The sequence below is a fragment of the Dyella sp. OK004 genome (assembly GCF_900114495.1).
In the GTDB taxonomy this organism is placed as follows: Bacteria; Pseudomonadota; Gammaproteobacteria; order Xanthomonadales; family Rhodanobacteraceae; genus Dyella_D.
On sequence record NZ_FOZI01000003.1, the window covers coordinates 686,779 to 903,107 of the forward strand.

Annotated in this window: 182 protein-coding genes and 5 tRNA genes (1 of these 187 running past the window's edge); 70 read left to right on the forward strand and 117 right to left on the reverse strand. The window is 63.4% G+C overall.

What is annotated here, in order from left to right:
• Positions 1-298 carry the 3' end of a TetR/AcrR family transcriptional regulator gene (locus BM338_RS15285; RefSeq protein ID WP_255367331.1) on the forward strand. It extends 329 nt beyond the left edge of the window, so 298 of the gene's 627 nt are visible here — the last part of the coding sequence; its start codon lies beyond the left edge, outside the window; it ends in the stop codon at positions 296-298.
• A 30-nt stretch (positions 299-328) separates the two neighbouring features.
• Here the strand turns inward: BM338_RS15285 and BM338_RS15290 are convergent, their stop codons facing one another.
• Positions 329-1,951 (reverse strand): MFS transporter, encoded by a 1,623-nt coding sequence (locus tag BM338_RS15290; RefSeq protein WP_090452138.1) that lies wholly within the window; start codon positions 1,949-1,951, stop codon positions 329-331.
• An 87-nt stretch (positions 1,952-2,038) separates the two neighbouring features.
• On the reverse strand, positions 2,039-2,383 hold the full coding sequence (locus BM338_RS15295; protein WP_255367332.1) for an ArsR/SmtB family transcription factor: 345 nt from the start codon (positions 2,381-2,383) through the stop codon (positions 2,039-2,041).
• A 139-nt stretch (positions 2,384-2,522) separates the two neighbouring features.
• Here BM338_RS15295 and BM338_RS15300 point away from each other — a divergent pair, with 139 nt between their 5' ends.
• The gene (locus BM338_RS15300; RefSeq protein WP_090452143.1) at positions 2,523-3,269 is read left to right on the forward strand and encodes a glucose 1-dehydrogenase; all 747 of its coding nucleotides are present in this window, start codon (positions 2,523-2,525) and stop codon (positions 3,267-3,269) included.
• Positions 3,270-3,357: 88 nt separating this feature from the next.
• Here the strand turns inward: BM338_RS15300 and BM338_RS15305 are convergent, their stop codons facing one another.
• Complete coding sequence (locus BM338_RS15305) at positions 3,358-4,020, reverse strand: DUF3313 domain-containing protein (RefSeq protein WP_090452145.1); 663 nt, start codon at positions 4,018-4,020, stop codon at positions 3,358-3,360.
• A 281-nt stretch (positions 4,021-4,301) separates the two neighbouring features.
• Here BM338_RS15305 and BM338_RS15310 point away from each other — a divergent pair, with 281 nt between their 5' ends.
• Positions 4,302-4,931 (forward strand): TetR/AcrR family transcriptional regulator, encoded by a 630-nt coding sequence (locus tag BM338_RS15310; RefSeq protein ID WP_090452147.1) that lies wholly within the window; start codon positions 4,302-4,304, stop codon positions 4,929-4,931.
• Positions 4,932-4,984: 53 nt separating this feature from the next.
• Here BM338_RS15310 and fusA read toward each other — a convergent pair whose 3' ends face one another.
• Positions 4,985-7,150: an elongation factor G gene (fusA, locus tag BM338_RS15315; protein ID WP_090452149.1), complete on the reverse strand. Its 2,166-nt coding sequence runs from the start codon at positions 7,148-7,150 to the stop codon at positions 4,985-4,987.
• 198 nt (positions 7,151-7,348) lie between these two features.
• Here fusA and BM338_RS15320 point away from each other — a divergent pair, with 198 nt between their 5' ends.
• The 5 genes from BM338_RS15320 (at position 7,349) to BM338_RS15340 (ending at position 13,223) form a co-directional block, all read left to right on the forward strand.
• Positions 7,349-8,449, forward strand: coding sequence for a VirK/YbjX family protein (locus BM338_RS15320; RefSeq protein ID WP_090452151.1), 1,101 nt, complete (start codon positions 7,349-7,351; stop codon positions 8,447-8,449).
• Positions 8,437-8,982, forward strand: a complete 546-nt coding sequence (locus BM338_RS15325; protein ID WP_090452153.1) for an RNA polymerase sigma factor — start codon at positions 8,437-8,439, stop codon at positions 8,980-8,982. The genes BM338_RS15320 and BM338_RS15325 overlap by 13 nt, the downstream gene beginning before the upstream one ends.
• Positions 8,982-10,019: a FecR family protein gene (locus BM338_RS15330; RefSeq protein ID WP_090452155.1), complete on the forward strand. Its 1,038-nt coding sequence runs from the start codon at positions 8,982-8,984 to the stop codon at positions 10,017-10,019. Before BM338_RS15325 ends, BM338_RS15330 begins: the two co-directional genes overlap by 1 nt.
• Before the next feature lie 201 nt (positions 10,020-10,220).
• A complete protein-coding gene (locus tag BM338_RS15335; RefSeq protein ID WP_177229377.1) occupies positions 10,221-12,623 on the forward strand; it encodes a TonB-dependent siderophore receptor in 2,403 nt (800 codons plus the stop codon).
• Positions 12,624-12,695: 72 nt separating this feature from the next.
• Positions 12,696-13,223: a hypothetical protein gene (locus tag BM338_RS15340; RefSeq protein ID WP_090452159.1), complete on the forward strand. Its 528-nt coding sequence runs from the start codon at positions 12,696-12,698 to the stop codon at positions 13,221-13,223.
• A 57-nt stretch (positions 13,224-13,280) separates the two neighbouring features.
• On the opposite strand, the gene BM338_RS15345 is transcribed toward BM338_RS15340, so the two are convergent.
• Complete coding sequence (locus BM338_RS15345; protein ID WP_090452161.1) at positions 13,281-13,772, reverse strand: DUF6496 domain-containing protein; 492 nt, start codon at positions 13,770-13,772, stop codon at positions 13,281-13,283.
• 264 nt (positions 13,773-14,036) lie between these two features.
• Between BM338_RS15345 and BM338_RS15350 the strand changes: the two genes are divergently transcribed.
• Together BM338_RS15350 and BM338_RS15355 are read left to right on the forward strand one after the other, a co-directional pair.
• The gene (locus BM338_RS15350) at positions 14,037-14,948 is read left to right on the forward strand and encodes an ion channel (RefSeq protein WP_090452163.1); all 912 of its coding nucleotides are present in this window, start codon (positions 14,037-14,039) and stop codon (positions 14,946-14,948) included.
• 187 nt (positions 14,949-15,135) lie between these two features.
• Positions 15,136-15,597: a hypothetical protein gene (locus BM338_RS15355; protein WP_255367333.1), complete on the forward strand. Its 462-nt coding sequence runs from the start codon at positions 15,136-15,138 to the stop codon at positions 15,595-15,597.
• Between the two features lie 15 nt (positions 15,598-15,612).
• On the opposite strand, the gene BM338_RS15360 is transcribed toward BM338_RS15355, so the two are convergent.
• The 8 genes from BM338_RS15360 to BM338_RS15395 form a co-directional block, all read right to left on the reverse strand.
• Positions 15,613-17,277 (reverse strand): MASE1 domain-containing protein, encoded by a 1,665-nt coding sequence (locus BM338_RS15360; RefSeq protein WP_177229378.1) that lies wholly within the window; start codon positions 17,275-17,277, stop codon positions 15,613-15,615.
• A gap of 478 nt (positions 17,278-17,755) precedes the next feature.
• The gene (cysA, locus tag BM338_RS15365; RefSeq protein ID WP_090452167.1) at positions 17,756-18,904 is read right to left on the reverse strand and encodes a sulfate/molybdate ABC transporter ATP-binding protein; all 1,149 of its coding nucleotides are present in this window, start codon (positions 18,902-18,904) and stop codon (positions 17,756-17,758) included.
• A gap of 12 nt (positions 18,905-18,916) precedes the next feature.
• Complete coding sequence (gene cysW, locus BM338_RS15370) at positions 18,917-19,798, reverse strand: sulfate ABC transporter permease subunit CysW (RefSeq protein WP_090452169.1); 882 nt, start codon at positions 19,796-19,798, stop codon at positions 18,917-18,919.
• Positions 19,798-20,622, reverse strand: coding sequence for a sulfate ABC transporter permease subunit CysT (gene cysT / locus BM338_RS15375; protein WP_090452171.1), 825 nt, complete (start codon positions 20,620-20,622; stop codon positions 19,798-19,800). The genes cysW and cysT overlap by 1 nt, the downstream gene beginning before the upstream one ends.
• Before the next feature lie 4 nt (positions 20,623-20,626).
• Positions 20,627-21,631: a sulfate ABC transporter substrate-binding protein gene (locus BM338_RS15380; protein ID WP_090452174.1), complete on the reverse strand. Its 1,005-nt coding sequence runs from the start codon at positions 21,629-21,631 to the stop codon at positions 20,627-20,629.
• A gap of 112 nt (positions 21,632-21,743) precedes the next feature.
• Positions 21,744-22,922 carry an OprO/OprP family phosphate-selective porin gene (locus BM338_RS15385; protein ID WP_255367334.1) on the reverse strand — a complete coding sequence of 393 codons (1,179 nt, stop codon included), beginning with the start codon at positions 22,920-22,922 and terminating at the stop codon, positions 21,744-21,746.
• A gap of 301 nt (positions 22,923-23,223) precedes the next feature.
• Complete coding sequence (locus tag BM338_RS15390; RefSeq protein WP_090452178.1) at positions 23,224-25,122, reverse strand: S8 family serine peptidase; 1,899 nt, start codon at positions 25,120-25,122, stop codon at positions 23,224-23,226.
• 151 nt (positions 25,123-25,273) lie between these two features.
• On the reverse strand, positions 25,274-33,571 hold the full coding sequence (locus BM338_RS15395) for an ESPR-type extended signal peptide-containing protein (protein ID WP_090452180.1): 8,298 nt from the start codon (positions 33,569-33,571) through the stop codon (positions 25,274-25,276).
• A gap of 442 nt (positions 33,572-34,013) precedes the next feature.
• Here BM338_RS15395 and BM338_RS15400 point away from each other — a divergent pair, with 442 nt between their 5' ends.
• Positions 34,014-35,285: a sensor histidine kinase gene (locus tag BM338_RS15400; protein ID WP_177229379.1), complete on the forward strand. Its 1,272-nt coding sequence runs from the start codon at positions 34,014-34,016 to the stop codon at positions 35,283-35,285.
• Here BM338_RS15400 and BM338_RS15405 read toward each other — a convergent pair.
• From BM338_RS15405 to prfB, 10 genes are all read right to left on the reverse strand, one after another.
• Positions 35,282-36,070 (reverse strand): response regulator transcription factor, encoded by a 789-nt coding sequence (locus tag BM338_RS15405; protein ID WP_090452185.1) that lies wholly within the window; start codon positions 36,068-36,070, stop codon positions 35,282-35,284. The two genes, BM338_RS15400 and BM338_RS15405, sit on opposite strands and share 4 nt — an antisense overlap.
• A gap of 185 nt (positions 36,071-36,255) precedes the next feature.
• Positions 36,256-36,630, reverse strand: a complete 375-nt coding sequence (locus BM338_RS15410; protein WP_090452188.1) for an HU family DNA-binding protein — start codon at positions 36,628-36,630, stop codon at positions 36,256-36,258.
• Between the two features lie 173 nt (positions 36,631-36,803).
• Complete coding sequence (gene zipA, locus BM338_RS15415; protein ID WP_090452190.1) at positions 36,804-37,799, reverse strand: cell division protein ZipA; 996 nt, start codon at positions 37,797-37,799, stop codon at positions 36,804-36,806.
• Between the two features lie 11 nt (positions 37,800-37,810).
• The gene (smc, locus tag BM338_RS15420) at positions 37,811-41,320 is read right to left on the reverse strand and encodes a chromosome segregation protein SMC (protein WP_090452192.1); all 3,510 of its coding nucleotides are present in this window, start codon (positions 41,318-41,320) and stop codon (positions 37,811-37,813) included.
• Between the two features lie 142 nt (positions 41,321-41,462).
• Positions 41,463-41,726 (reverse strand): BolA family protein, encoded by a 264-nt coding sequence (locus BM338_RS15425; RefSeq protein WP_090452194.1) that lies wholly within the window; start codon positions 41,724-41,726, stop codon positions 41,463-41,465.
• Positions 41,727-41,728: 2 nt separating this feature from the next.
• Positions 41,729-42,028 (reverse strand): YciI family protein, encoded by a 300-nt coding sequence (locus BM338_RS15430; protein ID WP_090452196.1) that lies wholly within the window; start codon positions 42,026-42,028, stop codon positions 41,729-41,731.
• 180 nt (positions 42,029-42,208) lie between these two features.
• Entirely contained in the window at positions 42,209-42,835 is a 627-nt protein-coding gene (locus tag BM338_RS15435; RefSeq protein WP_218156361.1) for a flagellar basal body-associated protein FliL, read from the reverse strand.
• 3 nt (positions 42,836-42,838) lie between these two features.
• Positions 42,839-44,359 carry a lysine--tRNA ligase gene (gene lysS / locus BM338_RS15440; protein WP_090452198.1) on the reverse strand — a complete coding sequence of 507 codons (1,521 nt, stop codon included), beginning with the start codon at positions 44,357-44,359 and terminating at the stop codon, positions 42,839-42,841.
• Positions 44,360-44,460: 101 nt separating this feature from the next.
• Positions 44,461-44,823 carry a hypothetical protein gene (locus BM338_RS15445; protein WP_090452200.1) on the reverse strand — a complete coding sequence of 121 codons (363 nt, stop codon included), beginning with the start codon at positions 44,821-44,823 and terminating at the stop codon, positions 44,461-44,463.
• Between the two features lie 40 nt (positions 44,824-44,863).
• Positions 44,864-45,989, reverse strand: a protein-coding gene (gene prfB / locus BM338_RS15450; RefSeq protein ID WP_143109319.1) for a peptide chain release factor 2 whose coding sequence is annotated in 2 segments (ribosomal slippage) — positions 44,864-45,913 and positions 45,915-45,989 — 1,125 coding nt in all. Because the reading frame shifts where the segments join, the coding sequence is not laid out codon by codon here.
• A 132-nt stretch (positions 45,990-46,121) separates the two neighbouring features.
• Between prfB and BM338_RS15455 the strand changes: the two genes are divergently transcribed.
• Positions 46,122-46,481: a hypothetical protein gene (locus BM338_RS15455; protein ID WP_143109320.1), complete on the forward strand. Its 360-nt coding sequence runs from the start codon at positions 46,122-46,124 to the stop codon at positions 46,479-46,481.
• A gap of 24 nt (positions 46,482-46,505) precedes the next feature.
• Here the strand turns inward: BM338_RS15455 and asnB are convergent, their stop codons facing one another.
• The 4 genes from asnB to BM338_RS15470 form a co-directional block, all read right to left on the reverse strand.
• A complete protein-coding gene (gene asnB, locus BM338_RS15460; RefSeq protein ID WP_090452204.1) occupies positions 46,506-48,188 on the reverse strand; it encodes an asparagine synthase B in 1,683 nt (560 codons plus the stop codon).
• Between the two features lie 110 nt (positions 48,189-48,298).
• Entirely contained in the window at positions 48,299-48,427 is a 129-nt protein-coding gene (locus BM338_RS21835; RefSeq protein WP_255367335.1) for a hypothetical protein, read from the reverse strand.
• Between the two features lie 67 nt (positions 48,428-48,494).
• A complete protein-coding gene (locus BM338_RS15465; protein ID WP_090452206.1) occupies positions 48,495-48,860 on the reverse strand; it encodes a SpoIIAA family protein in 366 nt (121 codons plus the stop codon).
• 97 nt (positions 48,861-48,957) lie between these two features.
• Positions 48,958-49,380 carry a hypothetical protein gene (locus BM338_RS15470; RefSeq protein ID WP_177229380.1) on the reverse strand — a complete coding sequence of 141 codons (423 nt, stop codon included), beginning with the start codon at positions 49,378-49,380 and terminating at the stop codon, positions 48,958-48,960.
• 177 nt (positions 49,381-49,557) lie between these two features.
• Here BM338_RS15470 and BM338_RS15475 point away from each other — a divergent pair, with 177 nt between their 5' ends.
• The 3 genes from BM338_RS15475 (at position 49,558) to BM338_RS15485 (ending at position 51,427) form a co-directional block, all read left to right on the forward strand.
• Entirely contained in the window at positions 49,558-50,058 is a 501-nt protein-coding gene (locus tag BM338_RS15475; protein WP_090452210.1) for a methylated-DNA--[protein]-cysteine S-methyltransferase, read from the forward strand.
• An 89-nt stretch (positions 50,059-50,147) separates the two neighbouring features.
• Positions 50,148-50,432, forward strand: coding sequence for a hypothetical protein (locus BM338_RS15480; RefSeq protein ID WP_090452214.1), 285 nt, complete (start codon positions 50,148-50,150; stop codon positions 50,430-50,432).
• Positions 50,429-51,427 carry a transporter gene (locus tag BM338_RS15485; RefSeq protein WP_255367336.1) on the forward strand — a complete coding sequence of 333 codons (999 nt, stop codon included), beginning with the start codon at positions 50,429-50,431 and terminating at the stop codon, positions 51,425-51,427. The genes BM338_RS15480 and BM338_RS15485 overlap by 4 nt, the downstream gene beginning before the upstream one ends.
• A 7-nt stretch (positions 51,428-51,434) precedes the next feature.
• Here the strand turns inward: BM338_RS15485 and recJ are convergent, their stop codons facing one another.
• The 3 genes from recJ to BM338_RS15500 are packed head-to-tail and all read right to left on the reverse strand — an operon-like array spanning position 51,435 to position 55,989.
• Entirely contained in the window at positions 51,435-53,150 is a 1,716-nt protein-coding gene (gene recJ / locus BM338_RS15490) for a single-stranded-DNA-specific exonuclease RecJ (protein WP_090452216.1), read from the reverse strand.
• Positions 53,147-54,067 (reverse strand): phosphoglycerate mutase, encoded by a 921-nt coding sequence (locus BM338_RS15495; protein WP_177229381.1) that lies wholly within the window; start codon positions 54,065-54,067, stop codon positions 53,147-53,149. Before BM338_RS15495 ends, recJ begins: the two co-directional genes overlap by 4 nt.
• A 2-nt stretch (positions 54,068-54,069) precedes the next feature.
• On the reverse strand, positions 54,070-55,989 hold the full coding sequence (locus tag BM338_RS15500) for an ABC-F family ATP-binding cassette domain-containing protein (protein WP_090452218.1): 1,920 nt from the start codon (positions 55,987-55,989) through the stop codon (positions 54,070-54,072).
• A 259-nt stretch (positions 55,990-56,248) separates the two neighbouring features.
• Here BM338_RS15500 and BM338_RS15505 point away from each other — a divergent pair, with 259 nt between their 5' ends.
• The 4 genes from BM338_RS15505 to BM338_RS15520 all read left to right on the forward strand — a co-directional run bounded on the left by BM338_RS15505 (position 56,249) and on the right by BM338_RS15520 (position 60,030).
• The gene (locus BM338_RS15505; RefSeq protein WP_090452220.1) at positions 56,249-56,590 is read left to right on the forward strand and encodes a hypothetical protein; all 342 of its coding nucleotides are present in this window, start codon (positions 56,249-56,251) and stop codon (positions 56,588-56,590) included.
• Positions 56,591-56,680: 90 nt separating this feature from the next.
• Positions 56,681-57,718 (forward strand): agmatine deiminase family protein, encoded by a 1,038-nt coding sequence (locus BM338_RS15510; protein WP_090452222.1) that lies wholly within the window; start codon positions 56,681-56,683, stop codon positions 57,716-57,718.
• Positions 57,719-57,814: 96 nt separating this feature from the next.
• Positions 57,815-58,705 (forward strand): carbon-nitrogen hydrolase, encoded by an 891-nt coding sequence (locus BM338_RS15515; RefSeq protein WP_090452224.1) that lies wholly within the window; start codon positions 57,815-57,817, stop codon positions 58,703-58,705.
• Positions 58,706-58,797: 92 nt separating this feature from the next.
• On the forward strand, positions 58,798-60,030 hold the full coding sequence (locus BM338_RS15520; protein WP_090452226.1) for a TraB/GumN family protein: 1,233 nt from the start codon (positions 58,798-58,800) through the stop codon (positions 60,028-60,030).
• Here the strand turns inward: BM338_RS15520 and BM338_RS15525 are convergent.
• The gene (locus BM338_RS15525) at positions 60,014-61,165 is read right to left on the reverse strand and encodes a glycoside hydrolase family 18 protein (RefSeq protein ID WP_177229382.1); all 1,152 of its coding nucleotides are present in this window, start codon (positions 61,163-61,165) and stop codon (positions 60,014-60,016) included. The two genes, BM338_RS15520 and BM338_RS15525, sit on opposite strands and share 17 nt — an antisense overlap.
• A 136-nt stretch (positions 61,166-61,301) precedes the next feature.
• On the opposite strand from BM338_RS15525, the gene BM338_RS15530 reads away from it, so the two are divergent.
• Both BM338_RS15530 and BM338_RS15535 read left to right on the forward strand, forming a co-directional pair.
• Positions 61,302-61,625: a c-type cytochrome gene (locus BM338_RS15530; protein WP_090452614.1), complete on the forward strand. Its 324-nt coding sequence runs from the start codon at positions 61,302-61,304 to the stop codon at positions 61,623-61,625.
• A gap of 23 nt (positions 61,626-61,648) precedes the next feature.
• Complete coding sequence (locus tag BM338_RS15535; RefSeq protein WP_090452231.1) at positions 61,649-62,002, forward strand: c-type cytochrome; 354 nt, start codon at positions 61,649-61,651, stop codon at positions 62,000-62,002.
• A gap of 76 nt (positions 62,003-62,078) precedes the next feature.
• On the opposite strand, the gene BM338_RS15540 is transcribed toward BM338_RS15535, so the two are convergent.
• Positions 62,079-62,687 carry an NfuA family Fe-S biogenesis protein gene (locus tag BM338_RS15540; protein WP_090452233.1) on the reverse strand — a complete coding sequence of 203 codons (609 nt, stop codon included), beginning with the start codon at positions 62,685-62,687 and terminating at the stop codon, positions 62,079-62,081.
• 149 nt (positions 62,688-62,836) lie between these two features.
• Between BM338_RS15540 and BM338_RS15545 the strand changes: the two genes are divergently transcribed.
• Positions 62,837-63,178: a 4a-hydroxytetrahydrobiopterin dehydratase gene (locus BM338_RS15545; RefSeq protein WP_090452236.1), complete on the forward strand. Its 342-nt coding sequence runs from the start codon at positions 62,837-62,839 to the stop codon at positions 63,176-63,178.
• A gap of 1 nt (position 63,179) precedes the next feature.
• Positions 63,180-64,703 (forward strand): CPBP family glutamic-type intramembrane protease, encoded by a 1,524-nt coding sequence (locus tag BM338_RS15550; protein ID WP_090452238.1) that lies wholly within the window; start codon positions 63,180-63,182, stop codon positions 64,701-64,703.
• On the opposite strand, the gene BM338_RS15555 is transcribed toward BM338_RS15550, so the two are convergent.
• Complete coding sequence (locus BM338_RS15555) at positions 64,674-65,672, reverse strand: RluA family pseudouridine synthase (protein WP_090452240.1); 999 nt, start codon at positions 65,670-65,672, stop codon at positions 64,674-64,676. The genes BM338_RS15550 and BM338_RS15555 overlap by 30 nt on opposite strands.
• A 339-nt stretch (positions 65,673-66,011) precedes the next feature.
• On the opposite strand from BM338_RS15555, the gene BM338_RS15560 reads away from it, so the two are divergent.
• Positions 66,012-69,062, forward strand: a complete 3,051-nt coding sequence (locus BM338_RS15560) for an Rne/Rng family ribonuclease (RefSeq protein ID WP_090452242.1) — start codon at positions 66,012-66,014, stop codon at positions 69,060-69,062.
• Positions 69,063-69,149: 87 nt separating this feature from the next.
• Here the strand turns inward: BM338_RS15560 and BM338_RS15565 are convergent, their stop codons facing one another.
• From BM338_RS15565 to BM338_RS15625, 13 genes are all read right to left on the reverse strand, one after another.
• Positions 69,150-69,803 (reverse strand): response regulator, encoded by a 654-nt coding sequence (locus tag BM338_RS15565; protein ID WP_090452244.1) that lies wholly within the window; start codon positions 69,801-69,803, stop codon positions 69,150-69,152.
• A gap of 290 nt (positions 69,804-70,093) precedes the next feature.
• A tRNA-Leu gene (locus BM338_RS15570) sits at positions 70,094-70,180 on the reverse strand.
• 184 nt (positions 70,181-70,364) lie between these two features.
• A tRNA-Cys gene (locus BM338_RS15575) sits at positions 70,365-70,438 on the reverse strand.
• Positions 70,439-70,518: 80 nt separating this feature from the next.
• Positions 70,519-70,594, reverse strand: a tRNA-Gly gene (locus BM338_RS15580).
• A 155-nt stretch (positions 70,595-70,749) separates the two neighbouring features.
• Positions 70,750-70,825, reverse strand: a tRNA-Gly gene (locus tag BM338_RS15585).
• A 48-nt stretch (positions 70,826-70,873) separates the two neighbouring features.
• Positions 70,874-71,491 carry a CDP-diacylglycerol--glycerol-3-phosphate 3-phosphatidyltransferase gene (pgsA, locus tag BM338_RS15590; RefSeq protein ID WP_090452246.1) on the reverse strand — a complete coding sequence of 206 codons (618 nt, stop codon included), beginning with the start codon at positions 71,489-71,491 and terminating at the stop codon, positions 70,874-70,876.
• Between the two features lie 65 nt (positions 71,492-71,556).
• Positions 71,557-73,383, reverse strand: coding sequence for an excinuclease ABC subunit UvrC (uvrC, locus tag BM338_RS15595; RefSeq protein WP_090452248.1), 1,827 nt, complete (start codon positions 73,381-73,383; stop codon positions 71,557-71,559).
• A 63-nt stretch (positions 73,384-73,446) separates the two neighbouring features.
• Positions 73,447-73,914 carry a low molecular weight protein-tyrosine-phosphatase gene (locus BM338_RS15600; RefSeq protein WP_090452250.1) on the reverse strand — a complete coding sequence of 156 codons (468 nt, stop codon included), beginning with the start codon at positions 73,912-73,914 and terminating at the stop codon, positions 73,447-73,449.
• Positions 73,911-74,687 (reverse strand): 3-deoxy-manno-octulosonate cytidylyltransferase, encoded by a 777-nt coding sequence (gene kdsB, locus BM338_RS15605; RefSeq protein ID WP_090452252.1) that lies wholly within the window; start codon positions 74,685-74,687, stop codon positions 73,911-73,913. The genes BM338_RS15600 and kdsB overlap by 4 nt, the downstream gene beginning before the upstream one ends.
• A 62-nt stretch (positions 74,688-74,749) precedes the next feature.
• Entirely contained in the window at positions 74,750-76,057 is a 1,308-nt protein-coding gene (aroA, locus tag BM338_RS15610) for a 3-phosphoshikimate 1-carboxyvinyltransferase (RefSeq protein ID WP_090452254.1), read from the reverse strand.
• A 46-nt stretch (positions 76,058-76,103) separates the two neighbouring features.
• Positions 76,104-77,222: a prephenate dehydratase gene (gene pheA / locus BM338_RS15615; RefSeq protein ID WP_090452256.1), complete on the reverse strand. Its 1,119-nt coding sequence runs from the start codon at positions 77,220-77,222 to the stop codon at positions 76,104-76,106.
• 86 nt (positions 77,223-77,308) lie between these two features.
• Entirely contained in the window at positions 77,309-78,394 is a 1,086-nt protein-coding gene (gene serC / locus BM338_RS15620; protein ID WP_090452258.1) for a 3-phosphoserine/phosphohydroxythreonine transaminase, read from the reverse strand.
• Positions 78,395-78,463: 69 nt separating this feature from the next.
• Entirely contained in the window at positions 78,464-79,231 is a 768-nt protein-coding gene (locus BM338_RS15625; protein WP_090452260.1) for an FHA domain-containing protein, read from the reverse strand.
• Positions 79,232-79,622: 391 nt separating this feature from the next.
• On the opposite strand from BM338_RS15625, the gene BM338_RS15630 reads away from it, so the two are divergent.
• Positions 79,623-79,898 (forward strand): polyhydroxyalkanoic acid system family protein, encoded by a 276-nt coding sequence (locus BM338_RS15630; protein WP_090452262.1) that lies wholly within the window; start codon positions 79,623-79,625, stop codon positions 79,896-79,898.
• A gap of 83 nt (positions 79,899-79,981) precedes the next feature.
• The gene (gene infA / locus BM338_RS15635; protein WP_019466733.1) at positions 79,982-80,200 is read left to right on the forward strand and encodes a translation initiation factor IF-1; all 219 of its coding nucleotides are present in this window, start codon (positions 79,982-79,984) and stop codon (positions 80,198-80,200) included.
• A 138-nt stretch (positions 80,201-80,338) separates the two neighbouring features.
• Here infA and clpA read toward each other — a convergent pair whose 3' ends face one another.
• On the reverse strand, positions 80,339-82,609 hold the full coding sequence (clpA, locus tag BM338_RS15640; protein WP_090452264.1) for an ATP-dependent Clp protease ATP-binding subunit ClpA: 2,271 nt from the start codon (positions 82,607-82,609) through the stop codon (positions 80,339-80,341).
• A 63-nt stretch (positions 82,610-82,672) separates the two neighbouring features.
• Positions 82,673-82,999, reverse strand: a complete 327-nt coding sequence (gene clpS / locus BM338_RS15645) for an ATP-dependent Clp protease adapter ClpS (RefSeq protein ID WP_090452616.1) — start codon at positions 82,997-82,999, stop codon at positions 82,673-82,675.
• Positions 83,000-83,132: 133 nt separating this feature from the next.
• Here clpS and BM338_RS15650 point away from each other — a divergent pair, with 133 nt between their 5' ends.
• Genes BM338_RS15650 through hflD form a run of 3 tightly spaced genes read left to right on the forward strand, consistent with a single transcriptional unit; the run spans position 83,133 to position 85,385 of the window.
• On the forward strand, positions 83,133-83,624 hold the full coding sequence (locus BM338_RS15650; protein WP_090452266.1) for an NUDIX hydrolase: 492 nt from the start codon (positions 83,133-83,135) through the stop codon (positions 83,622-83,624).
• The gene (gene mnmA, locus BM338_RS15655) at positions 83,621-84,751 is read left to right on the forward strand and encodes a tRNA 2-thiouridine(34) synthase MnmA (protein WP_090452268.1); all 1,131 of its coding nucleotides are present in this window, start codon (positions 83,621-83,623) and stop codon (positions 84,749-84,751) included. Before BM338_RS15650 ends, mnmA begins: the two co-directional genes overlap by 4 nt.
• A 10-nt stretch (positions 84,752-84,761) precedes the next feature.
• Entirely contained in the window at positions 84,762-85,385 is a 624-nt protein-coding gene (gene hflD, locus BM338_RS15660; RefSeq protein WP_090452270.1) for a high frequency lysogenization protein HflD, read from the forward strand.
• 99 nt (positions 85,386-85,484) lie between these two features.
• Here the strand turns inward: hflD and BM338_RS15665 are convergent, their stop codons facing one another.
• Together BM338_RS15665 and acnB are read right to left on the reverse strand one after the other, a co-directional pair.
• Complete coding sequence (locus tag BM338_RS15665) at positions 85,485-86,393, reverse strand: LysR family transcriptional regulator (protein ID WP_090452272.1); 909 nt, start codon at positions 86,391-86,393, stop codon at positions 85,485-85,487.
• 104 nt (positions 86,394-86,497) lie between these two features.
• Positions 86,498-89,089 carry a bifunctional aconitate hydratase 2/2-methylisocitrate dehydratase gene (gene acnB / locus BM338_RS15670; RefSeq protein WP_090452274.1) on the reverse strand — a complete coding sequence of 864 codons (2,592 nt, stop codon included), beginning with the start codon at positions 89,087-89,089 and terminating at the stop codon, positions 86,498-86,500.
• Positions 89,090-89,441: 352 nt separating this feature from the next.
• On the opposite strand from acnB, the gene acnA reads away from it, so the two are divergent.
• The gene (gene acnA, locus BM338_RS15675) at positions 89,442-92,192 is read left to right on the forward strand and encodes an aconitate hydratase AcnA (protein ID WP_090452276.1); all 2,751 of its coding nucleotides are present in this window, start codon (positions 89,442-89,444) and stop codon (positions 92,190-92,192) included.
• Positions 92,193-92,266: 74 nt separating this feature from the next.
• Here acnA and BM338_RS15680 read toward each other — a convergent pair whose 3' ends face one another.
• On the reverse strand, positions 92,267-92,704 hold the full coding sequence (locus BM338_RS15680; protein ID WP_090452278.1) for a hypothetical protein: 438 nt from the start codon (positions 92,702-92,704) through the stop codon (positions 92,267-92,269).
• Positions 92,705-92,840: 136 nt separating this feature from the next.
• Between BM338_RS15680 and BM338_RS15685 the strand changes: the two genes are divergently transcribed.
• Entirely contained in the window at positions 92,841-94,532 is a 1,692-nt protein-coding gene (locus tag BM338_RS15685; protein ID WP_090452280.1) for a long-chain-fatty-acid--CoA ligase, read from the forward strand.
• Between the two features lie 123 nt (positions 94,533-94,655).
• On the opposite strand, the gene BM338_RS15690 is transcribed toward BM338_RS15685, so the two are convergent.
• Both BM338_RS15690 and dinB read right to left on the reverse strand, forming a co-directional pair.
• The gene (locus tag BM338_RS15690) at positions 94,656-95,027 is read right to left on the reverse strand and encodes a PilZ domain-containing protein (protein ID WP_090452282.1); all 372 of its coding nucleotides are present in this window, start codon (positions 95,025-95,027) and stop codon (positions 94,656-94,658) included.
• A gap of 80 nt (positions 95,028-95,107) precedes the next feature.
• The gene (gene dinB / locus BM338_RS15695; RefSeq protein ID WP_090452284.1) at positions 95,108-96,283 is read right to left on the reverse strand and encodes a DNA polymerase IV; all 1,176 of its coding nucleotides are present in this window, start codon (positions 96,281-96,283) and stop codon (positions 95,108-95,110) included.
• Between the two features lie 478 nt (positions 96,284-96,761).
• Between dinB and BM338_RS15700 the strand changes: the two genes are divergently transcribed.
• The 4 genes from BM338_RS15700 to arsC are packed head-to-tail and all read left to right on the forward strand — an operon-like array spanning position 96,762 to position 100,496.
• Positions 96,762-97,667, forward strand: a complete 906-nt coding sequence (locus BM338_RS15700; RefSeq protein ID WP_090452286.1) for a segregation and condensation protein A — start codon at positions 96,762-96,764, stop codon at positions 97,665-97,667.
• A gap of 36 nt (positions 97,668-97,703) precedes the next feature.
• Positions 97,704-98,627: an SMC-Scp complex subunit ScpB gene (gene scpB, locus BM338_RS15705; RefSeq protein ID WP_090452289.1), complete on the forward strand. Its 924-nt coding sequence runs from the start codon at positions 97,704-97,706 to the stop codon at positions 98,625-98,627.
• Complete coding sequence (locus BM338_RS15710; RefSeq protein ID WP_090452291.1) at positions 98,624-100,129, forward strand: pseudouridine synthase; 1,506 nt, start codon at positions 98,624-98,626, stop codon at positions 100,127-100,129. The genes scpB and BM338_RS15710 overlap by 4 nt, the downstream gene beginning before the upstream one ends.
• Before the next feature lie 16 nt (positions 100,130-100,145).
• Positions 100,146-100,496 carry an arsenate reductase (glutaredoxin) gene (gene arsC / locus BM338_RS15715; RefSeq protein ID WP_090452293.1) on the forward strand — a complete coding sequence of 117 codons (351 nt, stop codon included), beginning with the start codon at positions 100,146-100,148 and terminating at the stop codon, positions 100,494-100,496.
• Positions 100,497-100,536: 40 nt separating this feature from the next.
• Here the strand turns inward: arsC and truD are convergent, their stop codons facing one another.
• The 9 genes from truD to BM338_RS15760 are packed head-to-tail and all read right to left on the reverse strand — an operon-like array spanning position 100,537 to position 108,716.
• A complete protein-coding gene (gene truD, locus BM338_RS15720) occupies positions 100,537-101,544 on the reverse strand; it encodes a tRNA pseudouridine(13) synthase TruD (protein ID WP_090452295.1) in 1,008 nt (335 codons plus the stop codon).
• Between the two features lie 37 nt (positions 101,545-101,581).
• Positions 101,582-103,024 (reverse strand): magnesium transporter, encoded by a 1,443-nt coding sequence (mgtE, locus tag BM338_RS15725; protein WP_090452297.1) that lies wholly within the window; start codon positions 103,022-103,024, stop codon positions 101,582-101,584.
• The gene (gene ispF, locus BM338_RS15730; protein WP_090452617.1) at positions 103,021-103,494 is read right to left on the reverse strand and encodes a 2-C-methyl-D-erythritol 2,4-cyclodiphosphate synthase; all 474 of its coding nucleotides are present in this window, start codon (positions 103,492-103,494) and stop codon (positions 103,021-103,023) included. The genes mgtE and ispF overlap by 4 nt, the downstream gene beginning before the upstream one ends.
• Before the next feature lie 16 nt (positions 103,495-103,510).
• Positions 103,511-104,200, reverse strand: a complete 690-nt coding sequence (gene ispD / locus BM338_RS15735) for a 2-C-methyl-D-erythritol 4-phosphate cytidylyltransferase (RefSeq protein WP_177229384.1) — start codon at positions 104,198-104,200, stop codon at positions 103,511-103,513.
• Positions 104,201-104,202: 2 nt separating this feature from the next.
• The gene (ftsB, locus tag BM338_RS15740) at positions 104,203-104,532 is read right to left on the reverse strand and encodes a cell division protein FtsB (RefSeq protein ID WP_090452301.1); all 330 of its coding nucleotides are present in this window, start codon (positions 104,530-104,532) and stop codon (positions 104,203-104,205) included.
• A 19-nt stretch (positions 104,533-104,551) separates the two neighbouring features.
• Positions 104,552-105,850 carry a phosphopyruvate hydratase gene (gene eno, locus BM338_RS15745; RefSeq protein WP_090452303.1) on the reverse strand — a complete coding sequence of 433 codons (1,299 nt, stop codon included), beginning with the start codon at positions 105,848-105,850 and terminating at the stop codon, positions 104,552-104,554.
• Positions 105,851-105,871: 21 nt separating this feature from the next.
• Entirely contained in the window at positions 105,872-106,222 is a 351-nt protein-coding gene (locus tag BM338_RS15750) for a hypothetical protein (protein ID WP_143109322.1), read from the reverse strand.
• Positions 106,219-107,049 (reverse strand): 3-deoxy-8-phosphooctulonate synthase, encoded by an 831-nt coding sequence (kdsA, locus tag BM338_RS15755; RefSeq protein WP_090452307.1) that lies wholly within the window; start codon positions 107,047-107,049, stop codon positions 106,219-106,221. Before kdsA ends, BM338_RS15750 begins: the two co-directional genes overlap by 4 nt.
• Positions 107,046-108,716, reverse strand: a complete 1,671-nt coding sequence (locus BM338_RS15760; RefSeq protein WP_090452309.1) for a CTP synthase — start codon at positions 108,714-108,716, stop codon at positions 107,046-107,048. Before BM338_RS15760 ends, kdsA begins: the two co-directional genes overlap by 4 nt.
• Positions 108,717-108,849: 133 nt before the next feature.
• Between BM338_RS15760 and BM338_RS15765 the strand changes: the two genes are divergently transcribed.
• The 5 genes from BM338_RS15765 (at position 108,850) to BM338_RS15785 (ending at position 114,559) form a co-directional block, all read left to right on the forward strand.
• On the forward strand, positions 108,850-110,649 hold the full coding sequence (locus BM338_RS15765) for an aminopeptidase P family protein (RefSeq protein ID WP_090452311.1): 1,800 nt from the start codon (positions 108,850-108,852) through the stop codon (positions 110,647-110,649).
• A 20-nt stretch (positions 110,650-110,669) separates the two neighbouring features.
• A complete protein-coding gene (locus BM338_RS15770; protein WP_090452313.1) occupies positions 110,670-111,161 on the forward strand; it encodes a hypothetical protein in 492 nt (163 codons plus the stop codon).
• 81 nt (positions 111,162-111,242) lie between these two features.
• Positions 111,243-113,132, forward strand: coding sequence for a DNA topoisomerase IV subunit B (gene parE / locus BM338_RS15775; RefSeq protein WP_090452315.1), 1,890 nt, complete (start codon positions 111,243-111,245; stop codon positions 113,130-113,132).
• 67 nt (positions 113,133-113,199) lie between these two features.
• On the forward strand, positions 113,200-113,961 hold the full coding sequence (locus tag BM338_RS15780; RefSeq protein WP_090452619.1) for a hypothetical protein: 762 nt from the start codon (positions 113,200-113,202) through the stop codon (positions 113,959-113,961).
• A gap of 73 nt (positions 113,962-114,034) precedes the next feature.
• Positions 114,035-114,559 carry a 3-hydroxyanthranilate 3,4-dioxygenase gene (locus BM338_RS15785; RefSeq protein ID WP_090452317.1) on the forward strand — a complete coding sequence of 175 codons (525 nt, stop codon included), beginning with the start codon at positions 114,035-114,037 and terminating at the stop codon, positions 114,557-114,559.
• Here BM338_RS15785 and BM338_RS15790 read toward each other — a convergent pair.
• Positions 114,540-115,100, reverse strand: coding sequence for an NUDIX hydrolase (locus BM338_RS15790; RefSeq protein WP_090452319.1), 561 nt, complete (start codon positions 115,098-115,100; stop codon positions 114,540-114,542). The two genes, BM338_RS15785 and BM338_RS15790, sit on opposite strands and share 20 nt — an antisense overlap.
• A 154-nt stretch (positions 115,101-115,254) precedes the next feature.
• On the opposite strand from BM338_RS15790, the gene BM338_RS15795 reads away from it, so the two are divergent.
• From BM338_RS15795 to BM338_RS15810, 4 genes are all read left to right on the forward strand, one after another.
• Positions 115,255-115,848, forward strand: a complete 594-nt coding sequence (locus BM338_RS15795) for a hypothetical protein (protein ID WP_090452321.1) — start codon at positions 115,255-115,257, stop codon at positions 115,846-115,848.
• 90 nt (positions 115,849-115,938) lie between these two features.
• On the forward strand, positions 115,939-116,235 hold the full coding sequence (locus tag BM338_RS15800; RefSeq protein ID WP_143109323.1) for a hypothetical protein: 297 nt from the start codon (positions 115,939-115,941) through the stop codon (positions 116,233-116,235).
• A gap of 202 nt (positions 116,236-116,437) precedes the next feature.
• Positions 116,438-117,922: an amino acid permease gene (locus tag BM338_RS15805; RefSeq protein ID WP_090452325.1), complete on the forward strand. Its 1,485-nt coding sequence runs from the start codon at positions 116,438-116,440 to the stop codon at positions 117,920-117,922.
• 84 nt (positions 117,923-118,006) lie between these two features.
• Positions 118,007-119,449, forward strand: a complete 1,443-nt coding sequence (locus BM338_RS15810; protein ID WP_090452328.1) for an amino acid permease — start codon at positions 118,007-118,009, stop codon at positions 119,447-119,449.
• Positions 119,450-119,926: 477 nt separating this feature from the next.
• On the opposite strand, the gene BM338_RS15815 is transcribed toward BM338_RS15810, so the two are convergent.
• Positions 119,927-120,259, reverse strand: a complete 333-nt coding sequence (locus BM338_RS15815) for a high-potential iron-sulfur protein (RefSeq protein ID WP_090452330.1) — start codon at positions 120,257-120,259, stop codon at positions 119,927-119,929.
• A gap of 170 nt (positions 120,260-120,429) precedes the next feature.
• Here BM338_RS15815 and BM338_RS15820 point away from each other — a divergent pair, with 170 nt between their 5' ends.
• From BM338_RS15820 to BM338_RS15835, 4 genes are all read left to right on the forward strand, one after another.
• A complete protein-coding gene (locus BM338_RS15820) occupies positions 120,430-121,077 on the forward strand; it encodes a methylthioribulose 1-phosphate dehydratase (protein WP_090452334.1) in 648 nt (215 codons plus the stop codon).
• Positions 121,074-121,643, forward strand: a complete 570-nt coding sequence (locus BM338_RS15825; protein ID WP_090452336.1) for a 1,2-dihydroxy-3-keto-5-methylthiopentene dioxygenase — start codon at positions 121,074-121,076, stop codon at positions 121,641-121,643. Before BM338_RS15820 ends, BM338_RS15825 begins: the two co-directional genes overlap by 4 nt.
• A 115-nt stretch (positions 121,644-121,758) precedes the next feature.
• Positions 121,759-122,445 (forward strand): acireductone synthase, encoded by a 687-nt coding sequence (mtnC, locus tag BM338_RS15830; RefSeq protein WP_090452338.1) that lies wholly within the window; start codon positions 121,759-121,761, stop codon positions 122,443-122,445.
• 25 nt (positions 122,446-122,470) lie between these two features.
• Positions 122,471-123,532, forward strand: coding sequence for a C13 family peptidase (locus BM338_RS15835; RefSeq protein WP_090452340.1), 1,062 nt, complete (start codon positions 122,471-122,473; stop codon positions 123,530-123,532).
• Between the two features lie 15 nt (positions 123,533-123,547).
• On the opposite strand, the gene BM338_RS15840 is transcribed toward BM338_RS15835, so the two are convergent.
• The 13 genes from BM338_RS15840 to hisS form a co-directional block, all read right to left on the reverse strand.
• A complete protein-coding gene (locus BM338_RS15840; protein ID WP_090452342.1) occupies positions 123,548-129,844 on the reverse strand; it encodes an autotransporter outer membrane beta-barrel domain-containing protein in 6,297 nt (2,098 codons plus the stop codon).
• Positions 129,845-130,143: 299 nt separating this feature from the next.
• A complete protein-coding gene (gene hisIE / locus BM338_RS15845) occupies positions 130,144-130,773 on the reverse strand; it encodes a bifunctional phosphoribosyl-AMP cyclohydrolase/phosphoribosyl-ATP diphosphatase HisIE (RefSeq protein WP_090452345.1) in 630 nt (209 codons plus the stop codon).
• Positions 130,774-130,790: 17 nt separating this feature from the next.
• The gene (gene hisF, locus BM338_RS15850) at positions 130,791-131,561 is read right to left on the reverse strand and encodes an imidazole glycerol phosphate synthase subunit HisF (RefSeq protein WP_090452346.1); all 771 of its coding nucleotides are present in this window, start codon (positions 131,559-131,561) and stop codon (positions 130,791-130,793) included.
• Positions 131,555-132,283, reverse strand: a complete 729-nt coding sequence (gene hisA / locus BM338_RS15855; protein ID WP_090452348.1) for a 1-(5-phosphoribosyl)-5-[(5-phosphoribosylamino)methylideneamino]imidazole-4-carboxamide isomerase — start codon at positions 132,281-132,283, stop codon at positions 131,555-131,557. Before hisA ends, hisF begins: the two co-directional genes overlap by 7 nt.
• Positions 132,280-132,870, reverse strand: a complete 591-nt coding sequence (gene hisH, locus BM338_RS15860) for an imidazole glycerol phosphate synthase subunit HisH (RefSeq protein WP_090452350.1) — start codon at positions 132,868-132,870, stop codon at positions 132,280-132,282. Before hisH ends, hisA begins: the two co-directional genes overlap by 4 nt.
• Positions 132,870-133,934, reverse strand: coding sequence for a bifunctional histidinol-phosphatase/imidazoleglycerol-phosphate dehydratase HisB (gene hisB, locus BM338_RS15865; protein ID WP_090452352.1), 1,065 nt, complete (start codon positions 133,932-133,934; stop codon positions 132,870-132,872). Before hisB ends, hisH begins: the two co-directional genes overlap by 1 nt.
• Positions 133,931-134,992 (reverse strand): histidinol-phosphate transaminase, encoded by a 1,062-nt coding sequence (gene hisC / locus BM338_RS15870; RefSeq protein WP_090452354.1) that lies wholly within the window; start codon positions 134,990-134,992, stop codon positions 133,931-133,933. The genes hisB and hisC overlap by 4 nt, the downstream gene beginning before the upstream one ends.
• Entirely contained in the window at positions 134,989-136,296 is a 1,308-nt protein-coding gene (hisD, locus tag BM338_RS15875) for a histidinol dehydrogenase (RefSeq protein WP_090452356.1), read from the reverse strand. Before hisD ends, hisC begins: the two co-directional genes overlap by 4 nt.
• The gene (gene hisG, locus BM338_RS15880) at positions 136,293-137,186 is read right to left on the reverse strand and encodes an ATP phosphoribosyltransferase (RefSeq protein WP_090452359.1); all 894 of its coding nucleotides are present in this window, start codon (positions 137,184-137,186) and stop codon (positions 136,293-136,295) included. The genes hisD and hisG overlap by 4 nt, the downstream gene beginning before the upstream one ends.
• Positions 137,183-137,518, reverse strand: coding sequence for a YerC/YecD family TrpR-related protein (locus tag BM338_RS15885; protein ID WP_090452361.1), 336 nt, complete (start codon positions 137,516-137,518; stop codon positions 137,183-137,185). The genes hisG and BM338_RS15885 overlap by 4 nt, the downstream gene beginning before the upstream one ends.
• A 624-nt stretch (positions 137,519-138,142) precedes the next feature.
• Positions 138,143-140,032, reverse strand: coding sequence for an HAL/PAL/TAL family ammonia-lyase (locus BM338_RS15890; protein WP_090452363.1), 1,890 nt, complete (start codon positions 140,030-140,032; stop codon positions 138,143-138,145).
• A 25-nt stretch (positions 140,033-140,057) separates the two neighbouring features.
• Positions 140,058-140,369 (reverse strand): hypothetical protein, encoded by a 312-nt coding sequence (locus BM338_RS15895; protein ID WP_090452365.1) that lies wholly within the window; start codon positions 140,367-140,369, stop codon positions 140,058-140,060.
• Entirely contained in the window at positions 140,369-141,742 is a 1,374-nt protein-coding gene (gene hisS, locus BM338_RS15900) for a histidine--tRNA ligase (RefSeq protein WP_090452368.1), read from the reverse strand. The genes BM338_RS15895 and hisS overlap by 1 nt, the downstream gene beginning before the upstream one ends.
• A gap of 162 nt (positions 141,743-141,904) precedes the next feature.
• Here hisS and BM338_RS15905 point away from each other — a divergent pair.
• Positions 141,905-141,981, forward strand: a tRNA-Pro gene (locus tag BM338_RS15905).
• 120 nt (positions 141,982-142,101) lie between these two features.
• On the opposite strand, the gene BM338_RS15910 is transcribed toward BM338_RS15905, so the two are convergent.
• The gene (locus BM338_RS15910; RefSeq protein ID WP_090452370.1) at positions 142,102-142,908 is read right to left on the reverse strand and encodes a ferritin-like domain-containing protein; all 807 of its coding nucleotides are present in this window, start codon (positions 142,906-142,908) and stop codon (positions 142,102-142,104) included.
• Positions 142,909-143,006: 98 nt separating this feature from the next.
• On the opposite strand from BM338_RS15910, the gene BM338_RS15915 reads away from it, so the two are divergent.
• Entirely contained in the window at positions 143,007-143,384 is a 378-nt protein-coding gene (locus BM338_RS15915) for a VOC family protein (protein WP_090452372.1), read from the forward strand.
• 42 nt (positions 143,385-143,426) lie between these two features.
• On the opposite strand, the gene purF is transcribed toward BM338_RS15915, so the two are convergent.
• The 7 genes from purF to BM338_RS15950 all read right to left on the reverse strand — a co-directional run bounded on the left by purF (position 143,427) and on the right by BM338_RS15950 (position 151,054).
• Positions 143,427-144,902, reverse strand: coding sequence for an amidophosphoribosyltransferase (purF, locus tag BM338_RS15920; RefSeq protein WP_090452374.1), 1,476 nt, complete (start codon positions 144,900-144,902; stop codon positions 143,427-143,429).
• Positions 144,903-144,917: 15 nt separating this feature from the next.
• Entirely contained in the window at positions 144,918-145,559 is a 642-nt protein-coding gene (locus BM338_RS15925; RefSeq protein ID WP_090452621.1) for a CvpA family protein, read from the reverse strand.
• 20 nt (positions 145,560-145,579) lie between these two features.
• Positions 145,580-146,638 (reverse strand): SPOR domain-containing protein, encoded by a 1,059-nt coding sequence (locus BM338_RS15930; protein WP_090452376.1) that lies wholly within the window; start codon positions 146,636-146,638, stop codon positions 145,580-145,582.
• Positions 146,639-146,715: 77 nt separating this feature from the next.
• Positions 146,716-147,981 (reverse strand): bifunctional tetrahydrofolate synthase/dihydrofolate synthase, encoded by a 1,266-nt coding sequence (gene folC / locus BM338_RS15935; protein WP_090452378.1) that lies wholly within the window; start codon positions 147,979-147,981, stop codon positions 146,716-146,718.
• 18 nt (positions 147,982-147,999) lie between these two features.
• Positions 148,000-148,596: a GNAT family N-acetyltransferase gene (locus BM338_RS15940; protein WP_090452380.1), complete on the reverse strand. Its 597-nt coding sequence runs from the start codon at positions 148,594-148,596 to the stop codon at positions 148,000-148,002.
• A gap of 2 nt (positions 148,597-148,598) precedes the next feature.
• Positions 148,599-149,003 carry a ketosteroid isomerase-related protein gene (locus tag BM338_RS15945; protein ID WP_090452382.1) on the reverse strand — a complete coding sequence of 135 codons (405 nt, stop codon included), beginning with the start codon at positions 149,001-149,003 and terminating at the stop codon, positions 148,599-148,601.
• A 98-nt stretch (positions 149,004-149,101) separates the two neighbouring features.
• Positions 149,102-151,054 carry an acetyl-CoA hydrolase/transferase C-terminal domain-containing protein gene (locus BM338_RS15950; RefSeq protein WP_090452384.1) on the reverse strand — a complete coding sequence of 651 codons (1,953 nt, stop codon included), beginning with the start codon at positions 151,052-151,054 and terminating at the stop codon, positions 149,102-149,104.
• A 469-nt stretch (positions 151,055-151,523) separates the two neighbouring features.
• Here BM338_RS15950 and BM338_RS15955 point away from each other — a divergent pair, with 469 nt between their 5' ends.
• The gene (locus BM338_RS15955) at positions 151,524-152,975 is read left to right on the forward strand and encodes a phospholipase D-like domain-containing protein (protein WP_090452386.1); all 1,452 of its coding nucleotides are present in this window, start codon (positions 151,524-151,526) and stop codon (positions 152,973-152,975) included.
• Between the two features lie 387 nt (positions 152,976-153,362).
• Positions 153,363-154,715 carry an exodeoxyribonuclease VII large subunit gene (gene xseA, locus BM338_RS15960; protein ID WP_090452388.1) on the forward strand — a complete coding sequence of 451 codons (1,353 nt, stop codon included), beginning with the start codon at positions 153,363-153,365 and terminating at the stop codon, positions 154,713-154,715.
• Between the two features lie 84 nt (positions 154,716-154,799).
• On the opposite strand, the gene ygiD is transcribed toward xseA, so the two are convergent.
• Complete coding sequence (gene ygiD / locus BM338_RS15965) at positions 154,800-155,585, reverse strand: 4,5-DOPA-extradiol-dioxygenase (RefSeq protein WP_090452390.1); 786 nt, start codon at positions 155,583-155,585, stop codon at positions 154,800-154,802.
• Positions 155,586-155,713: 128 nt separating this feature from the next.
• Between ygiD and BM338_RS15970 the strand changes: the two genes are divergently transcribed.
• Complete coding sequence (locus BM338_RS15970) at positions 155,714-157,378, forward strand: acetolactate synthase large subunit (protein ID WP_090452392.1); 1,665 nt, start codon at positions 155,714-155,716, stop codon at positions 157,376-157,378.
• The gene (locus BM338_RS15975) at positions 157,371-158,801 is read left to right on the forward strand and encodes an aldehyde dehydrogenase family protein (protein WP_090452394.1); all 1,431 of its coding nucleotides are present in this window, start codon (positions 157,371-157,373) and stop codon (positions 158,799-158,801) included. The genes BM338_RS15970 and BM338_RS15975 overlap by 8 nt, the downstream gene beginning before the upstream one ends.
• Before the next feature lie 132 nt (positions 158,802-158,933).
• Here BM338_RS15975 and BM338_RS15980 read toward each other — a convergent pair whose 3' ends face one another.
• On the reverse strand, positions 158,934-159,872 hold the full coding sequence (locus BM338_RS15980) for an AraC family transcriptional regulator (protein WP_090452396.1): 939 nt from the start codon (positions 159,870-159,872) through the stop codon (positions 158,934-158,936).
• Positions 159,873-160,052: 180 nt separating this feature from the next.
• On the opposite strand from BM338_RS15980, the gene BM338_RS15985 reads away from it, so the two are divergent.
• On the forward strand, positions 160,053-161,114 hold the full coding sequence (locus BM338_RS15985; protein ID WP_090452398.1) for an NAD(P)-dependent alcohol dehydrogenase: 1,062 nt from the start codon (positions 160,053-160,055) through the stop codon (positions 161,112-161,114).
• Between the two features lie 39 nt (positions 161,115-161,153).
• On the opposite strand, the gene BM338_RS15990 is transcribed toward BM338_RS15985, so the two are convergent.
• Positions 161,154-161,921 (reverse strand): YdcF family protein, encoded by a 768-nt coding sequence (locus tag BM338_RS15990; RefSeq protein WP_090452401.1) that lies wholly within the window; start codon positions 161,919-161,921, stop codon positions 161,154-161,156.
• 194 nt (positions 161,922-162,115) lie between these two features.
• Here BM338_RS15990 and BM338_RS15995 point away from each other — a divergent pair, with 194 nt between their 5' ends.
• From BM338_RS15995 to BM338_RS16005, 3 genes are all read left to right on the forward strand, one after another.
• Complete coding sequence (locus BM338_RS15995) at positions 162,116-163,537, forward strand: sugar porter family MFS transporter (RefSeq protein WP_090452403.1); 1,422 nt, start codon at positions 162,116-162,118, stop codon at positions 163,535-163,537.
• A gap of 921 nt (positions 163,538-164,458) precedes the next feature.
• Positions 164,459-170,518, forward strand: coding sequence for an autotransporter outer membrane beta-barrel domain-containing protein (locus tag BM338_RS16000; protein WP_090452405.1), 6,060 nt, complete (start codon positions 164,459-164,461; stop codon positions 170,516-170,518).
• Positions 170,519-171,041: 523 nt separating this feature from the next.
• Positions 171,042-172,478 (forward strand): lipase family protein, encoded by a 1,437-nt coding sequence (locus tag BM338_RS16005; RefSeq protein WP_090452407.1) that lies wholly within the window; start codon positions 171,042-171,044, stop codon positions 172,476-172,478.
• Between the two features lie 22 nt (positions 172,479-172,500).
• Here the strand turns inward: BM338_RS16005 and BM338_RS16010 are convergent, their stop codons facing one another.
• Entirely contained in the window at positions 172,501-173,667 is a 1,167-nt protein-coding gene (locus BM338_RS16010) for a M23 family metallopeptidase (RefSeq protein WP_090452409.1), read from the reverse strand.
• 195 nt (positions 173,668-173,862) lie between these two features.
• On the opposite strand from BM338_RS16010, the gene BM338_RS16015 reads away from it, so the two are divergent.
• From BM338_RS16015 to BM338_RS16030, 4 genes are read left to right on the forward strand one after another with little or no spacing between them, the layout of a single operon-like run.
• On the forward strand, positions 173,863-174,621 hold the full coding sequence (locus tag BM338_RS16015; RefSeq protein ID WP_090452411.1) for a DUF3348 domain-containing protein: 759 nt from the start codon (positions 173,863-173,865) through the stop codon (positions 174,619-174,621).
• Positions 174,614-176,710 carry a DUF802 domain-containing protein gene (locus BM338_RS16020; RefSeq protein ID WP_090452413.1) on the forward strand — a complete coding sequence of 699 codons (2,097 nt, stop codon included), beginning with the start codon at positions 174,614-174,616 and terminating at the stop codon, positions 176,708-176,710. Before BM338_RS16015 ends, BM338_RS16020 begins: the two co-directional genes overlap by 8 nt.
• A complete protein-coding gene (locus BM338_RS16025; RefSeq protein ID WP_090452415.1) occupies positions 176,707-177,351 on the forward strand; it encodes an OmpA family protein in 645 nt (214 codons plus the stop codon). The genes BM338_RS16020 and BM338_RS16025 overlap by 4 nt, the downstream gene beginning before the upstream one ends.
• Entirely contained in the window at positions 177,348-178,004 is a 657-nt protein-coding gene (locus tag BM338_RS16030; protein WP_090452417.1) for a DUF2894 domain-containing protein, read from the forward strand. The genes BM338_RS16025 and BM338_RS16030 overlap by 4 nt, the downstream gene beginning before the upstream one ends.
• 19 nt (positions 178,005-178,023) lie before the next feature.
• Here BM338_RS16030 and BM338_RS16035 read toward each other — a convergent pair whose 3' ends face one another.
• Positions 178,024-178,440, reverse strand: coding sequence for a DUF6896 domain-containing protein (locus tag BM338_RS16035; protein ID WP_090452419.1), 417 nt, complete (start codon positions 178,438-178,440; stop codon positions 178,024-178,026).
• A 249-nt stretch (positions 178,441-178,689) separates the two neighbouring features.
• On the opposite strand from BM338_RS16035, the gene BM338_RS16040 reads away from it, so the two are divergent.
• From BM338_RS16040 to BM338_RS16060, 5 genes are all read left to right on the forward strand, one after another.
• The gene (locus tag BM338_RS16040; protein WP_090452421.1) at positions 178,690-179,244 is read left to right on the forward strand and encodes an RNA polymerase sigma factor; all 555 of its coding nucleotides are present in this window, start codon (positions 178,690-178,692) and stop codon (positions 179,242-179,244) included.
• Positions 179,241-180,116, forward strand: a complete 876-nt coding sequence (locus tag BM338_RS16045) for a hypothetical protein (protein WP_090452423.1) — start codon at positions 179,241-179,243, stop codon at positions 180,114-180,116. The genes BM338_RS16040 and BM338_RS16045 overlap by 4 nt, the downstream gene beginning before the upstream one ends.
• Entirely contained in the window at positions 180,113-180,709 is a 597-nt protein-coding gene (locus BM338_RS16050; protein ID WP_090452426.1) for an IMPACT family protein, read from the forward strand. Before BM338_RS16045 ends, BM338_RS16050 begins: the two co-directional genes overlap by 4 nt.
• Positions 180,710-180,905: 196 nt before the next feature.
• A complete protein-coding gene (locus BM338_RS16055) occupies positions 180,906-182,018 on the forward strand; it encodes an acyltransferase family protein (protein WP_090452428.1) in 1,113 nt (370 codons plus the stop codon).
• Between the two features lie 252 nt (positions 182,019-182,270).
• A complete protein-coding gene (locus BM338_RS16060) occupies positions 182,271-184,043 on the forward strand; it encodes an ABC transporter transmembrane domain-containing protein (protein WP_090452623.1) in 1,773 nt (590 codons plus the stop codon).
• A gap of 111 nt (positions 184,044-184,154) precedes the next feature.
• Here the strand turns inward: BM338_RS16060 and BM338_RS16065 are convergent, their stop codons facing one another.
• The 4 genes from BM338_RS16065 to glk form a co-directional block, all read right to left on the reverse strand.
• Positions 184,155-184,889 carry a copper homeostasis protein CutC gene (locus BM338_RS16065; RefSeq protein ID WP_090452431.1) on the reverse strand — a complete coding sequence of 245 codons (735 nt, stop codon included), beginning with the start codon at positions 184,887-184,889 and terminating at the stop codon, positions 184,155-184,157.
• Positions 184,889-185,932, reverse strand: coding sequence for a glycosylasparaginase (locus BM338_RS16070; protein ID WP_090452433.1), 1,044 nt, complete (start codon positions 185,930-185,932; stop codon positions 184,889-184,891). The genes BM338_RS16065 and BM338_RS16070 overlap by 1 nt, the downstream gene beginning before the upstream one ends.
• A 121-nt stretch (positions 185,933-186,053) precedes the next feature.
• The gene (locus BM338_RS16075; RefSeq protein WP_090452435.1) at positions 186,054-189,071 is read right to left on the reverse strand and encodes a TonB-dependent receptor domain-containing protein; all 3,018 of its coding nucleotides are present in this window, start codon (positions 189,069-189,071) and stop codon (positions 186,054-186,056) included.
• A 122-nt stretch (positions 189,072-189,193) separates the two neighbouring features.
• Positions 189,194-190,195 carry a glucokinase gene (gene glk, locus BM338_RS16080; RefSeq protein ID WP_090452437.1) on the reverse strand — a complete coding sequence of 334 codons (1,002 nt, stop codon included), beginning with the start codon at positions 190,193-190,195 and terminating at the stop codon, positions 189,194-189,196.
• Positions 190,196-190,560: 365 nt separating this feature from the next.
• On the opposite strand from glk, the gene BM338_RS16085 reads away from it, so the two are divergent.
• The gene (locus BM338_RS16085; protein WP_090452624.1) at positions 190,561-191,592 is read left to right on the forward strand and encodes a LacI family DNA-binding transcriptional regulator; all 1,032 of its coding nucleotides are present in this window, start codon (positions 190,561-190,563) and stop codon (positions 191,590-191,592) included.
• Between the two features lie 99 nt (positions 191,593-191,691).
• On the opposite strand, the gene BM338_RS16090 is transcribed toward BM338_RS16085, so the two are convergent.
• From BM338_RS16090 to BM338_RS16130, 9 genes are all read right to left on the reverse strand, one after another.
• On the reverse strand, positions 191,692-191,898 hold the full coding sequence (locus BM338_RS16090) for a cold-shock protein (RefSeq protein ID WP_026633225.1): 207 nt from the start codon (positions 191,896-191,898) through the stop codon (positions 191,692-191,694).
• Between the two features lie 161 nt (positions 191,899-192,059).
• Positions 192,060-192,803 (reverse strand): S-methyl-5'-thioinosine phosphorylase, encoded by a 744-nt coding sequence (locus tag BM338_RS16095; protein WP_090452439.1) that lies wholly within the window; start codon positions 192,801-192,803, stop codon positions 192,060-192,062.
• Between the two features lie 31 nt (positions 192,804-192,834).
• Positions 192,835-193,389, reverse strand: coding sequence for an NADPH-dependent FMN reductase (locus BM338_RS16100; RefSeq protein ID WP_090452441.1), 555 nt, complete (start codon positions 193,387-193,389; stop codon positions 192,835-192,837).
• Positions 193,390-193,409: 20 nt separating this feature from the next.
• Positions 193,410-193,973 (reverse strand): hypoxanthine-guanine phosphoribosyltransferase, encoded by a 564-nt coding sequence (locus BM338_RS16105; RefSeq protein WP_090452444.1) that lies wholly within the window; start codon positions 193,971-193,973, stop codon positions 193,410-193,412.
• Entirely contained in the window at positions 193,970-194,986 is a 1,017-nt protein-coding gene (gene nagZ, locus BM338_RS16110) for a beta-N-acetylhexosaminidase (protein ID WP_090452447.1), read from the reverse strand. The genes BM338_RS16105 and nagZ overlap by 4 nt, the downstream gene beginning before the upstream one ends.
• The gene (locus BM338_RS16115; protein WP_090452449.1) at positions 194,980-195,513 is read right to left on the reverse strand and encodes a CYTH domain-containing protein; all 534 of its coding nucleotides are present in this window, start codon (positions 195,511-195,513) and stop codon (positions 194,980-194,982) included. The genes nagZ and BM338_RS16115 overlap by 7 nt, the downstream gene beginning before the upstream one ends.
• 3 nt (positions 195,514-195,516) lie before the next feature.
• The gene (gene rlmD / locus BM338_RS16120; protein ID WP_090452451.1) at positions 195,517-196,833 is read right to left on the reverse strand and encodes a 23S rRNA (uracil(1939)-C(5))-methyltransferase RlmD; all 1,317 of its coding nucleotides are present in this window, start codon (positions 196,831-196,833) and stop codon (positions 195,517-195,519) included.
• A gap of 362 nt (positions 196,834-197,195) precedes the next feature.
• Complete coding sequence (locus BM338_RS16125; RefSeq protein ID WP_090452454.1) at positions 197,196-197,804, reverse strand: YdbL family probable chaperone protein; 609 nt, start codon at positions 197,802-197,804, stop codon at positions 197,196-197,198.
• A gap of 23 nt (positions 197,805-197,827) precedes the next feature.
• Positions 197,828-199,849: an AsmA family protein gene (locus BM338_RS16130; protein WP_090452456.1), complete on the reverse strand. Its 2,022-nt coding sequence runs from the start codon at positions 199,847-199,849 to the stop codon at positions 197,828-197,830.
• A gap of 44 nt (positions 199,850-199,893) precedes the next feature.
• Between BM338_RS16130 and BM338_RS16135 the strand changes: the two genes are divergently transcribed.
• Positions 199,894-200,643 (forward strand): response regulator, encoded by a 750-nt coding sequence (locus BM338_RS16135; protein ID WP_090452458.1) that lies wholly within the window; start codon positions 199,894-199,896, stop codon positions 200,641-200,643.
• Positions 200,644-200,651: 8 nt separating this feature from the next.
• On the opposite strand, the gene recO is transcribed toward BM338_RS16135, so the two are convergent.
• From recO to BM338_RS16190, 11 genes are all read right to left on the reverse strand, one after another.
• A complete protein-coding gene (gene recO, locus BM338_RS16140) occupies positions 200,652-201,362 on the reverse strand; it encodes a DNA repair protein RecO (RefSeq protein ID WP_090452460.1) in 711 nt (236 codons plus the stop codon).
• A gap of 57 nt (positions 201,363-201,419) precedes the next feature.
• Positions 201,420-202,361, reverse strand: a complete 942-nt coding sequence (era, locus tag BM338_RS16145; RefSeq protein ID WP_090452463.1) for a GTPase Era — start codon at positions 202,359-202,361, stop codon at positions 201,420-201,422.
• Positions 202,358-203,014 (reverse strand): ribonuclease III, encoded by a 657-nt coding sequence (gene rnc / locus BM338_RS16150; protein WP_090452465.1) that lies wholly within the window; start codon positions 203,012-203,014, stop codon positions 202,358-202,360. Before rnc ends, era begins: the two co-directional genes overlap by 4 nt.
• 3 nt (positions 203,015-203,017) lie before the next feature.
• Entirely contained in the window at positions 203,018-203,398 is a 381-nt protein-coding gene (locus tag BM338_RS16155) for a DUF4845 domain-containing protein (RefSeq protein WP_090452467.1), read from the reverse strand.
• Between the two features lie 151 nt (positions 203,399-203,549).
• Positions 203,550-204,461: a signal peptidase I gene (gene lepB / locus BM338_RS16160; RefSeq protein ID WP_090452469.1), complete on the reverse strand. Its 912-nt coding sequence runs from the start codon at positions 204,459-204,461 to the stop codon at positions 203,550-203,552.
• A 125-nt stretch (positions 204,462-204,586) separates the two neighbouring features.
• Positions 204,587-206,377 (reverse strand): translation elongation factor 4, encoded by a 1,791-nt coding sequence (gene lepA / locus BM338_RS16165; protein ID WP_090452471.1) that lies wholly within the window; start codon positions 206,375-206,377, stop codon positions 204,587-204,589.
• Between the two features lie 182 nt (positions 206,378-206,559).
• Positions 206,560-208,080 (reverse strand): DegQ family serine endoprotease, encoded by a 1,521-nt coding sequence (locus BM338_RS16170; RefSeq protein ID WP_090452472.1) that lies wholly within the window; start codon positions 208,078-208,080, stop codon positions 206,560-206,562.
• A gap of 129 nt (positions 208,081-208,209) precedes the next feature.
• Positions 208,210-208,866 (reverse strand): sigma-E factor negative regulatory protein, encoded by a 657-nt coding sequence (locus tag BM338_RS16175; RefSeq protein WP_090452474.1) that lies wholly within the window; start codon positions 208,864-208,866, stop codon positions 208,210-208,212.
• Entirely contained in the window at positions 208,863-209,459 is a 597-nt protein-coding gene (rpoE, locus tag BM338_RS16180; RefSeq protein ID WP_177229385.1) for an RNA polymerase sigma factor RpoE, read from the reverse strand. The genes BM338_RS16175 and rpoE overlap by 4 nt, the downstream gene beginning before the upstream one ends.
• Before the next feature lie 245 nt (positions 209,460-209,704).
• Positions 209,705-212,254: a putative bifunctional diguanylate cyclase/phosphodiesterase gene (locus tag BM338_RS16185; RefSeq protein ID WP_090452478.1), complete on the reverse strand. Its 2,550-nt coding sequence runs from the start codon at positions 212,252-212,254 to the stop codon at positions 209,705-209,707.
• An 11-nt stretch (positions 212,255-212,265) separates the two neighbouring features.
• The gene (locus tag BM338_RS16190) at positions 212,266-212,760 is read right to left on the reverse strand and encodes a hypothetical protein (protein ID WP_090452480.1); all 495 of its coding nucleotides are present in this window, start codon (positions 212,758-212,760) and stop codon (positions 212,266-212,268) included.
• A gap of 203 nt (positions 212,761-212,963) precedes the next feature.
• Here BM338_RS16190 and BM338_RS16195 point away from each other — a divergent pair, with 203 nt between their 5' ends.
• A complete protein-coding gene (locus tag BM338_RS16195; RefSeq protein WP_090452482.1) occupies positions 212,964-215,024 on the forward strand; it encodes a 3-hydroxyacyl-CoA dehydrogenase NAD-binding domain-containing protein in 2,061 nt (686 codons plus the stop codon).
• A 59-nt stretch (positions 215,025-215,083) separates the two neighbouring features.
• Here the strand turns inward: BM338_RS16195 and BM338_RS16200 are convergent, their stop codons facing one another.
• The 3 genes from BM338_RS16200 to BM338_RS16210 all read right to left on the reverse strand — a co-directional run.
• Positions 215,084-215,668, reverse strand: coding sequence for a DUF2058 family protein (locus tag BM338_RS16200; protein WP_090452484.1), 585 nt, complete (start codon positions 215,666-215,668; stop codon positions 215,084-215,086).
• A gap of 29 nt (positions 215,669-215,697) precedes the next feature.
• Entirely contained in the window at positions 215,698-215,916 is a 219-nt protein-coding gene (locus BM338_RS16205) for a SlyX family protein (RefSeq protein ID WP_090452486.1), read from the reverse strand.
• Between the two features lies 1 nt (position 215,917).
• Positions 215,918-216,329: UDP binding domain-containing protein (locus BM338_RS16210; RefSeq protein WP_143109324.1), on the reverse strand; the 412-nt coding region annotated here is incomplete at its 5' end.

The window sequence follows — 216,329 nt, forward strand, 5'->3', positions numbered from 1 at the left end:
CAACAACTTCGCGCTATGGGCCGAGGCCCGCCTGCACGCGTTGCGCGATACCAAGTTCCGCACGCGCTTCAATGCGCTGTGCCTGGAGAAGCGCGACGTCATTGCGTATTTCATCACGCAGTTCTGCGCCATGATGAAAAAGACCCCGCCTGCTCCGGCCGCTGACCTGGCCTTCGGCACCATGTCGCTGATCGACGGCATGCGCTTCTTCAATGCCTGCATGCCGAACGAGCTGCCCGACCAGAACGCTCAGGCCGCGCTGGCCGCGATGTTCAGCGCAACTTTCTTCCAGAAATGATGGCCTGGCCGCCAAGGCCACGGCATTGAACTAACCTGCGGATGCATGGCCGGATACAAGCGCCCGGCCCCTTCCTTTTATCGGACGCCAGCGCATTTCTCCCTGGATCATCATCCACGCACTGATCGCACTCAGTAATGCGAGTGCCGCGGAAACCAGCATGACCCAGCGGAAACCGGCCACGAAGGACAGGCCAACGGCGTGTTTCACCGCGGCCCCGTCCGGATAGCCTTCCGGAATCGCGATGCCTGCGAGTTTCTGGCGTTGCGCCATCACCGACGACAGTACATCCGAAGGCGCGTGCAGGCGCGTGAGTTCATCGGCCAGCCTCACGTCGAAGACTCGGGTCAGCACGACGCCGAACAGGGCGATCGCCAGCAACGCCGCGGTGCGCGAAACCGCATTGTTGATGCCCGACGCGGTGCCGGCGAGATCGGGACCCACCGCATTCATCACCGTGGTGGTGAGCGGCGCCACGGTGATGCTCATGCCGAGCCCGAGCACGCATATCGCGGGAAAGAAAGCCATCCAATACGAGCTGCCGATCGATGGCCACGCGAACAAAGCGAACCCGATGGCAGCGATCACCGGACCAATAACAAGCGGAGGCTTCGGCCCGAACACATCGACCAGCGTCCCCGCCCAGCGCGACAGCAGGAACATGATGGCAATGAACGGCAACAGGGCGGCCCCGGCCGACGTAGCGCCGTAACCTTGCACCTGGATCAGGTTGAGCGGCAGGAAGAACAGGCTTCCGCCCAGCGCCGCGTAAAGCAGCAAGGTCAATACATTGGCACCGGCGAAGTTGCGTTCGCGAAACAGTCCGAGCGGCAGCATAGGTGCCGCACTACGCGCCTCTATCCGCACAAACATCAGCAGTGCGGCGATGCCGATGGCGGCGGCGCTCCATACCGGCGTCGCGAGCCAGCCGCGGGACGGCGCCTCGATCAGCGCAAATACGACGCCCGCCAGACCGATCGTCGCCAGAACGGCACCTGCCACATCGACGGCGCCGCTGTCCGCTCCGCGGCTCTCGGGAACCTTGGCCGCACAGATCAGCATTAGCAAAGCACCGACAGGCACGTTTACCAGGAAGGCCCAGATCCACGAATAATGGTCGACCAGAAAGCCCCCGATCACCGGCCCGATCGCCGCCGTGATGCCGCTGAAGGCTGACCAGGTGCCAATCGCGGCACCGCGCTCAGCCTGCGGAAACGTGGCGCTTATCAACGCGAGGCTGCCGGGCACCAATAGCGCCGCGCCGATGCCCTGCACCGCGCGCGCCGCGATGAGCAGGCCGACATCCGCCGATAGCGAGCAACCCACGGATGCCAGCGTGAACAGGCCGATGCCGAACATGAAGATGCGCCGGCGCCCGAAGCGATCGCCCAACACACCGCCCACCAACAGCAGCGATGCCAGGAACAGCGCATACGACTCCATGATCCATTGCGCATCAGACGTGGTGGCGCCCAGCTCTCGTTGAATGGCCGGCAGCGCAACATTCACCACCGTGCCGTCGATAAACGCCAGGCTGGAACCGAGAATCGCCGCGACCAGCGTCCAATACCGAGAAGGCGCCGAACAAGGCCTCGCCGCCTCGCCGTGCAGGATGACGCCGCTATCGCAGGGAGGCTTTCCGATCTGGCTCATGGCCGCCGCCATGGAAGCGGGAGCATTACGGAACCGGGCAAGATGGGTGTCTCGGGACGCGATGCCATGGTGTGCTCCTCGGTTTGCTCAGCCAACCCTGGTTTTCGCGGCCGCCGTTCTCCGTTTTGCCACCCGTTGACGCTCCATCAACTGCGCTTTGTACGCGCCCATGATGGCCGGTAGCAGGCCGGGAAAGCGCTGCTCGATTTCCTTGCAACGCGTGGTGTTGTGCATTTCCACGCCGTGCCGTTCGCTGCGGATCAGGCCGGCCTCGCGCAGCGCGCGAAAATGTTGCGAAAGCGTGGACTTGGGAATGTTGCGATCGCGGATCTGCAGGAAGGTAGAACAGGTCTGGGCACACTTCGAACCGGCCATCTCCGCATAGATCGCCACGCGCACGGGGTCGGACAGCGCATGGAGGATGCCCTCCATGGTGACGTCCTCGATCGATGGGTGGACCAGGGGTTTCATGCCGTCATGTTATCGCCCCTTGACTCTTAGTTCTATAGTTCATATGTTGCGAACTACTGAAGTACACCCTCCCTACTCTCCCTCGCAAACAGGACAAGTCATGAGCAAGCTCAAAGGCAAAGTCGCCGTCGTTACCGGCGCATCCAAGGGGATTGGCGCCGCTATCGCCAAGTCGCTGGGCGCGGAAGGCGCCTCCGTTGTAGTGAATTACGCGTCCAGCAAGGCGGGCGCCGATGGCGTGGTCGCCGCCATTAACGCGGCTGGCGGCAAGGCCATCGCCGTACAGGGCGACGTCTCCAAGGCGGCCGACGCGCAGGCCATCATCGATGCGGCGGTCAAGGAGTACGGCCGGCTTGATGTGCTGGTCAACAATTCGGGTGTGTATGAGTTCGCGCCGCTCGAGGAGATTACCGAGGAGCACTATCACAAGCAGTTCAACGTCAACGTGCTCGGCCTGCTGCTGACCACCCAGGCCGCGGCCAAGCATTTGGGCGAAGGTGGCAGCGTTATCAACATCGGCTCGCTGGTGACGCGCATCGCGCCCACCGGCGGCTCGGTCTACACCGCCACCAAGGGCGCGGTGGATGCCATTACCGCTGTGCTGTCGCGCGAACTGGGCGCACGCAAGATCCGCGTGAACGCCTTGAACCCGGGCATGGTCGAAACCGAAGGCACTCACTCGGCCGGCTTTATCGGTTCCGATTTCGAAACCTGGGCCGTCTCGCAGACCCCGCTGGGCCGCATCGGCCAGCCGAACGACATCGCCTCGATCGCGGTGTTCCTGGCTTCCGACGACTCGTACTGGCTGACCGGCGAGAAGCTGTATGCCGGCGGCGGTGTGCGCTGATCCGGTAATCCGATCCAATCGTTGTTAGACGTCCAAACGAAGGGCGCCGATGCGGCGCCCTTCGTTGTTTTGCATCGACGTTGATGTGTCAGTCCAGCCGCGCCATCAGGTCTTCCGCACCTTTCTTGATGCCGGTTCTTGACGCGCCTAGCGCACCGAACGTGGCTTTGACGTTCATGGCATTGGGATATTGCTTTGCGATATACGCATTAAGAAGGCGGTGGCTGGAGGCGTCGTAGATCTCCACCGCATAGCTCACCGAGCCCGACATCGCGCCTTCTTTGCCGCGAATCGACTGCACCACGTTGTACGGCCCGCCGGCGAGATCGAACTTGGTCACCGTGCCGACAAACTGCTTGGTGGCCTTGGCCCCTGTCAGCGTGAGTTTCACTAGCAGCGTTCGCGGATCCGGGCGGTTCACCAGACTGAAGCGATACGACAGCGCTTCGCCAAACTTGGTACGCATGTAGTCGGCCAGGTCCTGCTTGTCCTGCTCGGAGACCTTTTCGAACTGGTTGTCCGGGCCCCGATAGATGGTCACCGGCTCGACAATGACCTTGTCATAGCGATGCCAATCCACTTCGGTCGTATAGGCGTAAGGCACGCGACCGGAGGAGTCGCTGGGGTTCGGCTGCAGTTCGGGCGAGGACTCCAGCCCGGTGTAATTGACCGGACGGGTGGTGGCGCAGGCCCCCAAGGCAAGACAGATGGCTGCCGTAGCCATCTGGCGCAACGCGGTTGAAGCTTTCATTCGATGGCTCCCAGATTGATTGAGCTAAGTGAAGGCAAACACGTCCCTGTCAGCGCGTGACAACACACGCTGCTGGGCCGCTTCGCTGTTTTCTTCAGAAACGATGGCTACCGCGATGCCGGGAACGGCGGCGCGATAGCGAGGGATAGAACGCCCGACGACCAGCGGGTCTCCGGTCATACCGCATAATAATGAAACCGTACGGTACGGTTTTAATCATAGAGAGGGATTTTCGTTCCCGTCAAGAAAAATGTACAGTTGGGTTCGCTTATGGAGCCCGTATGAAAGTCCGAACCGAAGCCAAGCGCGAAGCGATCATCGAGGCGGCGGCCACGCTGTTTCAGGAATTCGGCTATGAAGGCGCGTCGATGAACGAGCTGGCTAAACGGCTGCGCGGGTCAAAAGCCACGCTCTACGGGTACTTTCCGTCGAAGGAAGAACTCTTCGTCGCCGTGGTGCGCTCGTTCGCCACCGACCACCTCGCGGAAGCCACGCAGGCGCTGCCGGCGACGGTCAAGGACAAGGCGGAACTCAAGGCGGCCTTACTGCGTTTCGCGGAGCAGATCCTGCTGGTACTGACCAACGACGCGAAGGCGATCGCCATCAATCGGGTGGTGATTGCGGAAGCCGGGCGCTCCGACGTGGGCGAACTGTTTCATCAGGCAGGCCCGGACGAGTGCATCGTGACCCTGGCCAGATTGCTGCAGAAGTCGATGGGCCTGCGCTTGCTGCAACGTGGCGACGCTCTGCTGAGCGCTCGCCAGTTGCTGGCACTCATCACGGCCGAAACCACTCCGCGCATGTATCAGCGCAATCCGGCACCCATCGCGCTGCCGACGATCCGGCGCATGTGCAAACGCGCCGTCGAGATGTTCCTGGCCGGTTCGGCGCCGCAAAAGGACGCCGGTTAAAACAAAAGCGCCGGCAACCCTTGCGGGTTGCCGGCGCTGCGGGACTCGCCCGTTTACTTGCTGCCCTCTTTCTCCATCAACTTGGCCACCATGCTTGCCGGCACTTCTTCGTAGTGGTCGAACTCCATGGTGAAGGTGCCGCGACCACTGGTGGCCGAACGCAGGAAGTTGATGTAGCCAAACATCTCCGCCAGCGGCACGAAACCCTGCACGAAGGCGTTGGTGCCGCGCTGACCCTGGTCGCTGATCGAACCGCGACGGCGGTTGATGTCGCCGATCACGTCACCGAGATAATCGGCTTCGGTGACCACCTCCAGTTTCATGACCGGTTCCAGCAGCTTGGGATTGGACAGCTTTTGCGCTTCACGGAAGCACGCACGGGCGGCGATTTCGAAGGCGAGTGCGGACGAATCGACGTCATGGTATTTGCCGTCCACCAGCCGCGCCTTGAAGTCGAGCACTTCGTAGCCGGCGATCTGGCCTTCGCGCGACTCCACCATCACGGCATGTTCCACGGCAGGAATATATTCGCGCGGTACACGACCGCCGACGACTTCGTCGGAGAACACCACGCCGCTGCCCGGCTCACCCGGCTCGAAGATGATCTTTACCTCCGCGAACTGGCCCGAACCGCCGGACTGCTTCTTGTGCGTGTAGGTATGCTCCACCGTCTTGCCGAACGCCTCGCGGAAGCTCACGCGCGGCTTGCCCATGCTGGCTTCCACACCCAGTTCGGTGCGCATGCGGTCGATGGTGATCTCCAGATGCAACTCGCCCATGCCTTTGAGCACGGTCTCGCCGGTCTCCTTGTCCACTTCCAGCTTCAGTGAGGGATCAGCCTTCGCCATTTTGTAGAGCGCGGTAGAAAGCTTGTCGATGTCATTGCGGTTCTTCGGCTCTACCGACACGCTGATCACCGGGTCGGGGAAGCGCATACGCTCCAGCAACACGGGGTGCGCCGGATCGGTCAGCGAATCACCGGTCTCGGTTTCCTTTAGCGACACGAAGGCGCAAATGTCGCCGGCACGCACTTCGTCGATTTCCTTGGTGGCATTGGCCTGCACTTCCACGATGCGGCCCACGCGCTCCTTCTTGCCGCGCGTGACATTGAGCAAGGTATCGCCCTTCTTGATCACGCCGGAATAGATGCGGCAGAACGTCAGCGTGCCGAACTGGTCGTTGATCACCTTGAAGGCCAGCACGCGCGCTGGCGCTTCATCCACCACGCCCTGTTCGCCGGTCACGTGGCCATCCTCGTCCACCAGCGCGATGCCGCCGTTTTCGCCCGGATACGGCATGTAGTCGATCACGGCGTCCAGCAGCTGCTGTACACCTTTGTTGCGGTAGGAAGAGCCGCAGAACACCGGCACCAGTTTGCCGGATACACAACCCTTGCGCACGCACCGCTTCAACAGGTCAAGGCTGAAGTCGCTGCTGTTGACGAAGGTCTCGACGTCACCCGCGTGAAGCAGCTTGTCGAACGCGACGTCATCCATTTCCAATGCACGCTCGATGGTCTCGTCGCGCAGTTTGGGCAGGTTGGCGACCCATTCGCGATCGGCGACGGCAGAGAACTGGGCCTTTGGATGGGTGGCAATCTGGTCCAGCGGCACGGTTTCCCATGGGCTGTCCTTGTCGTCGCCCTGCCAGATATAACCGACGCCGGCCACCAGGTCGGCCATGCCAATGAATTCGTCATGGCTTCCTAGCGGCACCTGGCATAGCAGTGCGTTGGCGCCGAGGCGTTCGCGGATGCCTTTCACGCAATGCGCGAAGTTGGCACCGATGCGGTCCATTTTGTTGACATAGCACAGGCGCGGCACGTTGTACTGGTCGGCCAGGCGCCAGTTGGTCTCGGTCTGCGGCTCCACGCCGGCAACGCCGTCGAACACCACCACGGCACCGTCGAGCACGCGCAGGCTGCGGTTCACCTCAATGGTGAAGTCGACGTGCCCGGGCGTGTCGATCACATTGATCTGATGCCCTTTCCACTCGGTCGACACTGCGGCCGACTGGATGGTGATGCCACGCTTCCGCTCCTGCTCGAGGTAATCGGTAGTGGTGGAACCTTTGCCGTCCTTGGTGTCGTGCACGTCGACAATCTGGTGCTTCTTGCCGGTGTAGTACAGGACACGCTCGGTGGTCGTGGTCTTGCCTGCATCGATGTGCGCGATGATGCCGATGTTGCGGTAAAGCGGAAGCGGTTTGTGACGTGCCATTGTTGCCGGCTCCGATGGGTGCGGGGGTGAACCGTCCACTTTACGCCGATCCCTGCCCCGCCGCAGCCTGGGCCAGCCCCTTGAAAGCACCGCGCGAGCCCGTTTGATCGCATGGCCGGGCCAATAGCGCCGGGCCATTTCAATTTCCGGGCTCACGCACGTCTTAAAGGGTCATAGTCCCAGGCGAGCGTTACTCCCTTGAACAGACCCGACCACAGCCCTGGCATCCGGGCCATCGATACGGACCTCACCTTTACGGCCGCCTTGCAGGAAGCGGCCGCGCAAAGGTTTCGCTCTTTTCTGGCCTGGCCGGTGGTGCGTACCGCGGCCAACTATCTGCGTTCGGTGCGCCATCGACCGGATTGGCTGGGCGTGCGGCTGGATCGCCGGCTCACGTCGGCAAAATATGTCCTGCGCACGCTCTGCATGCCGCTGCAGCACATGCGGCACCTCGACTTTATCTACGAGAACGCAGATATGCGCGCCTACCAGAGTCGCGATGCGCGCCTGCTCGAACGGCATTTCCATCGCTACATCAACTTGTCATGGAGCCGGCGCGAACGCCTGCGCACCGTCCGCCAGCACTACCGGTTCGCGCTGGCGACGTTGCCGCGGCCGCTGTTCCAGGCGATCTACCTGCGCGGCAACGCACCGCTCGGCGAGATCCGCCTGAAGGATGGCAGCCCGCTGAAGATCGCGCTGTGCCCGCCCATCGCCATGGGTTGCGAAGGCGAGCTCTGCATCCAGCTCAGCTTGGCCGACGACAGACCGGTGTATCGCATGGTCATTACCGTGATCGATGAGCGCCCCACCCTCGCCATCGGCTGCATCCAGGGCCCGGACGGCGAAAACAGCCGGGAGATCGTGCGCGACCTCACACGTCAGCTGCATGGCCTGCGTCCGAAACAACTGTTGCTTTACCTGGCCTACGCGTTCGCACGCCACCACGGCATCGAACGGATCTGCGCCATCAGTAATGCCGCGCACCCGCTGCGCCGCAACGGCCGCAAGTTTGAGGCGGACTACGATGCGTTCTGGCAAGAGCAGAAAGGCATGCCGGTTCGGCGCGGCTGGTATGTTCTGCCCGCCTCGCCCGGGCGCAAGACCGAGGCTGAAGTATCCAGCCAGCATCGCTCCGCTTTCCGCCGGCGCGAAGCGCTGCGTACCGAGGCCGAACGGCTGCTTGCCGACGCACTCGGCCAGGCCACGCCCAGGCACAGCGCGTATGCTTCGGCGCATGACCCGATCTCCCCCCGGTCGTTCAACAACAGCCGTCCGGAAGCACTGTGGACAAGCTAGAAAAAACCATTGACGACGCTGCGCCCGGGTATGCCGCGCAGGTGGCCGAGCTGTTCCGCGAGCACAACCGCGCGCTGATCGCCTTCCTGCAGTGCAAGCTCAATTCGGTACACGACGCCCAGGAGGTCGCGCAGGAAACCTTCATGCGCATGCTCACCCTGGATCGCCCCGAGCAGATCGGCTCGCTGCGCGCCTATCTGTTCCGCATCGCCTCCAATCTGGCGGTGGATCGGCTGCGCATGCACAAGGTGCGCAGCGATGCCGCGCGGGAACAGCTGCCGGAAGAGATCTGGCATGGCGTACCCGTGCCCGAGCGCCACGCATACGCCACTGAACAATGGCGCGGTATCCGTGAGGCATTGCGGGAGCTGCCGGAAAAAACCCACCAGGCGTTCGTCATGCATGTGATCGAAGGACGCGATTTCGCCGTGGTCGCGCAGACCATGAAACTGAGTGAGCGCATGGTGCGCTACCACGTCACCCATGCGCTGGCTTATTGCCGCGCGCGGGTCGGCGACCTGGAGATGCCGTAATGGCCGAGACCCCGATTCCCCTTGATGACAAAACCCTGTTGGCCGCGGCTGACTGGTGGACGCGCCTGCGCGATACCGGCAACAACACCGATAACGTCAGCGACGACGTCACCGAACAGTGGCTGGAATGGACGTTGCTGGATCCGCGGCATATGGAAGCCTTCGAGCGCGTCACCGCGCTCGGCATGCAGCTGGGCAACCTGGATGAGCTGACCCGGCAGCGTTTCATCAGCGAATTCGCCCGCCCCGTTTCGGCCCCGCGCCGTCGGTCCCGATGGCCACTTGCCGTGGTGGCTATGACGGCCGCGGCGTCGGTGGCTTTGATGGCACTGGTGGGCTACGTGGCCTGGACCCTGCGTTACGAGGGCGAGCTGAGCAACAAGGTGTACGTCAGCGCGGTGGCGCAGAAGGAAGAGATCACTCTGCCCGACGGCACCAAGGTAACCCTGGGCGGCGCGTCCAGGCTCACGGCCGACTTCAGCCACAAGGAACGGCGGGTCGAATTGAACGAAGGCGAAGCCTTCTTCCAGATCGAGCCTGATGCGCGCCCGTTCCTGGTGACGGCCGGCGCGCTGGCAATCCGCGATATCGGCACGGCGTTCGATGTACGTCGCACGGGACAGCATGTGAGCGTAGCGGTCAGCCAGGGGCGCGTGCAGGTCAGCGACAAGTCGTCCAGGCGGCCCGACCCGAAAGCGCTGGAAGCGGGCGCCGGCCAGCGGATCTTTTTCGATCCGGCCACTGCGGCTCTGCACCTGGGCGATATCGCGCCGGAGCAGACCGCGGCCTGGCGCGACGATCGCCTGGAGTTCATCGACGAACCGCTCGACGTGGTGGTGGCCAACATCAACCGCTACAGCCCGCGCCCGCTACACATCGTCGATAGCAGCCTGGAAGCGCTCACCTTCACCGGCAGTATCAAGACCGACGCCATCGACAACTGGGTCAATGCCTTGCCGAAGGTCCTCCCGGTCCAGGTGAAGGCCACACCAGACCAGATCGTGTTGTCGCGAGCGCAGGGCAAATCCTCGCCGTAAGTTTCGGGTAACCCTCGCGGTGACCGGTACGTAACCTCACCCACCGCATGGATGCTTCGAAAAACTCGCCACCTAGCCCGTCATCCCGGCTTTCGCCGGAATGACGAGCAAAGATGGTTTTTTCAAAGCGCCCTCATAGCACTGACATTCGTCGCAGCACCATGCAAAAATCAGATTTTTCGCCTGGGTGTTGTGCATGTTATGAGCCGTGGGGTCGTGCTGGTCATCTGCGGCTGTCTTTCGCTGTCCTCGGTCGCCCTGGGTGCTCCGGATGCTTCAGTGCGTGCGGCTGTCGCTCTGCCGCGCAAGGCCTTCGCGATTCCCGCGCTGCCACTGCCCTCGGCCCTGATCGCGTTCGGTATGCAAGCCAACGTGCAGCTGCTGACCGCAGGCGGCACCAGCGCGAACCTGCGTTCGGAAGGCGTCAACGGCACCTTGCCGGTCGACGCCGCACTGGCCCGGCTGCTGCAAGGCACCGATCTGGACTACGAGTTCATCGATGCGGGCACGGTGGTGGTGCGTCCGCGCTGGGCGGTACGCCCGCCGGCGCCGCGCCCGGAAACCGTGGCCGCGCTGAAGGCCGACATGGGCGATGCCAAGCTGCTCTCCACCGTGCGATCGATGGCGCTACTGGGCAGCGACGAAGGCTATATGGTCGACATCAGCGACAGCGCCACGCGCACCATCTCGTCGCTGGCCGATGTGCCGCAATCGGTGAGCATCGTTACGCGTGACCTGATCGACTCGCAACAGCTCCGCTCCGTGGCCGACGCGGTGCGCAACGTCGCTGGCGTGCAAGGCATCGAAGGTAACGATGGCGTGCCGCTGTTCCAGATCCGCGGTTTCTATACCGGCAATGGCATGACCGACGGCATGCCCAACAGCGTGTCGGGGCTGGGCGATTTTCCGCCGCTGATTGGCGTGGAACGCATCGAAGTGCTGAAAGGACCGGAATCGATCCTCGGCGACCTCTCGGTCGACAATAATTTCGGCGGCCTGATCAACGTGGTGATGAAAAAACCGCAGAGCCGCCCGCTACAACAATTGAGCTTTGCGCTGGGCCCGCATGGCGATACCCAGACCGGCCTCGATCTGGCCGGACCGCTGAGCCCACACCTGAGCTACCGCATGGTGCTTTCCGGCGAATATGCCGATCGCACCGAGCAGGGTTATCACGGCGACCGCCGTGCCTACTTCGCCCCATCCATCGGCTGGCAGAACGACAGCACCCGTTTTATCGCTGGCCTGCAATACATCGCGCACCGTCTGCCAGTGCCTGATTACAGCGTCTTGCTGGGCGATAGCCTTGCCACGGCTTCGCCGGACGGACTGCTGCTGGGCAACCCGCGCGATCACTCTTTGCTGCGCACCAATCGATTCACGTATTCGCTGGAGCATCGATTCGCCACAGGATGGATGTGGCGCAGCCGAGGCCAGTACGCGCATCAGTCCAAGCGGATCCAGGGCTGGATCTTCGATTCGCCGATGCCTTCGGGCGATATCACCGCTATCGCTCAGAGCTACCGCTACTCGGACAACTACTACACGCTGCAGAACGACCTTACCGGCGTGTTCTCGCACGGCATGTTCGAGCACACCGTCGTTATCGGTTTCGACTACTCGCGCACCAAGATCGGTAGCAGCACCGATTTTTTCCAGATCGCCGGCACGCCTTACAACATCTTCACCAGCGCGCGGTTGCCGTCAGTGCAGTCAGTGCTCGACATGAGCAGTGGCACGCGCGACTCCTCCAACCCATGGACGACCGACTGCGGCTGGTTCCTGCAGGATCAGATCGCTATCGGCGAGCACTGGAACGTGCTGTTGGCAATGCGGCGCTCGTCGTATCAGCTCAACACCGAAGATGCCGACGGCAATCCGCAGAACCTGCGCAAGACGCGCTGGGTACCCAATGCCGGCGTGGTGTACAAGCTGACGCCGGATGTCTCGCTTTACGGCAGCCTCGCCTCGGGCTTTCAGCCGGACACCTTGCTGGGCAAAAACGGCAAACCGTTGCGTCCGGCCTCGTCGCGCCAGACCGAGTTCGGCACCAAGTTCAGCCTGTTCCAGGGCCGCGCGCGCCTGTCCGCTGCTCTGTACCGCATTACGCTCGACCGCAGCACCGACCTGGTGACCTCGGACCCACCCTATTTCGCCATGCCCGGCCCCGGCCAGATCAACAAAGGCATCGAAGTGGAGTTCACCGGCCAGGTGGCGCCAGGTACCGACATCACCGCCAACTACACCGACGCACGCATCCGCAACCGCGACGGCACCCTGGCCACCGGCGCGCCGCACCAGCGCCTGAGCCTGTGGGCCAGCTACCGCGTTCCCTCCGGTGCGTGGCAGGGCTGGGGCGTGGCTGGCGGCATCACTGCGCGCAGCCGCAGCGTAGGTATGAACTGGAATACCGGTGATTACTTCGACATCCCCGGTCAGGCCAGCATGGACGCCAGTCTGTCGTACCAGGCGCGGGACTGGAGCCTGACGCTCGGCGTAAGGAATCTGTTTGACCGTCGCCTGCACGGGGTGAATTTCAACGAGAGTTTCGTGCCGCTGCAGCGCCGGCGCACTTTTCTGCTCAGCGGCACCTACAACTTCTGAGAGCCCAATGCCGGTTTCATTTCTGCCGGCCACAGACGTCTTGTGTGGGATAGCCCCGACGAGCGCCCTGTCTTGAACGTGCCGACGATCGACCTGAAACTTTTCACGCGGCGTACCCGCCGTATGCATCGCCACGACTTTTGCAGCGCCGACCCGTACGGGTTGCGCATCGGCGTGCTCACCACCAAGGAGGTATTGATCAAGCACGCCTGTCTCACCATCGAGCTGCAGCCGAGATCGTCCCAGGTGTGTCCTGAGAACTTCTTTCTCAACCTCGTCCCCGCCTTCTCCAACCGCACGATCTGGTCGTTCCGTCATCGCCCCAGTTACTGGCGCATCGAACCCGCCGACATTCCCAATTTCCGCCGGCTGCAGGCGCTGATGGACACGCCCGATTTCGATGAGCGCTTCCAGCATGCCGATCTGCGCGCCTACACGCGGCGGGTGCGCAAGAATCCGGCCATGCTTCGCGCGGTCACCACTTCGCTTTATTTACAGCTCACGCCCGAGAGGGCGTTCACCCTGCTGTCCAGAGATGCCTATCAGCCCATATCGCTGATGTTTCACACGGGCGACTGGCCGCAGGCGACGCCGGTGTAAGTTCACGCAGGGGCTATGGCGGGACTGCCCATGACCGCTCCGCCCTTTGCGAGCCATTCAATGGCCTCGTGCCTTGCGCGTCCTGGCCGCCTTCTTAGCCGCCGCCGAACGCCCCGCCGCACCTTTTGTACGCGCCGCTTTTTTCGCGGCGGCGGAGCGCGATACCGCCGTGCGTTCGGCCGCGCTGCGCTTCGCCTGCGCCGAGAGCGCTTTATGCGATACCGCCGCATATCCCTCCCGCTTCAAAGCATCCTCTGTCGCGCGTGAGCGTCGGGCAGAGGGCGCGTGCGGGTGCTGCGCGGCCCGCTCATCGGCGGCGGCTTTCTTGCGGATCGACGGGCTTGCGGTCTTTTTCACCGGCACCTTAATGCCGGCCCGGCGCGCTTTGGAAAGGCCGATGGCGATGGCTTGCCTGGCCGAGCGTGCGCCGTGCCTGCCTTCGCGCACATGCTCGATCTCCTCGCGAATGAATTCACCGGCTTGGGTGCTTGGCGCCTTACCCTGACGTTTATCACGGGCAACGGCTCTGCGTGTTTTCTCCTCGGGCATGAGCTACCTCCACGAGCTGGATGGATCTTCGTGTTAGGCCAACCAACGTCGATGCGATGTCAAACAAGTGTGTTCCCTTGCTCGCTTTGTTCATCGACGCGCCCGTCCGTGCGGATCGACTGCTCGTAAAGATCAAGCCTGTCGTCAGCCCGGAGCTGACGCTTCACCGATCCTGAAAAGTGTACGGCCCGTATCCGATGCTATGGCGGCGGGTTGGCGGCGTGGTATTGAAGTCGCTGTCATCCGCACCGCAATGGCCATGTCATGGACTCCAAGCGCCCTCCCCTGTTTCAGCGCAAGCCGCGCACGATGGAAATCGGCGGTCGCCAGTACGTCAGCCACGGACTGACGCGGCGCTTCTGGGACGACATCTATCACTACGCGCTGACCATCCGCTGGCCGGTGTTCTTTGGCCTGGCCGCGACCATCTTTCTGCTGCTCAACGCGTTCTTCGCCCTGCTCTATCAACTGGGCGACGGCGCCATTGCCAACCAGTTTCCCAAGGGCTTCAGCGGTGCTTTTTTCTTCAGCGTGGAGACGCTGGCGACGGTGGGCTATGGCGACATGCACCCCCAGACTGTGTATGCGCATTGCGTTGCAACGGGGGAGATCTTCACCGGCATGGGTTGCATCGCGCTGGTTACCGGCCTGATCTTTTCGCGCTTCTCACGGCCGCGCGCCAAGATGCTGTTTGCAGATCATCCGGTGATCCGCAACATCAACGGCCAACAGACCTTGATGATCCGCGCCGCCAACATCCGCCAGAACGTGATCGCCGAAGCCTCGGCCACGCTGTACCTGTTGCTGCGCGAAGTGTCGTCCGAAGGCTTCCGGCTGCGCCGCATCTATGATCTGAAGCTGATGCGCGATCGCCATCCGGTGTTCTCGCTGAGCTGGAGCCTGATGCATGTCATCGACGAAACCAGCCCGCTCTACGACGCGACGCCCGAAACGCTGGAGAACACCGAAGCACTGATCCTGCTGACCATCGAAGGCGTCGACGAAACCACCTCGCAACCGATGCTGGCCCGACGCCAGTGGAGCCATCGCGAACTGCGCTGGAATCACCGTTACCTGGACCTGGTACGCGACGGCGAAGACGGCATGAGCCATATCGACTACGGCGTATTTCATGAGGTGCTGCCGGTGGAAAGTGAGGAGCGCGTGACGCCTTGAGTGCACCGGCCTCTGGCAACCAAGTCGGGGCATCCATAACTTGACGCAGTTCACGCTTCGTGCACTTGCGGTATGGGGACCGTAAGCGCACATGACCTACTGCGTTACCGCGCTATGGCGCGGGTTGTAATGAGATGCCGGCTTACGGCATCTTGCCCAGACCGGATGGCTTACAAGGGGACATGATATGCGTCATCTAACGACACAGGGTTTGAAGAAGCTGGCGGCCGTGGCGCTGCTGGCAGGTATGGCGGTTTCCACGACGGCCGTGGCGGCTAACAGCACAGCGGGTCTCGGTCAGTCCTGGCCGAATGCACAGGATGTGAGTTCGAGCCCGAACTGGCACGTTTATGTGTTCGATCGCAACGGCGTTCGCTACATCCAGATCAATGACCTAAATGGCAATGTGCGTGGTGCTTTCGCTACGTCGAGTGGCAACTATCTCGTGTTGCCGATCGGTGTGGATGCTTCGCATGTCGCCACTCCGCAGGATCCGCAGCCGCCAGCGGCGAGCGAGACGGGCGAAACGGTGTATCGCGACAATGCCGTGCAGGTGCAGGTGGCGCCGCAAACCACGGGCGCCCTGCAGATCCGTACCGCGGCCGTGACGTGCCAGGATCCGGTTGAGTGCAGTTCGCGAGTGAACTGAGCGCGTAGCGCTAGTTCAGTGTGCGGTGGCCCGGGGTGGCTCCGGGCCCACCGCCGAATGGCGCGTGGAGCGCAAGGCGTCGTGCAGCAGGATGGTGATGCGCAGGCCGCTGGCGCTTTCGCGCACATGGGCACCGCCGCCGTAGATCTGCGCGCGCTCACGAATAGTGTCGATGCCCTGCCCGCTGGTGCCCAGCAGCGACATCGCCTTCTTCCATTGTTCCTGCGCCAGTCGCGTACCGCCGTCGGATGCCGCCGCGCGGTGGCAATCCATGCGCATCACGACCCAGCGATGGCCCTGGTTGTGACCACCGCGCACGACCAAGTTCACGTCCCGCGTCGGCTGGAGACTCAACGCATGGACCAATGATTCGCCGGCCAACCGGTAAAGCGTCATATGTACATCAGACGCCAGATGTTTCAGAGCCTCTTCACCTAACAGCCGGCAATGGAAATCGGCGCCTATGGCCGCAACGGCCAGCGCTACGGGCCCTTCCTGCAGCGGAGATGGTTCACCTTGCTCGCGCCACACGCGCGGATACAGGGCATTGGTTAAACGATGCATCTCGTGTTGCGCTAACGCCGCCTGGCGCGAATAGGCGCGCTCTTCGTTGGCTGCTTCATTGGGTAGAAGAGTGCGCAATCTTTCAAGCACGCGATTTTGCATATCACGCATCGATTGGCTGACATTCTCCAGCGCTTCAGCGGCATTCCGCATGCGCAGCTCTTCCTGATACAGCCCCTGCTGGGCCAGCAGCAGGCCGTGCTCGCGGTCACCACGCTCGCGCTTCTCCTCGCCCTGCGGCGCCGGCTGTGCGATGCGCGAACCGAACATCAGCAGCGTGGAAATGGCGAAGGCGATAACGGCCTGCGCCTGGATCACCGAGGGATCGCGCACCACGGTCGACGTGAACGCCACCGCGCAGCTGGCGATGCCGCCGCCGATCGCCGCGCCCTGCCAGCCATGGCGCCAGGCCAGCCACGCCACCGGCAGGAACATGAAGATGCGGCACACCTGCATGGTGTCGTGCGTCCCTATCGAACCGAGCCAAGTCAGCATGGCCAAAGCTGGCAACAGGCCCATCGCCACATCACGCAGGAAGCCACTGCGCAATACCTGCGACAAGGCAAACTCACCGCGCATCCAGCCGCGCACAGCAAACACCACCGGAGTCAACGTGAGTGCACCGAGATAATTGCCAAGGAAATAGCCAAACACGATCTGTACGGTCAATACCGGCGCTGGCGCGCCGTTGGACATCTGCACCGAGGTCAGCGCAAAGCTGTTGCCTATGGCGGTAAGCACTGCGCAGACCAGCGCAGAGGCAAGCAGCAACGCGAGATCGATGCGACCGTCGATTTGCAGGATGCGGGTATGCCGCCGGAACCACGCCACCACTGGCGCGCACAGCACAATCGGTGGGAATGCAGCGAAAGTCGCCCATGCCAGACCGTACAGCTCGTGGCTGCTCCAGGCCTGGTAGCCAACGGGAATAGCCTCGCCCAGCATCAGCGCGGGCCAATAGCGATACGGCAGCAACAGCAGACAGGCGAGCCGCAGGCTGGCCGGCAGATTCCAATTGGAGACCGACACGCTGCGAAGCATCGCGTAACAGGCAGCGTAGGCGATCGCTACCAGCAGGTAGCGGACCCATCCGAACCGTGCGATTCCGTCCCGCATAGCGTCCCTCCCCGTCGTAACCGTCATCCCTCGTAGCCTGCAGCGGCATCTGCTCGCTGCATGGTTGGACCTTGCCCTGGCGTGGGGCGCCTCCCCGACGTCCCGGACCTGCAAATGATCGAACGGAATGACCCTGTGCGCTACGTCGATGGATCGGGTTTGAGGGTGCGCATCGAAATATGTGATGCACATCACGTCAAGCCCGAAGCGCCAAGCCCGCGGAGCGTTCGCGGGGCCGGTGATTGGTCGATCAGGGTGCCATTCTGCCACGGCAACATGACCAACGTTAGCGGTCTATAGCTATTGTCGGATGCGTAAAGGCATGAAAGAAGCGTGCCAAGTGTGACGACGGGCGGGTAGCGGTATAGGTGGCCAGGCGAATGGCACTGTAACGCCCCGCGTGAAGAAGCTCTTCACATCGAAAGTACCGGAACGAAGAAGTGCCAGATATTCCCCGGCGGCAGCGCGGACAGTCGGCTCAGCCCCGGCGATGCAACCAGGGGCCAATGTCCACTGCGCCGCCGTTCGCACCGCAATCTTCCTGGTGTGGATGGAAAACGTGGCGCAGTCCACCGGCATGGAACAAGGTCAGCTCGCGCAATTGCACGGTCACGGCTGAGCCGCTGACCAGGGCACGGCGCCCCACTTCGTCGGCGCTCCATTCCGCCTCGATTTCGATGCCCTCGCAGCCTTGCAGCTGCAGGCCTACCCGCACCGCGCTGCCGGCCTGGACCACGCGCAGCACCTGTCCCGCCCAGCCGGTGCCGCCACGCGGTGCAAGAGTGACGTGTTCGGGTCGCAACCAGACGCTGACGGCACCCGGCGCCCAGGTGGCTGGCAGCTCGCCCGGCACGGCATGGGTACCCAGCCACAGGCGGTTGTTTTCGATACGCCCGTCGAAGCGGTTAGCCCTGCCAATGAAGCCATAGACGAACGGCGTCGCCGGTTCGCGATAGATTTCCGCCGGCGTACCGATCTGCTCGATGCGTCCCTGGTTCATCACCACTACACGATCGGCCAGCTCGAGCGCCTCTTCCTGATCGTGCGTCACCAGTAATGTGGTCAGACCCAGCGAGCGCTGCAGATCGCGCAGCCAGCCGCGCAGGGTCACGCGCACCTGCGCATCGAGCGCACCGAACGGCTCATCCAGCAGAAGCAGCGAAGGCTCTACCGCCAGCGCACGCGCCAGGGCCACGCGCTGGCGCTGGCCACCGGAGAGTTGTGCCGGGTAGCGACGCGCCATGTCTTCCAGTTGCACACGACGTAACAATTCTTCCACGCGCTTCGCGATCTCGCGACGTGAGGGCCGCTGCCGGCGCGGACGCACGCGCAAACCGAACGCCACGTTCTCGCTCACGGTCATGTGCGCGAACAGGGCGTAGTGCTGGAACACCAGGCCGACACGGCGGTGCTGCGCCTCCAGCGCAAGCAGGTCTTCGCCGTCGCGCTGCACGCTGCCCTGATCGGGATCATCGAGGCCGGCAAGAATGCGTAGCAGCGTGCTCTTGCCCGAACCCGACGGCCCCAACAACGCCACGAACTCGCCTTTGGCGATATCGAGCGATACGCCCTCCAGCGCACTGAAGGCACCGTAGCGGCGGGTCAGACCCTGGATGGAAATACTCATGCGATCACCGCCTCAATGCCGTCGTACCGGATGCGCCAGTTCACCACCGTGCCGCCATTCGACCAGCCGCTTGATCAGCAAGGTCAATAGAGTCAGCAAGGCGAGCAAGGACGCCAATGCAAATGCCGCCGCGATCGCGCTATCGCTGCCGCCGTTGTAGACCTGGTCCACCTGCAGCGGCAGCGTGTTGGTGAGGCCGGGCAAATGACCGGACACCACCGACACCGCGCCGAATTCGCCCATGCTGCGCGCGTTGCACAAAAGCACGCCGTACAGCAGCGCCCAACGCACCTTGGGCAAAGTCACCCGAAAGAAGATCTGCCAGCCATTGGCGCCAAGCGTGCGTGCGGCGTGTTCCTCTTCGTTGCCTTGCGCCTGCATCAGCGGAATCAGTTCGCGGGCGACGAATGGGAACGCCACAAAGATCGTGGCGAGCACCAGTCCCGGCACGGCGAAGATCACGCGCACACCGTGCGCATCCAGCCAATCGCCAAACCATCCGTGCACGCCATATACCAGCACATAAACCAGGCCCGCCACCACCGGCGATACCGAGAACGGCAGATCGATCAACGCACCCAGCAGCTGCTTGCCACGGAATTCGTAGTGCGTCATCAGCCACGCGGCGGCCAGGCCGAACACCATGTTCGCCGGCACAGCGATGGCGGCGACGGTCAGGGTAAGGCGTACGGCGGTGCGCGCATCAGGGTCGCTGATGGCCGTGGCGAATACCTGCCAGCCCTTGCCCAAGGCTTCGACAAACACGGCGATCAGCGGCAATAACAGCAAGCCGGCCACACAGAGCAAAGCCAGCACGATCAACACGCCCCGCCCCACGGATACGCCCAGTCCGCGTGAGCGATGGATGGCATGACTGGCAATCACGGCGACCATCAGCCCACCTCCGTCCAGCGGCGGTTCCAGCGTTGCAGCAGGCTCACCGTCAGCAGTACCAGCAGCGAAGCCGCAAGCATCACCGCGCCCAGCACCGCGGCCGGGCCGGTATCGCCGCCGGTGTCGATCTTCTGCACGATCAGCAAGGGCACGATTTCGGTGCGCATCGGCAGGTTGCCGGAGATATAGATCACCGAGCCGTACTCGCCCACCGCACGCGCCAGAGCCAGCGCAAAACCGGTCAGCAAGGTGGGCATCAGCATCGGCAGTAGCACACGACGGAAGCTTTGCCAGCGCGTAGCGCCGAGCGTCCTTGCGGCCTCCTCCACCTCGTGTTCCAGGCTCTCGAGTACCGGCTGCAAGGTCCGCACCACGAACGGCAGGCCTACAAAGACCATTGCTAGCAGCACGCCGATACGGGTGTAAGCCACCTGTATCCCCAGCGGCTGCAGCAGGCTGCCGATCCAGCCGTTCGGCGCATACAGCGCCGTCAGGGCAATGCCGGCAACGGCGGTCGGCAATGCGAACGGCAGGTCGACCAGGGCGTCGCACAAGCGGCGAAACGGGAAGCGATAGCGCACTAGCACCCAGGCCAACAGCAGACCCAGCAATACATCGATCGCCGCCGCCGCCAACGCCCCGCCGAAACTGAGCTGCAGCGCATGCAGGACGCGGCGCGTACCGATCTGCGCCCACCATGCGGTCGGCCCCATGCTGCCGGCTTTCCACGCCAGTGCTGCCAACGGCAGCAGCACGATGCCGCCGAGCCAGGCCAAGGTAATGCCGAGGCTCAAGCCAAATCCTGGCATGGCACGGTTACGCATCGACTCAATGCCCCGCTTCGCTGATCTGGTCGTACACGCCGCCGTCGGCGAAATACGTGGCCTGCGCCTTGCGCCAGTCGCCGAACGCCTCGGCCAGGGTGAAGGTCTTCACCGGTGCGAACTGCGCCGCATATTTCGCGGTGACGGCAGGCAGGCGCGGGCGATAGAAGTGACGCGCCACCAGCTCCTGCCCTTCCGGCGAGTACAGGTACTTCAGATAGGCCTCCGCCAACTGGCGGGTGCCTTTTTTGTCGACCACTTTGTCGACCACCGCCACCGGCGGCTCGGCCAGAATGCTCAGTGACGGCACCACGATGTCGAACTTGTCCTTGCCTAGCTCCTGCTGCGACTGCAGCGCCTCGCTCTCCCATGCGATCAGCACGTCGCCGATGCCCCGCTGCACAAAGGTGTTGGTCGCGCCGCGCGCACCGGTGTCGAGCACCGGTACGTGGTGATAGAGCTGGCCTACGTAGGCGCGTGCCTTGTCCGCATTGCCGCCAGGCTGGCGCAGGGCCCAGCCCCACGCAGCGAGGAAATTCCAGCGGGCGCCGCCAGAGGTCTTCGGGTTGGGCGTGATCACCTGTACGCCGTCGTGAATCAGGTCGGGCCAATCGTGGATTTTCTTGGGATTGCCTTTGCGCACCAAGAACACCACGGTCGAGGTGTACGGCGTGCTTTGCTCGGGCAGCCGCGACTGCCAGTCCTTGGCCAGCAAGCCGCGGTCGGCAAGCACGTCGATGTCCCAGGCCAGCGCCAGGGTCACGACATCCGCTTCTAGCCCGTCCTGCACGGCACGCGACTGTTTGCCCGAGCCACCGTTGGAGGTGGTCACACGCACGTCCTTGCCGGCCTGCTTCTTCCATGCCGCGGCGAAAGCGGTGTCCGCCTCCTTGTAGAGCTCGCGCGTGGGATCGAAGGACACGTTGAGCAGGCGGCTGTCTTGCGCGGATGCCGTCGCACCGAAAAGCACAGCGACTGCCAAGCACACGGTCAGAGAAAATTGTTTCATTCACCTACTCCAGATCTTCAGCATGGGGACATTGTACCGGCTGAGGTGTCGCACCTCTGGTTCTTGTCTAAGCGCTTACCACGACAATCATTCGAAGAACGTCGTCGGCTCGTTAGAAGCTCAGCTGTGCGCGCATCTCGAAGATATGCGGATCTACACGTACGTGGCGCCGCTCGGTGGACGCCCGGATGACATTCGCCTGGAATTTCAGATGCTCGCCGAGGTACCAGTTAGCGCCCACCGTCCAGTTGTGCTCGTGGCCGCCAAGTACAGCGCCATCGTCAAGATCGATCTGGCTGTAGCGCAGCGCGAGCTCCACTGCGCCCCAGGCCTGGGATGGGCGGATCACCGCCTGGTTGCGCCCGCTATAGCGGCGATCCGCTACGTTGCCATCGCTGTAGTAGCGCGACTCACCGGTGAGCGTCCAGGTGGCGAAGACGTAGTAGCCGTGGCCCTCCACCTTGGGGCGGCCACCATCGCGTTTGATACGTTCGTCGAGATATTCGCCCTGCGCTGACCATGGCCCTTCGATCCATAGCGCTTCGACGCCGCGCCGGTCAATGTGATCGGTAAACGGCAGCGAGCCCGTGTCGACCAGGCGAATGGCCGATAGTCCATCCTCCGGACGGGCGCGCAACCGGGCCACCGGCGAAACACCACTGCGCCACTCCGGCGTTTCGCGCGAGGCGGATAGCCCAAGATGAAGCACATGCCCGGCCTGATTAATCGGCACCCAGGCCACCCTCCCCGCCATCGAATGGCCGGGATTGTTGCCATCGAGATCCTTGTGCACGAAGTAGTAGCCAAGATTGATCAAGTACGAAGGCCGCGCCCACGCCCAATCCAGCCCGGTACGTCGGCCTTCCCAGAATGCCTGGGTAGGCAAGGCCGTCTCAATAAAGGTGGTGGCGGCGGAGCTGGTGACTCCCTCAAAGCCGACCGGCGTTTTGCTGTAGCCGAAGCGGAAGATGCCCAGATCGGTACCCAGCAGCCCTTTGCTGCGCACCCGGACAAATGCATCCACCCACAACCTAGCCTGATAGTCGTATTGGACGTTCACATCGTAAACGCCCTGCTTTCGCACATAGAAGCCCAAGTATTTGCGGCGGTTGGTCAGAGCATCCTGAAGACGGCCTTCGTCATGCGAGAATCGGTTGAGGTCGATCTGATAAAGCGCGGAGATGCCGACATCGGTGCCATCACCGGTAACAACGTGGGTCGGCCAGTTGCCGTAGAAATCATAGGCATCGAAGGCTGAGGCGCGCGACGGCAAGGCGGCCAGACTGGCCACGCAGGCCACCAGCCCTACGCATCGAGATGTCCTGCACGCCCGCCATCGCACCCACATCTTGCCTGTCCACCGCTCGTCTATTTCCAGGTAGGTTGCCCATTGCCTACCGGCCACAGAAATGATGGATGGTCATATGCATATGCACTTTGGCCGTCTAGATGTCTCGATGAAAACCAATGTCATTTCGACGATGCACTATGAATACATGAACATAGACGCGCTTAGATCAGAACTCGCGAACTCGCAAAAAAACAGAACCCCCGGCTTACGCCGGGAATTCTGCCCCTCGCCCCGAACGGAATTACGGCTTATACGTAGCCAGTACGGAAACGTTATCGAAGGCCTGCTCACCCAGCACACGGATGTAGTACGTGGCCGCCTTCGGTTGCGCGACGACTACCGCTTCGTTGTTACCTGGCTTGACTGACTTAAAGTCTGCGTTGCCGCCGTCATAGGAAGGGGTGTTGCCCACCCTCACGAACAGCGAGACATCGCCGGAACCGCCAACCGTGCGGATATTGAGCGTGGTCGCACCAGCAGGCACTTTGATCGCATACAAGATCGACGCACCGGTGCCGCCGGTCTGTTTGCCAAGAATCACGTTGCGCGTCAGCAGCCGCACAATTTCCGCACCGTTACCTCTACCCAGCGCCTTGTTGACCGCTGCATAGGCATCGACGATGCCGGCACCCACCGGTTGATCAACAGCAACCGGAAACGGCCGCGCTGAACTGGCAAGAATGGTCCTGACCTGACCTGGTGTCGGCGGCGCCATACCTGCCTGCTGCGTGGCACTGAGGATCATGGCTACTACACCAGCCACGTGTGGGGATGCCTGCGAAGTACCTGCCGAGCTACCGTAGGCTGGTACGTTTGGAATCGTCGAACCCGCATTGATCGCCGACCATACGAACCCTTCCGGATCCGCCTGAGTGCCCGTATTCGGGTCGTCATTGGTATAGACGCCACCACCCGGCGCCGAGATAGCGATACCGGCACCGTAGTTGGAATAGAACGCGCGCTTGCCGGTGATGCCGTTCGACGCCACCGCGATCACACCAGGGCAACCGGCGGGGGTAAAGCTGGCCACATTACTGTTGCTATTACCTGCCGCGGCCACCACGGTCGTACCGCGACCGATTGCACTGGAGATGGCAGTGCCAGTCACGCTATCGGCTGCGCAAGCGCCGCTGGCGCCCAGACTCATATTGATCACCTGTGCGGGATTGGCGTTGTCCGGCACGCCGTCCACATGGCCGCCTGAAGCCCAGACGATGGCGTCGACGATATCGGAGACGTAACCGCCACAATGGCCAAGCACGCGCACCGGCAGCACCTTCGCCTTGTGCGCAACGCCGGCCATGCCAACACCGTTGTTGGTCAACTCCGCGACGGTCCCTGACACATGTGTGCCATGCCAGCTGCTCTTGCTCTCGGTCGAGCCTGCGCCGCACTGGCCCGCCGTGGTCCAGTCGCCCAGATCCCAACCGCCGGGTACGCGATCATCAGTGGCGCGACCGGAGATGGCGGCATCGGAAATAAAGTCGTAGCCAGCATCCGCCAGCGACAGATCGATATCCGGATGATTGGTGATCCCGGTATCGAGCACGGCGACGGTAACGCCGTCACCATCAGCCAGATCCCAGGCTTTGCTGACATTGGCGCCGCCAGTGGCATTATTAAAATGCCACTGGTACTTCGCGTAGTACGGGTCGTCCGGTGTGAAGACTTGTGGCGCAGTGTCTGACGACGGCGTGATATCGCGCACTGCCTGCATCATTACGTCGGGTTCGACATGTGCGACGGCCGGATCGGCGGCAATCTGCTGCATCAGCGCATTGGCTTCGCGCTGATCAAGTTTGCGCGACGTGCTCACCAGCTCCGCGCCGGTGCCGAGCTTGCGCTGATAGGTCGCGGACAAGGGTGCGATGATCGCGCCACTGGCTGAACGCGTGGCGCGATCGAGACCCGAACGGGCAACCGCAGCCTTGACGTTCTGCAGCACGGCGTTGCGATTACCACGCTCGGCGCTACCGTCGCGATAAGAAATGATGAAACGGCTATAGCTTTCCTGAGTGGGTGTGGTGACAGAAAGCTTGGGCGCCATCAGCGGGAGTGCATCGGCGGTATGGGCCACCGGCATCGCCATCGTCAGAGCGACAGCCAAAGCGCTGATACAAAAAGTAGGACGTGACTTCATGCATGGATCCTTCAATCAGAGATGGACCGGAACCTTCCGCGCTCCGGACATAGTCGGGCGATCCGCGACCGCCTGATGGTCGCCATGCCAGAACCGGCATGGCGATGTGCGAGTAACTCCCCCTCCCGCAAGCGAGAGGGGGAGCGCTACATCACCAGCCGAAGCTGACGCCGATCGTGCCGCTGGACTCACCGCCACCAGCGACGGAGCCACCGAGCAGCACCGCACCGTTACCCGGAATGCGCGCGGCATAACCCACGGCCAGAGCACCCTGCCCGCGATAGCCGCCGACGGCCGCGCTGACGCGGTTGTCGGTGCCTGGTGCCGCAGCGATGGCACCGGCCATACCGGCCATCGCCGTACCCATGGCGCCCACGCGATTCAGTCGCGTGTTGAGGCTGTTGAAGCGGACGTTGGTATCCGACTTAAAGGCGTCGAAATCCGAGTTGCTGACCATATTGGCGGTCTTCTCGTCGGTATACGTCTTGGCATCAGAAAGCGTCTGCTGCGCCGTGGTGTCGGTGTAGGACTTAGCGGTTACCAGTGCTTCGTCCACTTGGCTGACATTGGCGGCATCGGTCGGTGCTACACCGTTAGCAACGTTGCTGACCACGGCCGGTGCGGCGGCGGGAGCCGTTGGATTCCCGGCCGGCTGCACCTCAGGCGAAGTGATGGGCGGCGCGATAGCTACGCTCTCATTGCCGACTGACGGCAGCGCAGGCGGAAGCCCATTTTCCAACTGCCCCATACGATGGTCCAGCGAGCCCAGCTTGCCGTCTACCGCACTCAGTGCATCACCTACGTTGTAGTAGGAATTGCCCTGGATGACGTAGTTCGGTGCAACCAGCCCGGCGCCCGTCATGTAGGAACCGCCACCGAGCATCTGGGCCACCTGATCACCGAAGTCGAACAGCTGGCCGCCATTGACGGCGTTGGTGCTGTTTGCGCTCAGCTTGGTGCTGGCCACGTTGGAGATCACCGTGCCGTTCTGGCCTTCCAGCGTGATCGACGACTTGCTGGCATCGTCGTACTTCACCGTACCCGCCAGATCGCCATCAATGTCGCCAATGGCCTGGTTCATCTGCTTCACGTTCACAGCGTCGGTGTCGGCGGTTCCCGCAGCCACGTTGGTGATCTGACGCTCGTGACCGATGCTACCTACCGACAACGAATTGACGCGGCTGGCCACGGAGTTCGCACCCAGTGCAACCGAGTTATCCGCCAAAGCCTGCGACTTCGAGCCGAGAGCTGTCGACGAATTACCCTCGGCCTTGGACCAAATGCCGAGCGCGACGGCATAGTCGTTGATCGCCTGCGACTGGAAGCCGATAGCGGTGGCGCTGAAAGCCCCCGGCGCATTGGCGGCACTGGTCTTGGTCTTGGCAACGGCGCCAGAGCCGATAGCTGTCGAGCCGTAGCTGTAAGCCTCCGCACCCGAACCCACAGCGGTCGCGTTGGAACTGGAAGCCAACGCGTTGTGCCCGAACGCTATCGAGTCGTGCCCATCCGCTCCGATAGTCTTGGCAGACGCACCAACGGCAATCGAGTACGCACCATTAGCTACCGCATCGTCACTGCCATCGTTCTTGCCGTTGGCCTTGAAATAACGGTTAGTAGCGGCACCGGCGTTTGCCACTGCATCCAGCTGCGACTTGTTCACCGCGTCGGTGGCTTCCGTGCCGGCGGCAAGGTTGGTGATCTGGCGCTCATCGCCAACCGAACCCACCGACACCGCATTCACGCGATCGGCGACTGAACCGGCACCCAGGGCAATGCTGTTCTCGGCAGTGGCCCGGCTCTGGGTACCGAGCGCAAGGCTGAGATCGCCACTTGCATCGGCCCGCGAGCCTGCTGCCACGGCGCCATTACCAGCCTGACTGCTAGCCCCCAATGCGACGCCCTCGACACCTGCATTCGAGCGCCAGCCCATGCCGACACCCAATTTACCCGCTTTCGCCTCCACGCCGATCGCCATGGCGCCAAGTCCATTCACCTCAGAGAACGCACCCAGCGCCAATGCTTCACTTCCATTTGCAAGAGCGCCGATACCGAGTGCAACCGACCCGTCGCCAATGGTCTTGGCCTGCTCTCCTATGGCCGCCGAGCCAAGGCCGCTAGCACTGGCTGCTTTACCGACAGCCATACTGCCGAAACCATTTGCCTGAGCGTCGCTGCCAACAGCCACACTGCCGACGCCATTTGCCTGACTATCGCGACCAACGGCGATGCCGTCCATCGCTCCGGCAAACGAATTCGCGCCCAGCGCGATCGAATGATCACCTATGGCTGTGCTGCCGAAGCCCTCCGCCGTGCTGAATTCTCCAATGGCATTGGCACCGCTACCGAATGCCGATGAGCCCGTACCGGCGGCATAACTGCCCGAACCTGCCGCCGTTCCGTACTCGCCATCAGCAATGGCGTCATCACTGCCATCGCCATTGCCATTGGCCCTGAAGTAGTGATTGCTGGCGCTGGAGCCTGCCGTTGCTTCCTTTAGCTGGCTCAGGTTCACCGCATCCTTGTCTTGCGTACCGTCGGCGACGTTGGTGATCTGGCGTTCGTGACCTACGCTGCCCACCGAGACGGAATTGTCACGGTTAGCTACGGAGAGAGCGCCCAGCGCCACTGAATTGGCACCCGTCACCGAAGTCAACTCGCCGATGGCAACGCTGTTATCCGTCAAACCATGGGTACCGGCACCAGCACCAACAGCCACCGAACGATTGCCAGCGGAAGTCGCCCCAATACCCAGAGCCACGCTTTCATCACCGGTAGCCTTCGAGACACTTCCCAGTGCAATGGCGCCACGTCCCGTCGAAAGGGGACCGCCAAGATGGAAGGTGTTCGCCGTCTCGTCAAAGAAGGCGCCGTAGCCACCCATGGCAATAGCGAAATCACTGCTGGCGATGGCGTTGACACCCATCGCGATGGCCCCCTGCGCACCATTGATAACCGCTGAGGTCGGGCCGAAGGCCATCGAACTGCGCGAGCCATCGCTGACATAAGCTCCGTAGCCAAAAGCCATGCCGAAGTTGGCGCCTGTGCCGACCGTACCGCCATTCATCGCCAGCGAATAATCACCGTTTGCCGAGGAGTGGATGCCAATGGCGGAGGAGCCTTCCGCACCTGCCTGCGTCCCCACACCGAGCGCCAGACTATTTTTACCGAGTGCAGTGCTGCCATATCCGGCCGCCGTGCTGAACTCGCCAAGCGCATTGGCACCACTGCCGAACGCCGATGCACCGGTATTCGCGGCATAACTGCCCGAACCAGCGGCGGTAGTGAAATCACCATCGGCAATGGCGTCATCGCTGCCATCACCGTTGCCGCTGGCCCTGAAGTAGTGATTGCTGGCGCTGGAACCTGCCGTGGCGTCCTTCAATTGGCTCAGATTAACTGCGTCAGTGTCTTCCGTGCCCTTGGCGACGTTGGTGATCTGGCGTTCGTGCCCAGCACTACCCACAGAGACCGAGTTGGCACGATCAGCATAGGAATTGGCTCCAAGCGCGACAGCACTGGTCGCCCCATATTCCACCGTGCTGCCTTCACCCATGGCGGTACCGCCGACATCAAAACTGGAAGCACGATTACCAAGCACGGCACTCCCCTCAGCCCAGTCAGCAACCCTGCTGAAAGCACCTATGGCAATGCTGCGATGGGCGAGCGCCTTGGCGCTGTAGCCAACGGCAACAAATTCGTCCGTCCTGAGTGCGGGATCACTACCCGCGCCCGCGCCAAGCGCGGTTGATCGGTCTCCCGCCACAATTGCGCCGAAGCCGACCGCCAGAGTACTCGTACCATCGGCGAGGGATGCGGCACCGAACGCTGTCGCTTTGAAACCTAGCGCCTTGGCATGCCATCCGATGGCTATGTTGCCCAGATTGTCCGATGTTTCGGCACCGTCACCAACAGCGATGGCTCCGGCGTAATTTGCCTTACTGTTTCCACCAATAGCGATAGCCCCTCCCCCACTTGCTTGGCTGGAACTACCTACGGCAATGGCGTTGTAGCCGGAAGCGTCGGTCGAGTCACCCAACGCTATGGATAACTCTCCCGTTGCCCTGGCACCCTGGCCCATTGCGGTGGCATGCGAGCCGCCAGCATAACTTGAGCTGCCTACGGCAATGGCGTAATCGCCTTCGGCAATAGCGTCGTCGAAGAGGCCGGGGCCTTTATTGCCGTTGGCCTTGAAGTACTTGCTGGACGCTGCTGCGTTCTGCGCCACTCTGTCCAACTGCGATTTGTTCACCGCGTCGTAAGCATCCGTGCCATCAGCGACATTGGTGATCTGACGCTCGTGCCCGACCCGACCCACGGACACACTGTTATCGCGATCAGCGAATGACATGCTGCCGATTGCTGCTGAATCGGCACCCCACGCTTCTGCACCGGATCCCATAGCAACACTGTTATCACCATGAGTGATGCTCTTGCTGCCGATGGCAATCGAGTTGTTAGAGTGCGCGGTAGAATCCTCGCCAAGAGCAATGGACGCCTCGCCGAGCGCCCAGGCGTAACGGCCACTGGCAACACTATTCTTACCCAAGGCAATGCTGTAGCTGCCAGTCGCGACGCTCCCATAACCGCGAGCGATCGCACCGAAGCCGGCAGCCAGACTGCCATCGCCTACCGCGGTGGCTTCACCGCCGACAGCAGTGGAGCCAATGCCCGAGGCGGTGCTCAGCGCACCCAGCGCCGTGGCCGCCTGATCGGCATCGGCAAGGGCATGAGCGCCAAGCGCGGTATTGCCAAGCCCCCACGACTGACTGCCTTGACCCACGGCAACCGACGCATCGCCATAGGCAAAGCTGCTGTCGCCCATGGCGGTGCCGCCGATACCGAAAGCGAGCGACTCATTGCCGATCGCCGTGGTGTTATTCGCCAATGCCCTGCTTTTGTAGCCAACAGCCAGTGCATGGTTGCCTGTGATGGTGCTGGCTACGCCCATGGCGGTGCTCCAGTCACCGTCCACCTGGGCGCCGGAGCCCAGTACGGTGGAGTACTTGCCGTCAGCCAGCGTGTGCCGGGTAACGACGTCTCCATTCCCGAGCACTTCGTTATAGATACCACCAAGGCTAGTGGAATCGTCGCCGGTAACTTCAGAGAACGAGCCGATCGCGATGCCGTTCTTGACGTCATTGGCGATGGTGGAAAAGGTGCCCATCGCGATGGAGTTGCTGGCGTTGTTGCCAACAGTGGTGCCTACACCGATGCCGACGCCACCCACGGCATTCGTACCAATGGTGTTGCCAGCACCGATACTCACGGCGCCGTCGCTATTGATCGTGTTACTGCTGCCGAGCGCTACGGAGCGAATGCCGTTGACGTCGTTGCTATCACCGATCGCGACGCTCGATTCGCCTTTTGCGGTGGTGGTGTTGCCGATGGCAATCGAATTCTTGGAGGCGGCCGTGGATTCTTCGCCCATGGCAATGGAGGCTTTACCCACGGCCCAGGCGTCGTGGCCAACGGCAATGCTGAAATCACCGACCGCGGTGCTGTAAGCGCCATTCGCCACGCTAGCCTCGCCATGCGCACGTGAAGAGAAGCCCGCCGCCAGGCTGCCCTGGCCATCAGCTTCAGCGCTACCGCCAACGGCGGTAGAACCGGTACCTGAGGCTGTACTGAGCGCGCCCAGCGCCGTGGCTGCCTGATCGGCGCTAGCCTCGGCATGGGCGCCAAGCGCTGTATTGCCAAGACCCGACGAGTAGGCACTCTGACCTACGGCAACCGAGGCATCGCCTTCGGCATTGGCGCTCTCTCCGAACGCAGAGCTGCCGACACCGGTAGCTCTCGCAGCGTTACCCACTGCCGTAGCGGCACCTGCCGCCACGCTGTTGGCGCCCGCAGCAACCGCATTGTCGCCGGTGACCTTGGCGTCATCGCTGCCGTCTTCCTTGCCGCTGGCCTTGAAGTAATGCTGCGCGCCGCTGATGCCCTCGCTCATCTCGTCGAGCTGCGACTTATTCACCGCGTCGTGGGCTTCTGTGCCATCGGCGACGTTGATGATCTGGCGCTCGTTACTGGCACTGCCGACGGAGATGGCATTGCTGCGATCCGCAATCGAGTTCGCACCGAGCGCAATGGCGTTGTCGGCTCGAGTCACCGCGTGGTTACCGAGGGCGATCGAGTCCTCCCCAGCGGCAATCGTCTCCTTGCCAACAGCAATCGAGCCATCTCCCTTCGCTGTGGACGAATCTCCAACGGCGATCGAGGCCATGCCAATAGTCAGAGCGGCATGTCCGTTCGCAAGGCTGAAATCACCCTGAGCAACCGCTCCGGCACCTACTGCCGTACTTTCCGCGCCAGAGGCTTGCGCCAAAGTACCGACCGCAGTGGCATTCACTGCTGAAGCGATACTCCCGGTGCCGAGCGCGGTGGCCGCCAATGCCGATGCCTGGCTGTTGGCTCCGGCGGCCAGCGTCAGATCGGTATTGGCTTGTGCATCGTCGGTACCATCATTCTTGCCGCTGGCTTTGAAGTAATGCTTTGCGTCGCTGACGCCCGCGCTCACCCTGTCCAACTGCGACTTGTTCACCGCATCCGTGGCGGCAACACCTGCCGCAACGTTGATGATTTGACGCTCGTTCCGGACGCCACCCACGGAAACGGCGTTGTCGCGAACGACCACCGATCCCGCACCGAGCGCCACGCTATTGTTGCCAGCGGCACGCGCGCCGTCACCAATGGCGACCGAGTTCCTGGCCATCGCAAAGCTGTCATGGCCAAGTGCAACCGATAACTCGCCCGAGGCTTTGCTGTTTGAACCGGCGGCGACAGCATTGATGCCGGTTGCCTCCGCATCATCCGTGCCATCTTCTTTGCCATTGGCCTTGAAGTAATGCTTTGCGTCGCTGACGCCCGCACTCACCCTGTCCAGCTGTGATTTGTTCACCGCATCGGTAGCGGCAACGCCCGCGGCGACGTTGATGATCTGGCGCTCATGCCGGTCGGCACCGACGGAAACCGCATTGTCGCGGACGACAACCGATCCTGCTCCCAGTGCGACACTGTTCTCGCCAGCGGCACGCGCACCGTCACCCATGGCGACCGCGTTCTTGGCCAGCGCAAAGCTGTCATGGCCAAGTGCCATGGCACTCTCCGCCGATGAGCGGGCTCCAGCGCCCACGGCGGTCGATGCCTGAGCCAACGCGGAGCTGTTGCTTCCGACTGCCACAGCGTTTTCCGCAGCCGAGCGGGAACCCGCGCCCAATGCCGTGGCACCCGCACCCGCAGCTGAGCTCAATGCGCCGAGCGCCGTACTGAAGTCGCCCCGCGCATAAGCCCGTGCACCGATCGCCGTGGCGCCGGTTTCCAATGCCGTAGCGGCGGCGCCAAAAGCACTCGTTGCATAGCCATACGCCGATGTCGCCATGGGGATGTCGCCATCAATCACCATGATGCCGCCAACGGCAACGCTCGCATCGCCGATCGCCCTTGTGCTTTCACCGACGCCAACCGCGGACCTGCCGTTGACGTAGGAGTTATAACCCTGGGCGATCGACCCGCGTCCGCCGGAAACCGTGCCATGACCCAAGGCCACGCCGTTGTCGTCCCGAGCCTCGCTGTTGGCACCCAGGGCAACCGAATTATTCCCCGAGGCGGTGCTACTGCGCCCCGCTGCGACAGCACCGTCGCCGGATGCGTTTGCATCGTCACTACCGTCGCTGGCGCCATTGGCCTTGAAGTAGTGCTGCGCGTCGCTGACGCTTTCGCTCACTTTGTCGAGCTGTCGCTTGTTTACGGCGTCATAGTCTTCCGTGGCATCGCCGACGTTAGCGACCTGGCGCTTGATGCCACCCGAGCCCACCGACACGCTGTTGACGCGGTCGGCGATGGATCCGGCGCCCAGCGCCACACTGTTATCCGCTTGTGCCTGACTGCGCGCACCGAGGGCAGTGCCATTAACGGCGCCATCGAGCACACGGGAGTCATAACCCACTGCCGTGGCTGCGTTTGAGCGCGCCTGGGCGTTGGATCCTACTGCCGTCGCCGTTGCCTGCAATGCTTTTGCATTCGCACCGACCGCCGTGCTGTTGGTTTCGGTAGCTTCGGCGTTGTTGCCGAAGGCTGAGGCACTGATCTTTTTGGCCTTGGCGTTGGCGCCGTAGGCCGTGGTGCCATCGGCCGTAGCTTCGGCATTGCTGCCGATCGCCGTGGCGTTGCGGCCAGAAACAGCGCCACCGCCATCGGCATAGCTGCCATCGGGGTTTGGCGCACCCTTCACCACAGCATCGGTAACGGCCTTGGTCTTGGCCTCGGACATATCGCCATGTTCGACAGCCCATGCAGCGTTGCCTGCGACCAGACCGACCACCATGGTCAATGCACCTGCAGCAGCGCGCAACCGACGCGATGCACCACCCTTGCCGTTCGCTCGCGCATGCTCCGAGGCGACGACAAGCATACCCAACGACCGGTTCCATACCTTGCTGTAGATCTTGTTCATTCACGTGCTCCATGACTGCATTAGCCAGGCGTGGAGCCGATCCGAATGATGGGCATCCATGCCATACCGATCTGCGTGAATCATGTCGTGTGTCATGACTCATGCAAATGAGGAGGCATCCCTCTTTGATTGAGCGCCTCTCGCAGCTCGAGCATTCGATACCACTGGATCTAAGTCACGCACGCTTTCCACCGTGAGCTAACGAAGATCACAGGCATCTCGTGATGTTTCACTTGATTTAGTGAGAAACAGGTGAGACAACTTGTTTTCATTTGGAAGTCCAAACGAAAATTCGTCGAAGTGTCGACGAGCTTTCCGATCATTCCTATGGATGTTTTGTGCAGAGGATTTTGCGGTGACAAAAGCATGGATGGATGCGATAGCGAATTGGCTAGATATGTCACCCCAGAGCAACCCGCTATATCGACGCCACGCCCGCGCCATGCAGCTCCTTCTACTGTTCATGGCTTCCATGCTTCCCGCCAACTGGCTCTATCACGCTCTGATAGTGGGATTGCCCGCCACCCGCGGGATCGATGTGCTGTTTGCCGCTGACATGGCGACGGCGCTATCAGCTGGAGTTGCCTTTGCGCTGGTTCGCTGTGGCAAGTTCCACCTGGCCATCACGCTGTTTCTTTCAATGCTTCTACTCGGCATGGCAGCCAGCGCCCTGGCAGTCGGATTTCAGTTGCTCATGTTCGATCAGACGCACATTCTGCTGAGCCTGGTTGTTGGTGGCCTGGTGCTTGGTCGCCAAGCGCTATGGACGATATTTTCAACATTGCAGGTGGTCTTTGGCATTGGCATGGCGGTCGACGCCCATCGCCTCGCCGTGACCGGAAAGCCAATAGCTATCGCTTTCGGCAATGCGCCATCCGTCGTACTCAGCTATCTCGTCATTACGGTCGTCATCGATCGTTGTGTCCATGCATTACTCAAAGCCCTGAAGGAATCAAAGACGCGTGGCGAGCAGTTGGTGGCGGAGATCGCAGAACGCGAGCGCGCGCAATCGCAACTGTTCCATGCTCAAAAGATGGAGGCCGTTGGCCGCGTGGCGGGAGGGATCGCCCACGACTTCGACAATATTCTCAGCGTGATCCTCGGCTATGCAGCTGCGCGCGAGCGTCTGGCAGGCGCGGGCACTCGTGCGTTGCTGGAAGCTCTGGAAGGTATCGAGCAAGCGACGCGGCGCGCCATGACAGTAAGTCGCCGGCTCCTCACGTTTTCGCGTGATGATAGGGGGCAACCGGAGCACTTCGATGCGGACCTGGTATTGCGGGAGTTCGCTCCTATGCTGCAGCAATTGTGCGGTGCACGGGTGCGGGTGGAATTACAGCACGCACCCGATGTGGCGCTCCCCGTCCTCATGGATCGCAGCCGGTTCGAGCTCATGCTGCTGAATCTCGCCGCCAATGCACGCGATGCCATGCCGAGTGGCGGCCGTCTGCGCATCTCAACAGATAGTGACGCCACAAATGGCTATGCGGTGCTGACGCTAACGGATACCGGCATGGGCATGGAACCGCAGATTCGCCAGCACATCTTCGAGCCGTTCTACACCACCAAGCCAGTCCATCAAGGAACCGGGCTTGGGCTCGACGTAGTAAGTCGCGTGATGGATGACTGTGGCGGTGTCATCGAAGTGGACAGTGCACCGGGGCGGGGAACGCGCTTTACGCTGAAGGTTCCTTTGCAGCGGCGAGCTGGAAATTAGCTACTGACGGATATCAACGCATCATTGGCATCGTTCTGGTCAACGATGAAGGCATAGCCAACACCGCGCACTGTCACCAATGGAAGCGACTCGCTCTGTTCCCGAGCCTTGCGGCGTAGGCGATACACCAGCATTTCCAGACGATGCGGGTCGAAGTCATAGACGTCGTTGCAAAGCGTGGCGATAAGCTCCTCACGGGAGACGGCTGCACCCTTGGCCGCCATGAGCAGTTGCAGTGCACAGCGCTCCGAACCCGACAGCGCGATGGTGGCGTTGCGGGGTGTTGCCAGACACCAGTCGTTCGTTTCCAGGCGCCACTCCGCACGCGAGGGGACCGAGTCATAGGCAGCTTTCTCTTCAGAACAGGCCGCGATGGGTGTCCGCAAACGACGCGCCAGGCTGTGCAGGCTGGCGGCAAGCACTTCGATATCTACCGGCTTGGACAGATAGGTATCCGCCCCCGCCACGAGCGAGCGAATGTGATCGCTGCGTTCGTGGTTTCCGGTGAGCATGACGATACCCATGGAGGACAGCTGGCGCAGATGCTGGGCCACAGTGATGCCGTCTTCGCCGGGTAACCCGATATCCAGTACGGCGATGTCGTATTGATTGGAAAGCATATGCCGGTATAGATCGGCCGACGTGCGCACGCCGGTAACGGCGAAGCCGTAATCGATAAGACCTGGAATCAGGATGTGCTCGCGCAGAACCTCGTCGTCTTCAAGCACGATGACGCGCCAGGTGCGTGGCGACGACGCGTTGGTACCGACAACGATTTTTTCCATGCGGCGCTTCAGCTTTCCATGCGTGGGCTCTTGACTATAACAAGCCCACCCTCCCCGGCCGTAAGCGGGAAAGCCACGCTATTCGATGTAGTCATCCACCGACAGAATGCATCGCACCCGGCGTCCGGCACCAAGACACAAAAAAACGCGGCAGCTTTCGCTGCCGCGTTTCTCGCAACCGCTAATTAGGCGGCGGCGTCCTTCAGCTTCTTCAGCGGGCGGATCTTCACCTTCACCGAAGCAGGCTTGGCAGCGAACCACTGCTCTTCCTTGGTGAAAGGGTTGATGCCCTTGCGCTTCGGCTTGGCCGGAACGCTGATCGCGGAGATCTTCAGCAGACCCGGCAACGTGAAGGAGCCTGCGCCCTTCTTGTGCACCGAGCCAGCCACGGCGTGTTCCAGCGAAGCCAGCACAGCGCGTACGTCCTTGGCCACGACACCGCTGGCTTCAGCGATGTGGGCGACCAGCCCGGACTTGCTCAGAGCATCCTTGATCGGCTTGAGCGCGGCCGGCTTGGCGGCGGCCTTGGCAGTGGTCTTCTTGGCGGCTTTCTTGGCCATACATTCCCCGTAGTTATTGGTGGGTTTGGGTAACCGGTGTGCCTTTCGGCAGGTGGAATGTATGGCAAGCGAGCGACTACGCCAAGACGTTAGTGCACAAATATGTCTTCAGACATGGGTTTTTGAGGGTTTTTTTTGCATTTCCCCGGACACCCCACCCATTTCGGCCGATATCAGCGGCCGAAAATGATCTCTTTGCCTTCGTGATCGCGGTCCCAGCCGCGCAGTTCGTCCCGGATATGGGCGATGCGCTGGCGACCCAGAGCGTTGCGTTCTTCGTCCAGCACCTGCCCGTCCAGCAGCTCGGCCAGGCGCTGCGCCGTGGGCAGCATGGCGTCCCAGGCATCGAGCGCAGGAATCGGCGCAGGCAGGGTCATGAAGAAGCTCAGGCCCGGTGTGCGCAGCGCATCGAGGCGGCTCAGGTCAAAGTTGCCCGGCTTGAGCATGTTGGCCACGCTGAAGATCGGACCCTGCTCGCGCTTGCCGTCGACCAAGCGGTGGTAAATGCCCATGTCGCCGAATTCCAGGCCGGCCTTTTCCGCCGCGACGATCAGATCGGCACCGTTGAAGGGAGCACCTTCGCGGGCCATCACAAACAGGGTGACGATGCGCTCGACGGGCAGTTGCGCGGGACGGCGGCCCAGATCGGAGCGCGGCGGCACACGTGGTGCGGGAGCCGGAGCCGGTGCGGGCGCAGGCGCGGTACTACGCAGCGATGGCTCGGGCGCGGCCACCTTGGCCAGCGGATCGGCCAGTAGCTGTTCCGGTGGCGCGCGCAGGGTTTCGATGATGGAAGCGGCAGCGCTCGACGGCTTGATCAGCGGGGCTGCGGCCACCCGCTCGCCGGAGAGCGTGGCGCCGAGACGCTCGAGTTCCTCGCGCAACCCCATGTCCAGCTCGCCTTGCTTTGGCGCAGGTTGGTCGACACCGTCCAGGCGGAAGTCGTCCCGCGCACTGAAGGGGCGCTCGCCATCAGCGACATCGGCATCGCCGAACGTAGGCTCACGACGCTCCTCGTTGCCCGATCCCGGCATGACACGGCGCTTGCCCTGCTCTTTCCTGGGCTGGCCGAACAGCCAGATCAGCGCCAGCACAATCAGGCCGACGATCAACAATGGAATACCAACCGCGGGATTCCACGCAAAAGCAAGCACGGGTTGCACGGTCATAGACATTCTCCTCAGGCTGCGCCGGCGAGTTTAGCCGCTTCGGCCAGGTCGACCTGCACCAGGCGCGACACGCCCGGTTCACGCATGGTCACGCCGCAGAGCTGCGAGGCCGCTTCCATGGTGGCCTTGTTGTGGCTGACGAAGATGAACTGCACCTTCTCGCTCATCTCCCGCACCATGCTGGAGAAGCGACCCACGTTGGCTTCGTCCAGCGGCGCGTCCACCTCGTCCAGCAGGCAGAACGGCGCGGGGTTGAGGCCGAAGATGGCGAACACCAGCGACACCGCGGTAAGCGCCTTCTCGCCGCCGGACAGCAGGGTGATGTTGGACACACGCTTGCCCGGCGGGCGCGCCATGATCGCTACGCCGGTGTCGAGCAGGTCGTCGCCGGTCAATTCCAGATAGGCATGGCCGCCGCCGAACAGGCGCGGAAACAGCTCCTGCACGCCGGCGTTGACGCGGTCGAAGGTTTCCTTGAAGCGCTGGCGCGTCTCGCGGTCGATCTTCTTGATCGCGCCTTCCAGCGTTTCCATGGCGCTGGCGAGGTCGGCTAGCTGGTTGTCGAGGTAGTTCTTGCGCTCGCTCTGCTCGGCATGCTCCTGGATCGCGGCCAGGTTGACCGGCTCCAGGCGCTGGATCTTCTGCGCGATATCGGTGAGCTGCGAACGCCACTGGCCGGCATCAATATCTTCGGCCAGCTCGGCCAGCAGCGCCTCCAGCTCCAGACCGGAAGCGGAGATGGCTTCGGCCAGCTGCTGGGCGCGGAGATGCAGCGCCTGCGCGGCGAGGCGCTTCTCGGAAAGGCTTTCGCGCAGCTTGTTGAGGCCTTGCTCGATGCGCTGGCGCTCTTGCTCCAGGCGGCGGAATTCCGCGTCGCAATCTTCCAGTGCGCGACGCGCTTCGACCAATTGCTTATCCACCAACAGGCGCTGGTCGAGATAGGTCTGGCGTTCGGCTTCCAGCTCGGCGATCGGGTCGGAGCCAGCGGCCAGCTGGTCGGTGATCTCGGTGCGGCGCGCTTCGATCTGGCGGATCTGGGCGTCCATGCGCGACAGCGACTGCTCCAGCGAGCTCAGTGCGGAACGCTTGGATTCCATGCCCAGCGCCAGCGCATGCGCCTGGTCGGCGGCCTCGCGGGCGTTCATGCGGGCTTCTTCGCGCGCTTCGAGCAAGGCGCGGCGTTCGTTTTCAAGCTCGCGGCGCTGGTCTTCCAGGTCGCCCATGTTGCCGACGGACTCGTCCAGGCGCGCCCGCGCTTCGCGGGTCTGGCCCTGCAACTCGTCCAGCTGGTTGATCAGGTCTCCCAGCTCACCAGCCACCTTCTCGGCACGGGCGCGGGCGGTTTCCATCTTGCCGCGATGGCTTTGCAGCTGACCCGCCAGTTCGGATTGGCGACGATGGGCGTTGTACAGCTCACGCTGCGCGTCGTCGCGCGCACGCTCAGCCTCGAACTTGTTCGTGCGCAGATCGTCGAGCTGGCCGGTAGCTTCCTCGATGTGCGCTTCCAGCGTGGCGATCTGCTCGGCCAGCATCCGCATCTCGCGCTCACGGGCCAGGATGCCCACCTGGTTGCCTTGCGCCCGACGCACGCGCGCCCAACCCGGACCCAGCCATTCGCCGCTGCGGGTCATCACCGACTGGTACGGGGCCAAGGCGGACAGCGAAGCGACACGCTGGTCGGCCTCCTGCAGATTCTCGGCGGTCAGCACGTGGCTGAGAATGGCGACCGCTGCGGCCGGACCACGCACGTGCGCTGCCAACGTACCGGCCGTGTTGACGCCGCCTTCCGCGGCATCGAGCAAGGCGATATCAGCGTTTTCGAGGCCACCGAACTCGTTGGCGAGCGCGTGCGAGCCATCGACCAGCACGCTATCCAGGAAACCTGCCAGCGCCGTTTCCACGGCGGTTTCCCAGCCCGCTTCCACCTGCAAGGCCTCGCCGAGACGGCGCGACTTGTCCAGGCCGAGACGCGACAGCCAACCACTGGCAGCACTCTCCTCCTGTCCCAACGCAGCGTGCTGCAGCGCTTCCAGCGACGCCTGACGGCCACGGGCGGTCTGCAGTTGTTGGCGTGCCTCATTGAGCGCGGACTGCACCTGGCGCTCTTCGTCCAGCACCTTCTCGTGACTCAGCTTGTGCTGGTCGAGCAGGCTCCCGAGCGATTCGACACGCTCGCGCTGGGTGTCGTGTTCCTGATGCAACTGTTCGGAGGCGGCGTCGAGACCGGCGACATCGGTAGCCTTCTGCTCGGCGTCCAGCGCCTCGCGACGCTTGGACAGGTCGATCGCCTGGCGGTCGAGGTAGGCGAGCTTGGTGCGCTCCACTTCCGCCGCGCGGCTCGCTTCACCAGCAGTACGCGTGTAGCTGTCCCAGCGCTGCTGCCAGTCGGCCAGTTTGGTTTCGGTATCGCGCTGGGCGTCGGCGGTATCGTCCTGCATTTGCTGCAGGGCTTCGAGCTTCGGCTCGCCTTCGGCCAGGGCCATGCGCAGCGTTTCGACCTGATCACGGTCGGTGGTGATGTGCGCGGCCAGCTCGGCGTGTTCACGTTCGGTGTCGCCATGGGCGCGCTGCAGACGTTCGGCCGTTTCCTTGTTGAAGCGCACCTGCTGTTCGACGCGGGCGATCTCGGCGCCGACCTTGTAGACCTCGCCCTGCACCACGTTCAAATGTTCGCTGGCCGCGGTGTGGCGCTCGCGCACGCTTTCCAGCTGGGCTTCGACGTGACGCTGTTCGGCCACGTGTTTTTCGATCTCGGTTTCGGCAGCGGAGAGTCCCGCGCCTTCGCCATCGTGCTGGCTCTTCAGGCCGCGGTATTCCAGCGCGCGCAGCTCGGCTTCCTTGCGGGTCTGCTCTTCCTTCAAGGCTTTCCAGCGCTCGGCGGCACGGGCCTGGCGGTTGAGGTGTTCGAGCTGCTTGTCCACTTCGTCGCGCACGTCTTTCACGCGGTCCAGATTCTCGCGGGTGGACTTGATGCGGCTCTCGGTTTCCTTGCGGCGCTCCTTGTACTTGGAGATGCCTGCGGCCTCTTCCAGATGCACACGCAGCTCGTCTGGAGCAGCCTCGACGATCTGGCTGATCATGCCCTGCTCGATGATCGAGTAGCTGCGCGGCCCCAGACCGGTGCCCAGGAACAGATCGGTGATATCGCGGCGGCGACAGCGCGCACCATTGAGAAAGTACGCCGACTGCCCGTCGCGCGTCACCTGGCGCTTCACCGAGATCTCGGCGTACTGCCCGTACTCGCCCTGGATGGTGCCGTCGCCGTTGTCGAAGATCAGCTCGACCGTGGCCTGGCCCACTGGCTTGCGCGAATTGGAGCCGGAGAAGATCACGTCAGTGAGCGAGTCGCCACGCAGGCGGCTGGCCGCGCTTTCGCCCATTACCCAGCGGATGGCGTCGATGATGTTGGACTTGCCGCAGCCATTCGGACCCACCACGCCGGTCATATTGGTCGGCAGATGCAGGGTGGTCGGATCGACGAAGGACTTAAAGCCGGCGAGTTTGATCGTGGTCAGGCGCATGCGGAATCCGCGGAAACTCTAGAGGGGACCCAGCAACCGTGGGCGACAAGGCACTGTGCCAAACGCGAAGCGGGGTCGCAATGCATTTTGACAATAGGTGTAATCTTAAGAATACACGCTATGTTAATGTTATTAAACAAATTTACTGATCAGGTGCTTTAGCATCGATAGACAGGGCGTGGATGCCGTTGTCCATCAGCCCTTCCAGCGCCGCGTAAATCATGCGGTGGCGTTTGAGCGGCAGCTGGCCAGCGAAGGCGGTGCTGACGATGCGCACGTGGAAATGCCCCTTGCCGTCATTGGCGTGGCCTGCGTGCTTGTAGCCCTCGTCCAGCACGTCCAGCTCCAGCGGCGCCAGGGCCGCCTGCAGGCGGCCGCGAATCTGCTCGACCATGGCTGTGGTCATGATCAGGGCAACACCTTGCGGAAGGGCTTGACCGACACGCTAGCGTAGACGCCGGCCGCCACATACGGATCGGCCTTGGCCCAGCTTTCCGCATCGGCCAGCGAGGCGAACTCCGCCACGATCAGGCTGCCGGTGAAACCGGCCGGACCCGGGTCTTCCGCATCGATGGCCGGGAACGGACCGGCCAGCAACATGCGGCCCTGCTCCTGCAATTGCTTCAGGCGCTCGAGATGCGCCGGCCGCGCCGACAGGCGCGCTTCCAGCGAGTTGGGGACGTCGGTGCCGACGATGGCGTACCACATGGCTAAGGTTCCGCGCAGAGGAAACGGCGATTTTAGCCGACTGCGCCCATTGCTGCGGCAACGCATAGTTGTAGGAGCGCACCCTGCGCGCGAAAGCCCTGCGCAAGCAGGGCTATGCCCTTTTCCGGTGTAGCAAAAGCGGCCCCGCTAACGCAGGGCTTTCGCGCACAGGGTGCGCTCCTACAAGGCGTTTGCCGGAGCGGAGGTGTCGTCAGGCATCAGATGCTCCTGCACCAGCTCGGTGGCACCCGGTATCAACCGCCCCTGATGATCGAAATGCATTACCACCAGCCAGCCAAAAACATCGGCGGGCCACTTGCCCTTGGGCAATAGCGTTTTCGGATCAACGCCGAATGCCTCGATCAACGCGGGGATTTCCCCGTGATGCCAGCAGATCAGGATGCGGCGCCCATGCGTGTCGGAACGCAGCGACTCGACCAGCGGTTTGACTTGATCGTCGCTGTAGCGGTTATCGACCGGCAGGCTGAGCGCCTGGCTCAACGGTTTGATGGTCAGGCGTGGTCGCATGCTGTGCTTGGAGTCGGCGGTCGCCACCAAGGTATCTGGCATAGCGGCTTGCCCGCCGAGCGTCAGATGCTTGAAGTAGTCAACATAGGCGCGGGCGCGCGCCTCGCCCGCAGGTGTCAATCCGGCGCCCTCATCCGGTTTTTCGGCATGACGAATGATCATGACGGTCGCGTCCACCAGACCATCGGCCGGCCGACGCTCGTCGTGATGTTTGGCTGAAGCAAGCGCCGGCGACAGCCCGGCCAACGCGAATAACGCAAGGGCCAGGAACCGGCGCATCGCTTATGCCTCTGGACGCATGTAGGGGAACAACAACACGTCGCGGATCGACGATGCACCGGTCAGCAACATCACCAGGCGATCGATGCCGATGCCGAGACCACCGGTAGGCGGCAGGCCGACTTCGAGTGCACGAATGTAGTCGGCGTCGAAGTGCATAGCTTCGTCATCGCCCGCGTCCTTGGCAGCTACCTGCGCACGGAAGCGTGCTTCCTGATCCTCCGGGTCGTTCAACTCGGAGAAGCCATTGGCCAGCTCCTTGCCGTTGACGAAGAGCTCGAAGCGGTCGGTGATGCCTGGGTCGGTATCGCTCTCGCGCGCCAGCGGCGAGACTTCGACTGGATGCTGGGTGATGAAGGTCGGCTGCACCAAGGTGTGCTCCACCGTCTTCTCGAAGATTTCCAGCAACAGTTTGCCCCAGTCGTAGCTGTCCTTGACGTGGCAACCGAGACGCTTGGCGTGCGCGGCCATGGCCGTACGATCACGCAGTTCTTCGCGGCGGATGTCGGGGTTGTGCTCCAGCACGGCGTCTTCCATCGACCAGCGGCGGAACGCCGGGCCAAGATCGATCTCGGCGCCGTCCCAGGTCAGCTGGGTGGTACCGATCACGCTCTTCGCGGACTCGCGGATCACCGCCTCGGTCAGATCCATGATCTCGGTGTAGGTGGCGTACGCCTGATACAGCTCGAGCATGGTGAACTCGGGGTTGTGCCGGGTGGACACGCCCTCGTTGCGGAAATTGCGGTTGATCTCGTACACGCGATCGAAGCCGCCGACCACCAGACGCTTGAGGTACAGCTCCGGCGCCACGCGCAGGAACAGATCCATATCCAGCGCGTTGTGATGCGTGACGAACGGCTTGGCCGTGGCGCCGCCCGGGATGATGTGCATCATCGGCGTTTCCACTTCCATAAAGCGGCGCGGCTCTTCCTCCAGCCACTTGCGGATGAAGCCGATGATGCGCGAACGCTGTGCAAAGGTGCGGCGCGCTTCTTCGGTGACGATCAGGTCGACGTAACGCTGGCGATAACGCTGCTCCACGTCAGCCAGGCCATGGAACTTGTCCGGCAACGGACGCAGGCTCTTGGTCAGCAGGCGCAACGCATCGACCTTCACCGACAGCTCGCCGGTCTTGGTGCGCATCAGCACGCCTTCGGCGCCAACGATGTCACCTACGTCCCAACCCTTGAACGCCTCGTAGGTCGCCTCGCCTGCCGTGCCCTGATGGATGAACAGCTGGATGCGGCCGGTCATGTCCTGCATCTGCACGAAACTGACCTTGCCCTGCACGCGCTTGAGCACGATGCGGCCGGCGACCTTCACCCGACGCGCCAGGGCGTCGATGGCTTCGGCAGTATGTGCATCCTTGTCGGCGTACTCGTTCTGCAGATCACCAGCGAAGTTGTCGATCTTGAAGTCGTTCGGGAAGGCAATGCCCTGCCCGCGCAGCGTGTTCAATTTCTCGCGACGCTCGGCGATCAGCTTGTTCTCGTCGATGGGCGGGATATCGGTCGGTTCACTCATGGGTTTTCCGTAGCTGCTGACGCTCGCGCAGATGGCGGGCGCATCTTCATGGGTCATCTGATGGCCGGGCGGGAGAGAACGCTCTTCCCCGCAACGCCCCGTCAATCGTCTTTGCCGAACACCTTCTTGGTCGCGTGCTTGGTAGCATCCCAGCCTTCGCGCGCGCCGTGGCCGATGCCTCGACCTGCATCGCGTGCGCCATGCCCAACCTTGACACCTACGTCGCGCGCACCGTGCCCAACCTTGACGCCTGCATCGCGCGCACCGTGCCCAACTTTAACGGCCACATCCCGGGTCGCATGTCCGACGTCGCGGCCAGCATCGCCGACCGCCCTGCCGGCAGCTTTTGCATCCTGCTTGATGCCCTGGCCGGAGGAGTTTTCCTGCTGCGCACCCGCCGTGCCGCTGAAAGCTGTGAACGTCGCGCAGGCGATCAGAATCCGGGCCATCTTGCTGCTGTTCATACGGGCACCTCGTCGTTGGTGAGGAACGATGACGGACAGGTTACGCGTCCACGCGCTTGGCGCCCGCATCCAGACCGGATTTCAGGCTGGCCTCGACGAATTCGTCAAGGTCGCCGTCCAGCACCTTCTGCGTGTCCGAGCGCTCGATGCCAGTGCGCAGATCCTTGATACGGCTCTGGTCGAGCACGTAGTTGCGGATCTGGCTGCCCCAGCCGATGTCGGACTTGGTCGCTTCCAGCGCATCCTTCTCGGCGTTGCGCTTCTGTACCTCCAGCTCGTACAGCTTGGCGGCCAGCATCTTCATGGCGCGGTCGCGGTTGGCATGCTGGCTGCGCTCGGTCTGGCAGGCCACCACCGTATTGGTCGGGATATGGGTGATACGCACGGCCGATTCGGTCTTGTTGACGTGCTGACCACCGGCGCCGGACGAACGATACACGTCAGTCCTGAGGTCCGCCGGATTGATGTCGATATCGATGTCGTCATCCACTTCCGGCGACACGAACACCGAGGTGAAGCTGGTGTGGCGGCGGTTGTCGGAGTCGAACGGGCTCTTGCGCACCAGGCGATGCACGCCGATCTCCGTCTTCAGCCAGCCGTAGGCGTAGTCGCCCTCGACACGGAAGGTGGCGGACTTGATGCCAGCCACGTCGCCGCCGCTGACTTCCAGCAGCTCGGTCTTCCAGCCACGCGATTCGCACCAGCGCAAATACATGCGCAGCAGGATTTCGGCCCAGTCCTGCGCCTCGGTACCGCCGGCGCCGGCCTGGATGTCCACGAAGGCGTTGTTGGCGTCCATCTTGCCGGAGAACATGCGCTGGAATTCCAGCTTGCTCACCTGGGCGTCGAGCTTGCCGAGGTCGGTCACGATGGACTGCACGGTTTCTTCGTCGTTGTCGGCGGCGGCCATCTCCAGCAGGTCGCCGGCATCGGCGAGGCCGGAGGTGAGCGAGTCGATGCCGCTGACGATGGTGTCCAGGCGGGCACGCTCACGGCCCAGTTCCTGCGCACGCGGCGGATCGTCCCACACGGTGGGGCTTTCCAGTTCGCGGCTTACTTCTTCCAGACGCTCACGCTTGGTGGCGTAGTCAAAGATACCCCCTAAGCGACTCGACACGGCCCTTGAGGTCCGCGATCTGCGCGAGGATCGGATTGGTTTCGATCATGGGAATGTGATGGTGGGCAAAGACCCGCAAGGATAGCAGACGGGACCGTTGCGCCGCTGCGGTGAGGGGCAGCGATACGTCACCATCGGCTACGCTGTTATGTTGCGCGCCACCCTGTTTCGACCAATGCCCATGCCGACCGCCGCCGAATTGCCCGCCCAGCCCTCAACACCCTTCCGGACTCGCCGAGTGGCCTGCCTGCTGATCGGCGTTGCGCTGGCGCTGGCAGGTGCCGCTATCGCCCTCGGATGGCTGACATGGATGGACGAAGCGCTGCACACGGGTGGATTGAGCAGTACGCCCGGCGTGCTATGGACGCTGGCGTTGCTGATGTTTCCGGCGGTCTGGCGCATCACCTTATTGCTCCGGCGCGGGCGCCGCCGCGAGGCCGCCTATACCGCTATCGGCGGCGGACTCGCGGTGATTTTGCTGGTCATTGTCGCCATGGCCGTCATCGCCTGGGCCATCGGCAGCGCGATGCCTCGCGGCTGATCGGCGCTGCCTGACTGCGTCGGCTTACGCCAGCGCCTGCTGATGCACGCCACGTACCGCGCGCCCCGAGGGATCGGCTGCCGCGGCAAACGCCGGATCCCAGGCCAGCGCCGCCGGCGAGGAACAGGCGATCGACTTGCCGCCCGGCACCGTGGCCGCACAGGCTGCGCCAGGAAAGTGCTGCTCGAAGATGCGCCGGTAGAGATAAGCCTCCTTGGTGGCCGGCGGGTTGTGCGGGAAGCGGGTGGTGGCCGCGGCGAACTCGCGATCGCTCACCGCCTGCTCGGCATGAGCCTTCAGGCCATCGATCCAGCCGTAGCCCACGCCGTCGCTGAACTGCTCCTTCTGCCGCCACAGGATCGAATCAGGCAAGGCACCCTCGAAGGCTTCGCGCAGTACCGCCTTTTCGATACGGCCCTGCCCTGCCATCTTGTGTTTGGCATCCAGGCCCATCGCAACGTCAAGAAACTCAAGGTCCAGAAACGGCACACGTGCCTCAACACCCCAGGCCATCATCGACTTGTTGGCGCGCAGGCAGTCGAAGCTGTGCAAGGCATCAAGCTTACGTACGGTTTCCTCGTGGAAGGCTTCGGGCGACGGCGCTTTGTGGAAATACAGATAGCCGCCGAAGATCTCGTCCGAGCCCTCGCCCGACAGCACCATCTTCACGCCCATCGCCTTGATGCGGCGGGCCAGCAAGAACATCGGGGTGGAGGCGCGGATGGTGGTGACGTCATAGGTCTCGATATGGCGGATCACCTCCGGCAAAGCGTCCAGCCCTTCCCAGAAGGTGTAGATGAAGCCGTGGTGCACAGTGCCCAGCGCATCGGCGGCGATCTGCGCGGCGGCCAGATCGGGCGAGCCTTCCAGGCCGATCGCAAAGGAATGCAGGCGCGGCCACCAGGCCTCGCTGCGGTCGTCGTCCTCGATGCGTTCACGGGCGAAGCGTGCAGCGCAGGCGGCCACCAGTGAAGAATCCAGGCCACCAGAAAGCAGCACGCCATAAGGCACATCCGTCATCAGTTGCCGGTGCACGGCCTGCTCGAAGGCTTCACGCAACGTACCCGGCGCGAGGTCCTGCCCGCGGGTTACCGCATAGTCCCGCCAGGGCTTGTGGTAATAGCGGCGCAACTCGCCGCTGGCACTGTCGTAGATATGCCCCGGCGGAAAGGTATCTACGTCGGCGCAGACTCCGGACAGTGCCTTCATCTCCGACGCCACGCACAAGCGCCCTTCTGCATCGTGCCCCCAATACAGCGGGCACACGCCGATGGGATCGCGCGCGATCAGGTAACGCTGCGTTTCACTGTCCCACAAGGCGAAAGCGAAGATGCCATTGAGCCGTGACACGCCATGCTCGATAAAGCCTTCCGCACCGTGCTGGCGATACAACGCGTTGATCACCTCGCAGTCCGAGCCGGTGGTGAAGTCGTAATCGCTGGCTGCGCGCAGTTCGCGGTGGTTGTAGATCTCGCCATTGACCGCCAGGGCCAGCGTCTCGTCGCGCGAACGCAGCGGCTGCGAACCGCTGGCCGGATCCACGATGGCCAGACGCTCGTGCACCAGGATCACCCCGGCATCCACGAACACGCCGCTCCAGTCGGGACCGCGGTGGCGCTGGCGCTGGGACAGCTCCAGCGCCTGGCGGCGTAGCGCGGCCAGGTCGTCGCCGGGCTGCAGGTCGAACATGCCGAAGATGGAACACATGGTCTTGCACTCCTCGAGGGTTGGATAACGCGAAATACAGCGCGCTGAAATAAAAAAAGGGCCCGCGGTTGGCGGGCCCTTTTGCGTGATCTGGAGACTTTTTTTTGTGTCTACACGCCGGCCCACCCGTCGATGCGGGGATTATTATTGGCGTTGTTATTCAGCCCGTTCGCGACCGCGACAACACGCATCGCAGGAACGGTGTCGGTGAGGCGCAGGCTGGCGATACGGGAAGTCATGGGCCGACTTTACGCATACTCTGCTGCGGTGCGCAACAAGAATTTTTGCCTACCGGGCACTGGCCACTCACTTCGTGCTGACCCAGTTCCTGGCTTCTTGCAGCTCGGTATTCTGGAACAGGCGGAACTGGCCCGGGGTGAGGAAACCTAGGGCTTTCGACAACGCACGCAACCAGCCGACATCGGTGACCAGAGCGGCACGCTCCCAGCCGCTGAAATGGCGGAAACCCAGCTTTACGTCATCCCACATCGCGCCGGCATCGAAGCCGGTGAAGTCCTCGTCGATATGAAAAATCACCCGCAGTTTGGGGTCGATGGCGAACGCGGCCTCGATATCCGGCACGATCACCCGCTCGTAGTCCGCAGCGGTCACCTGGTTATGGGCGGTGAAGCCGAGCACGCCCGGCGGCAAGCCAGTCATCTGCACGATCATGAGCCTTCTCCTGATGGATGAGATGGCGCCATCCAAGCGCGACGCTTGTTGCAGTGAGAGCTAGGGCGCGTGAAGAACGGGACAACACACGCAAAGCTCACGCCGGCGAGCAGGTGGGCACCGCCAGCCGGAGATGCGCGTCGATGTCGAAGTAGGCAATCCTTGGCGTGCGTGAGGGCTTATTGCTGCGCCCTCTGCACACCTCGCCACCCTGCTCAGCGCTCCGCGCTGCCTCTCCAGTGTCTTTCAGCATCAGACGCAGGTCGACATCCTTCGACGCGACGCGCAGATCGGCATTGACCCTTGCAACCAGCTCGGCATCCGAGGCGGCCGCCCGATAGGCGCCCAGGCGCCGATCGATTCCCAGCACACGATGGATTGTGGCCAAGCGGTCGCGATGCGCATAGTGAGTCTGGATCAGGTGCTCGGCGGCTTGCACTGAGCTGTCGGCATCCGTCGCCTGCACGGCGGTCGAAAGCATCGGGAAAATCAAAAGAAGAACGAATGTCGTTGTGCGCATAGCCGCCTTGGCCTCGAGTGATCGCATCCCACGGAAGGACGCATGCGTAGGAAACCATCAGGCCATGCCGGTCGCTGTCGGAATCTTTAGCTATCTACCATCCATCACAGCGAAGACGCTTTACTCCGAGCGGCGAAGCGGGGTTAATCCCCTATCCCTTCGCATCCCGTCTTGCGCATGACCATCTACTTCGCCACGCACGAAAGTCCTATCGGAGAACTGTTGCTGGTAAGCCACGGCGAAGCGCTCGGCGGGCTCTACATGCCAGACCATAAGTACGGCCCACAGATCGGGAGCGAATGGCGGCGCGACGACAGATTGCTCAAACCGGCAAAGACGCAGCTGGATGCCTACTTCGCCGGCGAGCTGCATCGTTTCGAGATGCCGCTCGCCCCGCGCGGCACCTCATTCCAAACCGCGGTATGGCAGGCACTGAACGCCATTCCATTCGGCAGAACGGAAAGCTACGGCGTGCTCGCTGCACGACTGGGGAATCCCAAGGCATCCCGCGCTGTCGGTCTCGCCAACGGACACAATCCGATTTCGATCATCGTGCCCTGCCATCGCGTCATTGGTGCAAACGGCAGCCTTACCGGCTATGGCGGCGCTATCGAACGCAAGCGCTGGCTGCTTGCACATGAAACGCGCGTAGCACGCGGTCGCTCGGTGGATCGCTAAATATTCTGACAGCGTGACTTCCAGTCACCGTGGTCTCCTGTCCTGGCAGAAGCGTCGCGAGAAACGCGGCGCAAAACCCAGGATTCGTTATGAGCCATGCCACAATCAGCAACCGTGTGTTGCCCGCTTATCCCACTTATCGCGGCATGGGCGATGGCCCAGTGGCTTTGCTTGTCGCGGTGCCGCGCGCTCGCCCGCAAAGCATCACTGATGGCTCCGCCGGTGATCAGGGCAAGATTTTGCTCACCACCAACAACGGGCGCATGAGCACGCCGGATCTCGAAAGCGATAAACCCACTACGCCCGGCAGCAGCTCTTGGTGGCGGCACTGCATCGTGGTCTTGCGACACCTCGCTCAGCAGGGCAAAGCATGATCGGAATGCGTGATGGGCGCATTCACCTGGCCATGCTCGGCTGGAGCCTGTTGTCCTTGTCCGGACTCGCATGTGCCACGGCACCCGTCTCTGAGCCTCAAGCGGACGTCGCATTGCCCGCCCCGGTTCGTCAGTCACTCGACGAAGCGTGGTGGACCGGCCCAATGATGGCGAATAACGCCGCGACGCTTCCGCAAGGCCACTACCTTATCGAGCCCTATCTCTACGATGTGCGTTCCTCGCAGGGCGACAGCTTCGGTTCGCTGACTTATATGGAGTACGGCGTCACCGACCGCCTGACGGTCGGCGCGATTCCCACGTTCGGCTACAACCGGCCCAACGATGGCCCTGTGAGCTCGGGTGTGCGTGTTGGCGACGTCAGCCTGCTTGCACAGTACGGCCTCACCCAATTCCACGAAGGCAGCGCCCTCCCCACCATTGCGCTGATGATCCAGGAGACCTTCCCCACCGGTCGCTATGACCGACTCGGCCAGCGGCTGGCGGACGGGCAAGGCGCCGGTGCGTACACCACGACACTACAGATCAACACCCAGACCTATTTATGGATGCCCAGTGGACGCATTCTTCGCATGCGCTTCAATGTCGGCCGGTCTTTCTCTCGCCACGTACACGTCGAGGATGTGAGTGTCTACGGCACACCCGACGGTTTTCGAGGAACCGCTTCATCGGGGAACGCATTCTTCATCAATGCTGCATGGGAATACAGCCTGACGCAGCGCTGGGTGCTGGCTTTTGACCTGTCCTATCGGCGCTCGGACGAAACGCGCGTGCGCGGCTATCGCACAGATGCTGTCAGCGGATTTCAGGAGAACATCCGTTCCGCTTCTCATCCCAGCGAAACCTTTGGCTTCGCTCCCGCCATCGAATACAACTGGAGTAGCCAGCTAGGTGTGCTGATCGGTGTGCGCGTATTCACCGGACGTCACAGCCCCACCACCGTGACGCCGGCGATCGCTCTGAACTACGCCCATTGAGCGATGTTCAGATCGCCTCGATGTGCCGCAGCAGCAAACGCGGTGTTTCGCGCCCCTGCCAGTCGTTGATGGTCAGCTCGTAGGCGGCACGCAGGCGAGACGGCGGCGGCTGACCGGTATAGGCATTGAACATCACCGCATCGAGCAGGTGGCCGTCGCGCGGATCGCACAGACTGAGGCGCAGATGGTTCTCGCCCATCACACGCCAGCTGGCACATTCGAATTCATTGTCGAACAGCGGCTCTGGGAAGGCCTGCCCCCATGGCCCGGCGTAGCGCAGCTGGCGGGCGAGTTCGAGGGTGGCGCTGCCGGGAGGCAATTCGCCGTCGGTGTAGAGCACCGCCTGCAAACGCTCGTCATCCAGCCATTCGCGGGCGATGGCATCGAAGGCTGCGGCGAAGCGTGGATAGTCGTCGGTCTTGAGGCTCAAACCGGCAGCCATCGCATGGCCACCGAAGCGCTCGATCAAGCCGGGCTGGCGGGCATCGATGGCTGCTAGTGCATCACGGATGTGGAAGCCGGCGATGGACCGCGCCGAACCGCGCAGTTCTTCTGTGTTGTCTTCGCTGGCCGGCGCGAAAGCAATCACCGGGCGATGCAGGCGCTCCTTCAACTTGGACGCTACCAGGCCCACTACGCCCGCATGCCAGGACGGCTCGAACAAGGCCACGCCCACCGCATCGCTACTGCCTACGAGCCCAACCATCACTTCCGCTTCGGCCACCATCGTCGCCTGCAGCTCGCGGCGCTCCTGATTGATGGCGCTGAGCTGATCGGCATAGCGACGCGCCTTGGCCGCATCGTCGGTCAGCAGGCACTCCACCCCCAGGCGCATATCTTCCAGACGCCCGGCCGCATTCAGGCGCGGACCGACGGCGTAACCAAGATCGCTCGCACACAAGGTGGCAAGGCTGCGCTTGCCCGATTCGACCAACGCGGTGATGCCGGGACAGGCACGTCCGCCGCGGATGCGCTTGAGGCCCGCCTCCACCAGCACACGATTGTTGAAATCCAGTGGCACCAGATCAGCCACCGTGCCCAGCGCCACCAGATCCAGCAGCACGGACAGATCCGGTTCGGGCCTTGATTCAAATGCACCCTGCTCCCGCATGCGGGCACGCAAGGCGAGTAGCAGATAAAACATCACGCCAACGCCGGCCAAGGCTTTACTCAAAAAGCCATCGCCAGCCAGATTCGGATTCACCATCGCATCCGCCGCAGGCAGTTGCTCGCCGGGCAAATGATGGTCGGTGACGATCACACGGATACCCAACGCCTGCGCGGCCGCGACACCCGTCACGCTGGCGACGCCGTTGTCGACGGTGATGATCAATTGCGGCTTCGGCTGCAACGAATCCACCAATGCGGGACTCAGGCCATAACCGTGCACAAAGCGATTCGGTATGGCGTAACTGACCTGGCGCGCACCAAGCAGGCGCAAGCCACGTACGGCCACCGCCGTGCCGGTGGCGCCATCGCAGTCGTAGTCGCCAGCGACAAGGATCGCCCAGTCGTCACGGATCGCCTCGAGCAGCAGATCTACCGCGCGTTCCGTGCCACCCAATTGCTGTGGCGATAGCAGTTGAGCGAGCCGATGATCCGCCTGCGCGGGTGTCAGCACGCCGCGTGCGGCGTAGATGTTTTGCAGCACCGGATGCACGGCGTCGCTCCAACCGCTGGGCGTACCTTGCAGGGCACGGCGGCACAGCGTCAGCTGACTCATCGTGCGCCACCGCGCCAGAAACGGAAGCGATGCCAGGGGCGATACAACCAGCGCTCGCCGCTGGCGAAAGAGAACATTAGCGGCTGCTGTGCCGCGAGCGGTTGCAAGCGCGGCCACCATTCGCGGGTGAGATCGTCCACTGGGAGATCCTGTAGATCCAGCAACCAACCCGCCCGCAGTTGTTGAAACGAAGCCGGCGTGCGCGGCAACATGGTGACGTTGGCTCGTTTGGCCAAGGCACCCAGCAGCAGATCGTCAGCAACCACCGCCGCCAGCCCACTGTTCACACGATTCGGCAAGCGGCCACCGCCCCATAGCCACAAGCTATTGACCGGCGCCAGCCCGCGTTCGCGCCGTTCGGCATTCAAAGGATGCTGATGCAACAGCACCTGTACTTCCGTGAGTAGCGCGCGCCAGCGACGACCATCCGCGCCTTGCGGCAGATGCTGGTAGAGGTCTTCACCCAGCGCCTGTTCCGGCGCGGCGAAATCCGGCACCGGGCTATGGGTCGGCAGGCGGACGTGCCAGCGATCCGGCGAGCTGAGCTCAAGAATCATGCCGGCATCGCCGAAGACTGGCTTCAGTGGTCGCGCCAGCGCCTGGGCCTCATCGATACTCAACTGCATTTGCCCGCAGGCCAGAAGGCGCGCGCCGTTGAGGTCGGGTTGTATCCATGCCGGGTCGGCGCAAAGCCAGGCGGCGTCCGCTGCGTCGCCGGCCAGCATCTCGCGGGTGAGTGCGGCAGCGGAGAAGCCATTCGGACATTTGAAGTATCCGGCCAGCCCAGCGAGATAACCTTTCGGTCCATCCCCGACGCGATCGCCACGTGCCAGCAGTGTGCGGATGGGGTGCGACGGCTCGAAGCGAGGCAGATCCGGCAACCACAGTACCAGCGGCCTCGCAATCGCGTCACTCATGCTCAGGCTTCCAGCCGCTCGTAGAGCTCCAGCCATTCGCCTTCGAGCGTTTCCTTCTCGCGACGCAGCTCGGTCTGGCGCTGGCCGAGCTTCATCAGCTCAGTGGTGGAGCCGTTATAGGTCGAGGGATCGGCCAGCTTGCTCTCCAGCGTCGTGAGTTCGGTCTCGATGGTCGCGACGCGCGTTTCGATCTTCTTGACGCGCTGACGTGCGACTTTCTCGCCCTCCCGGTCCGCAGCGGCGTTGCGACGACGCTCTTCGGGTGTCTCTGTCGGCATCACTGGCTTGTTGGCAGCAGCGGCTTTTGCCTTCTTTTCAGCCTTCTTGTTGGCCGAACCGCGACTGCGCAACCAGCGTGCATAGTCGTCCAGATCGCCATCGAATCCTTCGACGACGCCATCGGCCACACGCCAGAAGCTGTCGCAGACCATGCCCAGCAGATGACGATCGTGCGAGACCAGCACCAGCGCGCCGTCGAAATCGGCCAGTGCATCGGCCAGCGCTTCGCGCATGTCCAGGTCGAGATGGTTGGTCGGCTCGTCAAGCAGCAGCAGGTTCGGTTTGTCCCAGGCGATCAGCGCAAGCGCGAGACGCGCGCGCTCGCCGCCGGAAAAGCCATCGACAGATTCGAAAGCGCGATCGCCCGCGAAATTCCAGGTGCCGAGAAAATCCCGCATCGCCTGCGCGCCAACGCCCGGTGCTTTGTCCTGCAGATGATCGAACGGACTAGAGCCTTCGTGCAGGCTTTCCACCGTGTGCTGGGCGAAGTAGCCGATCTTCAGATCCTTGTGTGCCTTGCGCTCGCCACCGAGCACGGCCAGCTCACCCACCAGGGTCTTCACCAGGGTTGATTTACCGGCGCCGTTGGGGCCAAGCAGGCCTATGCGTTCGCCGGCTTCGAGGCGAAAACGCACGTCGCGCAGGATCACGCTCGGCGCTTCGCCCTGTTCACCGGTATAGCCGGCGGTCACTTCTTCCAGCTGCAGCATCGAATCGGGCAAGCGATCCGGCACGGCGAACTGGAAATGGAACGGGCGTTCGGCACGCACGGCTTCGGTGCCGGCCATCTTCTCCAGCCGCTTCACGCGCGACTGCGCCTGCTTGGCCTTGCTCGCTTTGGCCTTGAAGCGATCGATGAAGGATTGCAGATGCGCGCGCTCGGCCTGTTCGCGCTCGTGCGCGATCTGTTGCTGGCGCAGGTGCTCGGCACGCAAGCGTTCGAAAGCGCTGTAGTTGCCGCTGTAGAGCTTGGCGCCGCCGTCGTTGAGATGCAGGGTGTGGGTGATCACGCCGTCCAGGAATTCGCGGTCGTGCGAAATGATCAGCAAGGTGCCCTGGTAGCGGCGCAGCCACTCTTCCAGCCACAGAACGGCGTCGAGATCGAGATGGTTGGTCGGCTCGTCGAGCAGTAGCAGTTCGGACGGCGCCATCAGCGCACGCGCAAGGTTCAGGCGCACGCGCCAGCCGCCGGAGAATTCCTTGACGGCGCGCTCGTGCGTCTCGGGCGCAAAGCCCAGACCGTGCAGCAGGCGGCCGGCGCGGGCACGGGCGTCGTAACCGTGCAGCTCCTCGATACGGTGATGGGCCTTGGCCATGGCCTCTGTGTCGCCGCGCGCCTGGGCATCCAGTTCGTCGCGCAGGGCGGTAGCCAGCTCCACATCGCCGCCCATCACATAGTCGATGGCGGGGTCCGGCAGCGCCGGGGTTTCCTGCGCCACCGAAGCCAGCCGCAGCTTGGCCGGCAGGTCCAGATCGCCGGCATCAGCTTCCAGCTGTCCCTGCAGCGCCGCGAACAGGCTGGACTTGCCGCAGCCGTTGCGCCCGATCACGCCTAGCCGCCAGCCACTTTGAATGACCAGGTCAATATCGGACAACAGCAACCGGCTGCCGCGGCGCAGGGCGAAATGGCGAAAAACGATCATGGGCGAAGCCTATCCGTACCGGGCGTCCAGCCGCCCGCAGCCGCACATGATAACCGCAGCAAATGCTTACCCCATCGCAGTCGCAGCTGTTGTGCGTGGAATAGCCCCTCCGGTTCTGCTACAACGACGCCGCATTGCGCCGCGCACACCGTTGTTTCGGGGTACGCTGGCGCGGATCTTGGGGACACATTACCGGCACACCGGGTTAACGTGCGGACGCGCAGCCTGGACTGTGCCCCGCCAGCGTGGAGAGGGGACCATGTACAAGTTAAGCATCAGCCTGCCGATGATCATGCTGCTCGCCGCAGCCGGTGTTTCCGCGCCTCAGCCGGCGCGGGCCGACAACCTGCTGGTCAACCGCGTGCAGCAGGAAAAGGGCATGGACCTGCCCCAGCGCGGCCTGAGCATGGCGCAGGTGGAAAAGAAATACGGCGCTCCGCAGCGCAAGCTCTCGCCCCGTGGCGGCGACAGCCAGAAGCATCCGGTGATCAACCGCTGGGATTACTCGAACTTCATCGTGTACTTCGAGCACAGCCATGTGATCCATTCGGTGCTCAATACGCCTGCCGGCAACAACAAGAATCCGGCCTCGGTGAACTGATCCCGCGAAGCTGAGGGGCGGGATAACTCGTCCCTCAGCCGCCGCTCCCCTACAATTCGCGTTTCATTCGTTCTGAAGCGCGAGTTCTCCATGACCAACTCCACCCTGCGCCTGCCGGCGGAATGGGAGCCGCAGTCAGCGGTGCTGATCGCCTGGCCGCATGCCGACACCGATTGGGCCGAGCGCCTGGCCCAGGTCGAAACCACGTATGTAGCTCTGGCCGGTGCCGTCACCCGCTTTCAATCGCTGATTATCGTGGTCGCGGATGTGGCCCTGCGCGCTCATGCGGAACAGCAGCTGCGCACCGCGGGCGTGGATCTGTCGCGCATCCGCTTCGTGGAGCTGCCGTATGACGACACCTGGCTGCGCGATTCCGGCCCGATCACGCTGAAGGATGGCCATGGCGCCTTCCAGCTCACCGATTTCCGCTTTACCGGCTGGGGCGGCAAGTTCGGCGCCGAGCAGGACGATGCACTGATCGGCGGCTTGGTGCAGGCCGGGGTGTTCGGCCAGGCCGCACACAAGCGCATCGACTGGGCGCTGGAAGGCGGCGGCATTGAAAGTGATGGCGAGGGCACGGTGCTGACCACCTGGCGCTGCCTGACCCAGCGCCACCCCGAGCAGTCGCGCGAAGCGATGAGCGCCATCCTGAGCGACAGCCTGCACGCCAAGCGCATTCTGTGGCTCGACTACGGCTATCTGGAAGGCGACGACACCGACGCGCACATCGACACCCTGGCTCGTTTCGCACCCGGCGACCGCATCGTGTTCCAGGCCTGCGACGACGCCAGCGATCCGCATCACGACGAACTGCAGAAGATGGCCGCCGAACTGGCCGCCCTGCGCACCCCCGATGGCCGCCCGTACCAGCTCTACCCGTTGCCGTGGGCCCAGCCCATCGTCGACGAAGGCCGCCGCCTGGCCGCGTCGTACGCCAACTACCTGATCGTCAACGGTGCCGTGCTGATGCCGGCTTATGGCGACAAGGCCGACGATGAAGCCGCACGCATCGTCGGTGAGGCGCATCCGGGCCGCGTCGTGGTGCAGGTGCCCTGCCGCCCGCTGATCTGGCAGAACGGCAGCCTGCACTGCATCACCATGCAGCTGCCGGCCGGCATCGCGAACTGACGCGATAAAGGCGGGCTTCAGCACTGAAACAGGCTCGAAGGCCGGGGTCCGCTACACTATGTTTTTTCGCCATCCGGGCGGACAGGACACCACGGCATGACCCGCAAGACCCTCAAGGTCGCGCTGCTGCAGGAAACCCACCGCGGCAGCCGCGACGCCAATCTCGACGCCATCGAAACCGGCCTGCGCGAAGCTGCGGTCGCCGGTGCGGAACTGGTGTTGCTGCAGGAGCTGCACAACGGCCCGTATTTCTGCCAGCACGAGTCGGTGTCGGAATTCGACCTTGCCGAAACCATTCCGGGTCCCAGCACCGAGCGCCTTGGCAAGCTGGCCGAGGAACTGAAGCTGGTGGTGGTGGCCTCGCTGTTCGAGAAGCGCGCGACAGGCCTGTATCACAACACGGCGGTGGTGTTCGATCGCTCGGCGAAGATTGCCGGCAAGTACCGCAAGATGCACATCCCGGACGATCCGGCGTTCTACGAGAAGTTCTACTTCACGCCAGGCGACCTCGGCTTCGATCCCATCGACACCTCGGTAGGCCGCCTGGGCGTGCTGGTGTGCTGGGACCAGTGGTACCCGGAAGCCGCGCGCCTGATGGCGCTGGCCGGCGCCGATCTGCTGCTGTATCCCACCGCCATCGGCTGGGATCCGAACGATGCGCAGCCGGAAAAGGATCGCCAGCGCGAAGCCTGGGTGACGGTGCAACGTGGGCATGCGGTGGCTAATGGCCTGCCGCTACTGTCGTGCAATCGCACGGGTTATGAGCCGGACCCGTCCGGCGTCGGCGCTGGTATCCAGTTCTGGGGCACCAGCTTTGTCGCCGGGCCGCAGGGCGAGTTTCTGGCGCAGGCCAGCACGGACAAGCGCGAACTGCTGGTGACCGAGATCGACATGGCGCGCAGCGAACATGTGCGGCGCATCTGGCCGTTTCTGCGCGACCGTCGCATCGATGCCTATAGCGACCTGCTCAGGCGCTTTCGCGATTGAGCACGCGCGCCTGAACCACCGGCCCGCCGCACGGCTTGTGCCTGGCGGCGGCGATCCCCATGCAGGGATTCCCACCACGATCGATGACACGCATGAGCCTGGAAGCTACTACTGACACCCTGCCCGCCGCCCTCGAAGGCCAGCCCATCGAGCGCGTGGTGCGTGACGGGGTGGAATACGTGGTGCTCGGCACGGCGCACGTGTCCCGCGCCAGCGTGGAAGCGGTGGAAGAACTGCTTGCGCGCGAGTCGTTCGACGCGGTGGCGGTGGAGCTGTGCCCGAGCCGCGCGCAAGGCATGCGCGATCCGGACGCCATGAAGAAAATGGACCTGTTCCAGGTCATCCGCCAGGGCAAGGCCGGCATGGTGGCGGCCAGCCTGGTGCTGTCGTCGTTCCAGAAGCGCCTGGCTGATCAATACGGCATCCAGCCCGGCGCCGAGATGAAGGCGGCGATGGACGGCGCCGAGCAACGCGGACTACCGGTGTGGCTGGTGGATCGCGATGTCGGCACCACGCTCAAGCGCGCCTGGCGCAGTGTGGGTTTCTGGCAACGCTTCGGCTTGATGGGCGGCTTGCTCGCCAGCGTGTTTGAGCGTGAACAGATCGAAGAAAAAGAGATCGAGAAGCTCAAGCAAGGCGACATGCTGGAAAGCGCCTTCAGCGAGTTCGCCAGCGAATCGCAGCCGCTCTACCGCAGCCTGATCGGCGAGCGCGATGCCTACATGGCCGCGCGTCTGCGCGAAGAAGCCGCACTGGCGAACTTCGCCGAGCCTCGTCGCGTACTGGTGGTGATCGGTGCCGGCCACCTGAAGGGCCTGTGCGAACTGCTGCGTTCGCAGCAGGAAGATCCGGCAGCGAAGGCGGCTGAGCTGGCTCAGCTGCCGCCGAAATCGCACTGGCCGAAATGGGTGGCCGTGGGCCTGGTGCTGGCGGTGTTCGTCGCCATTGGCTTTGCCTTCCATCGCAACACCTCGCTGGGCGCGCAGGCACTGCGCGACTGGGTGCTGTTCACTGCAGGCTTTTCCGTATTGGGAGCAGTGATCGCTGGCGGTCACCCGCTAAGCATTCTCGCCGCTGCCATCGCCGGCCCCATCAAACCCTTCCGCCCCGGCATCCCTTCAGGTGCGATCAGTGCCATGGCCGAGGCCTGGGCACGCAAACCGCGCGTGGCCGATTTCGACACGCTGCGCGACGACATCAGCCACTGGAGCGGCTGGTGGAAGAATCGCATCGCGCGCACCCTGCTCAACTTCTTCCTGGTCTGCCTCGGCACCATCGTTGGCGAATACACCGCGGGCATTCATATCTTCAAGAGCCTGTTTTAAGGCTCCGCGGATGCAAAGCGCGGTCGATCACGTCCAGTAGCTGATCGTTCTGGTCCAGGCTCTGCTCCCAGTACATCGCGCCGCCGAGCCCTTTGGCTTTGACGTAATCCATCTTGGCCTGGATCGACTGCGGATCTTCGTAGCTCACGAAGGTGCGTGTCTTGGCATTCCATAGAAAAGGCGCCCGGGCCTGGGCGTCCCAGTGACGCACATAGCCGTTCTTGTCGATATAGCTCGCCAGCAACTCGCGCCATGACGGCGCGCCCACGAACTTGGCGTACTTCTGCTGCAGGCCATCGTGGGCGGGATCGACGCCAGTGAAGGCACGCCCGTAGAACGCCACACCAATCACCAGCTTCTTCGCCGGCACACCGGCGGCAAGGAACTGGCGCACGGCCTTATCGCCAGACCGATCGCTAGCCGGCGTCACCGCCGATAGATACAAGGATGCGTGATGTCCGGTCGTCGGCGTCAGGCTGTTGTGGAAGTCGTAGGTCATCAGGTTGAACCAGTCGAGCGAGCGCCCGGCGCGCTCCAGCTCGATGCCGGCCACGAATTCGCCATCGGCGGCGGCGATGGTCAACAGGTAGTGGCGATCGCCATGCGCTTTACCCAGCTTGTCCAGACGCGCACGCACGGTTTCCAGCAGCAGGCTGAAGTTGCGCTTGTCTTCGGGACGATGGCTGATATCGCCGCCTGGCAGCGTCGGGTATTCCCAATCGATATCCAGCCCGTCGAGATCATGCTGCTCAATCAGCTTGGCCGCATCGTCGGCGAAGCGCTGGCGCGACGCGTCGGTCAATGCCGCTTCGGAAAAGTGACCGGCACTCCAGCCGCCGACTGACAGCACCACCTTGAGAGATGGGTTGACCTTGCGCAATCCGGTGAGCGTAGCCAACGAGGCGGTGGCGACCGGACTCTTCAGCACAATGTCGCCTTGATCGTCGAGTGTGCCGAAGGCGTAATTAATCACGTCGAGCTTGTTCGCATTGATCGGCGGCAGCGGTGAAGCATCAGCCACATAACCAACGACACGGTATGGCGCCGACGCTTCGGCAGCGGCCAGCTCACCCGCTAGCGGCAGCGACAGCAACATCGCCAGCACCCCGACAGCCGCCGCGCGGCCCCTCGACATGATCCCGTGCATCCCCAGCTCCTTCGACAGATGGTTGGCAGAACGTCCCAGGCTAGTGTTGTTCCTGCCTGAAGCCAACCACTATACTTCCGCGACTTACCGCCATGTACCCGCCGGAATCGTGGGAATGATCTCGATGACTCGACTGCAATTGCTTGGCCTGACCGTCGCCGCCGCACTCTTTGCTACCGGCAGCGTGCATGCCGAGGGCGACAAGACCGCCGGCCGCAAACTGATCTATACCTGCAACGGCTGCCACGGCGTGCCGGGTTATCAGAATGCTTACCCGCGCTACCCCGTGCCGAAGATCGCGGGCCAGAATCAGCAGTACATCATCAATGCGCTGCACGGCTACAAGAGCGGCGACCGCACCCATCCGACCATGGTGGCCCAGGCGCAGAGTCTGTCCGACAAGGACATTGAAGACATTGCCGCCTACCTCTCCAGCCTCGCCAAGTAAGTAGCCTAGGACCAAGGATTCGCATGAAACGTGCGCTCACCCTGCTTTCATTCGGCGCCGTCCTGGCGTTCGCTTCCACTCAGCTGTTCGCGGCCGCCAGCATCGATGCCGGCAAGCAGAAGGCGGCGGCGTGCTTCGCCTGCCATGGCACTGACGGCAATGCGGTCGACCCGCAGTACCCGCGCCTCGCCGGCCAGTACAACGTGTACCTGCAGCAGGTGCTGCATGAGTACAAGGACGGCCACCGCAACAACGCAATCATGAAGGGCTTCGTTGCCACGCTTTCCGAGCAGGACATCCAGGACGTGGCCGCCTACTTCTCCAGCCTGCCGACCAAGCTCGACGGCCTGCAGGGCCATATCCAGGGCGACAAGTAATTCCTTCGCCCGGATGCCGGAATCAAGAAGGCCCGCCTAGGCGGGCCTTCTTTTTTGTGCTCATCGGAAAGTAAAGTCAGCTGAGTGCCGACTGCCCTTCCTTCTTGCGGTAGTACGGATTGCTGCCGCCCGCGTGATCCGTAGCATCACGCACCTCGGTGATTTCCGGTACGCGCTCGCGCAGGGTCTTCTCGACGCCCTGCTTGAGCGTGACATCCACCATGCCGCAGCCGTGGCAGCCGCCGCCGAACTGCAGCACTACCACGCCGTCCGAGCTCACCTCGAGCAGACTGATGCGGCCACCGTGCGCGGCGATGCGCGGGTTCACTTCGGCTTCAAGCACGTAGCGCACGCGCTCCACCAGACCCGCGTCCATGCCGGGTAGATCGCCTTTGATGCGCGGCGCACGGATATTGAGCTGGCCGCCGGTGGGATTGGGTTCGTAATCGATGCTGGCGCTGTCCAACCAAGAAGCGCTGTCACCATCGATATGGAACAGGAAACCCTCGCACTCGATGGTCCACTCGCGCCCGGTCAGTTCGTCCGGCTCGCAAAATTCAAGCTCGCAGTTGGCCGCCGGCGTGCCCGGCGAAGTCACGTGCAGGCGGATGCTCAGCCCATCGATGCCTTGTTGGGAAAGAAGGCGCAGAAAGTGCTGCTGCGCGCGTTCGGAAATGTCGATCATGCCTGCTCCGGATAACACCGGCAGCCGCCAGAAGTGCGCCCACCGGAAACAGCACCATTTTAGTCCTGTTTTGCGTCGCGTGCATGGCTTTGACTTTTTCTTGCGCAGCTTCGACGCTTCGCGCCTTTGAATCGCTTCCGGAGACACCCATGAGTTACGCCGATCTCGCCAGCCAGCATTGCATCCCGCGCAAGGGTAAGGAGCACGCGCTGGATGCTGCGCAGATCCATGGCCTGCTGGCGCAGCTGCCGGGCTGGACACTGGCGGCGGATGGCCAGGCCATCGTGAAGGATTTCAAGTTCGCCAACTTCCACCACACGCTGGGTTTCATCAACGCAGTGGGCTTCATGGCCAATCATGAAGATCACCATCCGGACGTCGAGGCGGGCTACGGTCATTGCCAGCTGCTGTGGTCCACGCATGACGTCGGCGGCTTGTCGCTCAACGATTTCATCTGCGCAGCACGGGTCGAGGCCTTGCTGGCCCGTTGAGGTGAAAGAGCTTCTGCGCCCTGTTGCCACGGCCGCCGGCTTCGCGCTGGCCGTGGTGTTGTTGATGCTGGCCCTGCAGATGCTATCCGCGCGCGTGACGCAGGCCCATCTACAGCATGAGGCCGAGCGCAGGCTTTACGCGCTGCAAAACCGCGAGCCTCTATGGAGCTGGTCATTGCGGCGGCCGCGTGACTTGGTAGCAGGCCATCCCTTTGGTGCGGCGACAGCGGCACGTGATGGCAGCCAATTGCTTGTTACCAGCCACGATGGCAGCGCTTACGATCTCGGCTTACCGGTGATGCAGCCGATCGATCTTGTACATTGGCCGCTGCTCCGGCTGCGTGCGGAAAGCAGCGCCGACGGGACACTCGGCCTGGTAGTACAGGCCAGTGTGGAGAGTCCTACCTGTGTCGCAGCCTCTGCCGCCGCACTTCATCAGGGCATCGCCGAACTGACCATCGATCTACGCAACCTTGCATGGCGGTCTGCCGACGGAGGTGTTTGTGCCCCCCCGGGGATCCTCCGCCACATGTTGCGCCTCAGACCGCAACTACCGTCCGGGGCCAGCCTGCGCCTGCGGGAAGTCGCACTGGTAACGGATCAACCTGCCCCAGCTATCGACACTCGCGCGGCCATTGGCTTGCCATCTGACCCGTGGCTCGCCGGGCAACGCATCGATCAATTACGTCAGAGCGGCTATCAATCGCGGGCCCCGCTGTTTCAGCTACCCACGATGGCCTCGGCCGAGACTTGGCTCGCCCTTCGCGATCGACTGCACGGGTATTGGCCCGCGGCTTTGCTGGTTCCGTCCGGAGCCGAACTCCTTGCGAACGCGCACGAACCAATGCCTGTCTGGTTCGGTTGGCTCGCTTGCGGAACCTACGTGTTGCTACTGATCGGCTGCGCCGTTTGGCCGCCACCAGGCAAAGCGCGCTCGTGGCTGGAGATCGTCATTGCGATGGCCGGCCCACTCTGGTTGATGGCCGGCCTGCAATGGGGTTTGCACCTTTCAATACCCGGTGTGATCGCGTTTGGAGCAGCCCTGTCGTATGCGGTCTGGATCGAATGGCGCCAACGTCCACACGCATGGCATTGGCTAAGCCGCAACTGGCGGGATTGGGCCATGCCGCTAGCGCTGCTACCCATCGCGCTGGGATTGATTGCCTGGCTCGGCCATGACCTCCATCCGCTCGATGGGCGACATGCGCTTATCTACCTGGGCTGGGCCACCCTGCAGCAGTGGCTGATGCTGGCCGTAGTGCTGCACCGGCTGGAATCATTGCACTGGCCACGCCCGGTCATATGGCTGGCGACGGCTGCCCTGTTTGCCTTACTGCACAGCCCCAACGGAGTGCTGATGCAGCTCTGCTTTTTGGCGGAACTGTGGTGGGCCTGGTGCTTCATGCGATCGCGGGCCTTGCTGCCCATCGCCCTCGCTCATGCCGGATGCGCCCTGTTGGTCGAAAGCGGGCTCGCCGGCGGACTGCTGCGCTCCTTAGAAGTCAGTGCGCGATTTTTCCTGTAGATAGCGCAGCCTTTTTCCTTTTACAGCAAGCACATCCAGGAAATCCTTCAAGTCATCTGGCATGGGCGCGGAGAAGCTGTAGGCACGCCCGTCCACCTCGAAGCTCATATGCGACGCATGCAGGAAGAGCCGCTGCAGCCCCATCTCGCGGAAGCGCTTATTCATTTCCTTATCGCCGTATTTGGCGTCGCCAGCGAGCGGATGGCCGACATGGGCAGCGTGCACACGAATCTGATGGGTGCGCCCGGTTCCCAGCGTAGCCTGCATCAGACGGGCGCCCGGATACTGCTCCATCTCACGGAAAAAAGTGAGTGATGGCTTGCCGTTATCGGCCACTCTTACCATACGTTCTCCGCCCTGAAGCACCGACTTCAGCAGCGGCGCATTGACGTCAAACTTGGCTTTGGAGGGGTGGCCGACCATCAGGCACAGGTACTGCTTGGTTACCGTGCCGGCGCGGATCTCGGCCTGCAGACCGGTCAGGCCCGCCCGGGTCTTGGCGAAAACCAGTACGCCGCTGGTGTCTCGATCCAGTCGATGGACCAGCTCCAGGTGTTCCTGCGGACGAGCGGCACGCAACAGCTCGATCGCGCCATGGCTAACGCCGCTGCCACCGTGACTGGCAATGCCAGCTGGCTTGTCGATCACCAGAAAGTGCTTGTCCTCGAAGATCACCGCGTCGGCAACAGCGGAAACCATCCCCGCTGGCGGCCCCTTATCAGGCGCACGCTCGGCGACCCGGACTGGGGGAATTCGCAACGTATCGCCGGCAGTGAGACGTGTGTCCGGTTTGGCCCGCTTCCCGTTGACCCGGACCTGGCCCGTGCGCAGGAGGCGGTAAATCATGCTCTTGGGCACCCCTTTGAGCAGGGTCATCAAGGCGTTATCGATCCGCTGACCGTCCCGCTCGGGGCCGATCTCGACTTGACGCACACCTTGAGGTGCATCGTGGGAAGTTACCGTCTGCATTGAAAAAAACCTGACTAGATAGGATACTCGGCCAGCGCTACGTCCTACTCGCCGAAACTGCGGCTGGGGTTAGGACGCCCGCCCGTAACGCCGGCGAGGATAGCGCCGGCCGCCTCTTTGGCAGCCGGTCGCTGCTCCCTTTCATCGTAACGGTTCGGGTTGCTGTTTGTCCGGTTCACTAAGAAGAATCGGAACAGCTGGCGTGATGCCACGAATCACCCCGGAACCGGAAACGGTCCCGTCTTTATGCCGCTTCACCGCAGCGGCGCGATCCCCGGCAGGCCGCCCCTCAGGCGCCACCGCGGCACGCGACGCGCGGCAAGCCAAGGAAAAACCACAATGAAACGTATGTTGATCAACGCAACTCAGCGTGAGGAGTTGCGTGTGGCCATCGTCGATGGCCAGACCCTTTACGATCTCGATATCGAAATCCCCTCCCGCGAGCAGAAAAAAGCCAACATCTACAAAGGCCGTATCACTCGCGTCGAACCCTCCCTCGAAGCCTGCTTTATCGACTATGGCGCCGAGCGCCATGGCTTCCTGCCCCTCAAGGAAGTTGCCCGCGAGTACTTCACGCAGGGCCTGGATCCGAACAAGGCCTCCATCCGCGAGCTGATCAAAGAAGGCCAGGAAGTCGTTGTCCAGGTCGAGAAGGAAGAGCGTGGCAACAAGGGCGCCGCCCTGACCACCTTCATCAGCCTGGCCGGCCGTTACATGGTGCTGATGCCGAACAACCCGAAGGCCGGCGGTGTTTCGCGCCGGATCGAGGGTGAAGACCGGCAGGCCCTGAAGGAAGCCCTGGAGCACCTGACCGTTCCGGACGACGTCGGCCTGATCGTGCGCACCGCCGGCATGGGGCGCGACGCGGAAGAGCTGCAGTGGGATCTGGACTACCTGCTCCAGCTGTGGCGCTCGATCTCTGGGGCGGCCAGCTCGCAGAAGGCGCCGTTCCTGATCTATCAGGAGTCCAAGCTGTTCATCCGCGCCCTGCGCGACTACCTGCGCAATGACATCGGCGAGATCCTGATCGACGAGGAGTCGCTGTACAACGACGCCCGCGAGTTCGTGCAGCAGGTGATGCCGAACGCTCTGCGCAAGCTCAAGATGTACCGCGACGAGACCCCGTTGTTCTCGCGCTACCAGATCGAAACGCAGATCGAGAGCGCGTTCGATCGCCAGGTTCGCCTGCCCTCCGGCGGCTCGATCGTGATCGACCAGACCGAAGCGCTGACCGCCATCGACATCAACTCGTCGAAGGCCACCAAGGGCAGCGATATCGAAGAAACCGCGTTCAACACCAACTGCGAGGCGGCAGTGGAAATCGCCCGCCAGCTGCGCATCCGCGATGCCGGCGGCCTGATCGTGATCGATTTCATCGACATGGACAGCCCCAAGCATCAGCGTGAAGTGGAGGAGCGCCTGAAGGACGCCCTCAAGCTGGATCGCGCCCGCGTGCAGATCGGCCGCATCTCGCGCTTCGGCCTGCTGGAAATGTCCCGCCAGCGCCTGCGCCCGAGCCTGGGCGAAGCCACCCAGATCGTGTGCCCGCGCTGCGAAGGCCATGGCCACATCCGCGGCGTGGAATCGCTCGCGCTGTCGACCCTGCGCCTGATCGAAGAACACGCCATGAAGGACAACACCGGCCAAGTGCTGGTGCAGGCCCCGCCGACGGTGGCCAACTTCATGCTCAACGAAAAGCGTGCCAGCGTGGTCGAGATCGAGCTGCGCAACAAGGTGCACGTGGTGATCGTGGCCGACGACAAGCTCGAGACACCGCACATCGAAATTCAGCGCATCCGCGAAGCGGACATGGGCGAGCACAGCAAGCCCAGTTATGAGCGCCTGACTGCCGTCGAAGCCTCGCCGGTTCCGAAAATGGGCCAGGCCCTTGGCAGCAGTGAGCAGCCAGCCGTCAGCGGCATCGTGCCGGCCTCCCCCGCGCCGGTGCGCGAGGAAGTGGCCACGCCGGTCGCCGCACAACCAGTAGGTCGTCAGTCGACAGCGGCAGCACCTGCCCCGAGCGGCGGCGTGATCGCACGCCTGCTGGGCTGGTTCCGCGGCACCGCTGCCCCGGCCGCGCCGGCTCCGCAGACCAAGCGCGAGGAAACGTCGTCGCAGTCTCGCGGCAACCGTCGCGACGAACGCGGTCGCCCGCAACAGGGCAGTCGCCAGCAGCAGCCGTCGCAGCGTCGCGAGCAGCAGCAGGCCAAACAAGGTGGCCAGCAGCAGCAAGGCAAGGGCAATCGCCAGCAGCGCCAGCCGCAGCAAGCACAGGCTCCCAAGCAGGACCAGCAGCTGCCCCAGCGCCAGCCCAAGGCCGAACAGCAGGCAGCACAGGCCGAGCGCAAGCAGCAAGCCCAGCAGCCACGCCAGGAGCAGCAGGCCAAACCGCAGCAGGCGCAGGAACCGCGTCAGCCTCGCCAGCAGCAGGCACCTCAGACTCAGCGACCGGCAGCTGCCCCGGCACCCGAAGCCGCACAAGAAGCCGCGTTGGCAGCGAGGCCGCTAACCGACGCCGTGGCACCGGATACGGTCGAAGCCGCCGGCCCAGAAGCCGAAGGCAGCCAGGCACGTCGTCGTCGTGGCCGTCGCGGCGGCCGCCGCCGTCGCCGTCACGAGGACGGAACGCAGGCGAACGCCGGCACCGAGACTCAACTGGATAACGAACTGGATCTGGACGACGAGGATCGCGAGTCGGCTGCGGCATCGCATCCCGCCACGCCGGCCGCTACCGTAGCGGCGACCGCGGCGGTTGCGACTGCCACCGCAGTCGTGATCAGCGAGACTGAAGCACCTACCGCCCCCGCGCAGCCGTCGATCCCGCCAGTCATGCATGAAGCCCCGGTGGTGGAAACCCCGGCTCCGGCGCCGATGGCATTCAATCTGCCGACGCTTCCGCCGATCCCGGTCAAGACCGAGGTTGCCGAAAGCGAGCCGATGGCCGCTGAACCGGTGGCCACGCACGTCCCGGCGACCTCTCATGAAGCGCCGATCGCCCCTGAGGTTTCCGTCCCGCATGCGCCGGTCACTGACAGCGAAGTCCACGCTGCGGATCACTCGGCGACGCAGGTCGTAGAACCCGCGCAGCCGGTGGTTGTCCACGAGACGAAGAGTGCCGACATCGAGCCCCCCGTAGCGGCTGAGCCAGTACCGGTGGCCGAGCCAACACCGGCAGTGACCACGCCGGTTAATGCAAGCGAGCATGTCGAACTCGCCGAGCCAGTTGCTGAAGTGACCCCGCTGCCGCCCGTGACCGGCCTGCCGAAGCAGGGTGACCTGCTCAATCATCCGGACTTCCATCCGCATGCGCCGGTATCGCAGGAACCGTTCGTTGAGCCCAAGACGGAAGAGAAGCCGTCCGAGGACAAGACCAGCGCGTCTGGCGGCTGATACCGCCCTGAGATGAAGCCAATAAAAAAGCCGGACTCTGGTCCGGCTTTTTTATTGGCGCGTGTTTATTGGCACGTAAAGGCTCGATCACCCGCCAACTTGGTTGTTGTGCGTATCCAGCAGGCCATGAATGGTCATCAGGTGCGCCAGGCTCACCACGTGATCCACCTGCAGCTTCTCCATCAGGCGCTGCTTATAGGTCGACACCGTCTTCGGACTCAAGTTGAGCTGTTCGCCGATCGCCGTGAGCGCCTTGCCGCGCACGAGCATCATGGCAACTTCCAGCTCGCGGCTGGAGAGCGCATCGAAGGGCGAGCCTTCGCCGTCCAGCGTAGCGAGCGCCAGTTGCTGTGCGACCGTCGGTGCGAGATAGCGACGCCCACCGGCCACCTGCCGCACGGCAATAAGCAGCTCTTCTGCGGTACAACCCTTGGTGAGATAGCCAAGCGCACCCGCATCGAGCAGGCGCTTCGGAAAACGCGCGTCATCGACCACAGTGATGATGATGATGTTAGTCGGCAGCTTGGAGCGCGCCACCCGTTCGGTGAGTTCGATACCGCTCATGCCCGGCATATGGACATCGACCAAGGCGATCTGCGGCTCATGCGCCTTGATCAGCCGCAAACCCTCTTCCGCCGTACCTGCTTCACCACAGATATGCATGTCGGGCTGCTGTTGCAGAATCATCCGAAAGCCCGTGCGCACGAGCTCGTGATCGTCAACCAGAACCAAATTGATCACTACGCCGCCCTCCCTGGGTGGAACCTGAAATTAGGCTGCCTATCTGTCCAATGCAAGCGCTAAACGTGCGAAACATAGGCGAACAGAAAAGACCCCTCTTTTCGGCTCACAGGTAGGTGTAAACCCGCAGACTTTAATATGCGGGCGCTCAGTATCTTCGATCGCAATCCCAAGGTCTGTCGGCAACAGACTACGCTTCGTCATTACAAGCCCGCACACTTGCGTCCGCTTGAATGACAAGCCCTGTATGGTGGCAGTCAGACGCCGCGTCATCAGCGCTAAAATCGTGTTGGTGCCCGGAGCGGGGGTCGAACCCGCATAGCCTTGCGGCTGAGGGATTTTAAGTCCCTTGCGTCTACCAGTTTCGCCATCCGGGCGGATGGACCGCAGCGCTGCAGGCTCTGGCGCCAGGCATCGTCAAGCGGGGTCGCATCCTAGCACGCGAGCCTCTCTCCATAGCCCTCGCCGCCCCGACAAGGCAGCTGAAAACCCTCAAATCGCAGCCAACAAAAAACCCGCAACAAGGCGGGCTTTTGTGGTTCGCGAGAACCGTTTTCGCAATGGAGGCCAGGGTCGGAATCGAACCGGCGTACGCGGCTTTGCAGGCCGCTGCATGACCACTCTGCCACCTGGCCATTGCTCGCGAATCGTAACCGGAAAGATCACGCTTCGCTGAAAAAACAAAACCCCGGGAACCCGAGGCTTTGCTGAAAACTGGAGCGGGAAACGAGACTCGAACTCGCGACCCCGACCTTGGCAAGGTCGTGCTCTACCAACTGAGCTATTCCCGCATCGGAGTCAGAAATCATAGCAGAACATCGTCATTTGTGAAGAGCCTGAACCTGAATTTTTCACGTTTCATGCATCTTCACGGACCATGCGCAGCACCCTGCCCTATATCCAAAACGACAAAGCCCCGGGCTTGGCCGGGGCTTTGTACTGAATCTGGAGCGGGAAACGAGACTCGAACTCGCGACCCCGACCTTGGCAAGGTCGTGCTCTACCAACTGAGCTATTCCCGCATCGGAGTCGCGCATTGTAATGGCTAAACAACCATCGTCAAGCCTCTGTCATATGCCCTGGACATCTTCATCGGCGGGTTCGCGCCGCGGCGGTTCGCCACGCAAAATCGGCCATGCGGCACGCAAATAATGCAGGCCCGACCAGATCGTCAGCACACCAGCTATCACCAGCAGCGCCTCGCCAATGTGATAGAGCCGCAACGCTTCGGCACTCCTCTCGTGCTGCACGATCAGCACCACCAGCGCGATCATCTGCATCACCGTTTTCAATTTGCCGACGAAGGCTACTTTCACTGTGGCACGCATGCCGATTTCGGCCATCCATTCACGTAAGGCGGACACGCTGATCTCGCGCCCCACGATCACCGCCGCCGTCACCGCCATCACCACGCCCGGCCAGCCGCCACGATGCGATTCCACCAGCAGGAACAAGGTCACGGCGACCATCAGCTTGTCGGCCACTGGATCCAGAAACGCGCCGAAGGCCGAAGTCAGATTCATGCGACGCGCCAGATAGCCGTCCAGCCAGTCGGTGATCGCGGCAAGCACAAAGACGATCGCCGCTGTGATGTTGTGCCCTGGGAATTGCCAGTAGAACACCACCACCATCACCGGCAATAACGCTACGCGGAACAGGGTGAGCCAGGTGGGCAGATTGATGTGCATAGGTTCCTTCGGGTTCATTCGCGCAGTGTCGCACGCGCCTGTGTCAGCAGCAGCGCCACTGCCGATCAGCCGTGCAATGCGGCATAAATGCGTTCGGCCAGGCCGCGATCAATCCCCTTGATCTGCGTAAGTTCTTCCACACCAGCCGCCTCCACGCCCGCCAGACCACCAAACGCCTTGAGCAGCGCGGTACGGCGACGGGCGCCAATGCCCGGCACCTCCTCCAGCACACTGCGCTCCCGCGCTTTCTCGCGACGCTTGCGGTGTCCACTGATGGCGAAGCGATGGGCTTCGTCACGTACGGCGGCCACCAGATGCAGCGCAGGAGATGCCGGCCCCGGATGCAGGTTACGGCCCGAATCGGCCAACACCAGGGTTTCTTCGCCAGCGCGGCGCCCAGGGCCCTTCGCCACGCCGATCACATGGACGCCACTCACACCGAGCTCCTTCAACACATCAAGTGCCTGCGCCACCTGACCGCCGCCGCCGTCGATCAGCAGCACGTCCGGGCGGGCGCCCTCACCCTCCGCCACTTTGCGGAAGCGCCGGGTCAGCGCCTGATGCATGGCGGCGTAGTCGTCGCCCGGGGTAATGCCGGTGATATTGAAGCGCCGGTAGTGGGACTTCTCCGCCCCCTCGGGACCAAACACCACGCACGAGGCTACCGTGGCCTCGCCCATCGTGTGGCTGATATCGAAGCACTCGATGCGCCGCGGCGTTTCATCCAGCTCCAGCAGCTTCTGCAGATCGTCGAAGCGCGCGCCCAAGGTCTGGCGGCTGGCCAAGCGTGCGGTGAGCGAAGCCTGCGCATTGCGCTCGGCCATCTGCAGGAAGCGCGCACGCTCGCCGCGCACGCTTGATTTCAACTCCACCGCATGCCCGGATTGCTGCGTCAGCAGCTCGCCCAGAATTTCCTGGTCAGCGACGGCTTCGCCCAGGATCAACTCGCGCGGCACCGGCCTATCCAGGTAGTACTGCGCGATGAACTGCGCCAGCACGTCGGCCGGCTCGGCATCCAGCGGCAGGCGCGGGAAGAAGTCGCGCGTGCCCAGGCTGATGCCGTTGCGGAAGAACAGCACGCTGACGCAGGCCATGCCGGATTCGATACGGCAGGCGATCACGTCCATGTCTGCGCTGGCACCCTGCACGTGGTGCTGCGCCTGTAGGCGCCGGAGTGCGGCCACTTGATCGCGCATCGCCGCCGCGCGCTCGAATTCCAGGGCCTTGGCAGCCAGCTCCATGGAGCTGGCCAGCTCATCGATCACCGCGCTGCTGCGTCCTTCCAGAAACATCTCGGCATGACGCACGTCGTTGCGGTAATCCTCCACCGTGATCAATTGCACGCACGGCGCCGTACAGCGGCCGATCTGGTGTTGCAGGCAGGGACGCGAGCGGTTGCGAAAATAGCTGTCCTCGCACTGCCGCACCTTGAACAGCTTCTGCATCAGGTTGAGGCTTTCGCGCACGGCGAAGGTACTGGGATAAGGCCCGAAATAACGCCCCGGCATATTCCGCGCACCGCGATGGAAGGCCAGTCGCGGGTAGTCCTCGCCACCGGAGAGGTAGATGTACGGGTAACTCTTATCGTCGCGCAGCAGAATGTTGTAGCGCGGCTTGAGCGACTTGATCAGCTGCGATTCGAGCAGCAGCGCCTCGCCCTCGGTGCGCGTTACCGTGATCTCGACGCGCGCGATCTGCGACACCATGGCGGCGATGCGCGGCTCCATCCTCGGCTTGAGGAAGTAGCTGCCTACGCGCTTCTTCAGGTTGCCGGCCTTGCCGACATAAAGCAGATCGTCCTCCGCATCGAAATAGCGGTAGACGCCGGGCGAGGTGGTCAATGTGCGGACAAAAGCCTTGCCGTCGAAGGCTTGCGGCGGGGTGGGCAGCATGGAGAGGATTCTAGCCGGTTTGCCCCTGCGCGATGGTTGCCGAAGCCCTCGCGTTTTGCTCCTTCATCGGCTGCGCAACCGCCGGATCAGGCCGGCGACGCCGCGCTCAGCCAAGGCAACGGCTTCGGTGAAACCTTCCTCTTCGCCGTAGTACGGATCAGGGAACTCGGCAGGCGGCGCTGAGGCCGCCCACTCCAGAAACAGACCGATCTCCGCCGAGGACCGCGGAGTCACCAAGCGCTCAACGCCATACAGATTATCGCGATCCATCGCCAGCACCAGATCAAATGCTTCCAGATCGCCTTGCTGAAACTGGCGGGCACGATGCCCAGACAAATCGAAGCCAGCAGCCTCCGCTGCGCGACGCATCCGTGCATCCGCCCCCTTCCCCACGTGCCAGGAACCGGTGCCACAGGAGGCGACCATCACGTCCAGCCCTACTTCGGCACAACGCCTGCGTGCCACTGCCTCGACCAATGGCGAGCGACAGATATTGCCCAGGCAAACAAACAGCAGCCGCGACGCGCTCATGTCTGCTGGCGCAGCCACCGCTCTGCGCGTTCCAGATCCACCTTGGTATCGATACCGGGCGGGAACGGTTCCGGCGTCAAGCGCACGGCGATGGCATGGCCATGCTCCATCACGCGCAACTGCTCCAGCGACTCGGCCTGCTCCAGCGGCGTGCGGCTAAGGCTGGCATAGCGCTTCAGGAAACCGGCGCGATAGGCATAGATGCCGATATGGCGCAGGAAGGGCACGTCGCCGGGCAAGACATCGCGATTCGCGGCAAAGGCATCGCGTGCCCACGGCAGCGGCGCGCGGCTGAAATACAGAGCGCGGCCCGTCGCGCTGCGTACCAGCTTCACCACATTCGGATCGAACAACTCATGCGCGTCGGTGATCGGAGTGGCCAGCGTGGCAACTGGTGCGTCGTCCTCGGCCAGCGCACGCGCCACTTCGCGAATGCCTGCGGCGGGAGCAAATGGTTCGTCGCCTTGCAGGTTCACCACGATGGCATCGTCAGCCCAGCCATAGTGCACTACGCATTCAGCCAGGCGATCGCTACCGGAGGCGTGATCGCTGCGCGTCATACAGATATCCACGCCGTTTCCAGCCAGCGCGTCGGCGATGCGCTGATCATCCACCGCCACCACGACCTGAGTGGCGCCGGCCTGCAATGCACGGTGTGCGACCCGCACCACCATCGGCACGCCAGCGATCTCCCGCAGCGGCTTGGCCGGCAGGCGGGTGGAGCCGTAGCGAGCAGGAATGGCGACAATGAAGGGCGGTACGTGGGCGGACATGGCGACCTCGACTCAGAGGCCGCCAAGCCTAACCGCAACGCAGGGCAGAGACGAGTAGTCGGTCAGGCCGCGCGCGAAAGCTCAAAGCCACAGCCGTTGGCGAGTTCGAGAAAGCCGGGGAACGACGTGGCCACGTTGTCGCAGTCGTTGATACGGATACTGCCCTGCGACACCAGACCAGCCACGGCAAAACTCATCGCAATACGGTGATCGCCGTGACTGTCCACATCACCACCAGCCAGCGCGCCGCCGTCGATGATGGCGCCGTCCGGCGTCTCCTCGATAGCCGCTCCGATCGCACGCAGGCCTGCCGCCATGGTGGCGATACGGTCGGACTCCTTCACCCGCAACTCGGCGGCGCCGCGCACCACGGTGCGTCCCTGCGCGACCGCGGCAGCGACAAACAATGCAGGGAATTCGTCGATCATGTCCGGCACCAGTGCCTCGGGCAGCTCGATGCCATGCAGCGGTGCATAGCGCACGATCAAATCGCCGACCGGCTCGCCGCCGCTTTCACGTTCGTTCTCAATGCGTATGTCTGCCCCCATCAGGCGCAGCGCCTGCAACAGGCCAGTGCGACGAGGGTTCAGGCCCACCGCAGGCAGCCGTAATTCGGAGCCGGGCACGATGCTGCCCGCCACCAGGAAGAACGCGGCAGAAGAGAAATCCGCCGGCACATCCACATCCGTCGCCCTCAACGTATGCCGCCCAGAAAGACGCGCGCGGCCGGGCTCGAATGCGATTGGCCAGCCAAAAGCGGCCAGCATGCGCTCGGTGTAGTCACGGGTGGGATGTGGCTCAATGACCTCGGTTTCACCCTCGGCATAGAGGCCGGCCAGCAACAGCGCCGACTTCACCTGCGCACTGGCCACTGGCAGGGTGTACTTGATGCCGTGCAGCGCCTGCCCGCCACGCACATGCAGCGGCGGCAACCCATCCTGGGTATCGATGCGCGCGCCCATCAGGGCCAGCGGCTCGGTGACACGGCGCATGGGGCGCTTCGACAGCGAAGCGTCACCGATCAACGTGCTATCGAACACCTGCCCCGCCAGCAAACCCGACAGTAGGCGCATGCCGGTGCCGGCGTTGCCACAGTCCAGTGCCTCGGCGGTTCCGCGCAAACCGTGCAGGCCTACGCCATGCACGACGCGCTCACCATCCGCCGGCGTTTCGAAGTGGACACCCAGCTTCTGCAGCACGGCGGCCGTGGCGCGGGTGTCCTCACCCTCAAGGAAGCCGCGTATATGCGAGCGGCCATCGGCGAGCGCCGAAAACATCAGTGCGCGGTGGGATACGGATTTGTCGCCCGGCACGCGCACGCTGCCCTGCAGCGTCCGGCTCGGATGGCTGTTCCAGTCGAGTCGACTCACGAAGCAATCTCCACTGGCGGGCGCCTGGCGCCCGCCACTTGATCAATCAGGGCAGCGCTACCGGGTAGGAACCGAGCACGCGTACTTTGGCGGCGGCCGTGCCCATCTCGTGCATAGCGGCCTGGATCGCCGCATCCTGCACGTGGCCGGACACGTCGATAAAGAACGCGTACTGCCATTTGCCCGTATGCGCGGGGCGCGATTCGATGCGGTTGAGGCTCACGTCATGCTTGGCGAACGGACTGAGCACGTCGTACAGCGCACCCGGCTTGTCGTTCACCGTGATCAGCAGCGACGTGCGGTCGTTGCCTGACGGCGGGAACAGCGAGCGACCGATCACCAAAAAGCGCGTGGTGTTGTCGGCGCGATCTTCGATGGCGCTGGCGAGGGTCTTGAGGCCGTAGACGCGACCGGCTGTTTCGCCAGCGATCGCCGCTGCATCGTCGGCATGCCGTGCCAGCCGCGCAGCTTCGGCATTACTGCTCACCGCGATGCTTTCCACACCCGGCAGATTGATGCGCAGCCAGGTCTTGCACTGCTGCAGCGACTGCGCGTGCGCGTAGACCCGCTTGATGTCTTCCATGCGCCCACCCTGCGAATGCAGGCACTGATGCACACGCAGCTCCACCTCGCCACAGATCTTGGCATCGGAGGTCAGGAACATATCCAGCGTGACCTGGATCATGCCCTGGCCGGAATTCTCGACCGGCACCACGCCGAAATCGGCATGGCCCGCGGCCACTTCCTGGAACACTTCTTCGATGCTGCCTAGTGGCAAGCCATAGGCAGCATGGCCGAAGTGCTTGCGCACCGCCTGCTCGCTGAATGTGCCTTCGGGACCGAGAAAGCCGACCTTGAGCGGGTCTTCCTGGGCGAGGCACGACGACATGATCTCGCGGAACAACCGCACCATCTCGGTATCCGACAACGGACCGTGGTTGCGGTCCACCACCATGCGCAGCACGTGGGCCTCGCGCTCGGGTCGGTAATAGTCGATGGCGGAAAGCCCCTCGCCTTTGACGCGAGCCACTTCCTGCGCCCAGTTGGCGCGCTCGGAAATCAGCTCCTGGATCTGGCGGTCGATGCTGTCGATGCGTTCACGCACTTGCGTGAGCGAACCGCCGGCATCGTTCTTGGTCTGGTCGGGCTTTCCCTGGTCGGTCATGGTCTGGCGGTCTGGGGGTAAAGAAGTCCAAATGATTTGTGCATAGTGCCCGATTCTTTTCCGGAATGGTCACTGGGCGCGCTCGCTCATCCATGGCGAGCGGCGAAATCCTTCATAAAACTCACCAAGCCCTGCACGGCCTCCAACGGCACCGCGTTGTAGAGCGACGCACGCATGCCGCCGAGGGCCTTGTGTCCCTTCAGCGCAAGCAGGCCCGCAGTCTCGGATTCCTTCAGGAAGGCCGCATCGAGCGCGCTATCGTGCAGGGTGAAAGGCACATTCATGCGCGAGCGTGCGCTCGTCTCTACGGGATTGCGGTAGTAGCCACCGGAGCCATCAATGGCCTGATACAACAGCTCGGCTTTGGCGTGGTTGCGCTTACCCACAGCGGTCAGGCCGCCCTGGGCCTTCAGCCACTGGAAGGTCAAGCCGGCGAGATACCAGCCCCAGGTGTTGGGGGTGTTGAGCATCGAGTCGTTTGCTGCCTGCTCCGCATAGCGAAAAATCTTCGCCATCGGACGCGAAACACGCTGCAGTAGATCGCGGCGAACAATCATCACCACTAGACCCGACGGCCCGATGTTCTTTTGCGCACCAGCGTAGATCAGCCCGAAGCGGCTGATATCGAGCGGCTCGGACAGAATATTGGAAGAGAAGTCCGCCACCAGCGGCACGTCGCCGACATCCGGAATCTCGTGGTACTCCACGCCATGAATGGTCTCGTTCGGCGTGTAGTGCACGTAAGCCGCGCGAGGATCGAGTTGCCAGGATTCGCGCGACGGCAGGCGCAAGTACTGATCGGCCTTGCTGCTGCCCGCGATATTCACGCGCACATAGGGCGCAGCTTCACTCGCCGCCTTCTCGCCCCAATGCCCGTTGACGATGTAGTCGGCGCTATCGCCCTCACCGGCCAGATTCATGGGAATCTGCGCAAAATGCTGAGTGGCTCCGCCTTGCAGGAACAACACGGCGTAATCGTCCGGAATGCTGAGCAGTTCGCGCAGATCTGCCTCGGCCTGCTGGGCCAGGCCGATAAACAGTTTGCCGCGATGGGACAACTCCATCACCGAGGCGCCACTGCCGTTCCAGTCCAGCAACTCGCGCTGCGCGCGTTCCAGTACGACCGAGGGGATGGCGGCCGGCCCCGCACTGAAATTCCAAACCCTGCTCACTAAAGACGCCTCGTGGGGTGCAATCCCCGCATTATGGCGCGGCGCAGCAACCCGAGGTCAACGGTTGCCTTAGAAACGAACCAGCAGGATCAGTGCGATACCAAGCGCAAGCACGGCAGCCGTGACAATCAGCCACCACACTTCACCGCGCGGCCCGGCATCCTCTTCGGGCAGATGCGCCGGCTCCGGCTCGGGCATCACGATCTCGGGCTCCGGCTCCATGCCGGGGGCGTCGATGACGAAGCGATGCATGGCAAGACCGATCTGGTCGCCCGGCTGCAAGGCCGCTTGCTCCACAGCGACGCCGTTGACCCGCAACGGGTAGCGCGCCGATGACTGGATGGTTTCGAGCCACAGCTGGCCATCCCGCCACGACACACGCAACGAAGCGGCCTCACCTTGCGGCAGTTCCAGCGGATAGCGACCCAGCGGCCCCAGCTCCAGCTTGTCCTGCACCGACAGCACGCGGCCCGACAACGGTCCGGCCACGGCGCGCAAGGCCACGGTGCAGCGCTCAAGCGCCGGCGCATCGAGCGGATGGCGCGCACCCGGCTCGTCGTCAGAGCGCAGCAACATGCGGCAATCACCCACGCTGAGGATGTCGCCCGGCCGCAACAGAGCTCGCTCGCGCACCGGCCTTGCGTTCACATAGATACGATTGCCCTGCGGCAGCACTTGCAATACCCAGCCGCGACGATCCTGCTGGATGCGTAGATGATGGTTGCCAGCCTGATGGGCGGCGAGCACGAGATCGTTATCCGGCGCGCTGCCGATCCTCAGCAGCAGCTGGTCCCAGCGGAAGTCTTCGCGGGCCGAATTGGGAAACTCGATGCGCATCTGTGAACCAGTCGATAGACGGGCGGGACTCTAGCAGATGAGCGAGACAAGTCCGATGTCAGGGACCCTCTGATCTATTCCACGCAGGCGTCACCGTTGTTGTTTGCGCGCAGCTCGCCGTTGTGCTGACGAAGGCAGACTGGATGTCTGTCGAGACAGCGCGGCGGCGAGCTGCGCGCAAACAGCAACGGCCCAACCTTTGTTTTTAGATGAATGGGTGATCTCCCGAAGGCGCGCTGCGGCCACCGCGTGGCGAAGCGCCTGACTGGCCGTCAGGTCGAGCCGCGCGGTGGCCGCAGCGCGCCTTCGGGAGATCATGCCGCCTGCGTGGAATAGATCAGAGGGTCCCTAAACCGCGTAATATGCTTCATTTGCCAGTTGGAATTCGCCTATGCCGAAGATCGATATCCGCCGCCCGCACCAGCTTTCGATGGCCGAAGCTCGCGCTGTGGTCGACAAGGTCGCCACGCGCATGCAGGAGAAGTTCGGCATGAGCGGCCAATGGCAGGGCGACACGCTGAGCTTTTCGCGCCCGGGTGTGAGCGGGTCCATCGCGGTCGAAAAAGAGGCCATCCAGGTCAAAGCCGAGCTGGGCATGATGCTGGCCCCCCTCAAAGGCATGGTCGAGGACGAGATCCGGCGCAAGCTGGACGAGCATTTCAGCTGATGAATCTTTAACCATGCCGGTATCCATGGCATAATCGCCCGCTTAAGCGGCCATGACGGCTGCAACCTCACCGACCGGAACGCATGGCCAAAGACGACGTCATCGAAATGGAAGGCACGGTCCAAGAGACCTTGCCCAACACCATGTTCCGCGTGCAGCTGGAAAACGGGCACGTGATCACCGCCCATATCTCCGGCCGCATGCGCAAGCACTACATCCGCATCCTCACCGGCGACAAGGTCAAGGTCGAGATGACCCCCTATGACCTGACCAAGGGTCGTATCACGTACCGCATGAAGTGATACCCGTAGGAGCGCGCCCTGTGCGCGAATAACCTACGGAGCGGAATCACCGGGATCGCGCACAGGGTGCGCTCCTACAGATACAAAAAAAGGCCGCGCTGTAGCGCGGCCTTTTTTTCGTTCGCCCGCGGTCTTGCCTCAGGACACCACGGCCGGCAACTTCTCTGCCGCCTCGGCATCCACTTTCAGCTCGCCGTCGAGCACACTCAGCTTGACCTTGCCGCCTTCGGACAACTTGCCGAACAGCAACTCGTCGGCCAACGCGCGCTTGACCTTCTCCTGGATCACGCGGGACATCGGGCGGGCACCCATCTGCGGATCGAAGCCGTGCTCAGCCAGCCAGCGACGGGCATCGGCATCCACGTCCAGGCTGACGTGCTTCTCGGTCAACTGCGATTCGAGCTCGATCAGGAACTTGTCGACCACGCGCAGGATGTGCTCGAAATCCAGCGCATTGAACTGGATCACCGCATCGAGACGGTTGCGGAACTCCGGCGTGAAGGTGCGGCGGATCACTTCCATCGCATCCATCGAATGGCTCTGCTTGACGAAACCGATGCCGCGACGCGACGCCTGTTGCGCGCCCGCATTGGTGGTCATCACCAGCACCACATTCTTGAAGTTCGCCTCACGGCCATTGGTGTCGGTCAGCACGCCGCGATCCATCACCTGCAGCAGGATGTTGTACACATCCGGATGCGCCTTCTCGATTTCGTCGAGCAACAGCACCGCGTGCGGATGCTTGGTCACCGCCTCCGTCAGCAGGCCGCCCTGATCGAAGCCGACATAGCCCGGAGGCGCACCGACCAGGCGCGACACCGAATGCGCTTCCATGTACTCGGACATGTCGAAGCGGATCATTTCGATACCGAGCTGCATTGCCAGCTGACGCGTGACCTCGGTCTTGCCAACGCCGGTGGGGCCGGCCAGCAGGAAGCAGCCGATGGGCTTGGACGGGTCGGCCAGACCGGAACGCGCCATCTTGATCGAGGCCGAGAGCGCCTCGATCGCCGCGTCCTGCCCGAACACCACCATTTTCAGGTTGCGCTCCAGGTTCCTCAGCACGTCGCGGTCGGAAGCCGAGACCTGCTTGGCCGGAATGCGCGCCATCTTGGCCACGATGTATTCCACCTCCGGCACATCGATTTTGCCGGTGCGCTGGTCGGCCGGCAGCAGGCGCTGGCGGGCACCGGCCTCGTCGATCACGTCGATAGCCTTGTCCGGCAACAGGCGGTCGGGAATGTGCTTCACCGACAGATCCACCGCCGCCTTCAACGACTCGTTGGTATAGACCACGTTGTGGTGCTCTTCGAAACGCGAACGCAGACCTTTGAGAATCTCGATGCTGTCGGCCACGGTCGGCTCGACTACGTCGATCTTCTGGAAACGACGGGCCAGCGCGCGATCCTTCTCGAAGATGCCGCGGAACTCCTGAAAAGTCGTCGAACCGATGCAACGCAGCTCGCCGGAGGCCAGCATGGGCTTGATCAGATTCGACGCATCCATGGTGCCACCCGACGCCGAACCGGCACCGATGATGGTGTGGATCTCGTCGATGAACAGGATCGAGCCTGGCTGCTTCTTGAGCTGCGAGATCACGGCCTTCAGGCGCTTCTCGAAATCGCCACGGTACTTGGTACCGGCCACCAGCGCACCGAGATCGAGCGACCAGATGGTGGCGCTTTCCAGCACCTCCGGTACGTCGCCATCGACGATACGCTTGGCCAGGCCTTCGGCCAGCGCGGTCTTGCCGACACCAGCTTCGCCGACATACAGCGGGTTGTTCTTGCGGCGGCGGCACAGCACCTGGATGGTGCGCTCGATCTCATCCTCGCGGCCGATCAGCGGATCGATCTTGCCTTCCAGCGCAAGTTCGTTGAGGTTGCTGGCGTACTCGCTCAGCGGATTGCCCTTGGGCTCGCCGCCCTCTTCGCCCTCACGCTCGCCACCCGGCATGCTGGACGACGGCTCGTCGCCGATCTTGGCAATGCCGTGCGAGATGTAGTTGACCACGTCGAGACGAGTAATTTCCTGCTGGTGCAGGAAGTACACCGCGTGCGAATCCTTCTCGCCGAAGATAGCCACCAGCACGTTCGCGCCAGTGACTTCCTTACGACCCGAGGACTGCACGTGGTAGACCGCCCGCTGCAGCACACGCTGGAAGCCCAACGTGGGCTGGGTATCGCGTTCGTCGCCGTGCGGCAGTACCGGCACGGTCTCGGCGATGATCTTTTCCAGCTCGTGCGTCAGGCGTGGCAGGTCGACACCGCAGGCGCGCAGCGCGCCCAGGGCCGACTGGTTTTCGGTGAGTGCGAGCAGCAGATGCTCCACGGTCATGAACTCGTGGCGCTGCTCGCGGGCCTGCTTGTAGCACTGGCCGATGGTGACTTCGAGATCCTTGCTAAACATCCGGACCTTCTCCGCTTGAATGGCAGGGCGGCTGACGCCGCGATGACCACGAAATGGGGTCGCTCAGAGCTTTTCCATAGTGCACAACAACGGGTGCTGATGGGCACGTGAATATTCGTTCACCTGGGTCACCTTGGTCTCGGCCACCTCCCTGGTAAACACGCCGCACACACCCTTGCCGCGGGTATGCACATGAAGCATTACCTGCACCGCACGCTCCTGGTCCAGGCTGAAGAAGCTGCGTAACACCTCCACCACGAAATCCATCGGGGTGAAATCATCATTGAGCAGTACCACTTGAAACAGTGGCGGCCGGGCTACCTCCGGACGGGAGGTTTCAACCGCCAGGCCTTGTTCGTGGCCTTGCTCGTGTTCGGGTTCGTGCGCCATGGTTTCAGGATGCCGGATCTTGGTCAGGAGTATAACGCCGGGATACCGCATGGGCTCCGGGCACGGATGAGTTCTTCAGGTAATGGCACAATGCTGCCTTTTCCAGTGCTGGCAACGGCGCCATATCATCCCCATGAACGATACCCAGGCCTCCCCCTCCGCCGTCTGGTGCCCCCGCGTCACGGTCGCCTGTGTGGTGGCCGACGGCGATCGCTACCTGATGGTTGAGGAAGAAATCGCCGGCCGCCTTGCCTACAACCAGCCTGCTGGCCATCTCGACGACGGCGAAAGCCTGGCCAGTGCCGCCGTGCGCGAAACGCTGGAGGAGACCGGCTGGAGCGTCACTCTTGAACACCTGATTGGCGTCCATCAATGGCGCAGCACCGAACACGGCGACAGTGTGGTGCGTTTCAGCTTTGCCGCGCGCGCCCTGTCACATGATCCGCAGCGCCCGCTGGACAAAGGTATCCGTCGCGCCCTCTGGCTGACCCGTGCCGAAATCGCCGCCATGGGCGACCAGCTGCGCAGCCCGCTGGTACTGCAAAGTATCGATGCCTGGCTGGCCGGCCAGCGCGTGCCGCTGACCGTGCTGGGCAGCCTGCTGCCGGAGGATCGCTACCCGTGAAGGTAATGCTCGGCATTTCCGGCGGCGTGGACTCTTCGGTTGCCGCCCTTCTTCTGCAACAGGCCGGCCATCAGGTCGAAGGCCTGTTTATGCAGAACTGGGAGGAGGACGATCGCAATGGCCCTTGCACGGCCGACGCTGACCGCAAGGACGCCGTGGCCGTCTGCGGCCGCCTGGACATTCCATTCCACGCGCGCAATTTCGCCGCCGAGTATTGGGACGGGGTGTTCGAGCACTTCCTGGCCGAATATCGCGCGGGTCGCACGCCGAACCCTGACGTGCTGTGCAACCGCGAGATCAAGTTCAAGACCTTCCTGGACGAGGCAAGCGCGCTGGGCGCGGAAAAAATCGCCACCGGCCACTATGCGCGCGTCGATTTCAAAGACGGCCGCTACCGCCTGCTGCGCGCGGTGGATGCCGCCAAGGACCAGACCTATTTCTTGCATGCGCTGGGCCAGCGACAGCTCGCGGCCACGCTGTTCCCGATCGGCGAAATCGAGAAATCGCAAGTGCGTCGCATGGCGCTGGAAGCCGCGCTGCCCACGCATGCCAAGAAAGACTCCACCGGCATCTGCTTTATCGGCGAGCGCGATTTCCGCGAATTCCTCAGCCAGTACATCCCTGCCCGCCCCGGCGAGATGCGCACACCCGAAGGCCAGCGCATCGGCGAGCATCAGGGCGTGATGTATTACACCCTGGGCCAGCGCAACGGCCTGGGTATCGGCGGACGCCAGGGCGCTGGCGGCGACGCCTGGTATGTCGTGGGCAAAGATGTCGCCGCCAACGTGCTGTACGTTGCGCAAGGTGGTGAAAACCACTGGCTGTATTCGCAACGCCTGATCGCCGAAGTCCCCAGCTGGGTCGCCGGCAAGGCGCCTGCTGCCGAATTCCGCTGCACCGCCAAGACCCGTTACCGCCAGCAGGACCAACACTGCACCGTGCATCTGTTTGAAGGAGGAGTGGAAGTGCGCTTCGACGAACCCCAGCGTGCGGTAACGCCCGGCCAGTCCGTGGTGTTCTACGGCGGCGAAGCCTGCCTCGGCGGCGCCGTGATCGCTCGCACCGATGCTCCCTACGGCGGCTGGAACGCCGCCCCTGTCACCGAAGAGTCCGTCCAACGTGCTTGAAACTTTTGCTATGAACGAAGAACGCGTGCTCGCCCTTGCCGGCTTGTTCCAGGCCACGGCGCTGGCGCAGCAGCTGGCGAACGACGGACGCTGCGACGAAACCGCCTTCGAAGCCAGCCTGGGCAGCGTATTTCGCATTGACGCCGCCTCGGTGGCCGGCGTCTACGGCAATGTCGCCGGCGTGCGATTGGGCCTGCGCAAGCTGATTTCGCAGCTCGACGAAAACGGCCGCGACATGGCCATTACCCGTATGGCTGTGACCGTGATGCGGCTGGAGCGCAGCCTCGCTCGCCACAACCAGCTACTCAACGATTTGCAGCAGGGCATCGTATCCGCGCAACGCCAGGTCGAGCACTTCGGACAGAACTCGCCCCAGGTCATCAAGCGTTTGGCCGAGCTATATGTCTCCACGCTATCCACGCTGAAGCCGCGCGTGATGGTCACCGGCAATCCGCAGCAGCTGCAGCAACCCAACGTGGTCGAGAAAGTACGCTCCAGCCTGCTTGCAGCGGTGCGTTCGGCAGTGCTGTGGCGGCAGATTGGAGGACGTCAGTGGCAGCTGCTGCTGTATCGCCGCCAGTGCAGCATGCTGGCGCGTGGGCTGCTCACCGGGGCGACGCTGGATAACGGCTAAGCCCGGCATCTCATCGTAGGAGCCCACCCAGTGGGCGACCGGCGTCCGATAACGCCAGCTTCGCTGGCTTCGCGCACAGGGTGCGCTCCTACTGTGGCTTCATACCTCGTCGATCAGTCTAAGGCCCGGCCGTTGCTTTGCCAGCTTGCGTAGCAGATCCGCAAAAGCCTGCAAGTCGCTACCCCACGGCGAGGCCTCACGCCAATACAGCGCAATCTCACGACCCGGCGCCTGCCCCTTGATCTTCGCCAGCGCGATATTGGGCGTTGAAGCGAGGCGCTCATGTGCCAGCGCCGGCACCAGGGCATAGCCGCCGCGCAAACCCACCAATGCGGCCAGGCTTTCCAGACTGACGTCCTGCACGTGGCCACCGCCGAGCACGTCGTCGGCGTGGCTTTCCGTCATCAGGGTCGCTTCGCTGGCGTCCAATTGCTCCAATGCTACGGTGCGGCGGCTGGCCAGAGGATGATCTGCGCGGAGCATCACCTCCCACGGCTCGAAAAACAGCGGGCGCATGGCAATGCCGCTGACCGCAGGCACCGGGGGCGCCAATACCGCGTCGAGTTCACCCTCGTGCAGGCGCCGCAGCAGACCGCGCGGCTTGCCCTCGGACAGGCTCAAACGGGCCTCCGGAAAATGCTGGGGGAACGGTGCGATCAGATGCGGCAACAGATACGGTCCCAGCGTGGCCAGAACGCCCAACCGCAATTCACCGCCGAACGCCACCTCGCCGGCACGCGCCGCCTGCTGCAAATGCTCGGCGGCCAACAGCACCGCGTCGATCTGCTCCAGCAGCCGTTGCCCACCTGCTGTCGGCACAATGCGCCGGCCGCCACGCTCGAACAGCGGCGCGCCGAGTGCCTGCTCCACTTTCTGCACCTGATGCGACAGCCCGGAAGGGCTGATATGCATCGCGCGCGCCGCGCTGTTAAAGCTGCCATGCCGGCGTACGGCCTGTACCAGGGTCAGGTCGCGCAGCGAGACTACCGATAAGTGGGTGGAAATCATCCTGCCTGTCGCCTCGTTGCCCTGCCCGTCGTGTGGGCGGCGCAAAGCATAAACGACGAAGCCCGGCACAGGGCCGGGCTTCGCGTTCCGCTTTGGTTGACGACTCAGGCGTCGACAGTGTCGGCGACCTGCTTGAAGTCCTCGATCTGGTCGAAGTTCATGTACTGGTAGATCTTGTCACCATTGGCGTTGATCACGCCGATGTCGGTCATGTACTCGGCCTTCGTCGGAATGCGGCCCAGACGCGAGCAGATCGCGGCTAGCTCGGCCGAACCCAGGTACACGTTGGAGTTCTTGCCCAGGCGGTTCGGGAAGTTGCGGGTGGAGGTAGAGAACACCGTGGCACCTTCGCGCACCTGTGCCTGGTTGCCCATGCACAGCGAACAACCCGGCATTTCCATGCGCGCGCCGGCCGTGCCGAGTACGCCGTAGTGGCCTTCCTCGGTCAGCTGCTTCTGGTCCATCTTGGTCGGCGGAGCCACCCACAGCTTGGTCGGAATATCGCGCTTGCCTTCCAGCAGCTTCGATGCCGCCCGAAAATGACCAATATTCGTCATGCACGAACCGATGAACACTTCATCGATGGCGGCGCCGGCCACGTCGGACAAGGTCTTCACATCATCCGGATCGTTCGGGCAGGCCACGATCGGCTCATGCACATCGGCCAGATCGATCTCGATCACCGCCGCGTACTCGGCATCCGCATCGCGATCCATCAGCTGCGGATCGGCGAGCCAAGCCTCCATCGCCTTGATACGGCGATGCAGGCTGCGAGCGTCCTGGTAGCCCTGGGCGATCATGTACTTCAGCAGGGTGATGTTCGAGTTGAGGTACTCGATGATCGGTTCCTTGTTGAGGTGCACGGTGCAACCCGCAGCGGAACGTTCAGCCGAAGCGTCGGAGAGCTCGAACGCCTGCTCCACCTTCAGGTTCGGCAGACCTTCGATTTCCAGGATGCGGCCGGAGAAGATGTTCTTCTTGCCCTGCTTGGCGACGGTGAGCAGGTCGTGTTTGATCGCATAGAGTGGGATCGCATTGACCAGGTCACGCAGCGTCACGCCCGGCTGCAGCTCGCCCTTGAAGCGCACCAGCACCGACTCCGGCATATCCAGCGGCATCACGCCGGTAGCTGCCGCGAAGGCAACCAGGCCGGAGCCGGCTGGGAACGAAATGCCGATCGGGAAACGCGTATGGCTGTCGCCGCCGGTGCCGACCGTGTCGGGCAACAGCATGCGGTTGAGCCAGGAATGGATCACGCCGTCGCCCGGACGCAGGCTGATGCCGCCACGGGTGGAGATGAAGGCCGGCAGTTCATGATGCGTCTTGACGTCGACCGGCTTCGGATACGCGGCGGTGTGGCAGAACGACTGCATCACCAGATCGGCCGAAAAACCCAGGCACGCCAGGTCCTTCAACTCATCGCGGGTCATCGGGCCGGTGGTGTCCTGTGAGCCCACCGAGGTCATCTTCGGCTCGCAATAAGTACCCGGGCGCACGCCCTGGCCTTCCGGCAGGCCGCAGGCGCGACCCACCATCTTCTGCGCCAAGGTGTAACCCTTGCCGGTATCGACTGGATTCTGCGGCAGGCGGAACAGATTCGACGCCGGCAGGCCCAGCGCCTCGCGCGCCTTGGCGGTGAGGCCGCGGCCGATGATCAGCGGAATGCGGCCACCAGCGCGCACTTCGTCGAACAGCACGTCGGACTTCACCTGGAATTCGGCGATCACTTCGCCATTCTTCAGCGCCTTGCCTTCATACGGACGCAGCTCGACCACATCGCCCATTTCCATCTGGGAGACGTCGAGTTCGATCGGCAGCGCGCCGGCGTCTTCCATGGTGTTGTAGAAGATCGGCGCGATCTTCGAACCCAGGCACACGCCGCCGAAGCGCTTGTTCGGGATGAAGGGGATGTCCTCGCCCGTCCACCACAGCACCGAGTTGGTCGCCGACTTGCGGCTGGAGCCGGTGCCGACCACGTCGCCGACGTAAGCGACCAGGTGTCCCTTGTTCTTGAGGTCGAGGATCTGCTGGATCGGGCCGCGCTTGCCGTCTTCCTCCGGCTGGAACGGCGCGCCGTCGCGCTTGTTCTTCAGCATGGCCAGCGCGTGCATCGGGATATCCGGGCGCGTGGTGGCATCGGGAGCCGGCGACAGGTCGTCGGTGTTGGTCTCGCCCGGCACCTTGAACACGGTGATGGTCATGCTCTGCGGCACTTCCGGACGGCTGGTGAACCACTCGGCGTCGGCCCAGCTCTGCAGCACGGCCTTGGCGTTGGCATTGCCCTTGTCGGCCTTGTCCTTGACGTCATGAAAGGCGTCGAACATCAGCAAGGTCTTCTTCAGCGCCTCGGCAGCGATACCGCTGACCTGCGCGTCATCGAGCAATTCGACCAGCGGATGGATGTTGTAGCCACCCAGCATGGTACCGAGCAACTCGGTCGCCTTATCGCGGCTGATCAGCGTGCACTTCTCGGTGCCAAACGCCACGGCAGCCAGGTATGAAGCCTTGACCTTGGCGGCATCGTCGACGCCAGCCGGGACACGGTGGGTGATCAGATCAACAAGGGACGCTTCTTCGCCAGCCGGCGGGTTCTTCAGCAGTTCGATCAGGTCGGCGGTCTGCTGGGCCGACAGCGGCAGCGCGGGAATTCCCAGGGCGGCGCGTTCGGCGACGTGTTGGCGATAGGCGTTGAGCATGTGATCTCGTCCGTTGATTGGCGAAGGGCAGAACGACCGGCCGCATCAGGCAGGGGAGCAAAAATCCAGCTCTCAAGCCATTTACGGGGATCATTTCAGCCGCTTATTTTGCCAGTCGGCCACCATCTGCCGCAACGCAAGACGTTGTTTCCGCCAGCGTTCGAAATCTTGCAATGACCTTATCGCGTCATAACCGGACGGGTAGCTTGCACCCATCGGCTTTTGCCCCAAACTGGCCGGCATCCCTCCGCGGAAGACCGGCCTTTTGCAATTACGCTCACGTTCCCTGCTCTAGGATCCCCCTGCTACGCCCCGCGCGTCAGCCCGACTCAAAGCAACAGGAGTTCGTCCCATGCTGGATTCATTCGCCACCCGCGACACCCTCAAGGTCAACGGCAGCTCGTATCAGATCGCCAGCCTCACCAAGCTCGGCCAGCGCTTCGATCTCAAGCACCTTCCCTACTCCATGAAGATCCTGCTGGAGAACCTGTTGCGCCACGAGGATGGCGTCAACGTGACCTCGAAAGAAATCGAGGCAGTCGCTAAATGGAACCCCAAGGCCGAGCCGGATACCGAGATCGCCTTCATGCCTGCCCGCGTGGTGCTGCAGGACTTCACCGGCGTGCCTTGCGTGGTCGACCTGGCAGCGATGCGCGACGCCGTGGTGAAACTGGGTGGCGATGCCAACCAGATCAATCCGCTGGCGCCGGCCGAGCTGGTGATCGACCACTCGGTGCAGGTCGACGTGTTCGGTTCCGAATCGGCGCTGGAGAAAAACGTCGAGATCGAGTTCGAGCGCAACCAGGAGCGCTACTCCTTCCTGCGCTGGGGCCAGAAGGCCTTCAATAACTTCAAGGTCGTACCACCGCGCACCGGCATCGTGCATCAGGTGAACCTGGAGCATCTAGCCCGCGTGGTGTTCACCGCCGAGAAAGACGGTGAGCAGTGGGCCTACCCGGATACCGTGTTCGGCACCGACTCGCACACCACCATGATCAATGGCATCGGGGTGCTGGGCTGGGGCGTGGGCGGCATCGAAGCCGAAGCCGCCATGCTCGGCCAGCCCTCGTCGATGCTGATTCCGCAGGTGGTCGGCTTCAAGCTCACCGGCAAACTGTCGGAGGGCGTTACCGCTACCGACCTCGTGCTTACCGTGACCCAGATGCTGCGCAAGCTCGGCGTGGTGGGCAAGTTCGTCGAGTTCTTCGGCGATGGCCTCAAGCATTTGCCGCTGGCGGATCGCGCGACCATCGCCAATATGGCGCCGGAATACGGTGCGACCTGCGGCATCTTCCCGGTCGACCAGGAGGCGCTGAACTATATGCACCTGTCAGGCCGTAGCGACAATCAGATCGAACTGGTCAAGGCCTATGCGCAAGCCCAAGGCTTGTGGCACGACGAGAACACCCCGCACGCGCAGTTCACCACCACGCTGGAGTTGAACCTCGCCGACGTGAAGCCCTCGCTGGCTGGCCCGAAGCGCCCGCAGGACCGCGTGTTGCTGGAAGGCGTGCAGAAGAGTTTCCACGATGCGGTGGGTCCGCTGACCGCCAACCGCAAGCCGCGTAATGAGGAAACCTCCAACTTCATCAGCGAGGGCGGTACGACGGCTATCGGCAATCCGGCGAACGCCATTACGAATGGCGGTGTGCGCGTCGAACGGAACGGCGAGAGCTTCAAGCTCGGCGATGGCGCCGTGGTCATCGCCGCCATCACCTCGTGCACCAACACGTCCAATCCGGCGGTGATGCTTGGCGCCGGATTGCTGGCCAAGAAGGCAGCGGCCAAGGGTCTCAAGGCACAACCATGGGTGAAGCCTTCGCTGGGCCCGGGCTCACTGGTGGTCACCGACTATCTCGAAAAGACAGGCCTGCTCAAGGAACTGGAGAAGGTCGGCTTCTATGTGGTCGGCTATGGCTGCACCACTTGTATCGGCAACTCCGGTCCGCTGCCGATCGAGATCAGCAAGGGCATCGCCGAAGGTGATCTGGCGGTTGCCTCGGTGCTGTCCGGCAACCGCAACTTCGAAGGCCGCGTGCATCCGGAAGTGAAAATGAACTATCTGGCCTCGCCGCCGCTGGTAGTCGCCTATGCACTCGCCGGCACGCTGGATATCGACCTGACCAAGGATGCACTCGGCACCGGCAGTGATGGCAAGCCGGTCTACCTCAAGGACATCTGGCCGACCAACAAGGAGATCTCCGACACCATCGCCGGTGCGATCAACCCGGCCATGTTCGAGAAGAACTACGCCGACGTGTTCAAGGGCGACAGCCGCTGGAACAAGATCGCCTCGCCGGACGGCGCACTGTTCAAGTGGGACGACTCCACCTACATCAAGAATCCGCCGTACTTCGACGGTATGAGTAAGGAAGCCGGCACCATCGAAGATATCCATGGTGCGCGCGTACTCGGCCTGTTCGGTGACTCCATCACCACCGACCACATCTCGCCGGCCGGCTCGATCAAGAAGGATAGCCCGGCAGGCCGTTTCCTGATCAGCAAGGGTGTTGATCCGAAGGACTTCAACTCCTATGGCTCGCGTCGCGGCAACGACGATGTGATGGTGCGCGGCACCTTCGCCAACATCCGCATCAAGAACCTGATGCTCAACGGCGTCGAAGGCGGCTATACCTTGCACGTGCCTAGCGGCGAGCAACTGGCCATCTACGATGCCGCCATGAAGTACAAGGCGGAAAAGACCCCGCTAGTAGTGCTGGCCGGCAAGGAATACGGCACCGGCTCCTCGCGCGACTGGGCGGCCAAGGGCACCTTGCTGCTGGGCGTGAAGGCAGTGATCGCCGAAAGCTTCGAGCGCATCCATCGCTCCAACCTGGTCGGCATGGGCGTGCTGCCCTGCCAGTTCCTGGATGGCCAGAACGCACAATCGCTCGGTTTGACCGGCAAGGAAACCTTCGACATCACCGGCCTGAAAGGCGGCGAATCGAAGGAAGCCAAGGTGGTCGCCACCGCCGCGGACGGCAGCAAGAAGGAGTTCACCGTAAAGGTGCTGCTGCTGACGCCGAAGGAGCGGGAGTTCTTCCGCCACGGCGGCATCCTGCAGTACGTGTTGCGTCAGCTGGCAAGCAAGAAAGCCGCCTGATCAGAACGCGCAAAATGAAAACGCCGCCCCCGGGCGGCGTTTTCATTGAATCATCAACACCCCAGGGTGCGCTCCTACAACGATTGCGTCCATGTTGCCGTATAGCAGCGCCAGTCGCGCCCTTCCCTGCGCCAGGCTGTTTCCACGTTGAACATGCCCAACTCAGCGGGAAACAACTTGCCGCCACTACCCAACGTGACGGTGAAACGCGCCACATAGCGGTCGCCGCGTGGCTCGATCGCCACGGGGCCCATCACCACATGCACAGTTTCGCCGCGCAGCTTCGCTACAAGCAGCAAATTGCCCAAGTCCTTGCGGCTCATGCTGCCGGCATTGCCGTCGAAATCCTCTGTCAGCACGCCGGCCAGTGCGCCCGCATCCACCTGCCCCGCGCCCTGGGCGGCGGCACTGATAGCCTGCCGGATACGCTGCTCATCCGGCTCGCGGTGACAGCCGGAGAGCACGAGCGCGAATACGGCGAAAAACACCGGCAAAAGAACATTTCGCTTCATCGGGGCATCCCAAAAACCTCGTTGCGATGCGGCTTGCCGCTGTGCGCGAGCGTATGCTCCAATGCCGCGTCATCATGATGCCCCATGCGCACGCAAGCCGCGACGCGGGCAGTCGATACAGGAGCAGGGATCAAACATGAGCAACGAGCGTCCGTGGCTGGCCCACTATCCGGATGGCGTACCCGCGCAGATCGACATCAACGCCTACGCCTCCGTTGCCGCGGTGCTGGAAGAATCCTTTGAGCGCTATCGTGATCGCCCGGGCTTCTGTAATTTCGGCAAGCAACTCAGTTATGGTCAGGTCGATGAGCTGAGTCGCCAGTTTGCTGGCTACCTCACCGGTGTACTCAAGCTCGCCAAGGGCGATCGCATCGCGATCATGATGCCCAACGTGCTGCAGTACCCGATCGCCCTGTTCGGTGCGCTGCGCGCCGGCCTGGTAGTGGTCAACACCAACCCGATGTACACGGCGCGCGAACTTCAGCACCAACTGGAAGATGCCGGTGCCAAGGCCATCGTGGTGCTGGATAATTTCGCCGCTACGCTGCAGCAAGTCGTGGATAAGACCGAGGTGAAGCACATCGTCACCACCGGCATCGGCGACCTGCTGGGCTTTCCGAAGGGTACGCTGATCAACTTCGTGCTGAAGCACGTCAAGAAGATGGTGCCAGCCTTCAACCTGCCGCATGCCGTGCGCTTCCGTGATGCGTTGGCGCAAGGTGCCGTGCATCCGATGCCGAAGGTGTCGCTGACGCATGACGACATCGCCTTCCTGCAGTACACCGGTGGTACTACCGGCGTAGCCAAGGGTGCCATGCTCACGCACGGCAACATGGTCGCGAACATGCTGCAGGCTGGCGCATGGATCGGTAACAACACCAAGCCCGGCGAAGAGGTGATCATCACCGCGCTGCCGCTATATCACATCTTCTCGCTGACGGCGAACGGCCTGGTGTTCATGCGCCTGGGTGGACTCAACTGGCTGATCACCAACCCGCGCGACATGCCCGGTTTCGTGAAAGAGCTGAAGAAATCCAAGTTCACCGCGCTCACTGGCGTCAACACGCTGTTCAACGGCCTGCTCAACACACCAGGCTTCGCCGAAGTGGATTTCTCGCGCCTGCATCTCACCCTCGGCGGCGGCATGGCCGTGCAACGCGCGGTGGCGGAGCGCTGGAAGAAAATCACTGGCATTCCGCTGGCCGAAGCGTACGGCCTTACCGAAACCTCACCCGCGGTATGCATCAACCCGCTGGATATAAAGGATTACAACAGCTCCATCGGCCTGCCCGTGCCGTCTACCGACGTGGCGATCTGGTCTGAAGAAGGCCAGCCGCTGCCCATGGGCGAAGTGGGCGAACTGATGGTCCACGGCCCGCAGGTGATGAAGGGTTACTGGCAGCGTCCTGACGAAACTGCCAAGGTGCTTGGCGCGGATGGCTGGCTGCATACCGGCGACATCGCGCGCATGGATGAGAACGGCTACTTCTATATCGTTGATCGCAAGAAAGACATGATCCTGGTGTCCGGCTTCAACGTGTATCCGAACGAGGTCGAGGACATCGTGATGACGCACCCCGGCGTGGCCGAGGTGGCCGCCGTTGGTGTGCCGGACGAGCACTCGGGCGAAGTGGTGAAACTGTTCGTGGTGCGCAAGGACCCGAACCTCACCGTGGAAGCGCTCAAGGAGTTCTGCCGCGAAAACCTCACCGGCTACAAGCGCCCCAAGATCATCGAGTTCCGCGACTCGCTGCCCAAGAGCAACGTGGGCAAGATCCTCCGCCGCGAATTGCGCGACGAGAAGAAAGCGGCGCCGACCAGCGCCTGAGAAAAAGCATCTGTCCCTGAGCCTGCTCACCCCTCAGGGCAGCCCACTCCGGGGCAGTGAACAGGCTCGAGGCGCCACGACCCGCGCCATCGCGGGCACATGAGACGGCCCCGTCGCGACGATTCACTCGTCGTGCCACATCTCCAGGATGTCGGCGTAGCCACCCAGCAGGTTCCACAACGGGACCTGCTTGTCCTCCGGTATACGTGTGTAGGCAAAACCGATGTGGCGGTCGGAGATGCGCGCCACCTGTGCTTCGAGATGGATGTGCAGGTCATGGCCAAAGATCATGTCCAGCATCCAGCTCTGCCCTACCTCCCCCTGCCAGCCGAGCGGACGCCGCAACAAGGCGCCGGTAGCCGAGATGTCGACCAGCTCCGTCGGCTGCGACTGGCTGCCGCGACTCATGAGCACGGTGGTCTCGATCCGCATGCGCGCAGGGCGCAGTTGTTCGGGATCCGAACCGCTCCTGGGTTTGCCGTCGGCTTTGGTCATGCCTTTCCTCCCATCGCACTGCATCCCGCAGTGCCCACCCGCCTTGTCCCACGGCCGCCATCGCGGCCACCCCAAGGCCTTCAATCCTGCTTGCGCGTCCGCAATATTCCTGCGCGCACCAGGCTACCCGTGCCGAAGCGTCGATTGATCCCGTCCTGCACCCGATCCGTCGCGGCGCCTTTCGCGCCGACAGCGAACATATCCTCCTGCGCTCGCCTGCCGAAACCGGACAGGCTCACACCGAGCAGGCGCAGGCGCGGTCTCGACTGCGTCTGCCACCAGAGGTAAAGCAAGCGGCGTGCCACCTCATAAATCTCGCTGACCGACGCACTCGGCGCCTGCAATGGCGCCTGACGCGTATAGGTGACAAACGGCGGCTCGCGTAGTTTCACCGTCACCGTAGTGCCACGCAGCTCGCGTGCCCTGGCGCGTGTTGCCACACGCTCGCATTGGCGCAGTAACCAGGATTCGGCCATCACCCACTGATCTACATCGAGGTCGAAAGTGTGCTCCGCCCCGATCGACTGCTCGGCCTGCACCGGCTCGACCGCGCGCTCGTCTTCGCCACGCGCCAGCGCCTGCAGCACGGCGGCCTGACGTCCGAGCGCACGCCCTAGACGCGCCGGGTCACATGCTGCCAATTCGCCGATAGTGCGCACGCCGATGCGATGAAGTGCCTGCTCGGTGACCTTGCCGACCGTCCACAAACGCCCCACCGGCAGCGGCGCCAGCCGGTGGGTGGCCTCGCTTGCCCTGATATGCAAAAAACCGTCAGGTTTGGAGATCTCACTGGCCAATTTAGCCAGGAGCTTGTTGGGTCCCATGCCGACCGAAGCGATCAGTCCGGTGCGTTCATGGATGCGTTGTTTGATGCGGCGACCGATGTCCTCGACCGGGCCGAGCAGACGCAGACTGGCGCTGACATCAAGAAAGGCCTCGTCGAGCGACAACCCTTCGACCTCAGGCGTCACTTCGTGAAACACACCAAACACCTGTTCCGACAGTTCCTGATAGCGCGCCGGACGGGGCACCAAGTAAATCCCGTCAGGACACAGGCGCCGGGCCTGAACCGTAGGCATCGCCGAGCGCACGCCGTAGCGGCGGGCTTCGTAGCTGCAGGTAGAGACCACCCCGCGCGGCCCCAGACCACCCACGATCACCGCCTCGCCGCGCAGCTCCGGGCGGTCGAGCTGCTCCACCGCCGCATAGAAGGCGTCCATATCAACATGGATGATCGAGCGTTCGGCGGCCGGCATGCTGCAGCATTTTGCCCGCAGTGCGCTGGACTGGATACCATCCGGCGCACTGGACTTAGCGTCTTCCAGCCGCTAATCTTCGACCTGCGTGGGTCATAGGGTGCACGCCTGCCGGTCAGGGCCGGCACAGCAGAAGCACCCGCCCGATGCACTCAGCAGACCTCTTGCACAGCCCGTGACGCAGCTCTCACGCGTTTCGGCTTGCGTTTTTGCCACGGCCCGATCCGGATCAAAGCGCACAAGGGTTGCTCACGGCCAGCCTGATCGAAACTGCAGTAGCGCGGTTTCGTCATGGGGTACCGCGACGGTGGCGCCTACTGCGCCTCGGCTAGGCATCGTGCAATGAGTTTCACGGGTGTTCGCCAGTTGGCCACCACCCGAAGCGGGGACATTCCTGAGCGAATGCCGGTGGAACCCGAGGGTTCCGAACGTGTTGAACGCACTGCAAGCCGTTACGGCGGCCCAACGACATGTATTGATGAGCACTGAGCCAGTCGAGCCTCAGCCGGTCGCAGCACCGCAAGACGCTTTTGCGTCGGTACCGCAACAACAGGAAATGCCGCTAGCCATCGTGCGCGGTGAACCGATGTTGCAGATGCCACAAGACCTGTACATCCCTCCGGATGCACTGGAAGTCATCCTGGAGGCGTTCGAAGGACCGCTGGATCTCCTGCTGTACCTGATCCGCCGGCAGAACCTGGACATCCTCGATATTCCGATTGCCGAGATCACCCGGCAGTACATGGAATACATCGACATGATGCGCGACGTGATGCGCCTGGAGCTTGCCGCCGAGTACCTGTTGATGGCGGCGATCCTGGCGGAGATCAAATCGCGCCTGCTGCTGCCTCGTCCGCCGGTGGAAGAAGGCCTCGAGGAAGACCCCCGCGCCGAACTGGTGCGCAGGCTGCAGGAGTACGAACGCTTCAAGAGGGCGGCGGAGGATATCGAAGCCCTGCCCCGCATGGAGCGCGACACAGTGGCGGTGCACGCCGACACGGGCGAGCGCACCGTGATCAAGTTGCCGCCGCCGCTGGATCTAAAGGAGCTGCTGCTAGCCCTCAAGGACGTGATGCACCGGGCCGAATTGTTCGGGCATCACGCGATCAAGCGTGAGGCGCTCAGCGTGCGCCAGCGCATGGGCGAGCTGCTGAGCAAGCTGGACGACAGCAGCTTCCATCGCTTCGAAACGCTGTTCGACCCGACCGAAGGCCGGCTCGGCGTGGTGGTCACCTTCCTGGCCATGCTGGAACTGGCCAAAGAAATGCTGGTGGAAATCGTGCAGGAGGAGCCGCTGGCTCCGATCTACGTGAAGGCAAAAGTCTCGCACTTCGAAGAAATCATCGAAGAGGCCGCTCCCGAACGGGCCTCCGCCGCCGACTGAGTCGGTACCTGAAAGCATCCGCATCCGATCAAGGCCATGCAGATCGAGCAACTCAAAAACATTATCGAGGCGGCATTGCTCGCCGCCAGCCAGCCGATGAACGTGCAGCAGCTGGGCGACCTGTTCAACGAGGAAGACGAAGTCGACCGCGAACAAATCGCCAAGGCGCTGGAAGCGCTGGCCGAGGATTGCACTGGCCGCGGCGTGGAGCTGCGCGAGGTCGCCTCCGGCTTCCGCTACCAGGTGCGCCAGGACGTGCATCCGTGGATCTCGCGGATGTGGACGGAAAAGCCCAGCCGCTACTCGCGTGCCTTGCTGGAGACGCTCTCGCTGATCGCGTACCGCCAGCCGATCACGCGACCGGAAATCGAACAGATCCGCGGCGTGGTGGTGTCTTCCAACATCATCAAGACGATGGAAGAGCGAGAATGGATCCGCGTGGTGGGCTACCGCGACGTGCCCGGCAAGCCGGCCCTGTTCGGCACCACCCGCGCCTTCCTCGACTACTTCAACCTGAAGTCGCTGGACGAACTGCCACCGCTGTCCGAAATCCGCGACATGGAAGACCCGCAGATGCGGCTGGACAATGACGATATACCCGCCCGCGTCGTGAAGGATCTGCCGATCGATCCGGACGAAGTGGCGGAAGAAGCAGACAACACCGAAGGCACCGAAGCCCAGGCGGATACCGCCCGGGAAGGCGCTCACCAAGACGCCGACGACGTTGAGTTCCAGGTCGCCGGCCACGAACACCCCACTGAACCCGGCAACGACGACAGCCATGTCGCCAGCGAGCCGGTCACCGAACCTGCGCAGCCGGCCGACGCCGACGCTGCCACCTCCGAACCCGACGCGGCGACGCCCGTCGAGACCCCGACCGTCACTGCCGCCGAGGCAGCGAATCCGCCCGACACCGAACACGGCGAAGGCACGCAAGATACCGAGGAGTACCGCGCATGAATGCGCCACAGAAATCCGTTTTGACCCTCAAGCGCGAACCGCGCGATGAAAACACCCCCGCTCTCGAAGAGCGCCTGCACAAAGTGCTGGCCAACGCGGGCCTGGGCTCGCGCCGCATGCTCGAGCAGCGTATCCAGGCCGGCGACGTTGAAGTGAACGGCGCCCCCGCAGGCATCGGCGCCAGCGTGCACGCGGGCGACCGCGTCGTGCTGGACAGCAAGCAGTTCGTGGTCGCCACCGACAATCGCGACGAAACCGAAGTGCTGGTCTACCACAAGCCCGAAGGCGTCGTGACCACCCGCGAAGACCCCGAAGGCCGTCCCACCGTGTTCGAACAGCTGCCGCGACTGAAAGGCGCGCGCTGGGTCGCCGTGGGCCGCCTTGACATCAACACCACCGGTCTGCTGCTACTCACCACTGACGGCGAACTGGCCAACGCACTGATGCATCCGCGTAGTGGACTCGAGCGCGAATACCTGTGCCGCGTGCACGGCGAAGTGCCCGATGAGCTCATCGAAAAGCTGAAGGCCGGCGTGGAACTGGAAGACGGCCCCGCCCGCTTCGACGAAATCGCGGTGATCAGCCGCGGCGGCAGCCACAGCTGGTTCCGCGTAGTGATCCGCGAAGGCCGCAACCGCGAAGTGCGCCGCCTGTGGGATTCGCAAGGCTTCCTGGTCAGCCGCCTCAAGCGTATCCGTTACGGCAGTGTCGAACTGCCGCGTGCATTGCGCCGTGGCGACTGCGAAGCGCTGGGCGAAGATGCGGTGAAGCAGCTGCGTCAGGTGAGCGGCCTCGGCGCACCGCAGCCGGTGCTCACCTTGAGCCCTGTGCTGCATCAGCGTCGCGCCACCCGCAACGTTACTGAATATCGACCTGAGCGCGGCACCGGCACCGCATGGAGCAGCGCTCATCACGACGAGGCCCGCGAACTGCGCGCCTTCGACCGCATTCGCGAAGAACCCGCCCGCGGCAAGCAGCAGCGTCGCCGCCCGGGCAAGGAAGTGAATGGCAACGTGGCGCGCCCCGAGCGTGCACCGAGCGCCGCCGGTCGCTACAAGGGCAAGCGCGGTGTAGCACCAGGACAGGAGCTGCCGTCCGTGCGCACCTGGTTCGCCGGTGAAAGCCGCGATGGCGGTGGCAGTAGTAGCGGCGGTGGCGGTGGCGGCGGTCGTACTGGCCGTGGCGGCTTCGGCGGCGGTAACGCCGCTGGCGCTGGCGGCAATCGTCGCGGCCCCGGCGGCGGCAAGCCGGCGGGCGCTCGTTCGGCCGATGGCCGTAGCGGCAATCCCTATGGCGGCTTTGGTGGCGGCGGCAGTCGCGGACCCGGTGGTGGCAATCGCCAAGGTCAGGGTCAGGGCCAAGGTCAGGGCGGCCGACCGCAAGGTCGCGGTGGCAATCGACCGCAGGGTGGCGGCGGCGGTAACCGACCGCACGGCGGTGGCGGTCGCCCCCAGGGTGGTGGTGGCCGTAGCGGCGGCGGCAATCGTGGCGGCAATCGCTAAGCATTGACGCGGCCCGATGACTCACGTCCGCATCTACCACAACAACCGCTGCTCCAAATCACGCGCCACACTGGCGCTGCTACAGGAGCGCGGTTGTGACTGCGAGGTCATCAACTACCTCGAAACACCGCCAAGCATGGATGAACTCACCGAGCTGCTCGATCAGCTCGGCATAACGCCACGCGAATTGCTGCGCAAAAGTGAGCCGGAATACGCCGAGCTGGGCCTGGACGACCCCACACTAAGCGACAGCGCGTTGATTGCCGCGATGACTGTCCATCCGCGCCTGATCGAACGCCCAATTGTCGTCGCGCATGGCAAGGCCGCACTGGGTCGCCCACCGGAAGCGGTACTGGGCATTCTCTAAAGGGCCGATCGGGGTGACGACACTCACCCCGATCTGTCACTCATGTCTGCGCGAGCTCGCGCACGATCACCGTGGCATAAGCGCCGGCCGGCAACTCGAAAGCCAGCTCCAGCGCATCGTCTTCCAACCATCGCCATTTCAGATCTTTGGGAATCAGGCGTAGCGGACGCCGCTCCTGGTCCATGCGCGCCGCCGCGAGACCCTCGGCCAGATCGTTGTTGGCGGTGGCTATCTCGTTTTCCAACGTTGCCACGTCTGCGCCTGCCGGCGTGGCGCCCTGCCCCCACAGCGGACCGGACGGATGGATATCCGCACGCGCCAGGCGATCCGCCAGCGCCGCGTCGAACGGCTCGGGCCCGAACCACGAACGCGTACCTGCCAGCGACCAGATCTCGCCTTCCATAGGTGTATCCCACGCGTTGCGTTCCACGCGAGCCGACAACAAGGCGTTGAAGATATGCGAGCGCGCCGCCGACAACAGGAAGGAACGCTTGTCGCGATCCACCCGCTTCCCGCCGAACATCGCGCGCGCCTGCGCCACATTGCCGCCTTCGCGACCGAAGCGCTGCTCGCCAAAGTAGTTCGGCACACCGCGATCCGCGATCTGCCTCAACACTTGCTCAGCCGCCTCGCGATCACCCTGCACCTGTCGCAATACCAGCACAAACCGATTGCCGCGCAAGGCGCCACGCTTGAGCTTGCGCTTGTGGCGCGTCGCGGCCAGCACCTTCACTTCGGCATGTGGAAACGCCGACCAGTCGGGATCCGGCTTACCGGCCAATTGCACCGAGAACGTCTGCCGGGTAACGGCATGGCGATCCTTCAAGCCGGCATAACCCACATTAAGGGGCGGTATCTCTGCAAAGCGAGCCAGCTCGCGCGCCACCCAGTCCGTATTGGCGCCGCGCTTTTCTACCCATAGCAAGGCGTGCTCGCCTTCGCCATCAGCGTCGTAGCCCAGGATTTCCTCCACCTGGAAGTCTTCCGGTGTACTGCGCAGCTGCGCCGTAAGCGGCGGGTGGCCGTAGGCGTAAGGGAGTTCGCTCATGAATAAAGAAACCGCAAAAGGAGAAAGCCGGAGGGCATTACATCAGGAACAGCGTGGCAAGCCCGAGAAAAATAAAAAAACCGCCACTGTCGGTCATGGCGGTGATCAACACACTGGAACCTAACGCGGGATCGCGACCGAAGCGCGTCATCAGCATCGGAATACCAACCCCGCAGAAGGCAGCCAGCAACAGATTCAGCGTCATCGCTGCGGTCATCACCGCGCCCAGCGCAAGATTCCCATAAAGCAACCAGGCCACCATACCGATCACACTGCCCCATACCAGGCCGTTGACCAGCGACACACCGAGCTCTTTGCGCCACAAGCGTTTGGCGCTATCCGGCGTGATCTGATCAAGCGCCATCGCGCGCACGATCATGGTGATGGTCTGGTTGCCTGAGTTGCCGCCGATGCCGGCGACGATCGGCATCAGCGCGGCCAGCGCAACCAGCTGCTGGATGGAGCCCTCAAACAGACCGATGACGCGCGAGGCGATAAACGCCGTCACCAGATTGATCGCCAGCCAGGCCCAGCGATTGCGTAGCGATTTCCACACCGAGGCGAAGATATCTTCCTCTTCGCGCAGACCGCCGCGACTCAGGGCCTCGCTTTCGCCTTCTTCGCGGATCACATCGACCATGGAGTCGATGGTGATGCGTCCGATCAGATGGCCCCTGTCGTCCACCACCGGCGCGGTGACCAGGTCGTAGCGTTCGAACGCCTGCGCCACTTCGTAGGCATCGTCGCCAGGATGGAAGGTGTTGACGTCCGGCGCCATCACCTCGCTCACCATCTTCTCGGGCGAGTTCACCAGCAGCCAGTGCAGCGGCAACACGCCGGTGAGCAGGTTGTCGTGGTTCACCACGAACAGCTTGTCGGTCTGGCCCGGCAATTCTTCAAAACGGCGCAGGTAGCGCAGCACGGTCTCGAGACTCACATCCTCGCGGATAGTGACCATCTCGAAATCCATCAGCGCGCCGACTTGGTCGTCCTTCCACGACAGCGCCGACTGCAGTTGTTCACGCTGCTGCGCGTCGAGACTGGCCATCAGCTCGGGCAGTACTTCGGTCGGGAGATCCTCGACGAGGTCGGCCAGCTCGTCCGCTTCCAGCGGCTCCACGGCGGCGAGGATTTCACCCTGATCCATATCCGCGATCAGCGATTCGCGGACCGAATCTGAAACCTCGAGCAGGATTTCGCCGTCGCGGTCAGCCTTCACCAGCTGCCAGACGGTGAGGCGATCCTCCAGCGGCAGCGCTTCCAGGATGTAGGCGATGTCCGCTGGATGCAGCCCATCCAGCTGCCGCTGCAATTCAGCCAGATGCTGCCGGTGCAGCAGGTTGTCCACCAAATCCTGGTGCGGGCCATGCTGGCTATGCGCGACCTGTTCGACCAGCTTGTGCCGGCGCAGCAGATCGATGATTGCATCCAGTTGCTCGTGCAACCGGTGGGCGGAGCCGCGGGCCTCCGCCTCGCTCATGCCAGAACCAGCAGTACGCAGGCCTGGGCGGCGATACCTTCGCCACGCCCGGTAAAGCCGAGCTTCTCCGTAGTGGTGGCTTTGACGCTGATACGCTCGACTTCGCAACCCAGCTCTTCAGCGATGCATTCGCGCATCGCCTGCGCATGCGGGCCGACCTTCGGCAGCTCGCAGATCACCGTGATGTCGGCGTTACCGATTGCGTAGCCTTGCTCGCGCATCAGGGTGGCCGCATGGCGCAGGAAGATCCGGCTTTCGGCACCGCGCCAGCGTTCCTGCGACGGCGGAAAATGGCGACCGATGTCGCCCAGCGCCAGCGCACCGAAGATCGCATCGCACAGGGCATGGATCGCCACATCGCCATCCGAATGCGCCACTACGCCATGGCTATGCGGCACACGCACGCCGCCCAGCATGATGTGATCACCATCGCCGAAGGCGTGTACGTCGAAACCCTGGCCGATCCGCATCATGCGCCTGCTCTCCTCAAAGCGTCTTGCCCAGAAGGAACTCGGCCAGCGCGAAATCGCTGGCCGTCGTCACCTTGATATTGTCCTCGGCCCCTTCGACGAGCAATGGGGCGAAGCCTGCATGCTCCATTGCCATCGCCTCGTCGCTGACCTTCAGCCCGCGCGCAGCGGCGACGCGCAACGCGGCTGCCAGTTCCGCGCGGCGGAACATCTGCGGCGTGAACGCACGCCAGCGCTCGTCGCGCGGCTCGGTGATCTGGCTATGGCCCGACGCATCGGCGCGCTTCAGCGTATCGCGCAACGGCGCACCCAACAGGCCACCGCCCGCTGCCGTGCCCAACTCGATAAGACGACTGATGTCTGCCATTCGCACGCAGGGACGCGCTGCATCGTGCACCAGTACGAATGCATCACCGACAATGTCCGCGGGCAATGCCTCCACGCCAGCCAGCACTGAATCGCAGCGCTCTGCGCCACCGACGGTTGTGCGTACCGGCTTGCCGCCAAGCTGATCGATACCCGACCAGAGTTCATCGTCCGCCCCAAGCACCACCATCAAGCCGGCAATGCGCGGGTGCGCCGACAGCCGCTCCAGCGTATGCAGGATCAAAGGCCGGCCAGCCAGTGACAGATATTGCTTGGGAATATCCCCGCCGACCCGGGCGCCACGCCCGGCCGCCGGAACCACACACCACAGTGACGTCATGCTCACTGCCCGCTGTTGTTGCTATTGGCTGGCGGCGCCACGCTGCTGGCGGCGCCGGGCTTCTCGACTACCTGATAGAAGGTCTCACCCGGACGGACCAGACCCAGCTCGGCGCGTGCGCGGGCTTCCACCGCCTGCTCGCCGTGCTTGAGATCATCCACGTCCGCACCCAGCGCCTGATTGCGCTGGAGCAGCCGCTGGTTGTCCTCGGTCTGCTTCTTCACCGCGGCGCGTAGGGTTTCCACTTCGTGCACGCCACCGTTGCCGGTCCACAGTTTGATCTGTAGACCGATCAGGACCAGGAGCAAGATCAGGGCGATCCAGCGCAGCATGGGCCGTCCGTTGCCTCGATCAGCCCGGCAGGCTGCTCAGATTCGGGAAGGCGTTGCGACCGGCATAACGCGCGGCGGCACCGAGCTGTTCTTCAATACGCAGCAACTGGTTGTACTTGGCCACACGATCGGTACGGCACAGCGAACCCGTCTTGATCTGGGTCGCGGTGGTCGCCACGGCGATGTCGGAAATGGTGGTGTCCTCGGTCTCGCCCGAGCGATGCGACACGATCGCGGCGTACTTGGCAGCGTCGGCCATGGCGATGGCTTCCAGCGTTTCCGACAGGGTGCCGATCTGGTTGACCTTGATCAGGATCGCGTTGGCGATCTTCTTCTCGATGCCTTCGCGGAAGATCGCCGGGTTGGTCACGAACAGATCGTCACCGACCAGCTGTACCTTGTTGCCGATAGCGTCGGTCAGCAGCTTCCAGCCATCCCAGTCGCCTTCGGCCATGCCGTCTTCGATGGTCACGATCGGATACTGCTTCGACCAGCTGGCCAGCAGGTCGACGAACTGCGGCGGGGTATAGACCTTGCCCTCGCCTTCCAGGTCGTACTTGCCGTCCTTGAAGAACTCCGAACTGGCTACGTCGAGGCCGAGCAGAATCTCGCTGCCGATCTTGTAGCCGGACTTGTTGACCGCCTCGAGGATGGTGTCCAGCGCCTCGATGTTGGAACGCAGGTTCGGCGCAAAGCCGCCCTCGTCACCCACCGCCGTGTTCAGGCCCTTGCCCTTCAGCACGCTCTTGAGCGCGTGGAAGATTTCGGTGCCGGCACGCAGCGACTCGGCAAAGCTCGGCAGACCGACCGGCAGCACCATGAATTCCTGCACGTCGACGTTGTTATCCGCGTGCGCACCGCCGTTGATGATGTTCATCATCGGCACCGGCAGCGCGCCGGGCTTGCCGTTGGAGAGGTATTTCCACAGCGGCTCGCCGCGCGCGGCGGCCACGGCGTGCGCCGCTGCCATCGAAACGCCGAGCAGCGCATTCGCACCCAGGCGGCCCTTGTTCGGCGTGCCGTCGAGCACAATCAGCTTACTGTCCAGGCCCGTCTGGTCGGCCGCATCGAAACCCTTGAGCGCGCCGGCGATCTCACCGTTGACGTTCGCCACCGCGTTCTTCACGCCCTTGCCGAGATAGCGCGACTTGTCGCCATCACGCAGCTCGACTGCCTCGCGCGTGCCGGTTGAGGCGCCGCTCGGCACCGCCGCGCGACCGAAGCCGCCGCCCGCCAGGGTCACTTCCGCTTCGAGCGTAGGGTTGCCGCGGGAGTCGAGGATTTCACGGGCGTGAATACGGGTGATTTCAGTGCTCATGGAGTTCCTTGGAATGCAAAATTACGCAATAAAGATGAGGACGCAAAACAGCACAAGAAAAAGCAGATTCAAAAGCAGTCCGAGGCGCGCATAAAACTTGCGCTGCGCGGGACGCCATCCGGCCACCAGCCCCAGCACGAGGCCAAGCAGCGCAGCCGGCCAGGCAAACAGTGCCCCATACATCACTCCTGCAAAGAGGAGGTAGATCGAATTTTTGTCCGATGCTGACGAGCCCACGGCCAGGCCAAGTAACCCCAGGACGAGAGGACCAAGCAGCGCAACAAGACCAAGCGCGAAGGAAGCTATACCCCACTTCGAGTGCTTGGGAAACGAGGTTGTCGCGATGCTCGCCTCGGCCATGTCGCGATTCATTGGCTTTCTAGAAAGCCATGTCGCTTCGTGACCTGATCCAACTCGAGCAGGGTTTCCAGCAAGGCCTCCATCTTGCCCAGCGGCCAGGCATTTGGACCGTCGCTGAGCGCCTTGTCCGGATCCGGATGGGTTTCGGCGAATAGGCCGGCCACGCCGACCGCAATCGCCGCGCGCGCCAGCACCGGCACGAACTCACGCTGACCACCTGAACTAGTGCCTTGGCCACCCGGCAACTGCACCGAATGGGTCGCGTCGAACACCACCGGGCAACCGGTCTCGCGCATCACCGCAAGCGAGCGCATATCCGATACCAGATTGTTGTAGCCAAAGCTGGCGCCGCGCTCGCACACCAGGATGTTGTCGTTGCCGACGTCCTTGGCCTTCGCGACGACGTGCTTCATATCCCACGGCGCCAGGAACTGGCCTTTCTTGATATTCACCGGCTTGCCGGCACGCGCCACGGCCTGGATGAAATCCGTCTGGCGGCACAGGAAAGCCGGCGTCTGCAGCACGTCCACCACCGAAGCGACTTCGGCAAACGGGGTGTACTCGTGCACGTCGGTCAGCACCGGCACACCGATCTGGCGCTTCACTTCGCCAAGAATACGCAGGCCTTCTTCCATGCCCGGCCCGCGAAAGCTATTGCCGGAGGAACGGTTGGCCTTGTCGAAGCTGGACTTGAAGATGAAATTGATGCCGAGCTTGCCGGTGATTTCCTTCAACTTGCCAGCGGTATCGAGCTGCAATTGTTCGGATTCAACCACACACGGGCCGGCGATCACGAACAACGGTTGATCCAGCCCTACTTCGAACCCGCACAACTTCATGCCACGGACTCCTTGGCCAGATGCTCACCGTCGCGCACCGTCTTGTACTCGCGCGCGGCGCGCACGAAGCCGATGAACAGCGGGTGGCCATCGCGTGGCGTGGAGGTGAATTCCGGATGCGCCTGGCAGCCGAGGAACCACGGGTGCTTCTGCTGCGGCAGTTCGACAATCTCCACCAGCAGATCGTCCATCGACTTGCCGGAGACCACCATGCCCAGGTCTTCGAACGACTGGCGATAACGGTTGTTGAACTCGTAGCGATGGCGATGGCGCTCGCGCACCACTTCCTGGCCGTACATCTCGCGCGCCAGGGTGCCGGCCTTGAGGCGGCACTCCTGCGCACCCAGGCGCATGGTGCCGCCCAGATCCGAGCGCTCGGTGCGCTGTTCCACTTCGCCGGTGGCGGTGGTCCATTCGGTGATCAGAGCGATTACTGGGTTGCCGGTATTGCGGTCGTTCTCGCTGGAGTCGGCATCGGGAAGGCCAGCCACATTGCGGGCGAAATCCACCACCGCCGCATGCATGCCATAGCAAATGCCGAAATACGGCACGCCATGCTCGCGCGCATATTTGGCTGCCAGCACCTTGCCCTCGAAGCCACGCTTGCCGAAGCCGCCCGGCACCAGGATCGCGTCGACCCCGCCCAGCACTTTGGCAGCGCCTTCGGCTTCGACCTGCTCGGAATCCACCCACTGCAGATTCACGCGCGTCTGCTGCTTGATGCCGCCATGGCGCAGCGCCTCGCCCAGGGACTTGTAGGCGTCCTTGTGCTCGACGTACTTGCCGACGATGGCGACGTTGATCTCGTCTTTCGGATGCTCCACCGCATCCACGGTGCGCTGCCAGGCGGAGAGATCGGCCGGGCCGGCGGCGAGGCCGAGCTTCTTGACCACGATGTCGTCCAGCCCCTGCTTGTGTAGCCACAGCGGCTGCTTGTAGATGATGTCGACGTCGGCGGCGCTGATCACCGCCTGCTCCGGCACGTTGGTGAACAGAGCGATCTTGCGGCGCTCGCCGTCCGGCAGCTGCTGCTCGCAGCGGCACAGCAGCACGTCCGGCTGGATACCGATGGAACGCAGTTCCTTCACGGAATGCTGGGTCGGCTTGGTTTTGATCTCGCCGGCGGCCTTGATGTACGGCACCAGGGTCAGATGCATGAACAGCACCTTCTCCGGACCGTGCTCAATGCGCAGCTGACGGATCGCCTCGAGGAACGGCAGCGATTCGATATCGCCCACCGTGCCGCCGATCTCCACCAGCGCCACATCGAAGCCACGAGTGGCCTCGTGGATGCAGTGCTTGATCTCGTCGGTGATGTGCGGGATCACCTGCACGGTAGCGCCGAGGTAATCGCCGCGGCGTTCCTTGCGGATTACCGATTCGTAGATCTTGCCGGTGGTGATGGAGTTCTTGCCGGTCAGGCGGGTGTGGACGAAACGCTCGTAGTGACCCAGATCCAGGTCGGTCTCCGCGCCGTCGTCGGTCACATAGACCTCGCCGTGCTGGAAGGGACTCATGGTGCCCGGATCCACGTTGATGTACGGGTCGAGCTTCATCATGGTGACCGAGAGGCCACGCGCTTCCAGAATGGAAGCCAGCGACGCCGCGGCGATGCCCTTGCCAAGAGAGGACACCACACCGCCGGTGACGAAAATCAGGGGGGTCATGGGATGCAGCCGTGCTGGAAATCGGCATTTTAGCGGAGGTTGCTCCGTGCCGCGAGTGATCCGTAGAAAATTCCCACACGGATTCATGCAATACCCCGAAAATCGCGTGCAGGCGGACTGCTAGCATGAACGGATGAGCCAAGCCATTCCCTCTCGCCTCGCCGCCCTGCGGCAGACCATGCGCCAGCACGGCGTTACCGCCTGCCTGATCCCCAGCGCCGATCCGCACCTTTCCGAATATCTACCCGCGCACTGGCAGGCACGCGCTTGGCTGTCCGGCTTTACCGGCTCGGCCGGCATCCTGGTGGTGACCCAGAGCCATGCGGGCCTGTGGACCGATTCGCGCTACTTCGCCCAGGCCGAAAAGGAATTGGCTGACAGCGGCATCGGGTTGATGAAACAGCGCGTGGCGCATACGCCTGAGCATCTCGAATGGCTGCAGCAACACGTAGGTGAAGGCGAGGTGCTCGCCGCGGCCGGTGACAGCTTGGCGCTGACCACCCAGCGCCAGATCGAACACCGTTTCATCGAGACCGGCGCCCGCCTGCGCACCGATCTGGATCTGCCTGGCGCCATCTGGACTGATCGGCCGCCCTTACCGGCCGCGCTGGTCATCGAGCACGCGCTGCGCTATGCCAGCGTATCCCGCGCCGACAAGTTCACGCGCCTGCGCAGCGCGATGCGCAAGCTCGGTGCCAGTCACCATCTAATATCCAGCCTGGATGATATCGCCTGGCTGACCAACCTGCGCGGCAGCGATGTGGAGTGCAACCCGGTCTTCCTTTCGCACCTGCTGGTCGCCGCCGATGGGCGCGCCACCTTGTTCATCGGTCGCGGCAAGCTGAGCGATGCCCTGGTTGCCGCCTTGGCTGCCGATGGCGTCCTGCTCGCCGACTACGCCACAGTCACCGATGCGCTGGGCGAGCTGGGCGCGAATGACAGCCTGTTGCTGGATCCTGCCCGCGTAGTCAGCGCCATCGCCGCGGCGATCCCGCCGGCGGTCCGGCGCATCGAGACAGCCAATCCTTCCACCTCGCACAAAGCGCGCAAGGGCGAGGCGGAGCTGGATCACATCCGCGAAGTCATGCGCCGCGACGGCGCCGCCCTGGTGCGGGCCTTCCGCCGCCTGGAAGAACGCCTGATCGTCGGCATGACCCAGACCGAGCTGGACGTGGATACGCTGTTGCGCGAGGAACGCTCCGCCCAGCCCGACTTTGTCGGCGAGAGCTTTGCCACCATCGCCGGCTACCAGGCCAACGGCGCGCTGCCGCATTACCGGGCCACGCCGGAAAGCCACAGCACGCTTAAACCGCAGGGACTGCTGCTGGTCGATTCTGGCGGCCAGTACCTGGGCGGGACCACCGATATCACCCGTGTGCTGGCGCTGGGCGAGACCACGCCCGAACAGCGCCGCGATGCCACCCTGGTCATGAAGGGGCTGATCGCCCTCTCCCGCGCACGCTTTCCCAAAGGTGCCAACGGTCCGCAGCTCGATGCACTGGCGCGCGCGCCGCTATGGGCCAGCGGCATGGACTACGGCCATGGCACCGGTCATGGTGTGGGCTTCTTCCTCAATGTGCATGAGGGCCCACAGAGCATCCGTCCACCGGTATCGGGTGGCGCACTGGTTGCGCTGGAGCCAGGCATGATCACTTCGATCGAGCCGGGCCTGTACAAGCCCGGCCGGCACGGCATCCGCCACGAAAACCTGGCTGTGGTGGTGGAAGCCGATCTCACCGAATTCGGTGAGTTCTACGCCTTCGAAGCGCTGACCCTGTGCCCATTTGACCGCCGCGCGCTGGAGCCCAGCCTACTCAACCCCGAAGAACGCGCCTGGCTGGACGACTACCACGCCACCGTGCGCGCCGCGCTCAGCCCACTACTGGAAGATGCCGATCTGCTGTGGCTGGAGCGGCACTGCGCGCCGCTCTGACCGGAAACCCCACGAAGACTATGCTCGACCTTCTCAGCGGCACGCTCGACTTCGGCGACGGCAACGGGCTCCACCCCGATACCACGCTCGAGCAATTCGAACGCATGCCGGTCTGCCGCACCCTGCAACTGCATCGCAACCCGCACGTCGCCGATCTGCTGAGCTTTCATGGCTGGCAGGAGATCGCCGGTTCTCTCACCTTTAAAGTCGCGCTGTCTTTTTGCGCCGGAGGGGTTGATCGGCTGACGATGTCTTTGAGCAATGGGCCGATGAGTCCGTTCGACTGGGATCGCGTCACCGAATCGCTGCTGAAAGACGAAATCCGGGTTCTGAAGGGCTTTGTCAGGTCACAGCTCGGGCGACCGGCCGATCGCTCCACGTATCCCCATGCTCCGGCTTTCGGGGATATCTGGGTACTCCCCTGGGGCGAGCTCAGCGCACACGGCGAGCCCCGGTCTTTCACCTCCGGCATCTACCTCACTCCGAACCACCGCATCGGCAAGGCTTATTGAAAGACCCACCGATGGACGCTTGACCCACCGAGCCCTGCCCGGCCATGCTCCCCCGCCTTCACCGCAGAACCCCCACCCCGCATGAGCAGTCGCTACAACGCCGCCGATATTGAAGTCCTCTCCGGTCTTGACCCGGTCAAGCGCCGGCCGGGCATGTACACGGACACCAGCCGCCCGAACCATCTGGCGCAGGAAGTCATCGATAACTCGGTGGACGAGGCGCTGGCCGGCCACGCCAGCGCGATCGATGTGATCCTGCACAACGACGGCTCGGTGGAAGTCAGCGACGACGGCCGCGGCATGCCGGTAGACATCCATCCGGAAGAAGGCATTCCGGGCGTGGAGCTGATCCTCACGCGCCTGCATGCGGGCGGCAAATTCTCCGGCAAGAACTACAACTTCTCCGGTGGCCTGCATGGCGTGGGCGTGTCCGTGGTGAATGCGCTGTCCAACCGGGTGGAAGTCACCATCCGCCGCGACGGCAATGAATACCGCATGGCCTTTGAGCACGGCGATCGCGTCAGCGAGCTGGAAATCATCGGCAGCGTACCGAAGAAGAAGACCGGCACCACCGTACGCTTCTGGCCAGAGGCGAAGTACTTCGATTCGCCCAAGATCTTGCTGTCCAAGCTCAAGCACCTGCTGCGCGCCAAAGCCGTGCTGTGCGCTGGCCTCAATGTAAAGCTCACTGACGAAGCCAGCGGCGAAGTCGTCGAATGGCATTACGAAGATGGCCTGCGCGACTACCTGCGCGGCGAACTCGAAGGTGCCGATGCGCTGCCGTCGGAGCTCTATGTGCACCATGTGGCCCGTGAAACCGAGGGCCTGGATGTCGCCCTCGCCTGGCTGCCAGAAGGCGAGTTGGTGCAGGAGAGCTACGTCAACCTGATTCCGACCGCGCAAGGCGGCACCCACGTCAACGGCCTGCGCAGCGGCCTGACTAACGCCATCCGCGAGTTCTGCGACATCCGCAATCTATTGCCGCGTGGCGTAAAGCTGGCGCCGGAAGATGTGTGGGAGCGCCTGGCTTTTGTGCTCTCCACCAAGCTGCAGGACCCGCAGTTCGCCGGACAGACCAAAGAACGCCTGTCCTCGCGTAATGCGGCCGCCTTGGTTGAGAACGTGGTGCACGACGCCTTCAGCCTGTGGCTGAACCAGAACGTGGAACTGGGCGAACGTATCGCCCAGCTCGCCATCGAGCGCGCCAGCGCGCGCCTGAAGGCCTCCAAGCAGGTCATCCGCAAAAAGATCACCCAGGGTCCCGCCCTGCCCGGCAAGCTGGCCGATTGCACCGCTACCGATCTCAGCCGCACCGAACTGTTCCTGGTGGAGGGCGACTCCGCCGGCGGCAGCGCCAAGCAGGCTCGCGACAAAGAGTTCCAGGCGATCCTTCCGCTGCGCGGCAAGATCCTCAATACCTGGGAAGTGGAGTCCGGCTCGGTGCTCGCCTCTGAGGAAGTGCACAACCTCGCCATCGCCATCGGCTGCGATCCAGGCAAGGACGATCTCAGCGGCCTGCGCTACGGCAAGGTCATCATCCTCGCCGACGCGGACTCCGACGGCCTGCACATCGCCACCCTGCTCAGCGCGCTGTTCCTGCGCCATTTCCCGTCACTGGTGCGCGAAGGCCACGTGTTCGTGGCGATGCCGCCGCTGTTCCGTGTCGACGTGGGTAAGCAGGTGTTCTATTGCCTCGACGAAAACGAAAAAGTCGCGATGCTGCAACGGATCGAGCGCGAAAAGATAAAGGGCCAGGTCAGCACCACCCGCTTCAAGGGCCTGGGCGAAATGAACCCTTCGCAGTTGCGCGAGTCTACGATCCACCCCGATACCCGCCGCCTAGTGCAACTGACGGTGGAAGACGGCGAAGGTACGGCCAAGCTGATGGACATGCTGCTTGCCAAGAAGCGCGCCAGCGACCGCAAGGCATGGCTCGAGGAAAAGGGCGACCTGGCCACGCTCGAAGTCTAGCGATACCCGTTTCACCGGCGCCGCGATGGGGACGGCGCCGGGATCACCCATGGAAGGTTTCCCCATCATGAAGAAGTGCCTCTGGCTATCCCTCTGCCTGTCGTGCGTCGCAGGCTGCTCCGCGTTCAAACCCACTTCGGCCGTCAACGGCCATGTCGTGCCCGAGTCGAAAATGACCAAGGGCCAATGGGTGGAGTCCGATCCCAATCGCATCGCGAACCTGGAGATCCGGGACAATCTGGCGACGCTGTATCAGCTGATGGACAAGCTCTATAAGCGCAACCCGTCGCAATGGAAAAAGAGCGGTGCCACCTCGCAGGCGCGAGCCGAAGCACGGGTAAAGCAGGCCATCGAGACGCGACAGCCACTGCCCGGCCTGGATGGCCAACGCGATATTGCCGCCATGACGCTGGCGCTCGATACGACCTACGCTGGCGACCGCGTGGGCACCTTGATCTACGGCCTGGGCGACATGCTTGTCACCGCCCACGGTGGCAAGACCCGTCTCTATCTGATCGATGGTGTAGATGCCCAACGTGTATACAACGCCGCGCGCAACGTGGAGATCACCATGTGGATGCTTGCGCAGCGCAAAGGCAAAGACGGCCAGCCCTTGCTGGTTTCCAATGAACTCTCCGAAAGCGGCCGCAACCTCAGCTTCGAACGCCTGTTCGGCACCATGATCGGCCGCACCGACCTGGTTGCCGAGTTTGCCGCAGAAAAATACCGTCGCTCGGCGATCAATTATGTGCAGAGCTTTCTGGGCGGCCAGTTCCTGCAATTCCTGCCGGTGCAGTCACTGTCCGGCGCAGCCTCCGCAGCGCAATGAACCCGTACGGACTAGGCAGACCCCGAGCACTGGCTCTAAGGTAGCGCGCATCCCCCCCCCAAGGGCTCTCCGCATGTTGGTGCCACCACTCAACCTCCAGCGCTGGATCGACGAACACCGCCACCTGCTCAAGCCGCCGGTGGGCAACAAGTGCATCGTGGACGGCGACTTCATCGTGATGATCGTCGGCGGCCCCAATGCGCGCACCGACTACCACTACGACGAAGGTCCCGAGTTCTTCTTCCAGCTAGAAGGCGAGATGGTGCTGAAGGTGCAGGACGAAGGCGTGGCGCGCGATATCCCGATCCGCGCCGGCGAGATGTTCTACTTGCCACCACGCGTGCCTCACTCGCCACAACGCATGCCGGAATCCATCGGCCTGGTGATCGAACGCCGCCGACTGGCGAACGAGAGGGACGGCTTGCTGTGGTTCTGCCAGCAGTGCAACCACAAGCTGTATGAGGAGTACTTCACCCTCGAGAGTATCGAGAACGACTTTCCTCCCGTGTTCGAGCGCTTCTATCGTTCGCCCGACGCCCGCACCTGCACGCAGTGCGGGCAACTGCACCCCGCGCCGGCTAAATACGAATCGGCGTAGACGCAGACTGCAGCCACTTGCTCGCCATGCGCCGCAGCGATTCGTCGGCGCTTGCGTCACCAGCGATTTCCCGGATCGGCCGCCAGGCCAGGGCCAGCGATTCCTCGCTGATCGCGAAGGCTTCGCTGCCCGTCGCACGCACCACGTAACGCACGTCGTAATGCCAATGACCTGGTTCACTGCCGCGCTCGGGAATCCAGTGGCAATCGAGGTCGAACAGTGCCGGCTCTACGGAAAGATCCGTCAGTCCGGACTCCTCCTCCGCCTCACGTAATGCCACACGCGCCAGATCGGTGTCGCCATCGGCGTGACCACCCAGCTGCAGCCAGCGATTGAGCTTCCGGTGATGCGTCAGCAATACACGCTCGCCGTCCGCGCTGACCAGCCAGGACGAGGCCGTGAAATGACCGACGAGATGCTCGCGATGAAAGACCGACGACGAGGAGCGCAAAAAATCGGCGAACTTTGTCGCGCTGACCTCTTCATGCCAGCGCTGATCGTAACGGTGAAATTCGTCTAGCAGGAAATGAACGTCATTCATATCGAAAACAATAAAAATTCATCAGTGGAAAGAGACTGCGCAAGCATAATAAAACACCCTTAATTTAGGACCGTTTCCATATATTGCGCACGGCCATGCAAACTTAACATCGACGTCAAATCGTCATGACGGCGAATGCGTTGATGCGAACAAAATGGCCATATATAAATTCTCGATTTTTACGACCCTCGCTTTGTCGGCCATCGGCGGGACGGCGTATGCCAACGACCACTCGCTGGAGAATCTCAGCTTTACCGGACCATTGCTGACGCCTGGCGCAGTCGCCCTGCCGCCAGGAACAATAAATGTCGAGCCCTATCTCGTCTATGCCGACGATCATGTTGTCTACGATGCACATGGTCATCGACACACCACACCTTCTGGCACGCGGTCCTGGACATGGCTCGTGCCTACCACCATCGGAATCACCGATCGCTTTAGTGCCGCCGTTACGATAGGCGCCGTATCGGCGGCGTCCGCAGGCATGCATACGAATGGCGCGAGGATTGCGGATACCACTCTGAAGCTGCAGTACATGCTACTGGCGCCCAGCGATGACGGTACGCGCCCAGCGGTCTCTATAGCTTATGCCCATCGCTTTCCCACCGGCGCCTTCGACCATCTCGATGCGAATCCGCTGAACGGCTCGGGCAATGGCGCCAACGTAGATACCCTCTCGCTCTTCGCGCAGAAGGTTGCATGGATGCCAAACGGCCGCCCTCTGCGCATGCGTACCTACCTGGCATGAAGTCCCACACCACGCCGGATCAACCTGAGGGACGTCAGTGTCTACGACACACCACCGGGCTTCCACGGCCATGCCTACCAGGGGAAATCATTGAGCGTCAGCAGCTCCCTCGAGTACAGCATCGATCGGCACTGGGGTATCGCTATGGATTTCGTATGGGATTACGCCGACAGCACCCGCGTCAACGGCTCCTATACTCCCATGGATGGCACGACCGCATCTTTGAAGCGTAACGATCCCTCGCGCTGGGTCTATAGCGTCGCCCCCGCAGTGGAATACAACATCAATGACTCCATTGGCGTCATCGCAGGCGTACAAGCCAGCCTCACTGGTCGCCGCAACCAGGCTTTTGTCCAACCTCAGGTGGCGCTGAACATGGTCTTCTGATGGAAAAACGCTCCTCTGCCCACGATGGGCGTCCCACAAAACGTCTCGGAGTCCTAGCCGCAATGCAACTTGTACCGGCGCGCCGCGCTGGGCTATGGTGGGTGAATCGCCTCGGTGGGAGGGGCGGGCATCAAGCAAGCTGAGACATACTTTTTAGCCGCGCCATCTAAGAACAACAAACGCAACAATTTGGGGGAGAGACATGCTGAAAAATTTATTCGCGACGACGTCGATTTCGGCATCACCTAACGCCGGAGAACTTCCTGACGTCGGCGCACACGGCGAAGCTACCCTCAAGCGCGCGCTGACTGCCCGCCACCTGGTGATGCTGGGCATTGGCGCCATCATCGGCGCAGGTATCTTCGTGATTACCGGCCAGGCCGCCGCTCAGCATGCCGGCCCAGCCATCGTGCTCAGCTTCGTGCTTGCGGGCTTCGCCTGCGCGCTGGCGGCACTTTGCTACGCAGAGTTCGCCGCGATGCTGCCGGTATCGGGCAGCGCCTACTCCTATTCCTATGCCACGCTGGGTGAGTACGTCGCCTGGTTCGTCGGCTGGAGCCTGGTACTGGAGTACCTGTTCACCGTCGCCACCGTGGCGGCCGGCTGGTCAGGCTACTTCAACAAGCTGCTGTCACTGATAAGCGGCTGGGTCGGCCATGACGTGAGCCTGCCGCAAGTGCTGGCGTCCGCGCCGTTCACCGTGGTGGATGGGCATATCCAGGCCACAGGCATGCTGATCAACCTGCCGGCCGTGGCGATCATCGCCGCCATCACCGGCCTGTGCTACGTCGGCATCACCCAGTCGGCCTTCGTCAATTCGATCATCGTGGCGATCAAGGTGACGGTGATCCTGCTGTTCATCGCCTTCGCCGCGAAGTACGTGAACCCGGACAACTGGCACCCCTTCATCCCGGCCAACGAAGGCGCATCCAAGTACGGCTGGAGCGGCGTCGGTCGCGCAGCAGCCATCGTGTTCTTCTCCTACATCGGCTTCGATGCGGTCTCCACCGCGGCAGCCGAGGCCAAGAATCCACAGCGAGATATGCCCATCGGTATTCTCGGCTCGCTGGTGGTCTGCACCATCCTCTACATCATCGTCGCCGGCATCCTCACCGGTATCGCCGATTTCCGCCTGCTGGGCACGCCTGAGCCTGTCGCCACGGCGCTGGACAACTATCCGACCCTGCACTGGCTGCAGATCATCGTGGTGATCGGTGCAGTAACCGGGCTGAGCTCGGTGATCCTGGTGATGCTGATGGGTCAGCCGCGCATCTTCTATTCGATGGCACGCGACGGACTGATCCCGGCGGTTTTCGGCCGCATCCACAAGAAGTTCCGCACGCCGCATGTGGGCACCGTCGTGGTGGGCGTGCTGGCTGCTCTCCTGGGTGGCATGTTCAACATCGGCGTGTTGGGCGAGATGGTCGCCATGGGCACCCTGCTCGCCTTCGCCACCGTGTGCATCGGCGTACTGGTGCTGCGCTATACCCGCCCCGAACTGCCTCGCGCGTTCCGCGTGCCGGTGCCGTGGCTGGTCTGCCCGCTTGGTGCCCTGGCTTGCATGGCGCTGTTTCTGCAGTCGTTCGTCGAGCACTGGCGCTGGATGCTGGCCTGGATCGCGATCGGCCAGGTGATCTACTTCTTCTACGGCTACTCGCACAGCAAGTTGCGCAAGCCCGCCGCATAATCGCTCCAGAAGGCCGGCTTCGAGCCGGCCTTCTGCTTTTATCGGGCACCCATGCCCCGACACCACGCTCCACCAGGTTCGCCCATGCTCAAACAGCTTCTCGCTCGCAAGACCGATTTCTCCGACGCTGACGACAGCCACGGCGGCCCCAGCCTGCGCCGCACGCTCGGCCCTTGGGGCGTCACAGCCCTGGGCATTGGCGCGGTGATCGGCACCGGCATCTTCGTGGTTACCGGCCAGGCCGCCGCGGAGCACGCGGGCCCGGCGGTGCTGATCTCCTTCATGCTCGCGGCGATCTGCAGTGGCTTCACCGCGCTGTGCTACGCCGAATTCGCCACGCTGATCCCGATCTCGGGTAGCTCCTACTCCTACGCCTATGCCACCCTCGGCGAAGTGGTGGCATGGTTCATCGGCTGGAACATGGTGCTGGAATACGGCATCTCCGCTTCGGCGGTAGCCGCCAGCTGGACCGGCTACTTCACCAGCCTGCTCGATCATGTCGGCGTCCATCTGCCGATCGCACTGACCGAAGCGCCATTGGCTTTCAGCAATGGGCACCTGGTTAGCACCGGGCACATCATGAATCTGCCGGCGGTAGCGATCGTGCTGGCGCTTACGTGGCTTTGCTACGTCGGCATCCGCGAGTCGTCGGGGCTCAACGTGCTGATGGTGATGCTCAAGGTCGGCCTGATCATCGTGGTGGTCGTCGCGGGCTACCGCTACGTCGATCCCGCCAACTGGCACCCGTTCGTGCCGGCGTCCGAAGGACCCGGCAAGTACGGCTGGTCCGGCATCATGCGCGGCGCCGCGATGGTGTTCTTCGCTTACATCGGCTTCGAGGCGACATCCACCGCCGCGCAGGAATGCAAGAACCCGCAGAAGGATCTGCCCTTTGGCACTCTGGTCTCGCTAGTAATCTGCACTGTGTTGTATCTGGCGATGGCCGCCGTGCTGACCGGATTGATCTCTTACACCCAGCTGGGTACCAGCGAGCCGGTAGTGACGGCAATCAGGGCGCATCCAGAACTGGGCTGGCTGCGGCTGATTGTGGAGATCGGCGCACTGATCGGCCTGTCCTCGGTAATCCTGGTGATGATCATCGCGCAGCCGCGCATCTTCATGATCATGTCGCGCGATGGTCTGTTGCCGCCGGTATTCAACCGCATCCATCCGAAGCACCGCACGCCGCATCTCAACACACTGATCACCGGTGCCGGCATCGCCATTCTCGCCGCGGTGTTTCCGCTCGATCTGCTGGCCGACCTCACCTCGATGGGCACATTGATCGCTTTCGTGGCGGTATGTGCGGGCGTGCTGATCCTGCGCTACACCTCACCCGAACTACCGCGCCTGTTTCGTGTGCCCGCCGCGTGGTTCATCTGCCCCGCCGGAGTGGTCAGTTGCGTGGCCCTGCTGTCCTTCATGGCCTGGTTCAACTGGCTGTTGATGATCACCTGGACCGTGATCGGCCTGGTGATTTATTTCGGTTACGGCGTCCGCCACAGCAAGTTGCGCCAACGCCTCTAAGGGAAATTTCGCTGAACTGGCGTTATCTTCCGTAAAAATCGGGCTTTTTGGACAAAAAGCCCGAAATAGCCATCTATTCCCAAAAGTCGTCAATTCATACTCATTGTTGACACCGAATCACGAATTATCGTGCAACTCATTGTATTAAATGAATTTAACGAGACTTTTTCGGGATTTTTTTTAGTACCGGCTGCCCCAATCGCTCTTGCCGGGAGTATGATCTTCAGTCCGTGGGTTGATCACTTGGCAGTGGGCCCCGGATTGCCGCCCGGCGCGTCAGGCGGGTCAGCTCCTTGGCCTGACGCGTCTGGGCAGCATCTTCTCCTTCCGGCAGATCATCCGATCGCCGATGATTTTCTTGGTTGTCTTTCTTTCACGTCGCACGCCATCGGCGACGTCCGCGTGCGCGCAAGCAACACGCAAAAAAGAAAGGCCGGCATTTCAGCCGGCCTTCGGTGTTGCGATGAGCGAGAGTCGTCAGGCCTTCTTCGGCGAGTGCGATACGCACCAGCCCTTCGCATTCACCGACTTGCCCGGGAACAACTGACACGGGCCGTAACCGCTGGGGCCACCGGAGTAGAACTGGCAATTGGCGCAAGTATCGCCCGGCTTGTGCTTGGCATCCTTGCTGCTGCCGGCGTCTTCCACATAACCCAAAGCCTTGGCGGTCGGATCCGACTCCGCTACGTGCGGCAGGTCGGCAGCGCGCGCAAAACGCGGCAGGGTTCCGATCGCTACCGCCGCGGCAGCCGTTCCCGCGGCAGCCTTGAGAAAGCGGCGACGCGATTCGATATCTTTTTCTTGCGACATTGGCCAAACCTCCGTCTTGGGACATCTTCGCCGCACTCTGCGGCGAATCCGGCAGCCATGGTAACTCTCCCGGCAAAATTCATCCTGACTTGCGAGAATGGCTCGCATTCGAGGAAAGCCGCCCAGGGGCGGCATGTTATAGTCGCACTCCGTTTGGACGTCCATTCCGCATGAGCCAGGTCCTTCCCGCCACGATTTCCCCTGCCCTGTTCGCGGAGCGCGCAGACGCGATTGCCGACGCCGCGCGCGAACTCGCTGCCGCCGGCTGGACACCCGCAACCAGCAGCAATTTCTCGATGCGCCTGGATGCGGACCACGCAGCCATCACGATCTCCGGTCGCGATAAAGGCAAGCTGGGCCGCGACGACATCATGCTGATCGACATGCATGGCAAGGCCGTCGGCACCGATGCGCGCCCGAGTGCTGAGACCGATCTGCATACGCAGATCTATCGCCGTTATCCCGAGATGAATGCGGTGCTGCATACTCATTCGCGCACCCAGAGCGTAGCTTCGCGCCTGTTCGCCAACGAAGGTGTGATACGCCTTGAAGGTTGGGAACTGCAGAAGGCCATCGCCGGCCAGACCACGCACGATGCTGAGATGTTCATCCCGGTATTCCCCAACACGCAGCACATGCCGGAACTGGTGGCCCAGGTCGACGCCTGGCTGGATTCGGGCAAACCGCTGCATGCCTACCTGATCAACGGCCACGGCATCTACACCTGGGGCCGCGACATGGCCGAGACGCGCCGCCACCTGGAAGCCCTGGAATTCCTGCTGGGCTGCGAACTGGATTTGAGGAGGTTGTCCGCATGAGCCGTCTGCGCATTTTTGACGAACTGCAACCGCATGCACCGCTTGCCGCCCATACCGATCACCCCGCCATCGCCGCCGAGCTGAAGCAAGTCGGTGTGCGCTTCGAGCAATGGGACGCCAGCCAACCGGTCGCGCCCGGCGCCAGCCAGGACGAGGTCATCGCGGCGTACCGCGCCGACATCGATCGCCTGATGACTGAAGAGGGTTACCAGGCCGTCGACGTAATCAGCCTCAAGCCGGATCACCCGGAACGCGCCGCCCTGCGCCAGAAGTTCCTCAGCGAGCACACCCACAGCGAGGACGAAGTGCGCTTCTTCGTCGCCGGCGCCGGCCAGTTCACCCTGCACATCAACGGCAAGGTCTACGACGTGTTGTGCGAACAGGGCGACCTGATCGGCGTGCCGGACGGCACCCGCCACTGGTTCGATATGAGCGAGGCGCCGTACTTCGTGGCCATCCGCCTGTTCACCAACAAGGACGGCTGGGTCGCCAACTTCACCGGCGAAGACATCGCCCAGCGCTTTCCGCGCATGACCCCGCACACTTCGGCCACGGCCGCCGCCTGACCTCATTCCCCAGGATGTGAACCAGCCCGGGGAAACCCCACCGCAAGACGGAAATCCGGTAGGCGCCTGTGCGCGCCGCGGGTAAGCTTGATGCCCCCGCATCACGGCAACTCGCATGACTGTCATCCGCGCCATCGTCACCGATATCGAGGGCACCACCAGCTCGATCAGCTTCGTCAAGGACGTACTGTTTCCCTATGCCCGCAAGCGCCTGCCTGCCTACGTGGAAACTCACGTCGACCGCCCCGAAGTGCAGCACTGGCTGCATGAGGCGGCGAAGGAAGCCGGCCTGGTCGAAGCCAGCCGCCAGGAAATCATCGAACTGTTGCAGCGCTGGATCGATGAGGACCGCAAGTCGACTGCGTTGAAAGCCTTGCAGGGCATGATCTGGAAGGATGGCTACGAAGCTGGCGACTATCGCGCCCACCTCTACCCCGAAGTCGCCGCACGCCTGCATGCCTGGCGCGGCGACGGGCTGCATCTTTACGTGTACTCCTCCGGCTCGGTGCCGGCGCAGAAGCTGTTCTTCCAGTACAGCGAGGCGGGCGACCTGACGCCGATGTTCGCCGGCTATTTCGACACCGAGACCGGCCCCAAGCGCGAAAGCGCCTCCTACGAAAAGATCGCCGAAGCCATCGGCGAGCTACCGCAGCATCTGCTGTTCCTGTCCGACATCTCCGAAGAGCTCGACGCCGCCAAGGCCGCCGGCTTCCATACCGCCTGGCTGCTGCGCCCGCCGCTGACCGTTCCAGACGAACCGCACCATCCGGCGTATACGGATTTCGACGCCATCACTCTCTGATTCACATCCCCGCGCGAGCCCCGACATGCGTATCGCCCTCACCGCCCTGCTCGCCTTCGCCGCCGGCGTCCTGCTGATGCTTGTGCTGTCGCATCGCCCCCCCCTGTCGCCAGCTACCCATTCACCGGCAGCAACGACTGCGGCCACACAAGCGGGGCCGGCCATGCCGGGCAGCAGCGGGGAGCCGGACGATGAGAAGGCAGGCGGCGACAAACCCGACGACAGCGCGCTCGACAATTGGCCCGCCCAAGGCCCCACACCGGAACAGGTGGTCTACACCCAGCCGCGTCTGCTGCGCGAAGCGCTGGCGAAGCTGACCCCGCGCGTCGCGGGCAAGCCCAATCTTTACCTGGTTTCGTTTGCGGGCGACGGTGGCGAAGATGTGTTCCGCAACGAGGCGGAGTACGCGGCCATACTCTTCACCAGCCGCTTCGGCGCCACCGTGCATCCGCTGGTGCTAGCCAACAACCCGGACACGCTGGAGCAACATCCACTGGCGACCTGGAGCAATCTGGAAAGCAGTCTCGACACGTTGGCTGGCGTGATGAAGCCGGATGAAGACATCCTGATGCTCTACCTCACTAGCCACGGCGACCAGGATCACAACCTGCTGGTCGACCTGGATCCATTGCCGCTGGACCAGATCGGCGCCCCCGATCTGGCCGACATCCTCAACAAGCACCACTTCAAGTGGAAAGTGGTCGTGGTCAATGCCTGCTATTCCGGCGGCTTCGTACCCAAGCTGCATGGCCCCGGCACCCTGGTGCTCACCGCCGCACGCACTGACCGCAGCTCATTTGGCTGCGGCAGCGATTCGGACATCACCTACTTCGGCCGCGCCTGGCTGGTCGACGCGCTCAATCGCACGCCGGATTTAATCGAGGCCTTCAAACAGGCCAGTGGCGAAATCGGCCAGTGGGAAAAGAAAGACGAACTCACACCCTCCGAACCGCAGATCGACATCGGCAACGGCATCGCCGATCAACTCGCGCTATGGCGCAAGAGCATCACGCCGGGCCCGGTAGTGGCGTTCCAGCCGCCGCACCCGGCGGGTCTTCTGAAGACTGCGCCTGCCGGTCAGCATTGACCGGCAGGCTATGCCTTACTGGAAGTCCCAGCGCGCGCCGACATTGAAACTCCAACCGCGCGTGCCGCCGCTTCCGATCTCTTTCTGATAGTCGGCCTCACCGTAGAACGACAGCTGTTTGCGCAGCGAATACGTCCCGCCCAGTCCCAGCTCCACCGCCTGGCCGTAGGCGCCGCCGATAAAGGTCTGATCGATCGACGGTGCCGTCTCGTCACCCACGTTCACCCGTGCACGTCCGCCCCAGCCCTTGATGTAGTTAAGACGCACATACGGCGTGCCGAATTGGCCGTTGCCGCGATCCCAGGTGCGGGTCAGGCGCACGCCCAAGCGGCCGATAGTCTGGTCGTAGTCGTTGTAGTTCACGCGGGTGCCGTCGCGATCAACCAGAGTGTCGATGCGTTCGTGCAGACGCGCCAATTGCAGCTGCGGCTCCAGCGTATAACCGTTGTCGAAACGCCACGGATAACCGGTTTCCACCGATGCCGTCCAGCCGGTGGCGCGTAGATGCCCCACATCCTGCATGCGCGCAATGCTCACATCGCCCTGATGCCGCTCGCCCGACACCACGCCGTCGACATAGAAGCCGTTGACATGCTGCCAGGTCAGGTACATGGCGATGCTGTTGCTGTAGAACTTGGTGCGGCTATAGCCATCTACCGCTTTTGGCTCCACCCGCGTGCGCCCATGCGTAAACGCCACACCGGCACGCATCGCCGACTTCTCGGCATCGATATTGAGGATGTTGGCGCCGACCTGCAGCGCGCTGATGTGCTGGTCGTAGTCGTAGCCGAACTCGTTGAAGCGCATGTCGGTCTTGTAGGTGTAGTCGCCACCGATGTAGCGCGCGAACGCTTCGCCACCCTGGCCATCATCCAGTTCGGTTTCATGGCGGATCTCGCCCAGGCGCTTGTGCAGGTTGTCGAGCACCCGGAACCCATAGGACGCCAGCGCACCCGGCGCCGAAATATACGATGGCACCTGCGGCGTCACCGCCGGACGACCCGGCGCGCACTTATCGATGCCATTGACCACGCAGCCATCGTTCGGCGCTTCGGTGACCGCCGGTGGCGGAGTCACCGTGGCCGGCGGCAGCGGTGGTGGCGCGGGATCGCCCGGCGGAGGTGTTGGCGGCGGATTGGCCTTGGTGGCGGGTACGCAATCCGTCTCGCAGACGTAGATGTTAGCCAGGCGATAGTCCCAGAACTGATTGCCCGAGCCAGCCACCACGCGCTGTGTCGCCGAGCTCGAACCGGGCTCGAAGGCATACAACCCGTACTGCCAGGGACCTGCGGCGAGATAGCCGCCGGCCAGGCGGAACGCGTCCGGCGTGGAACTGCCCGCCACCTGCACCACCGAAATACCTTCGTTCGCATCCACCGCACTGTTGTGGTTGAAGTCGGTCAACGCACCCGTGCTTGCTGTCGATGGTGTGATGTTCAACACCGTCGCACCGCCTGGTACCGTGACGTTGCCCTGCACCAGCAAGCGATCGGTGAACTGATTGCTCAGGGCGCTGCCGAGATTGAGCGTAGTGATCAAATTGATCTTGCCAGCCTGCGAAATGTAATCGCCGTCGATAGTCAGGCTGTTACCCGGTGAGCCTGCCCCGTTGGTCAAGTCGATGGTGCCGGCGTTGGTGACATGCACGCCGCCGGGGGTCGGGTCGGAAATCACCGGATGCACATTGTCGCCAGCAAACAGTGTCGAGGCTGAGTCGATATTGACGTCGCTGTGGGCAAGCCTGAGGTTGTCAGTCAGCGTGAACGCGGTCTTGGTGAAGTTGATCGTGTTCCAGCCGCTGCCCAGATTGACGCCCTTGCTGAGATCGTCCGCGGCAAAGGAACCGCCTCGCGACGTGATGGTGTCCAGCGTGAGCGTATTGCCGCTGCCGACACCGCTAGTCAGGTGATAGGTCGAGGACAAGTCCACGCCTTTCACCAAGGCCTGGTTGTTGGGACCGCTGCCCATGCTCAGGCTGCCGTTGAGCGTGCCGGCCGTCCAACTGAAGTTATCGCTGCCGTTGCCAGTGGCGATGTCGCCTCGCACCGATCCGCCCGTGAGCGAAATCGTGTCGTTGCCGGCACTGCCGCGAATGGCCGGGCCGGCCGGGCTGCTGGCCTGGATCGTGCCGGTATTCGTGAAGCTCGTCCCCGTGCCGTTGGACAGATCCACCACCGGCGACGCCGTGCTGGCCGAGACCAGTTTGCCGGTGTTGGATGTGCTGGAAGCTGTCCCCGCGACTAGCGCAGACCCGCCGGCTGCGTTGGTGACATTGACAGTCGCCGCTGTCGTCACCGCACCTGACGTAAACGCCTGGATACCGGTGGCACCGACACCATTGGCGTTCACCACATAGTTCTGACTCAGGTTCAGCGCACTACTGGCCGTTGAGCCGTCCGCGTTGCGGAAGGCGAAGCCTGTACCCGAGCCAGCGACATTCATCGTCACCGTCGACGCCGGATCGAACGCCGTGGCGGTACGAATACCCGCACCGTTGCCAGTATTGATGGTGAGGTTGCTCAACGACACCGTGCCGATTTCCGCCGCATTCTCGATGCCATTGCCGGTGCCGTCGGTAGTGATGGTGGCATTGGTGGCCTTCAGCGACGACGCGCCCGTATCGAGCAGGATGCCGTGCGCCGTGCCATGAGTGACCACACTGCCGCCCTGCCCATCGATGGAGGTCTGCGCGCCATTGAGCAGCTGGATGCCAGCCACACCGGTGTCTACCGTCACCGTGCCCAGACCGAGGATCTGCGACTGCGCGCCTTCGACGCGCACGCCGGTGCCGTTGGCAACGTGGATGCTGTTGTTGTTGGTCAGCGTGCCTGCACTCTGCAACCACACACCGGTATTGCCGCTGCCGGTCAGGTTGACCGCGCTGGCGTTCACCAGCGTGCCCATATTCCTGGCAATGAAACCGACCGCATTGGCACCCGCGCCACTGACCGTACCGTTGTTAGTCAGTGTCGTGGCCACCGGCGCACCCACAGTGGCGCCAGTGATATCGGTCTTCTGCCCGTCAACGATGCCGCCGATGCTGCCAGTACCGCTGAGATTCACCGTGGCACCCGCACTGAGCGTACCCACCGCACCGCCATCCACTTCGATGCCGGAAGCGCCCGCGCCGCTGACATTGAACGTTGCCGTGCCGCTGGTGACCTGGGTGCCCGCGCCCGAGCCGGTAATACCGCGTGCCCCGGCTCCCGAAGCTGTCAACGTAGGCGAGCCGCTAAGAGCCAGTGTGGCCCCATCGTCGATGCGATAGATCGTGGAGTTGGCCGTGCTGGCATCCACTGCGCTGGCGGCGCTGATGATCTGCGCACCGGCACCCAGCGCATGGAACGCGATCTGGTCGGTATTGGCGAATACAGGCAACGCGCTGGCCGATACATTCACCGTACCGCCGTTGACCGCTTCGGCACCGACGGCACCCACGCCATTCAACTGCACCTGCGCACCGTTCTGCAGGTTCACCACCGCCTTGCTGCCGGTGGCGATCACTCCGCGCGTGCGATCAGCGACGCTGCCGCCGTTTGCCGTGACGATGCCCGTGGTATTGGCCGTAGTCGCACTGTTGCCCGTGCTGCCATCGACCAGGATGCCGGTGCCGCCATCTTGCACGGTGATATTGCCGCTGTTGGTCGCAGTCGCACCCGACTCCACACGGATGCCGGTGGAATGCGCACCGGAGAACGTGATGTGCCCGGTATTGGTCAGCTTGGCGCTGTTGCGTGCGATATAGCCGGTCAGCGCAGTCTGGCTTTCGGTCAGCGTGGCGGCCGTGGTGAGCGACGTCGTGCTCACTGGCGAACCGGTATTCGCGCCGGTCAGGCTGTGCTTCTGGCCATCGACGATACCCGCCACCGCTCCGACACCCGAAAGATGCATGGTAGTCGCGGCGTCGATCGTGCCCACCGCACCGCCTTCAATCACTACACCCGTGGCGCCGGCGCCAGTGACCTGGATCTGCGCGTTCTTGGTGTTAACCACAGAAGGCGCGCCAGTGCCCAGCACCGCGACTGAATTCGCCCCCGAAGCAGTCAGATTCAAGCCTGTGCCATCGAAGCCCGCACCGTTCTCCATGCGGAACAAAGTGGATCCGGTCGTCGTTACGTTGAGCGTATCGCTGGCAACATTGATCTTGGCGTTGGTGCCATAGGCGAAGAACGCAATCTGCTTGGTGCCGTTGGCGAAGGTTGGCTCAGCACCCGCCAGCACATCGACCGTCGCGCGACCGCGCGCATGAATGCCGATGGCGCCATCGCCCAGCAAATTCACCGGGCCGCTGACATTTGCCGTCGCCGTACCCGACGCCTGTCCTTCCACCCACACGCCAAAGTTGCGCGTGCCGCTGCCCGGGTCAGCGCCACCAGCCACATTGATGGTGCCGCTGGAACTGATGGTGGAGGCACTCGCATTGGTGCTCAGCACCTTGATGCCGACACCGTTGACGCCGTTGAGATTAATCGTGCCCGAGTTGCTGATGGCGCCGCCCGAACCCGAGTTGGTCACCAGGATGCCGTCGTTCTCGCGCGGCACCGTCGCCGCCTTGCCGTTGATGTTGATTGTGCCGCTGTTGTTCACCGTGGCATTGGGCGCATTGTTCACCACGATGCCGGCGGCGTTCTGCGTCTTGCTGCCGATGGTGATGGTGCCCTGATTGTTTGCCGTGGCGCTGCCGTTGACGGTAATGCCGGCGGTCAGCGTGCCCTGGTTTACCGCGACATCGGCGGGCGTAGTGCCCGCGCTGGTCTGCGGCCCGCGGCCGATATAAATGGTGCCGCTGGAGGTATTGGTGAACTGACCGGTGCCATCGGCGAGCAGCACGCCGGTCATCGAGCCATTCGACTTCGAGCCGGTCACACCGACATTGATGATGCCGGCGTTGTTTGCGTTGCTATTGCCATTGAGCCGGATGCCCGCTGACGCGCCCGCGCCGTTGGTCGCACCAGTGGCCAGATTGATGATGCCGTTATTGGTGAAGGCACTGGCAGCCGCCAGGTCGACGACGTTGGAGCCGTAGGCACCATCGACCGTGCTGCCATTGGCGTTGAGGAAGAAATTGCCGTTGATGACGCCGTTGTTGGTACCCGAGCTGCTGCCGGTCATGAACATGGCCGTGCCGTCGCCCGAGGTATGCGTAGTGGCCAGCGTGCCGTTATTGATCAGCGTGCCGCCGCTCTCCGCGCGCATCGCACCACCGTTCGAGTTCACCACCTCCAGCTTGGCCCCACTGTTGACCGTGGCCCTGCCGTTGTTGCCAATCGTATGCATCACCACGCGTAGGCCGATCGGCTGCGCGATCTCATCCGCGGGATTGTTGGCGGAGATGTTGTAGCCGATGTTCTGCGTCGACGAGGTATAGGCTTTGTTGAACTCGTTGGTGTACTGCGTTGGATCCAGGTTGCCAGCACGGATCTGGCTGATCAGCCAGTCGTTGTAAGTGCGCAGGTCGCTGTCATTGTTCACCGTCTTCGTATTGGCCACGCCGTCGAGCGTGGTGACGGTGAAGCTGCCGCCGTAACTCGAGACATAAGTGACGGAATAGTTCTGCGGCTGATTGGGAGCGGCGACATCGCCGATAAAGGTGATGCGATTGTTTGACTGCCAGTTGATGCTGCTAGCGGCACCCGCGCTGCCGTCGGCGTAGAACAGCGAAGACTGCTTAGCCGCCATAGTCCAGCCATTGGTACTGGCGGTGGAGAGCGCCCCGGCCGTACCGATATTGACGTTGAGCGCGCCACCGGCGTTGGTCACCGTGCCAACGCGGGCGTCGATGTACTGCGCGCCGTTGACATTCACCTCGTCGGGCACCGACGTCGTCATATCCACTGGCGTCAGTGGCGTCAGGTTGGCGGTGGCATAAGTGGACACCACGCGCGTGCCGCCGGTGATTGGGTCGGGCACAGTAACGCCGAAGTTGATAGTCCCGGGATTGAGCCGCCCCGCGCCGATCCACTGCAAACCGCTGACAATGTTGCCGCTGCCGTTCAACGCTCCCAGCGTGGTGTTGCGCGCGCCGCTGTCGCCCGCAAGAAATTGCTGCGGCCCGGAGATGGTCATGGTGTTGCCGGCCCCGACGATCTGCTGGCCGACCTTGTTATCGTTGATCTGGGGGTCGTAGACGCCGAGCGTCACGCTCTGAGCGAGTGCTGGTCCGATGCCGGTCAGCGATAGCGCGAGCGTCAACGCCGCCGCTCTCAGTGTGCTGGCCCCCAACCCGCCACCTCTGCGAACCCGGGCCAGCTCCGACACGGCCACCCAGGCACCCTGTGCGGTGCTCCACACCAAACGATAAATTGTATTCATGTCCGTTCCCGTCGACGTATACCGATGCCCTCATGGTCATCGGCCAAGCACTCAGCAAAGAGCCTGCACGTACATCGATACGCATCCGGACGACGAGCCTTCTGGCTCGAGCCCCCCTGTCGGATGGCCGCCCTCTCCTGGACGGCTAAAGCCTAATTAGGAAATTTCCAACTAGAAACATCCCGCATGGACGGGGAGGGATATTAACGTTAACGAGTCCTTACGCAAGTCCTTCGCGAATAAGGCCTTTGTGGACAGGAACACGATTCACCCCTGAATCAGAGTCCAGGGCACCGGCATCAGCGTTGTGCATGCCGCTCGGAAAGCAAACGCGTAACGTCGCTCAGGCCAAGGCCTCGCGCACGCAATGCCACGATGAGATGGAAGACCAGATCGGCCGCCTCTCCCAGTAGTGCCGCATCATCTTGTGCTACGGCAGCGAGCGCGGTTTCGACGCCCTCTTCACCTACTTTCTGCGCGATGCGACGTATGCCGCCCTCGAACAAACGCGTGGTGTAGCTGCCCTCGGGCCGCTCGGCATAACGCTGCTCGACCAGCATATCCAGCTCGGCGAGGAACCCAAGCGGCGAACTCACACTGGCGCTCTCGCCGAAGCAACTCGACGTGCCCAGATGGCAGGTCGGCCCTTGCGGCTTGGCCTGGACTAGCAAAGTGTCTGCATCGCAATCAATGCGGATCGATTTCAGCGCCAGCACATGGCCGGAGCTTTCGCCCTTGGTCCACAGGCGTTGCTTGCTTCGGCTATAGAAAGTGACCTTGCCCTCGCGCTGCGTCATCTCCAACGCTGCGGCATTCATGTAACCGAGCATCAGCACTTCGCCGCTGCGCCAATGCTGCACGATGGCTGGCAACAGGCCTTCGCCCTTGCTCCAGTCGAGGCGGGAAAGATCGGTGTTGATATCGGTCATGGGAACAGCCTCGATACTTAAAGACGCATCGCCACACCCTGCTCGCGCAGGTAGCGCTTGAGCTCGGGGATGGCGATGGCGCCACTGTGAAAGACACTCGCCGCCAGCGCACCGTCCACATCGGCTTGTGCGAAGGCATCGCGGAAGTGTTCGGGCGCTCCGGCGCCACCGGATGCGATCAACGGTACGGTGCAGATCGCACGCGCGATGCTCAATTGCTCCAGATCGTACCCCTGACGCACACCATCGCTACCCATGCAGTTGAGTACGATCTCGCCCGCACCGAGCTGCTGCGCCTCCACTATCCAATCCAGAGTGCGCCGCGCCAATGCCTGGGTCTTCGACGGATCACCAGTGTACTGACGCACGCGCCATTCGCCGTCTGCATCGCGCAGACTGTCGATACCCACCACCACGCACTGCACACCGAAGGCATCGGCCAATTCGCCGATCAGCGCCGGGCGCTCCAATGCCGGCGAGTTCACCGAGATTTTGTCGGCGCCCGCGTGCAACACCTCGCGTGCTTCATCCACGCTGCGGATACCGCCAGCCACGCAGAACGGAATATCGATCACCCGTGCCACGCGCTCCACCCAGCCGCGGTCCACACTGCGCCCTTCCGGGCTGGCGGTGATGTCGTAGAACACCAGCTCGTCGGCGCCCTCGTCGCGATAACGCATGGCAAGCTCGACGATCTCTCCCATCACCACGTGATCGCGAAAACGCACGCCCTTGACCACCTTGCCGTCGCGCACGTCCAGGCAGGGAATAATGCGACGGCTCAACATGTCAGGGCTTCCTCGATGGTAAAGCGGCCTTCGAGCAAGGCTCGTCCAAGAATCACACCGTACGCACCGGCAGTGCGGGCATCGCGGATGTCATCCAGCGAACGCACGCCGCCGGAGGCCTGCACCTCAAGTCCTGGCGTGGTAGCCGCAAGGTGACGGTACAGATCGAGGTTGAAGCCGGCCAGCATGCCGTCGCGATCGATATCCGTGCACAGCAGATGACGCGCGCCACGCACGGCATACCAGGGCGCCAGTTCATCCAGCGAGCGCGCCTCCAGTTCGGTCCATCCGGCGCTCGGCAGCGCCCAGCGACCGTCAATGCGGCGCGTGTCCAGCGCAATAGTCAATCGCGCGCTGCCGTATTTGCCCAACCACGCGCCGACCTGAGCAGGCTCGCGGATCGCCACGCTGCCTAGCACCACACGATTGACGCCGGCGTCGAACAGACGCTGCAGATCGCCCTCACCGCGAACGCCGCCGCCGGCCTGTACTTGCATGCCAGTACGGGCGATCGCCTCAATCACCTGCAGGTTGTCCAGCGCACCGGAGCGCGCGCCATCCAGATCGACCACATGCAGCCACTCGGCGCCCGCATCCGCATAGCGCCGGGCCAATGCCTGCGGCTCGAATTCGTAGGTGGTCTGCTGCTCGTAATCGCCCTGGCGCAGGCGCACTACGCGTCCAGCGCGCAGATCGATGGCGGGAATGATGGTGAAGCTCATAGTTCCAGGAAATTCTTCAACAGGGTCGCGCCGACGGTGGCCGAACGTTCGGGATGAAATTGCATGCCGTGAAAATTGCCGCGGGCGATCACCGTAGAGAACTCGCCACCATAGTCGGCGACGGCCAGGCTGTAATCACCAACCGGCACGGCGTAGCTGTGCACAAAATACGCCCAGCTCTGCTCATCCAGTCCTTTCAACAGCGGATGCGAGGCTGTCACCTTCAGGCGGTTCCAGCCCATATGCGGCACGCGCAGCTCGGGAGCTTCGGCAAAACGATGCACCGTGGCGGGGATCAAACCGAGGCAGGCGGTATCACTCTCTTCCGAATGCTCGCATAGCAACTGCATGCCCAAGCACACGCCGAGCACCGGCTGGGTGAGCGAACGCATCAGCTCGACCAGATCCAGCTCTCGCAAGCGCGCCATACCTGGAGCGGCCGCACCCACGCCCGGCAGGATGACTTTGTCTGCCGCGCGGATCGTCTGCGCGTCCGAAGTCAACGCAGCATCCACACCAAGCCGCTGCAGCGCGTAACGGACCGAGCCAATATTGGTGCCGCCGGCATCGACCAAAACCACCGCCATTACAGCGCTCCCTTGGTACTCGGCAGCTCGCTGCCTTCGCGCCGGATCGCCTGGCGCAGCGTGCGCGCCACCACTTTGAAGCAAGCCTCCACCATGTGGTGCGCATTCTCGCCGTGCACACTCAGGTGCAGGTTCGCGCCCAGCGTCTCGCACAGCGAGCGGAAGAAATGCGGCACCAGCTCGGTCGGCACTTCGCCCACCCGGTCGCGCGGAAAGCTGCCCTCGAACACGAAGTACGGCCGGCCCGACAGATCCAGCGCGGCACTGGCCTGTGACTCGTCCATCGGCAACGTGAAACCGTAGCGGCCGATGCCGCGCTTGTCGCCCAGCGCCTGGCGCAAGGCCTGGCCCAGTGCGAGCGCGCAATCTTCAATGGTGTGGTGTTCGTCGATATGCGTATCGCCGTCACAGTGCAGCTCCAGCGCGAAGCCGCCATGCTTGCCGATCTGCTCCAGCATGTGATCGAAAAAGCCCAGTCCGGTATGCGCCTGCGGCTCGGCAACGCGGTCCAGATCCACGCTGACGGTGATACGGGTTTCCTTGGTGTTGCGCACCACCGTCGCCGTGCGCGGCGCGTCGAGCAGCTGATGGGCGATCTCATCCCATGCGATGCCCTGCGGACCGACCCGGAAACCGCGCACGCCCATATTGGCAGCGAACTGCAGATCGGTCTCGCGATCGCCCACCATGGCCGAAGCAGCACGGCTCCAGCTGTCGTCCGCAAGGTAATGGCGCAGCATGCCCACGCCGGGCTTGCGCGTATCCAGCCCTTCGTGCGGGAAGCTGCGATCGATCAGCACTTCGCGGAAGCGGATGCCCTGCGAGGCCAGGATGCGCATCAGCAACTCATGCGGCCCAGTGAAATGTGGCTCGGGAAAGCGCTCGGTGCCGAGGCCATCCTGATTGGTCACCATCACCAGTTCGTAACCTGCCGCCACACAGCGTTGCAGCGACGCGATCACGCCCGGCAGCAAGGCCAGCTTCTCGTAGCTATCAATTTGCTCGTCCGCCGGCTCCTCGATCAGGCAGCCATCGCGGTCGACAAACAGAACCTTGCGACTCATGCCGTCACTCCCTGCAAAACCGCCAGTACCCGAGCATTTTCCTCATGCGTACCGATCGTGATACGTAAAGCATCGCCCAGGTTGGGATAACGCCGCACGTCGCGCACCACGATTCCCTCGGCCAACAGGCGCTGATATACGCCCCCCGCATCGTCGAACCGCACCGCCAGAAAATTGGCCTGCGACGGCAGCACTTCCCGCACGCCGGGTAACGCCGCCAACGCAGCCGCCATGCTCGCACGCTCGGCGCGCACCACGCGGATATGTTCATAGGCGCTCGTTCGCCCTTGCGCCGACAGGCCTTCGAGCGCTGCCGCAACGCACGGCAAAGGCAACGGATACGGCGGCATGATCCGGCGCAGCAGGCCAATCACATCCGCGCTTGCTAGCAAGCTGCCGATCCGCGCGCCGGCCAGCGCCCAAGCCTTCGACAGGGTTCGCAATACGGCGAGGTTGTCGTAGCGATCGATCAGGCCCGCCACGCTATCGGTGTCGGCGAATTCCAGATAAGCCTCATCCACCACCAGCAGGGCACGGCCACGCAATGCCTGGGCCAGACGTTCGATGTCGCCGTGAGGAATCGGCTGTCCGGTCGGGTTGTTCGGCGTGCACACAAAGACCAGCTTCACGGCCGGCGTGATCGCCGCCAGCACGGCGTCGACGTCCAGCGCGAAATTCGCCGCCAGCGGCACTTCGACTACGCCGGCGTTCTGGATGCGCGCGCATACGGCATACATACCGAAAGTCGGCGGCTGGATCGCAATGGCATCCTGCCCGGCGCGGCAGAACGCACGCACCAAAAGGTCGATGGCCTCGTCACTGCCGCGCCCGACCAATAACTGGTCGTTGCGCACGCCATAGAGTTCAGCCAGTGCTTCGATCAACGCCGCTGGTTGCGGATCGGGATAACGGTTGCGGCCCTGGCCTGCGTCACCCACCGGTGCCCAGGCTGACTCGTTCGCATTGAGCAAAATCTTTCCGCCGCTCGCCTCCATGCGCGCGGAAGAATACGGCTGCATGGCGCGGATTTCCGGACGCGCCAGATCAAGAACGCTCATGCCCTGACCTCCAGAGCGGCAAGGCGCAGCGTCACCGCGCGCCGGTGGGCCTCCAGTTGTTCCGCCGCAGCCAACGTCGCTGTACACGGGCCAATCTCGCGCAGCCCCTCGGCACTCACTTCCTGCACCGTAATCTGTTTCTGAAAGCTCGCCACCGACACACCGCTGTAGCTGCGGGCATAACCATAGGTCGGCAACACGTGGTTGCTGCCGCTGCAATAGTCGCCCACGGATTCTGGTGTCCAGGCGCCAAGGAAAATCGAACCGGCGCTATCAATGCCATCAAGCAACGCGCGCGGCTCGGCGACCTGCAGAATCAGGTGCTCCGGTGCATAGCGATTGCTCACCGCCACCGCTTGCTCCAACGATTCGACCAGAATCAAACGGCTCTGTGCCAATGCCTGCACCGCAATCGACGCGCGCGGTAGTTCGGCGCACTGGCGATCGACTTCGACCGCGACCTTGTCGAGCAACTCGGCCGATGGGCTGAGCAGAATCACCTGGGAATCCGGGCCATGCTCCGCCTGCGACAGCAGATCCGCCGCCACAAACACCGGATCGGCAGCGGCGTCGGCGATCACCAGCACTTCGGAAGGCCCGGCCGGCATATCGATCGCTGCGCCCTCGGGATCGCCCGACACCTGCAACTTCGCTTCCGTCACCCAGGCATTGCCCGGGCCGAACAGCTTGTCGCAGCGAGGCACCGACGCCGTGCCATAGGCCATCGCCGCAATCGCCTGCGCGCCGCCCAGCTTGAATACTTTATGCACGCCGGTGACGCGCGCCGCGTACAACACCGCTTCGTCGCAGCGCCCGTCCGCACGCGCCGGCGAGCACAACACCACTTCGCGGCAACCCGCGATGCGTGCGGGCACGCCCAGCATCAGCGCCGTCGACGGCAGCGGCGCACTGCCCGCCGGCACATACAGGCCAACCTTGCTTACGGGACGCAGCATGCGTTCCACTCGCACGCCCTTGGCGGTATCCACCGCCACCGGCAGCGGCGCGGCCGCGCGATGGAAAGCATCGATACGCGACGCGGCCTCCTCGATAGCCGCCTTCAATGCCGGCGCCAGCGCCGCTTCGGCCGCAGCAAACTCGGCCTCACCCACTTCGATCGCCTCGATCGCGCAGCGGTCGTACTTCGCGCTCAGCTCACGCAGCGCCGCGTCACCACCCGCACGCACCTGCGCGATGATCTGCTCCACGCCACGACGTAGCTCATCCGCACGCGACTGCGCCGGTCGCGCCAACGCGTCACGCTGGGCAGCGGCATCCAATCGATTCCAGTCCAGTCGCTTCATGCCAGCATCTTCTCCACCGGCAGTACGAACATCTCGCGCGCCCCGGCTTTCTTGATCTCTTCCAGCTGCCGCCAACTCACCTCGCCGGCGCACAGGGCCTGCAACATCAGCTGATCCGGCTGCCCTGCCACCGGCAGCAAGGTCGGCTGCGGACCGCCCGGTAGCAAGCGGGTCACCGCCTCCAGCGCACTGCGCGAGGTCTGCAGCAGCAGCAAGCGCGACTCACGCACCTGCATCACTCCGTCAAGGCGCTTGAGCAGCAGCTCGATCATGTCGCCACGCTCGTCCACCGGCAGCGTCTGCGGCCCGGCCAACACCGCCTCGCTTTCCAGCAAAACGTCAGCCTCGCGCAAGTGATTAGCCACCAGCGTGCCGCCGCTCTGCACCAGATCGCAGATCGCGTCAGCCGTACCAAGCCGCGGCGCGATCTCCACCGATCCCGCCAGCGTCACCACGCCCGCATCCACGCCGTTCGTGCGCAGCCACTCGCGCAGCAGGCCCGGATATGAGGTGGCGATACGGCGCCCAGCCAGCTCCCCGACCTCCTGATAGGCCATCTCCTGCGGCACAGCGATCGACAGACGGCAACGCCCAAAACCCAGTGACCGCCATTCGGCCAGCGGTTCTGCTTCACGCCCATCCGTCAGCTGATACTCGCTCAGCACATTGCGGCCGACGATGCCCAGGTCGCACACACCCTGTGCGATCAGCCCAGGGATGTCATCGTCGCGCACCAGCAACAGATCCACCGGCTCGCCCTCGCCAAAACAGAACAGCTTGTCGCGGCTCTGGCGAAAACTAAGGCCGCAACGATTGAGCAGATCCAGCGCCGGCTCGGTAAGCCGCCCGGACTTCTGCATCGCAATGCGCAAGCGGTCCCGTGTCTTCATGACTTACCCTTCTTCGCCGCCGCGCGACGACGCGCTGCGCGGGCCGCGGCAGCGAGATAGCCACCATTGCCCTGATTGAGAAAACGCGCCACCCGCCCGATGGTGGTGATACTCACCGCCGTGCGCTCGTGAATCTCCCGGTACGGCACCTCATCCAGCAGATACGGCACCACCCGCCACCGATCCACCAACACCTCCAGCTCCGCCGGAGTGCACAGATCGTGCAGAAAAGCATTCATCTCATCCGCATTCTTCAACGACAGCAAAGCCTCACACAGGCTCAGCTCGGCAGACTCGGCGGGGGTCTCTGGATCCAGCGATCGACGCTTCATAATGTACTAATGCGTTAATACAGTGGATCGCATGATACGCACGATGATGCGCCGCCGCAAGCATGGGATTGGGCGCCGAAACGCAAGAAAAATCGGGGACATGGAGTGGATGGCGGCGCGGAGTGCCCAGCGGCCAGTGCGCTGGTTCGCGTAGGCGCGGATATCGAGGACCGCCAACACCTACGCCAGCTTACAAACCACCAACACTGCGTAGCAGCGTTGTTTCGAGCACCCACCCCTCACCCCAACCCTCTCCCCGGAGGGGAGAGGGAGCTGTTGCTCTAATAGGCGGCAAGGGCTGAGCGATCAGGCCAGAAGAGAACTATCCCGACGTCTGACACTGGAAGAAACGTAGCTACAGAGCACGCCGCCTGCTTTCAGGCCATTTCTCTTTGGTTACTTTCTCTTTGGGCCAGCAAAGAGAAAGTGACCCGAGCCGCGGCAGCGGTTCGGAAGCCCGCGGCAGGCGAGCCCGGGCACGCAAACGCGACTACCGAGCGACAAGGCGCTGGATTCCGGCCTGCGCCGGAATGACGAAGCAGGGAGAAGTGTCCCAAGAGCAGCCCTCCCCGCCCCCACAGACACTCCCTTCGGATCGCCGAAGGGAGAAGACGCCCAACAAAATCAGTGAATAGCGCGCCGACTCACCAACTCACACACCGTCCGCACATCCCCATCCATCGCCCGATCCCGCGACATGAAATCGATATACCCACGAATCACATCGTGCGCCTTACGCACCGCCGTGCCAGCATGGAAATCACCCACTCCAGCCAGCGCCTCTGTGAGCTGCTGCACCTCAGCCGCAAACTGCGCGTAATGTGGATGATCCTCCCGCGGCGCATTGGCAACCTTGCCGGCCAGCACCTTCCAGTCCCCACGCGCAGCGAGACGACGAGCGGCGTTGAGCATCGCCTGGCGGAAATCCAGCGCCTGCGCGGCGGTATACAACTCCAGCGCAATCACATGACTGAGATCTTCCATCATCTCCAACACATGGCGCGCCTCGTTAGCACCCATCGAGACATGATCCTCGGCATTCGCGCTGGTCGGCACCGAATACACACTGGCCGGATGCGCGCGCGTCGCCAGGTCGTTGACTAGGGCTGCCGCGGTGTACTGCACGATCATGAAACCGGAATCGGTGCCGTCCTCATTGCCAGTGAGGAAGGCCGGCAAGCCGTCGTTGGTCGCCGGATCGACCAGCTTGTTGAGGCGACGCTCGGAGATAGACGCCAACACCGGAATGGCGGCCTTGACGTAACTCATCGCCAGCGCCAGCGGCATGCCGTGGAAATGGCCAGCAGAGATCACCTGCTCCTCGATGAACTGCGCGCCTTCCGCATCCGGGAAGATCAGCGGATTGTCGGTGACCGCATTGAGCTCAATGTCGATCACTCGGCACGCCTGCGCCCAGGCATCGCGCACCGCGCCGTGCACCTGCGGCATGCAGCGCAGGCAATAGGCATCCTGCGGCTGATGCTTCTTGCCACCCCTGAATGGCAGGAAGCGGCTATAGAAAGCTTCGCGTCCGTGACGCTGGTTGGCCGGCACCCAGTCCCAACCGATATCGAAGCTGAGCGCCTGATCTTCCGGCTGCTCCCAGGCCTCAGCGGTCCATTGCTTGAAGCGCGGCACTAGGTGATAAGGGATATCGACCAGGGTGCTTTCTTCGAGCAGCTCGCGCACATGCTCCGCCGTTTCGACCTGCCCCGGATGCGGACGCAACGCATGCACCTCAGGACGCAGCGCGCCACTGCGACCGGCGAAGGCATCCAGCGTCATCGCGGCGGCGAGGTCAGCGGTGTCGAGCAGGTATTCCAGTGAATCCAGCGCGAGCGCGGCGGTGGCCAGCATCTGCGCGGTGCCGTTGTTCAGCGCCAGGCCTTCCTTGAAGGACAGGCGGATCGGCGACAGGCCGGCGCGCTCCAGCGCCTCGGCGCCGGGCATCCGCTCGCCCTGATAGAACGCTTCGCCACCACCCAGCAGCACGATCGCCAGATGCGAGAGCGGTGCAAGGTCGCCGCTGGCGCCCACCGAACCCTTCTCCGGCACCACCGGCACCACGCCACTGTTGAGCAACGCCGTGAGCGCCTGCAGGGTCTCCACACGGATGCCCGAGTGACCGCGCATCAGAGTGTTGATGCGGATCACCAACATGGCGCGCACGACTTCTTCGGCGAACGGCTTACCGACACAGACCGCGTGCGTGATGATCAGGTTGTGCTGCAACTCATCGAGAAGCGTGCCTTCCGGCTTGTCAGGATGACCACCCGGCAATTCGTCACGCAGACGGTGCGCTCCCAACAGCTTGTCGGCATTGCTGCCGAAGCCGGTGGTGACGCCATAGGTCGGCTCACCGCAGCTCACCTTGTCGGCCAGGAAGTCGGCCGCGCGCTGTACCCGTGTGAGTTGCGCCTTATCCAGCTCCACACCCAATCCTTGACGCGCCACTGCAACGAGCTGTTCGCGCGTCAGGCTGTTGCCGTCTAGGAGAATCGTCTTTGCCGTCATACAAACTCCGCGCTCATGGCGCCGATCAGAGGGATGAGGAGGAGCCGCAGCTCGCCACAGCACGCATGGTCACGGAAGGGCATTCGCCCAGCACGGCGCTACCGCGCATGCCGTAGCCAGTGACTTGCGGTTCGGAGAGCGAATAATGGGTACCGCACAAGCGCTTGGCCCGCTGCTCAAATGCCGGACGCAACCGCCCGACCATGCTTTCGTCATTGAAGCCGCAGCCAACGTAAGTCAGTTCGTATTGAGCCGACGACAACCGATGGGTCTGCCAGCGCTCGCCCGCGCAGCCACTCAACCACAGCAGCGCGGACAGCAGCAGCCAGCGCTGCATCACCGATCGATCTCGGCCTGCGCCAATTCGACGCGCAGCGTCTTGATCAGGTCAGCGCGAGCCACTTCGAACTGGTCTTCGCGGCGCAGGTCCTTGACCGTGACCACGCCCTTGGCCAACTCGTTCTCGCCCAGCACCACCACGAAACGGATACCGGCGCGGTCGGCGTACTTGAACTGCTTGCCAAGCTTGCCGCCCTCCAGCACCACTTCGGTGGCAATGCCGGCGCCGCGCAGCTCGCCGGCCAACGCGAGGTAGGCCGGCAATTGCGCCTCGTCCATCTGCGTTACCAGGACATCCACTGTGCTCTGCGCGGTGCCGATCAGACCAGCGTCGCGCAGCTGCCAGTAGAGGCGGGTCAAACCGATAGAAATACCTACGCCCGGCAGCTTCGATTTGGTGTACTGGCCCGCGAGGTTTTCGTAGCGGCCGCCCGAGCAGATCGAGCCAATCTGCGGGTAGTCGTTGAGCGTGGTCTCGTAAACGGTGCCGGTGTAGTAGTCCAGGCCGCGTGCGATCGAGAGATTCAGCACGAAGTGCGATTCCGGCACACCGAAGTCGCGGATCATACCCAGCACTTCCCTTAGCTCGGCACGCCCCTGCTCCATCGACTCGGGACCGGCGCCGAGGGCATCGAGCTTGTCGAAGGCGTCCTGCAAGGAGGTGGAGCGCACCTGTACGAAATCGAGGATCTTCTGTGCCACTTCCGCGCTGAGGCCGAAGGCTTCGCCGGTAAGCGTATCGCGCACGTAATCGGCGCCGCGCTTGTCCAGCTTGTCCACCTCGCGCAACACCAGAGTCTGCTGCTCGGCGTCGGCCACGCCCAGGCTCTCGAAGAAACCGCGCATCAGCTTGCGGTTGTTGAGCTGGATGGTGAAGGCGCCGATGTTGAGTTCGCGGAACACGCTATAGATGACGGCCGGCAATTCGGCGTCGTAACGCACCGACAGGCTGTCCTTGCCGATCACGTCGATGTCGCACTGATAGAACTCGCGAAAACGGCCACGCTGCGCGCGCTCGCCGCGATACACGCGCTGCATCTGGTAGCGGCGGAACGGGAACGACAGATCATGCTCGTGCTCGGCCACATAGCGGGCCAGCGGCACGGTCAGGTCGAAGCGCAACGCCATGTCTGGCTTCTCGCCCTGCTCCATCGCGCCGGTGGATTGCACGAAATACACTTGGCGCTCGGTCTCGCCGCCAGTCTTGGTCAGCAGCACATCCGCGTATTCGATCACCGGCGTCTCCACCGGCAAGAAGCCAAAGCGCTCGTAGTTGCGGCGGATCACGTCGAGCATGCGCTGGAAAGCGATCTGATCGAGCGGAAGCAATTCGAGTACACCGGGCATGGTGCGGGCCGGGGTAAGCGCCATGAAATCCTCAGCTTTAATAGAGAAAACGGCCGGCACGCACGGCGTGCGACGATAGCCGCATAGGTTAGCAGAAGGGCACCGAACCTCGGACCGATCAGGGCGATTCAGACACACGCACCTGTTGCCAAGCCTCAAAAGGGCCATTAAGATACGCGGCTCCCACGGGGTGTAGCTCAGCCTGGTAGAGCGCTACGTTCGGGACGTAGAAGTCGCAGGTTCGAATCCTGTCTCCCCGACCAAAATTCGATAAAAAAGCCGGCCCAGCGCCGGCTTTTTTATTGCCTGTGACCGGCCCGCAGGAGCGGGCCCTGCGCGCGATAGACCTACGAAGCGTAAAGAGCATCGCGCACAGGGTGCTCCTACGTCAGCGCCAGCTGCGTGAGCCGGTCCAGCTCCTCCTCGTCGAACCCTGCCTCCAGCCGCGCCGGCCGGTTGAACGGGCCGCGCAGATTGGGGCCCATATAGTCACGTAGCAGGTCGAGGAAAGTGTCGCGCGGGTCGGTGCCGTCGCGTTCGCAGCAGTGGCGGAACCAGCGCGTGCCGGCGGCGACGTGGGCCACTTCTTCGCGCAGGATGACTTCGAGGATATCCACCGTGCGCTCGTCGCCGACGCTGCGCAAACGTTCGATCATGCCCGGCGTGACGTCCAGCCCGCGCGCCTCCAGCACGCGCGGCACCAGGGCCATGCGCGCAGTGTCGTGATGGGCGGTTTTCTCAGCCATTTCCCACAGACCGTTGTGGGCATCGAAGTTGCCGTAGGCATGCCCAAGCTCACCTAGTCGCGTGGAGAGCATGGCGAAATGGCGTGCTTCGTCATTGGCGCAGCTGGCCCAGTCGCGATAATAAGCATCGGGCTCGCCGCGGAAGCGGTACACCGCGTCCCAGGCCAGGTTGATCGCGTTGAACTCGATATGCGCCACCGCATGCACCAGCGCCGCGCGACCTTCCGGCGTACCCAGGCCGCGATGAGGGACTTGCCGCGAAGGCACCAAGGGCGGCCGAAGTGGGCGACCCGGTGCGGCGATGGGTTCCGGCGGCGGCGCGCCTTCGCTCGGGCGAAGCTCGCCGGAGAGGAAGGCCTGCCAGGTGTCGTGGGTAAGGCGCAGCTTGTCGGCCGGTTCGCTGGCGTCCAGGCAGCGCTTAGCGGCTTGATGGAGATCGGTCATGCCGTGAAGTGTAGCGCCAGCTGAACCGCGGGCTCGCATTGCCGCGGCCAAGACGGGCGCGCATAGTCGCGCTCTCGGCTTTCTCAAAGGAATGACGTATGCCCGACCTTCACGCCGTCGAGATCAAGGCTTTCATCCCGGCTCGCGACTACGACCTGTCGCGGCGCTTCTACGCCGACGTGGGTTTCGAGGAGCGGTCGGAGTTCAAGGGCGTGGCGTACTTCGCGCTGGGCGAATGCAGCTTTCTACTGCAGAACTTCTACAACGAGGCGCACGCCAACAACTTCATGATGCATCTGCTGGTCGACGACGCGGACGCGTGGCATCGACGCTTCACCGAGAAGGATATTCTCGGCATCTACGGCCCGCATGGCGCACGCATGAATACCCCCGGCGACCGCGAATGGGGCATGCGCGACTTTCATCTGATCGACCCGACCGGCGTGCTGTGGCACATCGGCCACAACATCCGCTGATCGGGAAGAGCGCTAGCGCGCCCTTCCCGGCCCTGCACTGAGTTATGCGCTGCGGCGCGCAGCCTTGGCATCGTCGGAGCGCAGCATCTCGATCTGTTCGAGATAGGTCTTGTCCAGACCCGTAACGTATTCGCCGTTGAAGCAGGAAGCGTCGAACTGCTTCAGCTGCTCGTTGCCATCCTGCACGGCCCAGATCAGATCCGGCAGATCCTGATAGATCAGCCAGTCGGCGCCGAGCATCTTTTCCACTTCCTGCTCGCTATGACCGGAAGCGACCAGCTCGGACGCAGCCGGCATGTCGATGCCGTACACGTTGGGATAGCGCACCGGCGGCGCGGCGGAGGCGAAGAACACATTCTTTGCACCAGCCTCGCGTGCCATCTGGATGATCTGGCGCGAAGTGGTGCCGCGCACGATGGAGTCATCCACCAGCAGCACATTCTTCTTGCGGAACTCCAGCTCCACCGGATTGAGCTTGCGGCGCACCGATTTCACGCGCTCGCCCTGCCCCGGCATGATGAAGGTGCGGCCGATGTAGCGGTTCTTGACGAAGCCCTCGCGGAACGGCACACCAAGCGCCTCGGCCAGCGCGCTGGCGGCGGTGCGGGCGGTGTCGGGAATCGGGATCACCGCATCGATGCCGTGATCAGGCCGCTCGCGCAGGATCTTCTCGGCCAGCTTCTGGCCCATGCGCAGGCGCGCCTTGTAGACCGAGACGTTCTCGATCATCGAATCCGGCCGTGCAAGGTAGACGTACTCGAAAATGCACGGCGCGTGCACGGCGCTTTCGGCGCACATGCGCGAGAACAGCTGGCCGTCGTCGCTGATGAACACCGCCTCGCCCGGCGCCACGTCGCGCAGGCGCTTGAAGCCGAGGATATCCAGCGCCACCGACTCGGAAGCCACCGCATACTCGCGGCCCTCGGCCGTCACGCGCTCGCCCAGCACCAGCGGGCGGATACCGTTGGGATCGCGGAAGGCCAGCAGGCCGTAACCCAGAATCAGCGCCAGGCAGGCGTAGCCGCCGCGGGCGCGCGCATGCACGCCGGCCACGGCCTTGAAGATATGGTCCGGCGTCAGCGCCATCCGGTCCTGGATCTGCAGCTCGTGCGCGAGCACGTTGAGCAGTACCTCGGAGTCGGAATCCGTATTGATGTGCCGGCGGTCGTCCTCGAACATCTCGCGGCGCAGGGTCTCGGTGTTGACCAGATTGCCGTTGTGCGCGAAGGCGATGCCATAAGGCGAGTTCACATAGAACGGCTGCGCCTCGGAAGACCCTTCCGAACCCGCGGTGGGATAGCGGCAATGACCCATGCCGATGCGGCCGCGCAGGCCGCTCATCGCGCCCTGGGTGAACACATCGCGCACCAGGCCGTTGCCCTTGTGCAGACGCAGCCGCGCGCCATCCACCGTGGCGATGCCGGCGGCATCCTGGCCGCGGTGCTGGAGCACCGTCAGGCCGTCATAGAGGGCCGATGCCACCTCGGTGGTACCGACAATGCCGATGATTCCGCACATGGTTGTTGCCTATAGCTAGAGATTCGTTGCTGGCGCCGCGCCGGTCGTCGCGGGCGCCTGGGAGCTGCGTGCCGGCGCGGGTGCGGCGCCTGGCAACATGGCTGGTAAAGCCGGCAAGGACTGCAAAGACGGCATGGCAGGCATCGACGGCAGTTGATCAAGCACAGCGGACGGATGCAGATAACGCTTCACGTTGTCCGGCACCCTTTCGCCGAGCCACGCAGCCACTCCCTTGAACTGCGGCAATAACACGGACTGCTGGTACCACGGATCGCGGGTAAACGCGGTGAAGCCCATCAGGAACACCATCAGCGTCACCAGCAGCACGCCGCGCGCAAAACCGAACACCATACCCAGCAAGCGATCGGTACCGCTCAGGCCGGTACCTTCGATCAGCCGGCCGATCAGGAAACGGATCAGCACGCCGGCGATCAGCACGGCGGTAAAGCAGATGCCGTAGCCCACCGCGATGCGTGCCGAAGGCAGGTCGATCTTATGGTCGAAGTAAGTAGAAACCGTCGGCCCGAAGGTCCAGGACACCCAGAACGCGAGGATCCAGATGCCCAGCGCCAACACCTCAGAAATAAGGCCGCGCCATACGCCGATCAAGACCGACAGGCCGACGACTGCGATGATGATGTAGTCGGCCCAGTTCACAGTCGTGGCCATCGAGGCGGTCAGGGCGCGCTGACGACGTTGCCGCCGAGGCCGAGCTTGCTCTTGATCTGGTCACGCACGCGCACCGCATCGTCGCGCTGCGTCTGCGGGCCCGCTCGCACGCGCCACAGCTGCTTGCCGTTGGCGTTCACCGTATCCACGTAGCCATCGAAGCCATTCGAGCGCAACTTGTCGCGCAGCGCATTGGCGTCGGCCTGGCTGCCCATCGCCGCCACCTGCACCGCCCAGCCACCGGCTCGCGCGGCCGGCTTGGCGGCGGCCGTTGCCGGAGCGGCCGCCGGCGCGTCGTCCTGGGTCGGCGTGCTGGCACTGCCTTCAAGGCGTGCCGGTGCACCGGGGATGGTCTGGGTGATCTTCAGGCGTGCAGCTTCCGCCGCGGTGCGGGATTCAAAAGGACCAGCCGTGACCAGGGTCAGCTGCTTGCCGCCCTGGTTGATCGCGCGGCTGGAGGCCGGGTAACCCAGGCCTCGCACGCGCTGCATCAGGCTCTGCGCACTGGTCGCCGACGCATACGCGCTGAGATTGAGCGAGAACGGGCCATGGGCGGCAGTAGCCGCGGGCAAAGCCGGCGCGGGCGTCGCTGCCGTGGCGGCAGGTTTGTCGGCAGTGGGCTTGGTCTGGGCGGGAATCGCCGGCTGCGTCGCCGCCGGCTTGGTCTGAACCGGGATCACTGGCTGGGCCGGCGAACTGCCGCTGGTCACCGTGGTGGCCTCCGGCTTCTGACCGGCGCCCGGGTCGGTTTCCACATCGCGCGGACGGTTGGAACCGATGTTCACCGTGGCCAGCTTGTCGGAGCTGACCGGCGCCGCACCCGGCGCGGCAGGCTGGTCGGCACCGCTCACGGCCGGCTTCGGCGCCGCGGCAGCCGTGGAAGACGGCGCGGCACCCGGCGTGAGACTCATGGTCTTGGTCTGCAGATCGCGATCCGGTGCCGGCGGAATCGCCAGACTCACCGTTTCATCGCCACCCGCCGTCGGCGGGGTACTGGAAAAGAACATCGGCACGAACAGGACCGCCAGAGCAATCAGAACGGCGGCACCCAGCAGACGTGTTTTCAAGACGGACTCCAAGGCGACAGGCGCAACACGAAACGGGCGAGATTATACCTGCCCAGGAGACCAATCACGGCAAATCGTCAGGACCGGGATTCAGCCAACACCGCTGCAGCGACAAAAAACGAACCGAACGCAAGGATGCGATCGCCCCGCTGTGCCGTGCCACGCGCAGCTTCCAACGCGCCATGCACATCGGCGTGCACGTCGAAACGCGCCCCCGGCAGGGCCAACTGCAGCTCTTCCGCCAGCGCTTCACCCGGCAGGCCACGGGGCGTATCGCGCTCAAGCCCAGCCAAATGCCAGTGATGAATACGGGCGCCGAGCGCCTTGATCACGCCGGCCACATCTTTGTCAGCCAGCGCGCCGTAGACCGCATGCACCCGCCCGCCCGGACGCGTGTCCAGCCATTCGGCCAGCGCACGCGCTGCCTGCGGATTGTGTCCGACATCCACGATCAGGGCTGGCTCGCCGCCCAGCGATTGCAAGCGTGCGGGCACCGACGCGGTACGCAAACCAGCCTCGAACGCTGTCGGCTCGATCGGCAACGCTTTGCGCAGCGCGTGCAGTGCGGCCACTGCCGCGGCCGCATTGGCGTATTGCACCGGCGCGGCAAGCGTGGGATCCGGCAATGACAAGGCGGTGCCGTCGCGGTGCCACCATCGCCAGCCGCCGGCCTCACGCTCCCAGCGAAAATCCGCGCCTGCCTGCTCCACCTGCGCGCCGTTTGCAGCCAGGGCATCGAGCAGGCCAATAGGCGGATCGAGTTCGCCCACGATGGCTGGCCGCTCCGCGCGCGCAATGCCCGCCTTCTCGCGGCCAATGCTGTCGCGATCGGGCCCCAGCCAATCCATATGGTCCAGATCGACCGTGGTGATCACAGCGACGTCAGCGTCGATGATGTTCACCGCATCCAGGCGCCCACCCAACCCGACTTCGAGCACAGCGACATCGAGATCGGCGCGGGTGAACAGATCGAGCGCCGCCAGCGTGCCGAATTCGAAATAGGTCAGCGGCAGATCGCCGCGCGCCGCCTCGATCCGCTCGAAGCTGGCGATCAGCGCTTCATCGTCGGCGTCATGACCATCGATGCGTATGCGCTCGTTGTAGCGCAGCAAGTGCGGCGAGGTGTAGCAGCCCACGCGACGCCCGGCCGCTTGCAAGACGGCCTCCAGCATCGCCACGGTGGAACCCTTGCCGTTGGTGCCGCCCACGGCAATGACGTGGCGCGCCGGCGCGGCAGCGCCCATGCGCTCCCACACCGCACGCACGCGATCGAGACCCAGCTCGATGCTGCGCACATTGACGTGCTCCTGATAACTCAGCCATTCGGCCAGCGTGCGTGACATCGCGGTCGCTCTCGACAGTCAGGCGTCCAGCGGACGCAACCAGAAACGCAGGCTGTGGACGCTGGGAGCATCATCGCCCCGCTCCTTCCAGTCCAGCGTGCAAAACATGTTGTCCTGGCGTTGATAGCCGCGCTTGTGCCAGAACGCATCGTTGGGGCGGTAACCCTCGGGCTGCCGCGGATCGTCCGGGTCGCGCTCAACCGCGCAGAACGCCGTCCAATGGAACCCGCCCAGGCGCCGCGCGTACACCTCCCGCTTGTCGAAAAAGCGATGTCCGAGCCCCTGGCCGCGATAGGCGTCCAGCAGCACCGACTCGCCAAAGTAGAACACGTCACCCAATGACATGCCGCGCTCAAGGAAAGGCTGATGGAACGCTGCGCCATCGTCGGCCAGCGGCATACCCGTGGAAGCACCCACAACGGCATCGCCATCCAGCGCCAGCACGAACACACTGCGCGGCGAACGCGCATAGGTCGTCAGGTAACGCTGCTCGTACGCCGCATCGCCCTCATATAAATAGGGGTAGTCGCGAAACACCGCGATGCGCAGCCGCGCCAGATCGCCCAGATAAGGCGCCACCGCCTCGCCGCTGCAGGTAATGATCCGGATCGCCACGCTCAGCCGCCGACCTGGGCGATCCAGTCGTTGAGGTTGTAGTAGTTGCTGATGCGCGCGATGCGGCCATCGCGGATAGCGAAGAAGGCACCACCCGGCAGCACATAGCGCTGACCGCGGGCCGGCGGCAGGCCTTCGTCATCGGCGAGATACTCGCCATGCACAACGTACTCGGCCGCGGCATGCCGGCCGTCGGCATTGACCATCACCACGACATCGCGCAACTGTTCGCGGTAGCTCCGCTCCATGCGGCCAAGGAATGCAGTGAAGGCGTCGCGACCGGTTTCGCGGCCACCCTGGTTGATGTCGTGTGCCACGTCGTCAGTGAGGCAGGCCAGCATCGCATCCCAGTCACCACGGTTGAACGCCTCGTAATAACGCTCGATCAAGGCCGTCGCATCCGACATCACAAGGCATCCGATTAGAGAATGGGCTGCGAAGCTTAATGTAGGAGCCCACCCGGTGGGCGACCCGGAGTACTGCTAATCGCCCACCGGGTGGGCTCCTACGGTTTAGGCGCTACGTGCCGCAGGGCGACTTGCACCAACCTGCGCTGCAGGCGCTCGCTCAAGGAGCCCTGCCCCAGCAACCCCATCCGCACCAAAGCCTCCGCCTCGCCGTCCACCGCAGAGCCACGCCGCAGCATGGCCCGCGCTAGGGTGAACCGCCCGCGCCAGGAGGTGCTGGCGGACTGCAGCCAGCTCAGGGCCGGAAGCAGTCGTTGCTCCACCTCTGTAAAGTCGCTGCCGAACGGGAAGCGCGGCAATAGCCCTTTGCGCTCCAGCGGCGCCAATGCTTCACGCAGATCTTCGGGTCGGTTGCGGCGCCACTTCTCGGGAATCTGGAAATCCTCCGCGAGCTTGCCGTTGGCCTTGGCTTCGGCGCAGAGCGCATCGAGGAAGCGCGCGTCGCAAATCGCAAGCATGGCCTCCACGCATTCGCTGTCGGTCTTACCACGCAGATCCGCCACCCCGTACTCGGTGACAAACAGGTCGCGCAGATGGCGTGGAATGGTGGTGTAGCCGTAGTTGAAGCGGATATTGGTTTCCACCGTACCGCGCACCTTGCGGGTGGCGCGCAACAACAGCGCGGAGCGGCCATCCGGCAACTCATGCGCCATCGCCACAAAGTTGTACTGGCCGCCGACGCCGCTCACTACGGCGCCGTCTTCCAGACCATCCGACACCGCCGCACCGAACAGGGTCGCCATCATGCAGGTGTTGAAGAAACGCGCGCCGCGCCGCTGCAGACCGGCCAGCACCTGATGGTCGCCATAAAGCTGATTGACGTTGGACACGCGGCACATATCGATCGCATCCGGATCGGCCGCCTCGGTTTCATGCAACCACTGGTACAGCTCGCGCGTGCCGAGAAAAAACGCCCCGCGCAGGTAGTGCCCGCCAGGTGCCTGGGCAGACAGGCGCCCTGTCGACGCCGAACGCTCAAGCGCCAGGTTGTCCCAGCTGCGACGCTTGAGAATGCCCTCGCGCTGCAGATGCATGAAGCCATCCATCACCATTTCGCTCGCGCCGTACAAACCAGCCTCGAGTGGTGCGAGCCCGCCCATGCGGGTCGCCAGCGCATGTGTAGCGCCACGCGGATCGATGGCAACCAGACCGCGCCGCCAGTTCACGTTGTTGTGCTGGCGCAACAGCAGCGCATACACCAAGGCGTCGGACAAGGCGCCGATACCGATCTGCAGGCAACCGCCATCCTTCACCAACGCGCTGGCATGCAGGCCCAGCGCGTACTCGGCCAGATCCACTGGTTGTCGCGGCAAGGCGAACAGCGGCGCTATCGCTGCGGGCTGCAATTCAATATCGAAGAAGTCCTGGGCTACCTCGGCATGCCCGGTGAGATAGGGCAGATCCGGGTGCACCACCGCCACGCACAATGGCCGCGGCTTGCCGGCAGCTTGTGCCTTGTCGAGAAAATCCAGGGTCAGATCGGGATTGCACGACAGGCTGTAGCGCACGCCCTGCGGTGTCTCGCGCCGCGCCACCAACTGCACCAGAAGGTTGATGTCCTGCACCACCAGGTCGCGCGCGACGTGGGTGTAGTTCTGGCTGATGTAGTTGCGCTGCGCGCTGCCCGAATGCAGTAGCGCACCGGATTGCATATAGAACTCATGCACCGCCACGTTCGACGGCAAGGCATTGCGCGCCTGGTCCACGGCGTACTGCGGGTCTTCCGCATCGCGCCCGAAGTGGCGGTCCAGAAAGGGTTGCAGGAAGCGTGTCTCCAGACCCGGTTTCGGCCGGGGCCGCGTCAGCGACAACGCGGTGTACAGCGTCATGGAGCGCGAGGTGTCGGCCTTGGTCAGCCGGTAGAGCGCGTTGAGCAGGCCATGCGGTTTACCTAACCCGAGCGGCGCGGCCATGCGCAGGTCGGGACCCAGTCGTTCGGCGATGTGCTGGGCACAGGCCTCGGTGTCGGTGTGACATTGCTCGGGCGACATGCGGGGGATCATGACAGAAGGGTGATCGGGGGTGCATGACTGGCGCTTCAGGGAATTTTTGTTCTATCGATCCCTATCCTGATTCGTCATTCCAGTGAAGGCTGGAGTCCAGTGGCGTTATCGCTCGGTTTTAACGGCTGCGTGCCCTGGCCGCTTATGCAGCGGGCATTTCGGACGCCTGCCGGCGCCCGAGTTACTTTCTATTTGCTGGCCCAAAGAGAAAGTAACCAAAGAGAAATGGCCTCAAAGCAGGCGGTGTGCTTCGTAGCTGCGCCTTTTCCAGTGTCAGGCGTTGGGATGGTTTCTTGCAGGTTCGATCGACTGCGCAAGGAATCAGGCATTTCTCCCTCCCCTGCTTGCAGGGGAGGGTTGGGGTGGGGTGTGGGTGCTCGGTTTGCCGTTTCTAGTGCGAGGCAAGCTCACCCAACCCCCGCCGACCAAAACAGACAATCCCCTACACTCCCTCCCCATGAACCGGACTGCATTCCCCTCTTCGCCCGGCCGTCTCTTCGCCGAGCAGGCACTGAGCCGCGCCGCTGGTGCGCCGTTGCTTACCGGCAATCGGATTGAGTTGTTGATTGATGGAGCTGCGCATTACGAAGCGTGGCTGGCCGCGATCCGCGGAGCGCAGCAAAGGGTGCTGCTGGAGAACTACATCATCCGCGACGATGAGGTCGGGCAGGCGTTCCGCGATGCGCTGGTGGAGCGCGCGAAAGATGGGGTGTTTGTTGCGGTGGCGTATGACTGGATGGGTTGCCTGGGGCAGTCGCGTTCGAGTTTCTGGGCTCCGCTACGCGCTGCCGGTGGGCAGGTGCGGGTGTTCAATCCGCCGCAGTTGGGGCAGCCGTTTGGATGGATCAGCCGCGATCACCGCAAGGTGTTGGTGGTGGATGGGCGGATCGGGTTTCTTTCCGGGGTTTGCATCAGCCAGAAGTGGCTGGGCGATGCAAAGCATGGCATTGCACCTTGGCGTGATACCGGTGTGGCTTTGCATGGACCGGCGGTGACGGAGATCGAAGCGGCCTTCGCGCAGAGCTGGTCGAGCATGGGTGCGCCGCTGCCGCCGTTCGAACAGGAAGCAAGCGCGGAGGCCGGCACGGTGGCGCTGCGGGTGATCGCCACGCAGCCTTCCACGGCGGGCATGTATCGGCTGGATCAGATGATCGCCGCCATGGCGCGCAAGACGCTGTGGCTGACCGATGCCTACTTCGTTGGCGTCGCGCCCTACGTGCAGGCACTGGCTTCGGCGGCGCGGGATGGTGTGGATGTGCGCCTGCTGGTGCCTGGCAGCAGCGATATTCCAGTGGTGTCTGGCATGTCGCGCTCGGGTTACCGGCCGCTGCTCAAAGCCGGCATCCGTGTGTTCGAGTGGAACGGTTCGATGCTGCACGCCAAAACGGCGGTGGCGGATGGGCAATGGGCGCGGGTCGGTTCGTCCAACCTCAATATCGCCAGCTGGCTGAGCAATCGCGAGATCGACGTGGCGGTGGAGGATGCGGAGTTCGCACGCTGCCTGGCCGCTCAATACGAAATCGACCTGGGCAACGCCACGGAGATCGTGCTGGCGCCGCGCCGCTATCGCCCCAACACCGACCGCGTGAGCGCCAGCACACCGTCGCCACGTTCACGCCGCATGGGCGGCAGTTCCAGCCGTGCCGCCGCGGGTGCCTTGCGCATCGCCAATTCGGTGGGCGCGGCGATAACCGATCGGCGTGTGTTGGGCGATACCGAAACCGGCCCGTTAGTAATGGGCACCGCCCTGCTGCTCGCACTCGCCGTGGTCGCCATTTTCTGGCCGGCGGTAGTGGGTTGGCCGCTGGCGGTACTGGCTCTGTGGTTTGCCTTGAATCTCGGCATTCGCGCCTGGCGGGCGCGCCGGCGGCATTGGCGGCGGGTCAAGGCCGTTGATGAGGCAGAGTAACGATGGGCGCTCTAATCGATTCCACGCAGGCGTCACCATGTCTGTTTGCGCGCAGATCGCCGTTGCGCTGCCGAAAGCAGACTGGACGTCTGCTGAGGCAGCGTGGCGGTGAGCTGCGCGCAAACAGACATGGCCCTCACTTATGAAATCTGATGACAGGGTGATATCCAGTAAGGGCGTTACCGCTACCGCGCGGCTCGACCTGACGGCCAGTCAGGCGCTTTGCCACGCGGTAGCGGTAACGCCCTTACTGGATGTCATGCCGCCTGCGTGGAATCGATTAGAGGGCCCATAATCAATGGCTTGAACCGCTTGCCTCAGAAACAGGCTGCGTAGACACGGGCAAGCGGATGTAATTCAAATCGTTCGTGCTAGTCTCCCGCCTCCATGCACGCGCACGACGACACCACTACGCCTTCTCGCCACATCCTGACGCCCAGCACGCTCAACCGGCTGGTGCGGGATCTGCTTGAAGACGCGCTGCCGATGGTGTGGATCGAAGGCGAGCTCTCTAATGTGGCGCGCCCGGCATCAGGGCATCTCTATTTCACCTTGAAGGACAGCGGCGCCCAGGTGCGCTGCGCCATGTTCCGGCCCAAGAGCGGCTGGCTGAAGTTCCGCCCGGTGGATGGCATGCAGGTGCTGGTGCGCGCCAAGGTCGGTTTGTACGAACCGCGCGGCGAATTCCAGCTGGTGGCCGAGCATATGGAGCCGGCCGGCGAAGGTGCGCTGCAGCGCGAGTTCGAACAGCTCAAGGCCAAGCTCGACGCCGAAGGCCTGTTCGATCCGGCACGCAAGCGTCCCCTGCCCGCCTTCGCGCGCCGCATCGGCGTGATTACCTCCGCTACCGGCGCCGCCGTGCGCGACGTGCTCAGCGTGATGGGACGACGCTGGCCGCTCGCCGATGTGGAAGTATTGCCGGTGCCCGTGCAGGGCCGCGAGGCACCGCCTGCCATCGTCACCATGTTGCGCAAGGCTTCGGCGAGCGGACGCTACGACGTGCTGCTGCTGACCCGTGGCGGCGGCTCGCTGGAAGATTTGTGGGCCTTCAATAACGAACAGGTCGCGCGCGCCATCCATGCCAGCGCGGTGCCGGTGGTCTCGGCCGTCGGGCATGAAGTGGACTTCAGCATCGCCGACTTCGTCGCCGATCTGCGCGCACCGACACCTTCCGCCGCGGCCGAATTGCTGGTGCCCGATGCCGCCGCCATCGCGCGACACCTGCGCCAGTTGCAGCAACGGCTTGGCACATTGCAGCAGCGGCGCATGCAGGCGCTGATCCAGCGCACCGATCACCTCCTGGCCCGGTTGCAGGCACAACGTCCGCAAACCCGGCTGGCCCGCGATCGCGAACGGCTGGCACATCTGCGGCATCGATTGACCGCCGTCGTGCGCGAGCTGGAACGCGATCGCAGCCGCCGGCTGGAACGCACCCATGCCCGCCTGCTAGCTCGTCATCCGCGCCAGCAATTTTCCTTGCTCAGCCACCGGCTCGCACAACAGGATCAGCGGTTGCGCCATGCCATCGCGCAGATCCTCGAACGCCGTCGCGCCACGCTGCAGCAGGCCGCGCGCACGCTGCATGCCGTGAGCCCGCTGGCCACGCTGGAACGCGGCTACGCGATCCTGTTCGACGCGGAGGGCCATGTGCTGCGCTCCGCTTTGAACGTGACGCCGGATACGCCGCTGCGCGCACGCCTCGCCGACGGCGAACTGTCGCTGCGCACCAACAAAGGCTGACAACTCTTTGTAGGAGCGCACCCTGTGCGCGACCTCGGCGTCACCGGCTGGCGCTGCGCGCCAGATCGCGCACAAGGTGCTCTCCTACGGATGGAGACCGATGACCAGCGAAGTCATCGACAGCGCGCTGGTCACCTCATCATTGAATGTCTCCACGCCATCGCCTTCCCGCTGCAACGCCAGCGCATACAACAACGGCAGGTAATGCTCCGGCGTAGGAATCGCCAACGCGGCATCGGGCCCCAGGCTTTCATAGCGACACAGGGCCGCATGATCGCGCTGCTCGATCAAGGCGTTCACTTCGGTACGAAAACGCAACGCCCAGGCCAATGGCTCGTGGGTATGGAAGCGAAACAGCGCGAGGTTATGCACGATGTTGCCGCTGGCCAGAATCAGCACACCCTCCTCGCGCAACGGCGCCAGCACGGCCGCCAATCGATAGTGCTCGGGTCCGCTGAGCCGCACATCCAGGCTCAGTTGCAGCACCGGCACATCGGCCTCGGGATACATCGCGCGCAGCACGCTCCACGCACCATGATCCAGCCCGCGGCCGGGATCGAGGTGGAAGTGGAATTCCTGCGACAAACTGGCGATCCGCCGCGCCAGCGCCGGATCGCCAGGCGCTGGATAGTGCACCTGAAACAAGGCCGCAGGAAACCCATAGAAGTCGTGGATGGTTTCCGGTGCGTCGGTGCCGGTGACATAGACGCCGCGCGTTTCCCAATGCGCGGAAACGCATAGCACCGCGCGCGGCCGCGGCAAGCGCTGCCCCAACGCTCGCCAGCTGCGATGGTAGGCGTTGTCTTCGATCGCATTCATCGGCGAACCGTGGCCGACGAAGAGCACAGGCATGACCGTCGCGGCGTGCATGCGGACTCACCTTGATAACGCGGTTATGGTCTCCATCGTTGCACACGCAGGGCACGATCTCACGTGCTATGAACAGACCATGCCGCATCCTTCGCGGCCATGCGTTTCCATCCCTGGAGAATGAGTGCATGAAGGCAGCGGCATTGTTCGTGAAAGCCCTGGAAGCCGAAGGCGTACACAGCATCTTCGGTGTACCCGGCGAGGAAAACCTGGATCTGGTCGAAGCCCTGCGCGAGTCCTCCATCCGCCTGATCGTCACCCGTCACGAACAAGCTGCCGGCTTCATGGCCGCCACCTGGGGACGGCTCACCGGCAAGGCCGGCGTGGCGCTCTCGACGCTGGGCCCTGGCGCCACCAACCTGGTCACGGCCGCCGCCTATGCGCAGCTCGGCGCTATGCCGATGCTGATGATCACCGGCCAGAAACCCATCCGCACGCACAAGCAGGGCATGTTCCAGCTGGTCGACGTGGTGGACATGATGCAGCCACTGACCAAGTACACCCGCCAGTTGGTGTCGGCACCGACCATCCCCGCCCGCGTGCGCGAAGCCTTCCGCCGCGCCGAGGAGGAACGCCCCGGCGCCGTGCATCTGGAACTGCCGGAGGACATCGCCCGCGACGAAGTGGACGAGGTGATCCTGCTGCCCACCGAATATGCACGCCGCCCCGCGCCGGACGACGCCGCACTGGTACAGGCCGGCGAGGCCATCACCGCCGCGCGCCACCCCATCCTGATGATCGGCGCCGCCGCCAACCGCCAGCGCACGGCGGTGGCGCTGCGCAACTTCATCGACAAGCTGGGCATGCCGTTCTTTACCACCCAGATGGGCAAGGGCGTGGTCGACGAGGATCACCCGCTATGGCTGGGCAATGCCGCGCTGTCCGACGGCGATTTTGTGCATCGTGCGATCGACGCTGCCGACGTCATCATCAACGTCGGCCACGACGTGGTGGAGAAGCCGCCGTTCTTCATGCACAAAGGTCGACGCACAGTAATCCATATCAACTTCTCTTCAGCGGAAGTGGATACGGTGTACTTCCCGCAGATTGAAGTCGTCGGCGACATTGCGCATACCGTCGAGCGCCTCACCGATGCGCTGAAACCGCAGGCGCACTGGAACTTCAAATTCTTCGACCAGGTGCGCATCGCCTTCGAGCACCAGCTGGCCGAACACGCCGACGATCCGCGCTTTCCGATCCATCCGGTACGGCTGGTGGCGGATACGCGACGCTATATGCCCGACGACGGTGTGCTGTGCCTGGACAACGGCATGTACAAGATCTGGTACGCGCGCTACTACCGCGCGCGCCAGCCCAATACGGTGCTGCTCGATAACGCGCTCGCCACCATGGGTGCCGGCCTGCCTTCGGCGATGGCGGCGAAGATGGTGTATCCGGACCGCAAGGTGCTGGCGATCTGCGGCGATGGCGGCTTCATGATGAATGCGCAGGAGCTGGAAACCGCCGTGCGGCTCAAGATGGATCTAGTCATCCTGCTGCTGCGCGACGACGCCTACGGCATGATCCGCTGGAAGCAGGCCGAGATGGGCTACCCCGACTACGGCATGGAATTTAGCAATCCGGATTTCGTGGCTTTTGCCGAAGCACACCATGCCCACGGCCATCGTCCCGCCAGCGCCGACGAATTCCTGCCTACCCTACAGCGCGCCTTTGAACAAGGCGGCGTACACCTGATCGATCTGGTCATCGACTACAGCGACAACCACTGCATACTCAATGAAGAGATCCAGAAGCTAAGCGCCGCGATCAAACCGGAGCATCACCATGCTTGAGAAGAAATATCCGTACTACCTCGCCAACAAAGCGCAGACCTCGAAAGAGTGGATGGACGTGGTCGACAAATACAGCGGCAAGGTAGCGACGCGCGTGGCGGTGCCCGATGCCAAGGCGGTGGAACAGGCCATCGCCGCCGCGGTAAAAGCCACCGAGCCGATGCGCGAGTTCAAGCCATGGGCGCGGCAGGCAGTGCTGCAGCATTGCGTCAAGCGCTTCATCGAGCGCCGCGACGAACTGGCCTATGCGCTGTGCGTGGAAGCCGGCAAGCCGATCAAGGATTCGGATGGCGAAGTGACCCGTCTGATCGAGACCTTCACCATCGCCGCCGAGGAATCGGTGCGCACCAATGGCGAAACCATCAACCTGGAAATCGCCAAGCGCCTGGACGGTTACCACGGCTACACCAAGCGCGTGCCGCTAGGGCCGGTGTCGTTCATCACGCCGTTCAATTTCCCGCTCAACCTGGTGGCTCACAAAGTGGCGCCAGCCATCGCCGCCGGCTGCCCATTCGTACTCAAGCCGGCGGAGCGCACGCCGATCGGCGCGCTGATCATCGGCGAAGTACTGGCGGAAACCGATCTACCGAAAGGCGCGTTCTCCATTCTCAACCTCGACGGCAAACACGCCGGCCCGCTGGTGGAAGATCCGCGCTTCAAGCTGCTCTCCTTCACCGGCAGCCAGATCGGCTGGGATCTGAAAACGCGCGCCGGCCACAAGAAAGTGACGCTGGAACTGGGCGGCAACGCCGCGGTGATCATCGATGCGGACCAAGGGCCGCATATGGATCGCGTGATCGATCGCCTGATCTTCGGCGCGTTCTACCAGTCCGGCCAGAGCTGCATCAGCGTGCAGCGCATCTATGTGCATGACTCGATCTACGACGAACTGAAGAAGCGCCTGGTCGCCGCTGTGAAGAAGCTCAAAGCTGGCGATCCCAAGAAGAAAGACACCTTCCTCGGCCCGATGATCGATGAAGCCGCTGCCGAACGCCTGTATGGCTGGATCGAAGAAGCCCGCAAGGCCGGTGGCAAGGTGTTGTGCGGCGGCAAGCGCAAGGGCTCCATGCTGGAAGCCACGCTGATGGAAGACGTGCCGCGCGATACCAAGGTCAACCGGCAGGAAGTGTTCGGCCCGTTCGCCCTGCTCGCCCGCTACAAGGATTTCGATGACGCCGTGGCGATGGTCAACGACTCCGACTATGGCCTGCAGGCCGGCATCTTCACCGACAGCCTCGCCCACGCCATGCGCGCATGGAACGAACTGGACCAGGGCGGCGTGATCGTCAACGACATCCCCAGCTTCCGCGTGGACAACATGCCGTACGGCGGCGTGAAGCTATCCGGTATCGGTCGCGAAGGCGTGCGTTATGCGATCGAAGACATGACTGAGCTGCGTTTGATGGTGATGCGCGAGGTTTGACAAATACCCCCTCCCCTGCGTGCAGCAGGGGAGGGCTGGGGTGGGGTCAAGCCCCTCAAGCCATGAAACGTCATCGCAAGGGCTTACCCCCTCCCGGCCTCCCCCTGCTTGCAGGGGGAGGAGCAGGTATTCTCAAGCAACGGACTCCACGCCTTCCATCCGCAGCCGGCTCACATCCCGCAGCGGCGGCGCACCGAATTGGCGGCTGTATTCGCGGCTGAATTGCGAGGGGCTTTCGTAGCCCACCCGATGCGCGGCGGTGGCCACGTCGCAACGTTCCGATAGCAGTAGCTTGCGTGCTTCCTGCAGGCGCAATTGCTTCTGGTACTGCAGCGGGCTCATCGCGGTCATCGCGCGGAAGTGGTGGTGCAGCGAGGACGCACTCATGTTTACCTGCGCCGCGAGATCCTCGATGCGCAGCGGCTGGTCGAAGTATTCGCGCAGCCAGCGGATCGCCCGCGACACCTGATGCCCCTGACTGCCGGCGATGGCGATCTGCGCCAGGCGCGCGCCCTGCTCGCCGGTCAGCAGGCGATAGATCAGCTCGCGCTCCAGCAGCGGCCCAAGCATGCGCAGGTCCTGCGGCTTGTCCAGCAAGCGCGCCAGGCGCAGCAACGGGTCCAGCAAATCGCCGTCGAGCGGACTGATCGCGATGCCACGCGAAGGCGTTGCGGCGGCGCGGACCGGCTTGATATCCGGCAGGAATTCGCGGATGCGCTGCAGATCGAAACGGAAGGTCAGGCACAGGCAAGGCTCTTCCGGCGTGGCACGCAGGATCTGCGCGGACACCGGCACATCCACCGAGGTCACCAGATACTTGGCGGGCTCGTGCACCAGGGTCTCCTGCCCCAGCAGGATCTGCTTGGCGCCCTGCAAGGCCAGACCAAGGCTCGGCTCGTACAACGCGCAGGTGGGCATGCTGGTGGAGTCCGCGCGGAAGAAGCTGAGCGGGCCCCAGGCGGTAGGGTGCACGCCCTCGGTTGGCGTGAATCGTTCAACGATGGCTGTCAATTCCTCGCAATCTTTCTCGATACGCGAGTCATCATTGGCCGGTGAAAGCTTGCTGTTCATGCATTTGACCCGAAAAGCCCTGGAGGAAAGATTGCCTGTTCCTCCGGGCCAAGGCGAGTGCCTTCCGTCAGCTTTGCAGAATCGGGCAACGATCTCGCAGGATCCGGCTACCCGTGCGCGGCAGCCCCCACCCATACTCGTCCTGTTCGCCGCTCCCCTCTTTCCATCCAGGAGAAACGCATGGCCCTGTCCATCCTCGGCTACGCCGCCCAGGCCGCCACCACCCCGCTGGCTGCCCACACCTTTGAACGCCGCGATCCGCGCCCGGACGACGTGGTGATCGACATTCTTTATTGCGGCGTCTGCCATTCCGACCTTCACCAGGCCCGCAACGAGTGGCACAACAGCACCTACCCGATGGTGCCGGGCCACGAGATCATCGGCAAAGTCAGTGCCGTCGGCGCCAAGGTCAGCAAGTTCAAGGCCGGCGACATGGTCGGCGTCGGCTGCATGGTCGACTCCTGCCAGCACTGCGCCTCCTGCAGCGCGGGTCTTGAGCAGTACTGCGTCGAGGGCGCCACGTGGACCTATAACGACAAAGACCGTCACGACAAGCTGCCGACCTTCGGCGGCTACTCCGAGCGCATCGTGGTGTCCGACAAGTTCGTTGTGAGCATTTCTGACAAGCTCGATCCGAAGTCCGCTGCACCACTGCTATGCGCCGGCATCACTAGCTGGTCGCCACTGCGTCACTGGAAGATCGGCAAGGGCAGCAAGGTGGCGGTGATCGGTCTCGGCGGCCTGGGCCATATGGGCCTGAAGTTCGCCAAGGCGATGGGCGCGGACGTCACCCTGTTCACCCGCTCGCCGGGCAAGGAAGAAGAAGCGCGTCGCCTGGGCGCGGACCATGTCGTGCTCTCCACCGACCCCAAGCAGATGGCGGCGGTGGCCGGCCAGTTCGACTTCATCCTGGACACCGTGCCGAGCCAGCACGACCTCAACCCATACCTGCTCACGCTCAAGCTTGACGGTGTGCATTGCCTGGTCGGCCTGCTCGAGCCGATCGATCCGCCGGTGCAGGCCGGCGTGGTGATCCTCGGCCGCCGCTCCGTCACCGGCTCGGCCATCGGCGGCATCGCCGAGACGCAGGAGATGCTGGATTTCTGCGCCGAGCATGGCATCACCTGCGATGTCGAGATGATCGACATCCAGCAGATCAACGAGGCTTACGAGCGCATGCTCAAGAGCGATGTGCGCTATCGCTTTGTGATCGATATCGCTTCGTTGAAGAAAGCGGCGTAATCGCCATCGGGCCATCCAGGAATGGAATGGCCCGATTTTTCAAGGCTGCCCCGAAGCCGCCCCCGCCTTCGCCGCATTCAACCCCAGCACGTTGTAAACGTGATAGCGCGCAATGCCCACGTACTCATGCAACGCGGCGTCAGCCAGGGTGAAGTTCCAGGCCAGCGGATACCACGACCACATCGGCTTGACGAAATCGCCGCGCACCGGCTGCGGATGCAGGCCGAAGTGCGCGAAGTACAGCAGGCTACGGCGCAGATGCGTGCCCGACGTCACCAGCAACACCCGCTCCGCGCCATCTGCTTCCAGCATCGGCTTGCTGAATTCCGCGTTCTGCCAGGTGCTGAGGCTGTGTGCTTCGATCAGCAGATCGCCCTCGGGGATGCCCGCGCGCAACAGCGCTCTGCGATAGATTTCGGCTTCCGCTTCGCCATGCCCCTGCGGATCGCCGCCACTCACCAACACCTTGCAGTCGCCACCCGCCTCGTGGCATTCCCGATATAGCGTGACAGCGGTGAGCAGACGCCCGTTGGCGAAATAGCTCGGCACCAGATGGTTGGCGCGATCGTCGTGGAAGGTACCCGCTCCGAGCAGCACGATCGCGCTGCGCGCCGCCCAGCCGCCGGACACGGTGCTCGCATAGTCACCTTGCAGGTCACGCAGCATCCAGGCCGGTGCTGCGCCGCAACCGATGACAAAGAACCACAGCAGGGCCAGCACCACGACCACGCGGCTGCTCTTGCGCCGCCTCCTATAGCCCAACACCAGCGCCAGCAGACACAACAGCGCTAAGACAGACATGGTCATGACGGCCCCGTTCCAAGAATAGATACGCGCAGAGTAAACCGAGTGGCGCCTTGTCACGAGTCATGCGTTCGCTCTAGGCACGGTTGCAATTCTGTTGCGCAGCACCAACCCGTGCATACGTATTCATCCACTATGCGCAAGGCGGCGGGGCAGAATCGCCGCACTTTTCATACGCGGTCGACGGGGAGAACACGATGAGCGTAGTGGACGTCAGCAATGGGGCGGAGCAACGCGCTACGGCGCGCGTGGTACTGATTGCCGCGGCCGCGGCGCTGGGTGGATTCCTGTTCGGTTTCGACACCGCCGTGATCAACGGCGCGGTGGATGCGATCCGCGGCAGCTTCGGACTCGGCGCTGGACGCATCGGTTTCGCCGTCTCTTGTGCCCTGCTCGGCTCCGCTGTCGGCGCCTGGTATGCCGGCCCGCTGGCCGATCGCTTCGGTCGCGTGCGCGCCATGCAAGTGGCCGCCGTGCTACTTGCCTTGAGTGCGCTGGGCTCGGGACTGGTCTCGGGTGTGTGGGATCTGATTCTGTGGCGCGTAGTCGGCGGTATCGGCGTGGGCATGGCTTCGGTGATCGCGCCAACGTATATCGCCGAAGTATCGCCGGCGCAGGTGCGCGGCCGTCTCGGCTCGCTGCAGCAGCTGGCTATCGTGCTCGGCATCTTTACCGCGCTGCTCAGCGATGCGTGGCTGGCGAGTGCCGCAGGGGGCGCCTCGCAACCGCTGTGGTTCGGCCTGTCTGCGTGGCGCTGGATGTTCCTGATCGCCGTGGTTCCTGCGCTGATCTACGGCTCGCTAGTGCTGGGCGTGCCCGAATCGCCGCGCCACCTGGTGGCCAAGGGGCGCATGAGCGAAGCCAAAGACGTGCTGCGCCAGGTGCTAGATCTGCGCGACGAGGCCGCGCTCGACCACAAGCTGACCGATATCGAACACAGCCTACGCTCCGAATACCGCCCCACCCTGCGCGATCTGCGCGGCCCGCGTGCCGGCCTGTTGCCGGTGGTGTGGATCGGCATCCTGCTGTCGGTGTTCCAGCAGTTCGTCGGCATCAATGTGATCTTCTATTACTCCTCCACGCTATGGCATTCGGTGGGCTTCAGCGAAGCGGATTCGTTCTCCATCACGGTCGCCACTTCCGTCGTGAATGTGCTGGTGACCCTGGTCGCCATCGCGCTGGTGGATCGCATTGGCCGCAAGCCGCTGCTCACCATTGGCTCCGCCGGCATGGCGGTGACGCTTGGTCTGATGGCCTGGTGTTTTTCGCAGGCTACCGGCAGCGGTGCCGCCCTCAGCCTGCCGGCACCGTGGGGCATGGTGGCGCTGATCGCGGCGAATGCTTATGTGGTGTTCTTCGGCTTGAGCTGGGGACCGATGGTGTGGGTGTTGCTGGGGGAGATGTTCCCCAACCGCATTCGCGCGATTGCGTTGGCGGTGGCGGCAGCGGCGCAATGGCTGGCCAACTTCGTCATTACCAGCAGCTTCCCTTCGCTGGCGGAGATCGGGCTGAGTTTTGCTTATGGGCTGTATGCGCTATTTGCGCTGATCTCTCTGGTGTTTGTGGTTGTCGCGGTGCGCGAGACCAAAGGCATGGAGCTGGAGGATATGAAGGAATAATGCCAACTCAGAGTTGGCAATATTCCTCCTACGTCGTCACCCCGGCGTAGGCCGGGCTCCAGTGGCGTTATCACTCGGTCGTCGCGTTGACTTGCCCAGGCTCGCCTGCCGCAGGCTTTCGAGCCGCTGCCGCGGTCCGAGTCACTTTCTCTTTGCTGGCCCAAAGGGCGCAGGGTATGGATACCCGGAGTCAAGAGAAAGTAACCAAAGAGAATATGGCCTGAAGAGCAGGCGGCGTGCTTTGTAGCTACACCTTTTCCAGTACCACGCGTTGGCATGGTTTCTTTGGGCGCGCGCGACAGTGTTTTTGCGAACGCTCTCCCCAACCTGTAGGCGTGGCGAGACGTCGCACGCATACGTATGCAAGATTTTGCGTGTGGCCTGCGCAGCTATACTGACCGCAAGTCCCTGCGATGGCGGCTCTTTGCGCCATCCCATGTGGAACCTCGGTTTGACCCGGCGACGAGATGTCGCTCGGCGGCGACGCGATCACTTAGCGCACTGCCCTGCCTGTCCACTGTCGGCCTCGCGCCGCGGACACCCTCACGATGGTTTCCGGACGACAACTGGCTTGCCGCCAGCCCTGCACGGCTTGATACCGCTGCTTCCTGCGGCGGAGGTCGCCGTGCCTCACAACCATCCGCGACCAAGGTATGGCCAGCGACGCTCCTGACAGAGCGCGTTGTATACGTTCGCCCGCCGTCCGCGCAACGAGATCCGAACTGCGGGCGCCGAAACCTTCGCGCTCCCTACACACCATGATCCATTTCACTAATATCGTGTGAACTAAGTCACATTTTGGACCCGTGACTTTCCAGCGCGGCCTCGCGCACCTCAGGGGACTCGATCGGGACCTACAAGCAGCGCCCTTGCAACCGTAGTGCAGACAAGGAAGGCGCGCTCGACAAACGGAGAAACTCTATGTTGTACGTCAAGCAATCGCACGCTTCGCAGGCCGCACTCAGAACCGCTATGGTCAGCTTGGTCGCTTTTGGCGCCTTGCATGCCACGCCGAGCATGGCCACTTGTGCCACCAATACCGGCACCAACACGACCAATTGCGATACCAGCTCACCCAATCCATGGACCTCCGTCGTGGGGACGGGGCCAAGTACGGCCAGCGGCGCTACGGTGAATCTTGCCCCCGGCGCGCAAATTTCCACCGGCAACGCCAACGCCATCAGCCTAGCCAACAACGCCAACATCACTCTTGGCGCGGGCGCCATAGTTCAGAACAATGCGAGCTCCGGCGCCGGCCTGTGGAACGCCGGTAATAACACGGTGGAATTCGGCTCCAACGGCATCATCAATATCGCGCAGGGCGCGCAGGTGCTGGCCACCGGCACGCAAGGCAACGCCGAAGCAATCAACGTGATGGGCTCGGGCAATCAGATCATCAATCGCGGCGTGATTTCGGCGACGCGCGCGGCAGCCATCTGGTTCGAAGACCGCACGGTAGGCGCGTCCAACCTGGTGGACAACTACGGCACCATCCGCAGCCTGGCCGGCACTAATGCCAACGTGATCGGCAACAGCGGGCGGGGCAGCGTCACCTTCATCAACCGCGCCGGCGCGCGTGTGGAAGGCAGCCTTTCCTTCGCCAGCGGCAATGACAATCTCACGCTGGAAGCGGGCTCGGTCATCACCGGTAGCTTCAACGGCGGCGGCGGTACCAACACACTGACCTTGTCCGGCGGCGCGGGTTCAAGCGATTCACTGGCGGGCAACATCCTCAACTTCCAGACGCTCACCAAAACCGGAGCGGGACTGTGGACGCTGTCCGGCGCCATCGGCAGTAATGGTGGCGGCACGCCGCTGTCTGTGCTGGTGCAGCAAGGCACACTGGCGCTCACTGGCAATAACACCAATTTCAACGGCAGCATCCAGGTCAACGCCGCCGGCACGCTAGAGGCGCGCGCGCAGAGTCTGCCGCCAGCAGTCGCCAACAACGGCCTGGTACGTTTCGCGCAACCGGACAACGGCACCTATGCCGGCAGCATCAATGGCAGCGGCTCGGTGGAAAAGACACAAGGCGGCGTGCTCACGCTTACCGGTGTCAATGGCTACACCGGCGGCACAACCATCAAGGGCGGCACCATTGCCATCGGCGCGGATAACGTGATCGGTGCCAGCAACGGCGCCATCACATTGGACGGCGGCGCGCTGAGCCTGACCAACAGCTTCAATCTGTCGGCCGGGCGCGCTGTATCGGTTACCGCCAACAACGGCACCATCGATACGGCGGCGGGCGTCACCAGCACGCTCAGCCAGGGGATCACCGGCGCAGGCATGTTGAGCAAGACCGGCGCCGGCACGCTGGCACTTTCGGGCAACAACGCCTATGCCGGCGGTACCACCATCAGCGGCGGCACCTTGCAGCTCGGCGCGGGCGGCACTAGCGGCAGCGTGCAAGGCGCTATCAACAACAACGGCACGCTGGCCTTCAACCGCAGCGACACAGTGAGTGTGGGCAACCTGATTTCCGGTACCGGCACAGTCAACCAGATCGGCACCGGCACGACCGTACTGACTGCCAACAACAGTTATACCGGCGCGACCAACGTCAACGCGGGTGCGCTCTATATCAACGGCGACCAGACCGCCGCCACTGGCCTTACTACTGTGGCCAACGGCGCCACACTTGGCGGCACCGGCATCATCGGCGGCACGATGACAGTGGCCAACGGCGGCACGCTGTCGCCAGGCAGCAATACCGGCATGCCGGGCACGCTGAGCATCCAGCAAGACCTGAACCTGAGCAGCGGCTCCCTGCTCGATTACAACTTCGGCCAAGCCGGCGTAGTCGGAGGTCCGTTCAACGATCTGACCAAGGTCAGCGGCAACCTCACCCTCGACGGCACGCTCAATGTACAGACCCCGCCGGGCGGCAGCTTCGATACGGGTATCTACCGTGTCATCAGCTACAACGGCACGCTGACCGATAACGGCCTGAACATTGGCACCATTCCGTCGCCAAATTTCTACGTACAGACCTCGGTGGATAAGCAGGTCAATCTGGTCAACACCAACGGCCTCACCCTCAATTACTGGGACGGTGCGGCCGGCCCCAAGAACGATGGCCATATCAACGGCGGCGACGGTGTCTGGCAGAACTTCAGCGGCAACGACAACTGGACGGACAACGCAGGTACACCGAACGCACCGTTCTCCGACCGCGCCTTTGCCATCTTCAGCGCCGCGCCCGGCACCGTTACGGTGGACAACAGCCTGGGCAACGTCAACATTGCCGGCATGCAGGTCGCCAGCGATGGCTACACCATCCAGGGCGATGCGATCACCCTGGTGGGCAGCGCCAGCGATCCCGCGCATTCGGTGATCCGCGTGGGCGACGGCACCAGCGACGGCGCGGGCTACACCGCCACTGTCCATTCGGTGCTCACCGGCAACTCCGCCCTGGTGAAGACCGACCTGGGCACCCTCGTGCTGAGCGGCAACAACACCTACACCGGCGGCACGCTCATCAATGGCGGCACCGTGCAGGTATCCAGCGACGCCAACCTCGGCGACGCCGCCGGCGCGCTGAGCTTCGACCAGGGCACGCTGCGCAACACGACCAATCTCAACACCAACCGCGCGATCACACTCAACGCCGGCGGCGGCACGTTGGCGACCGCGGCCGGCACGCAGCTCATCGCCAACGGCGCGATCACCGGCAATGGTGCCCTGACCAAGAGCGACACCGGCACCGCCATCCTCACCGCCAACAACAACTACACCGGCGGCACCACTATCAGCGGCGGCACCTTGCAGCTGGGCAATGGCGGCATGACCGGCGGCGTGGTCGGGAACGTGGTCAATAACGGTGCGCTGAGTTTCGACCGTGCGGACAACGTCACTTTCAACGGCACCATCAGTGGCAGCGGCACCCTCAATCAGATCGGCGGCGGCACCACCGTGCTGACCGGCGCTAACAACTACACCGGCGCCACCAACGTCAACGCGGGTGCGCTTTACGTCAACGGCAACCAGGCAGCCGCCACCGGCGTCACCTCGGTTGCCAGCGGCACTACGCTGGGTGGCACCGGCACGCTAGGCGGCGCGGTGCTGATAGCCGATGGCGCCACCCTGTCGCCGGGTGGGCTGGGTGCACCTGGCACGCTCACTATCCAGAAAGACCTCAACCTGGGCAGCGGCTCCACGCTCAACTATCGCTTCGGGCAGGCCAATACGGTGGGGGGCGCGCTCAACGATCTGGTCCAGGTGGGCGGCGATCTCAAACTGGCCGGCACGCTCAATGTACAGGTGCCGGCGGGCGGCAGCTTCGATGCCGGCATTTATCGGGTCATCAACTACCAGGGCACGCTAACCAACAACGGGCTGACCATCGGCGCGATTCCTTCGCCCGACTTCTATCTGCAAACCTCGGTCGACAAGCAGGTCAACCTGATCAATACCCACGGTCTCACCCTCAATTACTGGGACGGCGCGGCCGGCCCGAAAGACAACGGCGCCATCAACGGCGGCGATGGCGTGTGGCAGAACTTCAAGGGCAACGACAACTGGACTGAATCCACCGGCGCGATCAACGCTCCGTTTTCGGATCGCTCTTTCGCCATCTTCACCGCCGCACCGGGCACGGTGACGGTGGACAACAGCCTGGGCAACGTCAACGTGGCCGGCATGCAGTTCGCCAGTAACGGTTACACCATCCTGGGCGATGAGATCACGTTGGTGGGCACGGCCAGCGATCCCACGCATTCGGTCATCCGCGTGGGTGACGGCACCAGCGGCGGCGCCAGTTACGCCACGACGATCGACGCGGTGCTCACCGGCAACTCCGCCCTGGTGAAAACCGACCAAGGCACTCTGGTGCTAGGCGGGGCCAACACCTATACCGGCGGCACAGCCATCAACGGCGGCACCTTGCAGGTTTCCAGCGATGCCAACCTCGGTGACGCCGCTGGCGCGCTGAGCTTCGACCAGGGCACGCTGCGCAACACGACCAATCTCAGTACCAGCCGTGCGGTGACGCTCAATGCAGGTGGCGGCACGCTGGCGACCGCGGCAGGCACGCAACTTACGCTGACCAGCGCGATCGCCGGCGCGGGTGCGCTGACCAAGAACGAAAGCGGCACGGTCATCCTCGCTGCCAACAATGTCTATACAGGCGGCACCACCATCAGCGGCGGCATCTTGCAGCTCGGCGGCGGCGGCGCCAGCGGCAGCATAGTTGGTGAAGTGGTCGACAACGGCACGCTAGCTTTCAACCGTTCCGACACCGCGACCTTCAACGGCGTCGTATCCGGCACGGGTGCGCTCAACCAGCTGGGCAGCGGTACCACCGTGCTCAACGGCATCCACACCTACAGCGGACTCACCACGATAACGAACGGCGCCCTGGCCGTAGGCGACGCCTCGCACGCGACGGCTGCGCTGAACGGCGGCGGCGGCGTGCAGGTGTCAGCCAGCGGCACCCTGGGCGGCTACGGCAGCGTCACCGGCGCAGTGAACAACAACGGCACCATCGCCGTCGCCGATGCCTTACCGGCTTTTGCCGGCAGCGCCAAAAGCGGCTTCACCATCAACGGCACGCTGACTAATACCGGCCTCGCGCAGATCGGCGGCGCCGGTATCGGCAATACGCTGAAGGTCGGCAACTACGTGGGCCAGAACGGCAGTCTCGCGCTGAATACGCATCTCGACGGCGACAATGCACCCTCCGATCTGCTCGTCATCGACGGTGGCCGCGCCAGCGGACAGTCCGCACTCAAGATCACCAACGTGGGCGGCCTCGGCCAGGAAACACCCGGCAACGGCATCCTGGTGGTCAACACCATCAACGGCGCCACTTCCGCTGCCAATGCTTTCGTTCTGGGCGGCCGCGCCATCGCAGGCCCTTATGAGTACTCGCTGTATCGCGGCGGGCGCAACGGCGCAACGCCCGATGCGTGGTATCTGCGCACCGAGATCAAGGACAACCACGACAACGGCATCAACGTGCTGCCAGAGCCCGAACCGCAGCCGGAGCCGGAAGATCCCCGCCCCGACTATCGCCGCGAAGTATCCGACTACACCGCACTGTCGTCGATGATGCTCAACTTCGGCCGTGCCACCCTCGGTACCTTGCATGAGCGCATGGGCGAACAGGCACAACTGCCCACCGACAACGACGGCGTGAATGGCGCATGGGCACGCGTGATCGGCCAGAGCGGCAAGTGGAACGCCAGGCCCGGCGGCATCTACAACCAGGGCCCCTCCTTCGATAATAACTTCGTGGCGGTGCAGGCCGGCGGCGATCTGTTCCATGAAGAAATGGCCGACGGCTCGCGCAACCGCGGCGGCGTGTACGGTGTGGTCGGCCACAGCAACGGCAGCGTGACGCACTACGACGGCAGCCGCGCCGGCACCAACAAATTCGACGCGTACTCCCTCGGCGGTTACTGGACCCACTACGGCGCCAGAAACTGGTACGTAGACGGCGTGATGCAAGGTACCTGGTACAACGCCAAATCCGGCTCAGGCCAACTCGCCGACCTCAAAACCAACGCCTTCGGCTTCGCCGCCTCCGTGGAAGCCGGCTACCCGTTCCAACTGCGCAACCAGTGGACCGTGGAACCGCAAGCACAGTTGATCTACCAGGGCGTGAGCGTCGCCCAAGCCTCCGACAGCGCCGCCGACGTCCGCTTCGGCAACGCCAACTCGGTCGCCGGCCGCGTAGGCGCACGCGTCGCACGCACCTGGGCACTCGACGAAAACACCAAACCACGACTCGTCACCGCATGGCTACGCGGCAACGTGTGGCACGAATTCACCGCCAACCCCATGACAGAAATTTCCTCCAACACCGGCTTCATCCCCTTCCGCTCCAACCTCAAAGGCTCGTGGTACGAACTGAGTGCCGGTGCGAATGCGCAACTGACCAACACCACCTCCATCTACGCCAACCTCGGCTACCAGAAAGGATTCAACAAAGGCATCCAGGCTGTTAGCGGGACACTGGGCGTGCGGGTGAATTGGTAAACCAGCAAAAGGGGAGGCTTGAGAAGGCCTCCCTTTTTTCATGAAGCAGATCATGCCAACTTACGATTGGCACTTTGATGTTGGTAGCAGTCAAAGCGTTAGCACCCAACGCTTTCTCAAGCACCCACCCCTCACCCCAACCCTCTCCCCGGAGGGGAGAGGGAGATGTTGCGCGTCGCAGTGGGGCAAACGCGGACCTTGAAGAAGATTGTCCCGACGTCTGACACTGGAAAAAGCGCAGCTACAGAGCACGCCGCGCGCTCTTCAGGCCATTTCTCTTTGGTTACTTTCTCTTTGGGCCAGCAAAGAGAAAGTGACCCGAGCCGCGGCAGCGGTTCGGAAGCCCGCGGCAGGCGAGCCAGAGCACGCAGACGCGACAATCGGAGCGCACCACTCTGGATCCCTGTCTGCGCAGGGATGACGAAATAGGAAGCCGAGTCGCAAGCACAAACCCCCGGCGAACAGAGACATCACACCCATCACCCCAATCAGAGATACTCCCCCCACCCACGGAGCCCAAACCATGACCACATTGGTTTTCGTCCACGGCTGGAGCGTCACCAACACCTCAACCTACGGCCCCCTGCCCCAACGCCTCCAGCAACAAGCAGCCGCCAACGGCATGACACTCAACGTCACCGACCTCTGGCTCTCGGAATACGTGAGCTTCGATGACGCCGTAACCATGGCCGACCTAGTACGCGGTTTCGATCACGCACTGCGCGATCTGCATCTGATCGGCGCCAACTTCGCCTGCGTCACCCACTCCACCGGCGGGCCGGTAGTTCGCGAGTGGCTGCGCGCCCAGCGCGAGAAGCCGGGCGTCTACAGCACGATCCGCCTCAGTCATCTGATCATGCTGGCGCCGGCGAATTTCGGCTCAGCGCTGGCGCAGCTCGGCAAAGGGGTGCTGGGGCGGATGCGCTCGTGGTGGAACGGGGTGGAGCCGGGGCAGCGGATTCTGGATTGGCTGGAACAGGGAAGTGCGGCGTCGCTGTCGTTGAACATCGACCACATCCATGGCGCCGACCCAGCTGACAAAGGACAGTTTCTGTTCGTACTCACCGGCGACCGACCGGACCGTGCGCTCTACGACCATCTCAACAGCTACACCGGCGAAGACGGTTCGGATGGTGTGGTGCGTATCGCCGCCGCGAATCTCAATGCCTGTCACGCGGTGCTGACGCGCAAGACCAGCACCGTCAGCGGCGACACGCTGGCGCTCAATCTCACCCGCGCGCCGCGCACGGCGTTCAAACTCATTCCGGGTGCGTCGCACTCCGGCGATACGCAGGGCATCATGGCCGCCGCGCCGGCCACCACGCTGGACGCGGTATTGCGCTGCCTGCGCGTCATCGACAGCAACAGCTATACACAACTGTGCAACAGCTTCGATGCGGAGAACGCGCAGCGCGATGCGGACAAAGTGGAGCTGGAACCGGTCGGCCCATTTTCACCACGCGTGCATATCCACGATCCACGCAGCCTGTTGATCGTGCGCCTCGCTGACGAAGCCAGTGAGCCGCTGCTGGACAGCCGCTTCCTGCTATCCGCCGGCACACCACCGAACCCGGACTGGATGCCGCAAGGCTTCATGCTCGACCGCCAGGCCAACAGCCGCACCGCCAACGTCATCTCGTTCTTTCTCAACCACGCCCTGCTCACCGGCGACGATCGTGTGGCCGACCCCACCAACAGCCGCAAGACACTGCGCGCGGCGGTCAGCGGGCACCGCCCCTATACCGCCAGCGTGCAGCCGAGCGATCTCGATGGACTGGTCCATCACGCACTGGCGGCGATGGATGTCAGCGACGATCTGCACACTGCCTGGGGACCGCACCAGACCACTGTGCTCGACGTGGTGTTGCCGCGCAAAGTCCATGAAGGCGTGTTCCGGCTGACGCAGAAGCTGGCGCCGGAGGATTTCAGCGATCCGGTGCCTGGGCCGGTCATCGGCTAGCACCGCCGACGGATCGCTGGATTCACTGGCTCGGGAACTGGATCACCACGTCGTTCAACGGCATCTGCGCGCGGCGGTGCTCGATGGGTGCCGCCTTCCACGGCTCGCCCTGCCCGAACAATTGGGCTTCGGTCTCCGGCCCCAGGAAATCGAAGCTATCGAACACGTACGGAATGCCTTCCGACCCTTCGAACGTCGCGGCGTTAGCCAGTTGGAAATGCAGATGCGGCGCGGCCGAGTTGCCGGACTGCCCCAGGTGCGCCAACGGCTGTCCGCGATGCACCTTGTCGCCAGGTTTCACCTTGAGGCTTCCGCGCTGCAAATGCGCATAGCCGGCGAATATGCCGGGGGCGATTTCCAGCATGACGTAGTTGCCGAACAGGCCATTCGTGGTGAGTGAGGATGGCTCGGGTTGCGGGCTGAGCGGCTGGTGCTCCTGCTCGTCATCGCGCGTGCTGCGCACCACGCCATCGGCGACGGCGAGCACGTCCGCGCCATAGCCGATCCAGTCGGCGTAGGTCGACTTCTGGACATCCCTCACCCCGGCTCGCATGGCGTGACCCTGCGCGTCGAGCCCCACCAGATCCAGCGCATAGCGCTGCGGGATGGTGAGCTGTCCATTCACGGCCACCAGACTGCCCCAGTGGTGCGACTGCGCCGCGCCGGGTCCCTCATGCGCTATCCAGCGACCGCCGCGCAGAGGCGCGCCGATCACCATGGGTTTTGCATCGTCCACCCGCACGGTCGCCCCATCGAGCAGGGCCACCGTCTGTTTGTCGGTGGCGAACGCCACGCGATGACGCAACACATGCGGCACCGCGGTACCCGGCGGCAAGGTGATCCACACGTAGACCACGGCGCGTTTGCCGGGGAGGATCGATGGGGATTCATGCTCCGCCGGTGCTGGCCGGATCATCGGCGACAGCGCATTCGCATCCAGCACGAGCAGCGGCGTTTTCGCCTCGTCCCCGAAGACTTTCAGCTGCGTCGGCTTCAGCGGCCCGGTGTCGCCGTAGAAATTGGTGACATGCAGCTCGTAAGCCAGATGGGTCAGGCCGTCGCTGCCGGCAAACGCCGTGGGCGCAAAGGGCACGCGGGCCTCAACCGGGGCCAGGGCTTCCTGTGCGTGGATGGATGGCGAGCAACAGAACAAGGCGACCCAAAGTGCCGCAACGACGCTACGAATCATTCGACGTGTATCCTCTGGAGGCACTTTGACGGCGGTAGCCGCCGTCGCCTTCTGGAGTATGGCGTATCCGTTTTGGGCCGAGAACGGGCATCCCGACGACACCAGCGGACCGCCCTCCCCGGCCCCTTTCCCTGTCCCGCATTCAGCAGCCCCCGCCCCGCAGCGTGTAAACTGGTGGTTTTGACGCCAGCAGTTATGGTGCAAGCTCCCCTACGTACGACGATCCGCGGCCCGACGTTCATTCGCTTATTGGCTCGCCTGACGGACGTCGACGTTCCCCCATCCAGACAAGCGCTGTCGGACCGGCTGAGCCAATGGCTCGACTGGACCCACGCCATTGCGCTGTCCACCGCGCTGGATGGCAGGCCCGCCGTGCCCCCCCCCGGCGTGCGGACCTTTGGCAGCGCCGAAGAGGACGAGTGCACTCGTGCGCGCGCCTCGCTGGCCAACACCATCGCCGGCGACCGTCTCTTCGCCACCGCACAGCCGCAGGGATCGGAGCAGGCGCCCGCCGAGGAAGCCAGTGCGGCGGCGGTCGATTACACGGTGTTTCGTCAGCGCTATATCGCCATACAGCGCTCGATGCAGACGGCCACCGGCCATCTGCGTGGCCGCCTGCGCGACCTGCTCGCCCAGACATCGGCCGACATGGCCCGGCTTGCCGAGGTGGATGCCGCGATGGAGCTCGCCCTGAGCCCGCGCGAGCAGACACTGCTGGCCGCCGTGCCCGCTTTACTCGGGGAACACTTCGAACGTTTGCGCCAGGCCGAGCTGAAAGCGCTGACCGACGCGACGGTATCGGAAGACACCCCACCAGCCACGCCTGGCGCCTGGCTGGACACGTTTCGCAAAGACATACAGAGCGTATTGCTCGCCGAACTGGATGTTCGTTTTCAACCGGTCGAAGGCTTGCTCGCAGCACTTCGCACCCGCTCACTGGGACGTCATGTTTAGAAATCTTCTTAATCTCGCCGTGTTTGCTGTGGGTCTGGTCGCGGTGTGCTGGATCGGCGCCGGTTACCTCGGATCGAATCCACTGGGATTGGCCGTCGCCATGTTGATTGGCGCCTGCTACCTGGCGGGCGGACTAGAACTGCACCGCTACCAGCAAGCCACCGCCACGCTGACGCACGCCGTTGCCGACTTGAATGCAACGCCGTCCAGCCTAGGCAGCTGGCTCGACCGCCTGCATCCGAGCCTGCGCAACGCGGTGCGCCTGCGTGTCGAGGGTTCGCGCATGGCCCTGCCGGTACCGGCGCTGACGCCGTATCTGGTGGGCTTGCTGGTACTGCTGGGCATGCTGGGCACGCTGCTCGGCATGATGGCGACCCTCCGGGGCACCGGCCTGGCGCTGGAAAGCGCGACGGATTTGCAGGCGATGCGCGGCTCGCTCGCCGCACCGGTCAAGGGCCTGGGATTTGCGTTCGGTACTTCGATCGCGGGCGTGGCCAGCTCGGCGATGCTCGGACTGCTCTCCGCGCTGTGCAGGCGCGAGCGGCTCCATGCCGTGCAGCGACTGGACGCGAAAATCGCGACGACCTTGCGCGTCTACTCGCAGAGTCATCAGCGCGAGGAAACCTTCAAGCTGCTGCAACAGCAGACGACGTTGATGCCCACTCTGGTCGATCGTCTACAGACGATGATGGCGACCATCGAGCAACAGAGCGTGGCCGCGAATGATCGGCAAATCGCCAGCCAGGACGCGTTCCACGGCAAGACCGAGGCCGCCTACACGCGCCTCGCCTCTTCCATGGAGCAGTCGTTGAAGGCCAGCGTTACCGAGAGCGCGCGCGCTGCCGGCGCGGCGCTGCAACCGGTGATGGAGGCCACCATGGCGGGTCTCGCGCGCGAGACGACCTCGCTGCACGACACCGTGACGCACGCCGTGCAGCGGCAGCTGGACGGATTGTCGGGCGGTTTCGAAACCTCCACCGCGACCGTGGCGGCCATCTGGAACCAGGCACTGACGGCGCAACAGCAGTCGAACGAAGTGCTCGCCAACAACCTGCGCAGCGCGCTGGACCAGTTCACCAACACCTTCGAGCAGCGCTCGATCAGTCTGCTGGAAGGCGTCTTCACGCGCCTCGATACCACGGCGGGTAGCGTGGCAGATGCGTGGAAGCACGCGCTGACGCAGCAAGACGGCGTCAACGAAAAACTGGCCGCCCATAATCAGCAAGCGTTGACGGCGGCCGCGGCGAGCTTCGAGCAGCATTCGGCGTCGCTGGTCCGCACCGTCGACCAGTCACACGCCGACTTGCAGGCGGCGTTGGCATCGCAGGATCAGCAGCGCTTGGCCGCCTGGACCGAGACGCTCGGCTCGATGACCGCCGCGCTGGGTACGCACTGGGAGCAAGCAGGCGCGCATGCCGCGAGCCGGCAGCAGGAGATCTGCGACACGCTGGCACGGACCGCGAGCGACATCTCGGCCCAGACGCAGACGCACGCCAGCAACACCATCGCCGAAATTTCCCGGCTCGTGCAGGCCGCATCGGAAGCGCCCAAGGCGGCCGCCGAAGTCGTTGCCGAATTGCGCCAGAAACTCTCCGACAGCATGGTGCGCGACACCGCCATGCTGGAAGAACGCAGCCGTTTGCTGGCCACGGTGGAAACCCTGCTCGATGCCGTGAACCATGCGTCCACCGAGCAACGCGTCGCCGTTGACGCGCTGGTCACCACCTCGGCGGATCTGCTCGATCGCGTCAGCACCCGGTTCACCGACCATATCGAGGCCGAAACCGGCAAGCTCGGCGCAGTGGCCGCCCAGGTCACCGGTGGAGCCGTCGAGGTAGCGAGCCTGAGCGAAGCGTTCGGTACGGCCGTGCAGCTCTACGGCAACTCGAACGAAGCGCTGATGGATCGCTTGCAGCACATCGCCACCGCGCTGGATAAATCCCTCGCGCGCAGCGATGAGCAGCTGGCGTACTACGTGGCCCAGGCGCGGGAAGTGATCGACCTGAGCATGCTGTCGCAGAAACAGATTGTCGAAGACCTGCAACAGCTCGCCAGCCAGCGCACGTCCGCCGGAGCCGAAGTGGCATGAGCGAAGAGATGGATGGCGTCGAGGAATCGACGGCGCCGATCTGGGCCGCCTTCGGCGACCTGATGTCGGTGCTGCTGGGCGCGTTCGTGCTGATCTTGGTCGGCGTGATCGGCGTGCAGCTGCAACTCTCGAACAGACTCGATGAAGAGGTAAAGCAGCGACAGCTCGAGGCACAGCGCCGCCAGACCCTGGAGCAGGCGCTGGCCGGACCACTGGCCGCGGGCCGGGTCACGCTGGTCAATGGGCGCATCGGTATTCGTGGCAGTGTGCTGTTCGCGCTGAATTCCGCTCAGCTGCAGCCCGAAGGACGGGAAGTATTGAAGAGCCTGGCCGGCCCGCTTTCCGGCTACCTCAAGACACGCGACGAAATCCTGATGGTGAGTGGCTTCACCGACGACCGCCAGGTGCGCGACGGCAACCGCCAGTTCGCCGACAACTGGGAGCTATCGGCCGAGCGCGCGCTGACCGTGACCCGCGCATTGATCGCCGAAGGCGTCCCCGCCTCCCTGGTATTTGCCGCCGCGTTCGGCTCCGAACAGCCGGTGAGCTCGAATGCCGATGACGAGGGACGGGCCAAAAACCGGCGCGTGGAAATAGCCCCCATCCCGAAACCGCAAGCGGCAACCGTGGCGCCCCCATGAGCGCAAGTGCCCGAGCGATACTCGACGTGTGGCGCGAGCAAAGAGCCGATCGCCTGAATCCCATCCGCTTTCATTTCATCGACGCGCTGGAGCGGCGCGCAGCAAGCCACGATGGTGAGGCGCGACGCCTTCTGGACGACAGGCTGTCCCAATTGATCGAGGCTTATGCCGACGATCTAAAAAAAGCGGCATTCAAGGTCGACAATGCCGATAGCACGGCAATACTGAGCGCACCCGCTCGCGGCGCGCTCGGCGATTTGGTCGATGACATCGCCGGCAGAGCGGCGGTGCGTGACGGCGATCTCGCAGCGGATGACGCGACGCCCCAGCCCGCTCTCTTTCCGCAGCTGCATGCGCTCGACGACTTCAAGAAAATCTGGTCCAAGGTCCGAACCGAGAGCCAGCTGCGGGAGTCGCTGGAGCAAGTGCCCACCAATGCCGGCCCGCTCAACTCAGGCAATCTGGTACACCGGTCGCTCACACTTATGCGTGAGCTGTCGCCGGGCTATCTCCAGCAGTTCCTGTCGTATGTCGATGCTTTGTTGTGGGTAGAGCAGATGAGCGGTGGCGGCGTCTTGGTGACTAAAGATGCGCCGCGGGTGGCTAGTGCCAGGAAGCGTGCTCGAGGTAACTCGCGCGAGCGTCGTGATTAATACTCTGCTTGGCACCGTTTCAGCTGATCGACGAGAGCATGCGCCGGAGGTAGTAAAGGGTGCGTCCGGAATAAGCCAATGCTCCAGACTGAACTGCCGCCCCGAATAGATCATCGACTTCTTGCTCAGACGAGAATCCGTATTCCGCCAGCCGACCTTCGGCGAACGACTTAAGGCGCCAAGGATCAAACCCGTCGTACTCACCGTTGGCACCGAAGTCGAAGTCAACACGTCCACTGAGCAGGAATACCTCGCAGCCGTATCCATGCTTTTGATAACGGACACCACCCACTAGCTCGCCAGCGCCGAGTATCCGATTTAATGCCCACTCCAGATTGCTGGACGGCAACGGGATGCCCGATTGGACCATTAGCGTTACGGCGGACCTGATCGCCGATAAATATTCATGGATCAGGGTTAGGAGACGAGCATCCATGACCTCTTGCCTTAGCGCCCGTAAACGCTGCTAGTTCGTAACGTCTTGAACGCCCACCCCAGCTCGCAAGCGGGGGCGCCATCCCGCCGCCGATCATACTCAGCTCCACCACCGGCGCCTAAAACCTCAGTGCCTTGACCCCACCCAGCACCCCACCGCGTTTCACCCAACGAGATGAACGCACTCGCCCCACTCCTACCCCTCCCACCGGCTTACCCCCGCCGGCGATTTCGCTTACCCTCGCCGCCCATGGATGCCACGGTGGACGAGGACGCAACGCTGATGCTGGCCTATGCGCAGGGTGACCTGAGCGCATTCGAGGCACTGTACGCGCGCCATCGCGGCACGCTGTACCGTTTTCTGCTGCGGACCTGTCGTGATCAGGCGGTGGCGGAGGAGTTGTTTCAGGACACCTGGAGCCGGGTGATCGCGGCGCGCGGGCGTTATCAGCCGCAGGCGAAGTTCACTACGTGGTTACTGCAGATCGCGCATAACCTGCTGATCGACAGCCATCGCCGTAAGCGGCCGATGCTGGAAGGCGATGCCGCCGAGCTGGCGCTAGCGCAGGTGGAGATACCGCAGCAGGAGCAGCCGGAGCATGCACTGTCCGAATTCGAGCAGCGGCGCCGCTTGCAGCGCGCCATCGAGCAATTGCCGGACGAGCAGCGCACGGCGGTGCTGTTGCGCCTGGAGCAGGATCTGAGCCTGGAGGAGATCGCCGAAGTCACCGGTGCCGGCCGCGAAACCGTGAAGTCGCGACTGCGCTATGCCATGAACAAACTGCGCGACCAGCTGGCCGAATGAATACGCATCATCCCGACGACGAACGTTTGCCCGGCGAGGAAGAGCTGGCGGCGCTGTATCGCAAGCTGCCGCAGAAAGAGCCGGGGCCAGCGCTCGATGCCGCGGTGCTGCGCGCCGCGGCACGGGCAGTGCAGCCGGCACACCGCCGCCGTGCGCGCTGGCCGGTGGCGCTGAGTAGCGCGGCCGTACTGGTGCTGGCCGCCGGGCTCGGCTGGCGCATGCGCGACATGCCGGTAGCGACGGCTCCGTCCGCACCGGGCGCCACAACGCTGGAAGCACAGCCCGCACCGACTGTCGCTGCCAATGCGGGTGCCGCGCCTGCCGCCGCGGAACAGCTGGCCGCCAAACAAGCCGCACCCGAGCAGCCTGAGGTGCAGGCGAATGTGGTTGCTACGCAGCCGGCACCTGCGCTCGTGCAAGCTCGACGCAACGCTCACACCAACGCGCCGGCCATGAAGAGTGCGTCTGGCTACGCTCCGGTCGAACAGCCGCTGGCGATGTCGCGTGCCGAAACAGCACCAGCACAGGCACAGGCACAGGCACAGGCAGCGGATCAGGCGATCGCCTATGACCATCCTGCCGCACTGGTATCCAACGAAGCCGTGCGGGCAAAGGCCGCACCAGCAACCCGCATGATGGCGGCGCCTGCACCGATGGCCGCGGCAGCGCCCGCTCCCGCACCGCCGATGGCGCCCCCCGTGGACACGGCGCGCGATGCGCATGACACACCGGCGCAGGAACTCGACAAGATCCGCCACCTGCTCACCGCCGGCCAGCGCGACGAAGCGCGGCAGCGACTGGCGGATCTGCATCGCGATCACCCTGACTACCCGCTGCCCGACGATCTGCGCGAGCAACTGCTGACGCCATGAGCGCAGCGACACATACGCTCGCCGGACCCTGCCAGCACGCCGAGGACATCAAGAAGAGCCGCTTCCTTGCCCAGGCGGCTCCGGTGGATTCACCGGAACAGGCCCTGGCCTTTGTGCGTCAGGTCAGCGACCCGGCGGCAACGCACAACTGCTGGGCGTATCGCATCGGCCACGACTATCGCTTCAACGACGACGGCGAACCCGGCGGCACCGCTGGTCGCCCGATCCTGCAGGCGATCGAGGGTCAGGGCATCGATCGCGCGGTGGTGGTAGTCACGCGCTGGTTTGGTGGCGTGAAGCTGGGCGCGGGCGGGCTCGTTCGCGCTTACGGTGGTACAGCGGCCGAATGTCTGCGCGTAGCTGAGCGTTTGCCGATCATCGCGATGGCGCGGCTTGGCCTGCATTGCGAATTTGCGGAGCTGGCGCTGCTCAAGGCGCGCCTGAAGGAGCTCGGTGCGCAGATCGAGCAGGAAGAGTTCGGTGTCGATGGCGTGGCATTGCAGTTGCGCCTGCCTGAAAGCCAGCTTGGCGATGCGCAGGCGCGCATTACCGATATCACACGCGGGCGTGTCGAAGCACGAGTGCTGACGTAGAAGCGCACCCTGTGTGCGACCGGACGTTGCTACTACGTAGGCTTATCGCGCACAGAGTGTGCTCCTACAGGGCGGTATTAACCCTGCCATCAAAAAGCCAGCAGGCAGCCTCGCAGATTGCCGTAAGCATCCGCACAATCGCGCGCTGGCGCTGCACCATGCGCCATCCGTGGAATCTCGAGGGAAAAGGAAAACCATGCAGCGCCTGCCCGGCCTCGATCTGTTGCGCGCCATCGCCATCGTGTGGGTGATGCTGTTCCATTCCTACATCGTGGGTGGGATCGGCGACAGCTTCAGCTTCCTTGAGAAGAACGGCTGGATGGGGGTGGATCTGTTCTTTGTGCTGAGCGGCTACCTGATTGGCTCGCAGCTACTTAAGCCACTGAGCCAGGGGCGGCCGCTGGCGTTCGGGCGCTTCTATATGCGGCGCAGCTTCCGTGTGCTGCCGGCGTTTCTCGTCGTGCTGGCGGTGTACTTCACCCTGCCTTGGGCGCGGGAAGCCGAGGGTATCCAGCCGCTGTGGCAGTTCCTTACCTACACCGTCAATTTCCTGATCGACTACGAGCACAACCGCGCGTTCTCACACGTGTGGTCGCTGTGTGTGGAAGAACACTTCTATCTGCTGTTTCCGTTCCTGGCCTGGTGGCTGGTGCGGCGCCCTTCCGTCGGCAAATTCGTTGGCGTGTGTGTCGCACTGATCGTGGGTGGTATGTGGTTGCGCGGTTATCTGTGGCATCACATGGATGGGCGCTTTGTCGAAGTGATCTATTTCCCCACCTACAACCGCATCGATGGCCTGTTGGCCGGTGTGGTGCTGGCAAGCATCCAGACGTATCGCCCGGTGCTGTGGCAGCGCTTGCAGGACAAGGCCAGTGTTTTGCTGCTGGCCGGTTGCGTTGCCGTGGGTCTCTCGCTGGTGCTGTTCCAGGACCGCGCTGGTCTGGCGGCGACAGTGGTGGGCTATCCGCTACTGTCCTGGGGGCTTGCGCTGGTAGTCGTGGCGGGAACGAGTCCATCGTGCTGGCTGGGTCGCAAGCGTGTACCGGGCGCCGGCTGGATCGCGCTGATTTCGTACAGCCTCTATCTGAGCCACAAGATCGTGTTTCATCTGGTGGAAGCGGCGCTGGCCAAGCATCAGCAGATTCAGGGGCTGATGGCGTTTGCGGTTTATGCTGTGGTGACCTTGGCCGGGGGTGCGTTGCTTTACTACACCGTGGAAAGGCCGTTTCTGCGGTTGCGTGATCGGATACAGCGACCGGGGCACGAAGCGATGCCGGCCGTGTTCGCACCCAAGTCGGCCGGAGCTTGAGTCTTTAGCCCCTCTCCCCTCGGCGACCCGTAGGTAGTCCCTATGGGAGAGAGGGGTTGGGGTGAGGGTTCGGGGCTTGAGCAAGCCTTCAAGGTTTCGCTTCGCCCGAACCCTCATCCGCCTGCCGGCACCCTCTCCCGAAGGGAGAAGGATCAGAACGTGTGGTGCCATGCAAACACCCATGCACGCCTCTGTGATTGAATCGCCACTCGAGACCCCCATGTGGAACGGGTCCAGCATGCGGCGAACTTCATGAGCGTACCTCCGGCGACCGACACTTCACCCAAGCGCCGCCTCGGCGCACTGCGCCAGCTCTGGCCATTCCTCAAGCCGCATCGCGCGCTGGCCATGGGCTGGCTGCTGTTCCTGGGGATTTCCTCGGCGGCCACCCTGGTACTGCCAATGGCGGTGCGCCACATGATCGACCAGGGGTTCGGCGCGGAGAGCGCCGCCACCATCAACACCACCTTTCTTGGCTTGTTCGGCGTGGCGTTGGTGCTGGCCGCGTCCACGGCTGCGCGCTATTTCTGCATCACTTTGCTGGGCGAGCGGGCGCTGGCTTCGATGCGCTCCAAGCTGTACGGGCATGTGATCCGGCTGGACGTTGGCTTTTTCGAACGCAGCCGTGTCGGTGAATTGATCTCGCGCCTGGGCACGGATACCGAGGTGGTGCAGGCGCTGATCGGCTCGGGCATCTCGGTGGCGCTGCGCAGTACGGTGACGCTGATCGGTGCAGTGGTGGCGATGGTGTGGACCATTCCGCGACTGGCCGGTTTTACCGCGCTGGTGATCCCCGCGATGATGCTGCCGATCCTGTTGTTCGGCCGCCGCGTGCGCAAGTTGTCGCGGGCTAGCCAGGATCGCCTCGCGGACGCCGCGGCCATCGCCAATGAAACCCTCAACGCCGCACCGGCGGTGAAAGCCTATGCGCGCGAGGACATCGAGAGCACGCGCTATGGCGGCGCCATCGCCCGCGCGCTCGCCACGGCGCGCAAGCGCATCGGCACGCGCTCCTTGCTGACCGCCACGGTAATCGTGCTGATGTTCGGCGCGATCACCCTGGTGTTGTGGATCGGTGCGCGCGACGTGTTGGCCGGCCACCTCACGGCCGGCCTGCTGAGCCAGTTCGTGCTGTATGCGATCTTCGCGGCCGGTTCGGTAGCGAGCCTTTCCGAAGTATGGGGCGATGTGCTGCGCGCAGCCGGCGCCATGGAGCGTATCGGCGAGTTGTTCCAGGAACGCGCGGAGATCACCAACCCGGCCGTGCCGACACCACTGCCAAAGCCCATGAGCGGCGCGCTGCGTTTCGAACAGGTGAGCTTCCATTACCCCACCCGCCCGGATGCACCGGCGTTGCATGATTTCGACCTGCAGATTCATCCCGGCGAAACGGTGGCCCTGGTCGGCCCCTCCGGCGCGGGCAAGAGCACGGTATTCGCGCTGTTGCTGCGCTTCTACGATCCACAAAGCGGCCGCATCAGTGTCGATGGCGTCGACCTGCGCGCCTTGACCCTTTCCGATCTGCGCGGCGCGATTGCACTGGTGCCGCAAGAAACGGTGATCTTCAGCGGCTCGGCTGCCGACAACATCCGCTTCGGCCGTCAGGATGCCAGCGACGACGAAGTGCGCGACGCGGCACGCGCAGCCGAAGCGCACGACTTCATCAACGCCTTGAACGAGGGCTATGCCTCGGAGCTGGGCGAGCGTGGCGTGCGTCTGTCCGGCGGTCAGCGGCAGCGCATTGCGATCGCCCGCGCGATCCTGCGCGATGCACCCTTGCTGTTGCTCGACGAAGCGACCTCAGCCCTCGATGCGCAATCCGAAGCGGCGATTCAGCAGGCGCTGGAACGTCTTGAGAAGGGGCGCACTACGTTGGTCATCGCTCATCGCCTCGCGACGGTGCAGCGTGCCGATCGCATCGTGGTGATGGATGGCGGGCGGATCGTGGCGCAGGGCACGCATGAGAGTCTGCTCGCCGAAGGTGGGCTGTATGCGGAGCTGGCGCGGCTGCAATTCGTGGCGTGACGATTGTAGGAGCGCACCCTGTGCGCGAAAGCCCTGCGCAGCAGGGCTGTGTTTTTTCCGTGTGGCAAAAGCAGCCCCGCTGCGCAGGGCTTTCGCGCACAGGGTGCGCTCCTACAGGCGGCGGAGTTGGTCTGCCAGTTCGCGTATCTGGTGCACATCGCTGCGCAGCTCACCGCCTTCCATGTCACGCAACGTCGGTCGCTGATGACGCATGCCGGAAGGTAGCTGTTGCTTGGCCGAGGCGTGGAATTCGTTTGCGCCGGTGACTTTGGCGAGCGCCACGATATTTTGTGGAGTGACGCCAGCGCCTGGCATCACGGCGATGCGGCCCGTCGCCCGCATGATCAATTGGCGGATCAACGGAGCGCCTTCCATCGCGCTTGCCTGGGCACCGGAGGTGAGCACACGTTCGCAGCCGAGCGCGATCACATCGTCGAGAGCCCGCTCCGGGTCGCGCGTCATGTCGAAGGCGCGATGGAAGGTTACGCCCATCTCCCCGGCCGCCTGGATCAGCGTTCTGCAACGCGCCTTGTCGATATCACCCTCGGCATCCAGCACGCCCAGCACCACACCATCGCAACCGAGCGCGGCGCAGGTTTCGATGTCGCGCCGCATCAGCTCACATTCGAGGTCGTTGTAGAGGAAGTCGCCGGCACGCGCGCGAATCAATACATACAGCGGAATATGCAGCTGCTCGCGCACCATCGCGATCAATGCCATCGATGGCGTGAGGCCACCCAGCTCAAGCGCGGTGCATAGTTCGACGCGCCCTGCGCCGCCTTCCTGCGCGGCCACTGCCGATGCCACGGAATTAGCTGCCACTTCGAGCAGGAAGCCTTGGCTCATTAGTAGACGCTCTTGGCCGGAATCAGTCCGTCCTGCTTGGCCGCATCGCAGACGGCGTAGGAGAAGCCGGGCTGGATCGCGAACGCGCCGACTTCGCCGTGGCGGTTCATGGCGAGGAAGCCGACCTGCAGATCCTTGGATGCGTTCGGGCGGCGCTTGACGATGCGCATCACGGCCTCGTGGCAAGCCTCTTGCGGTGAGCGACCCTGGCGCATTAGTTCCACAACCAGGAAGCTGCCAGCATTGCGGATCACTTCCTCGCCCACACCGGTGGAGGTGGCTGCGCCCACCTCGCCATCCACGTAGAGACCGGCACCAATGATCGGGCTGTCGCCGACGCGGCCGTGGAGTTTCCAGGCCATGCCGCTGGTGGTGCAGGCGCCGGCCAGACGGCCGTGCGTATCGATGGCGAGCATGCCGATGGTGTCGTGGTTGTCCTTGCCGCCCGGCAGACCGCCCTTGCCGTGGTCACGCCTGCCGTAATCAAGTATTTCGCTGTTGGCGCTGGGCTGGTAATGCGCAGTCTTCAGCCATTCCTGCCAGGCCTCGCGGGATTCCGGCGTAAGCAGTTCTTCTTTCTTGAAGCCCTGCTCCAGAGCAAATTGCAGAGCGCCATCGCCGACCAGCAATACGTGCGGCGTACGCTCCATTACCCGGCGCGCCACCTGGATCGGATGCGCGATATGTTCCAGCGCGGCGACCGCACCGCAGTTGCCATCGGCATCCATGATGCTGGCGTCGAGTGTGACCTTGCCATCGCGATCCGGATAGCCAGCGCGACCTACGCTATGGTTCTTCAGGTCGGCTTCGGGCACCTGCACGCCGGTCTCCACCGCGTCGAGCGCATTACCGCCTTTGCTCAGCACGGCCCATGCGGCCTGGTTGGCGGCGATGCCGAAATCCCAGGTGGAGATCACGCGCGCGACACCAGCGGTGCCGGCAACAGTTTTGCCGCCGGCCTGCGCCGGCAGGATCTTGGCGGACAACGCCGCCGCGGACATACCCAGCGCGGCGGTCTTGAGAAAACGACGGCGATCGGCCATCAGGCGTCTCCTAAATAATCGGTTCGGGAAAAACCATCATGCGGCAACCGGCACAGGTTACAGGCTGCCGCCCGTAACCGGTGCCGCCCCTGATTGGAGCGGCCGGTCACGGACGCGCGGATCAGTAGTCGTAGCTGATGCCGAAGCGCACGTAGCGCGGCGACTCCATCACCTTCACCGTGTCGTACAGATCGTTGAGCTTGTCCGGCGTGTTGTTGCTGTTGTAGCGCGTGTACAGCACCAGCGGACGCTGCTGGTTCAGCGCATTGAACACGCTAAGGTTGAAGGCCAGCTTGTGGTCGGCAAAGGCCGGGCGGTATGTCAGGTTCAGATCCACGCGATGGGTCCACGACAGGTCGCCCATCGAGCCCGGCACCGACGGCTTGCCGTTGCACCAGTGGTAGTACGAGCCGTAACCGTCGGGCTGGGTCTGGTTGGGACCGAAGAAGCCCAGGCAGTTGTGCGGGCCACCCGAGGCGAGGTTGATCACGCCCGACACCATCCACTCCGGCGAGATGCGATACACGCCGTAGGCTTTGATCTGATGTGTGCGGTTATTGCCGAGTACGCCGTTGGCGCGGTCCATCACGTAGGCGTTGTCCCAGTCCTGGGTCACACCGACCGAATCGGTGCCGCGCGACACCTGCAGCAGCCCCTCGGAGTTGCCATAGCTGCGCGAGAACACGTAGCTGACGCGACCACCCCAGTTACCCTGCCCCAGCGGATGCTCCAGGAACGTTTCCAATGCGTAGTACTTGCGCTTTGGACCCTGGGTAAAGCCCCAGTCCCCGTTGGTCATCGGCACCTTGACGTAGCCCTGGTTGGTCAGCACCTGGAAGTCGTTGGTCTTGCCGGGATTGAAGATGTAGCAGGCGCCGCGGTTGGCGGTGATCTGAGCATCGGTCAGGCCGTACATGGCCTTGGTCTTGGCGATCAGCAGATTGTCGCTGTCGCAGACGTCGTCGGAGATCTGGCGCAACACGCGGTAAGTGCCCTTGACGCCGGCCACCCACTCGGGGGTCAACATCTTGGTGGCGCCGAGGATGAATTCATCCTGGTACTCCGCGCCGAGATTGGTGGAAGCCACCGTGCGCGGATCGGGCGCCTGGCCGGTGTGGCCGTTGACGTCGAAGTAGCCGAACGGTTTCAGGCCGGTCGGCATACCGTTGGCGTCGATGCCGGTGTAAGTGAAATAGCTGCGGTTCCAGGCGTAACCGGTGGCGCCGTCGTACGCCGTATTGTTGTTGATCGCCAGGTAGTAGCGGCCGGCATTGCCGTACACCTTGAGACTGGCGTCGCCATACACGTCCCAGCTGAAGCCGACACGCGGCGACCAGTTGTGGTTCTGCGAGGTGAATTTCTTGCCGCTGTTGTTGTAGTTGGCGAAGGCGTCGTTGCGCAGACCCACGTTGAGCAGGAAGCGGTCGTTGATCTGCCAGGTATCTTCGATGTACTGCGCGTGCTCCACGGTCCTTACGCTGGCCGCGCCGGAGACCACTTCCTTGACCACGTAATAGCCGTTGCCGCCGGGCGCACCGATGCCATTGCCCGGATCGACCGGCGCGGTGGCGTCGTTGTTGTGGGCATAGGTCCAGCTGACGCTGTTACTGCCCTGATCGATGGTGCGCGGCGTCTGGTCGTCGATGCCCAGGTTGATCTTGTGATCGCCCAGGCGCCATTCGAGATCGATGCGCAGGTTGGTGTTCTGCGAACCCTGGTTCGGCGACGGCACCGAGAAGGTAGCCTGGCTGTTGCCGATTGGGCGGCCACCGGTCAGGGCCAGGTTCTGGTCCTGGATGTTCTGCAGGAACGGCAGGCTCGGGTCGTAATTCACCGGGCTTTGGTAATCGTGCAGGCGCATCTTGCCGTACATCGCGGTCAGCGTGATGTTGTCGGTGAGGTAGCCGGTGTACTTGGCGATGTAACCGTCGCCGCCGGTCTTGGTGTGGTCAGCGTACGACTGCACCGCGCCGGCGCGGTGCGTGGCGTAGTCGAAGGCGTAGTTGGTGCCCGAGGTGCTCTGCTTGCTGGAAATGCCGGTGAGTTCGAGCAGGTGGTTCTCGGTGATGTTCCAGTTGAGCTTGGCGTACCACTTCGGCGTGGTGTCGGAGTAGCGCTGTTGCGAGGGACTGGCGGCATCGCTGGTGGTGGTCTGCGTGCCCTGCTGTTTGTCGGCTTCCGCGGCCACGAAGAAGTACAGGCGATCCTTGATCAGCGGGCCACCCACATACGCGCTGTAGGTGGTCGTCCAGCTCTTGTCGTCCTGGCGATAGTCGTACAGCCGGCCGGCATAGCGGTTGCGCGCGTAGAGAATGTCGTCTGGCGAAGACATCAGCGAACGCGGGCTCCACTGCACCTGCGCACCGAAGTGCCACTCGTTGGTGCCGCTTTTGCCGACCTGGCTGATCACGCCGCCGTCGGAGCGACCGTACATCGCGCTATAGCCACCGGTCAGCACCTCCTGCTGGTCGATGGAACCGTAGGGCAACTGCAACGCGCCCTCTCCTTTGTAGGGATCGGTGGTGTTGAAACCGTTGATGTAATACGCGTTCTCCGCACCCGAAGAGCCAGCGAACGACACCAGGTCGCCACCGCCGCCGATGCGGCTGCCGAAGTTGGAGCCGGAACTCACCGTGCCCGGCGCCAGCAGCGCGATGTCTTCGGCGGTGCGTGCCAGCGGTAATGTATCGAGCTGGGCCGAGGTGATGACGGTGCGCGAGTCGACGCTGCTGACGTCGATCGGCGGTAATCCATTGGCGGTGACCTGCACGCCCTGCAGATTGGTGGCGGCGGCGTTGGCGCCGGTGCCAGCGAAATCCACCTGAGTACCGCTGCTGACGCGCAGCGCGATCTTCTCGCGGCTGGCCACTACCGCGCCCTGGCGTTCCAGACTCACGGTGTATACGCCCACCGGCAGCGCGCCGGCCTGATAGCGTCCATCGGCGCCGACCGGAATACGGCGCGATACACCGTTGTCGCCTTGCACCACCACCGACATATCTTTGGCGTCGCCGCCGATCGTGCCGAAGATCGTGCCGGTGGTCGACTGCGCAAAGACCGTACCGCTCAAGGCCAGGCCCACGACCCACGCCAGCGCGTTGCGAGACAGACTCTGTCCGCGAAGATTGATTGCCTTCATGCCCTCACCTCACCCATGACTGTTGATGTTGTATGTCCGCCGAGGATCCCCCGGTCTTCGCATGTCAGGACCTGATGCGACCATCGTGCGTGGCCGGGCCGACGGTGCCCGGCCGATGTCTTTCATGTCTCGCCGCGCATCAGCAAACCCGCGGCGCCCACCATGCCGAGCTGACCGTGTTCGATCAGGCGCACAGGCACAGCGCTGAGAAATTCGCGCATCACGCCCTTGTTGAAGAAGCGCTGGCGGAACTCGCTGTGCGGAAGGAAGGAGCGGATGTGCGGCAGGATGCCGCCGGCGAGCAACACACCACCGGATGCCTTGAACAGCATGGCCAGATCGCCCGCGAAACTGCCGAGCATGGCGCAGAACATCTGTAGCGCCTCATGCGCCAACGGGTCGTGCGACGACATGGCGGCGGCGCTGATCTGCTCGGGCTGCGCATGGATCGCCGGCTGTCGCTCCAGCTCGGCCAACGCGCGGTAGAGATTGACCAGGCCGGGGCCTGACAGCACATGCCCGGTGTGCACGTAATCGCGATCGCGTGCGAGCAGTTGCAGCAAATCCATCTCGCGCTCATTGCCCGGCGCCAGCGCGACGTGGCCGCCCTCGCTGGGCAGCACAGTGGCGCCCGCCTTGTCCGGCAGCAATAAGGCGCAGCCCAGACCCGTGCCGGGACCGACCACTACGGTCGGACCTTGCGCCGCTGGAGCGTCGATCACCGCAACGCTGTCGCGCTCGTTGAGGAATTGCGTGGCGTAGGCCAGCGCTTCGAAATCGTTGACCACATCCAACTGCCGCAGCGCGAGCCGCTGGCGCAAACCGGAAAGCTTCACCGGCCAACGCAGGTTCTCCGCCACCAGTTCGTCGTCGCGCACATAACCGGCGACGGCAAGCGCACCCTGCTCGACGGCATGACCCGCACCGTGCCGCGCGAGGAAATCGTCAAGGATGTCCGCAAGACCTGGCCAGGCCGAGCAGGCATAGCGCTCGTGCGCGAGCACCGGCGCGTGGCCATGCGACGAAGCATCAACAAGGCCGACACGCGCATGCGTGCCACCCACATCGGCTGCCAGTACGACCCGCGGCACCTGTGCCGCCGCCTCCCACGCACCATCCCGCATTGCCGTCCCCAGTCATGCGATGGACACGAATATGCCGTGTCCTTGTCATGTGGCTTGATGCTAAACCACGAATGGTAACGTTATCAACGGTTGCAAATGAGCCTATGTAGCGCCGAAACAGAAGCGGACGGAAGGGATGACTCGCCGTTATAAGGCTTATATATAAGGTGTATCTGCACCACCGCGGGCCGATGGATAGCATGGAACGGCCAGACACAACCCTGCATATGTCGCCCCAATGAACTCGCGGTATTGCTTGCTGATGGTAACGATACCTAGATACCACGCCACAACATGTGATTACCTGCATCCGCGAGCAGTCGCTTCGGCTAGGATGCGTTATCACCGACATGGAGCGCGTTGCGTTGCGCAAGCCCACCATCAAAGATGTCGCCAGTCTTGCCGGCGTTTCGCCGATGACGGTATCGCGGGTGATCAACCGCGAACCCACGGTGCATGCCGACACCATCCAGAAAGTGCGGCGCGCGATCGACACGCTGCAATACCAGCCTGACGCCACCGCGCGCAGCCTGCGCGGCACCCGCTCATTCACCATCGCCCTGGTCTACGACGACAACCCCAACGCCAACTACATCCTCAGCCTGCAGAACGGCGTGCTTGCTGCATGCCGGGAGCGCGGCTACGAGCTGCTGATCTATCCCTGCGACGCGGCATCGCCGAAGCTGGTGGACGAGCTGTGCCTGCTGGCCAAGAACGCGCGTCTCGCCGGCCTGGTGCTGACGCCGCCGATGTCGGAGAACCCGCGGCTGCTCGCCAAGCTCAAGGCCAACAAGGTGGATTACGCGCGCATCATCGCCGCACGCAACGATCCCCGCGACGGCGCGCCGTGTGTGTATGTCGACGACCATAAGGCGGCGTATGCCATCACCGCCTACTTGGTCCAGCTCGGGCACACCGAGATCGCCTTCCTGTGGGGCGACCCTCAGTATCGCTCCAGCCCGGAGCGCTATCAGGGTTATGCCGACGCGATGAAGGAGCACGGCATACCGATCAAAAAGAAATACGTGCTGGAAGGCACCTACGTGTACGAGGACGGCTTCCGCCGCGCGCGCAAGCTGCTGGCCGGCAAGGAGACGCCGACCGCGATCTTCGGCAGCAACGACGAGATCGCCGCGGGCGCACTCGCAGCAGCGCGCTCGGCCGGGTTGGACGTGCCGTGGGACCTGTCCATCGCGGGCTTCGAGGACAACCCGTTTTCGCGCCAGGCGTGGCCGGCGCTCACCACCGCCAGCCAGTCGACCAGCGAGATCGGCAAGCATGCGGCCTCGCGCCTGCTGGATCAGTTGCAGAAAGGCATCGTTGCAGGCAGCGAGCGCTTTGTGCCGGAGCTGGTCATCCGCGGCTCCACCGCCCCGCCTCGCGGCGCGAAGCGATGAGCTTCACACCGCGCCTGGACCGTCGGCATAAAAAAATCTCGCACCTTGCGGTGCGAGATTTTTTTGATTTGATGGCCGACGCAACGCCGGCTCGACGAATCAACCTGCGATTTCGACGCCCGAAGCCTGGGCACCCTTGGGGCCCGTGGTCACTTCGAACTTCACGCGCTGGCCTTCCTGCAGGCTGCGAAAGCCCTTGGAGTTGATCGCCGAAAAGTGGACGAACACGTCCTCCCCACCGTCCTCAGGCGCGATGAAGCCGAAACCCTTGGCGTCGTTGAACCACTTGACCGTACCGAAACGCATTGCGTGAACCTCTGAATCATGGATTGGATGCGCCATGGTCTCGCATAGAACCACCACAACCCCTTGGTCCGCCGCCCCTGGCACATGGGAAGTATCAACATGTTTCATGGTAAAGCGCAATATCCGGCCGCGTATTGCTATGACCTGGTAGGCAGCTTTGCTTAGCTTTTGAGCAGCTCCGCAAGAATGCGCGGCACTTCGGCAGTGGCGGCGGCCAGATGGGCAAAGATTTCCTCGATGCTGATTTCCGCTTCGTCGCCGCAGCCGGCGGCGAAGTTGGCGACCAGGGCAAGGCAGGCGTAAGCGATATCCAACTCGCGCGCCAGCACCGCCTCCGGCATGCCGGTCATACCGACCAGGTCGCAGCCGTCGCGTCGCATGCGGGTAATTTCGGCGCGGGTCTCCAGCCGCGGCCCCTGGGTAGCGCCGTAACAGCCACCGTCGAGTACAGGCACGCCGGCGCGCCCGGACGCCACGATCAGCCGGCGGCGTAGCGCTTCGGTGTACGGCTCGCTGAAGTCGATGTGCTTCACCTCGGCACCTTCCACATCGCAGAAGCTGGTGTAGCGGCCGTGGGTGTAGTCGATGACCTGGTCGGGCACCACGATCACGCGCGGCCCCATATCGGCGCGGATACCGCCCACGGCATTGACGCCGATCACGGTGCGTGCGCCCAGCGAGTGCAAGGCCCACAGATTGGCGCGGTAGTTCACCCGGTGCGGCGGCACCGTATGGCTCTCACCGTGGCGCGCCATGAACGCGACGCGCTTGCCGGCGAAGTCACCGATCACTACATCACCCGAGGCCGGCCCGAACGGGGTGTCCACGCTATGCCGCGTGGCGTTCTCGAGGCCAGGGAAGCTGTACAAACCGCTGCCGCCGATGACAGCCAGATCGATATTCACGGGTCGGTCCTAGATTCAGAAGAAAACGATTTCAGCCCTGCAGCAAGGCGAGCCGGGTAGCGTAGTTTTGCAGATGGCGCGCCAACGCATCGCGGGTGCGCTCATCGGCCAGCCTGCCTTCGATGATCTTGGTAGGCGCCTGGAACACCAGCACCTCGCCCTGCGGTTCAGTCTGGGCACCGGCACGGCGGAGCACCAGCCGCAACGCATCCTGTGCACGCACGGTGCCGGTCATGCCGGGACTGGCGCCCATGATGCAGACGAGCTTGCCGGCCAGCGCCGCCGTCTTGCGATCGCGGCCTGCGCGCGAGGCCCAGTCGATGGCGTTCTTGAGCACACCGGTGATGCCGCCGTTGTACTCAGGACACGCCAGCAACACGCCGTCGGCGGCGTCGATCGCCTGCTTGAGCGCTACCACCGGAGCCGGATCACCCTGCTCTTCCACGTCCTGATTGAACAACGGCAAGTCATGGAGGCGATGGATCCCGATGCTCATGCCAGCGGGAGCCAGCTCCTGCGCCGCATACAGCAGCGCCGTATTAAACGAGGCAGCCCGCAGGCTGCCCGAGATACCCAGGATGTTCATGCAGTCCCCGATGGCAAGACTTACTTGAGCGCGTAGATGCCCGGCAGGTTGCGGCCCTGCTCGTGATAATCCATGCCAAAACCGAACACATAGCGGTCGGGCAGCTCCACGCCATTGAAGTCGGCACTGATACCGTCGACGAGGCGGTCATGCTGCTTGGTGCACAGGCTCACCACCAGCACGTGCTTCGCGCCGCGGCGCAAGCAGTCGTCGCGTACGGCCTTCAATGTGTGGCCCTCGTCGAGGATGTCGTCCACCAGTAGCACAGTGCGCCCTTCCAGCGGCACCAGCGGCTCGCGCAACCAGTGCAGCTCGCTGCCCGAAGTGGCACCGCGGTAGCGGGTGGCGTGCACGTAGTCGAACTCAAGATCGGTGCGGATCGCCAGCGCCAAATGGCCGGCGAAGATCAGCGCACCGTTCATCACCGTGAGGAATACCGCGCGCTCGCCATCGAGGGCGGCATCGATGCGGCGCCCCAGGTCGGCGATCACGCCTTCCAGCGTGGCGCGATCGAACAGCAGATCGGCAGAAGCCAGCGCGGCGCCGAGCGGGGGAACGGGAGTCGGAGCCACAGGTGTCGTCATGCGTTGCCTTCCTCGGCGTCCAGCGCCGTGATGCGCGCGACAAAACGATCGCGCTGCGGGTTGTCGGTAAGCCCTTCCCAGGTGGCGCCCAGCGCACCGCGCAGGGCCGCCAGACGCTCAGGTGCGGCGGCAGCGTGCCCTTGCACCGCGGCGATGGCTTCATCCACCACGTCGGGGAAGCAGGCAAGCACGAGGTCGCAACCGGCATCCAGATGCGCGTGCACACGCGCGGCGACGCCACCCGCGGCGCCGGCCGCAGCCATACTGATGTCGTCGCTGATCACCGCGCCCTTAAAGCCTAGTTCCTGGCGCAGGATCTGCTGGATCCACACCTTGGAGAAACCGGCCGGCTGCGCATCCACGGCGGGATAAATCACGTGCGCCATCATCACCGCCTCGACCCGCGCCTCGATGCATTCGGCGAAGGGATACAGATCGTTGCGGCGGATGACGTCCAGGCTGCGCGGATCGATCGCCTCCGCCTTGTGCGTGTCGACCTCCACCGAGCCATGACCGGGAAAATGCTTGAGCACCGCCGCCATGCCACCCAGGTGCATACCGCGCACATAGGCCTGACCGAGTTCGGCGGCCGCAGTGGGATCGGCATGGAAGGCGCGCAGGCCGATGGCCGCGTTGCCACGGGCCAGGTCGACCACCGGCGCGAAACTGAAATCGACGCCGATGGCGCGCATCTCGCTCGCCATCACCCAGGCGTGTTCCTCGGCCAGACGGATGGCCTCCGCCGGACGTCGGTCGTAGATCTCGCCGATGCTGGCCAAGGCCGGCAGCCGCGTGAAGCCGTCGCGGAAGCGCTGTACTGGGCCACCCTCCTGGTCAACGGCGACCAGGAAATCTTCGCCGGCCACGTCGCGGATCGACTCGATTAACGCCGTTACTTGCTCGCGGGAGGCGAAGTTGCGTGCGAACAGCAGCACACCGGAAACGCCCGGCGAGGTGAGCCATGTCCGTTCCGCGGCGGACAGTTCCAGTCCGGCCAGACCGATCATCAACATGAGGCCTGTTCTCCCACATCGTCGGCATCCCGCTCCGCCGGTGCCCAGTGCGCGTACGGGTGCTCGATCAGGTTGACGTTGTAATAACGCGCCAGTGCGCTGACTTCACGCCCCAGCCAAGCGGGGCGAGGGAAAGCAGCGTCCGGCGCGTCCAGTTCTACTTCGGCCACCACGAGTCCGGCGTTGTCGCCGAGGAACTCATCGATCTCGAACACTACCCCGTCAACGGTGACGATGTGGCGAAACTTTTCCAACACGCCGTCGCACAGGCTGGCCAGCATGGCTTCGGCGTCGGCCACCGGCACCAGGTATTCATACTCGGCCCGCTCGATGCCGAGCTGCGCGGATTTGATATTGAGCCACGCCAGCTCGCCCGCCCTGCGCACCCGCACTGAAGCGCGTGCATGACCGGCACGCAGCGCTTCCGCGCTCACCAAATAACCCTGCGCGATGCGCTCGCTGTCTTCAACCGCCTGACGCCACGCTTCGCTGCGCAGGAGGAACTTCCGTTCGATCTCGACGCCCATCGCTCAGTCGCGCTCGAACAGGGCGATGGATTCGACGTGCGCGGTATGCGGGAACATGTCCATCACACCCGCCGCACTGAGGCGGAAGCCGTGCTTCTGCACCAGGATGCCGGCATCGCGCGCCAGTGAAGCCGGATGGCAGGAGACGTAGACAATGCGGCGCGTCTCGCGGTGCGGCAGGTATTCCAGCACTTTGTCAGCGCCTGCACGCGGCGGATCGAGCAACAACTTGTCCCAGGACTGCTTGGCCCAGGCAGCATGGCGTTGATCCTCGAACAGGTTGGCGACTTCGAAGCGTGCATTGCCGATGCCGTTGCGCATAGCGTTCTCGGCCGCACGCTCGACCAGGCCATGCTCGCCTTCCACACCGACCATCTCGGCCACACGGCGCGCGATCGGCAGAGTGAAGTTGCCCAGACCGCAGAACAGATCAAGCACGCGGTCGGTGGGCTGTGGATCGAGCAGCTCCATGGCGCGCGCCATCATGCGCTGGTTCATCCCGGCATTGACCTGCACAAAGTCGAGCGGCCGGAACTCCAGCTCCACGTCCTGCACGTCGTCGCGACCGCTGGCAATGCGGAAGGCCAGGCGCGGATGCTCCGGCCATAGCGGATGCACGCTGCTGATGCCGCCGGGCTGCAGGTAGATGGCGAAGCCATGTTCCTGACCGAACGCAGTCAGCGCGGCGAGATCACGCTCGCTCAGCGGTTTGAGGTGACGAAACACCAGGGCCACGGTGTCGTCACCGGCAGCGAATTCGATCTGTGCGATATCGGCGGCCGCATCCATCGTGCTGAGCAGTGCGGCGAGCAGCCCGATCTTGGGACCCAGCGCCGGATGCGCCACTTCGCATTGTTCAATGTCGGCGACGAAGCGCGGATTGTCTTCTTCGCGGAAGCCGACCAGCACGCGTCCCTTCTTCACCACGTTGCGCACCGACAGACGACCCTTGCGGCGATAGCCCCAGGGCTGGTCGGTCAGCGGCGGCAGCCATGAGGCGGGACTGACTTTGCCGATGCGCTCGAAATTCTCGGCCAGCACGCGCTGCTTGGCCTCGATCTGCGATTCGGCATCCAGGTGCTGCAGCGAGCAGCCGCTGCACTGGCCGTAATGGCGGCACTTCGGTTCGACGCGATGCGGCGAACGGGTGCGCAATTCGACCACTTCGGCTTCATCGAAATGGCGATGGCGCTTGCGGATACGCAGCAGCACCTCCTCGCCCGGCAATGCACCTGAAACGAACACGGCCTTGCCGTCGATGCGGGTTACGCCGCGGCCATCGTGGCTAAGGTCGGTAATGCTGGCTTCGAATTCTTTCATTGCGACTGACAAAAGACGCACGCCCGGATGGCAGGGATGATCTAAACAAGTCTACGTAGCCGTCACCGGCTCTGTCTGCCCACAGATGCGTGGTGCGTTGGCGCAGACAGACTGGACGTCTTTCAAGTCAGCGCGCCACGCATCTGTGGGCAGACAGAGCCGGCCCTCACGTGCTGATGATGACAGGGTGATATGTGGGAGGCCCGCAGGCTGCGGTCCACGTCTAGACAAGGCAGCCAGCCTTGCCGTCGCCGCGGGCCACACCCTGCGGGCCTCCCACATATCATGACGGCTACGTAGACTTGTTTAGAGCATCCCTTGGTCCGGGCGCGCGGAAAGTGAGAGGGAGGCGCGACAGCGGTTTACTTCTGCTTCCACGCGCCCGAGGCGTCCTGATAATACCAGCCGGAGCGGGCCTTCTCGATCCAGCCCTTGGCGAAGGTGGCGCGGATCTGCGATTCCCATTCCGGATGGCTGTTGGCGTTGGCCACTTCGCGATACAGCGCGCTGCGGTCGCGGTTTTCGTCGGCCACCGTGGCATTGACCTCGGCACGCTGGTTCAGCGGCACCTTGGAGGCGTCGCGCACAGCGACCAGGCCATCCTTGGTGAAGCCCACGGCGCCGCTATCGAACAGCGCGCCCATACCGCCCTGGAAGCGGCTTTGCATGCGCGCGCGGATCGCTTCGGTGGTGCTGGTCTGGATGCGGATGTCCGGCGTGTCGGCGGCATAGGCGGCGGGAATCAGCAGATCCAGCAGCATCGCCGACGGCTGTTTGCCGGGCTTGGCCGGCTCGAGCTTGCCGTCTTGATCATCGGGTTTGGCCACCGGCTTGCTGTTGTCCAGCACCGTGCCGATGAACTGGTCAGCGGCCTTTTGCGCGGCCGCTTCGGGAAAGTAGACGTTGATCGTGACGCAGCCCACCAGGGCGACGAACAGCGAAGTCAGCAAAAGATAGACGAGCTTGCGCATGATCAACTCCCTGGATTGGCAACTCAGTGAATTTCAGGACCGCCGCCTTCGCTGGCGGCTTTAAGGCGGCGTACAAGCGTGGGCCAATCGACCTGAGTCTGATGGCCTACAACCTGCAGGCGGGGAAGACCGCTGCCCTCGACGATAGTGTAGCCGTCTGCGTCGTTGTCCAAGCCACCCATGCGGCAGACCGTGCCCTGCAAAGTGCAGTTCAGACCGATGCGTTTGTAGCCAAAAGTCTTGAACAGCCGCAGCACCGCACCCTGCAGGCCAGCTGCGATACCGCCGCCGCCCACCGACACGATGCTGTTCACCGCGCGCTGGCTGATGCGCCCGCCGCTGCCGGCCAGCAACTGCGCCTTGAACGCCACCGGACTCCAGTTGACCAGGCGCAGGTTTTCCACCGAGCCATCCATCCGGCCGGTGATGCTGCCGATATCGAACACGCTGGTCATAGCGCCCAGATCGAGTTGACGGAGGGTGATGTCGCCGGCCAGCACTGGACTGGTGCCGAACGGTTCCTGCACCGAAAGGCGTGTGACGTCGACAAAGCCATCGAACACGTTGACCGACAGGCCGCCTTCCAGCTCAAAACGGTCGTCCACCCATCGCAAGGCGGGAATGGCACCACCGAGCGTGCCGGGGAATTCCGGCCAGCCCATGGCGCGGCTGAAGGCCGCCATATCCACGCCGGTCAGTGCCAGTGACGTCGTAAGGCGCCGGCCCCTGGCGGCGGCCGGCTTCCAGTCCAGGTCACCGATGTGCAGATGGCCGTTCAACAACGACACATCGACCGGCTTCTGCAGGCTGAGGCCGCCGTCGCGGCTTTGCCAGCTCGTCTGCGCCGCACCGTTGGCAAGGCGGTACATCTGCACGCCGCGCCAGCTCAGGCTGGTAGCCGGCCGGGTGCCGCGCAATGCCCAGTCCATGCTGCCGCGCAGACCGCTGACGGCCAGGCGTCCATCGCCATCGGCGAAGTCGAGCCCTTCGGTATCGAACGAGAAGCTGTGCAGGCCGTCGCTGCCCAGATCGAGTGTTGCGCCCAGCTGGCCTGACATACGCATGTTGCGCATACCCAGCGTCGCCAGCCAGGACTGGCCGTAGCGTTGATAGGCCGCCGGGAAGCTGGCCTGGAATTTGTCGAGCTTGAGCTTTTGCAGTTCGCCCTTGGCGTCGAAGGCGAGCGAGCCTTCGAGCTGCATGGCGTCGGCATCGCCCACGCGCAACCGCCCGAATTCCAGTGCGCCGTTGTGCGAGGTGGCATCCAGACCCAGTTGCACCGAGTGATCGGGCAGCTTGGCGTAGATCGGTCCCAGCAACAGTTCGCCGCCGCGCAGGCTGGCATCCAGATTGATACGCGCCGGCCCGGCGGTGGTATCCACATTGAGCCGGCCGGTGCCGTTGACGCGCTGCCCGGCGAGCGTGCCGGACGGGGTATCAAAGCCCACATCGCTCAAGCCGAACTGGCCCGAGGTCTGGATGCCGTTCTTCTGTACGTCGAGCGCCAGATCGGCATCGACCCGTCCAGCGGTAGCACGCCCCGACCACATGGTGCCGAGCAGGCCTTGCAGCCAACCGGCCGGCAAGCCTTTCAGGCTGATCTGGGCGTGGGTGGGCTGGTCCAGCGGCAACGCGGTGCTGGCCTGTGCCTTGCCCTGGCCAAGATCGATCTGCAAGGTGTTGGCGGCATCGTCCAGCACCATGGCGAGCTTGGCATCGGTAAGTGCGCCGCCCGGCGCACCGGCCAGTTGCACGCCACCATTGAACAGCCAGCGCAGATGAGGGTCGCGTTGCAGGGTGCCCTGCAGATTCACCCCGATACGCCGCCAGCCAAGAGCAGGCACTTCAGCCTTGGCAGCCTGCAGGTCAAGGCGCAAACCGCCCTGCCCGTCCTCACCGATGCGCAGCTGCAGGTCCTGCAGTTTTACCCCGGGAGCGCTCACCAGCTTGGCGCCCAGCACGATATCCGCCCGTGCGGGCAAGGCCGGCACGAAACCGAACAGGATGCACAGATATAACAAAAGGTGGCTTGATGTCGGACGCATGTCGCGCCATTCTGCCAAAACCTGCTGAACGACATGGACTGGTCATGTTCAACACCCCCTCTACCGGCACGCCCGTTGCCTCTCCCGACAGCGTTATGCTGCGAGTTCTAGTCGCCGACGACGACCCTGCCAGCCGCTTGTTCCTGGTCGAGGCCATGCGCACGCTGGGGCTAGACGCCGAAGCCTGCAACGACGGCAAGGCCGCTATCGCTCGTGGCCGCGAACAGGCTTTCGACCTGCTGTTGCTCGACTGCCGCATGCCCGGCGCCGGCGCTCAGCAGGTGCTGAGCGAGCTGCGGCACGACCCCGCTGCCTCTTCCGCCGACAGCACAGCCGTGGCTACCAGCGCGGAAATGGATGCCGGCGAACGCCAGCGCCTGCTTTCAGGTGGCTTCAGCGAGGTGCTGCAGAAGCCCTGCGATCTTGCCGATCTGCGCCGCATCGTGGCGCTGGTACAGCCGGACGCCTCGACCTTGCCGCTGCTGGATGACGCCCAGGGCATGGCCAGCACCGGTAGCCCGCAAATCATGCAAGCCATGCGCAACCTGCTGCGCGACGAACTGGTCGGCCTCTATCAGGACCTGGATACCTCCTCCGCAGAGAGCGACCTGACCGACCGGCTGCATCGCCTGCGCGCCTCTTGCGGCTTCTGCGGCGCCACCGCCCTCACGGCACGCGTGGCTCAAGTGCAGGATCACTTCAAGCTCGGCCACGCGATGACGCCGGCCCTGCGCGAGCGTTTCCGCGGCACCTTGCTGGAAACCATCGAAGCGCTCGGCCCCGCGGCGGCCTGAAAGAAAATTCAGCGGCGCGACATCGCCGAGGCCAGCACGCGCCAGGCCCGCAGCTCGGTGCCGCCCAGATGGAAGCGGATCACTTCCCGCATTAGCGCGCGCAACGCTGACAGCCCGGCGGCATCGGGCATGGTGTCCTGCATCAGTGCCAACAGGTCGCTGCCGCGCAAGGCATGTGGCAAATCAGACCGGCATGCGACCGGGCCGAGTTCCATCTGGTAGCGATAATGTTGCTCGGGGATGACGTGTTCGCCCGAATCCCCATCGAATTCCAATTGCAGGGCGTAACCGATCGCATCGAGCAGATCGCGCTCGAAACGGCGTAGTGTCCACGCCAACGGCTCTCCGGCCGCGAGTCGAGCCAAGGTTTGTGCGTAGGCGTCGAACAGTTCCGACTGCGGATCCTGTCGCCCGGTAAGGCGCACCACGAGTTCGTTGAGATAGAGACCAGCCAGGCCGGCATCGCCCATCAGACGCCGCGGCGCTTCGGTACCTTCGGCGGCCTGCAGCGTCGCCAGTTCGCCGCGCAGGAGCAGATCGAGCGCCAGTGGCTGAAACGGCTCCAGCTGCGCTCGTTGTACGCGTGCCCGCTCACGCCGTACGCCGCGTGCCACTACGCCGAGGCGGCCGTAATCGCGCGTCAGGCACTCGAGCAGCAGCGAGGTTTCCCGGTAGGGACGCGCATGGAGCACGTAAGCGGGCTGCTGAAGGAGTTGCATGGCCTATGGAGAACCGGGAGCGGGGACCAGATGAGAGGCCCTCGCTCCTGGCCCCTTTTAGTCGGTATAGCCGAATTTCTTCAGCATGGTCTCGTCGTCGACCCAGCCTTCGCGCACCTTCACCCACATGCGCAGGAATACCTTGCGCTCGAACAGGGCTTCCATCTTGCGGCGCGCGGCGCTGCCGATGGCTTTGAGCTGGGCACCGCCGTTGCCAATCACGATGGCTTTCTGGCCGTCACGCTCGACCCAGATCACGGCGTGGATTTCGGCCACTCCATCGTCGCGATCCGTGAACTGCTCGATCTCGACCGTGGTGGCATAGGGCAGCTCCTGATCCAGGCGCAGCATCAGTTGTTCGCGCACCATTTCGGCGGCCAGGAAGCGCTCGCTGCGGTCGGTGATTTCATCTTCGCCATACACCGGCGGCTGCACCGGCAGGCGCTTGAGGATGCCCTGCTCCAGTTCCTTCAGGCCACTCTGCTTGAGGGCGCTAACGTAGTAGACCTCGTCGAAACTGTGCTGCTCCATCAAGCCGGCGACAAACGGCAACATGGCCGACTTGTCCTTGCTCAGGTCGACCTTGTTGATCACCAGCAGGCGCGGCACCTTCTGTTCCACCAGCGCTTCATACAGGGCCTGATCCTCGTCGGTCCAGCGACCTGCCTCGATGACCTGCACGACGAGATCGACTTCGCTGATGGCCGAACGCGCGGCGCGGTTGAGGCTACGGTTCATGGCGCGCTTGGCACCGCGATGCAGGCCCGGCGTATCTACGTACAGAATCTGGCCGGCCTCGCTGGTGGCAATACCCAGGATGCGGTGGCGCGTGGTCTGCGGACGCGGGCTGACGATGGAAAGGCGAAAGCCGATCAGCGCGTTGAGCAAGGTGGACTTGCCCACGTTGGGGCGCCCCAGCAAAGCCACCGGGCCACAGCGGAAATCGTCGTGCGGCAGTTCGGCGGGCGCGCCGGTTTCGATATCGTCGTTGTCATTCATAGTTTTGAATCCTGCAATTGGCGCAGCACGGCTTCGGCCGCGTCCTGCTCGGCGGCGCGGCGGCTGCCGCCCCGGCCTTCGGCGCTGATCGGCTGCGGCTCAGTGATCACGCAAGAGACGTCGAAGGTCTTAGCGTGATCCTCGCCGTAGCTGTCTTTCAATTCATAGTTCGGCAACGGCCAGCCGTGCGCCTGCAACCATTCCTGTAAACGGGTCTTGGCATCCTTCGACGAGCGCGGGATTGCGGCGATTCGCTCGGCGAACAGTTCGCGCACGGCCTCGCTGCAAGTAGCGAAATCGCTGTCCAGGTAGATGGCCGCCACCAACGCCTCGAAGGCATCGGCAAGAATGGATTCGCGGCGGTAACCGCCGCTTTTCAGTTCACCGGAGCCGAGCTTCAACTCGTCGCCCAGCTCCAGTTCGCGAGCAATCACCGCCAAGGCCTGGCCATTTACCAGCTGTGCGCGCAGACGCGACAGCTCGCCTTCGCTGGCGTTGGGGTGAGCTTCGTAAAGCAACTCGGCGACCACTACGCCTAGCAGTGCGTCGCCGAGGAATTCCAGCCGCTCGTTGTTTGGCTTGCCGGCGCTGCGATGGGTCAGTGCCAGTTGCGCCAGCGCCGGATCGCGGAAGCGGTATGTCAGTCTGGTCAAACCTCAATAACCTACATTGCCCTGCAGCGCGACGCTCTTTTCGAAGTGCAGCAGGAAGTCGATGTTGTACATAAACGGTATGCGCTTGTCGTACGAGATATGCAATTGCGCCGCGTTGTTCTTGCGGTCGATGGTGATGTCCTTGGGCTTGATGGTGGCGTCGTCGACGTACTGAAAGCCCATCTTGAACATCAGGTCACGACGGATGTCCTCCAGCGTCTTGCCTTCCATGCCACCGCTGGCCACCTGGTTCATGGCTTTGTTGACGCCCATGAACTCGGCGTAGGCCGGCACCAGCTTCATCGCCATGTAGCCGAAGAACGCGGCCACGATCAATACGATCAAAAACCCGATCAGGGTGATACCCGACTGCTTCGATTTCATAGTCCCCTCGCTATGCCGCCCGAAGGCGCCCCCGCCGCTTATGGTGGATGGTGCCACGACGCCGGGATTCCGGCGTCGTGCCCAGTCGGATTTTCGCGCTATGGCGGGCCTGCCGTCACGCCCTCCGTAGCCGACCGCCGTCACGCTTTGCTCAATGGATGACACGACCGATGCGCGAGAAGTCCACCCAGCCTGCGTCCATACCCTTCCAGCTCAGCCAGATCAGGAACGCTTTGCCGGCCAGATTCTGCTCCGGCATGCAGCCCCACCAGCGGCTGTCCGTGCTGTTGTAGCGGTTGTCACCCATCACCAGATAGCAGCCCTGCGGCACCACCGAAGGCACGCGCTCGTTGGGAATCGGCGGCGGACGGTTGTAGGCGGGCATGCGCGCAGTGAGGTGATTCACCACACTGCCGTCTTCGCGCGGCAGGTGCTCGTTCCACACGGTAGCGCCCATTTCCAGCATCAAGCGGGACTCGTCGCGCTTGGGGTTACCCACATACGGGCCCACTTCGTCAGCCGCCACCGGCAGGCCGTTGATCAGCAGCTGATCGCCGTGCATCTCGATGCGGTCACCCGGCAGGCCGATCACGCGCTTGATCCAGTTCTGGCTCTGCACCGGCGCCTGCGGATCGGCACAGCTCTGATCGCCGCTGCGCACCGTCTTGCCATTCACTTCGCATAGGTAGCCCGGAAAGCGGAACACCACCACGTCGCCGCGCTTGGGCTCGCCCAGGCTCAGGAATTTGTTGTTGAAGGCCGGCATACGCAGGCCATAGGCAAACTTGTTGACCAGGATGAAGTCGCCCACATCGAGCGTCGGCATCATCGAGCCGGACGGAATGCGAAACGGCTCGGCCACGAACGAGCGCAGCAACAACACCACCAGCACTACCGGAAACAGCGAGCGCGCCCAATCGACCGGCACCGGGTCTTGCACATCCTGTCCCGCGGCGTCGGCCTTGGCCTTGCGCTTCTTGTAGAACAGCAGGCGATCAAGGCCCCACACCACGCCGAACAGCACGGTGAGGCCAAGCAGAATCGCCGAAAAATCGAAATCCATGCCTTGCTCCTATGAGTACGGGGAACAGGGAAACAGGGAACGGGGAACGGATCAAGCCGAGCCGTAAGGCCCTGCCTGCCCGTTCCCCGTTCCCTGCCCCCTGTTCCCCATCTCTACATTTATATCTACTTATCCACCTTCAACACGGCAAGGAAGGCCTCTTGTGGGATTTCCACGCGGCCCACCTGCTTCATGCGCTTCTTGCCTTCTTTCTGTTTCTCGAGCAGCTTTTTCTTGCGACTCACGTCGCCGCCGTAGCACTTGGCCAGAACGTTCTTGCGCAGGGCTTTCACGGTCGAGCGCGCAATGACCTGCGCGCCCACGGCAGCCTGGATCGCCACGTCGAACTGCTGGCGCGGGATCAGATCCTTCATGCGCTCCACCAGATCGCGGCCGCGGCGGTCCGCGTGACTGCGGTGGATGATCAGCGACAGCGCATCCACGCGGTCGCCATTGATCAGGATGTCCACGCGCGCGAACGGGCCGGCCTCAAAGCGCTCGAAGTGATAATCCATCGAGGCGTAGCCGCGCGACACCGACTTGAGCCGGTCGAAGAAGTCCAGCACCACTTCGGCCAGCGGCAGCTCATAGCTGATCTGCACCTGCGTAGCTAGGTACTGGATGGAGCGCTGGACGCCGCGCTTCTCTTCGCAGAGGGTGATGATGTTGCCGATGTAGTCCGGCGGGGTAAGGATGCTTGCGACAATAATCGGTTCGCGGATTTCCTCAACCTGCGGCAACGGCGGCAGTTTGGCCGGATTGTCCAGCAGCATCACCGAACCGTCGCTCTTGACCACTTCGTAGACCACGGTAGGCGCGGTGGTGATCAGATTGAGGTCGTACTCGCGCTCCAGGCGCTCCTGCACGATTTCCATGTGCAGCATGCCGAGGAAGCCGCAGCGGAAACCAAAACCCATCGCTTCTGAGCTTTCCGGTTCGAAGAACAGCGCGGCATCGTTGAGGCGCAGCTTGTCCAACGCTTCGCGCAACGCAGGATAGTCATCCGCCGAGACCGGGAACAAGCCAGCGAACACGCGCGGCTGCATGGTCTGGAAGCCGGGCAGCGGCTTGTCGGCCGGCTTGCCTGCGTGGGTCAGCGTGTCGCCCACCGGCGCGCCGTGCACGTCCTTGATCGAGGCGGTGATCCAGCCCACCTCGCCCGATGCGAGTTTGTCGAGCTTCTTGCGCTTTGGAGTGAATACGCCGACTTCGCCCACTTCATGAGCGCGGCCGGTGGACATCACCAGCAGCTTGTCGCCTGGCTTGATTTCGCCCTGCATGATGCGCACCAGCGACACCACACCAAGATAGTTATCGAACCAGGAGTCGATGATCAGCGCCTGCAGGCGATCGGTGTCGCGCGGCTTCGGCGGCGGTATACGCGCGACGATCGCCTCGAGTACCTCGATCACGTTCTGACCGGTCTTGGCGCTGACCGACACGGCGTCCTCGGCGTGAATGCCAATGACCGCTTCGATCTCGCCTTTCACCTTTTCCGGATCGGCGGTGGGCAGGTCGATCTTGTTGAGTACTGGCACCACCTCCAGGCCCATCTCCACCGCGGTGTAGCAGTTAGCGACGGATTGCGCCTCCACGCCTTGCGCGGCATCCACCACCAGCAACGCGCCTTCGCAAGCGGCCAGTGAGCGGCTGACTTCGTATGAGAAATCGACGTGACCGGGCGTATCGATGAAATTGAGCTGATAGGTCTTGCCGTCGCGCGCCGTGTACGGCAACGATACGGATTGGGCCTTGATGGTGATGCCGCGCTCGCGCTCGATCGGATTGCTGTCGAGTACCTGCGCCTCCATCTCGCGCTCGCTCAAGCCACCGCAGATCTGGATGATGCGGTCGGCGAGAGTCGATTTGCCGTGGTCGATATGGGCAATGATGGAGAAGTTGCGGATCAGGTCCATGGAACACGCTGGCTGCGTTCACCACCTGCGCGTGCGCAGGCAGCGTATCTCCGGGATGGGGATACGAACCCGGCATTATCGCATGGAATGTGAAGGCGCCGGCTGTCTGGTCAAAACGGCGCCCGGGCGGGCTTCTCGAACTACGACAGCAGGGCGGCCCGAGCGGCCGCCCTGCTCCTTCATCAACCCTCGTCGCCGTCCTTGCCCGAGGGCACGGTCAGACCGACGAAACCACTCTGATCGCCGTGGCGCACCAGCAGCAGCACCGTGTCGCCCGGCTTCACACTCTTGGTGGCCTCGCGGAAACCCGCGGCGTTACTCACGCGTTGCTGGTTAATCATCAGGATCACATCACCTGGTTGCAGGCCCGCACGCGCTGCGACCGGGCCGGTGATATTGCTGATCAGCACGCCCTCACCGGATTTCAGTCCCAGCTGCTGACGGGTATCGCTGTCGACATCTTCCACCGCCAGACCCAACGCGGTGGAGCCGCCTCGCACCGCCGGCGTGTCGCCACCACCGCCACTTGAAGCCAGTGCTGCCTTGCCGTCGCGTTTCATCTCACCGATGGTGACGGAGACATCCTGCTTCTTGCCATCGCGCAGAATCTGCAGGGTCGCCTTGCTGCCCGGGGGCGTCATGCCGACCAGCGGCGGCAGGTCCGCGACCTGGCTGATGGCCTGCCCGTTGTAGGCAAGAATGATGTCGCCAGGACGCAGGCCGGACTTGTCGGCTCCGCTACCCGGGGTGACTTGGGTGACGGCCGCGCCAGAGGCGTTGCCCAGCTTGAAAGCCTTCGCCATCTCGTCAGTGATCGGCTGCATGCCCACACCCAATTGGCCACGCGTGACATAACCCTTCTCCTTGATCTGACTGACCACATTCATGGCCACGTCGATCGGAATGGAAAAAGCCACACCTAGATAGCCACCGGTGTTGGAGTAGATCTGCGAGTTCACGCCCACGACCCGACCCTGCAGGTCGAACAACGGACCACCGGAGTTACCGCGGTTGATCGGCACGTCGGTCTGGATAAAGGAGGTATAGGGCTGGTCCTGACTACCCAGGTTGCGTCCCACTGCACTCACGATGCCCTGGGTTACCGTGTAGTCGAAACCGAATGGCGAGCCAATCGCCAACACCCACTGACCCGGCTTCAGATTGCGCGAATCACCGATGCTTACCGTCGGCAGGCTGCCGCCCGCATCCACTTTAAGCAACGCAATGTCATATTGCGGGTCGCTGCCGATCACTTTGGCGGTAAGCGTGCGGCGATCCTGCAGGCGCACTGTCACGGCGTCAGCATCGTCCACCACATGGGTATTGGTAAGGATGTAGCCGTCACTGGAAATGATGAAGCCCGAGCCGAGTGAGGTGCGCTTCTGTTCTTCCGGCGAAGGCATCATCGGCATGCCGAAGAAGCGGCGGAACATTTCCATCTGCGGGTCGTCCGGCATGCCACCACGCCCCTGCGCTTGCGCCGAACGGTTCTTGCTAGCGCGCTTGCCGGTGTACTTGGCCTCGACATGCACGACTGCAGGCGCATTCTTCTGCACGATGCCGGTGAAGTCGGGCAGGCTCGCCGCGGGAGCTGCCGGCGTGGCTGCCGTCTGAGCCTGAGTTGACTGGGCCTGGGCAGCACCAGTCATGGCAAGGCTTATCAGCGCGCAGCACATCGCGCGACGCAAAGTCGGTCGATTCATTGACGTTCTCCTGGGTTTTACCGATTTCTCTGGATACCCCGCGCACGAACGAACCAGCCCGCTAAGCGGGCTGGCCGTGGCCGATGGGGATGAAACGGGGACGCGACGACGCAGGAACACGTCGTTCGGTCATTGCGCCGCTGGCGACTGCTGCGGCTTCTGCTCGGGATGCAACAACAGCAGGTAGCTGCCGTCGCCATTGTTGATCGCGCGATACCGTTCGACCTGATAGGGATTCAGGCGATTGCGCGAATACAGGAAGGTGCTGTCTCCGCTATCGAGTGTGGCCGAAGCCTGTTGGGTCAATTCGGAAGGCAGGCCGGCATATTGATTGAGCCAGGCTGGGGCGGCAGCAGGCGTTGTCGCGGTATGAGCGACGGGAGCCTCGATGCGGGACGCACTGTGCGCCTGGTTGACCGCAGCCACCCGCGGCGCCACAGAACTGCTGTCGCTGCCCGGTCCCACCGGTTGCGCCACCATCAACGCGGCCACTGCCACGCTCGCAGCAATGGCACCACCGGCCGACCAGCGCAGCCAGTGCCGGCGCCGTCCACCTTCGGCTGCTACCGACTCTTGCTCGATCGCCAGCATCACTCGCGTGGAGAACCCGCTGGAAGCCGGCGGCGGCAGTTGCCGGCGCAAACCGTCGCGCGCTACGTGATAGCGCGACCAGGCCTGTTGCAGGGTGGAGTCATGATCGAGCCGGCGCAAAAGGAACCGCAGTTCCTCCTGGGTCAGCTCGCCATCCATGCCAGCGGAGAGATTTTCGCGATGGGTATCAGTCATGGAGTCAGGTCCTCGCGGTCCGACAGCAGCGGCCGCAATTTCTCATCAATTGCCTCTCGTGCCCGAAAGATACGCGAACGCACCGTACCGATCGGACAGCCCATCGCCTCGGCGATTTCTTCGTAGCTGAGGCCGTCCACTTCACGCAGTGTAATGGCTGTCCGCAGCTCCTCGGGCAGCGCTTGGACAGTGGAAAATACCGTTTGTTCAATCTCCTGCCGCATCAGTTCGCGTTCCGGGGTGGCACTCTCGTACATGCGGTCGGCCCCGGGCACGAAAACGGCATCCTCCACCGCGATATCGTCGGCTGGCGGACGCCGTCCCATCGCCACCAGATGGTTCTTGGCGGTGTTGACGGCAATTTTGTACATCCAGGTATAGAAAGCGCTTTCGCCACGGAAGGAGCCGATCGCACGCCACGCGCGCACAAAGGCCTCCTGCGCGATGTCTTCACACTCGGCGTAGTTATTCACATAACGGGAAACCAAGCCGATGACCTTGTGCTGGTATTTGCGTACCAGCAGGTCGAATGCCCGCTTGTCCCCTTTTTGGACCCGCTCGACCAGCGCGCTGTCCAGTTCGTTTTCGCCCATCCGGGCCGTCTCCTTCGTCACTGCTGCCACTCGTTTCAGGATTCCGCCGGCTCGGGTCGATCCGCTATGACAAGGATCTCACCGCCAAGTTCAGCATGCTGGCCCAGCCGGTGGCAGCCCAGTGCTAAACGGCATCCGCCGAGGGATTCGGATGCGCCCTATCCAACGCGTCAGCGAATGATCGGCCTACCCCTGTGTGAGATATGGGGGCACGCCAACCTGCCGCAAGCGCTCGCCTGGTCCCGTCAGGCGCTGGCCTCTGTCGACAACAGACGCTGGCGCTCAAGCAGCAGCTTCTCGAACGTAGGGACGGGCAGCGGGCGGCAGAACAGATACCCCTGCAGCTCATCGCAGCGGTTGGCGCGCAGGAATTGCAGATGCTGCTCTATCTCCACGCCCTCGGCCACTACTCCGCGCTTGAGGCGGTGAGCCATCTCGATGGTGGCACGCACGATGGCCTCGTCGTCGGGATCGACACCGATGTTGCGCACGAAGCTCTGATCGATCTTGATGCGATCGGCGGGCAATTTGCGCAGGTAGTCCAACGAAGCGGCGCCCGTACCGAAATCGTCGATGGCAATACGACAACCGAGACGGTGCAATCCATGCAGGTTCTCCACCAGGTTGGGTGCCGCCTTGATGCTGATACTTTCGGTGACTTCCATTTCCAACAGGTTGGCGTCTAGCCCGCTCTCGTCGAGTGCCGACGACACAATCTCCAGCAGGTTCGGCTGCATCAGCTGCACGGCGGACAGATTGACGCCCAGGCGCAGGCGCAGGCCGAACTTGCGTTCCCATTCCTGCGCCTGGCGGCAGGCGGTGCGCAGCACCCATTCGCCAATGGAGATGATCAGCCCGGTTTCCTCGGCCAGGGGAATAAAGAAGCCAGGGCCGATGAAGCCCAGCTCCGGATGCTCCCAGCGCACCAGCGCCTCCATACCCACGATGTCTTCGGTAACCGCATCGACCTGCGGCTGATAGAACACGCGCAGCTCGCCGTTGTGCTCGGCGTGGCGCAGGCCGGACTTGAGCGCCATGTTCTGCTGCTGGGCCTGCTCAGCGCTGACTTCGTAGATCTGATAGTTGTTGCGACCCAGGCTCTTGGCTGCGTACATCGCTTCATCTGCGTGCTTGAGCAGGGTCTCCGCGTCCGGCGCGTCGTCCGGAAAGAAGCTGACGCCGATCGAAGCAGTGACCTGCAACTCGGTGCCATCGTCGATGCGCAACGGGGCTTCCATCACCTGCACAATCTTCTCGGCGACGCGCAGTACATCCTCGCTCTTCACGATATGGCGCAGGATCACCACGAACTCGTCACCGGCGTAGCGCGCCACCGTATCGGAGGCACGCACACTGGTGCGCAGGCGCTGCGTGGTGGTGACCAGAACCTGGTCGCCCACGGCATGGCCAAGCGTGTCGTTGATGGTCTTGAAACGGTCCAGGTCGACGAACAGCATGGCGAAACATTCACCGGTGCGATTGGCCTCGCGGATGATCGTGTCCAGTCGGTCATTGAACAGCAGACGATTGGGTAGACCGGTCAGGGCATCGAGCAGACCCTCGGCACGCCCCTGCTCGCGGGTGCGACGCAGTTCCAACGCATGCGCGAAGCGCGCAGCGGCGCAGCGCAGCACGGGCTCGATGATCGCCAGCTCGCCGAACGGCTGACGCGTGCCGACAAGCAAAGCTCCCAACACGCTGTTGCGTTCGTCCAGCAAAGGCAACCCGGCAAAGCCGCTCAGCCCGAGCTGCTCCAGCAAGGGGTCTACCGCAGCCAGACGCCGCGCATCACCGGGATGGAGCATGGTCTGGCCAGCCAGCACCAGGCGCAACGAACTCTGTAATTGGGGGCCGGGCCAAAGCTGCTCGTCGCCGCTCCAGCATTGAGCGAGCTGCAACGGAGCGCCACCGTCTTCGGGCCGCGCCGACCAGACGGCCAGATAGTCCAGCCCCATTTCTTCGTGCAGCAGATTGGCTGCCGTAGAGAGGCTGTCATCACCACTACCCGTACCGAATAACCGGGCCAGCAGAGAAAGCGCCACTTCGGCACGTGCCTCGGCGCGATCGCTGCGGAACACCAGGGCAACGGCGTCACGCCCCCCATGCCGGACCTGGCGCACACTCGCCTCACCGCTATCGAAACCCTGCAGGGAACGCCGCCGGCAGGCATGCCAGTGACGCGAGCCATCAGCCATCACCTGCTCGATCGGCGTCTGCTGAAAAGAAAGCAGCTCGGTCACCGGCTGTCCGAGCAAACGATCGCCCGGCAAACCGCTACGCCGGACCAGGGCCGGACTCCATTCAAGGATGCGCCCTCGCGCCGCGTCGACGATCAGCCATTCGCTTTCCATTTCATCGAAAGCAAAGCGGTAATCCCCGGCCTCCTTCGTCGCAGTCGCGACTGAGGCGTCCCTCATCGGCGGACTCATGCGCTGCAGGCGATGCCAGCGGGCAATCAGCTCGCTCTGGATCTGCGAGGCGTACAGCCAGTCGGAAACGCCCGCCGGCAGCTGTACCGGCTTCAGCGATGCATCCGCCGACAATACGGCGATCAAAGGCGTATCGGCGCAGGCGGGAAGTCGCCGCAGCTGCTCCACCGAAGCCAAGGCATCGCGGGCGTCGCCATCCAACACCATGACCACCAGCGTGAGCGGCGAGCGTCCCTCCAGCAGGATGCCTGCGTGAGTGGTATCCCGCGCGGAATGCACAGCCAGATGCCCCTCGTGATCGAGCGCATCGAAAACGGCGCGGCGTATTTCTCGCTGTGCCGCCACCACCATGATTCCGGCATGCATCGGCACGGCCTTCAGAGCAGCCAGCGACCGTCGCGCAGGCGGGGGCGCTGCGCCGGCTTGATCAGACAACTCAAACGCACGATGACATCACTCAGGCCATCGACCAGGCTCTTGGGTGCATCAAGCAGCACGATCCGGCGCACGTGGCCGGTCGGCGTACGCGCCAACTGGCGCAACAGAGCCACTTCCGGTGCAGCGAGCGGCGACGGCAGTTGCCGCAGCAGATAGACGCCAAAGTGGTTGCTCTGCTGGATATAGCGCAGCACATGCCCAATCCGCTGGCTCCCCGGGTTCTCCGCATGCTCCTCACGCAGGTTGCTCAGCCCCTGCTCGGCATTCCACAGATATACCGTCTGGCCGGTGCGCCTGACCAAGGTGCGGAACTGGCCGATCAACGCTTCGCTGTCGGCATCCTCCAGCGCGATCAGGCAGCTGCGCGCACCCAGGATACGCTCGAGGACATCGACGCCGGGTTGGACAGAGGGGGCTGCAATCGAAGTGTTCATTTCAACCTAAATTACGCGGTCGCGAGACATTCGCCTAGACGCCTGGTACAGGCTGTCCAAAATCCTTTCCGCGTTTCTTGCGTCAGCGCACAAGGCGCCGTTTTACGGGATTTTCATGGGTCGCCCGGACGCTCTCCATCCATCTCGCAATCGACGCTACGGGAGGGTATGGTGCGAAGCTTTCCAAGCTGGACCAGATCACCATGTTCGAAGGATTGCGCTTCAACCATTGGAAGACGAACCTGGATGACAAGGGCATCGTCACCCTGACCCTCGACCGGGCCAACAGCAGCGTCAACGCGCTATCCCGGGAGGTACTGGACGAGCTGGGCCAGATTGTGGAACGACTGTCGATCGAAAAGCCGGCCGGCATCCTGATCCATTCGGCCAAGCCGGGTGGCTTTGCGGTGGGTGCCGACATCAAGGAATTCGTGGAGTACGCCAAGCAAGGCACGGTGCTGGAAAACATCGAGAACGGCCAGCGCGTATTCGAATCCCTGGCCCGCCTGCCCTGCCCGACCGTGGCCGCCGTGCACGGCGCCTGCATGGGCGGTGGCACCGAACTGATCCTGGCTTGCCGCCAGCGCATTGCCGCCGACGATGACAAGACCAAGATCGGCCTGCCCGAAGTCATGCTTGGCATTCACCCCGGCTGGGGCGGCACCGCGCGGCTGCCGCGCCTGATCGGCGCGCCCGAGGCCCTGCCGGTGATGCTGACCGGCAAGGCACTCTCGGCCAAACGTGCGCTTGGCTTGGGCGTGGTCGACCGACTGGCCCCGCCGGACGAACTGTTGGCTGAGGCGCGCGCCCTGCTGCGCCGCCCCCATGTGCGTCCGCTGGCCCAGCGCGCCCGTGCCTGGGCCACCAATACCTGGCTGGCACGCCAGATCCTTGCCCCGATGGTGATCAAGCAAACCGCCGCCAAGGTGCGCAAGGAGCACTACCCTGCGCCGTTTGCCCTGATCAGCGTGTGGCAACGCGGCGGCTCCAGCATCCAGCAGCGTCTGAAGCTGGAGGCCCGCTCGGTGGCGAAGCTGGCCGAGACCAGCACGGCGCGCAATCTGATCCGCATCTTCCTGCTACAGGAGCGCCTCAAGGGGCAAGGCAGCGGTGTGGAACACGGCATCGAGCATGTGCACGTGGTCGGCGCCGGTGTCATGGGCGGCGATATCGCCGCCTGGGCGGCCTTGAAGGGTTTCCAGGTCACGCTGCAGGATCGCGAGATGAAGTTCATCCAGCCCGCGCTGGATCGTGCGCGCCAGCTCTACGAAAAGAAGCTCAAGACGCCGGAGAAGATCGAGCCCGTGGTGCGTCGTCTGCGTGCCGATGTCGAGGGCAAGGGCGTGGCTTCGGCTGATCTGGCCATCGAAGCGATCTTCGAAAACGCCGAGGCAAAGAAAGCCCTGTACGCCAGCATCGAGCCACAGTTCCAGGCCGATGAACTGCTGGCCACCAATACCTCGAGCATTCCGCTGGACGAGTTGCGCCAGGGATTGAAGGCTCCGCAGCGTTTCCTCGGCCTGCACTTCTTCAACCCGGTGGCGCAGATGCCGCTGGTGGAAGTGGTGCGTCACGACGGACTGGACCCCGCCGTGGAGAAACGCGCGCTCGCCTTCTGCAAAGCCATCGGCAAGTTGCCTGTGGCGGTGAAGGGCACGCCTGGCTTTCTGGTCAATCGCATCCTCATGCCTTACCTGCTCGAGGCCATGCGCCTATACAGCGAAGGTGTGCCAGGCCCGGTGCTGGACAAGGAAGCCAAGAAATTCGGCATGCCGATGGGGCCGATCGAACTGGCCGATACGGTTGGCCTCGACGTCTGCGCTTCAGTCGGCAAAGAGCTGGCCCCTTTCCTCGGCCTGGAGCTGCCGCCGGGCCTGGACGAGAAGCTCGCCGCCGGTAAGCGCGGCAAGAAGGATGGCCAGGGCCTTTATGTCTGGCAGGACGGCAAGCCGCAGAAGCCCGAAGTAGATCCGGACTATGTGGTGCCCGCCGACTTGCAGGACCGCATGCTGTTGCCGATGGTCAACGAGGCCGTGGCCTGCCTCGCCGACGGTGTGGTGGATGACGCTGATCTGCTCGATGCCGGCGTGATCTTTGGTACCGGCTTTGCACCATTCCGCGGCGGCCCGATCCAGTATCTGCGCAGCGAAGGCGCTGGCGTGATCAAGGGCAAGCTGGAGCGTCTGGCTCAACGCTATGGCGAGCGTTTCGCGCCGAAGAATGGCTGGGACTTGCCGGTGCTGAGCCAGCCACCAGAGGCTTGAACCGAAAGGGCCCGTGCAATCGCACTGGCCCTTTCAGCGCGGTGTTGGCTCAGCGCCACTCACCACATAAGGTCGTCAGGCACGCCGTCCTCGCCCACGCCACCTTCGTTCGGATCAACCAGCAGCGCGAGCTGCTGCGCATCAATCTCCCGCACCTGCTCAGCAATCGCGCGAGTGACAATGAAATAGCGCCCGGCCTGCTGTACCACGCCCAGTTCACCGACATTGAGCGCGGCCAGCTGAGCGTCATCGACGTGCACGCGGCGGATCTTCCCGCCGTATTCGAAGTGGCGCACCTGCTCGCCGTCAGCCTTGTTCAAGGCCTGACCTTGCAGAAGCTGTTGGATCTTCTGCTTCTGCTCGCGCTTGACCCGGGCCTGCTCAGCCGCAGCCTGCTCGACCTGCCTGCGCTCAGTGGCTTCGGTCTGTTTGCGAATCGCATAGGCCTTGGCCAGATCGATTTCGGCTGAACGCTTGTCCTGTTGCGGGTGGCGCTGCCCCTGCGGCTTGTTGCCGCCGTGGCGTGGCGCACCGCCGCTCTTGTTCGCCGGCTTGCCACCCTGTGGCGCTGCCTGGCGCTTTTCTTCGCGGACCTGTTTGACAATGCCGCTCTTTAGCAGCTGATCGCGCAGGGAATCGGCCATGTTCGAAAACCTGTAGTACGTAGTGTGGGTTAATAATGCGGCGGCGGCGGTTCGCTATGCGGGTCGTGCGATTGCCCGCCCCGCACCGAAGCCAGCTCCTGGCGCAGATCGCGGATCATCTGCTCCAGCGCCAGGATTCGCTGGGCCTGTTCCGTCTCGATGGAAGCCAGCCCGTTCACCGTATCGTCGATGAAGGTGAGCCGGACTTCCAGCTCGGTAAGTCGTTGCTCGAGCGATAGCGTCGACACGTTACTGCCTCAGGCTACGGCCACGGCCTACGCCGTAGTACGCCAGCCCGGCCTCCTCGACCGCCGCGGGGTCGTAAAGATTGCGCCCATCGAAAATCGCGGGACTGGCTAGTGCGCTGCGAATGCGCGCGAAGTCCGGACTACGGAACGCCTTCCATTCGGTGACGATCGCCAGCACATCCGCGCCGTCCAACGCTTGATACGCGCCCTCGCAAAGCGTGAGGTCCGCACGGTCGCCATAGAGGCGGTGAGTCTCTTCTCTCGCCTCCGGATCGTAGGCACGCACCGTAGCGCCCGCTTCCCACAAGGCCTCCATCAAACGTCGACTGGACGCCTCACGCATATCGTCGGTATTGGGCTTGAACGCCAGACCCCACAGCGCCACCGTTTTGCCCTGGAGCTGCCCGTCAAAA

Coding starts and splice junctions, on each gene's coding strand:
- BM338_RS15410 (WP_090452188.1), bottom strand. CDS start 36,630: ATGGCCAAGAAAGCCGCCAAGAAGACCACTGCCAAGGCCGCCGCCAAG.
- purF (WP_090452374.1), bottom strand. CDS start 144,902: ATGTGCGGAATCATCGGCATTGTCGGTACCACCGAGGTGGCATCGGCC.
- nagZ (WP_090452447.1), bottom strand. CDS start 194,986: ATGTTGATGATCGGTCTGGCCGGACTGGAACTGTCCGCCGCGGAACGG.
- BM338_RS15295 (WP_255367332.1), bottom strand. CDS start 2,383: ATGGAGGGCATCCTCCATGCGCTGTCCGACCCCGTGCGCGTGGCGATC.
- BM338_RS15760 (WP_090452309.1), bottom strand. CDS start 108,716: ATGACCCCCCTGATTTTCGTCACCGGCGGTGTGGTGTCCTCTCTTGGC.
- BM338_RS15380 (WP_090452174.1), bottom strand. CDS start 21,631: ATGAAACAATTTTCTCTGACCGTGTGCTTGGCAGTCGCTGTGCTTTTC.
- BM338_RS16185 (WP_090452478.1), bottom strand. CDS start 212,254: ATGCATGCCGGAATCATGGTGGTGGCGGCACAGCGAGAAATACGCCGC.
- kdsA (WP_090452307.1), bottom strand. CDS start 107,049: ATGAAGTTGTGCGGGTTCGAAGTAGGGCTGGATCAACCGTTGTTCGTG.
- BM338_RS15510 (WP_090452222.1), top strand. CDS start 56,681: ATGACCAACTCCACCCTGCGCCTGCCGGCGGAATGGGAGCCGCAGTCA.
- cysT (WP_090452171.1), bottom strand. CDS start 20,622: ATGCGTAACCGTGCCATGCCAGGATTTGGCTTGAGCCTCGGCATTACC.
- acnB (WP_090452274.1), bottom strand. CDS start 89,089: ATGCTCAACGCCTATCGCCAACACGTCGCCGAACGCGCCGCCCTGGGA.
- BM338_RS15950 (WP_090452384.1), bottom strand. CDS start 151,054: ATGTCGCCCGAGCAATGTCACACCGACACCGAGGCCTGTGCCCAGCAC.
- era (WP_090452463.1), bottom strand. CDS start 202,361: ATGAATGACAACGACGATATCGAAACCGGCGCGCCCGCCGAACTGCCG.
- BM338_RS15465 (WP_090452206.1), bottom strand. CDS start 48,860: ATGATCGTGCAGATGACTGGCTTGCCGCCGGGCGTGCTCGGCTTCACC.
- BM338_RS16115 (WP_090452449.1), bottom strand. CDS start 195,513: ATGGGCGTCGAGATCGAACGGAAGTTCCTCCTGCGCAGCGAAGCGTGG.
- uvrC (WP_090452248.1), bottom strand. CDS start 73,383: ATGCTGCCCACCCCGCCGCAAGCCTTCGACGGCAAGGCTTTTGTCCGC.
- truD (WP_090452295.1), bottom strand. CDS start 101,544: ATGAGCGAACTCCCTTACGCCTACGGCCACCCGCCGCTTACGGCGCAG.
- BM338_RS16090 (WP_026633225.1), bottom strand. CDS start 191,898: ATGCGTTTCGGTACGGTCAAGTGGTTCAACGACGCCAAGGGTTTCGGC.
- BM338_RS15560 (WP_090452242.1), top strand. CDS start 66,012: ATGAAACGTATGTTGATCAACGCAACTCAGCGTGAGGAGTTGCGTGTG.
- BM338_RS15390 (WP_090452178.1), bottom strand. CDS start 25,122: ATGAAGTCACGTCCTACTTTTTGTATCAGCGCTTTGGCTGTCGCTCTG.
- arsC (WP_090452293.1), top strand. CDS start 100,146: ATGACTCACGTCCGCATCTACCACAACAACCGCTGCTCCAAATCACGC.
- scpB (WP_090452289.1), top strand. CDS start 97,704: ATGCAGATCGAGCAACTCAAAAACATTATCGAGGCGGCATTGCTCGCC.
- hisH (WP_090452350.1), bottom strand. CDS start 132,870: ATGGCGGTGGTTTTGGTCGATGCCGGCGGCACCAATATTGGCTCGGTC.
- recO (WP_090452460.1), bottom strand. CDS start 201,362: ATGCAACTCCTTCAGCAGCCCGCTTACGTGCTCCATGCGCGTCCCTAC.
- BM338_RS16155 (WP_090452467.1), bottom strand. CDS start 203,398: ATGAAATCGAAGCAGTCGGGTATCACCCTGATCGGGTTTTTGATCGTA.
- BM338_RS16035 (WP_090452419.1), bottom strand. CDS start 178,440: ATGGATGCTCGTCTCCTAACCCTGATCCATGAATATTTATCGGCGATC.
- parE (WP_090452315.1), top strand. CDS start 111,243: ATGAGCAGTCGCTACAACGCCGCCGATATTGAAGTCCTCTCCGGTCTT.
- BM338_RS16130 (WP_090452456.1), bottom strand. CDS start 199,849: ATGCGTCCGACATCAAGCCACCTTTTGTTATATCTGTGCATCCTGTTC.
- BM338_RS15790 (WP_090452319.1), bottom strand. CDS start 115,100: ATGAATGACGTTCATTTCCTGCTAGACGAATTTCACCGTTACGATCAG.
- BM338_RS15955 (WP_090452386.1), top strand. CDS start 151,524: ATGAACCGGACTGCATTCCCCTCTTCGCCCGGCCGTCTCTTCGCCGAG.
- BM338_RS15710 (WP_090452291.1), top strand. CDS start 98,624: ATGAATGCGCCACAGAAATCCGTTTTGACCCTCAAGCGCGAACCGCGC.
- lysS (WP_090452198.1), bottom strand. CDS start 44,359: ATGAGTGAACCGACCGATATCCCGCCCATCGACGAGAACAAGCTGATC.
- lepB (WP_090452469.1), bottom strand. CDS start 204,461: ATGGATTTCGATTTTTCGGCGATTCTGCTTGGCCTCACCGTGCTGTTC.
- recJ (WP_090452216.1), bottom strand. CDS start 53,150: ATGAGTCAGCTGACGCTGTGCCGCCGTGCCCTGCAAGGTACGCCCAGC.
- BM338_RS15455 (WP_143109320.1), top strand. CDS start 46,122: ATGCCGACCGCCGCCGAATTGCCCGCCCAGCCCTCAACACCCTTCCGG.
- rpoE (WP_177229385.1), bottom strand. CDS start 209,459: ATGGGCGAAAACGAACTGGACAGCGCGCTGGTCGAGCGGGTCCAAAAA.
- BM338_RS15515 (WP_090452224.1), top strand. CDS start 57,815: ATGACCCGCAAGACCCTCAAGGTCGCGCTGCTGCAGGAAACCCACCGC.
- BM338_RS21835 (WP_255367335.1), bottom strand. CDS start 48,427: ATGACTTCCCGTATCGCCAGCCTGCGCCTCACCGACACCGTTCCTGCG.
- BM338_RS16030 (WP_090452417.1), top strand. CDS start 177,348: ATGAGCGCAAGTGCCCGAGCGATACTCGACGTGTGGCGCGAGCAAAGA.
- BM338_RS15700 (WP_090452286.1), top strand. CDS start 96,762: ATGAGCACTGAGCCAGTCGAGCCTCAGCCGGTCGCAGCACCGCAAGAC.
- mtnC (WP_090452338.1), top strand. CDS start 121,759: ATGACTGTCATCCGCGCCATCGTCACCGATATCGAGGGCACCACCAGC.
- BM338_RS15650 (WP_090452266.1), top strand. CDS start 83,133: ATGAACGATACCCAGGCCTCCCCCTCCGCCGTCTGGTGCCCCCGCGTC.
- BM338_RS15945 (WP_090452382.1), bottom strand. CDS start 149,003: ATGTCGGATGCGACGGCCTTGATCGAGCGTTATTACGAGGCGTTCAAC.
- clpA (WP_090452264.1), bottom strand. CDS start 82,609: ATGTTTAGCAAGGATCTCGAAGTCACCATCGGCCAGTGCTACAAGCAG.
- cysW (WP_090452169.1), bottom strand. CDS start 19,798: ATGGTCGCCGTGATTGCCAGTCATGCCATCCATCGCTCACGCGGACTG.
- BM338_RS15530 (WP_090452614.1), top strand. CDS start 61,302: ATGACTCGACTGCAATTGCTTGGCCTGACCGTCGCCGCCGCACTCTTT.
- BM338_RS16050 (WP_090452426.1), top strand. CDS start 180,113: ATGAGCGCAGCGACACATACGCTCGCCGGACCCTGCCAGCACGCCGAG.
- BM338_RS16020 (WP_090452413.1), top strand. CDS start 174,614: ATGTTTAGAAATCTTCTTAATCTCGCCGTGTTTGCTGTGGGTCTGGTC.
- BM338_RS16040 (WP_090452421.1), top strand. CDS start 178,690: ATGGATGCCACGGTGGACGAGGACGCAACGCTGATGCTGGCCTATGCG.
- BM338_RS15840 (WP_090452342.1), bottom strand. CDS start 129,844: ATGAATACAATTTATCGTTTGGTGTGGAGCACCGCACAGGGTGCCTGG.
- BM338_RS15765 (WP_090452311.1), top strand. CDS start 108,850: ATGAGCCAAGCCATTCCCTCTCGCCTCGCCGCCCTGCGGCAGACCATG.
- BM338_RS15885 (WP_090452361.1), bottom strand. CDS start 137,518: ATGAAGCGTCGATCGCTGGATCCAGAGACCCCCGCCGAGTCTGCCGAG.
- BM338_RS15485 (WP_255367336.1), top strand. CDS start 50,429: ATGATCGGAATGCGTGATGGGCGCATTCACCTGGCCATGCTCGGCTGG.
- xseA (WP_090452388.1), top strand. CDS start 153,363: ATGCACGCGCACGACGACACCACTACGCCTTCTCGCCACATCCTGACG.
- BM338_RS15360 (WP_177229378.1), bottom strand. CDS start 17,277: ATGCGGGACGGAATCGCACGGTTCGGATGGGTCCGCTACCTGCTGGTA.
- BM338_RS15355 (WP_255367333.1), top strand. CDS start 15,136: ATGCGTCATCTAACGACACAGGGTTTGAAGAAGCTGGCGGCCGTGGCG.
- eno (WP_090452303.1), bottom strand. CDS start 105,850: ATGAGCACTGAAATCACCCGTATTCACGCCCGTGAAATCCTCGACTCC.
- glk (WP_090452437.1), bottom strand. CDS start 190,195: ATGCGGGATGGTGCGTGGGAGGCGGCGGCACAGGTGCCGCGGGTCGTA.
- asnB (WP_090452204.1), bottom strand. CDS start 48,188: ATGTGTTCCATCTTCGGCATGTTCGACCTGCAGCCCGGCGACGACCTG.
- ispD (WP_177229384.1), bottom strand. CDS start 104,200: ATGACGTCACTGTGGTGTGTGGTTCCGGCGGCCGGGCGTGGCGCCCGG.
- BM338_RS15290 (WP_090452138.1), bottom strand. CDS start 1,951: ATGAGCCAGATCGGAAAGCCTCCCTGCGATAGCGGCGTCATCCTGCAC.
- kdsB (WP_090452252.1), bottom strand. CDS start 74,687: ATGTCCGCCCACGTACCGCCCTTCATTGTCGCCATTCCTGCTCGCTAC.
- BM338_RS15825 (WP_090452336.1), top strand. CDS start 121,074: ATGAGCCGTCTGCGCATTTTTGACGAACTGCAACCGCATGCACCGCTT.
- infA (WP_019466733.1), top strand. CDS start 79,982: ATGGCCAAAGACGACGTCATCGAAATGGAAGGCACGGTCCAAGAGACC.
- BM338_RS15525 (WP_177229382.1), bottom strand. CDS start 61,165: ATGTCGAGGGGCCGCGCGGCGGCTGTCGGGGTGCTGGCGATGTTGCTG.
- BM338_RS15300 (WP_090452143.1), top strand. CDS start 2,523: ATGAGCAAGCTCAAAGGCAAAGTCGCCGTCGTTACCGGCGCATCCAAG.
- hisA (WP_090452348.1), bottom strand. CDS start 132,283: ATGAGCTTCACCATCATTCCCGCCATCGATCTGCGCGCTGGACGCGTA.
- hisS (WP_090452368.1), bottom strand. CDS start 141,742: ATGGCGCTTACCCCGGCCCGCACCATGCCCGGTGTACTCGAATTGCTT.
- BM338_RS15835 (WP_090452340.1), top strand. CDS start 122,471: ATGCGTATCGCCCTCACCGCCCTGCTCGCCTTCGCCGCCGGCGTCCTG.
- hisIE (WP_090452345.1), bottom strand. CDS start 130,773: ATGACCGATATCAACACCGATCTTTCCCGCCTCGACTGGAGCAAGGGC.
- BM338_RS16005 (WP_090452407.1), top strand. CDS start 171,042: ATGACCACATTGGTTTTCGTCCACGGCTGGAGCGTCACCAACACCTCA.
- BM338_RS15505 (WP_090452220.1), top strand. CDS start 56,249: ATGTACAAGTTAAGCATCAGCCTGCCGATGATCATGCTGCTCGCCGCA.
- BM338_RS16060 (WP_090452623.1), top strand. CDS start 182,271: ATGAGCGTACCTCCGGCGACCGACACTTCACCCAAGCGCCGCCTCGGC.
- BM338_RS16065 (WP_090452431.1), bottom strand. CDS start 184,889: ATGAGCCAAGGCTTCCTGCTCGAAGTGGCAGCTAATTCCGTGGCATCG.
- BM338_RS15665 (WP_090452272.1), bottom strand. CDS start 86,393: ATGATTTCCACCCACTTATCGGTAGTCTCGCTGCGCGACCTGACCCTG.
- BM338_RS15345 (WP_090452161.1), bottom strand. CDS start 13,772: ATGCCCGAGGAGAAAACACGCAGAGCCGTTGCCCGTGATAAACGTCAG.
- BM338_RS16070 (WP_090452433.1), bottom strand. CDS start 185,932: ATGGCCGATCGCCGTCGTTTTCTCAAGACCGCCGCGCTGGGTATGTCC.
- rlmD (WP_090452451.1), bottom strand. CDS start 196,833: ATGAAAGAATTCGAAGCCAGCATTACCGACCTTAGCCACGATGGCCGC.
- BM338_RS16200 (WP_090452484.1), bottom strand. CDS start 215,668: ATGGCCGATTCCCTGCGCGATCAGCTGCTAAAGAGCGGCATTGTCAAA.
- BM338_RS15335 (WP_177229377.1), top strand. CDS start 10,221: ATGAGCCGTGGGGTCGTGCTGGTCATCTGCGGCTGTCTTTCGCTGTCC.
- BM338_RS15430 (WP_090452196.1), bottom strand. CDS start 42,028: ATGTGGTACGCCATCGTCGGCACCGACGTCCCCAACTCGCTGGAAGCG.
- BM338_RS16190 (WP_090452480.1), bottom strand. CDS start 212,760: ATGAACACTTCGATTGCAGCCCCCTCTGTCCAACCCGGCGTCGATGTC.
- BM338_RS15425 (WP_090452194.1), bottom strand. CDS start 41,726: ATGACCACAGCCATGGTCGAGCAGATTCGCGGCCGCCTGCAGGCGGCC.
- mgtE (WP_090452297.1), bottom strand. CDS start 103,024: ATGAGCGAGGCGGAGGCCCGCGGCTCCGCCCACCGGTTGCACGAGCAA.
- hisF (WP_090452346.1), bottom strand. CDS start 131,561: ATGTTGAGCCGTCGCATTATTCCCTGCCTGGACGTGCGCGACGGCAAG.
- BM338_RS15895 (WP_090452365.1), bottom strand. CDS start 140,369: ATGCAGCGCTGGCTGCTGCTGTCCGCGCTGCTGTGGTTGAGTGGCTGC.
- BM338_RS15405 (WP_090452185.1), bottom strand. CDS start 36,070: ATGGAAAAAATCGTTGTCGGTACCAACGCGTCGTCGCCACGCACCTGG.
- BM338_RS15815 (WP_090452330.1), bottom strand. CDS start 120,259: ATGTCGCAAGAAAAAGATATCGAATCGCGTCGCCGCTTTCTCAAGGCT.
- BM338_RS15520 (WP_090452226.1), top strand. CDS start 58,798: ATGAGCCTGGAAGCTACTACTGACACCCTGCCCGCCGCCCTCGAAGGC.
- BM338_RS16135 (WP_090452458.1), top strand. CDS start 199,894: ATGTTCAACACCCCCTCTACCGGCACGCCCGTTGCCTCTCCCGACAGC.
- BM338_RS15890 (WP_090452363.1), bottom strand. CDS start 140,032: ATGACGGCAAAGACGATTCTCCTAGACGGCAACAGCCTGACGCGCGAA.
- BM338_RS16105 (WP_090452444.1), bottom strand. CDS start 193,973: ATGACGACACCTGTGGCTCCGACTCCCGTTCCCCCGCTCGGCGCCGCG.
- acnA (WP_090452276.1), top strand. CDS start 89,442: ATGCTGGATTCATTCGCCACCCGCGACACCCTCAAGGTCAACGGCAGC.
- BM338_RS16175 (WP_090452474.1), bottom strand. CDS start 208,866: ATGACTGATACCCATCGCGAAAATCTCTCCGCTGGCATGGATGGCGAG.
- BM338_RS16195 (WP_090452482.1), top strand. CDS start 212,964: ATGTTCGAAGGATTGCGCTTCAACCATTGGAAGACGAACCTGGATGAC.
- BM338_RS15310 (WP_090452147.1), top strand. CDS start 4,302: ATGAAAGTCCGAACCGAAGCCAAGCGCGAAGCGATCATCGAGGCGGCG.
- BM338_RS15970 (WP_090452392.1), top strand. CDS start 155,714: ATGAAGGCAGCGGCATTGTTCGTGAAAGCCCTGGAAGCCGAAGGCGTA.
- BM338_RS15985 (WP_090452398.1), top strand. CDS start 160,053: ATGGCCCTGTCCATCCTCGGCTACGCCGCCCAGGCCGCCACCACCCCG.
- BM338_RS15435 (WP_218156361.1), bottom strand. CDS start 42,835: ATGCGCCGGTTCCTGGCCCTTGCGTTATTCGCGTTGGCCGGGCTGTCG.
- folC (WP_090452378.1), bottom strand. CDS start 147,981: ATGTCACGCACGCTGGCCGAATGGCTGAGTTATCAGGAGCACGTCAAT.
- BM338_RS15625 (WP_090452260.1), bottom strand. CDS start 79,231: ATGCGCATCGAGTTTCCCAATTCGGCCCGCGAAGACTTCCGCTGGGAC.
- pgsA (WP_090452246.1), bottom strand. CDS start 71,491: ATGCACATCAATCTGCCCACCTGGCTCACCCTGTTCCGCGTAGCGTTA.
- BM338_RS16010 (WP_090452409.1), bottom strand. CDS start 173,667: ATGATTCGTAGCGTCGTTGCGGCACTTTGGGTCGCCTTGTTCTGTTGC.
- BM338_RS16125 (WP_090452454.1), bottom strand. CDS start 197,804: ATGCGCAAGCTCGTCTATCTTTTGCTGACTTCGCTGTTCGTCGCCCTG.
- BM338_RS15330 (WP_090452155.1), top strand. CDS start 8,982: ATGGCCGAGACCCCGATTCCCCTTGATGACAAAACCCTGTTGGCCGCG.
- BM338_RS15915 (WP_090452372.1), top strand. CDS start 143,007: ATGCCCGACCTTCACGCCGTCGAGATCAAGGCTTTCATCCCGGCTCGC.
- dinB (WP_090452284.1), bottom strand. CDS start 96,283: ATGCCGGCCGCCGAACGCTCGATCATCCATGTTGATATGGACGCCTTC.
- BM338_RS15975 (WP_090452394.1), top strand. CDS start 157,371: ATGCTTGAGAAGAAATATCCGTACTACCTCGCCAACAAAGCGCAGACC.
- lepA (WP_090452471.1), bottom strand. CDS start 206,377: ATGGACCTGATCCGCAACTTCTCCATCATTGCCCATATCGACCACGGC.
- BM338_RS16100 (WP_090452441.1), bottom strand. CDS start 193,389: ATGAACATCCTGGGTATCTCGGGCAGCCTGCGGGCTGCCTCGTTTAAT.
- BM338_RS15820 (WP_090452334.1), top strand. CDS start 120,430: ATGAGCCAGGTCCTTCCCGCCACGATTTCCCCTGCCCTGTTCGCGGAG.
- BM338_RS16000 (WP_090452405.1), top strand. CDS start 164,459: ATGTTGTACGTCAAGCAATCGCACGCTTCGCAGGCCGCACTCAGAACC.
- BM338_RS15445 (WP_090452200.1), bottom strand. CDS start 44,823: ATGAACAGCAGCAAGATGGCCCGGATTCTGATCGCCTGCGCGACGTTC.
- hisD (WP_090452356.1), bottom strand. CDS start 136,296: ATGAAGCGACTGGACTGGAATCGATTGGATGCCGCTGCCCAGCGTGAC.
- BM338_RS15555 (WP_090452240.1), bottom strand. CDS start 65,672: ATGCAGACGGTAACTTCCCACGATGCACCTCAAGGTGTGCGTCAAGTC.
- BM338_RS15545 (WP_090452236.1), top strand. CDS start 62,837: ATGAGTTACGCCGATCTCGCCAGCCAGCATTGCATCCCGCGCAAGGGT.
- hisB (WP_090452352.1), bottom strand. CDS start 133,934: ATGAGTCGCAAGGTTCTGTTTGTCGACCGCGATGGCTGCCTGATCGAG.
- BM338_RS16015 (WP_090452411.1), top strand. CDS start 173,863: ATGGTGCAAGCTCCCCTACGTACGACGATCCGCGGCCCGACGTTCATT.
- BM338_RS16075 (WP_090452435.1), bottom strand. CDS start 189,071: ATGAAGGCAATCAATCTTCGCGGACAGAGTCTGTCTCGCAACGCGCTG.
- zipA (WP_090452190.1), bottom strand. CDS start 37,799: ATGACCGTGCAACCCGTGCTTGCTTTTGCGTGGAATCCCGCGGTTGGT.
- hisG (WP_090452359.1), bottom strand. CDS start 137,186: ATGAAGACACGGGACCGCTTGCGCATTGCGATGCAGAAGTCCGGGCGG.
- BM338_RS15785 (WP_090452317.1), top strand. CDS start 114,035: ATGTTGGTGCCACCACTCAACCTCCAGCGCTGGATCGACGAACACCGC.
- BM338_RS15795 (WP_090452321.1), top strand. CDS start 115,255: ATGGCCATATATAAATTCTCGATTTTTACGACCCTCGCTTTGTCGGCC.
- BM338_RS15395 (WP_090452180.1), bottom strand. CDS start 33,571: ATGAACAAGATCTACAGCAAGGTATGGAACCGGTCGTTGGGTATGCTT.
- pheA (WP_090452256.1), bottom strand. CDS start 77,222: ATGACCGACCAGGGAAAGCCCGACCAGACCAAGAACGATGCCGGCGGT.
- BM338_RS16025 (WP_090452415.1), top strand. CDS start 176,707: ATGAGCGAAGAGATGGATGGCGTCGAGGAATCGACGGCGCCGATCTGG.
- BM338_RS15770 (WP_090452313.1), top strand. CDS start 110,670: ATGCTCGACCTTCTCAGCGGCACGCTCGACTTCGGCGACGGCAACGGG.
- clpS (WP_090452616.1), bottom strand. CDS start 82,999: ATGGCGCACGAACCCGAACACGAGCAAGGCCACGAACAAGGCCTGGCG.
- ispF (WP_090452617.1), bottom strand. CDS start 103,494: ATGCGGATCGGCCAGGGTTTCGACGTACACGCCTTCGGCGATGGTGAT.
- cysA (WP_090452167.1), bottom strand. CDS start 18,904: ATGAGTATTTCCATCCAGGGTCTGACCCGCCGCTACGGTGCCTTCAGT.
- BM338_RS15980 (WP_090452396.1), bottom strand. CDS start 159,872: ATGAACAGCAAGCTTTCACCGGCCAATGATGACTCGCGTATCGAGAAA.
- BM338_RS15475 (WP_090452210.1), top strand. CDS start 49,558: ATGACCATCTACTTCGCCACGCACGAAAGTCCTATCGGAGAACTGTTG.
- BM338_RS15805 (WP_090452325.1), top strand. CDS start 116,438: ATGCTGAAAAATTTATTCGCGACGACGTCGATTTCGGCATCACCTAAC.
- BM338_RS15500 (WP_090452218.1), bottom strand. CDS start 55,989: ATGATCGTTTTTCGCCATTTCGCCCTGCGCCGCGGCAGCCGGTTGCTG.
- smc (WP_090452192.1), bottom strand. CDS start 41,320: ATGCGCCTGACCACGATCAAACTCGCCGGCTTTAAGTCCTTCGTCGAT.
- BM338_RS15630 (WP_090452262.1), top strand. CDS start 79,623: ATGCCGAAGATCGATATCCGCCGCCCGCACCAGCTTTCGATGGCCGAA.
- BM338_RS16170 (WP_090452472.1), bottom strand. CDS start 208,080: ATGAATCGACCGACTTTGCGTCGCGCGATGTGCTGCGCGCTGATAAGC.
- ygiD (WP_090452390.1), bottom strand. CDS start 155,585: ATGCACGCCGCGACGGTCATGCCTGTGCTCTTCGTCGGCCACGGTTCG.
- BM338_RS15995 (WP_090452403.1), top strand. CDS start 162,116: ATGAGCGTAGTGGACGTCAGCAATGGGGCGGAGCAACGCGCTACGGCG.
- BM338_RS15535 (WP_090452231.1), top strand. CDS start 61,649: ATGAAACGTGCGCTCACCCTGCTTTCATTCGGCGCCGTCCTGGCGTTC.
- BM338_RS15470 (WP_177229380.1), bottom strand. CDS start 49,380: ATGCGCACAACGACATTCGTTCTTCTTTTGATTTTCCCGATGCTTTCG.
- BM338_RS15600 (WP_090452250.1), bottom strand. CDS start 73,914: ATGAGCGCGTCGCGGCTGCTGTTTGTTTGCCTGGGCAATATCTGTCGC.
- BM338_RS15400 (WP_177229379.1), top strand. CDS start 34,014: ATGCAGCTCCTTCTACTGTTCATGGCTTCCATGCTTCCCGCCAACTGG.
- BM338_RS15305 (WP_090452145.1), bottom strand. CDS start 4,020: ATGAAAGCTTCAACCGCGTTGCGCCAGATGGCTACGGCAGCCATCTGT.
- BM338_RS15780 (WP_090452619.1), top strand. CDS start 113,200: ATGAAGAAGTGCCTCTGGCTATCCCTCTGCCTGTCGTGCGTCGCAGGC.
- BM338_RS16055 (WP_090452428.1), top strand. CDS start 180,906: ATGCAGCGCCTGCCCGGCCTCGATCTGTTGCGCGCCATCGCCATCGTG.
- hflD (WP_090452270.1), top strand. CDS start 84,762: ATGAACGAAGAACGCGTGCTCGCCCTTGCCGGCTTGTTCCAGGCCACG.
- BM338_RS15350 (WP_090452163.1), top strand. CDS start 14,037: ATGGACTCCAAGCGCCCTCCCCTGTTTCAGCGCAAGCCGCGCACGATG.
- BM338_RS15810 (WP_090452328.1), top strand. CDS start 118,007: ATGCTCAAACAGCTTCTCGCTCGCAAGACCGATTTCTCCGACGCTGAC.
- BM338_RS15680 (WP_090452278.1), bottom strand. CDS start 92,704: ATGAAGCGAAATGTTCTTTTGCCGGTGTTTTTCGCCGTATTCGCGCTC.
- ftsB (WP_090452301.1), bottom strand. CDS start 104,532: ATGCTGCGCTGGATCGCCCTGATCTTGCTCCTGGTCCTGATCGGTCTA.
- BM338_RS16045 (WP_090452423.1), top strand. CDS start 179,241: ATGAATACGCATCATCCCGACGACGAACGTTTGCCCGGCGAGGAAGAG.
- BM338_RS15750 (WP_143109322.1), bottom strand. CDS start 106,222: ATGAATCGCGACATGGCCGAGGCGAGCATCGCGACAACCTCGTTTCCC.
- BM338_RS15685 (WP_090452280.1), top strand. CDS start 92,841: ATGAGCAACGAGCGTCCGTGGCTGGCCCACTATCCGGATGGCGTACCC.
- BM338_RS15990 (WP_090452401.1), bottom strand. CDS start 161,921: ATGACCATGTCTGTCTTAGCGCTGTTGTGTCTGCTGGCGCTGGTGTTG.
- BM338_RS15910 (WP_090452370.1), bottom strand. CDS start 142,908: ATGACCGATCTCCATCAAGCCGCTAAGCGCTGCCTGGACGCCAGCGAA.
- BM338_RS15690 (WP_090452282.1), bottom strand. CDS start 95,027: ATGACCAAAGCCGACGGCAAACCCAGGAGCGGTTCGGATCCCGAACAA.
- BM338_RS15495 (WP_177229381.1), bottom strand. CDS start 54,067: ATGAGTGACGCGATTGCGAGGCCGCTGGTACTGTGGTTGCCGGATCTG.
- BM338_RS15480 (WP_090452214.1), top strand. CDS start 50,148: ATGAGCCATGCCACAATCAGCAACCGTGTGTTGCCCGCTTATCCCACT.
- fusA (WP_090452149.1), bottom strand. CDS start 7,150: ATGGCACGTCACAAACCGCTTCCGCTTTACCGCAACATCGGCATCATC.
- BM338_RS15540 (WP_090452233.1), bottom strand. CDS start 62,687: ATGATCGACATTTCCGAACGCGCGCAGCAGCACTTTCTGCGCCTTCTT.
- hisC (WP_090452354.1), bottom strand. CDS start 134,992: ATGAGCGTTCTTGATCTGGCGCGTCCGGAAATCCGCGCCATGCAGCCG.